A 230,686-nucleotide genomic window follows, 5' to 3' on the forward strand; every position below is an offset into this window, starting at 1 on the left:
ATCACGTGCTTCACGAGCCAGCTCACGGACCGGGGCCACGGGCTCGGCCCGGTGCTTCCCCCTGGGGTGATCGCTCATTTCACCCGCGCGATGGAGGTGCTGCTGCGCTGACCGGCCCGCGTCCGGCGGGCCTACAGTAGCCGCATGCTGTCGCTGCGCCCGATGACCGAGCATGACCTGCCGCTGGTAGCGGACTGGCTCAGGCAGCCGCACGTGGCACCGTGGTGGATTCCCGACACGACGGTGGAGGCATCGCCGCCCTGGTGGCCGGGGTCCGCCGCCATCATCCCGGCGCCGGCATCCTCGTCGACCCCACGCCCGCAACGTCGCCTCCAGGCGAGTAATCGAGAAGAACGGCTTCGGCCTGGTGGCGGTCCGCCCGGTGGCCAGCGAGCCCACCGGCGATCCGATGGCTATCTACCGCCTGCCGGGCGGCACGTGACCGGCACTCGGGCTCCGGCTGGCGCGCACGGCGCGACGAGCGCCCTGGATCCCAGGTAGGCTAGGGTTTCCGTAGGCCCCGATAGCTCAGTGGATAGAGCGACCGCCTCCTAAGCGGTAGGTCCCGGGTTCGAGTCCCGGTTGGGGCGCTGGTCATTCAGCGTCTTCAGCAGCTGCGCGCCCGTTTCGTGCCCGATCGCTCAGAAGCCTTACACGCCTTCGACTTGGCGAGTTCAGCGCCTCCATTTGCGATCAGCTGATTCCCGGTGTGCCGCAGGTCGTGAACGTGGACGCCCTCCAGGCCGACAGCAGCGAGAGCCGGGAGCCAGACGCGGCGGCGGAAGTTCGAGTGCGCCAACGGCGTGCCTGTCGAGGTAGCGAAGACGAGCGAAGCCGACGAGGGAAGCCAGTTCAGGTGCTCGCGGATATCAGGCACGATCAGCTCGGGAATGTCCACGTCCCGCACACCAGCGCGCGACTTGGGCGGCCCGAACGAGTGGCCAGCACCGTGGTAGTGAAGCTGCCGGGTGACCTTCACCGTGCGGGCGTCCAGGTTGGCGCGGAGGCAAAGACGGGGCCGCGGAACCCAAGGCAATCTCGGAGCCGCGGCGGATTTGACACGGGGACCCCTCGCGGCGGCTCCATCGGGCTTATGCGATCGATCTGGGAAGGCCGCCTGATCGCGGGCAAGCGTACAGCCGCGCCCCCGTGTCAAATCCGCCGTTCTGCGGGCGCGTAGCGTGCAGGTAACCGCAACCATAGGAGTATATTTCCCCCTGAAACCTTACTGTTTACTGTCAAGCGTGGGTTGACGGTAAAACGACGGATGGCATGCCATGGCACATCCCGGCGTGTGACTCCGGCCTATAGGGCGAGTCACGGCTTCTTCGCTGCCACTGTCTCACTCACCTGCCGGGCACTCCGGCAGGTCATCGGCTGGATAGTATTGTTTAACCTCGATTAGCATCAATAGCTTAATCAGTTTCTTAAAGTTCGCGGACCTGTTATGATGGGCTTCATGAAATCGCAAGCTACCGTTTATCTAATTTGCGGGTTTATCGGAGCCGGTAAGACGACTTTTGCAAAGAAGCTAGAAGAAAGAACCGGAGCAGTGAGGATCACGAAAGACGAGTGGTCAATTCGTCTAATCGGAAACAATCCTGCAATCGACGGATATGCGGAGTGGGATGCAAAGATCATCGGACTCTCGCGAGATTTTGCATTCTACCTTGCAGGAAGAGGGATTGACGTTATTATGGACGAAGGGTTCTGGGGAAGAGAAGAGCGAGAGCAGCTGAAGCGGCGAATACGCGCAATAGGCGCCAAGGTGACAATGTACTACGTTGAAACTCCAATAGAAGAAATACGAGAACGAGTTATTGAAAGAAACAATAATCTCACGGAAGAATCTTTTGAGATTAGCCGAGAAATGTTGGATGGTTATCTGGTGGGTTGGCAGCCTCCCGGTGAAGATGAACATTACCTTCTAGCCAGTGATTTGAAATAGTCCAAGCAGCCCCTCTACGAGGGGGACGGCCGCGGGGTTGGTCGTCGTTAGGCATGAGACGACCTCGCTGGGGCACATCGAGGGCACATTAGCGCGAGATCTGCCGAGATCTCAGCAGGTCAGGCGGCGTGTCAAGTACATCGACCCAGGTCACGGCTGCCAGGCTCACGGTCCTGTCTGTGGGACTAAAGGCCCTACCGGGTACAGTCCCGGCGGCCTGTACTCCACACATAGAACAGGGTTGGAGGCAGACATGGCAGTGGACCGTGACCCGGCGGAGATCGTCGCCAATCTGCGGGGATCGATCGAGGCCAGTCAGCGTGGATCGCGGAAATTGAGGGCGCACCGTTTCAGGGACCTGTTCGGCTTCCAGCCGTGGTCGCCAGTTCGCCGGAAGATGGTTAGCAAGCTCCTGGCCGACGAGGGCATTGTGGTCCAGCCGCCGCTCGACGAGGCCGGGCGCGAGAAACTGAACCCAGGGTCGGAGCTCGAGGTCGAGATGCACTTCGCCGCCCGGTTGTTCCAGGCGCTGGGCCATGCCGAGGAGCAGGAAGCCGCCGGATCCGGCGCGCGGTAGAAACTACCTAGCATTATCACGGGTGTACGGAGGGCTCATGAAGGTGCTGGATTCACGGGCGGCACGGCTGTGGCTGGCCTTCGCCGTGGCCGCCGCGCTGGCCCTTACTGGCGGAGCGGCGGCGCCGGCGGCGAGCGCGGCAACCGCTCCGGCCGTCTTGACGTCGCTTGACTGCCGGTCGGCGACCCAGTGCGTGGCCGTCGGCGACAACAACCCCGACCACCCGACCCAGCTCGAGGGCGACAACTGGAACGGCACCGCCTGGGTCCGGGTTACGGTGCCCAACCCACCCGGGAGCGTCCGCGTGCGGATGAACGGCGTCGCCTGCCCGGCCAGCCACCCGTGCGTCGCGGTGGGCAAGGCGCAGCCGAAGTCCGGCGGCTCCTACGCCATCGGCGCGCTCTGGAACGGCAAGAGCTGGTCGGTCGCCCGGGCCGCGGCCCCAGGGGCTGGTTCTCAGCTGACGGCGGTCGCCTGTCCCGCGGTACACAGCTGCTACGCGGCCGGGAGTTACCTGCCCAAAGGCAGCGGCCGGACGGTGCTGATCGAGCACTGGAACGGCACGGCGTGGGCGCAGCAGCCCGCCGCGGCTCCGCCCGGCAGCCGCGGCGGCATTCTCTATGCCATCTCATGCGCGACCACGAGCATGTGCGTCGCCATCGGCGACGACGGTTCCGGGCCGCTGATCGAGCGGTGGAACGGCAAGGCATGGGCCGCCACCCGGCCGCCGAGCACCACGTCCGAGTCGATCTGGGCGGTGTCCTGCCCAACCACGACCAGGTGCTTCGCGGTCGGTGAGGACAACCTCGGACTGGGGGTCCTGGTCGACCAGTGGAACGGCTAGACCTGGACCCGGTCCTTCCCTGTCGTAGCGGCCGACTTCGGCCCGATGCTCAAGTCGGTCTCCTGCTCCTCCGCCAGCGCCTGCATCGTGGTCGGCAACGACGCCACCGTGGCGCTCGCCGACCACTGGGACGGACAGGACTGGCTGCCGCTCCAGATGACGTTCACCGGCGGCACACCGCGGTCGTTCGGCCAGATCCGCTGCCTGTCCGCCACCAGCTGCGTCGCCCTGGCGGGGGGGTCGGGGTCAGAGTTCTGGAACGGCAGCACCTGGCGCACCGTGCCCACCACGTAGCCCCCGGGCACCCGTCGAGTAAATGTGATTCTGGCGCGCGAGAGCTGCGTGCGGGTCGGCGCGCTCAGAGCCTGGTGAGGACGCGCGACGCGATGTGCCTGCCGATGACGATGGACGCGGTCGCGGCGGGCGATGGCGCGTTCAGCACGTGGACGACGCCGTCGTCCTCCTGGATGAGGAAGTCGTCGACGAGCGTGCCCGACCTGCTCAGGCACTGCGCCCGGATGCCGGAAGGACCGAACCTCATGTCGCCGTGCCTGAGGTGGGGAATGTACCTGCGCATCTCGGCCAGGTAGGCGGTCTTGACCAGGTCGCGCCAGATCTCCAGGGCCCCGGTCTTGGCGTACTCACGGGCCAGCCGCCGCAGCCCGGGGAACCGCAGGCTGTCCAGCAGGTCCCTGCCGTTCACCGAGAGCCGCCCGTATCCTTCCCTGGCCAGCGCAGGCACCGCGTTCGGCCCGGCGTGCAGTGTCCCGTCCACACCCCTGGTGAAGTGCACGCCGAGGAACGGGAAGGCCGGGTCAGGTACGGGATATACCAGCCCGCGCACCAGGCCGGCCTTGTCGGGCCGGAACGTGTAGTAGTCACCGCGGAACGGGACGATGCGGTAATCGCGGATGCCGTGACCGGTCATCGCGGCGATCCGGTCCGCCTGCAGCCCGGCGCAGGCCACCACGATCCGGGCTTGCAACGGGCCGCCATCGGTATCGGCCAGCCAGCCGCTCCCGGTTCTGGTGAGCCGTCTGACTCCGTGACCGCACAGGACCTGACCGCCGCGGTGGGCTACGGTCTGCCCGTAGGCGGCGGCGACGAGCCGGTAGTCGATGACGCCGCTTTCCGGTATGTGCAGTGCGCGGATTCCGCGGACCTCCGGCTCGATCTCGGCGATCTCGCCAGCCGCGACTTCCCTGACCGCGAGCCCGTTCGCCCGACCCCGCTCGGCCAGGCCGGCGAGCCGCGGCAGCTCGCTGCCCTTGGTGGCGACCACCAGCTTGCCGGTCAGCCGGTACGGGATCTGGTGCTCGGCGGCAAACTCCGCCATGGCGTGGCGTCCCTCGGTGCAGAACCTCGCCTTCAGGCTGCCCGGCTGGTAGTACAGCCCGGCGTGGATGACACCCGAGTTATGGCCGCTCTGGTGAGTGCCGACCTGCTGTTCCTTTTCCAGGACGGCGAGGCGCAGCCCCGGACGTTCCGCGAGCAGCGCCATCGCGGTACCGAGCCCGACAAGCCCGGCGCCGATGACCGCGACGTCGAAGGTCTCTCCGGTCATCGCGGGCTCCCGATCCTGTAGCGGCTTGCCTGAGCGATGATCTCCTGCCATGAGTAATGCAGGCCGGCCTTGAACATGCTCAGTCGCATGAGAACTCCATGGTCCCTCACTCGCCAAGCAGTTCCGACACGGCTTCGGTGAAGACGGCGGTATGCGCGTCCACGTCCGACTTCGTGGTCATCGGCGACATGAGGGCCATGTTGTGGAACGGGGTCATCAGGATGCCCCGGTTCAGCGTGTACAGGTGCATGTACTCGTCAAGATCCACGTCCGCGGCGGCGGCCGACTCGCCGCCGGTGACGGGCGGCTCCGGGGTGAAGCGGTATTCCGCCCGGGCGCCGAGCTGACTGATCGACCAGGGGACGGACTTCGCGGCGAGGACCGCGCGGACCGATTCCGTGTAGCCGGCGGCCACCTCTGTCATGCCCGCGAAGGCGGCATCGGTGAGTACCGATCCCAGGCAGGCGCGCATCGCGGCGACGGACAGCGCGTTACCCGCCAGGGTGCCGCCCACCCCGCCGACGTCCTCGATGTCGGCGCTGTCATCGCTCAGGATCCGCTCGGCCAGGCCCGCGTCAAGCCCGTACGCGCCGCAGGGCACGCCGCCGCCGATCGACTTGCCGATGGTCACCATGTCGGGGTCCAGGCCCCACGCCCTGGTGCAGCCGCCGGGACCGGCGCTGAACGTGTGCGTCTCGTCGTTGATGAGCAGCGTCCCGGCGGCGCGGGTCAGCTCGCGCACCTGGGCGAGGTAGCCGTCGCGCGGCAGCACGATGCCGATGTTGGTCAGCGCCGGCTCCATCAGCACCGCCGCGACGTCGCCGTGCGCCAGCTCCCGCTCCAGTGCCGCGGGGTCGTTGAACTCCACCACCCGGGTGGTGGTTACCGGGTCCACCGGCGCGCCGACGTTTCCCGCGCGGGACACTGGCCGGCCGTCGGGGCCGACGACGATGAAGGTCTCGTCGACCGAGCCGTGGTAGCAGTAGCTGAAGACGAGGATCTTGGTCCGCCTCGTCAGCTGGCGCGCGACCCGGATCGCCCACCGATTGGCGTCGGTCGCCGACAGCGTGAACGACCAGTGCGACACCCCGAACCTGCGGGCAAGCTCGGCCGCCACCCATGCGGCGTCCTCGGTGGGCAGCATGGTGGTCGCCCCGCCCAGTTCGGTATAGCGCCGGGCGACAGCCTCCGTCACCGGAGCGGGCGAGTGCCCGGCCATCGCGCCGGTGTCACCCAGGCAGAAGTCGATCAGCTCATGACCGTCGATGTCGCTGAGCCTGGCGCCGCGTGCCGCCGCCTGGTACACAGGGAACCCGCCGGGCCACATTCGCATCCAGGTCATCGGCACGCCGCCGAGCAGATGCTCGCCCGCGCCGTCGAAGGCGGCCCTGGACCTGGGGAAGTTCGCTGCGTAGGAGTCTTGCTCGCGCTTGACCAGCGCGGCGAGCCGGTCCCTGTTGATGGCAGTCACAAGAGACATCTTCAGAAACCTCAGCCCTATTGGCAACCACCGGCCCCGGAGTCGCGCACGCGTCGGGCCCGCCCGCCCCGATGCGCGGACTGGGCGCTGGAATGGCGAGTTGCCGACTGGGGCTGGCACGGAAATACTCGACGCATGCGGCTAATGGTGCTGTCGGATCACGTGGCCGACATGCGAGCCGAGCGTCAGTCGCCCGGCCGCCGGACCGCGGGCGAGTACCAGCGGGAACTTGCCGCGCACCGCAAGTGGGTCGCGGAGGCTGTTGAGCGACGCGACCTGGCCCGCAGGCGGCGCCGCCCGTTTTCCTGGCTGTGGTGGACGCTTGAGTCGCGCAGGCGGCGGCGTGCCGCCACCCCCGTTGCGCCGACCGCGGCGCGCAGGCAGGCCGATGCGGCGCTTGGCGCGCTCGACGGCGGTGCCGAGGGCGAGCGGGAGGTCGCCGCCGTGCTGAACCGCGCGCTCGGCAAGGACTGGACCCTGTTCAAGGGCTACCGCAACGCGCGCGGCGAGATCGACTACCTGATCCTCGGGCCGGCCGGCCTGTTCGCCGTCGAGGTCAAGTACGTGAACGGAACGTTCAGCATCAAGCCGGAGCGGTGGACCTACGTGAAGATCGACCGGTACGGCATCGCGCACGAGGAACACGTGCTCGCGGACGCCGGCGACCGCCCGCCGCACCGGCAGCTCGGCGAGCCCGCCAGGCAGCTCGAGGATTTCCTTGCCCGGCGCGGCCGCCCGGTGCGGGTGCAGCCGGTGGTCCTGCTCAACCACCCCCGGGCCAAGATCGGCTACCTCGACGAGAACGTGGGCATCCCCGTGCTGACCGCCACCAGGCAGCTGGCCGGCCTGGTGCTCGCGGCAGGCGGGAACCTCAGTGCCAGCGAGCGAACGGAGATCGCCGGCCTCATCGAGCGGGACCACCGCTTCCACGACCGGCGTGGCCGGGGCTGACCGGCAGCCGGCGCCGAGGTGCCCGAGCCGGGGAGCGCGGAAGACCACTCGCGCGGGTAGTGGACAATCAGAGGGAACGAGTTCCTACCGAGGAGTAACAAATGCGTCGTACCGTGTTCAACGAGGACCACGAGGCCTTCAGGCAGGTCCTGCGTGACTTCATCGAGGCCGAGGTCGTGCCGAACTATCAGGCGTGGTACGACGCGGGCATCGTGCCGCGCGACTTCTACTACAAGCTCGCCGAGCTTGGCGTGTTCGGCATCGAGGTGCCCGAGGAGTACGGCGGCGCGGGTCTCACGTCCTTCAAGTACTCCGCGATCGAGACCGAGGAGCTGGCACGGGCCGCGGTGAGCTTCGGCGGCTCCGCCGTGCACGTCGCGCTCTGCCTGCCGTACCTGCTCAAGCTCGGCACCGAGGATCAGAAGAAGCGCTGGATGCCCAAGTTCATCTCCGGCGAGATGCTGTTCGCGATCGCGATGACCGAGCCGGGCACGGGCTCCGACCTGGCCGGTATGCGCACCACGGCGAAGCTGTCGGAAGACGGCACCCACTACGTGCTCAACGGCGCGAAGACGTTCATCACCGGTGGCGTGCACGCCGACCGGATGATCGTCTGCGCGCGCACCGCGCCAGCCAAGGAGGACGACCGCAGGTTCGGCATCTCTCTCTTGGTCGTCGACACCAAGCTCGAGGGCTACGCGGTCGGCCGCAAGCTGGACAAGATCGGCCTGAAGGTGTCGGACACCGCCGAGCTGTCCTTCCACGATGTAAAGGTCCCGGTGGAGGACCTGCTCGGCGAGGAGAACAAGGGCTTCTCCTACCTTGGCCAGAACCTGCCGCAGGAACGGCTGAGCATCGCCTTCGGCGCCTACGCGCAGGCCGCCGCCGCGGTGGAGTTCGCGAAGAAGTACACCCAGGAGCGGCTCATCTTCGGCAAGACCGTCGCGTCCTTCCAGAACACGAAGTTCGAGCTCGCCGCCTGCAAGGCCGAGGTGGACGCCGCGCAGGCGGTCGTCGACCGGGCACTCGAGGCGCACGACAGGGGCGAGCTGACCGCCGCTGAGGCGGCCTCCGCCAAGCTCTTCTGCACCGAGGTGGCGAGCCGCGTCATCGACCGCTGCCTGCAGCTGCACGGCGGCTACGGGTTCATCAACGAGTACCCGATCGCCAAGCTGTACGCCGACAACCGGGTGAACAGGATCTACGGCGGAACGTCTGAGGTGATGAAGACGATCATCGCCAAGGACATGGGTCTTTAGCGGTTTATTGGAGGATCGTCCAAGCACTGGCAAAGTCCGTCACGAGCGACTGACTTCGCTCGATTTCTATGCAATTGCGAGTTACTGTCATGCTCCGTGTACGACGGACCCATCATCGATGCGCACACGCATCCGATGCTCGACCCCGAGGCCCAGATCGTGGCGGATCCGCATCCGCCCGAGGCATACCTGGCGCTTGTTCGCGGGTCCCGGATCGCGCGCGCCGCCGCGCTCACAATTGCGCGGGGCGGTGAGCTGAAGCGCACGATGGCGGGCAACGATGCCGTCTTGCGGCTGGCCCGTGACTCGGGCGGATTCTTCTATCCGGTCTGTTCAGTGCATCCGGCGGACGGCGGGGCGGCGGCCGCGGAGATCGACCGGGTCGCCGCCGCGGGCGCGGCATGGCTCAAGCTGCACCCGAATACGCAGCGGTTTGACGTGGCCGATCCCGCCGTCGAGGCGGTCGTGCGGCGCGCCGCCGAGCGTGAGCTGCCCGTCCTGTTTGACGCCTATTCCCCGTGGGACGCCAATCAGCCGGGCAAGTTCGTGAACCTGGCGACGGCCGTTCCCGAGGCCAGGCTCATCCTCGCCCACGCGCACGGCCCTGGCTTCCCGCAGCTGCTCCTCTACGACATCCTGGCGCGTTACCCGTGGTGGCGGCGGAACGTATGGACCGACATCTCGGCGACAAGCCCGATGCTCGCGGGCGGCCCGTTCGCCGAGCAGTTCACCTGGGTGCTGCGGAAGTTCGGCATCGACCGGGTGATCTTCGGCAGCGACTACCCGATTGACGACCCGCTCGCCGCCGTGGCCGCCGTCGCGAGGCTGGGCTTCACCGACGAGGAGCAGGCCGCCATCCTGCACGACAACGCCGCGGCCCTGCTCGTCAGGTGAACCGGCTCGCCAGGTGAATCCGGCGTACGGTTGACCGGTGCAGACCTACGATGACGTGGCCGCGATCGCCGCCGGGCTGCCGGAGGTGACCGAGGGTGTGGAGAAGCACCGCGGCAGCCGCACCTGGGACGTCGCGGGCAAGGCGTTCGCCTGGGAACGCCCGTTCAGCAAGGCGGACCTGAAGCGCTACGGCGACGAGCAGCCCCCGCAGGGCCCGATCCTCGCCGTCCGCACCGTCGACCGGGCGGAGAAGGAGGCGATCCTGGCCGCGGGCAAGAACGGCTTCTTCACCATTCAGCATTTCAACGGCTACAACGGCTATCTGATCCAGCTGGACAACGTCAGCCCGCAGGACCTGCGGGAAGCGCTGGTCGACGGCTGGCTGGCGGTCGCGCCGCCGCAGGTCGCCGAGGGATATCTCAGGCATTAGCCCGAACGGGATCGGCTGACTCTCCCGCGCCACCCGTCTCCCCAGTGCCGTCCAGCCCGGGGGCGCATCGCGGACTTGGCTGTCCAAATAATGAGACATATTAGTCCATCCAGTAAGACTCGTCTAGCATGAGAGTCATGCCTGAGGTCTACACGCACGGTCACCATGAGTCGGTACTGCGCTCGCACAAGTGGCGCACCGCGGCGAATTCCGCCGCCTACCTGCTGCCGCATCTCGCGCCGGACGCCCGGATCCTCGACGTCGGCTGCGGCCCAGGCACGATCACCGCGGATCTCGCCGACTTGGTACCGCAGGGCCGGGTCACCGGGATCGACTCAGCGGCGGAGATCATCGCGCAGGCCGCCGCTGCCGCCGGCGGCAGGCAGAACCTGGACTTCGCGGCCGGCGACGTGTACGCGCTCGACTTCCCCGACGCCAGCTTCGACGTGGTCCACGCCCATCAGGTGCTGCAGCACCTGAGCGACCCCGTGCGGGCGCTGCGCGAAATGCACCGGGTCACCAGGCCGGGCGGCCTCGTCGCGGCCCGCGACGGCGACTACGCCGCGATGGCCTGGTACCCGGAGTCGCCGGCCCTCGATGAGTGGCAGGCGTTCTACCGCGCGGTCGCCAGGAGCAACGGCGGCGAGCCGGATGCAGGCCGGCGGCTGTACGCATGGGCCAGGCGGGCGGACTTCACCGACATCATCAGCTCGTCCTCCAACTGGACGTTCGCCACGCAGGCAGAGCGCGACTGGTGGGGCGGCCTGTGGGCGGACCGCTCGGTCAAGTCCGCGATCGCTCAGGCCGCGAAGGAACGCGGCATCGCCACCCCCGAGGCCCTGGAACGCATCGCCGCGGGCTGGCACGCCTGGGCGGCGGACGAAGACGGCTGGTTCCTCTGCCCGCACGGCGAGATCCTCTGCCGCGTCGGCTAACCGCGCCCGTAACCCCCGCCTGAGTCAGACCTCGTCCCCGGCGGAGTATGCCCGGTCCCCGTCATCACGCCGCAGCAGGCTGCGAAGCTGCTGAGTAAGCCGAATCCGTTCGGCAGAGACCTCGGACAGCCGTGCCGCGAGCTCGTCACGCTGCCGGACGACCTCGGCCAGCTGCTGCTCGAGCTCGATGATCCGCCGGATGGCGGTCATCGTCATGCCCTCGTCGGCCATCGTCGCGACCTGCTGGATGATGCGGATCTCCACCCGGGTGTAGCGGCGCTGGCGGCCCGCGGAGCGCTGCGGCGAGACGACCTGAAGATCGTCGATGCGGCGCAGGAACGCCTGCTTCAGCGAGAGCATGTCCGCCACCTGGCCCACGGTGAAGAGCGGTACGTTCTCGTCGTCGAACGGCTCCACTGTCCGCCTCCCTTCGCCGCAGTGTCCGGTATTCCTCGCAGTCATGATGCTAAAGCGGGAGCCGGACGCTGAACGCCCGGCTCCCGCTTCGCTGTGCCCGGCCGGCCGCCTTCGCGGCGGCGCGGCGATTGCCTGCCCGTGACGGGCTTACTCGGCCGGGAGCTCCCTGGCGCCCGCCGCGGTGCCGATCTCGATCTTGCGCGGCTTCGCCTCCTCGCGAACCGGGATGCGCAGCTCAAGCACGCCGTCGGCGTGGCTGGCCTCGATCGCGTCCGCGTTCAGGTTGTCCGAGAGCCGGACCCGGCGCGTGAAGCTGCCGAACAGCCGCTCGCGGACGACCGGGTTCTCGCCCTCGGCGCGCTCCTCATCGCGGGTGGCGCTCACGCTGAGCACGCCCTTGTCAACGGTCACGTCGATCTTCTCCGCGTCCACGCCTGGGACGTCGAAGCGGAGCACGAGCTCGCCGTCGCGCTTGATGGTGTCCATCGGCAGGGCCGGCGCGTAGCCGGCGCTGCCGAGCGCCCGGCTGGTGAACGTGGGACCGCCGAAGGCGCGGCGCACGATCCGGTCGAAGTCACGGCTGATCGGGTCGAGAGTCGTCAGGTACATCGCTACCTCCTGAGAGGGCTGCCACCCTGTGTGGTCTCGCCCTACGTTCGCAGAGAACTTACAACTCAAGTTGTATATTCCCTCAACCATAATTGTCAAATAAGTTGCATCTTCACCTGCCGCCAGGCCGAGGGTCCGCTGCGGTGCGGCCGTCGGCGGCTACCCTCGAGACATGGCAATCCGCGACATCCGGCTGTTCGGCGACCCGATCCTGCGCACTGCCGCCGATCCCGTCACCGACTTCGACAAGCAGCTGCGCTCACTGGTGAAAGACCTCACCCAGACCCTCGACGACGCGCAGGGCGCGGGACTGGCCGCGCCGCAGATAGGCGTCGGGCTACGCGTGTTCGCCTACGCGGTCGGTGCGGAGCGCGGCCACCTGGTCAACCCGGTTCTCGACTTCCCCGATGAACAGGAGCAAGACGGGGAGGAGGGATGCCTGTCCTTCCCCGGCGTCTACTACGACGTGAAGCGGCGGCTGAACACGGTGGCCCGCGGCTTTACCGACCGGGGCGACCCGGTCCAGATCGTCGGCACGGAGGTCCTGGCCCGCTGCATGCAGCACGAGACCGACCACCTGGACGGGGTGCTGTTCATCGACAGGCTGGACGTGGCCACCAGAAAGCTCGCCATGCGGGAGATCAGGGAGGCCAATTGGGACGCTACGGTCAAGTTTAGCCCGCACCAGATGACCGACCGCATATTCTGACACTTAGCGCGCGCGGAGGCACGCGCTCCCGCATAGAGCACAGGAAGCCGCTCGTTTTACAGCCGGGGTGGGGTCGGGCCTGTAACGATTCCTTCATCCACGGCGGGTAGCTTCACTGCGGGATTGAGCTACGCGGGAGGTAAGCCGACATGTCGAGAAGGGTGCCCAGCAGCGGGCATCACCCCGAATGGCCAGGCGATCCAGAACGCGGCCAGGAATACAGCGACGGCTACGGCTACGGCGGCAGCCCGGGCGGCGGTTACGACCAGGGGCAGTACGGCCAGAATCAGTACGGTCACGGACAGAACGGCCAGAACGGCCAGAACGCGGCCCCCAACGGTCACCAGGGTTACGCCAGCCAGTACGGGCAGGACCGGTACGGGCAGGACCAGTACGGGCAGGACCAGTACGGGCAGGACCAGTACGGTCAGGCCGCCGGGTACGGCCAGCAGCAGCCACAGGGCGCCCAGGACTGGGGATACGACGGCCAGCCCACCCAGTCGATGGGCTACCAGGGCAACGGCTACCAGGCCAGCGGTTACCCGGGCCACGCGTACCCGGAGAACAATGGGTGGCAGGACGGGCGCCCGCAGGGAAACATGCGCCGGTATGAGGACTCACAGGGGTACGCGGACACCCAGCGCTTCGACGGCACGCAGCGCTTCGACGACACACAGCGGCTTAACGACTCGCAGCCCTTTGACGACCCGCGGCGTCTCAATGGCATGCAGCGTATCGACGACCCGCAGCGCTTCGATGACCGGCAGGGATACGCGCGGCCCGGGCAGAACGGCGTTCCGGGACGACCCGGCCAGGGCCGCCCTGGCCAGGGACGCCCCGGCCAGTCGCCCGGGGCCCGTCCAGGGCGGGATCTGCCGCCCGGGCGCAAGGTACGCTTCCGGCGCACGCGCAGGTTCTTCCGCCGTCGCGTCGTCCGCGTGATCAGCGCGGTGCTCGCGCTCTTCCTTGCCCTGGTCATGTTCTCCGCGGGGCAGGCGGCGTTCAAGAACAACGGCCAGGGCCTGACGGCAAACCTCGCCGAGTGGGCGCGCGACCATTACCTCGGCCCGGTGGTGACGTTCGGCGAGTGGCTGTCCTACAACCCGCCGCCCAAGGGCGGCAAGCCGTCGTTCTCGCTCGCCGTGCCGAGCGGCGAGGCGGTCACCTCGGCCAAGCCGCAAAAGGGCGGTAAGACCAAGGGCAAGACGTTCGTGCCGGACATCCCCGCCACGCTGAAGTCGCTCGCGCCGTCGCCGATCGCCGGCGAGGGCCAGTGGCGGCTGGCGGAGAAGGTGAAGGGCTACCCCGCCATCCTGACCACGTTCCTCCGCGATGCCACTTATACCTCCCAGGTCAACGGCGTGGCGTCGATCGATCAGCGGCTGGTCAAGTTCCAGCTGCGCCCGGGTACCGAGGATCCCGGGTCGAGCCCCTGGGGCTACAGCGACACCTACATCCCCGCGGGCAAGCGCACGGGCCTGCTCGCGACGTTCAACGGCGGGTTCAAGCTCGACTCCGCGGGCGGCGGTTTCTACCTGAACGGCTCGTACCACGGCTCGCTTGTGACGGGCGCCGCGTCGGTCGTCTACTACAAGAACGGCACCATCAAGATCGGCAAGTGGAGTCGCGACTTCTCGATGACCTCTAAGATCGCGGGCGTGCGGCAGAACCTCAAGCTGATCATCGACCACGGCAAGATCTCGCCGAACCTCAACCAGGACATCATGACCAAGTTCGGCGCCACGCTCGGCGGCGGGTATTACGTGTGGCGGTCCGGTCTCGGCATCACCAAGGACGGCCGGATCGTCTACGTGTACGGCCCCGCGCTGAACGTGCAGGATCTGGCCGAGCTGCTGCACCGGGCAGGCGCGGTCGAGGGCCTGCAGATGGACATCAACCCCGCCTGGATGAAGTTCGACACCTACCAGGCGAAGGGCAACCCCGCCAACCCGACCCCGGTGACGCTGCTGCCGACGCAGCAGCCGAGCGCCTACTCGTACTACACCGCCTCCACCCGTGACTTCACGGCGGTTTTCGCACGGTGACCAACAACACGCTGACCTCTGGCGAGGACACGGAGGGCCCGCAGGCGCCCGTGCCCGCCGTCGCTGTCGCCGGACTCTCGCCTGCCCGCTGGGTGCGCGCCGCCGTCCGGACCACGCGGCCACGGCAGTGGCCGAAGAACCTGCTGGTGTTTGCGGCGCCGCTGGCGGCCGCGAACCTCGGACGCAACAACGGCTTCGGCTACGCGCTGCTCGCCATGTTCGCCTTCGGCTGCGCCTCGGCGGCGGTCTACTTCGTCAACGATGTCGCCGACGTGGAGCGCGACAGGCGCCATCCGGTGAAGCGGAACCGGCCGATCGCCTCGGGCGCGCTGCCCGAGCAGCACGCGATGGTGCTCGCCGTGCTGGCCGCGGTGTTCGCGGTCGGCGCGGGTGTGGTCATCAGGGAGCCGCTGCTCGTTGTCACGGTCTCGGCGTACCTGTGCCTGTCGTTCCTGTACTCGTTCAAGCTCAAGCACATTCCGTTCGTCGAGATGCTGATCGTGGCGTCCGGGTTCCTGCTGCGGGTGCTCGGCGGCGCGGCCGCCACCCACGTGGTGCTGTCCATCTGGTTCCTGCTCGTGTGCAGCCTCGGCGCGCTCGGCGTGGCCGTGGCCAAGCGGTACACCGAGCTGACCAGCCTTGGCGACGAGGCCGTCAAGCACCGGCCGGTGATGCGCAATTACCGCCCGGACATCCTGCGGATCGCGCAGGTGCTCATCGGTGTCGGCATGCTCGCCACCTACCTGATGTGGGCGCTGAGCGGAAAGCACGGCGCCCGGCCCTGGCAGGTGGCGTCCGTGCTGCCGCTTGCCGCCGCGGTCGTCAGGTTCGGCGTCCTCACCGCGCGCCGGACCGTCCGCCCGGTGGAAGACCTGATCACCAGGGACGCGGTCATGCTGTGCTGCGAGGTCGCATGGCTGATCCTGTTCTGCGTCGGCCTGTACGTGGCCTAGGAGAAGTCAGACATGAGAGTTGTTCTGCTCGGCGGTACCAGCGAGATCGGCCTTGCGATCCTGTCCGCGCTGCGGCTGGGGGCCGACGCCGAGGTGATCCTGGCCGGCCGCGATCCGCAGCGGCTCGAGGGCGCGGGAAAGTCGCTGAACCGCCCGGTCACGGTGGTCAGGTACGACGCCGTGGACACGGACGCGCACCAGGCGTTCGTCGATGAGATCTGCGCCGGCGGAGTGCCGGACCTGATCATCGCCGCGACCGGCATCCTGATCCCGCAGGAGCGGGCCGAGCAGGACGTGCGGCTCGCGGCCACCATGATCGAGACCAACTTCACCGGGCATGTCACCGCGCTGCTCGCGTTCGGCGAGGCGATGCGCCGCCGTGGCAGCGGCACCATCGTCGTCCTGTCGTCGATCGCCGCGGTGCGGCCGCGCAAGTTCAACTCGGTCTACGGTGCGACCAAGGCCGCCCTCGACGCGTTCGCACGCGGTTACGCCGACTCCCTGCATGGCACCGGGGTCCGGGTGCTGCTGGTCAGGCCTGGGTTCGTGAAGGGCCGGATGACCGAGGGGATGCAGGCGGCGCCGCTCGCGACCACGCCGGAGAAGGTTGGCGCGGCGGTGGCGGGCGCGCTGCGCGGCCAGGGCCGCGGCGACGGCAAGTCGGTGATCTGGGTGCCGTCTTCGCTTGTCGGCCTCGCCACGGTGATGAAGCTGATCCCGCGCCCGGTCTGGCGGACCCTTAAGAACTAGATAAGGGAAGCGGAAGCTTCCTCTGAAAAATCGGGCGATCGGTGCCGATCCCGCCGAAGTCTCGCTCAGTTCACTCTGAAGGCTGCCTGCACACGTCTAAAGGCCGCTGGCCGGGTTACATTCCCGTCTATGCGAGTGCTGGTTGCGACAGCTGACGACACCCTCGGCTGCCTGGTCGCCGAGCGGCTGACCAGCGGCGGGTATGTGACCGACCTCGTCGCGGACGGCCGGCGGGCGCTGAGCTACGGCCGCTGCTACGACTACGCGGCCGCGGTGCTCGACTGGCTGCTGCCGACGGTGTCAGGCATCGACGTGGTCCGGCTGCTGCGCCGCCGTGGCGTGTCCGCCCCGGTGCTGATGATCAGCGGCAAGGACACGCCGGAGGACCGGGTGGCCGGGCTCGACGCGGGTGCGGACGACTTCCTCGTCGTGCCGTTCGATATTCAGGAACTGCTCGCGCGGCTGCGCGCGCTGCAGCGCCGTCCGGCGCAGCTGCTCCCGGCTCGCCTGGTGGTCGGCGATCTGGAGTGCGACCCGGCCTCCCGCCAGGTCAGCTTCGGCGGCTGCCGTCCGTCGCTGACGTCGACCGAGCTTGGCATCCTCGAGACGCTGATGCGCTTTTCCCCGGCGGTCGCGGACCGCCGGCAGATCGCGCAGCACGTCTGGGTCAACGACACGGAGCCGTTCGGGTCCAACACCATCGACGTGCACCTGGCGCGGCTGCGCGCGAAGCTGTCCGGCTCGCGGGTCCGCATCGAGACCATCCGGGGCGTCGGCTATCGCATCGTGGCGGTGTGATTCCGGGGCAGGGCACGCCCGGGCGGGGCGCCCGGGTCACTCGGGTGCTGCGTCCCGCTTCGCGGTGATCACGGTGCCGAGCTCGGCGCCCTCGCAGATCTTGCGCATCACGCCGGCCGCGGCGACGTCGAAGACGTGCATGGTCAGCGCCTGCTCGTTGGCGAGCACGAAGGCGCTGGTGTCCATCACCCGGATATCCGCGGCGATGGCCTCCTCGTAGGTGAGGGTGGCGAACCGGCGCGCGTCGGGGTTGACCTTGGGATCGGAGTCGTACACGCCGTCCACGCCGTTCTTGGCGACGAGGAGCGCGTCCGCGTCGAGTTCGAGCGCGCGCTGCACGGCCGGGTAGTCCGTGGTCACGTAGGGCTGCCCGATGCCTCCCGCGAGGACGACGATCATGCCCCGCTCCAGGTGGTGCACCGCGCGCAGCCGGATGAACGGTTCCGCGACGCTATGGATCGGCACGGCGGTCATCACCCGGATGTCCGCGTCGGTCCGTGCGGTGAGTGCGCCGCGCAGCATAAGCGCGTTCATGACCGTGCCGAGCATGCCGATGTTGTCAGCCTCGGCGCGGCTGATGCCCCAGCCGTCGGCCATCCGGCCGCGGAAGTAGTTGCCGCCGCCGACGACAACGGCGACCTGGACGCCGAGGTTGTGCAGGGAAAGAACCTCGTCGGCGACGCGGGCGAGGCTCGCGGGATCGGCTCCGGTCGCTGCCGGCCCGGCCAGGGCCTCGCCGCTGAGCTTGACTACTACCCTGCGGTATCGCGGCAACGTCACCCCTCCGTCCCGAGTTTTCTGCTGGCCACGGTATCAGCCAGCATCCCGTTCGCGCTCACCGGCCCGCGGACGGGAAAAGTCCGGTATGCCGCGGTCGGCTCACGACTTCGCGTCGGCCCAGCTGCGGACGGTCGTGATGTCGGCGATGAACCGCACCTGGCCGGCAGGCGCCCAGCGCCCCGCGGCCTCCGCGAGGCAGGCGCCGACCTGCTCCGCCGTCCGCTCCGCGTTGCCCGCAAGGACGTGCAGCAGCAGCTCGTCGTGCAGGCAGAGCACGATCCGCGCGTCGAGTTGCGCAGTCCTGGCGCGGACGGTGACCGCCCACATCTTGAACAGCTCGGCCGCCGCGCCCTGGATGACCGCGTTGCGCCCGTACCTGCCGCGCGCCCCGTCGTTGCCGCCGCCGGACATCCGGATCAGCCGCCCGCCGTAGGTGCGCAGGTCCCGGTGGGATCTGCCGGACCGGTCGGCGGCGTCCAGGTAGCCCATCGCCACCGGGTAGGCGGACCGCATCCGGCGGGCGGCCTCCCCGCCGTGCCCGGTGGTCTGCCCGTACATCGCGGCGATCATCGCGACCTTGGCGGTCGGCCGGTCGACGCCGAGCTCGGCCGCCACCGGCAGGTACATGTCGTCGGCGCGGGTGGCGGCGGCGAGCGCTTTGTCCCCGGAGACGGCGGCGAGCACCCGGGGCTCGATCTGCCCGAGGTCGGCGCGGACCAGCAGGTGCCCTTCCTCCGCGAGCACCGCCCGGCGCAGCACCGCGGGCATGTTGTGCAGCCCGCTCGATGCGGTCATCCGCCCGGCGGCACCGTCGCAGCCGGTCCACGCGCCGCGCAGCCGCCCGTCTGGCCCGAGGCACTCGTCGAGCCATCCGTAGCCGTACGTGGTGGCGATCCGCTCCGCCTTGCGCCACTCGAGCAGCGCCGCCACGAGCGGCGAGCGGTCCTTGAACTCCTCGAGCCGGTGCGCCCGCGTGTCGGGCACGTCGATGCCCTCCATCGCGAGCAAGGCCTTCACCTGGGCGGGACTGCGCAGGTCAGTCACCGTGGTGGAGAGCGAGTGCCGCAGCACGCGCTCGTCGCGTGCTGCCCGGATCGCCGCCGCGTCGGCCGGGCCGCGCGGCCGCGGCCCGATGAGCTCGGTGAGCATGTCTTCCGCTACGGCCCTGTCGACAGGCAGTCCGTCCGCCGCGAGCTCGGCGCACAGCAGTTCCGCCGTCGATTCGGAGCGGGCGGTGCTAACCCGGTTCCCGCCCCCGTCTCCTTCGAGGCTGGCCAGCTGCATCCGCGCCGCCGTGAGCGCCTCCGCCGCCCCCAGCGTTGGGGTGCCTGGACCTTCATCGGCCGCGCTGAACAGGTCGGGTTCTCCCGCGGATAGCTCGGGTGGCGGCTCGCCGTGCAGGCTGGCCCACACGAACGCCGGCTCCGCCCGCCACCCGCCGGACAGCAGCCGGTGCACCGCCGCGACATCCCAGCATGTCGCGAGCCGCACCCCGTGCCCGGTCAGCACCCGCGCGGTATCCTGCGACCACAGCACCCAGCGCGGCCTGACCTCCCGGTCGGTGTCTCCCACCTCCGCTGCCGAGGCCGCCCGCTCGCCGGCCGTGGCGGCGACACTCAGCGCCCCGTCCGCGCCCAAGGCCAGCCCGACAAGATCCCCCGGCCGTACTCCCGCCGCCGTAAGAACCTCGCTCAGGTCCGCCACGCCCTCATTATCGCCCACCAGTTCGACCAATGCCCCACCCTGCAGGGCAAGGGTGCCTTCACGTTTGCATAGCTGGTGACGAGACAAATGCCGTAATCCGGACGCAAAAGTGGTCACCAGCTATGCGGAGACGGGACAATGTGGTCAGCAGCATGCAAGAGCGGTCACCAAGTCTGAAGAGTGGCTCGACGGGGAGAGCGGGTGGCCGGGGTGGCTTCACCACCCTGGTTTGCTGCAAAGCCGCTGCGGGGGATGCGGGAGGTTCATCCCCCGCAGCGAACACCCGACGCTGACCCCCGGCTCGCGGCCGAAGGCCGCATCGGGGGGTGTGGGGGGTCGTCCCCCCCACAGTGGACCACCCCACGGGAAGGCGGTCCGCAGGACCGCCGAACAGGAGGAGGCGCGCCCGCAGGACCGCCGAACAAGGGGGGTCGAGCGACGCCTGGCCCGGTTAGGACGGGGGAATATGCCGGGCCAGGCGCCGCAGCGCCCGGGTGGCCGGGGAAACCAGCCGGGCGCGGGCCGGGCGGTTAGAGCGGGAACTCACCGCCTGGCGGCCTGCTGCGGGGCGCGCGGCCCCGCGAGATCGATTGTCACCAGCATCGTCGTGAGGGTCCCAACTGACCGGACAGTACTCGACGTTGCGGCCGAAATGGTTCTCTATCAGGGTAGCGCGCCGACGGCTCCCCTGGCGCCTGCCTCGCCAGCGGAAAATTACGGCGCGGTGCCGGCCGTCAAGTGGGCGAGCACCTCGTCGTGCAGGTGGCCATTTGTGCAGACCACGCTGCCGCCGTCGGGCGTTGCCACCCCGGCGAGGTTGGTGAACCGGCCGCCCGCCTCCTCGACGATCACCTGGAGCGCTGCCATGTCCCAAAGCGATACGTCGGGCTCGGCGGACACATCGACCGCTCCCTCGGCGACGAGCATGTGCGACCAGAAGTCGCCGAAGCCGCGCGTCCGCCACACCGCCTTGCTGAGCGACATGAAGCCGTCGAGCCGGCCGGCTTCCGCCCACCCGCCGATTCCTGAGTAGGAGAACGAGGCGTCGGACAACTGCGTGACCTGCGAGACCTGGCAGCGGGAGGCCTTGGTGAGCGACCTCCCCGTCCACGCGCCGCCGCCGGCCGCGGCCCACCAGCGCCTGCCGAGCGCCGGGGCGGTGACCACGCCGACCACGACGTCATCGCCGTCCATCAGCCCGATGAGCGTGGCCCAGACGGGTACGCCGCGGACGTAGTTCTTCGTCGCGTCGATCGGATCGAGCACCCACCGCCGCGGGCCGATGCCCGTCTGCCCCGACTCCTCGCCGAGCACGGCGTCCCTGGGCCGCGACCTGCGCAGGATGTTGCGCAGCGAGTCCTCGGTCGCCCGGTCGGCGTCCGAGACGGGCGTCAGGTCGGGCTTGGTCTCGACACGCAGGTCAAGCGCGCGGAACCGCCGCGTCGTGATGTCATCGGCTGCGTCTGCCAGGACATGCGCGAACCGCAGGTCGTCGTCGTAGCTTGCCACTCGCGAAACGGTACCGGTACACGTGTGCCGCTGACCAGCTAAGAGCCTATTGCGCGCGATCTGACGCGCCGGACGGGCATAATCACCCGGTGGACCTCCGCAGTGACCTGCCAGGCCAGCTCCGCCGCTACGTACGAGACGGCCGGATCTCGGTCATGCGAGGGGCCCGGCTGCTCCTGCTCGACCATGTCGCGCAGGCCTTCGAGCCTGGCCGTCGCTACCCGGAGACCGCGGTGAACGAGATTCTCAAGGGCATTTACGACGACCACGCGGCGCTGCGCCGCTACCTGGCGGACGAGGACCTGCTGTCCCGCACGCCCGACGGCACGTACTGGCGCTCGGGCGGTACCGTTCCGCTCGGTTAGCCGTCCCGGTCAGTCAGCGCCGTCAGTCAGCGCCGTCAGTCGGCGGCGACGACTCGCGGCTGCCGAGCAGGCGGCGCAGCGACTCCAGCCGGGCGACGGCGTCATGCGACGCTGCCCATTCGTCGAGGGCGCAGCCGGGCGAGAGATGGTCACAGCCCGGCGGGCAGGCGGCGGTCCCCTCGGCCAGGTCGCCGAACGCCTCGACGACCCGCTCCACCGTCACGTGGCCGAGTCCGAAGCCGCGGATGCCCGGAGTGTCGATGAGCCAGCCGGAGTCGCCGGGCAGCGCGAGCGCGATCGCGGACGAGGAGGTGTGCCGCCCCTTGCCTGTCACCGCGTTCACCCGGCCGACCGCCCGGCCTGCGTCCGGCACCAGCGCGTTGACAAGCGATGACTTCCCGACTCCCGACTGGCCGATGCAGACGCTGATCCGGCCGTCGAGCGCCTTGCGGAGCCGGCCGAATGTCTGCGCGGGCAGGGGCTGCCTGGTGGTCAGCATGGGGATGTCGAGCGGCCGGTAGAACGCGCGCAGCTTGCGCGGCGGTGCCAGGTCGGACTTGGTCATGACGAGCAGCGGGTCGAGCCCCGAGTCGTAGGCGGCGGCCAGGCACCGGTCGATGAACCGGGTCTTGGGCTCGGGGTCGGCGAGCGCGCACACGATCACCATCTGGTCCGCGTTGGCGACGACGACCCGTTCGAGCGGGTCGGTGTCGTCAGGGGAGCGGCGCAGCACGCTGGTCCGCTCCTCGACCCGGACGATCCTGGCCAGCGACCCGGTGGCACCCGACACGTCGCCGGCCAGGGCGACCCGGTCGCCGACCACCACGGAGCCCTTGCCGAGTTCGCGTGCCTTCATGGCGGTGATAAGCCGCCCTGCCGCCTCCGGGTCTTCGAGTACGCATCCGTAGCGGCCCCGATCGACGCTGACGACGAAGCCCCCGGGCGCCGACTCGTGCGCCGGGCGCCGCCGGGTGCGCGGCTTGGAGCCGCGTCCCGCGCGGACCCGGACGTCGTCCTCGTCCCGATAGCCCTGCCGCTGCTTCAGGAGTCATCCCCCCGGACGAGCGACTCCCATGCCTCGGTGAAACCGGGGAAGGTCTTGCCGACCGTGGCGACGTTGAGCACCTCGATGCCTGGGACGCCGAGTCCGAGTACGGCCGCGGCCATGACCATCCGGTGGTCGTCGTAGGTCTCGAAGGCGTGTCCGGCCGGTGCGTGCAGCGGCCGCGGCCGGATCGACAGCCCGTCGGGCAGTTCGCTGACCTCACCGCCCATCGCGTTGATCTCCTTGACGATCGCGGCGAGCCGGTCGGTTTCCTGCGCGCGGGTATGCCCGACGCCGGTGAACGCCGACGGTCCGGCGGCGAGCGCCGCGGCCGAAGTGAGCGGCAGGCACATCTCCGGTATGTCCCGCAGGTCCGCCTCGACCCCGTTGACCGTGCCTGAGCCGGTCACGGTCAGCCCGGTCGCCGACCGTGTCACGGTGGCGCCCATCCGGGTAAGCACGTCGAGGATGGCGTCGGCGGCCTGCAGCGAGTTCTCTGGCCAGTCGCGGATGGTAACGGAGCCGCCGGTGACCAGGGCGGCCGCGAGGAACGGCCCGGCGTTGGACAGGTCAGGCTCGACGGTGAATTCCCCGAGGTTGACCGGCCCGGGCGCGACCCGCCAGAAGTCGGGCCTGTCGCCGTCAGATGAGCCGGCCTCGACCGACGCGCCGGCGTCGCGGAGCATCCGCACGGTCATCTCGATGTGCGGCAGCGAGGGCACCGGCGGTCCTGAGTGCCTGACCTCGACGCCGTTGGTGAACCGCGGCGCGGCGAGCAGCAGCCCGGAAACGAGCTGGGAGGACCCGGAGGCGTCGAGCGTCACCGGACCGCCGGGCACCGAGCCGGTGCCGTGCACGGTGAACGGCAGCGCGCCGCGGCCGTCGTCGTCGATTGACACGCCGAGCGTGCGCAGTGCGGAAAGCAGCGCGCCGACCGGCCGTTCTCGCGCTCTCGGGTCGCCGTCGAACGCGACTGCCGCGGGGGTGAGCGCCGCGACCGCGGGCAGGAATCGCATGACCGTACCCGAGTTGCCGACATCGACGCTGACCGCCGAGCCAAGTGGGAGCGCGCCGGGAGTGATGGCCGCGTCCGCGCCGTTCTCTTCGACGGTGCAACCGAGTGCACGAAGCGCCGCGATGGCGAGGGACGAGTCGCGCGCCTTCAGCACCCCGTGCACCAGCGACGGCGAGTCGCTGAGCGCGGCCAGGATGAGGGCACGATTGGTAATCGACTTCGAACCGGGCAGCCGCAACGTGGCGCGCACCGGTCCTAGCGCCGATGGGGCGAGCCAGCGTCCGGAGTCCATAACCTTGAGGGTATCGGCTGACCCGTGGGCACTGTCGACGGGTTTGCCGGTGACGGTTTCCGGTTAAGTAGCACTAATCCGGCTTGTACCCCCATAAGGGAAGGTCACATGTGCGGTCGGTTCGTCTCAGCCAGAAAGCGGCTGGAGCTCCTCGAGGAGTTCGCCGCCACGCGTGACGCCGTGCCCGCCGATCGCGACGCCGACTATAACGTCGCGCCGACCAAGCGGATATACACGGTCCTCACCCATAAGGACGAGCGAGAGCTCCGGCTGGTTCGATGGGGCCTGGTGCCAAGCTGGGCCAAGGACACCAAGGTCGGTGCTCGCATGATCAACGCGCGGGCGGAGACGGTCGCGGTCAAGCCCTCGTTCCGCGCCGCGTTCGCGCGGCGCCGCTGCCTCATACCGGCGGACGGCTATTACGAGTGGATGACCGAGGACAAGGTCAAGCAGCCCTATTACATTTACCGGACCGACGGAGGGATCCTCGCCTTCGCCGGGATTTACGAGCTGTGGCGGGACTCGCAGGTTCCAGAAGACGACGAGAACGCCTGGTACTGGTCGGCGTCGATCATCACGACGCAGGCCGAGGACGAGATCGGCCGGATCCACGACCGGACGCCGATGACCATCGCGCCCGACGACTGGACAGACTGGCTCGATCCGGCTAACAACGAGAAGGAAATGCTACTCACGGTCATGCGCCCGGCGACATCCTCGGGGTCGCGGGGCCTGACCTCATACAAGGTTTCGACGGAGGTCAACTCCGTGCGGAACAACGGGGCGTCGCTTATCGAACCGCTCGGTGACCCCGAGTCGCCCGGTTCGTCCCTTTTCTAAACCCTCCTTTTCATTCCCGAGGATCGCCGATGGAGATCAGCATTGCCAGATCGCGTCTTGAGGAAATGCGCGCCGACCTGGACCGGACGGTTTCGGTACTCATGGGTGAACACCACCTCGTCCGGGGTGGCGGAGCGGACCCAGGTGACGCGGGCTCGAACCTGACGGAGGCGGACAGGAACGCGGCGTCGGTGCAGACGGCACTGACCCAGCGGGCCGAGGTTCTCGCGGCGCTCGCCAGGATCGACGACGGCAGCTACGGGCGCTGTGTCGACTGCTCGAGCCCGGTGCCTGAGCCGCGCCTCGAGGCCAGGCCGGCCACCGCGCGCTGCGTGCCCTGCCAGGCGAAGCGGGACCGGCGGCGGTACTAGCTAATAGGGCGCTTGACGCAACTGGCGATCAGCTGGGCTCCCACCGAATCATCGGAACGGGCCCGCAGCTCCGCGCTGACCAGCTTGCCGAAGCTCGACGGGTCGCGGGCGAGCAGGTAGCTGACCGTCCGCGGTGACAGCACGGTGCGCGGCCTGATCCAGCTCACCTCGAGGCCGCCCCCGGTGAACAGCTCGCGCAGCTGCTCGGCGCCGTAGCAGCGGGTGATGGTCCCGTCCGGCCACGGGATAAGCACCACGTCGGCGTTGGGCACGTCGACCAGGTGCGGCCAGCGGTGCTGCTCCGCGAGCAGGGCCATGCCGAAGGTCAGCGAGTCGACGCAGGCGAGCACCCGGCCGCCGGGGCGGAGCACCCGGGCGATCTCGGTGACGACTTCCTCGGCGGCCAGCCGCCGCGACAGGGTGCGGTTCTCGGCGATCACGCCGTCGGCGCAGCCGTCAGGCAGGAACTCGAGGCCGGTTCCGTCGGCTGTCACGGTGGTTAGCCGGCCGGTCGTCTCGTAGCCGGCGACGGGGGAGGGGACGCTCGCGTCCGGGTCGATGACCCGCAGCACGCTGTGCCCCGCGCAGGCGGCCACCTCGGCGGCGCAGGTGCCCGCGCCAGAGATGTCGATGAGCAGGCCAGGGCGCGCGGGCAGCCAGCGTGTCAGCTGCGCGAGGGCGACGGCGGCGTGGAAACGCGGATAGACGAGATCGCCGCTGCCGTCCTGTTCCAGGTGTTCAAGGTCGGGTGGAGACGACTGTGCCATCTCCATTCCCGTCAATTGGGCATGCCCGCGGGGGCTTCGGGGGGTCGCCCCCCCGGGAGATATCGGCTGCACGGGGTTTACTCCTGGCTGGGCGCCGATCCGCTGCGCCTTACGGATGTTACCCTTCCCCGCTCCGGGCGTTCCATCCACGGAAACCGGAATTGCGCGGGGCATGACGGTGTTGAACGCGTCATGGCACTTGCCTCTACAACGCTGACCCGGCCACGCCGGTCCATCTCCCCACAGCAGGGGAAGGTATCCTCTTACGGTTACCGAGAGGGGGTGGGTCCCGTGCCAGAGACGCCCGTGCCTGAGAGACTTGCCGAGCGGAGCGAGCGCTTCGAGGCAGATGTAATGCCATACCTGGATCAGCTGTACTCCGCCGCCCTCCGGATGACCCGGAACCCGGCGGACGCTGAGGACCTGGTGCAGGAGACTTTCGCCAAGGCGTATGCGTCCTTCCACCAGTTCCAGGAGGGCACCAACCTGAAGGCGTGGCTCTTCAGGATCCTTACCAATACTTTCATCAACACCTACCGCAAGCGGCAGCGTGAACCGCAGCGGTCCGGCTCGGACGAGGTGGAGGACTGGCAGCTCGCGCGCGCGGCCTCGCACAGTTCCGGCGGCCTCAAGTCGGCAGAGGCCGAGGCGCTGGACAGGCTACCCGACTCCGATATCAAGACGGCGCTGCAGACGCTGCCAGAGGAGTTCAGGATCGCGGTCTACCTCGCTGACGTCGAGGGTTTCGCGTACAAGGAAATCGCCGACATTATGGGCACTCCGATCGGCACCGTGATGTCGCGGCTTCACCGCGGCCGACGCCAGCTTCGGGAACTGCTCGCTGACTACGCGGCCGACCTTGGCCTCGTCCGGGCGAACGCCGAGGAGAGTGGGCAATGAGCTGCGGGAACCCACACGAGACGCCGTGCAGCGAGGTACTCGACCGGGTTTACTGGTACCTGGACGGCGAGGTCTCCGAAGAGGACTGCGACCACATCAGGCAGCACCTCGACGAGTGCGGTCCGTGCCTGCGGGAGTACGGCCTCGAGGAAGCGGTAAAGCGCGTCGTTGCTAAGCATTGCGGATGCGATCCGGCGCCGAGCGAACTGCGCGACAAGATCCTGGTGCGCATCCGGCAAGTCCAGGCCGAGATCGAAGTATTCGAATAAGTTAGCAAAACATAATCGACCGCTTACGGGTCGTTGATCGGGTTTTAGGTCTGCGCTAATCAGCGTGACCACGTTATCCTGTCATCGACGGCACGCCGTAAGCGGTCGTTGCCATTTCCGCGCGAGGGAGGATGTCCCGATGAGGGCTTCCGGGGTCTCCTGGGGGTAGCGACGGCGATCAGTGCGATTGGGGTCAACGGCGGCGGGCTGCGAGGGAGAAGCGTGGGACGACTCTCGCGCATGGCGTGGCTGTACATAGCGGCGGTCATTATCGCCGCCGTCATCGTGGTCACCGCGGGTCCGTTCACCATGGTCGACTGGAGTCAGATCGGCGCCCTTGGCCTGCTGCTCGTCGCCTGCGAGACTTCCGCCACCCTGGTGAGCCCGCGCGGCCTTACCTGGTCCGCCAATACCATGGCGTCGCTCGCCGCGGTGGTCCTGTGCGGCCCGGTCGGCGGCGCGCTTGTCAGCTGCTTCACCCTGCTCTCGCTGCGCCGTAGTCCGTCGTTCGCGCAGCGGCTGTTCAACACCGCCATGTACGCGGTGAGCGCCTACCTGGGGGGCCGGGCCTACCTGGCGTTCGGCGGTCACGTGGGCACGCCGGGACCGAGTTCCTTTCCCGGACTCATCGGGCCGTTCGCGGCGGCCGCGGTGGTGCACGTGGCGGTCAACTTCATGCTCGTGCACACCGTGTTCTGGCTGACCAGAGACGAAGGCACCGCGGGCGGCCGGATCGGCCTCGACTTCAAGCTCTGGCTGACAGACCTCGGCTACGGCGCGTTCGGCGTGCTCATCGCGGCGCTGTGGTCGGTACTCGGGCCGTTCACCCCGGTCCTCGTGCTCGTCCCGGTCTTCGTGGCCCGCTGGGCGGTGGCGCAGTTCGCCGCGCAGCAGCGGGCTTATGAGGCGACGGTCAGCGCGCTTTGCCAGGCGGTGGAGACCAAGGACTTCTACACCAGGGGCCACAGCGAGCGGGTGTCGCGCGGTTCGGTGATGATCGCCACCGAGATCGGCATGCGCCCGGAGCGGATCGGGGCGATCAGGTACGCGGGGATGCTGCACGACGTGGGCAAGCTCGGCGTCCCCACGTCCGTGCTGCAGAAGCGCACCTCGCTGACCGACGATGAGTACGCGGCCATCCAGCTGCACCCGATGCGCGGCCTTGACATCGTCAGGGAGATCGGCTTCCTCGACGAGGCCTTGGCGGGGATCATGCACCACCACGAGCGAATCGACGGCCGGGGGTACCCGATGGGCTTGGCCGGCGACGAGATCCCGGAGTTCGCTCGCGTGCTCGCGGTGGCGGACGCCTTCGACGCGATGACCTCCGACCGGTCCTACCGCGGCGCGCGGCCGGTCCCGGAGGCCGTCGCCGAGCTGCGGAAGTGGACGGGGAAGCAGTTCGACCCAGCATTCGTCGACGCCTTCGTCACAGCCATCGAGCGGGACGGCTGGACGGCGCCCGAGACGATGTCCGCGGAAGAGCCGCTGCGAACCATCGAGAGCCTGTAGCGCGATGGCCAGCCCTCGGTACGAGCTGCGCGGGCTGCCGCGGCACGCCCTGGATTCCGGGCACTGGCTGCTCGCCGCGTTCGCCGGCCTGCTGCTCATCTGGTCGGTGGCGCAGACCGCCGTCAGCGGCGTGCTCGACGTGCACGCCGCGCTCGCCTTCGGCGCGCTGATCGCGTTCGGCGAGCTGCTGCGGCTGAACCTGCCGGGCGACAGAGAGGCGGCGCCCATCGCCACCGCGGGCGCGATGGCGTACGCGCTCGTGCTGCAGATCGGCAACAGCCCGCTGCGGCTTGGTGCCGCGCAGGTCATCGCGGTTACCGCGCTCGCGATGATCGTCGGCGCGCTGCCGCACCTCGCGGTCGGGCGGCCGGCCAGGATCACCGCCATGTCCGCCCGGCTGCTCGCGGTGGCGTGCGTCGCGGCGACGTTCCGGCCGCTCGCGAATGCCGGCCTTATCGGCAGCCGGTGGTGGTCCCAGCTGCCCGTCATGCTGGCTCTTTTCGTGCTCGCCTGGCTCCTCGAGTCGGTGGTGAGCGCGCTCATCAGGACCGACGCGCTGCGCACCAGGTTCGGCGTGGCGCTCGGCGACGAGCTGCGGGTTCAGTTCCCGATCGCCGCCGCGACCGGCGCGTCGGCGCTGCTCATCGCGTTCGCCGCGGAGGTCATGGGGCTCGCCGCGGTCGCGGTGTTCGCCGCGCCGCTGCTCGTCACCCAGGTGGCGCTGCGCAGGTACGCCGGGATCAGGGCCACCTACCTGCAGACGGTGCGGGCACTGGCGCGGGTCACCGAGATCGGCGGCTACGTGGAGACCGGTCACTCGGCGCGGGTGAGCAGCCTGGCGGTCGCGATAGGGCGGGAGCTCGGCCTGGCCGAGGCGGCGCTGCTCGAGCTCGAGTACGCGGCGCTGATGCACGACATCGGTCAGCTGTCGCTGCGCGACCCGGTGCCGGGCGGTGCCACCGTCCTGGTGGCCAGGGAGGAGCAGCGGCGCATCGCCGAGTACGGCGCCGAGGTGATACAGCAGGCGAAGGTGCTCGACACGGTGGCCGACATCGTGCGGCGGCAGTCCGACCCGTGCCGTCCCGTCGACAGGTCCCTGCCGCCGCCGCTGTCCAGCAGGATCATCCGCGCCGCCAACGCGTACGACGACCTGGTGGGCAGCTCGGCAGACCCCGTCCGCTCGAAGGAGGCGGTGGAGCGGCTCCGCCTGGACACCGCCTCCGAGTACGACCCGCGGGTCGTCGAGGCACTCAGCCGCCTCGTGCTCAGGACCGCCGCCTAGCGCCCGCGGAACCAGCCGGAGCTCCCGGCCAGGGCCGGGCCGCATCCCCCGGGCTAGCCGCGCTCGCCGCCGCTACACGCCCGTGGTGGCGCGCGGGTACTCCGCCCGCACGTCGGTGATCACGTTGATCAGGTACGGGACCGAGGCGTCGAAGGCGCGCCGCAGCGCGGCGGCGATGTCGCCGGGCCTGGTTACCATTTCGCCCGCGCCGCCGAGCGCGCGGACCACCTCGTCGTACCTGGTTTCCTGTCGCAGGTCCGCCGCCACGTCGTAGCCGTACAGGGCCTGCATCGGCGCCTTCTCCAGGCCCCAGGCCGAGTTATTGCCGACGATCATGACCACCGGCAGGTCGTGCCGCACTAGGGTGTCCACATCCATCAGGGACAGGCCCGCCGCGCCGTCGCCGAGCATCAGCACCACCTGGGACGCCGGATGCGCCAGCCTGGCCGCCGTCGCGTAGCCGAGGCCGGTGCCCAGGCAGCCGTAGGGCCCCGGGTCCAGCCACCGTCCGGGGAACGCCGGCTCGATGAGGCGGCCCGCGAAGGAGACGAAGTCCCCGCCATCGCCGACCACCACCGCGTCGTCGTCGAGCTGGCGCAGCAGCTCGCCGTAGACGCGCATCGGGTGGACCGGCGTGGCCTCGCTCTCCAGCAGCGGGGTGTCGGCCGCGATCGCGGCGCGGGCCGTGCCGCGCAGTTGCGCCAGCCACTCCATGTCGCCCGCCGGGCGGGCGCCGCATGCCTCGATGAGGGCGATGAAGAACAGCGACAGGTCACCGGACGCGGAGGCCGCGAGCTGGCAGTGCGTCGCGATGCCGCCGGGAGAGTCCGCCACGTGGACCACGGAGGCGGGTGCCTCCTTCGGGCCGAACGAGCCGTAGCGCAGCCGGAAGTCCAGCGGGACACCGGCCACGATCACCAGGTCGGCCTCGGCGAACGCCAGCGACCGGGCCCGGCTGGCAAGCAGCGAGTGACCGCCGGGTAGCACGCCGCGGGCCTGGCCGTTCGCGATCACCGGGAGCCGCAGGGTCTCCGCGCAGGTCCGCGCGGCCACCTCCGCGCCGCCTAGCCAGACGTCGGAGCCGAGCACGAGCAGGGGGCGGCGCGCCGTGGCGAGCAGTGCGGCGATCCTGGCCACGTCGTCGCCGTCGGGCTGCGCCGGCACGTACCAGGCGTTGTCGGGGAAGTCGACGGTGGCTTCACCGTAGATCGCTTCGAGCGGGAAGTCGCAGAACACCGGGCCCCGGTGCGGGCTTGTCGCCAGCCGGAACGCCTCGTCGACCGACGCGGCGACAGCGGCGGTGGCGTGCTCGGTCCAGGAGCGCTTAGTGACCGGGGCGAGCAGCGGCACGTGGTCCATCTCCTGGAGCGCGCCCCTGCCCCACTGGTGGTCGGGGGCGCGGCCGCCGAGCACCACCACCGGCGCGCCGTTGAACCAGGCCGACGTCACGGCGCTCACGCTGTTGGTGACGCCGGGCCCCGCGGTGACAACGGCGAGCCCGGGCGTGCGGGTGAGCCGGGCGGTGCCCTCCGCCGCGAAGACGGCCGTCTGCTCGTGCCGCACGTCGACCAGGCGCAGCGGCGGATCCGCCTTGACCGCGCCGTCGTACAGCGGGAACACATGCCCGCCGGACAGGGTGAACATGGCCGTCACGCCGTACCGCTGCGCGACGGCGACGGCGTGCGCGCCCGCGTGTCCAGATAGAGAACTCACCGAGGTGACGTTACCCGTGCGTCAAGGGTTTGTGGAGAGCCAGCTGGGTCAAGCCTTATCCGTCCACGCCCGCACCGACGCTGGCCGGCGTCGGGGCTGGGGCCTGTTCCGGGTCTGCGGTGTAGTGGTGCGGGAGGGTCTCGTCGGTGCCTTCTGGCGCCTTGGCGGCCCTGAGGACGAGCGTCAGTATCACCGCGATCACGGCGTTGATGATGACCGCGGTGAATCCGATGTAGACGGTGTGCCCGAACACGATGTCGGACGACGACGCCCAGTGCGAGGTGGTCGCGTTCTTGACGTTGTACGCGGCGAGCGTGCCGTAGATCATGCCGGCGAGCCAGCCGGCAAGCAGCGCCCAGCGGTGGAACCACCGCGTGTACAGGCCGCCGACCAGCATCGGGGCGACTTGCAGTATCCAGACGCCGCCGAGCAGCTGCAGGTTGATGGAGAACGTGTGCGGCAGTTCGACCGCGAACACCAGTGCGCCGAACTTGATCACCAGCGACGCCCACTGCGACATCCTGGTCTCAAGCGCCGGACTCGCGTCCGGCTTGAAGAACTCCTTGAAGATGTTGCGGGTGAACAGGTTCGCGGCCGCGATCGCCATGATCGCGGCGGGCACCAGGGCGCCGATGATGATGCCGGCGAAGGCGATGCCGGTGAACCAGCTCGGGAACATGTGCTGGAACAGGTACGGGACCGCGAGCTGTGCGTTGCCCGCCTTCTTGACGTTCGCCGCCGTGACCGGGTCGGCGACCGCCATGTAACCGAACAGCGCGATCAGGCCGAGCAAGACCGAGTAGGCGGGAAGCAGCGACATGTTCCGCTTGATCATGCTGCGCCGCTTCGAGGCCAGCGTGCCCGTGATGATGTGCGGGTACAAGAACAGCGCGATGGCGGAGCCGAGCGCCAGTGTCGCGAAATCGAACTGGGTGCTGCCGGTGGACTTGGTGGTGGGGATGAACGTGCCGAGTGGCTTCTTCGTCGCCGGGCTGATCGACGCGAAGTGCGTCTGCGCGTTACCGAAGATGTGCCCCCAGCCGCCCAGCCTGGTCGGGATGTAGAACACGGCCACGAGGACGAACACGTAGATGAGCGTGTCCTTGATGAACGCGATCGCGGCAGGCGCGCGCAGCCCGGAGACCATCGTGTAGATCGCCAGCACCACGAACGCGACGAACAGCGGCAGGTCCTTCACGTAGGTGTTGGTCGAGCTGGCGTTGACCCCCATGACGGTGAGGACCGACTGGATGCCAACGAGCTGCAGCGCGATATACGGCATCAGCGCGAGAATGCCGGTGAAGGCCATGGCAAGCGCCAGCCCGCGTGAGCCGTACCTGCCCCGGATGAAGTCGCCGGGCGTGACCCAGTTGTGCACCCGGCAAACCGACCACAGCCTGGGCAGGAAGATGAACGCGATCGGGTACGCCATGATCGTGTAGGAGACCGCGAAGAAGCCGATCGAACCCGAGCCGAACACCAGCGCGGGAACCGCGATGAACGTGTAGGCGGTGTAGAGGTCGCCGCCGAGCAGGAACCACGTGATGAACGTGCCGAAGCCCCGGCCCGCCAGCCCCCACTCGTTCAGGTGCAGCATGTTCTCCGCGCGCCGCCAGCGGCCGGCGGTGAAGCCGACCACGGTGACGATGGCGAAGAGGACGAGGACGATCGTGAACACGACGGTGTTGACGTTGCTCATAGCGCGACCTCCGCATCGCTGCCGCTGCTGCCGGCCGGCGTTGCCAGCCTGCGCTGCAGCAGGCTGGCGAGCCAGAGCGCGATCGCCACGACCGGCATGTAGGCGAGGAGGTAGAAGTAGAAGAAGGGGAAGTCACCGATCTTCGGCGTGACATGGGCGTAGATCGGGACGATCAGCGTGCCGCAGATCGCCCCGGCCACCAAGACGAAGATGGCGGCTGAGGTGATTGGGTGGGCGGCTACCGGATTCTTCGCCTGATTGAGCGCGGGATCGTGCGGGCCTCTTGGTGCGCTGGGGGTTGCACTCGGCTGATTCATCAGGTCCTCTCGGCGTCCTCGCACGGGTGGATGTGATGGAGATCACGGGAATGCAATCATGTTGCGCCTATAAGGCTAATTATGCAATGGTTTGCACCCAATAGATTGCAGACGCTCTGAGTGGGATAAGAGCGCCTTCAGCGCCTGCCGCGAGTGCCACCAAGAGACGGGACCAATATGGCGTGACGGTCCCTGCTGGCTCAGAACTCCGGGTTGCGACGGAGCCTGGTGATGAACTTGTACCGATCGCCGCGGTACCAGGACTGTGCCCATTCAACGGGCTCACCGGTGGTGTCGATCGCGTGCCTGGACAGCAGCAGCAGCGGGATGCCCGGGTCCACGTCGAGCAGGCGCGCGTCGTGCGGGTCGGCGAGCACGGTCTCGATCGTCTCCTCAGCCTCGGCGAGCTGTATGCCGTACCCGGTGCGGAGTGTCTCGTACAGCGACGCGTGCCGCTCGAGCTGCCGCCGCAGGCCGGGAAACCGGCGTGCGGGCAGGTGCGAGGTGTCGATGGACATCGGCTCGCCGTCGGCGAGCCGCAGCCGGTGGATGCGCAGCAGCCGCCCGCCGGGGCGCACGTCGAGCAGCTCGGCGAGCTCCTCGTCCGCGGTGACGTAGCCGATGTCGAGGATCTTGGTCTGCGGGTGCAGGCCGTGCTGCCGCATCCCCTCGGTGTAGCTGGCAAGCTCGAGCGGCTGTGCGACCTTGGGCTTGGCGACGAAGGTGCCCTTGCCCTGCATCCGCAGCAGGCGCCCCTCGATGACAAGCTCGGCGAGCGCCTGCCTGACGGTGGTGCGGGAAGTTCCGTATAGCCGGGCGAGCTCCCGTTCCGGCGGGACCGGGCTGCCGGGCGACATGGCCGCGGTGAAGTCAAGCAGCTGCTTTTTTACCTGGTAGTACTTGGGCAGCCGCAGCAGGGCGGCCGGCGAAGCGGACGCGACATCGCCGAGCGCACTCGGCATGGCATCGTTGTCCTCGGCCGGCATCGGGAACGCGGTCATGTGCTATACCTCCCCGCTGTTGCGGTATTCCGGCCATGATGACAGTTTTTCTCCGGGGGAGCGACCCCCCGAACCCCCCGATGTTCGCGCCCGTCCGCCCGGTCGCAAAAAATGCGATTTTGTCGGGCCGCCGTGCGCAAACCGAAAGCGGGTCCGTCATTATCGCACCGGACCTGCGGTGCTATGCCACATATGTCCCGGTAGGCGGAACGTGTGCCGTATGCCGCCTCGGTCTGGGGAAGGACTGCGCATCTGCGCATATGCCAGGTCATGCCCGGAGGCGGAAAATCTACCCGGGCGCGTCATGGCATCATGGGGAGGTGCCGACGCTCACCGACCTCGCAAGGAACCTGACCGGCCTGTCCGGCGCCGAGCTGGAGTGGCTCCACTCCCTCGTCTCGGACTGGCAGCTGCTCGCCGACCTGTCGTTCGCCGACCTCATTCTCTGGGTGCCGCTGCGCGCGCCCGAGGGCGAGCAGGACCCGGGCTGGGTGGCGGTGGCGCAGATGCGGCCGACCACCGGGCCGACCTCGTTCCCCGACGACGTGGTGGGCACCCAGGTGGCGCCGGGAGAGCGGCCGGTGCTTGACACCGCGCGGGCCGAGCGGCGCATCCACCGGGAGAGCGACCCCGACTGGACATCGGGCGTCCCGGTGCGGGCCGAGGCCATCCCGGTGACGAGGGACGAGCGGGTGATCGCGGTCATCGAGCGGTCGACCAACCTGAACGGCGCGCGCACGCCGAGCCGCCTCGAGCTGACCTACCTGGCGGGCGCCGACGACCTGGCACGCATGGTGGCGGAGGGAACGTTTCCCTACCCGGGCTACGACACCACGCTTGTCCGTTCGCCGCGCGTCGGCGACGGCCTGCTCCGGCTCGACGCGGCCGGGCGGGTGACGTTCGCCAGCCCCAACGCGCAGTCCGCGTACCGCAGGCTCGGGCTGTCCGCAGACCTGATGGGCATCGAGCTCGGCAACGCCACGGCGCAGCTCGCGGCGTCAGCCGCGCCGGTGGACGAGTCCCTGATGCCGGTGGCGCGCGGCAAGGCGCCGCGGGAGACCGAGATCGACGTGAACGGCACCGTGGTGCAGCTCCGCGGGATCCCGCTCGTTGTGGGGGGTCAGCGCACCGGCGCGCTCGTCCTTGTCAGGGACGTGACAGAGCTGCGCCGCCGGGAGCGCGAGCTGCTGACCAAGGAGGCGACGATCAGGGAGATCCATCACCGGGTGAAGAACAACCTGCAGACCGTCGCCGCGCTGCTCCGCCTGCAGGCCAGGAGGCTCCAGGCACCCGAGGCTCGTGCCGCGCTCCAGGAGGCGGTGCGCCGGGTCGGGTCGATCGCAATCGTGCACGAAACCCTGTCCCACGCGCCCGAGGAGATCGTGGACTTCGACGACATCGCGGACCGGGTGGCGATGATGGCCGGCGAGGTGTCCTCGCCCGAGGTGCGGGTGACGCCGAAGATCACCGGTCAGTTCGGCATGCTGCCCGCGACGGTCGCGACGCCACTCGCCCTGGTGCTCACCGAGCTGCTGCAGAACGCCCTGCAGCACGGGTTCGGCCCGGCGCACCGCCCGCCAGGCGGTGACGCGGGGATCATCGAGGTGCTCGCGGCCCGTGCGCCGGAGCTGCTCACGGTCACGGTAACCGACAGCGGAGCCGGGCTGCCACCGGGATTCAACCTGGAGAACACCACGAGCCTCGGCCTCCAGATCGTCAGAACGCTCGTGGAGGGGGAGCTTGGCGGCCAGATCAGCCTGCGGCCGCGCCCGGGAGGCGGCACGATCGCGGTTGTCGACCTGCCCGTCAGGTACGAGTCAAGCGAACCGGTGACAGGGTTGCGCTGACTGCGCCGATTGCCCGGGGGCGGGCAATCCCCGTCCCCGGCCGCGGCAAGCCGCGTTGCCCTGTTTGTTGAGGACCGGGCGGCTTGAGGACCGGCTAGACGCCAGCCCTGGCGCGCAGGCGCAGCGTCCGGCGCTTGAGCGCCCGCCGCTCGTCCTCGCTCATGCCACCCCAGACGCCGGCATCCTGGCCGGAGTCGATGGCCCAGCGGAGGCACTCGTCGATGACGGTGCACCGTCGGCAGACCTGCTTGGCTTCTTCAATCTGGAAGATCGCAGGCCCGCTTGTTCCAATGGGAAAGAACAGTTCTGGATCTACCTCACGACAGGCGGCGATGTGGCGCCAGTCCATGGTGTCCAACTCCTTCTCGGCGTAGCGGCGGGTCATCTGTGAGGTCCGCCACACGCCACCTTGTGCTTGTGAAGTAATTCACGAGCTAAGCGATATATCAGGAACACCGTGGTATTCCCGAACTTGTAGTGCCAGCACGAACCCTGGCCGGCTGTGCGGCCCGGCCACGATCCGGAGGCTGGCGTTCCCGCGTCAGCCGTGTACGGACACGCGGGAAAGTGCCGCCCCAGGCACGTGCACTAGCCTCTCAACAGCTCCGTGCCAAGCGCAAGAGGGCGCGGCCAACCGGTAGCCGGAAATCGATGTCAGATCCGTCACAAGACGAGAGTTACGTCACGCTACAACACACAGCGCGTCAGGTACAAACCGGAACGCCACCGATTCGGTCTCACCGAGGTACTCGCCGTCGATGTGGTACGCGATCGGGCGGTCTGCCTCGAACGCGAGCTCGTCGAGCGCGGACGCGCTGACCACGTCCCGCCCCGAGGGGAGCTCGTCGTGGTTTGACTGCATCATGTGCGAGAGCGCCGCCAGCGTGGTCAGCGTCCGCAGCCGGCGCAGCGCGAACAGGTCGAGCCCTGAGCTGAAGTCCGAATGAGCCGGGCGCACCGGGTGGCGGCCCAGGTAGGTCCACGGCGAGCTGTTGGTGACGACGCCCATGAACAGGCCGTCGAGCGGCGGCTGGCCGGGGACGCGCAGCGTCAGCGCGGGACGGCGCCGGTCGGTGCTGTAGTAGTGGCGCACGGCGGTCCGCAGGTACGTGCCGACCGAGGCGCGCCGCCCGCGGGCCCGCTGGCGCTCGATGTCGCCCATGACCTCCGCGTCGATACCAAGGCCGGCGCTGAAGGTGAAGTAGCGGTCGCCCGCCAGGCCGAGCCCGATCTTGCGCCGCACGCCGCGCTCGACCGAGGCGAGAATTCGCGGCACCGCGTGGCCCGCGTCCGGGGGCACGCCCAGAGTGCGGGCGAACACATTGGCGCCGCCGCCCGGAATGGGCGCGAGCGCGGGCCGCTCCAGCCCCTCTGGCACCCGCATCAGCCCGTTGACCACCTCGTTAACAGTCCCGTCACCGCTGAACGTGACGACCAGCTCGTAGCCTTCGGCCGCCGAGGCGGCGGCGAGCTTGCCCGCGTGGCCGCGATATTGTGTCTGCCTGGTATCGAGCTCCAGCCTGGAGCCAAGCGCGCGGACGACCAGGCCGGCGTCCCGGCCGCTCATGGAAGTCGCGCGGGGATTGATGATCAGCAGCGCGCGCACGTTGCCCAGGCTAACGGTGCCCGGAAGGATGCGAGACTATGGGTATGCGTTTTGCCGGCAACGTTCCTGGTGCGCGGATGCTTCTGCTGGCCGCGGCAGCCGTCGCGGCCGAGGCGGCAGCGCTGTGCGCGGTGATCGTGCTCAACGCGATCGACTCGGCCGCTGGCCGCGCCTGGACGACCTCGAACGCGATCGCGTTCATCGCGCTCGAGGCCGTCCTGGCCATTGGCATGGCCCTGGTCGCGCTTGGCATTTACCGGGTCCGGCCGTGGAGCAGGACGCCGGCGGTGATGATCCAGCTGTTCACCGGCATCGTGGGCATCTGGCTGATCCAGGCGGGCCGCATCGGCTGGGGAATCCCCGCGCTGCTGCTCGCCGTCGCCGGCCTTGCCGGGCTGTTGGCGCCGGCCAGCCTGCGGGCCCTGACGCATCAGGTCAGCCGTCAGTAGGCTGCTCCGTCAGTCGTCTCTGCCATTCGTCTCCGTCAGTCGTCGACGGTGAGGCCTTCCCGCAGCTGCGCGAGTGTCCTGGCCAGCAGCCGGGACACGTGCATCTGGGAGATGCCGAGCTCGGCGGCGATCTGCGACTGAGTCATGTTGCCGAAGAAGCGCAGCAGCAGGATCTTCTTCTCCCGCGGCGGCAGCCGCTCGAGCAGTGGCTTCAGCGACTCGCGGTACTCCACGCCCTCGAGCGCGTCGTCGATCATGCCGAGCGAGTCGGCCACGGCCGGCGCGTCCTCGTCGCCCGAGTCGGGTGCGTCGAGCGACACGGTGGAGTAGGCGTTGGCCGACTCCAGGCCCTCGAGCACCTCTTCTTCCGACATCTGCAGGTGCGCGGCCAGCTCGCTGACCGTGGGCGCGCGGCCCTCCCGCTGTGCCAGCTCGCCGATCGCCTTGGTCAGCGACAGCTTGAGCTCCTGCAGCCGGCGCGGCACGCGCACGGCCCAGCCCTTGTCCCTGAAGTGCCGCTTGATCTCGCCCACGATGGTCGGCGTGGCGTAGGTGGAGAACTCCACGCCGCGCTCCAGGTCGAACCGGTCGATGGACTTGATAAGCCCGATGGTGGCGACCTGCGTGAGGTCGTCGAGCCACTCGCCCCGGTTGCGGAACCGCCTGGCAAGGTACTCGACGAGCGGCAGGTGCAGCTCGACCAGGGTGGCCCTGATCCTGGCGCGCTCGGGGTCATCGGCGGGCAGCACGGCGAGCCGCTCGAAAAGCTCCCTCGCCTGCGTCCGGTCGGGTGATGAGTGCTCAGACCGCGGCGGCGGCGGCAGTTCCTCGGTCACCGTCACCTCAACCTCGAACTCGTCAGTCACCTGGACCTCGTATTCGCTGCTCAACTCATCCGCCCCGGCGCTTGGCGAGGACGATCGAGACACGGTCGTCGGGTCCGAGCCTTGAGTCGACCGAGCCGGCGAGCGCGGAAAGCACGGTCCACGCGAACGTGTCCCTGGCGGGCTTCCGCGGCTCCGCGGCGGTTACCGACACGGTGATGGTCACCAGGTCGGCGCCGAGCTCGAAGACGCACTCAAGATCGGTGCCTGGAATGGCCTGGGCCAGCAGCATCGCGCATGCCTCGTCGATCGCGATGCGCAGGTCCTCGATCTCGTCGAGGGTGAAGTCAAGCCGGGCGGCGAGCCCGGCGGCGGCGGTGCGCAGCACGGACAGATAGGCGCTCTCGGCCGGCATCTTGACCTGCACGTAATCTGCGGTATCGCGCCCCCCAGGGGGCGCGGTTGCCGCGGCGGTGTCTTCGGTCACGTCTCTCCGTCGGTCAGCTAGCGGGCCGGCGCGATGTGCCGGCCACTGATTGCAACTTACCGTGTCCCAGAAACAGAACGCGGCAGCACCACCCGCCAAGCGAAGGGGGGGTGGTACTGCCGCGTTGCAAACGTTTCCATCATCCCCCCGCAGAGTTCTGCAGGGGATGGGAGCCTCCACGCAGTCTAGCGGTGAGGATCGGGTCCCTCCCCGCAGCCCTTGTCCGTGCGGACGGGCCCGATAAGATCGCGGTTTTCGCGATCGGGCCCGTCCGCACGGACACCGGGGGCCGGGGGGTCGTCCCCCGGGTTAAGACTGCTTGGTTTCCCAGAAGATCTTGGAGATCTCCTCGATCTTGGCGAGCAGCTTGTCGGCCGTCTCGACGTCGACGGAGCCCTTGGTGCCGCCGGCCCCTGCCAGCTTGGTGGCCTCGTTGAACAGGGTGTGCAGCTGCGGGTACTTCTCGAAGTGCGGCGGCTTGAAGTAGTCCGTCCACAGCACCCACAGGTGGTGCTTGACAAGCTCGGAGCGCTGCTCCTTGATAAGGATCGCGCGGGCCCGGAACGCCGGGTCCTCGTTGGCGGCGTACTTCTCCGCGATCGCCTTGACGGACTGCGCCTCGATCATCGCCTGGGCGGGGTCGTAAACGCCGCAGGGCAGGTCACAGTGGGCGTGGGCGACGGACTTCGGCGCGAGCAGCCGGGTGAGCAGCCTCATCGATTCCCTTTCTCCGTACGATCAGTAAAGGTTTCGGATCCGACACTACTCTGCCTGGTTGGAGTTAAACGTGCGCGCCTGCCTCAAGCGCTGGCCGCTGCTGCGGGTGGCCGTCGCCGAGCGGTCCATGCTGCCGGGACTTCACCCGGGCGACTGGCTGCTCGCCCGCCGCACCACGCGGGTACGCCCCGGTCAGGTGGTGCTCGCCTGGCATCCGGACCGTCCGGGCTTCCTGCTGGTTAAGCGGGTGGCATGGCGCGAGGGCGGTGGCTGGTGGCTGGCGTCGGACAACCCGTTCGCCGCGGGCGCGGCGGACAGCGCGCACTTCGGCGCGGTGCCGCGGGAGAACATCGTCGCGGTGGTGCTCGTCCGCTACTGGCCGCTGCGTCGCGGTCAGCCGCGCCGATCGCCGGATTTATCCCGAACGGGAGCGGCTGACTCCACCGGATACCCGTGCTCCCGATCAGTGCCGCGGCGCCTCGGGCAGCTCGTCGTCGCCGGCCTGCCGGTTGACCAGGTCCAGCATCTCCTGACGCGGCAGCCGCGCCGCCATCGCCCAGAAGTAGATCGCCAGGCTGAACCCGGCCACCACGAGCATGTCCCACCAGAACGGAAGGTTGCCTGTGCTCGTCGGCGGCAGCGGGTGCTTGTCGCTTGACGCCGCGCCGTTGTACTGGCCCTGCCAGGAGATGATGCCCATGCCGATGAGGTAGACCGGCAGCCAGGTGGCCGACTTCCAGTCGAGCGGCGGACGCTTCGGATCGAACGCCATCGAGATGCCGATTAGCACGTAGCCGATCACCAGCACGATGCCGAGCTTCCACAGCACCTCGAAGCCGGACCAGTAGATGATCAGGTTGGCGATGATGAACGCCAGCGGCGACACCACCATCGCCCACGGCAGCCGGTACGGACGGTCCGCGTCCGGGACCTGACGCCGGAACGCGCCGAGCGACAGCGGCGCGCCCGCGTACATCAGCACGCTCGCGGATGTGACAAGACCGACCAGGGACTTCCAGCTCGGGAACGGCAGCAGGAACAGCAGGCCGAACACGAAGGCCAGGATGAGGCTGACCCACGGGATGCCGCGCTTGTCGACCTTTGCGAAGATCTGCGGGAAGTACCGGTTTCTCGCCAGGCCGTACCCGACACGTGAGGTGGAGGTCACGTAGATCAGCCCGGTGCCGAACGGTGAGACGACCGCGTCGATCCGCAGCAGGGTCGCCAGCCAGCCGAGTGCCACCGCCCCCGCGACGAACGCGAACGGCCCGGAGGTGAGGCCCGGATCGTTCCCAGTGGCCGCCCAGCCGTGGGAGAGCAGGCTGGGCGTCAGCGCGCCGATGTAGACGACCTGCAGCAGGACGTAGATCAAGGTGCCGATCAGGATCGCGAAGATGATCGCCCGCGGCAGGTTCCGCTGCGGGTTCTTGATCTCGCCGGCGAGCTGGTCGGCCTGCTCGAAGCCCAGGTAGGCGAACACGATTCCGGCCGACGGTATCGCGCCGAACAGCGCCTTGATGCCGTACGGCATGAAGCCGCCGTGCGAGCCGAAGTTGCTGGACTTGAACTGGGTGAACAGCACGATGATGGCGAAGACGGGAATCGCGACCTTCCACCAGGTGATGCCGGCGTTTACCTTGCTGAACAGCCGCATGGCGAAGAAGTTGAGCGCGGTGAACATCGCCATCAGGATGACGGTCATCGCGTAGCCGAGCCCCGTGGTGATGCCTGTCGTGGTGTTGTAGACGCTGTGCCAGTAGTAGGAGGCGTACTGCATGACCGCGAAGCACTCGATCGGAGCTACCGTGAGCGCCTGCACCCACGAGAAGAAGCCGAACGAGATGCCCGCGACGCTGCCGTATGCGTAGTGCGGGAAGCGCGCGGTGCCGCCGGCCACCGGGTACATCGCGCCAAGCTCGGCATGGACGAGCGCGAGGATGATGACCGCGACGCCCGCGATGACCCAGCCGAGCAGCGCCGCCGTGCCGGCCGCCGCCGCGGCCAGCCAGGCGCCGAACAGCCAGCCGGAGCCGATGATCGAGGTCTCCGAGGCCCAGGTGGCCCCGATCAGCCCCATCTCCCGCCGGAGGCCGACGTCGGTCGGCTTCGTGGCGGTCGGGGGCGTGCCGGTTCCGGTCCCAGTCTTGTAGGTCCCGGTTGACCCGGTTTCAGCAGCCATGACGGAGCTCCCTTCTCAGCTGCCGAGCAGTGAGCCTTCACAAGAGCGGACTAGCTACCAGGCCTGCTCGCCATTAACCTCAGACGATAACCCCACTAACCGTAATTACTCCAGTACTCTCTGTGACTTAACTGTCAGTCTTGCTTGTCGGCAAACGTAAAGGCCCTGTCCCGCTTGCCAGCGGGACAGGGCCTTTAGCGTTGACGCTAACAGCCAGCCGGGGCTAGGCGGCAGCGCCTTCCGCCTCTTCCTCGGCCGGTGCCGCCTGCTCGGCGATCCGCTCCTCGATCTCCTCGGTGGTCTGCGAGCCCTCGTAGACCGCCCAGAAGTAGATCGCCAGGCTGAAAAGCGCGACGACCAGGATGTCCCACGGGTAGAGCAGACGTCCGGTGTTGTCCGGGCCGTAGGCGCCCTGCCAGGAGATGATGCCCATGCCGAGGAGGTAGGCGCCGAGCCAGGCCGACTTCCTCCAGTTGATCTTGGGCATGCCCGGGCGGTCCGAGTTGTACATCCCGATGGCGATGTAGCCGAGGATGATCGCGATGCCCAGCTTCCACAGCGTCTCGAAGTCTGACCAGTAGATGATCAGGCTGGCGACGACAAACGAGAGCGGCGAGATCACCGACGCGGCGGGCAGCCGGAACGGCCGGTCCGCCCCGGGCAGCCGGTAGCGCAGCGCGCCAACGGATAGCGGCGCGCCCGCGTACATCAGCACGCTGGCGGAGGTGACCAGGCCGACAAGCGAGTGCCAGCTCGGGAACGGGAAGGTGAAGACCAGGCCGAAGAGGAACGCGGTGACCATGCCGAACCACGGGACGCCGTTCCTGTCCACGGAGGCGAAGATCGACGGGAAGTACCGGTTCCGCGCCAGGCCGAAGGCCACACGCGAGGTGGAGGTGTTGTAGATGGCGCCGGTGCCGCCGGGTGAGATGAACGCGTCCACCCGGAGCAGTCCGGCCAGCCAGCTGAAGCCGCCGAGCCCTGCCAGCGCGGCGAACGGCGCGAGCGCGACCGCGTTGCTCGACGCGATGCCGGCGAAGCCCTTGCCGGTGAGCAGGCTTGCCGGGGTGGCGCCGATGAGCACGATCTGCAGCAGGATGTAGATGACCGCGCCGATGATGATCGACCCGACGATCGCGATCGGCAGGTTGCGCTGCGGGTTCTTGATCTCGCCCGCGAGCTGGTCCGCCTGCTCGAAGCCGAGGTAGGCGAACACGATGCCCGCGCCTGGCAGCGCGCCGAACAGGTCCTTCCAGCTCACCCCGGTGGGGAAGAAGCCGCCGCCGGCGGAGAAGTTCCCGCCGTTGAACTTGGTGAACAGGATGATGATGGTGACGACCGGGATGATGACCTTCCACCACGTGACGATGGTGTAGAAGGGGCCGTAGATCCGCATCGGCAGGAAGTTCAGCGCGGTGAAGATCAGCATCAGCACGATCTCCATCACGAAGCCCAGGTGGGTAACGTTGCCGCTCCCGCCGTGGGCGTTCGGGTCGTAGATCGCCTTCCAGTAGTAGCCGGCGTAGTGGATCACCGCGTAGGCCTCGATCGGCGGCACCGTGACCGCCTGCAGCCAGGAGAAGAAGCCGAACGAGATGCCCGCGCCGGGGCCGAACGCCAGGTGGGGGAACCGGGCCGTGCCGCCGGCCACCGGGTACATCGCGCCGAGCTCGGCGTGGACCAGCGCAAGCAGGATGGCCGCGATGGCGCCGAGTACCCAGTCGATGATCGCGGCGCTGCCGACAAGCTGCGCGGCCGCGAACGACCCGAGCAGCCAGCCCGAGCCGATGATCGACGTCTCGGACGACCACATGGCCGCGATGAGCCCGAGCTCCCGCTTGAGGCCAACGTCAGCAGGCTTAACAGTCTGTGACAGCGTAGTTGCCATGATCGATAGCTCTTCCGTTTCTCGATCGTGCCCAAAAGGGCGTGCCACGCGCCCCCGCGGGTTCCGCTGGGGGCTCGTGAGCGTTCAGTTGTGCAGAGTGATGAACATCGTAGAGATCCTCATCACGTATGAGAAGTCTTGTCCCGGATTCGGTTCTATAACGCAGGTCACGACGGTGTGCCATGTTTACGCGGGTTAATGACACAGGTGTCAGGTGACGCGGCGATGTCGCCCTAATTGCCGGGCAGTTTCGCGTTTCGGCAGGTTTATGCCGCATCGGTACGGGCATCTCAGGACAGTCGAATCGCTTGTGAAAGCATTCACGAGCCGGGCGGACGTTACAAAGCCCAGCGCCATTCAGGATTTGCGCGGCCGGCGTTCAGCTGGCGGGTTCCTCGCCGCGCTTGCGGGCCCGGTAGGCGATGACGTTGGCCCGGCTGGCGCAGCGGTCCGAGCAGTACCGCCTGGTGTGGCTGACCGAGGTGTCGATGAACACCCCGGAGCAGGGCGCGGCCTGGCAGACGCCGAACCGGTCAAGGCCAAGATCGGCGAGCCGGACGGCCAGACCCATCGCCGCGCCCGCCGCGTACTTGTCGGACACCGAGCCGCTCTCGGTGTAGTGCACGTGCCACGGCTGGCCGTCATGCCCGGACAGCTGCGGGTGCACCGGGTACTGGATGAGCAGCTCGTTCAGCCGGGCGGCGGCCTCGGTGCCGTTCCCCTGCGAGCAGGACACGAAGAAGCCGCGGAACTCGTCCCTGAGCATGCGCAGCGCCTCGAGGTCGGCGCGCGCGATCCCGTGGCTCAGGTGCTCACGGTCGGCCACGAGCGAGCGGAGCCCGTCCATGGAGGCGAGCTGGTCGCCGCCGTCGTGCCCCAGGCTCGCGGTGTTCACCAGCCTGACGGCCAGCTCCGCATAGGAAGACAGGTCCACCCGCGGACACCCCCGCTGTGGTGTAAGACGTCTGTAATGGTCTGCTGCCGTTCATGAGTATTACAGAACGGCGCCGACAGTGCTACCCAGGAGGGCCAGCAGCAACTCAGGTCGCACCATTCCAGCCGGTAACGGCCGGACGGTCCTCTTGGCAGCGACGGCAGTACAGGACTGTGCGCTGGGCTATCATGAGCGGCACGACGAGGGGTGCCAGGCCCTGAACCGCCACACGAGGCGGAATGGCCGTGTTGCACGCCTGTCAAGCTGAGCTTGCGTCCGGGTTCGATCGAACGTGGCGGCGAGCCAGTTAAATGGCCCTGTGCCTGAAGCCACGTCCTTCAGGCGCGGAGGCGGTCGCCGCAACCCCGGGACCGCGGGTCTGCCGAATCACCAGTCATACCGATTGTGGGGTTGCCGTGACTTCCGAGACTTCATTTCCCTACGACGATGATCCGGTCTTCGCCATGCACCGGGGCGGCAAGATCGATGTCAACCCGAGCGTGGAGGTTCCCGACAGGGCCGCGCTCGCCATGGCGTACACGCCGGGCGTGGCCCGGGTGTGCACCGCGATCGCCGACGACCCGGAACTGGCAAGCGAGTACACCTGGACGGGCAACACGGTCGCGGTGGTGAGCGACGGCACGGCGGTTCTCGGGCTCGGTGACATCGGGCCGGCCGCGGCGATGCCCGTCATGGAGGGCAAGGCGCTGCTGTTCAAGAAGTTCGCGGGCATCAACGCGGTGCCCGTCTGCATCGACGTCACCGATGTGGACGACGTGGTGCGGGTTGTGGCGGCGCTCGCGCCGAGCTTCGGCGGCATCAACCTGGAGGACATCTCCGCGCCGCGCTGCTTTGAGATCGAGGACCGGCTGCGGTCCATGCTGGACATCCCCGTCATGCACGACGACCAGCACGGCACCGCGATCGTCGCGCTCGCGGCGCTGCGCAGCGCCGCCCGCGTGGTCGGCAAGGACCTAGCCGCGCTGCGCGTCGTGGTCTGCGGCGCCGGCGCGTCGGGCATCGCGGTGTCGAAGATCCTGCTGGCCGCCGGGGTCGGCGAGGTCGGCGTGGCGGACAGCAAGGGGATGATCTACCACGGCCGCGAGGGGCTCAACCCGGTCAAGGCGGCGCTGGCCAGGGTGACCAACGCATCCGGCCACGTCGGCTCGGTCGAGTCCGCGCTGCTCGGCGCCGACGTGTTCATCGGCCTGTCCGGCAGCGTGCTCGCCGAGGACGCCATCACCAAGATGGCCAACGGAGCGATCGCCTTCCTGCTCTCCAACCCGGAGCCGGAGATCCACCCGGACATCGCCCGCCGCCACGTCTCCGTGGTGGCGACCGGCCGCAGCGACTTCCCGAACCAGATCAACAACTCGCTCGCCTTCCCCGGCGTGTTCCGTGCCGCGCTTGACGTCCGCGCGACCACCATCACCGAGAACATGAAGCTGGCCGCCGCCGACGCCGTTGCCGCCCTCGTCGGAGATGACGCGGCGCCTGACTACGTGATCCCGAGCCAGTTCGACGAGCGGGTCGCCCCAGCCGTCACCGCCGCCGTCGCCGCCCAGGCCCGTGTGGATGGTGTGGCGCGCCGCTAGCTGGCACCCTCTCGTCCGCGCAGCGGACATCGGGGGGTACGGGGGGTCGTCCCCCGGGAGATAGCAGTGTCCAGCGCGCCCGATATGATCGCGGTCTTTGCGATCGGGCGCGCTGGACACTGTATGGTCGGGCTCATGTTCGCCGTCTATGCCGCGCGTATCGATGCAGACAATCCGCTCAACGGTCTGGAGACGGGGGAGCGGCCAGATCCCGAGCCGCCGGCCCACTGGGCCACGGTCACCGTCCGGGCGACCGCGCTCAACCACCACGACGTCTGGTCGCTGCGCGGCGTGGGACTGCCGGCTGACCGGCTGCCGATGATCCTCGGCTGCGACGCCGCCGGCGTCGACGAGGACGGCAACGAGGTCGTGGTGCACGCGGTGATCGGCGACGCCAACGCGGGCGGCGGCGATGAGACGCTCGACCCGCGCCGTTCGCTGCTATCCGAGCGGTACCAGGGCACGTTCGCGGAGAAGGTCACGGTGCCTAAGGCGAACCTGATACCCAAGCCCGCCGCGCTCTCCTTCGAGGAGGCGGCCTGCCTGCCCACCGCGTACCTGACGGCCTACAAGATGCTGTTCGACAAGTCGGGCGCGCAGCCCGGCTCGACGATCCTCGTCCAGGGGGCGGGCGGCGGCGTCGCCACCGCGCTGATCCTGCTCGGGCGGGCCGCGGGCTACCGGATGTGGGTGACAAGCCGCAGCGAGGCCAAGTGCGACGCGGCGGTCAAGCTCGGTGCGGACCAGGCCTTCGCGACCGGGGCGCGGCTGCCGGAACGGGTCGACGTGGTGATGGAGACTGTCGGCCAGGCCACCTGGTCGCACTCCGTCCGCTCGCTCAAGCCCGGCGGCCGGATCGTCATCTCCGGAGCGACAAGCGGCGACATCCCGCCGGCCGAGCTGACCCGCATCTTCTTCACCCAGCTGTCCGTCGCCGGGTCCACCATGGGCACCCGCGATCAGCTCGGCCGCCTGCTCCGCTTCTGCGAGCAGACCGGCACCCGCCCGCTGATCGACCGGGTGATCCCGCTGGCGCAGGCCGCCGACGGCTTCGCCGCCATGATCGAGGGCACCCACACCGGCAAGATCGTCTTCACTCCTTAGCCTCGCAGCGACACCCGGCCGGTGCCGGGTCGCCCTCCCGGTTTCGCGCCGGAGTCGCGGTAAGGCAGCACGGGTCGGGTACGGTCGATGAGGTGACGAGCGACAACGACAGTTCCAAGGACCCGTCGGACTCGCTGGAGGGGCCGGGTGCGGCTCCTGGTGCGGCGGGAGCCGCTCCGACGGCGCCTGCCGCGGTGCCGACGGCGGGACAGGACGAACAGCCCACGCAGGCGGGGCAGCCCGTCTATCACACGAGCCGCGTGTACGGCGGGCCGAAGCGGCCGCCGACAGAGCCCAAGAAGAGCCGCCGCACGGTCGTCGCGGCCATCGCAGGTGTGCTCGCCGTCGCGCTTGCCGCCGCGGTGCTGGTGATCACGGTGTTCAAGCCCGGCGGCAGCACAAGCCCGCCGGCGTACGGCATGATCCCCACTGGCACCACGGCGCAGCAGGACGGCCAGCAGGTCGCCGCGGCGTTCCTCGCCGCCTGGCGGACTGGCGACCTGGCCAAGGCCGCCAACCTGACCAGCGAGCCCGCCGCCGCCAAGCAGGCGCTCGCCGCCTACGCGAAGGACCTGAGCCTCAAGAAGATGACCGCCGCACCGTCCGGCGTGACCGCCGCGACCGGGTCCACGGTCAAGGCGCCGCGGGAGAGCGTGCAGTTCGCGATCGGCGCGTCGGTCGGCGCGGGCAGCGGCAAGAACGCGGTGCGCGGCAAGTGGACCTACCACTCCACGCTCGTCGCCTACCAGCAGCCGAACTCGCAGGTCTGGTTCGTCGCGTGGCGGCCCGATGTGCTCGCGCCGAACCTGACGGCGGCCACTCACCTGGCGGCGGTGACGGTCCCGCCCACGGTCAGCATGGTCACCGACGCCAGCGGCCAGGACCTCACCAAGTACAACGACGCGGGGCTCAGCACGATCGCCGGCCTGCTGAAGGCGACGGCGCCGGCCCAGCAGGGCGCGAGCGCGGGCCTCAACGTGGAGATCCAGACCAAGTCCGGCAAGCCGGTGCCGAACAGCCAGGCCCTCATCGTGTCGCCCGGCAACTATCCGACGCTCGGCACCACGATCGACGCGAAGGCCGAGTCCCTGGCCCGCAAGGCCGTCGGCATGCACAAGCAGAGCTCGATGGTGGTGATCCAGCCGTCGACCGGCAAGATCCTGGCGATCGCCAACAACGCGGGCTTCAACGACTTCGCGCTCACCGCGGACGTCGCGCCCGGCTCGACGATGAAGGTCATCACCTCGACCGCGCTGTTCAACAACGGGATGACTCCGCAGAGCCCGGTCGCCTGCCCCGCCGCCTACACCGTGACGGGCATCACCTACCACAACGACCAGGGGGAGACCCTGCCCGCGGGCACGCCGTTCGTCAACTCGTTCGCGCAGTCATGCAACAACGCGTTCAGCACCCAGTGGCAACAGCTGTCGGGGAAGCTGGCGAGCACGGCGAAGACCTATTACGGCCTGAACCAGAAGTGGAACATCGGCATCGGCGACATCTCCGCGTCGTACTTCAACGCCCCGGCCAGCGCGTCGGGTTCCGAACTCGCGCAGGAGGCCTTCGGCGAGGGCTCGCTCGTCGCGTCGCCGATCGCGATGGCTTCGGTGGCCGCCACGGTGGACACCGGCACGTTCAAGCAGCCCTACCTGCGGCTCGGGACCAAGCAGCTGACGGCGACCCGCCTGCCCGTCAAGACGGACAGGTACCTCAAGCAGGTCATGCGCGCCGTAGTGACCAGCGGCACGGGCGCGGGGCTCGGCTTCGGGCCGAACGTCTACGCCAAGACGGGCACCGCCGACATCCAGGGTCAGGACCAGCCGAACAGCTGGATGGTCGCCTTCGACACGTCCAAGGACGTCGCGGTGGCCTGCCTGGTCGTCAACGCCGGCTACGGCGCCCAGTTCGCCGGCCCGGAGGCCGCGTCCTTCCTCAAGGGCTACTGACGCCCCAGCCGTCACAACCCCGAAACGCAAGTGAGTGCCGTTAGGCCGGCTCCAGCCGGCCTAACGGCACTCACTTGATGCGGTTACTCGGCTGGGGTGTCCTTGGGGGGCTGCTTGGCGGCCTCGCCGGGGGCGGCGGAGCTGCCTGGGGCGCCAGGGGCGCCGGGGGCGTCGTGGTGCGGTTCGAACACCTCGGTGCGGATGCGGTCCAGGGTGTCGGCGAGGATGTCGCGCAGGGTGGGAATGACGTCGCTGCCGAGCAGGGAGCCGGAATCCCTGGCGGCGCCGCGCAGGTCGGCCACGAAGTCGCGGGCCAGCCGCTCGAAGTCGCGGAGGGCGCCGAGGTCGTGCTGGCCGGGCCAGCCCGAGCGGCCGGCCCAATCGCCCCAGTGACTCCACTCGCTCCAGTTGCCCCAGCCGCCGTTCCACTGGTCGCGTGCCCCGTCGCGCAGCCTGGTCGCCTCATCGCGGAGCCGGTGGGCGTGTGCGAACGCCTCATCGCGCGCCTGGCGGCCCTGCTCGCGCGCCTGTTCGCGCTGCTCATGGGCCTGGTCGCGTGCCTGACGGGCCTGTTCCTTGACGGCTTCCGCTGCCTCACGCGCGGTGTCGCGCGCCGTGTGCTCCTTGGCGGCTTCCGCGGCCTCACGGGCGTGGTCGCGCCCCTGGCGGCCCTGCTCGCGCGCCTGTTCCCTGGCGTCCCGCTCGAAGCCGCGCATCTCGCGTGCGGCCCTGGTCAGCTCCTCGCGGAGGCTGCGCACCGTGTCCCGGACGTCCTCGCGGACCTCGCGGACGATGTCGCTGACCGACGCGGACAGCTCCTCTTCCAGCTCATCGAGCTCGTCCCCGCGGTTGCGCAGCTCCTCGCGGCCGGCCTCGGTGATCCGGTAGACCTTGCGCCCGTTCTCCTCGTCGTGCGTGACCAGGCCCTCTTCCTCGAGCCTGGCCAGACGCGGGTAGATCGTGCCTGGTGAAGGGGCATAGATGCCCATGAAGCGATCGCGCAGCAGCCGGATCACCTCGTAGCCGTGCCTTGGCTCCTCATCGAGGAGCCGCAGCAGGTACAGCCGGAGGCGTCCATGGCGGAAAACCGGGGTCATCGGGTCTTGCTCTCCATCCCTACCGGTGAACGCCGCAGCAGCGTTATCGCACCGGACATGGTGGTGACGGACACATGTCCGGCACCTGCGCCAACGTTACCGCTAACGGCACGCGAGCCAGGAGCCTTGATGGTCCGCAGTGTCTCGAATTCGGTCCTGACGGCGCCCGACGTGGAGTGCATGTGCACCCGCGCGTCGCTATCCGCGGGCAGCCGCAGCGTCACGTCGCCGGACATCGTGCTGACGTGCACGTTTCCGGTGCCGCGGAGCGCGAAATCGGCCGTGACCTGCCCGCTCATCGTGCTCGCGTCCAGGGAGTCGATCAGCCCGCCGGCCACGGTCACCCCGCCCGACATCGACTTGATCCTGATCGACCCGTCGACATCGCAGGCCGCGAGCTCGCCGGACATCGTCTCGGCGTCCACGTCGCCTGTCACGCCGTCGAGCGTGATGTCGCCGGACATGTTCCTGACCGACGCGCCCGCGGACAGGCCGGACACCACCGCCGACGCGCTGAGCACGCCGAACTGGGTCGGGCAGTCCGCGGGGACGGTGACGGTGATGGCGACGCTGTCCTTGCGTGGTTTCAGGAAGCCGAGCAGGCCTTCCCAGGACAGCGACTCGTAGGCCACGGTGAGCACGCCGTCCTCGTGGCTGACCAGGATGGGCCGCCCGGACAGCTCGCTCACCACCACCGAGGGCCGGTCATCGGATGCGAGCACCGCGACCGTTCCGGCGATCAGCCGCACGTTCAGCGACCTGACGTCGTCGAAGTCGAGCGCCATCGGCTTGTCAACCGTCCAGCGTGCCATCGCGGTCCTCCATCGCGGTACATCGTCAGTGACCTACACACCACGATATATCGTGTTGCCGCAAAGTCAAGATGTATCGCGTTAGTGAGGACCGGACGCCGGCCACGCCGCTCGAGGAGAGAGCGCGGCCGGCGGGCGACGACAGGCACCCGTTCGGGATGATCTCTTGGCTGTTACTCCTCGTCGGCGGGTTCGGCGGGTTCGGCCGTGTCAGCGTTCGCGTCCGCGTCACCGTCGGTGTCGATCCGCGCCAGCCACGACGCGAGCCGATCCACCGCGGTCTCGAACTCCGGGTTGAGATCGACGAAGTCGCGCAGTCGCTCGGCGAGCCAGGCCATGGTGACCTGCTCGTCGCCGCGACGGTCGTCGAGTTCCTCGATCCCGGCGTCGGTGAAGTACATCGCTAGCCCTCCGGAGCGGCATGTCTAAAATGACGTCACGGGTTCGTGAGATGCGCCAGCCCGACATTCTTAGACATGCCGAGGGATGGCGGTCTCTATCAGTTCACGGTGCGTCGCCGCGTGCACCTTCGCGGAGCCGAACGCGGGCGCCGAGCTCGCCGGGAGCGCGACAAGCCGCGGCAGCCGGCCGATCACGTCGGGGGCCGGCAGGCGAAGCGCCATGCGTGGCCAGGCGCCCTGGTTCTCCGGCTCTTCCTGGCACCAGACCAGTTCGACGTCGCTGGGGTACCGCGAGAGTTCCTTCTGCAGTTCCCGCGCCGGGATGGGGTAGAGCCGTTCGACGCGGACGATCGCCGTGTCGGTGATACCCGACTTGGCCCGGTGCTCGGCGAGGTCGTAGTACATCTTGCCGGTGCAGAGCACCACCCGGCGGATCCTGCTCCCGTCGAAGCCGGCCGGCTCGCCGATCAGTGGCTTGAAGGAGCCCTGGGTGAAGTCCGACGTCGCCGAGGTGGCCGCCTTGAGCCGCAGCAGCGACTTGGGCGTGAAGACGATCAGCGGCTTGTGCCGGCCGCTGATCGCCTGCCAGCGCAGCAGGTGGAAGTAGTTGGCAGGGGTGGTGGGCAGCGCGACCGTCATGTTGTCCTGCGCGCACAGCGACAGGAACCGCTCGATACGCGCCGAGGAGTGGTCCGGGCCCTGGCCCTCGTAGCCGTGCGGCAGCAGCAGCACGACGCTGGACTTCTGGCCCCACTTCTGCTCGCCGGAGCTGATGAACTCGTCGATGATGGTCTGCGCGCCGTCGGCGAAGTCGCCGAACTGCGCCTCCCAGAGCACGAGCGCGTCCGGACGGGCGACCGAGTAGCCGTACTCGAAGCCCATCGCGGCGAACTCCGACAGCAGCGAGTCGTAGACGAAGAACCGCGCCTTGCCGTTGTCGAGCCTCTTGAGCGGAGTGTGCTCCTCGCCGGTTACCCGGTCCACGAGCACCGAGTGCCGCTGGCCGAACGTGCCGCGCCTTGAGTCCTGGCCGACAAGCCGGACCGGGTGCCCGTCCTGCAGCACCGAGCCGAAGGCGAGCAGCTCGCCGGTCGCCCAGTCGATCGTGTCTTCGCCGACGCTGGCGGCGCGCCGGTCGAGCTGCGGCTTGAGCCGCGGGTGGACGGTGAAGCCATCCGGGATGGACACCTGGGTGTCGATGATCTGCTTGACCAGGTCACCCGAGATCGCGGTCGGCACCGCGGCGTGGTCCACCGGGCGGTCGCCTGTCTCCTGCGGCATCACCGTGCCCGGCTGCGGCGGGAGTTCCGCAGCCTCCCTGGTCTCGGTGAACGCACGCTCCAGCTGCTGCTGGTAGTCGCGCAGCGCCGCCTCGGCCTCCTCCATGGTGAGGTCGCCGCGCGCGATGAGCGCCTCGGTGTAGAGCTTGCGCACCGAGCGGCGCGCCTCGATCAGGTCGTACATCAGCGGCTGGGTGAAGCTCGGGTTGTCGCCCTCGTTGTGCCCGCGGCGCCGGTAGCAGACCATGTCGATCACGACGTCCTTGCGGAACGCCTCGCGGTAGGCGAACGCGAGCCGCCCCACCCGGGTGACTGCCTCCGGGTCGTCGCCGTTCACGTGGAAGATCGGCGCCTGGATCATCCGCGCCACGTCGGTGGCGTAGACGCTCGACCGGGACTCCATCGGCGAGGTGGTGAAGCCGACCTGGTTGTTCACCACGATGTGCACCGTGCCGCCAGTGCGGTAACCGCGCAGCTGCGACAGGTTGAGCGTCTCGGCAACAACGCCCTGGCCGGCGAAGGCCGCGTCGCCGTGGATGAGCACCGGCAGCACGGTAAAGCCGTCCGCGGACTTGTCGAGGATGTCCTGCTTGGCGCGGACCACGCCCTCGGTCACCGGGTCGACGCACTCCAGGTGGCTGGGGTTGGCGACCAGGCTGCACGGGATGGTCTTGCCGCTGGCCGAGGTGAAGGTGCCGCTGGCGCCCAGGTGGTACTTCACGTCGCCTGAGCCCTGGGTGGACTTCGGGTCGAGGTTGCCCTCGAACTCCTTGAAGATCTGCCCGTAGGACTTACCGATGACGTTGGCAAGCACGTTGAGCCTGCCGCGGTGCGCCATGCCGACCACGGCCTCGTCGAGCTCCGCCTCGGCGGCCTCGCTTATCACCACGTCGAGCAGCGGGATCAGCGCCTCACCGCCCTCGAGCGAGAAGCGCTTCTGGCCGACGTACTTGGTCTGCAGGAACGTCTCGAACGCCTCGGCCACGTTGAGCTTGGACAGGATCCGCACCTGGTCGTCGTGGCCCGCCCGGGACGGGGGGACCTCGATGTGCGCCTGGATCCACTTGCGCTCTTCCGGGTCCTGGATGTGCATGTACTCGATGCCGATCGTCCGGCAGTAGGAGTCGCGGAGCACGCCGAGGATCTCCCGCAGCCGCATGATCGGCCGCCCGCCGAACCCGCCGGTGGCGAACTCGCGCTCCAGGTCCCATAGCGTCAGGCCGTGCTGGATGATGTCCAGGTCGGCGTGCTTGCGCTGCACGGTCTCGATCGGGTTGGTGTCGGCCATCAGGTGGCCGCGGACCCGGTAGGCGTGGATGAGCTCCTGCACCCGGGCCGACCGCGTGACATCGTCCTCGTGCCCGTACGGGAAGTCCTTCACCCAGCGGACCGGCTCATACGGGATGCGCAGGCTCTCGAAGACGCCGTCGTAGAAGCGGTTCTCGCCGAGCAGCATCCGGTGCACGATGCGCAGGAAGTCGCCCGACTGCGCGCCCTGGATGATCCGGTGGTCGTAGGTGGAGGTCAGCGTCACCGTCTTGCTGATCGCCAGCCGGGCCATGGTCTCCTCGCTCGCGCCCTGGTAGGCGGCGGGGTACTCCATGGCGCCGACGCCGATGATGGCGCCCTGGCCGGGCATGAGGCGCGGCACGGAGTGCTCGGTGCCGATCGTGCCCGGGTTGGTGAGGGAGATCGTGGTGCCCTGGAAGTCGGCGACCGTCAGCTTGCCGCTGCGCGCCTTGCGGACCACGTCCTCGTAGGCGGACCAGAACTGGCGGAAGTCCATCTCCTCCGCGCCCTTGATGTTGGGCACGAGCAGCTGGCGGCTGCCGTCCTTGGCCTTGAGGTCGATGGCCAGGCCCAGGTTCACGTGGTGCGGCATGGCGAGGACGGGCTTGCCGTCCTCCTCGGCGTACGCGGCGTTCATCTCCGGCAACGCCTTGACCGCCTGGACCAGCGCGTAGCCGATCAGGTGGGTGAAGGAGATCTTCCCGCCCCGGCCGCGCTGCAGGTGGTTGTTGATGACGATGCGGTTGTCGATGAGCAGCTTGGCCGGGAACGCGCGCACGCTGGTGGCGGTGGGCACGCTCAGGCTCGCCGCCATGTTCAGCGCGGTGCGCGCGGCGGCACCGCGGAGCTTGGACAGTTCGGCGTCGCCGGGGGGCGGCGCGGCGGTCGGGGCGGTCCCGGCGGGTGCCGCCGTGGCGGGCGTGGCCGGCGGCGCCGGGGCGGCGGGAGCAGCCGCGGTCTGCGGCGCGGCGACGGGCAACGGTGCCTGCGGGGGCGCGGTGGCGGGCGGCGGCTCGGCAAGGACGGGCATCGGCCCGGTGCCGTTCAGGCCGCGGACCGGACGGTAGTCGGCGAAGAACGACCACCATGCCTTGTCGACAGAACCCGGGTCGTCGAGGTAACGCTGATACAGCTCGTCGACCAGCCACTCATTGGGTCCGAAGTCGGCGCTGCCCGGCGCGCTGCCCGGCTCCGCTGACTCACCAGGCCGGGCAGGTGACGAGGGGTTTGCTGAGGACGCGCTGAAGTCTGCGGCAGCGAGCGGCGACTCAGAAGACACGGCGGACATCGCCTTCTTCCGAAGATTAGATGTGATTACTGACTCCCTCCTCCCAGGCTACCGCTCGGTTGTGCTAGCAGGGGGCGGGATGCTGCCGCCGTGGCTCAGGTGACCGATGTGGGATGAGTCACGCGCCTTGACCGCTTTCGACCCTGCACGCTTTACGTTCGCGATCCGTGCGGTCGCCGCACGGCTTCGGTGGCCGCTCACGCCGCACTGGCAGTGCTGTCGCGCGGCGGCTGCATCCAGCGAACCTGGGGGAATTGGCTGGTTATCAGGGGATTGACGCGCTGGCCATTAATTCGGGCGGTTTGCCGAGAAGGGAAATGCCCGGCCTTTCCCGTAACGGGCCGCTACGCTCGTGCTGAATGGACACAGGCGAGGTTCCCGGCTACGAGTTCGAGGCGCCGCGTGGCCCGCGTCACCGGCCTCGGCAGGACTCGCTGCGCCCGTATCCGCCGGAGCCGCTGCGCCCGCTCACGCGGGACTCGCTGCGCCCGATCAGGCATCCCGCACCGCCGCTGCCGCCGCCACGGGCCTCCGTTCGCGCCGCGGGCGGCGGCGTGCTCGCCGTCATGCGCACCAGGAACTGGCTTGTCGGCCTCGTTCTGCCGATCGTGGTCGCCGTGATCGTCGGCATCGCGGTGGTGGTGACCGCGGGCGGCGGCGGCAACGGCGGCGCGGCGCCGTCGGCGCTCGCCGCGGGCTTCCCGCCGGCCCGGCTGGCCGGGACGGCGTTTACCGGGCAAGCGGGCACGACCCCCGTGATGCTGGCGGCGATCGCCGCGTCGGCGGGCACCGAGGTACTCGCGGGGACCGCGGACGGCGGTCCCGCGCTGTGGGTCTCGCCGGACGGCGGCTCCACGTGGACGCGCGCTGCGCTGACCGCGGCGGGCCAGACCGGGGCGGGCCGCGGCCAGTTTGCCGGTGTCGCGCACGGCGCGGCGGGCTGGCTCGCCGTCGGCACGGCGCTGAGCGGAGCGGGGCGCGGCGGCCCGCTGATCGCCAGCTCACCAGACGCCCGGGCATGGACCGTGGCGGGCGGCACCGGGACCGCGGGTGCCGTCACGGCGGCGGTGGCCGCGGACCGGAAGGGCTTCGTGATCGTCGGCCATCGTCCCGCGCGGGGCGGTGCGGTCGCGGCAGCCGCCTGGTACGCGCCGGGCCTCGCCGGCTGGCGCACCGCCGCGATCGCCAGCAAGGCCGGGCACGGCCAGACGCTGATGAGTGCCGTCACCGCGACGGCCCGCGGGTTCGCCGCCGTCGGCGCCGCGGGAACGCGCCCGGCTGCCTGGCTGTCCGCCGACGGCCGCACCTGGCGGCAGTCGGTGATTGCCGCGCCCGCGGGCGCGGCGCGTGCGGCGCTCGCCTATGTCGCGGCGCACGGCGCCGTCGTGGTGGCCGCGGGCACCGCGTTCTCCGCCGCGGGCACCGGCAGCCCGTTCGCCGAGGTCTCGGCGGACTCGGGCGCCACCTGGACCCTGATCAGGCTTCCCGGGCCAGTCGGCGGACGGGCGGCCGCGGTCACCGCGCTGACCGCGGCGGGCGCCGGCTTCACCGCGGCGGGCACCTACGAGACGGGGGCCGGTTCCGCTGTGGTGCTCTGGACGCTGCCCGCCGCGGGCGGCACCGGATGGACGACGGCGACACCCCAGGGCACCGGCCTGGCCGGCTCACCGACTGGCCCCGCGACGCAGAACGCGATCACCGCGCTCACCGCCGACGGCGCGACGCTGACCGGCGGCGGATACACCGGGCAGCAGGGTCAGCTGATGCCGACGCTCTGGCAATCGCCGATCCGGTACTGAGCCTTCTGAGCCTGAGCGGGGCCATGTCACCGCAACACGTGCCTTGACTACGATGGCTCGGGTGACAAGCACCAAGCCAGGAACCGTTTTCGTCACCGGCGCGAGCAGTGGCTTCGGCGCCGCCGTGGCCCGCAGATTCGCCGCCGACGGCGCCCGCGTCGTCGCGGCCGCCCGCCGCACCGACCGGCTCAAGGATCTCGCGGGCGAGTTCGGCCCGCAGGTCCTCCCGTTGCAGCTGGACGTCAGGGACCGGGCAGGCGTCGCCGCCGCGGTGGCGGCCCTGCCGGAGGAGTTCAGCGCCGTCGACGTGCTGGTCAACAACGCCGGTCTCGCGCTCGGGCTCGGTCCCGCCCAGGACGCCGACCTCGACGACTGGGACCAGATGATCGACACCAACTGCAAGGGCCTGGTCTACTGCACGCGCGCGATCCTGCCCGGGATGGTCGCCCGCCGCCGCGGTCACGTGATCAACCTGGGGTCGGTGGCCGGCAGCTACCCCTACCCGGGCGGGAACGTGTACGGCGGCTCGAAGGCGTTCGTGCACCAGTTCAGCCTCAACCTCCGCAGTGACCTGCATGGCACGGGGGTGCGGGTCACCTGCGTCGAGCCCGGCATGGCGGACACCGAGTTCTCCCTGGTCAGGTTCTCCGGTGACCGGGGCAAGGCGGACAACGTCTACGAGGGCATGCAGCCGATGACCGCCGACGACATCGCCGAGTCCATCCACTGGGCGGCAACCATGCCGCAGCACGTCAACGTGAACACGATCGAGCTGATGGCCACCGCCCAGTCGTTCGCGCCGTTCCAGGTCGCCCGCGAACCCTGACCCGGACCTCACACGCTAGCGCGGGGGACTCCGGAAGGCCCGAACACGTCATGGCGCCGGTTCGCCAGCGAGGGCAGCGTTTCCCGGACCGAGTCCACCAGCGACAGGTCTACCTCCGCCACGGTCACGCCGGCCGACGGGCCGAGGTCGGCGCGCACCACGCCGAGCGGGTCGATAAGCAGCGACCGCCCGATGCCGGTCGGCGCGCGGGTCGGCTTCTCCGCCAGGTCGGGCACCTGGCCGACCGCAGCGATCCACACGGTGTTCTCGATCGCCCTGGCGCGCAGCAGCGTCACCCAGTGCTCTTCCTTGAACGTCCCGGCCTGCCAGGCGGCGCTGACCGTGACGAGCGAGGCGCCGCCGGCCGCCAGGCACCGCGTCAGTTCGGGGAAGCGGATGTCGTAGCAGATCTGCATGCCGACCGTAGTGCCGGCGAGCGGCGCGAGCACCACCTCGGAACCGGGCGCGACCAGGTCGGACTCGTGCTGGCTGAACGCGTCGAACAGGTGCAGCTTGCGGTAGGACGCCGCGAGGGAACCGTCGGCGGAGAACGCCACCGCGGTGTTGTACACCCGCCCGTCCGGCGCGGGCTCGAACGTGCCGAGCACCGCGGCGACCCGCGTCGTGGCGCAGGCGGCCGCGACCGCGGAGCAGAACGGGCCGTCGAGCGGCTCGGCCGCGGCGCGCAGGTCGGAGCCGAACCGGACGAGCGTCGCCTCAGGAAATACCGCGAGGTCGGCGCCGCCCGCGGCGGCCGCACCGAGCGCGTCCCGCACGCGTCCGAGGTTGACACCGGCGTCGGAGCTAACCGGAATCTGGCACAGGGCGATACGCATGGGGCCACGATAACCCCGCTGGCTGACGCCTGTCGGCAGCCACGATCCCGGCACCCCGCCGGACGTGATGTCATGGACTGGTGACGCGACCTGTGCTCAACCGCCGCTACGCGGGCTTCGGCAACACCATCTTCGGCGTGATGTCGGCTCGCGCCCTCGCCACCGGCTCGGTCAACCTCGGCCAGGGCTTCCCCGACGTCGACGGCCCCGCGGTGGTCGCGGAGGCCGCCGCGGAGGCGGTGCTGACCGGCAAGGGCAACCAGTACCCGCCCGCTACCGGCATCCCCGAGCTGCGCGCCGCGGTGGCACGCCATCAGCGGCGGTTCTACGGCCTTGACTACGACCAGGACACCGAGGTGCTCGTCACCGCCGGCGCCACCGAGGCCATCGCCGCCGCCATCCTCGCCCTGTGCGAACCGGGCGACGAGGTGATCGCGTTCGAGCCGTACTACGACTCCTACGTCGCCAACATCGCGATGGCGGGCGCCATCCGGGTGCCGCTGACGCTGCGCCCGCCGCACTTCCGCCCCGACCTGGCCGAGCTGGAAAACAAGATCACCGGCAAGACCAGGCTGCTGCTGCTTAACAGCCCGCACAACCCGACCGGGCTGGTTCTCACCCGCGAGGAGACCGAGGCCATCGCAAGGATGGCCATCGAGCATGACCTGCTGGTGATCGCGGACGAGGCCTACGAGCACCTCACGTTCGACGTGCCGCACGTGCCGTTCGCCACCATCGACGGCATGCGCGGCCGCGTCGTCTCGATCGGCTCCGCGGGCAAGTCGTTCTCCTTCACCGGCTGGAAGATCGGCTGGGTCACCGCTTCACCCGACCTCGTCGCCGCCGTCCGCACCACCAAGCAGTTCCTCACCTACGTGAACGGCGGCCCATTCCAGTACGCGGTCGCCCGCGCCCTTGATCTCCCCGACAGCTACTACACGGAGATGGCCACCGACCTGAAGGCCAAGCGCGACCTGATGGCGAGCGGCCTCGCGGACATCGGCTTCGAGGTGTACCAGCCGGACGGCACCTACTTCATCACCACCGACATCGCGCCGCTCGGCGAGACCGACGGCATGGAGTTCTGCCTGGGCCTGCCGGACCGCGCGGGCGTGGTCGCGATCCCAAGCGCCGTCTTCTACGACGATCACCCGGAAGCCGGCCGCACCCAGGTCCGGTTCGCGTTCTGCAAGCGCCAGGAGGTGCTCAAGGAGGCGCTCAGCCGCCTGTCCGTCCTCGCCCGCTGAAATTCAGTACCGATCATCCCGAACGGGTTGGGCTTACTCCGACCCCAAACAGTAGGCCTAGACCCATGGCCGGCGTCCGGCTGCGCCGCGACCATGGACGCATGACCACCTTCGGAGTCCGCGCGCCGGCCACCCCGGCCAGCCACGTAAAGCGCGGCACGCGCTTGCTCGCCTGGCTGCTGCCGCTGCTTGCAGCCGACACCTACACCGTTTTCCCTGACAACGGATCCTGGCTGCTCGTCATCGCGACTGCCGGCGCGGCGGTCGCGATGCCGCGGCTCACGGCCAGGCTCGTGCCGTTCGCCCTGTTCGCCTACGGTGCCTACGGGATCTGGCTGACCCATCAGATGATTTCCTACGAGGGGCCGTTTACTCGCTTCCCGAGCGGCGGCGCCCCCGATGGCATCATCGTGGTCACGCGCAACGTCATTTACGGCGTCGTGCGGATGGGGTCCTACGACAATACGGCCTACTCGCTGGCGCAGGCTGTGATCTTCCTGGCCGCGGGCGTCCTCCTGCTGGCCGTCACCGGGGCGCCTGGGGGCAGCCTGGTCCGCCGGGCGGCACAGCAGCTGCGCGGCGCGGGCGCCCAGCCGAAGACCGTGCCGCCGCTGCTGATCCTGCCGGTGCTCCTGCTGTGCGAGGAACTGTTCAGCAACCGCCTGTGGTTCGGCACCGCGGTGAACGCGAACATCGCGGGCAGGCTAGTGGCGATCCTGATCGTCGCAGGCGGCGTGATCCTGGCAGTGCGGCTGCCGCGCCAGGCGGCGACAGCTGCCGTAGCGGGAACCGTGCTTCTCGGCATTACGGGCGTGCTGCTCGGGCTGCGCTGGGTGATCGCCTACGCCGGATTCCCGTGGCACACCACCGTGCTTTACGGCGCCGTCCCGCTGCATACCCAATATTCCGGGCTGTTCGCCATCACCCAGGGCGTTGCCCTGCTCGGGGCAGGCGCCACGCTCGCGCCCCGGCTGGTGACCTGGAGCGGCGACCTCGAGCTGGCCAGGCGGGCGCAGCTGCTGACCCAGCGGGTGAGCCGGCTGACGCAGACGCGCAGCGACGCGACCGAGGTCGCGGTCGCCGAGTTGCGCCGCATCGAGCGTGACCTGCACGACGGGGCGCAGGCCCGCCTTGTCGCCGTCGGCATGTCGCTGCGGGCCGCAGAGGAGCTCATCCGCTCCAGCCCCGAGGCTGCGCTCGCCCTGGTCGCCGATGCGCGCCAGACGTCATCCCGCGCGCTTGACGACCTGCGTGACCTGGTGCGCGGGATCTACCCGCCGGTGCTCGCCGACCGCGGGCTCGCCGAAGCGGTCCGCGCCCTCGCCCTGGACACGCCGCTGACCGTGGACACGGACATCAGCCTGCGCGGCGAGCCGCCGATGCCGGTCGCCGCGGCGGTGTACTTCGCGATCGCGGAGGCGCTGACCAACGCGGTGCGGCACTCGGAGGCCCGCACGGTGGAGATCAGCATTGAACACAGCGGGGAAATACTGCGCGCCATGGTCACCGACGATGGCGGCGGCGGCGCCGACCCGTCCGCCGGCACCGGACTTGCCGGTGTCGAGCGGCGCCTGGCCACGTTCGATGGCATCCTTGCGGTAAGCAGCCCGCCGGGCGGCCCGACCATCGTCGCGATCGAGGTCCCCTGCTCGCTGCCGGACACGGGCCTGCCAGGCGCTGGACGGCCGGGCGCTGGCCGCCCTGGCAGCGGCCCGGCGGGCATCGTGACCAAGGGGGACGGCGAGCCGGCCGGCTCGCCGACCTGATCGGGGTTTCGTGCGCGTAGTCATCGGCGAGGACCTGTTCCTGCTCCGCGACGGCCTCGTGCGCCTCCTTGAGGCGCACGGCTTCGAGGTCGTCGCGGCGGTCGCCAGCGCGCCGGAACTGCTGCGCGCGCTGACCGAGCTGGAACCGGACGTCGGCATCGTCGATGTCCGGCTTCCGCCCTCGTTCACCGACGACGGGCTGCGGGTGGCCATCGAGGCGCGCCGGGCCAGGCCCGGCCTGCCGCTGCTGGTCCTTTCCCAGTACGTGGAGCAGCTCTATGCCAGGGAACTGCTCGCCGATCAGGCCGGGGGAATCGGCTACCTGCTCAAGGACCGCGTGTTTAGCGACGACGCGTTCGCGGACGCGGTGCGCGCGGTCGCCGCGGGCGGTACCGTGCTCGACCCCGAGGTGGTGTCCCGGCTGCTTGCCAAGCGCATCAGGTCGGGCCCGCTCGCCACGCTGACACCGCGCGAGCGCGAGGTCCTGTCCCTGATGGCCGAGGGCCGCTCCAACGCGGCGATCGCCGCCCGCCTCTTCGTCACCGAGAAAGCGGTGAGCAAGCACGCGGCGGGCATCTTCGCCAAGCTGGATCTCGCACTCTCGGAAGACGACAACCGCCGCGTCCTCGCCGTCCTCGCCTACCTCGGCGCGTAACCCGTCTTCCTCGTTCCCGGCGACGCGCCTGCGCCCCGGCCCGCCCGCCCTGCCGCCTCCTCGTCCCACGGCGTCCCGCTGTCCCCTGGCCTCCCGCCGCCCGCGGGCCCGTGCGTCCCGCTGCCCGCCGCCCCATGCGTCTGGCTGCCCGCGGCCCCTGTGCCCGCTGCCACCAGGGCCGCGGAACCCACCTCCTCGCCGGGCACGACTTTGCTTAGCTGGTGACCACTTTCTCCACTGTGCTTAACCGGCGACCACATTTGCGCCCGATTCGCGGCATTTGTCGCGCCGTCGGCTAAGTAAAGACGCAGCGGGCGCGAAGTCGGGGTGGCTGCGGAGCCCGCGCGGGGCGCGGCGCCGGGGACGGAAGCTGGGCGGAGCGGTGGTCGCCTAAGCTGCTTGGGTGCAGGAACGTGCTGAGTGGGATGTCGCCGTCATCGGTGCCGGGCCGGCCGGGCTGGCCGCCGCGAGCGCCGCAGCCGCCGCCGGGGCGCGGACCATCGTGCTCGAGCGAGCGGAACACCCCCGGTACAAGACCTGCGGCGGCGGCCTGATTGGCGCGTCCGTCGCGGCCGCGAGCGGGCTGATTGCGGTGCCCGCTAGAGACGAGATCCGCGCGGTCACGGTCACCCTGCGCGGCGGCCAGGAGTTCACCCGCTCGGACCGCGCACCCTTCCTTGCCATGGTGGTCCGCGAGGAGTTCGACGCGGCACTGCTGAAGCGGGCGCAGGAGAATGGCGCGGAGATCAGGCAGCGGGCCCAGGTGCGCGCCATCGACCAGGCGGACGGACACGTGACCGTCAGGCTCGCAGACGGATCGCAGGTCGCCGCGCGTACGGTCGTCGGCGCCGACGGCTCCTCCGGCATCACCGCGCGCGCCGTTGGCGCGGAGTTCGACCAGGTGGACCTCGGCCTCGAGCTTGAGATCGCTGTTCCCGACGCGGTGGCCCGCCAGTGGGCGGGCCGGATCCTGCTCGACTGGGGCGTGATTCCAGCCTCCTACGGCTGGGTCTTCCCCAAGGGCGACCGGCTCACCGTCGGCGTGATCGCGGCCCGCGGCCAGGGCGAGGCCACCAAGGCGTACCTGCGCGAATTCGTAGCCCGGCTCGGCCTGGCTGGCTTCGAGGTGGTGCAGGACTCAGGGCACCTCACCCGCTGCCGCTCGGACCGCTCCCCGCTGCGCAAGGGCCGGGTACTGCTGGCTGGCGACGCCGCGGGCCTGCTCGAACCGTGGACTCGCGAGGGCATCAGCTTCGCTCTTCGCTCGGGCGCCCTGGCGGGCCAGTACGCGGCCAGCGACGACCCAGACGGCTATGTCAACGCGGTCGGCGTCACCCTGGTTCCTGACATGCACGCGGGCAGGGCAGCACTGTCCGCCTTTACCCGGCACACGGGCACCTTCCACCGAGGCCTGTCCACCGGCAAGGGCTGGCGCGCGTTCACCAGGATGTGCCGCAGCGAACTGTCGCCGGCCGAGCTCGTGGCCAAGCCCGCGGCCCGGCTCTCCCTCGCCGTTCTCAACCGCCTCTAGCTCAACGGCCCTTAGGTTCAGTCGGCCTTCGCTGCCGCGATCACGCCGTCGACCTCGTCCTTGCGGGCGGCGAACTCCACGGCGTGCTCGCGTTCTAGCCGGTCGGCGGTGTCCTCGTCGTCGCGCATCAGCGCGTCGAGGTCGCCGCTCGCGGCGTCCATCACGCCCATGTCGACATAGGCCGCCTGGACCTTCGGGCCCCACAGGCCGATGTCCTTCACGCACGGCACGATCCGGCTGAACAGGAACTGCCGGAACGCGAGCTGCGTGGGGGAGCGATCCGCGAACTGCACGCACTCCTCGACGTCGTAGCCGAGCCGCTCGTAGACCTCGCGGGCGACGAACCGGTCGCGCATCAGGTAGCAGCCTTCGACCACGAACTCCTCGCGGTCGGCCCGTTCCGCGGCGGTGAGCCCGGCGTAGTAGTCGCGCAGCGCAAGCCTGCCGAACGCCACGTGCCGCGCCTCGTCCTGCATGACGTACGCGAGCAGCTGCTTGACGAGCGGGTTGCCCGTGATGTCGCGGTGCACGCCGAAGGCGGCGAGCGCCAGCCCCTCGATCAGCACCTGCATGCCCAGGTAGGGCAGGTCCCAGCGGGAATCACTCAGCGCGTCGGCGAGCAGCGCCGCCAGGTGGTCGTTGACCGGGTAGAACAGTCCGATCTTCTCCTTAACGAACCGGTTGAACAGCTCGACGTGCCGCGCCTCGTCCATGGTCTGGGTGGCGGCGTAGAACTTGGAGTCCATGTCGGGGACCGACTCAACGATCCGTGCCGCGACGGTGAGCGCACCCTGCTCGCCGTGCAGGAACTGGCTGAACAGCCACGACGACAGGTGGTGGCTCAGCTCGTCCCGCTCCGCCTGGTTGAGCTTCTCCCACTGGCGCGACCCGTAGATCGGCACCATCTCCTCGCCGGTCTCCATCACTGCCAGCGGGTTGACCGGCTGGTCCCAGTCGATCCGCTTGACCGCGTCCCACTGCTTGTCCTTGCCGCGCTGGTAGAGGTCGAGCAGCTGCTGCCGTCCCGCGTCGTACTCCCAGGAGAATCGGGCCGCGCCGGCCGCGGGCACGTCCCAGGTCTCGGTGCTGACCGGCGATGAGTACATGTCGTAGGTGCTCACGGCTGCCCTCCTGACAACGCGGCGACGGTGCCGCTGTCCCATTACTAGCCAGTAACGACGAAGATCGCAAGGCCTGCCCGCCGCGAATCGGACCGCCGGAGGCCGAGCGGTACCGGCGGCCCGTCAGCGCCGCCCGGCCGGGCGCTATGGTGCCTGGATGGATGCGAAGCTCAGGAAGGCGGCGGAGGCGGCGACCGGGTTCATGCCGGAGGCCGAGGGTCTGGCGCTGTGCGAGACCGCCGAGGCGTACGCGGCGGTGGGGCCGGTGCTCGAGGTCGGCAGCTACTGCGGGAAGTCCGCGATCTACCTCGCGGCCGGCGTCCGCGCCGCCCGCGGCGCCGGGGTCAGGCAGCAGGTCGTCACGGTGGATCACCACCGCGGCTCGGAGGAGCACCAGTCCGGCTGGGAGTACCACGACCCGGGCCTCGTCGATCCGGCGACCGGCAAGCTCGACACGCTGCCGCGGCTGCGGGCGACCCTGGCGGCCGCCGGTGTCGAGGACGATGTGGTGGCGATCGTCGGCAGGTCCGCCGACGTCGCCCGGCTGTGGCGGACCCCGCTCGGCATGCTGTTCATCGACGGCGGGCACACCGACGCGGCCGCCCAGTGGGACTACGAGGGCTGGGCCCCGTGGGTCGAGCTCGGCGGTGCCCTCGCCATCCACGACGTGTTCCCCGACCCGGCCGACGGCGGCCAGGCCCCGTTCCGCATCTACCAGCGCGCGCTCGCTTCCGGCGCCTTCACCGAGGTCCGCCACGCAGGCTCGCTCCGGGTGCTGGAGCGGACGGGCGACGGCAGCTAGGCAGCGGACGGCCGGCGGCGGCTAGGGGACCGGCGGGCGACGCCGGCTGGGGCGGGAAGGACCGCCGTTTTGCCGGCCTGACCAGCGGGCAAGAGTTTCGCGGCCGGTGCTGGCAGGTTTCGGGGGGAACCATGGAAGCTTCCTTGATGGCGGTACTGAACAAGGCCGAGGGCAGGCTCGTAGCGGAAACAGAGCTTGACGCGCTCGCCGGACTCGGCGAGGACGAGGCCATCGAACTCGAGGCACGGGTCAGGCGGGCGCGCGACAAGGCCGTCGGCCAGTACCGCAGGCCGGCGAGCGCCGCGGTCGCCGAGCACGCCGCCCGCGGCATGGCGTATCCGGAGAACCAGAGGGCGAGGGCGCGGGCCGAGGCGTTCGAGCGGGCGCTCGCCCGGGCCAGCCACCGGGTGGCGGTCCTCGCCAAGGAGTCCGCCGCCTCGCTGCGTAAGGAGCGGCTCGACGTGGCCCGAGCCGCGAAGCGCGGCGGCCGCGCCTGGCCGGGCGGCGAGGAGATGGTCCCGCGCCAGCGGCGCAAGGGACCGGAGGTCACGCCCGAGCCCACCGGCGAACGCGCGCTGCGCTCGGCGGCCAGGGAACGCCAGCGCGCGGAAACCCTCTCCCAGGGCGCCCGCAAGCAGGCGAAGCGGGACAGCAAGCGCTAGCCCAACAAGGAGACAGCCGACCGTGACCGCCAGGCGGCCGGCCGTCAGACGGCGACGATCTCGACGTGCTTGTCGGCTCCGACGAAGTCGCCGGGGTTGCGGGTATAGAGGCGTGCGGAGTGTGCGTGCGCGGTGGCGGCGATGAGCAGGTCCATGGTCCGCGCGCGCGGCTTGCGCCCGGCTTGGACGACCGCCGCTGTTATCTCGCCATAGCTCGCGGCCACTGCCTCATCGAGAGGCAGGGGGTCGAACTGCCGGTGCAGGATGCTCAGCCGCCGAAGTCGCTCCGCTCGCGTGGCGGTGTCCTGTGCGACCAGGACATCGAAATGAAGTTCGGCCAGAGTGACGGCGCTGATCGCAAGCTCGCCATTCAGTTCGCCGATGTCGCTGGCGATGACAACGCTTGTGTCGAGCAGCGCTCTCATGCGCTCCCCCAGGGATCGCGCACCTCTTGATCGATCCGATCGCGGTCTCCCTCCCACGCGGGGTCGGAGCGGCCAGTGAACAGATCGGCGATCTCCTCGTAGGTCCTCCACGCGCGAGGCCGGATCGGAACGAGCCGCGCACCAGGGCGACCGGACACGGTGATCTCGATCTCTTCCCCTGCCTCCGCCCTGCGGACGAGTTCGGACGCGTTCTGGCGCAGTTCGCGCAACCCTGGCACCTATCGCTACGCGTGGACGCACGGCATCGGCCGGGTGCGCTGGACGCAGGGCAAGCTCGCGTACCTCGGGTCGGTGGTCACGATCGCGGCGCTCATCGTCAGTCAGCTGTTCACCTGGCTGTTCGTCCCGTTCCTGACGACACAGCACCTGACCGTCCTCACGCCGGCGGTGTTCGACACGCGCGGCCTGGCGTACGCCGCGTGGACGCTGACCGCGTTCTGCCTCGGCGCGTTCCTCGGCACGCTGATCGGCCGGGTTCTCCCGGCGATGGCGGCCTCGCTCGGCTGCTTCGCCGCCCTCGCCGCGGTGACCGTGCTCTGCCTGCAATGCCATTACCCGGTCGCCACATTCTGGCCCAGGCAGCTCTTCGAGTCCGGCTGGCTCCTCGCCCTGTCGGCGCTGCTCGTCGCTGGCACTGTGCGGCTGGTCCGCCACCGCGCAGCCTGACGGACGATACGGAACGGGTTCGGCTTACTCACCCCGGCCCGCCTCGTCTTCGCCGCCTGCTAGCCCGGTCGGCTAGGCCCGTCTGCTAGCCCAGCCGGCTAGCCCCGGCCGGTGAGCGCGTCCGCCGTGGTCGGCTCGCAGCCGCAGGCGGCGGGGTCGGCGGGCGGGCGGTAGCTGGCCGGGGCGGGAATGGCGCGGAAGACGCCCGCGCCGCCGCTGAACCCAGTCAGCGCGTCGGCGGCGAGTACCACCGCGGCGGAGGTCCAGCCCGAGCGTTCGGCGGGAAAGTGGTCCTGGTTCACGTACTGCCAGCCGGTCCAATACGAACCGTCCTCGTGCCGCAGCGAGCCCACGGTGGCGAACACCTCGTGCGCACGCGCCCGCTGGCCGCAGGCGTCGAGGGCGAGCGCGAGCTCGCAGGTCTCGGCCACCGTCACCCAGGGCTGGTCGCTGACGCAGCGCACGCCGAGGCCGGGCACGACGAACGTGTCCCAGCCCAGGGCGAGCCGTTCGGTGCCCGCGGATCCCCGCAGCGCGCCGCCGAGCACCGGGTAGTACCAGTCCATCGAGAACCGGCTCTTGTCGGCGAACGCGTCGGGGTGGCAGGCGATAACGTGCCCGAGCTGGCCGGCGGCCAGCTCCCAGTCCGGCCGCGCCTCGCCGGCCAGGCCGGCCAGCGCTAGGGCGCAGCGCAGCCCCTGCAGGATGCTGGCGCTGCCGGAAAGCAGCGCGAACCCGCCAGGCGCGCCGGAACCGTCGCGTTCCCAAGCCACCTCGCCGCGCCTCGTCTGCAGGTCGAGCACCCACTCGACGGCCGCTTGCACCGTGGGCCACATCCGGACGGCGAACCTGCGGTCGCCGGTGACCAGGTAGTCGTGCCAGACGCCGACCGCGACGTAGGCGGCGTGGTGGCTCTCCGCCGCGTCGTCGGTCACCTCGCCGGGGAAGGCGGCACCGGGACCCCCGGTGGTCCGCGGCCAGGAGCCGTCGGAACGCTGGGTTTCGCGCAGCCACTGGTAGGCGAGCCGCGCCTGGAGGGGGAGCCCGCAGGCGCTGAGCGCCATCGCGCATTCCACGTGGTCCCACGGGTCCACGTGGCCGTCCGGCCAGGGGATCGCGCCGTCTGGCCGCTGCACCGCGGCGATAGCGCGGGCGGTCTGCAGCATGTCGGCGGGCGGCTTCGGGCTGCCCGGGCGGTGCCGTCCGGCCGGCTTCATTCGGCTGCCCCGCTGCCCGCTAGGTCGCTCTGCTTTCCCGGGGGGACGACCCCCCCAGACCCCCCCGCATCCCCATGTGGGGACCGGGTGCTGGCCAGGGGAACCGCGAACCCGTTCGGGATGACCGGTTTCGGAGTCTCGGCCTTTCTCGCGTAGATCACCAGGCTCTTGCCGATGAGCGGGTTGAGCGCGGCCTCGGAAAGCCGGGTGAGCGCGGGCTTGCTCATGATGTCCCAGACGAGCAGCCGGTGGTACGCCCGCACGGCGGGATGCTTGTCGTCGTGCACGCCGACCGCGCACTTCAGCCACCAGTAGGCCGAGTGCAGGCCGTGGGCGTGGTGCCCGCCGATGGGCGTGAGCCCGGCCGCGGCCAGCTTGGCGCCGAGTTCGGCCCTGGTGAAGATGCGCACGTGGCCGCCGGGCACCTCGTGGTACTCACGGGACAGCGCCCAGCAGATCCGCTCGGGGAGCCAGGCGGGCACGGTGACCGCGACGGTTCCGCCAGGGCGCAGGATCCGGGCGATCTCGGCCATGGCGGCGGTGTCGTCGGGTATGTGCTCGAGGATCTCCGCGGCGATGATCGCGTCGAACGCGCCGTCAGGAAAGGGCAGGTTCGTCGCGTCCGCCGACACGGCGGCGGCCGCCCCGGGCGGGCCCGCCTCGCCCGTCTCGCGCATGGCGGCGAACATGCTGCCGACCGGCGGCAGCTCCTTGACGTCGAGGTCGGCCGCGACCACGCGGGCGCCGCGACGGTAGGCCTCGAAGGCGTGCCGGCCGGCACCGCACCCGAGGTCGAGCACGCGGTCGCCGGGATTAATCGGAAATTTCGTGAAATCGACGGTCAGCAACCGGTCTCCCCGTTGATCACCTTCCGGTACAGCGCCTCGGTCGCGGCGGCTACCGCGGGCCAGGCGAACCGCTCGCGTACCCGGGCCAGGCCGCGCGCGGCGAGCGCCGCGCGCGACTCCGGCTCGTCGAGCAGGCTGCGCAGCGCGGCGGCGAGTTCCTCGGCATCGCCTGGCGTCACGAGCAGCGCGGCGTCGCCGGTGACCTCGGGCAGCGCGCCGGCCCTGCTGGCGATGAGCGGCGTGCCCGAGGCCATGTGCTCCACCGCGGGCAGCGAGAAGCCCTCGTACATCGAGGGGATCACCGCGACCTCGGCGGAGGCGAGCAGCTTTGCGTACTCCGCGTCGGGCAGGCCGCTGGCGAACCTGACCCGGCTGTCCAGGGCAAGCTGCGTCACCTGCTGCCTGGTGGCGGCCGACGGAGTCCCGACGACCACCAGGTGCGTGTCGCGTTCCGTGGCCAGCTTGGCGACGGCGCGCAGCAGCGTGGACAGCCCCTTGAGCGGCGAGTCGGCGCTGGTCACCGTCACGATCCGGCCCGGCACGCGCGGTTCGCCGCGGCGCGGGTGAAAGAGCCGGGTATCAACGCCAAGTGGCACAATATATACATTATCCGGGTTCGTATGGAAATCACGGCATATGTCGTTTTTTGACGACGACGACACCGTGATCAGCGGCCCCGCCCGCCGCGCCACCCGCCCCTGCATGCGCACGAAACCGTACCAGCGGCGCTTGCTTAGCCGCTCACGCCAGTTCCGCCCGTCGAGGTCGAGCCGCCTGTCCACCGTGATGGGGTGATGAATGGACGTCACGAGCGGCAGGCCGAGCCGCCGCAGGCCGAGCATCCCGTAGCCAAGCCCCTGGTTGTCGTGCACGATGTCGAAGTCGCCCGGCCTGGCGCGCAGCGCGCGCAGCGCCCGCACGCTGAACGTGAGCGGCTCGGGGAACGCGCCGCCCCACATCATCGCCACCTCGACCGCGTCCGCCCAGTCCCTGAACTCAGCAAGGCGCGGGGTGCGGAACGGATCGTCGTCGCGGTAGAGGTCAAGGCTCGGCACCTCGCGCAGCACCGGGCCTTCGTCGAGGTCCGGATAGGGCTGCCCGGAGAACACCTCGACGAGGTGGCCGCGCGCGGCGAGTTCCCTGCTCAGGTGCCGCACGTAAACGCCCTGGCCGCCGGAGTGCGGTTTGCTCCGGTACGACAGCAGCGCGATGCGCAGCGGGCGGTTCACTGTGGCCACGGGGCACCATACCAGGACTAGTACCCAGCGGTAGTAACGCGGGTCAGCTCGCCGCCATCCCGCCGACGGCAACGCCGATCAGGTAGGTGATGCCGGCGGCGAGGGCGCCGAGCGCCAGCTGGCGCAGCGCGCCGCGCCAGAACGGCCGGCCGGTCAGCCGGGCCACCATGCCGCCGCCCGCGACCGCGGCGAGCGCGGCGAGGACGAGGGCGAGCCACAGGCTGTCGCTGCCGGCGGCGTAGGGCAGCAGCGGGATGATCGCGCCGACCGCGAAGGCGACGAGCGACGCGCCCGCGGCGACAAACGGCGAGGGCAGCTCGGCGGGGTTGACCCCGAGTTCCTCGAAGGTGTGCACGGCGAGCGCCTTGTCCGGATGCGCCGAGATCTCGGCGGCGGCGAGCCGCGCGGTGGCCGCCGAGATGCCGCGACGGCGCAGCATGCCGACCAGCTCGATCTGCTCCGCGGCCGCGTTGGTGGCGAGCTCGTGCCGTTCCTTGTCCACCTCGGCCTGGACGAGCTCATTCTGCGAGGAAACGGACACAAACTCGCCGGCCGCCATCGAGAACGCGCCCGCCGCGAGCCCGGCGAGTCCGGTGAGCACTATCGCGTGCCGCGACCCGCCGCCGCCCCCGACGCCGGCGATCAGTGAGACGTTGGTGACCAGCCCGTCCATCGCACCGAAAACGGCAGGCCTGAGCCATCCGCCCGACACGTCCCGGTGCTCGGGACCGTGATGGTCCACGCGATCGTTGTCTTTGGTGATCACGAGGACATTCTAAGAAGGGACGCGGCTAGTTCCCGACCATGCCGGTTGGGGATGATGGTGCGTGTGACGAATTCCGAAGGGGCCGCTCCGCTGGAGACCGTGCGCCGCTGGCACGCCGAGCTCGCCTGGCTCGGTCGCGGCGCGCCCGGCCCGCGTGGGATGCCCGGGGCGGCCGCGCCCGGCCTCGGCCTGGGGCGCGACGTGCTGATCGAGGCGCGCGGCATGCGGTTCACCGCCGTCACCCCGGACGTTCCCGCCGCGCAGGTGCCGCCGGACACGGTGCGGCTGCCCGGCCTGACCCTGCCTGGCCTGGCCAACGCGCATTCGCACGCGTTCCACCGCGCGCTGCGCGGCAACGTGGCCGGCGCCGGGATCACTGCCGGGTTCGCCGCGGGCGCCGGGACGGGCTTCGGCGGCGGACAGCAGGACGACACCTTCTGGACCTGGCGCGAGCAGATGTACGCCGTCGCGGAGCGGCTCGACCCCGATCGCTACTTCGCCCTCGCCCGCGCCGTCTACGCGGAGATGGCACTTGCCGGGATCACCTGCGTCGGGGAGTTCCACTACCTGCACCACGGTCCCGGCGGAACCCGCTACAGCGACCAGAACGAGATGGGCCGCGTGCTCATCGCGGCGGCCGCCGCGGCCGGCCTGCGCATCACCCTGCTCGACGCCTGCTACCTGGCCGGCGGTTTCACCGCGGGCGGCGAGCCGGTACCGCTCGCGGGAGTGCAGCTCCGCTTCGGCGACGGCACCGCGCACGACTGGGCGGAGCGAGTGTCCGGGTTCGGCTACGACGACCTGGGCATGGCGGCGCCGCACGCCAGGGTCGGCGCGGCGATCCACTCGGTCCGCGCGGTCCATCCGGACGCGGTGCCGGTGGTCATGGCCTTGTCGCACGCGCACGGTGCCCCGGTGCACGCCCACCTGTCGGAGCAGCCGCTCGAGAATCACGAATGCCGCGCCGCGTTCGGAGCGACGCCTGCCGAGGTGCTGTACGACGCGGGGGCGCTCGGGCCGCGCACCACGCTGGTGCACGCCACCCACCTGACCGAGCGCGACATCGAGCTGCTCGGCGGGTCGCTGTCCACCGTGTGCATGTGCCCGCTTACCGAGGCCGACCTGGCCGACGGCGTCGGCCCCGCGCCCGCGCTGGCCGCCGCGGGGTCGCCGCTTGCCCTGGGCAGTGACGGGCAAAGCGTGATCGACCTGATCGATGAGGCGCGCTGGCTCGAGCTGTCGCAGCGGCTGATCACCAGGCGGCGCGGGCACTTCAGCGCGGCCCAACTGGCAGCGGCGGCGACCGCGTCCGGGCACGCCTGCCTCGGCTGGCCGGACGCGGGCGAGATCGTCCCTGGCGCGCATGCCGACCTGGTGACGATCTCCCTTGACTCGCCGCGGCTCGCCGGCGGCGGGCGGGACCCAGTGGCCGCGGTGTTCGCCGCGGGCACCGCGGCCGACGTCAGGCACGTCGTGGTGTCCGGCGCCGACGTGGTGCGCGACGGGCGGCACCAGCTTGTCGATGACGTGCCACGCGAGCTTGCCGCCGCCATCGGCGCGGTACTCACCTAGCGGCGGCGGGGATGCCTCGTTCCTTGCTGATCACCAGGATCGGCGAGCTCGTGACAAACACTCCGGACGGGACAGTGCCGGCTAGCGCGGAGCCGACCGGCGTGGCTCCGGCTAACACGGCCAAGCCGGCCGGCACGGCACAGCCCGGTGGCACAGCACAGCCCAGCGGGCCAGGCGGCTCGTTCGCCGCGATCGGTGACGCCGCCCTGGTGATCGAGGACGGTTGGATCGCGTGGACCGGGCCGGCCGCCCAGGCGCCCGCCGCCGACGAGGTGGTCGACGCGGCGGGCCGCGCCGTGCTGCCCGGTTTCGCCGACTCGCACGCGCACCTGGTGTTCGCGGGGGAGCGGTCCGCCGAGTTCGCGGCGCGGATGGCGGGCCGTAAGTACACCGCGGGCGGCATCAGGACCACGGTCGCCGCCACCCGCGCCGCGAGCGACGCGGAGCTCAGGGCCGGCCTGGGCCGGCTGGCAGGGGAGATGCTCGCGCAGGGCAGCACCACGTTCGAGTGCAAGTCCGGCTACGGCCTCACCGTGCCGGACGAGGCCAGGGCGGTCGCACTGGCCGCCGAGATCACCGGCGAGGTGACCTACCTCGGCGCGCACGTGGTGCCCGCCGAGTTCGCCGGCGACCCGGGCGGCTACGTCGACCTGGTGTGCGGGCCGATGCTGGACGCGTGCGCGCCGCACTGCCGCTGGGCCGACGTGTTCTGCGAGCGCGGTGCGTTCGGCGCGGACGAGGCACGCGCGGTGCTCACCGCGGGACTGGGCCGCGGCCTGCTGCCGCGGATTCACGCCAGCCAGCTCGGCCCCGGCCCCGGCATCGTGCTCGCGGTCGAGATCGGCGCGGCATCCGCGGACCACTGCACCTTCCTCACCGACGCGGACGTGGACGCGCTCGCGTCGTCGGACACCGTCGCGACGCTGCTGCCTGGCGCGGAGTTCAGCACCCGCCAGCCCTATCCGGACGCCCGCCGCCTGCTCGACGCCGGCGCCACGGTCGCGCTCGCCACCGACTGCAACCCCGGCACGTCCTACACCACGTCGATGCCGTTCTGCATCGCGCTCGCGGTCCGCGACATGCGGATGACCACGGAGGAGGCGGTCTGGTCGGCCACGGCGGGCGGCGCACGCGCGCTGCGCCGCACCGACATCGGCTACCTCGCCCCTGGCGCTCGGGCGGACCTGATCATCCTCGACGCCCCGTCCCACGCGCACCTCGCGTACCGACCGGGCGTCCCCCTCATCCACGCCGTCTACAAATCCGGCCGCCGCGTCGGCTGACCCCGCCTGCTCACCGCGGCCCGATCACCGATGGCCCGCGGTAACTTCGGCCGGGGGGGCGGCCTCACCCGAAGGCCGGGTAGCGGCCGCGGAAGCGGACAAGCGGGTCGCCGGACTCGGCCACGTAGGCCACCGACTCGATGGCGGAGATCACCAGCAAGTGGTCGCCGGCCGGGACGCGCCTGGCGACCGAGCATTCGAGCGCGGCCAGGCCGCCCGACGGTATCAGCGCGCCGGATTCGGCGCCGCGCGCATGCGGCACCGCCTCGAGGATCAGCCGCGCGCTTGGCCGGCCCTCGGCGGCGAACTGGCCGGCCAGCACCTTCTGCGCCGACGACAGCAGCGTGACCGCGAATCGCGCGGCGGGGAGCGACGGCCGGCTGAGCACCTCCGCCGGGTAGGCGTCGGCGATCAGCGACACCGCGACGAGCGGCGGGTCGAGCGAGACAGGAAGGAACGCGCTGACCGTGGTGCCGATGTCGTCGCGGCCGTCGGCGATGGTCAGCAGCGTGACACCGGCCGCCCACGCCGACAGCGCGTCAAGCAAGCCGCTCACTGGGCGCGGATCCACCTCTCCGCCAGGCCCGCCAGCATCGGCAGATTGGAAGGGGTTCGCAGTCACCGGGCACCCGTTCGGTAGCTAGCTTATGGTCCAGACGCCTGGCAGGGTCAGCGGCCCGTACGGCGGCAGTCCCGCCGCCGCGGCGAACCGCCACGCCGGGCCCCAGCCGTCGGCGAACAGCGCGGCGAGTGACCCGGCGCCGACGGCGGACCGCGCCGCGGGCCGTGCCTCGCTCGACTCGGCCGGCCGCAGCTGGTCGAGCGGGCCGAGCCGGGGGTAGACCCGCACCGGCGCGTCGTCGGGCAGCCCGGCGCGCTTGCGCGCGATCGCGGTGGCCTCGCGCATGCCGCCCGCTTCGTCGGCGAGCCCCGCGGCGATCGCGTCCGCTCCGGTCCATACCCGGCCGCGGGCCAGCTCGTGCACCCGGTCAAGCGGCATCCGCCGCCCGGACGCCACCTTCGCGGTGAAGTCCGCGTAGATGGCGTCGAGCCAGGCGTTGATCCTGGCCCATTCCGCCTCGGAGAACGGACGTGCCGAGGAGAACATCGTCGCCTGCGCGGCGCCCGCGCCATCGGTGATCGAGTCGGTGGTGACCCCGGCGCGCTCGAACAAGTCCTGTAGCACCGGCTTGCCCATGATGACGCCGATCGACCCGGTGATCGTCCCCGGCTGCGCGACGATCACGTCGGCGGGCGCCGAGATGAAGTAGCCGCCGGACGCGGCCACGTCGCCCATCGACACCACCACGGGCTTGCCCGCCGCCCTGAGCCTGACTACTTCGCGCCAGATGACGTCGGACGCGACGGCGGAGCCGCCCGGGCTGTTGACCCGCAGCACGACCGCGCGGACGTTCTCGTCGGCCGCCGCCGCGCGCAGCGCCGCCGCCACCGTGTCAGAGCCCATGCCGCTGCCGCCAGGTCCGCCGCGCCCGCTGCGCCCCTGCCTGATCGCGCCGTGCGCGTAGATCATCGCCACGCACCGCTCGTGCTGACCGGGCCCGATGGACTGGACGCTGCTGCCGAGCCGTCGCGGCAGGTCGCCAAGCGACTGCGTGCGCTGATAGCGCTGTAGGTAGAGCAGCATCGCGTCGTGCCCGGCGTCCCTGCGGACCTGGTCGTAGACCTCGTCCCGGTACATCAGCCCGTCGACAAGGCCCGCGTCGAGCGCCTGCAGTGCGAGGTACGGCCCGTTAGCGATCAGTGCCGCGGCCTGCTCGACGGACAGCCCGCGGCCGGCGGCGATCGCCCCGGCGAGCTGTTCGGTGACCGACTCGGCGAGCCGCGCCGCGGCTTTCCTGGCGGGCCCGGTGAACCCGGCCTCGGTGAGAGGGTCCGCCGCGGACTTGAACTCGTGCCGCTTCGCGCTCTGGAAGTCGATGCCGAGCTTGTCGAGCGCGTTGCGCAGGAACACCTGCTCCACGGCGACGCCGGTGAGGCCGAGCGAGCCGGACGGCTGCAGGTAGATCCGGTCGAATCCGGTGGCGAGGTAGTAGGGCAGGTTGCCGTGCAGGAAATCGCCGAACGATTCCGACCAGGCCACCGCGAGCTTGCCCGATTTCCTGAAGTCTCCGATGGCGGCGCGCAGTTCCTGGATCTTCGCGAGCCCGATGCGTGACCCGCCGACCTTGACCACGAGCGCCCGCACCTTGTGGTCCGCGGCCGCCCGCCGCAGGCCGTCGAGAACGTCCTGCAGCCGGGTGCGGCGCATGGTGAGCAGCGCGGCCAGCGGGTCGGCTGGCTGGCCCTCGGCGATGCCGTCGGTCAGGTCAAGTTCGAGTATGAGTGGCCCAGTCCTGCGCTGCCGCATGCGGGCGATCTGCCCGGCAAGCTTCGCCTCTGCCATGCGGACAGCTTACGCGGGTGGGAACATCAAACAGTCAAAGTAGTAATGCGAACGTAAGGTGGTGACTCCGCATCGCAATCACCGCGTCTGTGGTCGTGGTCGACGTGGCCAACGTGATGGGCGCCCGTGCCGACGGGTGGTGGCGGGACCGGGCTGCGGCGGCGCTGCGCCTGTGCCGCGAGGTGATCGCGCTCGCCAGGCGCGGCGACGGCCCGGCGGGCGCCTGGATGCTCGTGCTCGAGGGTCGTGCCAGGGATGCCGTCCCGCTACTGGAGGAGGAGGATCCGTCGCTCGCGGCGGACTGGGCGCCCGCCGAGGGGGAGGGACCAAGGCCGGTGCGGCTGGTGTCCGCGCCCGGTTCCGGTGACGACGCGATCGTCGGCGTTGTCGCGGAGGTGGTGGCGCGTGATGAGAGTTGCCTGGTGGTGACCGCGGACCGGCGGCTGCGGCAGCGCTGCGAGGAGCTGAACGCGTCCGTCGTCGGCCCCGGGTGGCTCCTTCGGCTGCTCTAGCCAGGTAGCATAGAAGACAATCCCTTACTCACGCATCGCACGATGTGGTTGTCCTGTTCGCCGTCGACCGGAACCTGATGCGCATGTACGTGATCTTGGCTATTGCCGCCCTGCTGTTCCTCACCTGCCTGATCGTGTTCACCGACCGGTACGTCAAGAACCGCAGACGGGTCATGGCGGAACGCAAACGCGAGGAGATGGCCGCGCGGCTCGCGCCCGTGGTGGAGCAGGCCGCGCAGGAGCAGCAGGCGCGCAGCACCGCCGAGGAGAAGAGCAGCGCGCTGACCACCGTGCTGCCCGCCATCCAGGCCGAGGAGCGCGGACCGCGCCGGGTCGCTTAGATCTCCGGGGTCAGCCAGAGGACGGACATCGGCGGCAGCACGATCGACGCCGACGCCGGCCGGCCGTGCCACGGCTTGGGGATCGCGGTCACCGCGCCGAGGTTCCCCATGCCGCTGCCGCCGTACACCGCGGCGTCGGTGTTGAGCACCTCGCGCCAGCGGCCGGCCAGCGGCAGGCCCACCCGGTAGTCGTTGTGCGGCATCGCGGAGAAGTTGGCAATGCAGGCGAGCACCGGCGCCCCGTGTTCCTGCGCGCCGAAGCGCAGGAACGACAGCACGTTGCCGTGCGCGTCGTTGGAGTCGATCCAGCCGAAGCCGTCGGGGATCGCGTCCTGCGACCACATCGCCGGCAGCTTGCCGTAGGTGGCGTTGATGTCCCGGACCAGGCGCTGCATCCCCGAGTGGTAGTCGAACTGGAGCACCCACCAGTCAAGGCCGTTGGATTCCGACCACTCGCTGCCCTGGCCGAACTCCGAGCCCATGAAAAGCAGCTGCTTGCCCGGGTGCGCCCACATGAAGCCGTAGAGCGCGCGCAGCCCGGCGAACTTGCGCCATTCGTCGCCCGGCATCTTGCCGAGCAGCGAGCCCTTGCCGTGCACCACTTCGTCGTGCGACAGCGGCAGCACGTAGTTCTCGGAGAACGCGTACACCATCGAGAACGTGATCTCGTTGTGGTGGTACTGCCGGTAGACCGGGTCGAGCTTCATGTATTCGAGGGTGTCGTTCATCCACCCCATGTTCCATTTGAAGCCGAACCCGAGCCCGCCCAGGCAGACCGGCTTGGACACGCCGGGCCACGCGGTCGACTCCTCGGCGATCATCATGATGCCCGGCACGCGCTTGTAGGCGGTGGCGTTGACTTCCTGCAGGAACGAGATCGCGTCGAGGTTCTCCCGGCCGCCGTACACGTTGGGCATCCACTCGCCGTCCTTGCGCGAGTAGTCAAGGTAGAGCATCGAAGCCACGGCATCCACCCGCAGCCCGTCGATGTGGAACTCCTCCAGCCAGTAGATGGCGTTGGCAACGAGGAAGTTCCGCACCTCGGACCGGCCGAAGTTGAACACGAGCGTGCCCCAGTCCGGGTGCGAGCCGAGCCGCGGGTCGGAGTGCTCGTACAGGTGCGTGCCGTCGAACTCGGCGAGCGCCCACGAGTCGCGCGGGAAGTGCGCGGGCACCCAGTCGACGATGACGCCGATGCCCGCCTGGTGCAGCGCGTCGATGAGGAACCTGAAGTCGTCAGGCGTGCCGAACCGCGCGGTCGGCGCGTAGTACGACGTCACCTGGTAGCCCCATGAGCCGCCGAAGGGATGCTCGGCGACCGGCAGGAACTCGACGTGGGTGAACCCCATGTCGGTCACGTACGCGGTGAGCTCGGTCGCGAGCTCGCGGTAGGACAGGCCGGGACGCCACGAGCCCAGGTGCACCTCGTACACCGACATCGCGCTGGTCACGGGCGTCCACTTGGCGCGCTCTGCGAGCCAGTCGTCGTCGGCCCATTCGTACTCGGACTGGTAGACGACCGACGCGGTGGCGGGCGGCGTCTCGGCGAGTTGCGCCATCGGGTCCGCCTTCTCCCGCCAGGCGCCGTCCGGCCCGCAGATGGAGAACTTGTAGGTGGCACCGGGGCCGACGCCGGGCACGAACAGCTCCCACACGCCGGCGCCGCCGAGTGACCGCATGGGATGGGCGCGCCCGTCCCAGAAGTTGAAGTCGCCGGTGACGCGCACGCCGCGCGCGTTCGGCGCCCACACGGTGAACGCGGTGCCCGTCGCGCCGCCGGTCTCCATCGGCCGCGCGCCGAGCGCGCGCCACAGCTGCTCGTGCCGTCCCTCGCCGATCAGGTGCAGGTCGAATTCGCCGATTGTCGGCAGGTGCCGGTACGGGTCGTCCTGCACCCGCGGCTCGCCGTTGACGTAGGCGACCTCAACCAGGTAATCCGGAACGGATTCCGCGGTGCCCGGCACAGTCACCTCGAACACGCCCAGGTGCCGGTGCGTCATCGGGTGCCTGCTGCCGTCGGAGAGCACGGCCGTGACGGACGCGGCGAGCGGGCGCAGTGCCCTGATCGCCACCTGTCCGCCTGGGACGGCGTGCGCGCCGAGCAGGGAATGCGGGTCGTGGTGCCAGCCCGCGACGAGTCGTTCGATCTCGCCGAGGGAGATGGTTTCGTCTTTTTTAAGCACTTTAGAACTCTGCCAGTGAGTCAAGCGGAATGGGCAGCCAGGACGGGCGGTGCCTGGCCTCGTACAGCACTTCGTAGACCGCCTTGTCCAGCTGCAGGGCACGCAGCAGGACCTGGTTGGCGACCGGGTCGAGCCCGCCCGCCTCGGCGTACCCGGCACAGAACGCGCTCGCGTTCCTGCGCTCCCAGTCGCGCGCGACCTCGCTGAGCGCGGCTTCCTCGGGATGGCCGATGAGCTGGTACCTGGACGCGTAGTCGAAGGAGCGTAGCATCCCCGCGACGTCGCGCAGCGGCGAGGAGAGCGCGCGGCGCTGCACAAGCGGCGTCGCCGGCTCGCCTTCGAAGTCGAGCACTACCCACCCGCTTTCTGTGCGCATCACCTGGCCCAGGTGGTAGTCGCCGTGCACGCGCTGCACGGGGACCGGGCCGCGGAGCTTCGCGACCTCGTGGTAGGCGTCGCTGATCATGTCGGTGTGCTTGGCGAGTTCGGGCACCGCGGCGACGGTGAGGTCGAGCTTGCGGAACATCTGCTCGCTCAGCTCGACTATCTCCTCCGGGCCGAGTTCCTCGGTGCCGAAGGCCGCGGCCAGGTCCGAGTGGACCGTCGCGGTGGCGATGCCGAGCCTGCGCGATTCGCCGGCGAAGTCGCCGCCCGCGTCGGCCGCGTGGATGTTCTCGCGGTCCGCGTCGGTCTGGCTGGTGTCTCCCGCCCTCGCGTACAGGTCGCGCACGCTGGTCGCGGCGAGCGTCCAGCCGTCGGTGGCCAGCCGCAGGTAGTGCGAGAGGATGGCCAGGCTGGTGGTCACGCCCTCGAGGCTGGTCTCGATGTAGCCGAGCGGCTCGGCGATCTGCTCCGAGCCGAGCCGGGCGAGCGCTGTGGTCACCTCGAGGTCCGGGTTGGGACCAGGGGAGAGCCTGCGGAACACCTTGAGAATCGACTCGTCGCCGAAGACAAGGCTGGTGTTGCTCTGCTCGCCGGCGAGCACCAGGCTGTCGAGCCCGGTCGCGAAGCTGGTGCCGGAGATCGTCCCCATCCGCAGCGGCCCGGCCTTGCTGCCCGCGGCGATGCCGGTGAGCAGCGTCTTGGTGAGCTCCGCGTCGTGCAGCGCGTCGTAGGCGATCCTGCCGTCGCCCGACGGCCCGATCCGCACGTGCTGCAGCCGGACGGGAAGCCGGTGCCGCAGGCCGACGAGGATCTGGTAGTAGTCGACCGCTGTGCCGTGCGTGGCCGCGACTATCAGGTGCCGCAGCCCGGGCTCTCCGGCGACGAGCTCGGTGTCCGCGACGATCGCCAGATCGTGCAGTCCTTGCCCCTTGCCGGCGAACCATCGCTGGTCACCTAGCCACGTGGCCAGTACGTCCTCGATCGCCATCGGGCCTGCCCTCTGTCTCCAGGGGGGACGAACCCCCCGCACCCCCGGTCAGATCCGCGGAGGTTCTGCCTCGTCTGATTTCCGGGGGATCGACAAATTAGATCACATGCGGTTCATCGGTCTTGTTCCTCCCTCGCGGGAGGCAGCTGAAACCAGTAGAAGCCATGTCCGGGCAGAGTGAGGAGGTACGGAAGCTCCCCAATCGGCGGAAACGTGACGCCGCCCATGCACTCGACCGGACTGATGCCGATGAACCTGCGCAGGTCGAGCTCGACGGGCTGCGGGAAGCGGGACAGGTTGTTGACGCACAGGATCCGGTCCGCCGAGTCGTGCTCCAGGTGGCTGCCGTGCTCGCTGGCCAGCCGCTGCGCGGCGATGCTCCCCGCGGCGTCGTACTCGCGGACGAATGCGAGCACGCTCGGGTTGCTGCTTGTCAGCTCCTCGTAGGCACCGAGTCCGAAGACCGGGTGCCGCTTCCTGATCTCGATCATCCGCCGGGTCCAGTGCAGCAGTGACTGCGGGTGCCGCTGCTGCGCCTCGACGTTGAGCGCCTGGTAGCCGTAGATAGGGTCCATGACAGGCGGCAGGTACAGCCGCTGCGGGTCGGTAGTGGAGAAGCCGCCGTTACGGTCAGGCGTCCACTGCATGGGCGTCCGCACGCCGTCACGGTCGCCGAGCCAGATGTTGTCGCCCATGCCGATCTCGTCGCCGTAGTACATGACGGGCGAGCCGGGCAGCGACAGCAGTAGCGCGGTGAACAGCTCGAGCTGGTTGCGGTCGTTGTCGAGGAGCGTGGCAAGGCGCCGCCGGATGCCGATGTTGGCCTTCATCCGGGGGTCCTTGGCGTACTCCTTGTACATGTAGTCGCGCTCTTCGTCGGTCACCATCTCGAGCGTGAGCTCGTCGTGGTTGCGCAGGAAGATGCCCCACTGGCAGGACTCGGGAATCTTCGGCGTCTGGGCCAGGATTTCCGAGATCGGGTACCGCTGCTCCCTGCGGACCGCCATGTAGATGCGCGGCATCAGCGGGAAGTGGAACGCCATGTGGCATTCGTTGCCGCCGGTCTCCTCGTCGCCGAAGTACTGCACCACGTCGGCCGGCCACTGGTTGGCCTCGGCGAGCAGCACCCGGTCTGGGTAGTTGGCGTCGACCTCGGTGCGGACGCGCTTGAGGTATTCGTGCGTCTCCTTGAGGTTCTCGCAGTTGGTGCCCTCGCGCTCGTAGAGGTAGGGCACGGCGTCGAGGCGGAACCCGTCGATGCCGAGGTCGAGCCAGAACTTGAGCACCTCAATCATCGCGTCCTGGACCCTGGGATTCTCGAAGTTCAGGTCCGGCTGGTGCGAGAAGAACCGGTGCCAGTAGTACTGGCCCCGCACCGGGTCGAACGTCCAGTTCGAGGTCTCGGTGTCGACGAAGATGATCCGCGCGTCGGCGTATTTGTCCGGGGTGTCCGCCCAGACGTAGAAGTCGCCGAACGGCCCGTCCGGGTCGCTCCTGCTGGCCTGGAACCACGGGTGCGCCTCGCTGGTGTGGTTCATGACCAGGTCGGCGATGATCCGGATGCCGCGCTTGTGCGACTGCTCGATCAACTCGACGAAGTCCGCGATGTTGCCGTACTCGGGCAGGATCTCCAGGTAGTCGGCGATGTCGTAACCGCCGTCGCGCAGCGGCGACTGGTAGATCGGCAGCAGCCAGATGCAGTCGATGCCCAGCCACTGGAGATAGTCGAGCCGCGACGTGAGTCCCCTGATGTCGCCGGTGCCGTCGCCGTTCGCGTCCTGGAACCCGCGGATAAGCACCTCGTAGAAGACCGCGCGCCTGTACCAGTCCGGGTCTCTTGGACTGTCGAGGGTGAAGTCGGGAACGCGCTCCCCCGGCGGCGCGGCGAACGGCGGCATGGTGACCGCTTCATGTGCTGCGGGAAGATCGATAGCCGGCTCGTGCTCTGACACGGCGTGACTCTCCTGGATGTGCGCTACCGCCGCATGCCGGGGCTTACCCCACTCTGGTCAGCCTTGCTCACGCGAAACGGTGAAGATGTGTGCAGGTTGCACCGCTGGGTCTAGGCGCACGTAGTTGGCTTGGCCCCAGCTGAAGTTCTCGCCGGTGAGTTCATCCGTTACGGACAACCCATCGTGCCAGTCCATTCCCAGCGCGGGCATGTCAAGCCACACCGTGGCCTCCCTGGCCTGGTGCGGGTCAAGATTCACAACGACTAGGACGGTGTCTGCGGCGTCCCCGCCCTGCCCCCCCGCTCGCGGCGTTGCCTCACCGGAGGATCTCTCCGTGCTCCTACTGGCCCCGTTGACGCGTTTGGAGAAGCAGATCAGCTCCGGCTGATCTACGTGATGAAAGCGTAGATTACGCAGCCAGTGCAATGCCACATGCGACCGTCGGATCCGGTTAAGGTCAGCGATATATCCGCTTATGCCCAGTCCGTCCCGTGCCGCCGTGTCCCAGTCGCGCGGCCGGTACTGGTACTTCTCCGAGTCGAGGTACTCCTCGCTGCCCGGACGGAGCGGAGTGTTCTCACATAGCTCATAGCCGGAATAGATACCCCAGCTGGGGCTAAGCATGGCAGCGAGGACAGCACGAATCTTGAACGCGGCGGGACCGCCGTGCTGCAGGTACTCGTTCAGGATGTCCGGTGTGTTGGCGAAGAAGTTGGGCCGCATGTAGGCGGAGGCAGGTCCCGACAGCTCACGCAGGTACCCGGTCAGCTCGTCGCTTGTGTTGCGCCAGGTGAAGTACGTGTAGGACTGGTGGAAGCCGACCATGCCGAGGGTTGCCATCATCGCGGGCCTGGTGAACGCCTCGGCGAGGAACAGCACGTCGGGGTCGGTCTGCCGGATGGCGGTGAGCAGCCGCTCCCAGAACCGCACCGGCTTGGTGTGCGGGTTGTCGACGCGGAAAATGCGCACGCCGTGACCCATCCACAGCCGGACGATCCGCTCGATCTCCGCGTAGATCCCCTCGGGGTCGTTGTCGAAGTTGAGCGGGAAGATGTCCTGGTACTTCTTGGGCGGGTTCTCCGCATAGGCGATCGAACCGTCCGCTCGCGTGGTGAACCACTCCGGGTGTTCCTTCACCCACGGGTGGTCGGGCGAGGCCTGCAGCGCCAGGTCGATCGCCACCTCCATGCCGAGTTCCCTGGCCCGCGCGACGAACGCGTCGAAGTCAGCGAACGTGCCGAGGTCCGGATGGATGGCGTCGTGACCCCCCTCGGGGGCGCCGATTGCCCATGGCACGCCCGGGTCTCCCTGGCGTGCCTCGAGGGTGTTGTTCCGTCCCTTGCGGAAGGTGGTGCCGATGGGGTGCACCGGCGGCAGGTAGACGACGTCGAAGCCCATCTCGGCGATCGCCTCGAGCCTGCGGGCCGCGGTGCGCAGCGTGCCGGAGATCGGCTCCCTGCGGCCCATCGGGTCGAACTGCACGCCCTCGGAGCGCGGGAAGAACTCATACCAGGACCCGTAGAGCGCCCGCTGCCGCTCCACCCGCACCGGCAGCCGCCCGGACCTGGTCACCAGGTCGCGGAGCGGGTATTCGCCGAGGATGGCGGTGATCCGCGGCGCCCGGGTCGCGTCGAGCCGGTCCCAGGGCGGCAGGCTCCGGTCGCGCAGCCTCCTGGCGAGTGTCATGAGGCTGCTGCGCGCGGCCGCGGGGCGCGCGGCGCCTGGCGGCTGCCTGATCGACCGCGCCGCGCGCTCGAACAGCAGCGCGCCCTCGGCGAGCATCAGCTCGACGTCCTGGCCGCGCGGGATCTTGATGCCCGCGTCGTGGTCCCAGTGCGCGATGGGGTCCGCCCACGATTCCACGTGGAAGTACCAGATGCCCTCGCTTGTCACGGTCACGTCGGCGCCGTACCGGTCGCTGCCAGGGCTGAGCTCGCGCATCCGGACCAGCGGGCCGAGCCTGCCCTCGGGATCTCGCAGCACCACTCCGGCGCCGAGCACGCCGTGCCCTTCCACGATGATCGTGGCACTGACTTGGAGGGTCTCGCCGACGACCGCCTTCGCCTGGCGGCGCCCGCATTCCACCGCGGGCTCGATGTCCAGAATGGGGATGCGTCCGATCACTTAGATAACGTACCCAGTCTCAGTTCGCGAGGGAACGCGGACCCCGTCGTAATAGACACGCCATAAGATGACTCACCGTGAGAGCGATCCGACGTTTCACCGTCCGCGTAACCCTGCCGCAGCCCCTCGCGCCGCTGCATGACCTGATGCTGAACCTCCGCTGGTCCTGGCACCAGCCGACAGTTGAGCTGTTCAAGTCGATCGACCCGGCAGGCTGGGCCGCCTCCGGCGGTGATCCGGTGGCGATGCTCAGCTCGATGCGCCCAGCGCAGCTCAGTGCGCTCGCTGATAACGGAGATTTCCTCCGACGCCTTGACGAAGCAGTCGCTGACCTGCAGGTTTACCGGAACGAGCCGCGCTGGTACCAGTCGGCTAACGCCCCTAAGGAGGGCGCGGCCGACATCGGTGCGATGCCGAGGGCGATCGCCTACTTCTCGCCGGAGTACGGCATCACCGCTGTGCTGCCGCAGTACTCGGGCGGGCTCGGCATCCTGGCCGGCGACCACCTGAAGTCGGCGAGCGACCTCGGCGTGCCGATCATCGGCGTGGGGCTGCTGTACCGGCATGGTTACTTTACGCAGTCACTGTCGGCCGACGGCTGGCAGGCCGAGCGCTATCCGGCCGACGATCCCAACGGCCTGCCGCTCACCCTGCTCCGTCATCCGGACGGCGACCCGGTCCGGGTCTCCGTGGCACTCGCCGATGGGTCGCAGCTCACGGCGCAGGTGTGGCTCGCCCTGGTGGGCCGCGTCCCGCTGCTGCTGCTCGACTCCTACCTGGAGGAGAACGAGCCCGCGCTGCAGGAGGTGACTGACCGGCTCTACGGCGGCGGCACCGAGCACCGGCTCCGCCAGGAACTGCTGCTCGGCATCGGCGGCGTCCGCGCGGTCCGCGCGTTCTGCGGGATCACCGGGCACCCGGAGCCTGAGGTGTTCCACACCAATGAGGGGCACGCCGGCTTCCTCGGCCTCGAGCGGATCAGGGAGTACCTGGCCGCCGGGCTGTCCTTCGACGAGGCGCTTGAGCTGTCCCGGGCGGGCACGGTCTTCACCACGCACACGCCCGTGCCCGCGGGCATCGACCGCTTCCCCCGCGAGCTGATCGAGCGGTACTTCGTCCACGTCGACGGCGGCCTGCCGCTCGACCGGGTGCTCGCGCTCGGCGCGGAGACCTATCCGGGCGGCGACCCGCACGTGTTCAACATGGCCGTCATGGGCATGCGGCTGGCGCAGCGGGTCAACGGCGTCTCGGTGCTGCACGGCCAGGTGAGCCGGGAGATGTTCGCGGGCCTGTGGCCCGGCTTCGACACGGCAGAGGTGCCGATCGGCTCGATCACCAACGGCGTGCACGCGCCGACCTGGGTGGCGGGCGAGGTGTCCGACCTCGGCGATGCGGAGCGCGCGGCATCCGCGGACGCATCGCTGCTGTGGGGGATCAGGCGGCAGCTGCGTGCCAGGCTCGTGACGGAGACCAGGCGGCGGCTGCGCGAGTCGTGGCGCCAGCGCGGCGCCTCGGGCGCCGAGCTGACCTGGATCGACGACGTGCTCGACGAGAACGTGCTGACGATCGGGTTCGCCCGCCGCGTGCCGTCGTACAAGCGGCTGACGCTGATGCTCAACGACCCGCAGCGGCTTGCCGGGCTGCTGCTCGACCCGGACCGGCCGATCCAGATCGTGATCGCCGGCAAGGCGCACCCGGCGGACGAGGGCGGCAAGCGGCTGATCCAGCAGATGGTCAGGTTCGCCGACGCGGAGGCTGTGCGGCGCAGGATCGTCTTCCTCCCCGATTACGACATGGCGCTGGCCCGCTTCCTGGTCCAGGGCGCCGACGTCTGGCTGAACAACCCGCTGCGCCCGCTCGAGGCCTGCGGCACGTCCGGCATGAAGGTGGCGCTCAACGGCGGCCTGAACCTGTCGGTGCGGGACGGCTGGTGGGACGAGTGGTACGACGGCGGCAACGGCTGGGAGATTCCCACCGCGGACGGCGTCGAGGACCCGGCCCGCAGGGACGAGCTCGAGGCGTCCGCGCTTTACGAGCTGATCGCCAAGTCGGTGGCGCCGCTGTTCTACGACGCGGGCGCGGACAGCGTGCCGCACGGCTGGGTGCAGATGGTCAGGCACAACCTGCGCACGCTCGGGCCGCTCGTCCAGGCGGACCGCATGGTGGGCGACTACGTGAACCGGCTGTACACGCCGGCCGCGCGCTCCTCGCGCGCCCTGGCCGCGGACGGCGGCAGCGCTGCCCGCAGCCTCGCGGTGTGGAAGGCGCGAGTGCGCCAGGCGTGGCCCGCGGTGCGGATCGAGCACGTCGAGGCCGACGGCGCGGAGCCGTCGCTCGGCGCGGTGCTCGACGTCCGGGTGATGGCCTCGCTCGGCGACCTGTCGCCGCACGACGTCCGGGTCGAGCTGGTCTACGGCCGCCTCGGCGACGACGACGAGCTCACCGAGCCGTCGTGCGTGACGCTCGCGGCCGACGAGTCCTCGCCGGGCCGGTTCTCCGGTTCGGTGGAGCTGGGACAGCCGGGCCCGTTCGGCTACACGGTCCGTGTTCTCCCGTCGCACCCGCTGCTCGCCAGCCGCGCCGACCTGGGCCTGGTCACCTACCCGGACGCCCCGGCCGGCATGTCAACCGGCGATCTGCGCTGATTAGCGCGCCCGATGGCAAAAGGCGCCATCGTATCGGGCGCGCTAATCAGCCTCATCTTCCGGGGGGACGACCCCCCGTACCCCCGAGGTCGCAGCAAGAGCTGCGTCCCGCCGGCCCCTTCCGTCCCACCGACGCCCCGGCCCAGGCGGATGGTTGTGACAGCGATACGGTCAGGGGCGTATGGCTGTCACAACCATCGGGCCTGCGGCCACGCCGCGGACCTGTGAGTCCTGTGAAGGGTGGGGAACGTGGGCGAGTTCGTCCGGGTTGAGGTGGACGGCCAGATCGCGACGATCCGGCTGGACCGGCCGAAGATGAACGCGCTCAACGCGCAGGTCAGCGGCGAGATCGCGGCAGCCGCGGCGGAAGTGTCCGGCGACGGCGCGATCCGCGCGGTGATCGTGTACGGCGGCGAGCGGGTGTTCGCGGCCGGCGCCGACATCAAGGAGATGGCGCCGCTCGGCGTCGCCGAGATGGCGGCGTACGCGGCGCGGCTGCAGGCCGCGCTCAACGACGTGGCGGGCATCCCCAAGCCGGTCATCGCGGCCATCACCGGCTACGCGCTCGGCGGCGGCCTCGAGCTCGCCCTCTGCGCGGACTTCCGGGTGCTCGGCGAGTCCGCGAAGGTCGGCCAGCCGGAGATCCAGCTCGGCGTAATCCCCGGCGCGGGCGGCACGCAGCGGCTGCCCCGGCTGATCGGCCCGGCCAAGGCCAAGGACCTGATTTTCACCGGCCGTCACGTCGCCGCCGCCGAGGCGCTCGCGATCGGGCTCGCCGACAAGGTGGTGCCGGACGCTGAGGTGTACCAGGCGGCGCGGGACATGGCCGCGCAGTACGCCAACGGCCCGGCGGTCGCGCTGCGCGCGGCCAAGCAGGCGATCGACAGGGGACTCGAGGTCGACCTGGCGACCGGGCTCGACATCGAGCGGCTCCACTTCGCGTCGCTGTACGCCACCGAGGACCAGAAGAACGGTATGCGCAGTTTCATGGAGAACGGCCCGGGAAAGGCAGTCTTCGAGGGGCGGTAGCGGTCAAGGCGCGCGATTGGGAGTGAAATACTCGGTACGTGACTGAGCCTGCTGACGACGCGCTCTCGCTTGAGATGGTCACGGCCGCATTGCGGCTGGACAGCGCCGACACCGCCATCTACGCGAGTGTCCTCACCAAGTCGCTGAGCGAGGCGCTGCCGCCCGAGTACGTGACCGTGGAGCGCGAGCGGTCCATGTCCGACCGGATGCGCGGCCGCCCCGGCGAGGTCTCCAGGGTGGAGGTGCACCTCGGCGACCAGGTGATGACGCTCGCCGTGAAGAACGGCCGGCCGGTCGCGGAGATCTGCCGTGAGGTTCGCGGCGTGGTGCTGTCCCGGCAGGTCGTGCCGATCCAGCAGTGGGCGAGCGCGCTTGCCAGCGCGCTGATGGATCACGCGGAGTCCAACGCGCAGGCGGCGGCCGCCTTGCGGCGCCTTGTAATCGGTTCGTAACTTCCCTTACCAGGTACCCCGTGGCGCTACGGGGGTATTTAAGGGTCACTGCCCGTGCTTTGGCGCGCAGGAGGGGCGCCCTAAGCTGGCGGTTTTGCCAGCGCGCCGCTCCGGCGCGACAACGGGGGGTACGGGGGGACGCCCCCCGGAGAAAAACAGCGCTTACCCTGAGAGCACGATGGCCGCACTGGATTCACTCCCGCGCAAGATCGGCCCCTACCGCCTGATCGACAAGATCGGGGAGGGCGGTATGGGCGTTGTCTACCTTGGCATGGACCCGGACAGGCGCCGGGTCGCGGTCAAGGTGCTTGGCCCCGCGGTGGCCAGCGACCCGAACGCCAGGCAGCGCCTGGCGCGCGAGGTGGAGACCATGCGCCGGGTCAGGAACCGGCACGTCGCCGAGGTGATCGACGCCAACCTGACCGGCGACTCGCCCTACGTGGTGACCAGGTACGTCCCCGGCAGGACGCTGGACGAGACGGTCCGCGAGATAGGGCCGCTACGTGGCACGGCGCTCGACCGCCTTGCCGAGGGCCTCGCCGAGGCGCTGACCGCCATTCACGCGGCGGGCGTGGTGCACCGCGACCTCAAGCCAGGCAACGTCATGCTCGACGACGGGCGGCCGGTCGTGATCGACTTCGGCATCGCGCACGTGCCTGACGCGACCCGGCTGACCCAGACCGGTCTCGTGATGGGCACGCCCGGCTACCTGGCGCCAGAGGTGATCCAGGGCAGAGCGGCAAGCGGCGCGTCCGACGTGCACTCCTGGGGCACCACGGTGGCGTACGCGGCGACGGGGCGCCAGCCGTTCGGCAGCGGCAACTACCAGACGATCTTCTTCCGCGTGCTCGAGGGCCAGGCGGACCTGGACGGGATACCGCGGCATCTGCTGCCGTACGTCGCCGCCGCGCTGTCCGTCGACCCGCAGGCCAGGCCGGCCGCCCGGTGGCTCGCGGGGCGGCTCGGCATGCCGCCGCTGAACGGCGCGCACGGGATGGACGGCCTCAACGGCGCGTCGCCTGCCCTGCCCGGGATGGCCGCGACCCTGACGGACTACCCGTCGCAGCCGACGCGCCTTGACCCCGCGGCCGCTCCCGCCTTCCCGGCACCGGTCATCCCCGCGCCTGCCGTCCCCGCGGCCTTCCCGCCGGGGGCCGAATACCGTTCGCCCGCGCAGGTCGCGCGCGACGTGGCCGACCTGCTGCCGCCGGTGGCTCCGCCGCCCGCGCCGGCCAGGCGTGCGCCGAGCGCGCCGCAGCAGGCCCTGCCGCAGCAGCCGGACTGGCAGCCGCGCGGGCTCGGTTTGCTCAGCCTGGCGGCGGGCGTCGCCGCGGTGAGCCTCAGCGTGCTGCTCCCGGTGGCGGGGACGGCGTTCTCGCTTGCCGTCATCACCCTGCTGCGCGCGGTCGACCGGGCGCAGCACTCGCTCGCCGAGCGGCGCAGCCTGCGCGGCGTGCGGCCGAGCGACATCGTGATCGTGATCGTGACGGCACCGTGGACCGTGGTCCGCGCCGCGCTCACCACGGTCCTGCTCGCGCCGCTGGCCATCATCGTCGCGGCGCTCGCCGCGGCGGCGTCCGTGGCGTTCGCCAAGACGACGACGCTGCCCGGCGCGGGGAGCTGGGCGGCGGGCGCGGCCGTCGCGCTCTACTGCGTGGGGCCGGGCTCCGCCGCGCCGCGGCGGCAGCTGCGGCGGATGAGCGCGGCGGTCATCAGGACCAGGGCCACCCTGGCCGTCGCCTTCATCTCCTGCTGGGCCCTGGCGCTCGCCGTCGTGTCCTCCATGCTCTCTCAGCCGCCGCTCATCTGGCCGGCGACAAGCTCAACGATCCCGCACCTGCTGCCCGGGCTGCCGTCCCTCGGCGGAACCCTGCACTCCGTCCAGGGGTGGCTGCTGCGGCACACCGTGGGCATGCTGCACCTGCCCTGAGCCGTGCTCGGCGAGCGGCCGGACAAGGCCGAGCGCGATCACCTCGTTGGCGAGCCTGGTCCGCCGGTTCGTGCCCTCGGGAATCCGGAACTTCGCGTAAAGCCGCAGCAGATGCTGTTTGACTGCCGCCTCCGTGACTACGAGGTCACCCGCGATCTCCCGCGCCGTGGCCGGGGTCACGAACGCGTCGTCGGACAGCGCGGGACGGCACAGCGAGATCAGCACGTCCAATTCGCGCCTGGTTAGCTCGGGCGCGGCGGAGCGGCGCAGCTCCGACTCGGCCGCCAGCTCCTCGGTGGGGAGCCCCTCGATCCGGCACCGGGCCGAGCCGAAGCTCAGTACGTCACCGTCCTCGAGCACGCGGCGGGCGACAGGACGCCCGTTAACTCGCGTGCCGTTACGTGATAATCCGAGATCGGCCACGTAATAGCACAGGCCGCGGCGGACGATTTCCGCGTGCAGCCGGGAAACGCTCGGGTCATCGAGTCTGATGTCCGAGGCGAGGCCACGCCCGACCGTCGTCACCTCGCCGTGCAGCGGAATTACTTCGCCGCTGTCCTCAACGCGAATGGAAGGAGTATCCACCCAGACTCTCCCGTCTCACTATTACGTGACCCATATCTCACTCTATCGTTAGTGTCCCCCGGGTATCCGAGCCGCGAAACGGGCCGATAGCAGGCGGATGGCGGCAATCGCCGGCGCCCGGCCACGGGGGCGCCCGGTGGGCGGGGACCGCGCGCGCTTTCTGCTGCGCCGCCGGTAAACTGCGGAGCGAGCAGCCAGAAGGCCGGCCGTCGGCATGCGGCTGGCCGCGCGGGAGACGATCATGACACCCGACATCCAGCAGGGACGGGATGGCTACCCCCGGTCACGGCCCCCGCGACGGGACGCGGACGCCGTCGCTCACCAGGCGGCGCCGGCGGCCGATGCGCCGCTGGCGGGCCACTGGGGCGCCGCCGCGCGGCCCGTGCAGGCCTTTCAACAGACTCAGGCCACCTCCGCGGTGCCCGAGCAGGCGGCTGCGTCCTCATCAGGGACAGAGGCAGGGCATATGCGAGAGGACCGGAGTATTGTCGGGTTCGTTCCGTACCTGGCTGTCCTGGTCTGTGCCGTGGTCGGGGTGTACATCGCCTGGCGCGATGGCTCCGCGGGCGGCGGTGATGGCGCTGCTGTCCTCGGCGCCGCGCTGCTCGCCGCCGCCGTCGCCCGGCTGCTGCTGCCCGCCCGGCTCGCCAGGCTGCTCGCCACGCGGAAACGGGCGACGGATGTGCTCACGCTCGCAGTCTTCGGCCTCGGCCTGCTTGTCTTGGGGCTGGTACTGCCGCGATAGGGGGCGAAGGCCGGTTAGTCCACCGGGCTGCGACGGCGGGTTCCTCCGGGGCGGGCGCGCGACACCGTTTTCTTTCCTTAGCCGGGTTCGGCAGGTATCTTGACGTCGAGAAGAATTATTCAGAGCAGGAGCGCACAACGCGATGGCCGCGATCATCTACACCAAAACCGACGAGGCGCCGCTGCTTGCGACGTATTCCTTCCTCCCGATCGTCTCCGCCTACGCCCATAAGGCCGGTGTCGAGATCGAGACCCGTGACATCTCGCTGGCGGGACGCATCCTCGCTCAGTTCGGCCTGGCCGACGACGCGCTGACCGAGCTCGGTCAGCTGGCGGAAGAGCCCGCTGCCAACATCGTCAAGCTGCCCAACATCTCCGCCTCGGTCCCGCAGCTCAAGGCGGCCATCAAGGAGCTGCGGGGCAAGGGGTTCGCCCTGCCGGACTACCCGGAGGTGCCGGCGACGTATGAGGAGACCGAGATCCGGGCGAAGTACGGCAAGGCCATCGGCTCGGTGGTCAACCCGGTGCTGCGCCAGGGCAACTCCGACCGGCGCGCCCCGCTGCCGGTGAAGGCGTACGCGCGCAAGCACCCGCACCGCAACAAGCCGTTCGGCGCGGGCTCGAAGACTTCCGTGGCCACGATGGGCGCCCACGACTTCAGGGCCAATGAGAAGTCGGTCACGCTGCCCGCCGACGACACGCTCAAGATCGTCTTTGAGACCATCGCCGGTGAGCGCAAGGTGCTGCTGCAGTCGCTCCCGGTGCTGGCAGGCGAGGTCATCGATGCCACGGTCATGCAGGCCGCCAACCTCCGGGCCTTCCTGGTCAACGCGCTGGCGACGGCGAAGGCCGAGGACGTCCTGTTCTCGGTGCACCTGAAGGCGACCATGATGAGGGTCTCCGACCCGATCATCTTCGGCCACGTGGTTAAGGCGTATTTCGCCGACGTCTTCGACAAGTACGGCGACGACCTCGCGGCCGCTGGCCTCTCGCCCAATGACGGCCTCGGTGCGATCCTGGCCGGGCTGCCGTCGCTGCCGCACGGCGCGGAGATCAAGGACGCCTTCGACGCCGCGCTGGCGTCGGGTCCGCGGCTGTCGTACGTGAACTCCGCCAAGGGGATCACCGGGCTGCACGTGCCGAGCGACGTCATCGTGGATGCGTCCATGCCGGCCCTGATCCGCAACGGCGGCAAGCTGTGGGGGGCTGACGGCGCCGAAGACGACACCCTCGCGGTCATCCCCGATTCCTCGTATGCCGGGATCTACGCGACCGTCATCGAAGACGTGAAGCGGAACGGCCCGCTCGACCCCGCGAAGATCGGCACCGTGCCCAACGTCGGCCTCATGGCGCAGGCCGCGGAGGAGTACGGCTCGCACAACAAGACCTTCGAGATCCCGGCGGACGGCACCGTCACCGTCTCCAACCGGGCCGGGGACGTCCTGCTCAGCCACGACGTCGAGACCGGCGACATCTGGCGTGCCTGCCAGACCAAGGACATCCCGGTCCGCGACTGGGTGAAGCTCGCGGTCACGCGGGCCCGCGCCGCCCAGACCCCGGCGATCTTCTGGCTTGACGAGTCCCGCGCACACGACGCAGAGCTCATCAAGAAGGTGAACGCCTACCTGCCCGAGCACGACACCACCGGGCTGGAAATCAGGATCCTCTCGCCCGAGCTCGCTACCGAGTACTCGCTTGAGCGCATGCGCCGCGGGCTCGACACGATCTCCGTGACCGGCAACGTGCTGCGCGACTACAACACCGACCTGTTCCCGATTCTCGAGGTCGGCACGTCAGCGAAGATGCTTTCCGTCGTGCCGCTGATCGCCGGCGGCGGCCTCTTCGAGACCGGCGCGGGCGGCTCAGCTCCCAAGCATGTGCAGCAGCTCGTGGAGGAGAACTACCTGCGCTGGGATTCACTGGGCGAGTTCTTCGCGCTTGTGCCGTCCTTCGAGCAGTACGCCGACTTCGCCGGCCACCCGGCAGCCAAGGTGCTCGCCGACACGCTCGACCGGGCGACCGGCACGTTCCTCGACGAGGACCGCAGCCCGGGCCGCAAGCTCGGCACGATCGACAACCGCGGCTCGCACTTCTACCTGGCGCTGTACTGGGCCCAGGAGCTGGCCGCGCAGACCGAAGATGCCGAGCTCGCCGCGGCGTTCAAGGGACTGGCCGGGACACTGGCGGCGAACGAGCCCGCCATCGTCGAGGAGCTCCTCGCGGTCCAGGGCAAGCCCGCCGATATCGGCGGCTACTACCTGCTCGACGACGAGAAGGCGGCCGCGGTGATGCGTCCCTCGCAGACCTTCAACGACGCCATCGCGCAGTTGTAGCCCGGGGGACGACCCCCGGAACGGACATGGCAAGGCCCCCGGAACCTGGACGGTACGGGGGCCTTGTCGCAACGTGAGACTAGATGAGGCCGAGTTCCCTGACGGCGTCCCGCTCGGCGGCTAGCTCGGCGACGGAGGCGTCGATCTTGCCGCGGGAGAAGTCGTTGACCGGCACGCCCTGGATGATCTCCCACTCGCCGTCGGCCGAGCGTACCGGGAAGGAGCTGATCAGGCCTGCTGGCACGCCGTAGGAACCGTCAGAGACGACGGCGGCGGACGTCCAGTCGGTGCCGTTAACCCAGTCGTACACGTGGTCAATGGCGGCACTGGCGGCGGAGGCGGCCGAGGAAGCGCCGCGTGCCTTGATGATCGCCGCGCCTCGCTGGGCGACCTCGGGGATGAACGTCCCGGTGAGCCACTCCTCGTCCACCTGCTCGGCGGCGCTGCGGCCGTTCACCACCGTGTTGTACAGGTCGGGGTACTGGGTGGCGGAGTGGTTGCCCCAGATGGTCAGGTGCTCGATCGCGGTCACCGGGACGGACAGCTTGGCCGCAAGCTGCGAGATCGCGCGGTTATGGTCAAGCCTGGTCATCGCGGTGAAGCGGTTCGCGGGCACATCGGGCGCGCTGTGCTGGGCGATCAGCGCGTTGGTGTTGGCCGGGTTGCCGACCACCAGAACCTTGATGTCGCTTGCCGCGTGCTCGTTGATCGCCTTGCCCTGCGGCCCGAAGATCCCGCCGTTGGCTGCCAGCAGATCACCGCGCTCCATGCCCGCCGTGCGCGGTCGCGCGCCCACCAGCAGGGCAACGTTCGCGCCGTCGAAGGCGGTCTTGAGGTCGTCGGTGATGTCGATGCTGGCCAGCAGGGGGAAGGCGCCGTCGTTCAGTTCCATCGCGGTGCCCTCGGCCGCCTGCAGGGCCGGGGTGATCTCCAGGAGCCGCAGCCGGACCGGCACGTCAGACCCGAGAAGCTGTCCGGAAGCGATACGGAACAACAGGGCATAGCCGATCTGACCGGCCGCACCGGTCACTGTCACGGTTACAGGGGTACTCATGACAGGAAAGGCTACAGTCTGCTAATGCGGCGAGGGGTGTACGGTCCCTCACACCGGCGCGAGCGGGGCGGACAACGACCTGCGCGCCGCGACAGCACGTCGAGAGACTCTGCCAGCTAAGACAGGGAGATGTCAGGCAATGGCACGCAAGGGGAAGGTAGCCGTCATCGGAGCCGGCTTCTACGGGTCGACCACCGCGCTGCGGCTGGCCGAGTACGACATCTTCGACGAGGTTGTGCTCACCGACATCAGGGACGGCTGGGCCGAGGGCCTCGCGCTCGACCTGAACGAGGCGCGGCCGATCGAGGGCTTCGAGACCAAGGTGACGGGCCAGACCACCGGTGCGAGCGGTGAGGGCTACGAGGTCATCGCCGGCTCGTCCATCGTGGTGATCACGGCTGGCCTGCCGCGCAAGCCGGGCATGAGCCGGATGGACCTGATCGAGACCAACGCCAAGATCGTCCGCCAGGTGGTGGAGAACGTCGCCAGGCACGCGCCGCAGGCCGTGGTCATCGTCGTTTCCAACCCGCTCGACGAGATGACCGCGCTGGCCGCCAAGGTCTCCGGCTTCCCGCCTGGCCGCGTGCTCGGCCAGGCGGGCATGCTGGACACGGCCCGCTTCTCCTTCTTCGTGGCGGAGAAGCTCGGGGTGCCTGTCGGCTCGGTCAAGACGCTCACCCTCGGCTCGCACGGCGACACGATGGTCCCCGTCCCGTCGGCCTGCACCGTGGACGGCAAGCCGCTGTCTTCGCTGCTTTCCGACGACGAGATCGAGCCGCTCGTCACCCGCACCCGCAATGGCGGCGGCGAGGTTGTCGCGCTGCTCAAGACCGGCTCGGCGTACTACGCACCGTCGGCCGCAGCGGCGCGGATGGCGAAGGCCGTAGCCGAGGACTCGGGCGCGGTCATGCCGGTCTGCGCATGGGTCAAAGGCGAGTACGGCATCAGCGGCGTCTACCTGGGCGTCGAGGCGGAGATCGGCGCCGGCGGCGTGCGGCGGGTGGTCGAGCGCGACCTCACCGAGTCCGAGCTGACCGGCCTGCGCGAGGCAGCCGAGGCGGTCCGCGCCAAGCAAGCGGACGTCGCCTCGCTCTAACCGCGGCGCAGCCCAGGCGACCTGAATTCCATGATCAAAAGACAGCTGATCCGGAACGGGTTCGGCTGTCTCTCCCGGTTTGGACCATTTCTCCTTGGCGGGAAGCCGGGGAAGGGACGCACCCGGGACCCGGCACGGCCGGCGCCCGGCTAGGGTTGGCCAGTAGGCGGCCGCATCGCGGCCGCGAGGGGAACGCCAGCGACGAGGGGATGTGGTTATGCCCGACTCCAGGAAGCATGAGTCCCAGGACCTCGGGGACTACGAGGTTCTCGACGGCAGCGACACCCTGGACGGCAACCCGGGCGACGATCCGCTCGACCGGGGGGTCGCCGTGCCTGACCGGTGGACCGCGGCCATGCGGTACGCGCTGAACGGCGAGGAGGACTCCGAGTCGCTCGACGAGCTGCTCGCCGAGGAGGAGCCCGACCTCGACGACGACGCGGACGACGACGACTGGGACGAGAACGCGACCGACCGGGACGTGCTCCGCTTCGAGCGGGACTACGACGCCGACCCGCGGGCCGGGCGGCTGGTGACCGGGGACGAGGACACCGACGACCCCGAGGACACGCTTCGCGATACCGAGGCTGAGCTTGTCGCGCGCGACACCGGGATCGACGGCGGCGGGGCGAGCGCCGAGGAGGCGGCGGTGCACCTCATCGGCGACCCGGACGACGAGAACGACGACGACGAGCAGTAGGCCCGTGCCCCGGTCCTGCCGAGCCCGCCTGGCTCAGGAGAGCCTGCGGCCGGCCGGGGACGGCACCGCGTCGAGGAACTCGGGCGGGAGCCAGCCGCGGCTGAGGTAGGTCTCGGTAAGCACGGCGCGTATCTCGCCCTCGCGATCGGCCGGGACGAGTGCGAGCACCGAGCCGCCGAAGCCGCCGCCGATCATCTTCGCGCCGTATCCGCCGGCCGCGATGGCGGCCTCCACGGTGACGTCGGCCTCCCGCCAGGAGACCTCGAAGTCGTCGCGGAGCGAGGCGTGCCCCTCGGTGAGCAGCGATCCGATAGCACGCCACGTTTCATCCCCGGACCGTCCGTCTCCGGTGTCCTGGAGCGCCCCGGCGATCGCCATGGCCCGCGCGCCGTCGGTGACCACGTGCCGCGCCCGCCGCCGCAGCACGGGATCGGCGAGCCGCCCCGCGAGGGCCGCGTCCGGGTCGGTCCGCGCCAGCGGCCCGAGCGACGGCACCCCGAGGGCCAGGGCGGCCGCCTCGCACTCGGCGCGGCGCGCCGCGTACTCGCCAGACACCAGGGCGTGCGTGACCCGGGTGTCGATCACCAGGATAGAAATCCCTGCCGCGGCGGGCCGCAGCGGCACCTGGGTGGTCTCAAGGGTCTGGCAGTCAAGGAGCATCGCGTGCCCCTGCTGGCAGAGCAGGGCGGCGGACTGGTCGATGATGCCGGTGGGCGCGCCGACGAACTCGTTCTCCGCCTGCTTGGCGAGCGCGGCGAGCGCGGTCCTCGGCACCGAGATCCCGGACAGCGAGCACAGCGCGAGTGCCACCGCGCACTCGAGCGCCGCGGACGACGACACGCCGGCGCCCGCCGGCAGGTTCGAGTCGACGTCGACGGACGCGCCGCGCACGGCGAGGCCGGCGGCGCCGAGCGCCCAGGCGACGCCCGCCGGGTAGGCGGCCCAGCCGGTCACCGACCCGGGCGCGAGCGAGCCAGGGTTCACGGTCACCGTCTCGTCTGGCACCTGCTTGGAGCGCAGCACGAGCAGCCCGTCGTCGCGCGCCGTGGCGGTCGCGGTCACCCCCTGGGCGAGCGCGAAGGGGAGCACGAACCCCTCGTTGTAGTCGGTGTGCTCACCCATCAGGTTGGCCCGCCCTGGCGCGAACCAGACTTGAGTCTCCACGGGACGGATACGCTACCGGTTCTAGACTTGCCGGAGAACCTGGACAACGGGGGCTACCCCCGGGAGAGAACTCGTGAAAGTCGTCCTGGACATCGTCATCGTCCTTGTCATCGTGTCCATCGGCGGCTTCTTCGCCTCCGCCGAGATGGCGCTTGTCTCGCTGCGCGAGGGGCAGGTGCGGTCCCTGGGGCGGCGCGGCAGGCGGGGCGCCAAGGCTGCGAAGCTCGCCTCCGACCCCAACCGGTTCCTCGCGTCCGTGCAGATCGGGACCACCCTCGCCACGCTGGTGACTGGTGCGTACGGGGCCGAGACGCTGGCGGGCCTGCTGAGTAGCTGGCTGACCAGCCAGGGCATGTCGCACGACGTGGCGAGCCCGCTCGCGTTCGCGATCGTGACAGCCTGCGTGACCTTCCTCACGCTGGTGTTCGGCGAACTGGCGCCGAAGCGCCTGGCGCTGCAGCGCACCATGCCGATCGCGCTGTTCGCCGCGCCGACGCTCGATGTGATCTCCCGCCTGGCCCGCCCCGTGGTGTGGCTGCTGTCCGTCTCCGTCAACGTGACCGTCAGGCTGCTCGGCGGCGACCCGCGGCAGGGGCGCCAGGCGATGACCGAGCAGGAGGTCAAGGAGCTTGTCGCGGGCACGCAGACGCTGAGCGCCGACGAGCGGCGCATCGTGGGCGAGGTGTTCGACGCGGGGAAGCGGCGGATCCGCGAGGTGCTGCTGCCGCGGACGGAGGTCGAGTTCCTCGCGGCGGGCACCACCGTCGGCGAGGCGGCGGGCATCGCCGCCAGCGTCCCGTACTCGCGTCTCCCGGTGTACCTGGGCTCCTACGACAACGTTGTCGGCTTCGTCCACATCAGGGACCTGCTCGGCCCCGATGCCCCGCCGCGCACGGCGCTCGTCGACGACGTGGTGCGGCCGGTCAAGTTCCTGCCGATCAGCAAGACCGTGCTGTCTGCCCTCTCGGAGATGCGGCGGGAACGCGCGCACCTCGCGATCGTGGCCGACGAGTACGGCGGCACCGCCGGCATCGTCACCCTCGAGGACCTCGTCGAGGAGCTGATCGGCGACATCAGGGACGAGTACGATCACGGCGAGGCGACCGCGACCAAGCTGCCGCAGGGCGAGGTCGACGTGGACGGCCTGCTCAACCTGGACGAGTTCGCCGAGCAGACGACCATCAGGCTCCCCGAGGGCCCCTACGAGACGGTCGCCGGCTATGTGCTCGCCGCCCTCGGCGAACTGCCCGCGCCCGGCGCCACGGTGCAGATTCCCGGCTACACGATCGCGGTGACCGAGATGGACGGCCGCCGCATCGCCCGGCTGCGGGTGACGCCGGTCCCCGAGCCGACGGCCGAGGAGGCTAAGCCTGACCTGGCAGGAGACAGCCCGGCCGGCACCGCGGCCGACTAGCCGCGGCCGGGATTCGGCGCGGACCCCGTGCCGTCGCGGGCGCCGCGCACCGCGCCGGGCACGGCCGCTGCCGGCCTGCTGATCCCCCTCTGCCGAGGCTGTTCGACGGGTTATAACGATTCAGTTTCGCGTTACCTGACCCCCATTGACACTTTTCCGGCCCAAGCGAAAACTACAGGAAAGTTGAAACGTTCCAGAAGCTGGAACCTGCCGCACGTGGAGGTGCGCTCGTTGGACGCTGCGGGAAGCGAACCCACGCCTGGGAGCGGCGAGGGACCGGTGATCCTCGAGCTCCAGCACGCCGCCAAGTCCTTCGGAGCGGTGCGCGCCCTGATCGACGGATCGGTCCAGTTGCGCGCGGGTGAGGTGCACGCCCTGCTCGGCGAGAACGGCGCGGGCAAGTCGACCCTGGTGAAGATCCTCGCCGGGGTGCACCAGCCGGACACCGGCACGCTGACCGTGAACGGCAAGGAGGTCACACTGCACGGCCCGGCCGCCGCGCGGGCGGCGGGCATCGCGGTGATCTACCAGGAGCCGACCCTGTTCCCCGACCTCACGGTCGCCGAGAACATGTTCATCGGCCGCCAGCCGCTGCGCTCTGCCTCCTGGATTAAGGGGGGCCGGCGGATCGACAGGCGCGCGATGCAGGTCGAGGCCGCCGTCACCTTCAAGCGCCTCGGCGTGCCGCTCGACCCGGCCCGGCTCGCCCGCGGCCTGTCCATCGCCGACCAGCAGGTGGTTGAGATCGGCAAGGCCCTGTCGCTCGACGCCCAGGTCATCGTCATGGACGAGCCGACCGCCGCGCTGTCCGCCGCCGAGGTGGACCGGCTGTTCGAGGTGGTGCGCACGCTCAAGGCGCAGGGCACCGCGGTGCTGTTCATCTCGCACCGCCTCGAGGAAGTCTTCGCGATCTGCCAGCGGGCCACCGTGATGCGCGACGGCAGGCACGTGCTCACCAGCGATCTCGCCGGGCTGACCGCCAAGGACCTGGTCCGGGCGATGGTCGGCAGGGATCTCGCCGACCGCCCGTCGGAGGCGGGGGCCGGCACGCCGGGCGAGCCGGTGCTCACCGTCAGCAGGCTGACCCGCGAGGGCGTCTTCACCGACATCTCGCTGACCGTGCGGGCCGGGGAGATCGTCGCGCTGGCCGGCCTGGTCGGTTCTGGCCGCAGCGAGGTGGCGCGCGCCGTCTTCGGCATCGACCGCTACGACGCGGGCGAGGTCACGGTGGGCGGGCAGCGGCTGCGCCGCGCCGCGCCGACGGCCGCGATGGCCGCGGGCATCGGGTTCGTCCCTGAGGACCGCAGGCAGCAGGGCCTGGTCATGGACATGTCGGTGCAGCAGAACGTGGCGCTCGCCTCGCTAGGCAGGCTGCGCAAGGGCGGCCTGATCCGCTCCTCGGCCGAGCGCGCGATGGCCGCCGACTGGGCGGCCAGGCTCAAGATCAAGTACGGCCGTCTCGCCGACCCGGTGGCCACGCTGTCCGGCGGCAACCAGCAGAAGGTCGTGCTCGCGAAGTGGCTCGGCCGGCGGCCGAGCGTGCTGATCGTCGACGAGCCGACCAGGGGCATCGACGTGGGAACCAAGGCCGAGGTCCATCACCTGCTCACCGAGCTGGCGAGAAGCGGCGTGGGAGTGCTGATGATCTCCTCCGAGCTTCCTGAGGTGCTCGGGGTGAGCGACCGCATCCTGGTGATGCGAGAGGGAGAGCTGGTGGCTGAGTTCAGCCACGCGGACGCCTCCGAGGAGGCCATCATGTCGGCGGCGATGGGCCAGCATGAGGCGGCAGGACGCGAGGGAGCACAGTGAGAACAGCGCTACTCCCCGGCCGCCCGGCGCGTCCGGAACAGGGCGCGGCCGATCGCGGCCGCAGGCCAGGCGAACTGGCCGAGCGGGTGTTCCGTATCCGCGAGTCCGGCATCCTGGTCGTGCTGATCGTGTTCGTCGGCGTCACCACGGCCGTGCAGCCCCGCTTCCTCAACCTGTCGAACATCCAGTTCGTCCTCATCGACACGGCCACCTTCGCGCTGCTCGCGCTCGGCGAGACGATGGTGGTGATCAGCAGGAACGTCGACCTCTCGATCGGCTCGGTGGTCGGGCTCTCCGCCTACCTGTCGACGCAGCTGTTCGCGCAGCATCAGGGGATCAGCATCGTGGTGGTGTTCCTCGCCGGCCTTGGCATCGGCCTGGCCTGCGGGCTCGCCAACGGGATCATGGTCGCCGCCGGCCGGGTGCCGAGCCTGGTGGTGACGCTGGCCACCCTGTACATCATTCGCGGCATCGACATTCTCATCGTCGGCGGCAACGAGGTGACCGCGGCCTCACTGCCCAACGCCTTCCTTGACATACCGAAGGACACCATCGCCGGCATCCCCACGCTGGCCATCGCCGTCGCCGTGGTCGTCGCCATCGGCTGGTACTACCTGCGGACCTTCCGCTCCGGGCGTGACCTCTACGCGATCGGCTCCAACCCGGAGGCGGCCCGGCTGGCCGGCATCCCCGTCGGCCGGCGGGTCTTCACCGCCTTCGCGGTAAGCGGCGCCATCGCCGGCGTCGCCGGCGTGCTGTGGGGCGCGCAGTACGGCACGATCAACTCCACCGCGGGCACCGGCTACGAGCTTCAGGTGGTCTCCGCCGTGGTGGTCGGCGGCGTCGCGATCTTCGGCGGCAGCGGCAGCGTTGTCGGCGCGGCGCTCGGCGCGCTGCTGCTGTCCACGATCAGCTCGGCGCTGTACGTCCTTGGCATCTCACCGTTCTGGGACCAGGCGATCTGGGGCGCGCTGCTGCTGCTCGCGATCGCACTCGACCAGACCATCACCGAGCGCCTCACCAGCGCCCTGCGGCTGCGGAGGACCCGCCATGAGTAACCTCGCGGAACGGCTGCGGCCCGCGCTCCGCTGGGAGTCCGGACTCGCCGTCGTCGTGGTGCTGATCGCCATCATCGGCTCGTCTGCCTCGCCGAACTTCCTGACCGGGAACAACCTGTTCAACCTCGGCCTGACCAACGGCGAGGTCGCGATCATGACGCTGCCGATGACGCTGATCATCATCAGCGGCGAGATCGACCTGTCGGTGGCATCGATCCTCGGCATGTCAAGCGCGCTGCTCGGCTACCTGTGGTCGAAGGGCTGGCCGATGCCGGCCGTCTTCGTCGCGGTCGCCGTCGTCGGCGTGGCGGCGGGGGCGTTCAACGGGCTGCTCGTCACCCGCCTGCGGCTGCCGAGCCTGGCCGTGACCATCGGCACGCTCGCGCTGTACCGGGGGGTCGCGACCATCTTGCTCGGCCCCAACACGGTGTCGAACTTCCCGGCTGCCTACACCAACCTCGGCATCAACGCGGTGCCGTTCACCGGCAACGACATGACCTGGTCGACGCTCATCTTCATCGTCGGCGCCATCATCTTCGGCGTCGTGCTGCACGCCACGCCGTTCGGCAGGTCCATCTACGCGATGGGCGCGAGCGCGGAGGCGGCGCAGTTCGCCGGGATCAGGGTGAAGCGGATCAAGACCATCCTCTACATGGTCTCCGGCCTGGTCTGCGCGCTGGCCGGCGTGCTCTGGACGTTCCGGCTGAGCACGGCGGTGCAGAACAACGGCATCGGCATGGAGCTCAACGTCGTCGCCATCGTCCTGCTTGCCGGGGTGTCGATCTTCGGCGGCAAGGGCTCGATGATCGGCGTCGTGCTCGCGGTGCTCGCCTTCGCGGGCATCCAGAACGCCCTGCTGCTCACCAACTTCAACCAGGAGGCGACCGGCATCGTCACCGGCGTGCTGCTGCTCGCAAGCGTTTTCCTGCCGAACGCCGGCCGATGGCTCCGCGGCCTGCGCACTCCAGGCGCCCGGACCTCGGTGCCGCCACCTGTCCTGACCACTGGTCAGGCAACTCCACCCGCCGCCTGACCGCTAGGGCGGGCGCCCCACAGCCCGCCAGGTCACACGGTCAGCCAACCCCAAATCGACTACTGGAAGCTCTGCAGCACCGAATTGAAAGGATACAAGGAAATGCACCTCAGACGGGCAACGTGGCTCGCTCTCGCACTCCCGGTCGCGACCACGGTCGCGCTATCCGCTTGCAGTTCAAGCTCATCGACCACCTCGACCGCACCAAGCTCTTCCGCTCCTGCCGCCTCGTCCTCGTCGGCCGCGGCGAGCACCAGCGCGAGCGCTCCGGCGGGCGGCTCATCAAGCGCCGCCGCGACCGGCGGCCTCAAGACGGGCCTCAAGGTCTTCGTGATCCCGAAAAACCTCGGGAACTCGTACTTCACCACCGCGGACAGCGCCAACTCGGGCGGCGCGATCGCCGCGCTGCAGACGCTCAGCGAGACCGGCTCCGAGACCAGCGGCACGAGCGCCACCCCGGCCTCGCAGATCCCGGCCATCCAGGCCGCGATCTCCAAGGGCGCCAACGCGCTCATCGTGTCCGCCACCGACCCGACCGCGCTGTGCCCGACGCTGAAGTCGGCCATGAGCCGGGGCATCACCGTCGTCACCTACGACTCCGACGCCCCGACCTGCCGGTCCATGTTCATCAACCAGGCGTCCACCGCGCAGATCGGCACCAGCGAGGTTGACGTGCTCGCCAAGGAGATCGGCGAGACCGGGCAGATCGCCATCGTGTCGGCGGCGGCCAGCGCCACCAACCAGAACGCCTGGATCGGGTACATGAAGACGGAGCTCAAGAAGTACCCGAAGATGCAGCTCGTCTCCACGGTCTACGGCAATGACGACCCCACCACCGCCACCCAGGTCACCCAGGGCCTGCTGCAGCAGTACCCGAACCTGAAGGGCATCATCTCGCCGACCACGGTCGGCATCGGCGCCGCCGCCGCCGTGCTCGACACCGCGAAGTACCGCGGCAAGATCGCGCTCACCGGCCTCGGCACCCCGGACGAGATGAAGAAGTACGTCGCGGACGGCACGGTTAAGCAGTTCGAGCTGTGGAACCCGGCCGACCTCGGTTACCTCGCCGCCTACGCCGCGGTCGAGTTGGCCTCCGGCAAGATCAAGGGCAACTCCGGCGACCAGTTCAGCGCCGGCAAGCTCGGCAGCTACACCGTCGGCGCGGGCAACACCGTGCTGCTCGGCCCGCCCTTCGTCTTCGACTCCTCCAACATCGCCAAGTTCAACTTCTAGCCCCAAGGCAAAGTCCAATCCCATCCACAACGATTGCGGCTGACCCCGCCCGGCCGATGACCCGGCCGGGCGGGGCAAGCCCGGAAGCCGCGGCGGCCGCACCAGCGAAACCACCGCAGCCTCACCAGCCTCACAGCCCGCATCCGTGCCAGCCCTGGAGCACACCGGGCCAGATCGAATTGGCCCTGTGTGCCACAAGACCAGAATCACCGTGGCTCGCTGGACCCACCAGCCACCCGCGCATCAGAACAGGAGGCGGTACCCGCGTGGAGCGCGTCTGCTTTCTCTCGCGCGTCCGGCCTGACCGGCTGGACGAATACCGCGAACGGCACGAAACCGTCTGGCCGGAGATGCGGGCCGCGCTTGCCGCCGCCGGCTGGGGCAACTACTCGATCTTCCTGGCGGACGACGGGCTGCTCGTCGGCTACCTGGAGACCGAGGACTACCAGGCCGCGCTCGACGCGATGGCCGCGACCGACGTCAACACCCGATGGCAGGCGGAGATGGCCGGGTTCTTCGTCGCAGCAGGCCCGCGCGATCAGTCGTTCCTGCGACTTAAAGAGATATTCCACCTCGACTAGCAGCCCCCGGGCTGGCTCTGCACCACAGATCGTTTTAGGAGATGACCCCGAAATGCGTGACCTGACCGCGGTCAAGGACGCCCTCAAGGACCATCGGATCGAGCTGCCGTCCTGGGCGTTCGGCAACAGCGGGACCCGGTTCAAGGTGTTCGGCCAGCCAGGCGTGCCGCGTGACCCGTTCGAGAAGGCCGACGACGCCGCGCAGGTGCACCGGTACACCGGGGTGGCGCCGGCGATGGCGGTGCACATCCCGTGGGACAAGGTCGCCGAGTACGACGCGCTCGCCGCGCATGCCAAGGCGGCCGGGATCACCATCGGTGCGGTCAACTCCAACGTGTTCCAGGACGACGACTACATGCTCGGCAGCGTGTGCAACCCCGATCCGAAGGTACGCAAGAAGGCGCTGGCGCACCTGCTCGACTGCGTGGACATCATGGATGCCACCGGCAGCAGGGACCTGAAGCTGTGGTTCGCCGACGGCACCAACTACCCCGGCCAGGACGACATCGCGGCCCGGCAGGACCGGATGGCGGAGGCCCTCGCGGCGGTGTACGCGCGGCTCGGACCCGGCCAGCGGATGCTGGTGGAGTACAAGCTGTTCGAGCCGTCGTTCTACACGACGGACATTCCCGACTGGGGCACCGCCCTCCTGCACTGCACCGCCCTCGGCCCCAAGGCCCAGGTCGTGGTGGACACCGGTCACCACGCGCCCGGCGTCAACATCGAGTTCATCGTCGCCATGCTGCTCAAGGCGGGCAAGCTCGGCGGATTCGACTTCAACTCCCGCTTCTACGCCGATGACGACCTGATGGTGGGGGCGGCAGACCCGTTCCAGCTGTTCCGCATCATGCACGAGGTGGTGAAGGCGGGCGCCCTGGCACCGGATGCGGGGGTGGCGTTCATGCTCGACCAGTGCCACAACATCGAGCCGAAGATCCCGGCGCAGATCCGCTCGGTGATGAATGTCCAGGAGGCGGTCGCCAAGGCGCTGCTCCTCGATGAGGACGCGCTGCACGCCGCACAGCTTGCCGGGGACGTGCTCGCGTCGAACGCGGTGCTGATGGACGCCTACAACACCGACGTCCGCCCGCTGCTCGCCGAGCTGCGCCAGGAGATGGGGCTGGCACCGGACCCGGTGCGGGCGTACCTCGCGTCGGGGTACGCGGAGAAGATCATCGCCGAACGAGTCGGCGGCAACGCCGCAGGATGGGGAGCCTGATCACCGTGGCTGACTCGACCTACCAGACCCCGGCGGACGAGACCGTCGCCGCGCTGATCGGCCGCAGCAACCGGCTGGGCGCCGACCCGCGGAACACCAACTACGCCGGCGGCAACACCTCGGCGAAGGGCGCCGCTGTCGACCCGGTGACCGGCGAGCCGGCGGAGCTGCTCTGGGTGAAGGGCTCGGGCGGTGACCTGGGTACGCTGACCGAGGCGGGCCTGGCCGTGCTGCGCCTTGACGCGCTGCGCGCCCTGGTGGGTGTGTATCCGGGGGTGGACCGCGAGGACGAGATGGTCGCCGCGTTCGACTTCTGCGCGTTCGGCAAGGGCGGGGCGGCGCCGTCGATCGACACCGCGATGCACGGGCTTGTCGAGGCGGCGCACGTGGACCACCTGCACCCGGACGCGGGCATCGCGTTCGCGACCGCGGCCGACGGGGAGAAGCTGACCGCCGAGTGCTTCGGCGGCCGGGTGGCCTGGGTGCCCTGGCGGCGCCCGGGCTTCCAGCTCGGCCTGGACATCGCCGCGATCAAGGCCGCGAACCCCGGGGCGATCGGGGTGATACTCGGCGGGCACGGCATCACCGCCTGGGGAGACACCAGCGAGGAGTGCGAGGCGCGCTCGCTTGAGATCATCGCCGCCGCGCAGAAGTTCATCGACGAGCGGGGGACAGCGCAACCGTTCGGGAAGATCGTCGTCGAGCCGCTGCCGGAGACCGAGCGCCGGGCACGGGCCGCCGCCCTCGCCCCGGTGATCCGCGGCCTCGCCTCGACCGACAAGCCGCAGCTCGGGCACTACAGCGACCACCCGGCGGTGCTCGAGTTCGCGGGCAGTGAGAAGCTCGCCGCGCTCGCCGCGCTCGGCACCTCCTGCCCCGATCATTTCCTGCGCACTAAGGTGCGGCCGATGGTGCTCGATGTGGCGCCGGACGCGCCGCTTGAGGTCGTGATCGCGCGGCTGCGCGAGCTGCACGAGGCCTACCGGGCGGAGTACCGGGCGTATTACGAGCGGTACGCCACCCCGGACTCACCGCCGATGCGCGGCGCGGACCCGGCGATCGTGCTGGTCCCGGGGGTCGGCATGTTCAGCTACGGCGCGGACAAGCAGACCGCGCGGGTGGCGGGGGAGTTCTACCTCAACGCGATCGGCGTGATGCGCGGGGCGGAGGCGATCTCGTCCTACGCGCCGATCGCGGAGAGCGAGAAGTTCCGCATCGAGTACTGGGAGCTTGAGGAGGCCAAGCTGCGGCGCCGGCCCAGGCCGAAGCCGCTGGCCGGGCGGATCGCGCTGGTCACCGGCGGCGGGTCCGGGATCGGCCGGGCCACCGCGCGGCGGCTCGCCGCCGAGGGCGCCTGCGTCGTGGTCGCCGACCGGGACGCGCAGTCGGCGAAGGCGGTCGCCGGCGGGATCGGCTCCGCCGATGTCGCGGTGCCGGTGGCCGCCGACGTCACCGCCGAGGACGACGTGGCCGCCGCGATCGCCGCCGCGGCGCTCGCCTTCGGCGGCGTCGACCTGGTGGTCAACAACGCGGGCCTGTCGATCTCCAAGCCCCTCGCGGAGACCACCGTGGCCGACTGGGACCTGCTGCACGACGTGATGGCGCGCGGCTCGTTCCTGGTCTCCCGCGAGGCCGCCAAGGCCATGGAAGCCCAGGGGATGGGCGGCGACATTATCTACATCGTGTCGAAGAACGGCGTGTTCGCCGGGCCGTCCAACGTCGCCTACGGCGCCGCCAAGGCCGACCAGGCGCACCAGGTCCGGCTGCTCGCCGCCGAGCTCGGCGGCATCGGGGTGCGGGTCAACGGGATCAACCCCGACGGGGTCGTGCGCGGCTCCGGCATCTTCGCCGGCGGCTGGGGTGCCAAGCGCGCAGCCGTCTACGGCGTCCCCGAGGAAGAACTGGGCGCGTACTACGCCCAGCGCACCCTGCTCAAGCAGGAGGTGCTGCCCGAGCACATCGCCGCCGCCGTGTTCGCCCTCACCGGCGGGGACCTGCCGCTCACCACCGGACTGCTCATCCCCGTCGACGCGGGGGTGGCCGCGGCGTTCCTGCGATGACCGGAGGGCACCAGGCGCGATGGCTGATCCCGCACTGGAGAGATCCTCGCTGGCGGCCCGCCCGCAGCCGGCCAGTTCGCTGGCGGCATCCCTGGCGGCAGAGTTGAGCCGCGAGGACCTGGAACTGCTGCGCCTGCTCGCAAGGGGACTGCCGCTCGAGGCGGTGGCGCGGCGGCTGCACACCTCGGAACGGACCGTGCGGCGCCGGATCAAGGGCATCTGCGAACGGCTCGGCGTGTCGGCGTCCATCGAGGCCGTCGTCTGGGCGGCGCGGCGAGGCCTGGTATGAGCCGGCCTTCGATGAGCACCGTCTCCGTCGCCGCCGTCGACCTCGGCGCGTCGGGCGGGCGGGTGATCGCCGGCCGGGTCTCGCCGGACCTGGTGGAGCTGCACGAGGTGAGCCGGTTCGGCAACGAGCCGGTGCGGGCCGCGGGCACCCTGTACTGGGACATCCTGCGGCTGTACGCAGCGGTGGAGTCCGGCCTTCGCGACGCCGCGGCGGGCTACCCGCTGAGCGGCGCGGGCATCGACTCCTGGGCAGTCGACTACGGGCTGCTCGACGCATCCGGCGCGCTCCTCGGCAACCCGGTGCACTACCGGGATTCACGCACGGACCGGATCAGCATCCCGGTGCCTGCCGGCGAGCTGTACGCGGTGACCGGGATACAGCACCTGCCGTTCAACACGATTTACCAGCTCGCCGCCGCGCTTGGCACGCCCGTGCTCGATGCCGCGCGGACGCTGCTGCTCATCCCCGACCTGCTGGCGTACTGGCTTACCGGGACGGCGGGCGCCGAGGTCACCAACGCGTCGACGACCGCGCTGCTCGACGTGACCTCGCGGACCTGGGCCACGGAAATCATGGAGCGCGCCGGGATCTCGCCCGCGCTGTTCCCCGCGCTGCGCCAGCCGGGCGACGTGATCGGGCCGGTGCTCGCCGACGGCATCGCAGGCGCCGACGGGCGGCCGCTGCCGCTGATCGCCGTGGGCTCGCACGACACGGCGTCCGCGGTGGTCGCGGTGCCCGCCGCCGGGCCGGACTTCGCCTACATCTCCTCGGGTACCTGGTCACTGGTGGGCATGGAACTGCCCGCGCCAGTGCTCACCGAGGCGAGCAGGGCGGCCAACTTCACCAACGAGGCGGGGATCGACGGCACCATCAGGTACCTGCGCAACGTCAGCGGCCTGTGGCTGCTGCAGGAGTGCCAGCGGCACTGGGGAACGGCGGCCGGCTCCCTCGAATCCCTCCTCGCCGGGGCGGCCGCCGCCGACCCGGGGCGGTTCGTCATCGACGCCGACGACCCGGTGTTCCTGCCGCCGCGAGACATGCCGGCGCGGATCGTGTCCTGGCTGGCCGCCCGCGGGCAGCCGGCGCCGTCGACCCCCGCGCAGATGACCCGGTGCGTCCTTGACAGCCTGGCGCTCGCCTACCGGCGCGCGCTGCGGGACGCGCAGGAGCTGTCCGGACGGCATGCGGACGTCGTGCACATCGTCGGCGGCGGGTCGCGCAACGAGCTGCTCTGCCAGCTGACCGCCGACGCGTGCGGGCTGCCCGTCGTCGCGGGGCCCGCCGAGGCCACCGCGCTCGGCAACGTGCTCGTCCAGGCCCGCGCGCTCGGCGCGGCACCCGGCACGCTCGACGGCATGCGGGCACTGCTCCGCACCTGCCTCGGGCTACGCCATTACATGCCGTCGGCTAGTACGCACGGCTGGGCGGAGGTGGCGAGCCGTCTGCGTTAAGGAGCAGAATTTGACACGTTCCAATACCGCACCCGACACTTGGCTCAGTCATTCCATTCGAGAATCGGGTTAAACGGTGCCGGTCAGCATCAGGGAGGTCGCCGCCCACGCCGGGGTGTCCGTCGCCACGGTCTCCAACGTGCTCAACCAGCCTGACATCGTGGCGCAGCGGACACGGGACCGGGTGAACGCCTCGATCAGGGAACTCGGCTTCGTGCGGAACGAGTCGGCGCGTCAGCTGCGCGCCGGGCGGAGCCGCACGATCGGCCTCGTGGTGCTCGACGTCGCCAACCCGTTCTTCACCGACCTGGCGCGCGGTGTCGAGGACGAGGCGAACAAGGCCGGCCTCGCGGTCATCCTGTGCAACAGCGACGACCAGGAGCGCAAGGAGAAGCAGTACCTGGAGCTGCTCGAGGAGCACCGCGTCCAGGGGGTGCTGATCACGCCCGTGGTGGGCGCCGGCCCCCGCCTTGAGAGGCTGCAGCGGCGCGGCACGACCGTGGTCCTCGTAGACAGCCGCTCGCCGCTGCGCGGCCAGTGCTCGGTCGCGGTCGACGACGTGCTCGGCGGCGACCTCGCGATCTCGCACCTGCTGCGCACCGGCCACGAGCGCATCGTCTACATCAGCGGCCCGCCGGGAATCCGGCAGGTCGCCGACCGGCGTGAAGGGGCGCTCCGGGCGCTCGCGCGGGTCGGCAGGTCACCGGACAGCCTGCCGGTGATCGAGGCCGGGGCGCTCAACGTCGCCGCCGGGCAGAAGGCGGGCGGCGAGATCGCCGCGCTCCCCCCGGCGGCCAGGCCGACCGCGGTGTTCTGCGCCAACGACCTGATCGCGCTCGGCGTGCTGCAGGAGATGACCCGCAACAAGATCCGGGTGCCCGAGGACATCTCCATCATCGGCTACGACGACATCGAGTTCGCGGCCGCGGCGGCAGTGCCGCTCACCTCGGTGCGGCAGCCGCGGCAGCAGCTCGGCCACACCGCCGCGCGGATGCTCCTCGAGGAGTCGGCGGCCGCCGACGGCGATCATCAGCACCGTCAGGTCATCTTCGAGCCGGAGCTCGTGGTCCGCCAGTCCGTCGCCCCGCCGCCCGGCAACTAGACTTGTGCCCTTACACGGGGTTACACCCTGCTGGAAGGGGTTGGAGTGTCCGGACCTGGTGGGTTTGACACCGTTCTGGTCGTTGACTTCGGCGCGCAGTACGCCCAGCTGATCGCCCGCCGAGTGCGGGAGTGCCACGTCTACTCGGAGATCGTGCCGTCCACGATGCCGGTCGGCGAGATGCTGGCCAAGCGGCCGAAGGCGATCATCCTGTCCGGCGGCCCCGCCTCGGTGTACGCCGAGGGCGCGCCCGCCGCGCCCGAGGGCCTGTTCGAGGCGGGCGTGCCCGTCTTCGGCATCTGCTACGGGCACCAGGTCATGGTCAGCGAGCTTGGCGGCACCGTCGAACGGACCGGGGCGGCCGAGTACGGCGGCACGCCGCTGCGCATCGCGCCCGAGCCGGGGCACCTGCTCGCCGGGCTCGGTGCCGAACTGAACGTCTGGATGTCGCACGGCGACACCTCCACCGTCGCGCCGGCCGGCTTCATCGTGACCGCGCAGACGGCGGCGACGCCGGCCGCGACGATCGAGGACGAGCGGCGCGGGTTCTACGGGGTGCAGTTCCACCCCGAGGTGATGCACACTGAGCACGGCACCAAGATCCTGCGCCGGTTCCTCGAGGCGGCGGGCTGCCGCCCGTCGTGGACGATGCTGAACATCGTCGAGGAGCAGACCGAGCGAATCAGGGAGCAGATCGGCGGCGGCCGGGCGATCTGCGGCCTGTCCGGCGGCGTTGACTCCGCCGTCGCCGCCGCGCTCGTGCAGCGGGCCATCGGCGACAGGCTGACCTGCGTGTTCGTCGACCACGGGCTGCTGCGCAAGGGCGAGGCCGAGCAAGTCGAGCAGGACTTCGTCGCGGCGACAGGGGTGAACCTGCACGTCGTCGACGCCTCGCAGGAGTTCCTCGCCGCCCTCGAGGGCGTCACCGACCCGGAGGACAAGCGCAAGATCATCGGCCGCGAGTTCATCCGCGCGTTCGAGCGCGCCGCGCGGGAGATCACCGCCGACGCGGGCGCGCACGGCGAGTCGACCGAATTCCTCGTCCAGGGCACGCTCTACCCGGACGTGGTCGAGTCGGGCGGCGGCACCGGCACGGCCAACATCAAGTCGCACCACAACGTGGGCGGGCTGCCTGACGACCTCAAGTTCCAGCTCGTCGAGCCGCTGCGCTGGCTGTTCAAGGACGAGGTGCGGAAGGTCGGCGAGGAGCTCGGCCTGCCGTCTGAGATCGTCTGGCGGCAGCCGTTCCCCGGACCCGGCCTCGGCATCAGGATCATCGGCGAGGTCACCGCGCAGCGCCTGGCCATCCTGCGCGAGGCGGACGCGATCGCCCGCGCCGAGCTGACCGCGGGCGGTGTCGACCAGACCGTGTGGCAGTGCCCCGTGGTGCTGCTCGCGGACGTGCGCTCGGTCGGCGTGCAGGGCGACGGGCGCACCTACGGTCACCCGGTGGTGCTGCGGCCGGTGACCAGCGAGGACGCGATGACGGCCGACTGGGCCAGGCTGCCCTACGACCTGCTCGCCAGAATCTCCACCCGGATCACCAACGAGGTCCGCGAGATCAATCGCGTGGTACTCGACGTCACATCCAAGCCGCCGGGCACCATCGAGTGGGAGTAGCTAGTAGCTCAACGTGGTTGTGCGTGCACAAGCTGCCAAATCGTGAGGTGAAGGCGGGAGCCGCGCCGTCGGCCGGCTCGTGTTGACGCGGTCGACGGGGGCGGTTAGTGTTCGGGATTAGCACTCACTCATGTAGAGTGCTAATGCGACGAGGCAGGTCTGACACCCGCGACGGCAGGCCACCCCTGGTCGCCTCGCATATGCAACTCACCCATCAGCCATTTCCGGAGGGGGAGGTCAGATCGTGACGACCGCCACCAAGGTTGTTCTCAAGCCGCTCGAGGACCGTATTGTGGTCCAGCCGCTCGAGGCCGAGCAGGTCACCGCGTCCGGGCTTGTCATCCCGGACACCGCGAAGGAGAAGCCCCAGGAGGGCAAGGTCCTCGCGGTTGGTCCGGGCCGTTTCGACGAGTCCGGCAAGCGCATCCCGGTCGACGTTCAGGTCGACGACGTTGTGCTGTACAGCAAGTACGGCGGCACCGAGGTCAAGTACTCGGGCCAGGAGTACCTGGTGCTCTCGGCCCGCGACGTGCTCGCGGTCATCGAGAAGTAGTTATTCGTCTGCGGGCCTTCGGCTGCCCACAGCGGCCGGGGGCCCGTCGGCGTCCGATACCTGAATCCAACCGTAGGTTGAGGTAAGTCAATGCCCAAGATCCTGGAGTTCGACGAGGACGCCCGCCGCCACCTTGAGCGTGGCGTGGACAAGCTCGCCGACACCGTGAAGGTGACGCTCGGCCCGCGCGGCCGCAATGTCGTCATCGACAAGAAGTGGGGCGCTCCCACGATCACCAACGACGGCGTCACCGTCGCCAAGGAGATCGAGCTGGAGAATCCGTACGAGAACCTCGGCGCGCAGCTCGCCAAGGAAGTCGCCACCAAGACGAACGACATCGCCGGTGACGGCACCACCACCGCCACCGTGCTCGCCCAGGCGATGGTGCACCTCGGCCTCCGTTCGGTGGCCGCCGGCGCCAACCCGATGGACCTCAAGCGCGGCATCGACGCGGCCGCCGCCGAGGTGTCGGAGCGGCTGCTCAAGTCCGCCCGCGAGGTGACCGAGCAGCAGGAGATCGCGCACGTCGCGACCATCTCCGCGCAGGACGCCAAGATCGGCGAGCTGATCGCCGAGGCGTTCGACAAGGTCGGCAAGGACGGTGTGGTCACCGTCGAGGAGTCGCCGACGATGGGCCTCGAGCTGGAGTTCACTGAGGGCCTCCAGTTCGACAAGGGCTACATCTCGCAGTACTTCATCACCGACCAGGAGCGGCTCGAGGCCGTTCTCGAGGACGCCTACGTCCTGGTGAACCAGGCCAAGATCTCCTCGATGGCGGACTTCCTGCCGCTGCTCGAGAAGGTCGCGCAGACCAAGAAGCCGCTGCTCGTGATCGCCGAAGACGTCGAGGGTGAGGCACTCGCCACCATCGTCGTCAACAAGATCCGCGGCCTGCTGAACATCGCCGCGGTGAAGGCCCCGGGCTTCGGCGACCGCCGCAAGGCCATGCTGGCCGACATCGCGACGCTCACCGGCGCGACGCTCGTCACCGACGACCTCGGCATCAAGCTGGAGTCTGTCGGCCTCGACGCGCTCGGCAGCGCCCGCCGCATCGTGGTCACCAAGGACAACACCACGATCGTGGACGGCGCCGGCGACTCGGTGGCGATCCAGGAGCGGATCCGCCAGATCAAGACCGAGATCGACGCGACCGATTCCGACTGGGACCGCGAGAAGCTCCAGGAGCGCCTCGCCAAGCTGTCCGGCGGCGTGTGCGTGCTTCGTGCGGGCGCGGCCACCGAGGTCGAGCTCAAGGAGAAGAAGCACCGTCTCGAGGACGCCATCTCCGCGACGCGCGCCGCGATCGAGGAGGGCATCATCGTCGGCGGCGGCGCCGCGCTCGTGCACATCGCGGCCGACCTCGACGACCTCGGCAAGACCGGCGACGAGGCGACGGGCGTCACCGTCGTCAAGAAGGCGCTGTCGGAGCCGGCCCGCTGGATCGCGCTCAACGCCGGCCAGGAGGGCTCGGTCATAGTCGCCAAGACCGCCGAGCTGCCCGCCGGGCACGGCTACAACGCCGCCACCGGCGAGTACGGCGACCTGATCGCGCAGGGTGTCATCGACCCGGTCAAGGTAACCCGCTCCGCGGTGCTGAACGCCGCCTCGATCGCCGGCCTGCTCCTGACGACCGAGACCCTGGTCGTCGAGAAGCCGGCCGAAGAGGCGCCGGCCGCCGACGGCCACGGCCACGGCCACAGCCACTAACTCGGCTAGGCCGGCTGCTTTACCCGCTTTAACCCCGAATGCGGGGCGCACGGGCAACCGCGCGCCCCGCATTCGCCATTTCACCGTGTATCCGGGGCGGTGCCGCTCCGGCAAAGATCAAGACCAGCACCATCCCCGCCCCGTTACTCCCGCAAGCCCACAGCAATCCCGGCGATTGCCCAGTTGACAGGGAACGAAAGCCGGCCGCACGGAGACGGTGCGGCCCGCGTTCGCGTCTCAGGGGGCTAGTTGGAGGTGAACGCCGCCCCCGCCGGGGACGCCGGGGACGCCGCGGCCACACCCACGCTGGCACCCATGAACGCAACAGTTCCAACAGCAATCGCCAAGGCCTTGAGTCCCACCAGAAGCTCCTTTAGGTCCGGTCCCGTACCGCCCATCGACTTATGTGACTCTGCTCGATGCCCTTGGGTTGTCTCTTGTCCGGGTTTGATCCGCCGTGTCGGCCGCGCAACCCCACGGAGTGAGCGATGCCACGCCGCGAGCCGGAAGGCGGAGCGCGGCGAGCGAGTTGGCTAGGATGGATCCATCCCACCGTTACCTGCTGCTTCACAGTTTCCCGACGACGAGGGCAGCGACGAGCCGTGAGGGCATCACTGATGACGGAGACACCGAAGTTTTCCCCGCCAGGCCTGACCTTCGATGACGTGCTGCTCCTGCCGGCTCATTCGGAGCTGATGCCAAGCGAGGCGGACACCAGCACCAGGATCACCCGCAAGTACAGCCTGCGCATGCCGCTCGTCTCCAGCGCTATGGACACGGTGACCGAGGCGCGGATGGCGATCGCGATGGCACGGCACGGCGGCGTCGGCGTGTTGCACAGGAACCTGTCCGTCGAGGAGCAGGCGCAGCAGGTGGACTTGGTCAAGCGCTCGGAGGCCGGGATGGTCACCGACCCGGTGACCTGCGGCCCGGAGGCGACGCTGGCGGACGTGGAGCGGCTCTGCGCGCACTACCGGATCTCCGGCGTCCCGGTGACCACTGAGGACGGCACGCTCGTCGGCATCGTTACCAACAGGGACATAAGGTTCGAGACCGACCTGTCGCGACAGGTCAAGGACGTGATGACCAGGATGCCCCTGGTCACCGCCCCGGTCGGGGTCGCACCGGAAAAGGCGCTCGCGCTGCTCAAGGAGCACAAGATCGAGAAGCTGCCGCTGATCGACGACGCCGGGCACCTGCGCGGGCTGATCACCGTCAAGGACTACACCAAGAGCGAGAAGTTCCCGCACGCCACCAAGGACGAGAGCGGCCGCCTGGTGGTCGGCGCCGCGGTGGGCGTCGGCGAGGACGCCAAGGGCCGCGCCCACGCGCTGATCGAGGCCAATGTCGACTTCCTCATCGTGGACACCGCCCACGGCCACGCCCAGTCCGTGCTCGACATGATCAGGCAGCTCAAGGCCAACACCGACGTCGAGGTGATCGGCGGCAACGTCGCGACGAGAGACGGCGCGCAGGCGCTGATCGACGCGGGCGTGGACGGCGTCAAGGTGGGCGTCGGACCGGGGTCCATTTGCACTACCCGCGTGGTGGCCGGCGTCGGCGTGCCGCAGGTGACGGCGATCTACGAGGCGAGCAAGGCCGCCAAGCCGGCCGGCGTCCCGCTGATCGGCGACGGCGGCCTGCAGTACAGCGGCGACATCGCCAAGGCGATCGCCGCGGGCGCGGACAGTGTCATGCTCGGCAGTCTGCTCGCAGGCTGCGAGGAGAGCCCGGGCGAGATGGTTTTCATCAACGGCAAGCAGTACAAGATGTACCGGGGCATGGGCTCGCTCGGCGCGATGCGCAACCGGGAGCGGGGCAAGTCCTACTCCAAGGACCGCTACTTCCAGGACGACGTGCTCCGCGAGGACAAGCTGGTCCCCGAGGGCATCGAGGGCCAGGTGCCGTACCGCGGCCCGCTCGCCGCGGTCGCCGACCAGCTGGTCGGGGGGCTGCGCGCGGCGATGGGGTACTGCGGCACCAGGACCATCGCCGAGCTTCAGGAGGCGCGGTTCATCCAGATCACGGCGGCGGGCCTGAAGGAGAGCCACCCGCACGACGTGCAGATGGTGGTTGAGGCTCCGAACTACTCCGGCCGTAAGTAAGCCGTAAGTACCTCCGACCAGGAACAGAGCACAGTGACTGATATTGAGATCGGCCGCGGCAAGACCGGGCGCCGGGCGTATTCACTCGACGAGATCGGCATCGTTCCCGCTCGGCGCACCCGGGACCCGGAAGAGGTCAGCATCGCCTGGCAGATTGACGCCTACCGGTTCCAGATGCCGCTGATCGCCTGCCCGATGGACTCCGTCGTGTCGCCCAAGACGGCGATCGCGATCGGCAAGCTCGGCGGTCTCGGCGTCCTCGACCTCGAGGGGCTGTGGACCAGGTTCGAAGACCCGGAGCCGGTGCTCGCCGAGGTGACCGAGCTTGGCGAGGAAGCGGCCACCAGGCGGCTGCAGGAGATCTACGCGGAGCCGATCAAGGAGGAGCTGATCGGCCGCCGCATCGAGGAGATCTCCAGGGCGGGCGTGATCACCGCGGCCGCGCTGTCGCCGCAGCGCACCGCGCGGTACTACAAGGCGGTGCTCGACGCGGGCGCGGACATCTTCGTCATCCGCGGCACCACGGTCTCCGCCGAGCACGTCTCCGGGCGTGCCGAGCCGCTCAACCTCAAGCAGTTCATCTACGAGCTCGACATCCCGGTGATCGTGGGCGGCTGCGCCACCTACACGGCGGCGCTGCACCTGATGCGCACCGGCGCGGCTGGCGTGCTCGTCGGCTTCGGCGGCGGCTCCGGCCACACCACCGCGGCCGTGCTCGGCGTCGCGGTCCCGATGGCCACCGCCATCGCCGACGTGGCGGCGGCGCGCAGGGACTACCTGGACGAATCCGGTGGCCGGTACGTGCACGTGATCGCCGACGGCTCGATGACCCGCAGCGGCGACATCGCCAAGGCGCTCGCGCTCGGGTCGGACGCGGTGATGGTCGGCTCGCCGTTCGCCCGCTCAGCGGAGGCGCCGGGTCGCGGCTTCCACTGGGGCAGCGAAGCCAACCACCCCGAGCTGCCGCGCGGTGCACGGGTCAAGGTGGGCGAGATCGGGACGCTCGAGCAGGTGCTCTTCGGCCCGTCGACGGTTCCCGACGGCTCGATGAACCTGATGGGCGCGCTGAAGCGAACCATGGCGACCGCCGGGTACACGGAGCTGAAGGAGTTCCAGCGGGTCGAAGTCGTGGTCACCCCGCCCGCGCCGCGCCCGCGCTAGCGGCCGGTATAGCGGAACAGGCCACTAGACTTCATCGCCATGGGCACCCGTCGCGTCTTCTCCGGCATCCAGCCAACCGCTGACTCGTTCCACCTGGGCAATTACCTGGGAGCGGTCAGGCAGTGGGTGGACCTGCAGGAAAGCAGGGAGACGATCTACTGCGTCGTCGACCTGCACGCGATCACGGTGCCCTACGACCCGCAGGTGCTGCGCCGCAGGACGAGGATCGCGGCCGCGCAGCTGTTCGCGTCCGGCCTCGACCCGGAGCGCTGCATCCTGTTCGTGCAGAGCCAGGTGCCCGAGCACGCGGAGCTGAACTGGGTGCTCGGCTGCCTGACCGGCTTCGGCGAGGCGAACAGGATGACCCAGTTCAAGGACAAGTCGGCGAAGGGCGGCGCCGACTCGGCGAGCGTCGGCCTGTTCACCTACCCGATCCTGCAGGCGGCGGACATCCTGCTGTATCAGGCGGACGAGGTTCCCGTCGGCGAGGACCAGCGTCAGCACCTCGAGCTGAGCAGGAACCTGGCGCAGCGGTTCAACCACCGCTTCGGCGAGACGTTCACCGTGCCCGCGCCGTACATCCTGCCCGCGGTGTCCAAGATCACCGACCTGCAGGACCCGACGAGCAAGATGAGCAAGTCCTCCTCCTCACCGCAGGGCATCATCGACCTGCTCGATGAGCCGGCGGCGATCCGCAAGAAGATCAACCGCGCGGTGACCGACGCCGAGTCGGTGGTCCGTGCGGACGACGAGGCCAAGCCGGGCGTGACGAACCTGCTGCGCATCTACGCCGCGCTGTCAGGCGAGAAGATCGACGACATCGCCGCCCGCTACGGCGACGGCGGCTACGGCGGCTTCAAGAAGGACCTGGGCAACCTCGTCGCGGACACCTTCGGCCCCATCCGCGAGCGCACGGCCAAGCACCTGGCCGACACCGACGCGCTCGACGCGCTGCTCGAGGACGGCGCCCGCCGCGCGCGGGCGATCGCCACCGCGACGATGGCACAGGTTCGCGACCGCTGCGGCTTCCCCGCGGTGAATTCCTGAAAGCAGCCCCCGAACGGGTGCGGCTGACTCTGGCCGCACCCGTCATCGCTTCTAGGGACTTTTCGGCGACTCGGGTGTAACAGGACTTCACTGGTCAAACAGTGACTCCAGGGGACGATTCAGAATTCCACGGCTGGAAACGCTAAAGAGGCACCCGTATGGCGCAATCCGCCTACGGGGACCCCCGAAGCCCTGGAGGCCTGTCATGACGATCGAGTGGAATCCCTCGGCCGGCCCGACCCTTGGCGTCGAGTGGGAGGTGCAGCTCGTCGACGCGCAGACCCGGATGCTCAGGCAGGAGGCGGCCACGCTGCTCGCCGCCCTGCCCGGCCTGTCGGAGAGCGGCGAGCACCCGAAGATGCGTCATGAGCTAATGCAGTCCACGATTGAAGTGGTGACAGGCGTCTGCGGCACGGTCGCCGAGGCCAAGGCTGACCTGGCGATTTCGCTGAAGGACCTGCAGCGGGTCGCCGAGCCGCACGGCATCGTGCTTGCCAGCTCAGGCGTGCACGCGATGACTCACTGGCGGGACCAGAAGATGGCGCCGAGCCAGCGCTACGCCGAACTGGTCCAGGAGATCCAGTGGCCGGCCAGGCGGCTGCAGACCATGGCCGTGCACGTGCACGTGGGGCTGCGGGACTCCGGCCGGGCGATGCCGGTGATCAATGCGCTCGCCGTTTACCTGCCGCACCTGCTCGGCCTCTCCGCGTCGAGCCCGTTCTGGTGCGGCGAGGACACCGGCCTCGCCTCGACCCGCTGCGTGGTCTTCGGCGCGCTGCCGCACACCGGCCCGCCGCTCGGCCTGCCTGACTGGAAGTCCTTCGAGGACTACATGGACGGGCAGCTGCGCGCCGGGACCATCCGCACGATCAAGGAGGTGTGGTGGGACGTCAGGCCGCACCCGGACTTCGGCACGGTCGAGGTCAGGATCGCCGACGCGGTGCCGACCGCACGTGAGGTCGGCATGCTCGCCGCGCTCGTCCAGTGCATGGTGCACCTGTTCGACACGCAGCTCGACAGGGGATACCGGCTGCCGTCGCGCGCGCAATGGGTGGTCGCGGACAACAAATGGCGTGCCACCAGGTACGGACTGGACGCTACCATCGTCACTAACGACTCCGGGGCGACGGCGCCGCTGCGCGACGAGGTATTTGAGCTCGTCCGGGACCTGGAGCCGGTAGCATGGCGGCTCGGCTGTGCGGAAGAGCTCGCGGTCGCTTCCGAGGTTCTGGAGTACGGGGCCCCGTACGAGCGGCAGCGTGCCGTGCACAGCGGCGAAGGGGACCTGACCAGCGTGGTTGACGCGCTCGTCACCGAGTTCGCGGAGGACAGATTCGTCCTGCGCGGGGATGGTGGGCATGGGGGATGACCTCGCCGCGGCCCTGGACGCGTTCCTGGCCCGGCACGAGACAGAGCTCATCGAGCTCCGCCGGGATCTGCACGCGCATCCGGAGCCGGCCAACGCCGAGCGGCGGACCACGGAAGTGGTCGCCGAGCGGCTGGCGAGGGCGGGGCTGCGCCCTGTGCTCTTTTCCGGCTCGACCGGCCTGCAGGCGGATATCGGGCACGGCGAGCCCAGGATCGCGCTGCGCGCCGACCTGGACGCGCTGCCGATGGACGATGAGAAGAGCGTGTCCTACCGTTCCACGATCCCCGGGTTCTGCCATGCCTGCGGGCACGACGCGCACACCGCGATGCTGGTGGGCGCCGGGGAGTTCCTCGCCGAGCTCGCGGCGTCCCGGCCGCTCCGCGGTGGTGTCCGGCTGATTTTCCAGCCCGCGGAGGAGACCGCGAGTGGCGCCAAGCAGGTCATCGCGGCCGGCGCGCTCGACGGGGTGAGCCAGATCTTCGCGCTGCACTGCGATCCGCGGCTCGACGTGGGAAGGGTGGGCATCAGGGCGGGAGCGATCACCGCGGCCTGTGACAAGGTGCGGGTCACCCTGGCCGGGCCCGGCGGGCACACCGCGCGCCCGCACCTGACCGCCGACGTGGTCTACGCGCTCGGCAAGGTGGTGACCGAGGTGCCCGCCGCCCTCACCAGGCGCGTGGACCCGCGGGCGGGGCTGAGCCTGGTGTGGGGGCACGTGAACGCGGGCACTGCCGCCAACGCCATCCCGGACGGCGGCATCGTCGAGGGCACGCTGCGCTGCCTGGACGCCGAGGTGTGGCGCTCCGCGGTGGTCCTGATCGAGGACCTAGTGCAGTCGGTGGCCGCGCCGTACGGCGTGATCGCGAAGGTGGAGTACCTCAGCGCGGTACCGCCCACGGTGAACGAGGTGACTAGCGCCGCCCTGGTCGCCGCCGCCGCCTCGGCCGTACTCGGCCCGGGCGCGGTGACGGACACACTGCAGAGCCTCGGCGGCGAAGATTTTGCCTGGTACCTGGAGATGGTGCCGGGCGCCATGGCGAGGATCGGCACGCGCGCACCGGGCGCGCGGGTCGCGGGAGACCTGCATCAGCCGGTCTTCGACATCGACGAGCGGGCGATCGGTGCGGGCGTGCGCGTCCTCGCGTCGATCGCGGTGGCCGCCGGAGCGTGACATGGCAGTGGACGGTGTGGTGAACGGCAAGGACGACCCAGGCGGCCGGCAGGTATTCCGCTCGCCCGCCGCCGTGGCCATCTGGTGGGTGTGGGTGCTCTTCGCGGTCGGCAACCTGATCGACCTGGCCGTTCAGGGCCGCGATCACCTGTCCGTTGTCGCCGCCTTCATCCTGCTGCTCATCACTGGCGTGGTGTACGTGACCGCGCTGCGGCCCCGGGTCGTCGTCACCTCCGACGGGCTCACGGTCAGCAACCCGGTCCGCGACTACCGGGTGGACTGGGCAGCTGTCGCGCACGTCGACTCAACCGACCTGCTCCGCATCCGGTGCGAGTGGCGGGAGGGCGAAGGAACGGCGAAGCGCGTCATCTACGCCTGGGCGGTGCACTCCCCGCGCCGCAGGCAAGTGGCGGCCGAGCGGCGCGCCGCCCGCCAGGCGCGCGGCGGCGGTGGCGGGTACGGCATCGGCGGATTCGGCGGGGGCAGGCCTGCCAGGGGCGGCTACGGCGGCTACGGCACTCCGCCCGACGTTCCCGAGCCTGCCTCGCTCGGCGTAGACGCCGACCTTGTCGTCGCCACCCTCACCACGCGGGCCGAGCAGGCACGAGAGGACGAGCCCGCGGTCCGGGCAGCGGCGCCGGTGTCCAGCTGGTACTGGCCCGCCGTCGCCGCGGTCTTGATCCCCGCGCTCGCCCTGCTGATCGCCGCCCTGGCCTGACCGTCCCGGCCTGACCCGGACGCCCTCGGCTACCCGCCCGGCGGGGGGTTGGACGGCCTGCCGCGCAGCCAGTCGACGTAATCCGACGGCGCCCCCGCCTTGATCGCCGAGTCTGTCAGGATAGACAGCCTGCGGTCGGAGGGCAGCCCGCCCTCGTAGGCGTCGAGCACGTACAGCCAGGCGAGCGCGTCCCCGTCCAGGGTCTGCACCCGGACCTTGATCTTGCTGTAGAACCCGAGGTCGACCCCGTCCCAGCTGTCGAGTTCCTTCTCGTCGATCTCGGGCACGTCGTAGAGCGCGACGAACACCCGGTGCGCGTGGTCTTCGACCACTGTCGTCAGAGCCCCGTCCCAGCCGAGCTCCTCGCCACCGAAAGTCAGGCGCCAGCCTTCGAGCCACCCGGTGCCCCGCTGCGGGGAGTGCGGGCAGCGCAGGAGCATCTGCGCCGGATCCATGTTGCTGCCGTAGGCGGCGTACAGTGCCACGCTGCCTAAGCGTACGGGTTTTCGCACGCGCGCGCCGATCCGGCGCCGCTTTTGCGCTCGTAATCACTTGTTAATCGACACGTCATCACCCCTACGGGCTCCTTACGCGACCGGCAAACCGCCGCCGTTCCCGTCGCCGGCAGGGCAACGTCAATGCCGTCAGAACCGAACGGGCGGGCCGGGCGGGCAACGTCCAGATCAAGGAGGCATCGATGAGCAAGCGCGGAATGCGCCGGGCATCCATGCGGGTACGCCTGGCCGTCGCAGCGGCGGTACTTGCGGGCGGCGGCGCAGCAGGGGTGGTGGTGGCAAGCGCCAGCCACGGCGGGGCTGCGGCTGCGGAGTCGGCCGGGTTCACCACCGGAAGGACGATGAGCTACTCCAGCGCCATGTCCTCGGCGATGAACGGCTGGGGCAAATCGCACGGCACGTCGCTCATGACGATCTCGCACATGAAGCCGATGGCCAACACCTGGACGCAGTCGTGGCACCGCCACGTTCTCGTCATCCAGCGCGGCACCGTGGTCGCGGTGGGCAGGGGCGCGTTCGCGGTCCAGTCCGCGAACGGCACGATCAAGGTCTGGCACGTGACCCACAGGACGCAGACCCTGAACGTTGGCAGTACCTCGACCGGGATGTCCGCCATGACCGGCGGCACCATGCAGGTGCCCGCCGGGTGGAACATGAACATGACGGTCAACGGCATCGCCAAGGGTGACCTCGTGTTCGTCTTCGGCGAGCGCGAGCACCACATGCTCAAGGCGCAGCTGGTGCTGTTCGCGGCGCCGACCGGCACCATGCCGACGGCCACCCCGACCGCGACCACCCCGATGGCTACGCCGACCGGGACCGCCACCATGCCGACGGCCACCCCGACCGCGACCGCTCCCGCGGTGAAGCCCACGAGCACGGCTCCGACCTTCAGCGGCCACAACAGCTAACAGCGAATGCGGATATGGAGGATATGAATGCTCACGGGCCAGCGGCCAACAGCACGACAGCGCCGTCAAAGTAAGCGCCGCGCTCGAATCGCGGCAGCGATTGCCATCCCGGTAGCGATAGGCGTCGCGATCGGAGCGATGGTCGCGGTGAACGGCGGGTCACTCAACATAGCGAGTGCGTCGTTCTGGAGGCACCACCACAGGACATTTCCCACGCCCACCGCGTCGGCCTCGGTTACGCCGACCGCAACGGCAACGGCAACGGCAACCGGAACCGCCAGTGCCAGCCCTAGCACGAGCGCAACCGCCAGTGCGAGCGCGAGCCCAACCACAAGCACGGGCACGGTGGCGCCCGCCAACTCGTTCGCCGGCGGCGCACTCGCCACCGCTCAGCTCGGCGACGTCGCGACGGCCCCCGTCGACGGCACGGGCGCGGCCATCAACCTGAACCAGACCGCGGCGGAGGCCGCGGCCTCGCTGAACTGCTCGCTCGCCGTCCCGGCCAACCCGCTCACCGCGGCAGGCCTGGCGACGCCGTGGCAGCTCGGCGACGGCTGCTCGATGGCCAACGCGGGCACGGAAGGCGCGTTCGTCGAGGCGACCATCCTGGCACCGAACGGGCAGCTGTCGGTCTACAGCCCGCTCGTCGTCACCACGGGCACTCAGCCCGCCGCGGCCCCCGTGGCGCCGACCATCGCGGCCGGCTCCGTGGTGGAGATCAGCGTCGGCTTCAACGGCACCAACCTGTTCCTCACCGGCGCAGGAGCCACCCAGGGCAACTGCGTCGACGCCCTCGGCCAGTCAGTCTTCGGCCAGGTGTCGACCTGCAACTCGGTGGCCTTCTACCAGGCCGCGAAGGCGGCCATCGCTAACGGGACGCTTCAGGTTCCCGCCGCGGGCACCGCGACAAACGGTCAGGCGTGCCAGACCTCGCGCTCGTTCCCCGTGATCGACCAGGACCAGAGCGACAACGTGGTCACTCAGTACCTGATCACCGCTGGCGGCCAGACCGCGGTGAACTCGCCGGCTAACAACGCGCAGCTTCAGGGCGCTACCGTTCTCACCAACGGCAGTGACAACGCGCTAATCAGCGAGTTCATCGATCCGGCGACCGGCTGCACGCCGTTCACCGCGCCGGACTCCACCTACCCGAAGCCCAACGCGCCGTCGCAGGCGCTGAACGAGCTGCAGGCCATGGCCGACCAGCAGGGCACGATCGCGACCGTCCCGCCGAACGACGAGATGACGCTGGTCGGCGGCCAGATGAGCATCGACAAGACCAACGCGTATCGCTCTATCGTCGGCCAGCCGCTGCTCGCGGCAGGCACTGACCCGGCGATCGTGGCGGCCAGCTACTGCCAGAACATGGTGAACCTCGCCCCGACCAGGAACAACGCGGACATGGCGGCGGACGCCGCCTTCGCCTCCCCGGTGCCGACGGTGGGGAACAGCCTGGCCACGTTCCTCGGCAACCGGCTGTCGATGTCCTTCGTCAACCTGGGCTGCGCGAACTACGGCCTGACCAACCCGGTCAACGCCACCCTGGACGGGAACGGCGTCGCCACCGCCGTCTCCTTCAACCTGGCGCAGCAGACCGCGAAGGGCGCGGCGGCGGCCGGCACGACGACGCCGACGACCGCCCCGACCGCCGGAGCGCCGAACCCCACCGCTGGCCAGACGACTGGCACGCAGTCAAGGGGCACTCGCAGGCACCGGTTCATCAACCCGTCGGGCATGTAATCTCGCCGGACGGCTCATACCGCCGCGCAACGCGGCGAACATCACGCACGCCTCGCCGGGCCCAGCAAGTCTGGGGCCGGCGAGGCGTGCTTTGTCGTGCGGGTTCATCGCTCACTTGACCACGGTGAGGCTCACCGCGGGGTAGGCAGAGCCGGCGTACTTCCTGTCGCCGCCGTAGACCCCGGTCAGCCGGTACTTTCCTGGCTTGAGTCGCTTGGCGGGCAGCGCGCAGGAGCCCTTGCCGTTGGCGAGCTTGATCGTGCAGAGCGTGCTCGAGCCGGCGGCCACGGTGACCTTTCCCGTGGGAGTGCCGCCGGTGCGCGGCTTGACCTTGACGGAGAGCTTCTCTGACTGCTCGTGGCCGAACTTGACCCTGGCCGCGGACAGCTTCAGCGTGGTCGTCGTCGCCGTCGACTCGTCGGCGCGGAAGGCCTGCAAGTTGCCGGGGGAGTCCTGGTAGAACCCGCCGGCGGCCGCAGTTGCCAGGCGACACGCAGGAGACGGCGGCGGCGGCGGAGATAACCCGCTTGCTGAGCGCGCCCATGCCGGGAACATGCTGCGGGCTGCCCCAGGTGCCGTTCGTCTCGCTGAGGGTGATCGCGTGCGTGCCCGCCTGGTCGCCGACGCTCCCGCCGACCACGCAGTTGCCCGCGGTCGGGCAGGACACCGCGTCCGCCGAGCCAGACCCGGGAACGGAACCGACGGTGCCGATGATCGTGCGCGCCTGCTGCCAGGTCCCGTTCTTCTCCTCGGCGACGAAGCCGGCGAAGGTGTTGCGGTTGTCGGCCACGTAGTCTCCGACCACCACGCAGTTACCTGCCGAGCCGCACGAGACGCCCTTGACTTCGGCAAACCCGCCGACGTTGCGGTCCGCGACGCCGGGAACGGGCTGGGGCAGCAGCCAGTCCCCCTTCGCCTTGTCGATCACGAACACTTGCTGCTGCCCGTGGCCGTCGGTGTAATCCCCGGCGAGCGCGCACTCGCCCGCCGTCGCGCACGAGACCACGTCGGCCTGGGCGGAGTTGGTCGTGATCCTGGACAGTGCCGGTATCGGGAACCCGAAGGTCCACTGGCCGCCGCCCTCCTCGGTGATGAACGGGTGGTGGCTGGCGCTGGGGGTCCGCACGTAGCCCACGGCGGTGCAGCTGCCAGGCGCCGGGCAGGACACCGAGCTGACCTGTGCGTCGACGCCGGCGTTGACGTTCTCCAGCGCGGTGACCTGCTGCACTGGTCCCCAGGTGCCGTTGTTCTCGCCCTTGGTGAACGGCTGCGCCAGTCCCTTCGCGTCGTTGACCCAGCCGCCGACCGCGCAGTTGCCAGGCGACCCGGGAACGCAGGACACCGCGATGGGCTCGCCGCGCAGGCCGTTTACTCCCAATGCGGTCGGCAGGCCCCAGACGCCGTGCGCCTCGATGTCGAAGAACGGGTGCGGCGCCGAGTCGATGGCGTGCCCGATCATGACGCAGTCGGCCGCGTCGCTGCACGAGACGGCATCCAGGGTCGAGGAACTGCCGGGCAGGACTTCCGCCGCCTGCCCCCAGGCGCCGCCCTGTTCCACGGCGAAGAAGCCGTGCGAGGAGTGATCGCTGGTGTGGAAGTTGCCAACCGCGACGCAGTTGCCCGGCGAGCCGCACGACACCGAGCTGACAGCGGCGAGGCCGCCGGTGTTCAGCCCGCCCACCGGATGGGCGTTGCCCCAGTGCCCGGCAGGCGTGACCGCGGCGCTCGCCGCCGCGGCCACGCCACCCGCGAGTAGGCCGGCCGCCGTGGCCCCCGATATCAGCACGACGGCCCGGCCGCGCAGCGATTTGAGCATGTCTTCCCCCGCGTCCTGACGCGATGCCAGGCTGCCGGGCGAGGCTGAAACGCCACTGAAGCGCGCCTGAAACGGGCAGCGCGGCCGCACTTCCGCGTGCGGTGCTAGCGGCCGGCCAGTTCCGCCGGGTTAGCGGCGGAATAGCCAGGCAAGCGCCTGCGCGATTTCGCCGCGCCGGCGGTCGGCCTCGTGCCGCTCCGCGTCGGAGAGTTGCCGCTCGGCCTGATAGATCAGGTATCCGGGATACATCAAGAGCCTCCATGCTGGTACTTCCTGCCGTCAGTTACGGCCACGCCAAAGCATCGGCTGCCTGCCTGGAACCGCTCTGGAATGCCGCTGACGCAGAAGGCACGGGTGACCTGGGGTACAAGCCAGGAAGGCGCATGCGGGATAATCGCTTAACGTGACTCTTCCTCGTCCACGTATCGCCATCCTTGGCGGCGGTCCTGGCGGCTACGAGGCCGCTCTTGTCGCCGCGCAGCTCGGTGCCGAGGTCACCGTCGTCGACGAGGACGGCCTCGGCGGCGCCTGCGTGCTGGCGGACTGCGTACCGAGCAAGACGCTCATCGAATCCTCGTCGACCATGACCTCGCTCGGGCGCTCGGCCTCACTGGGCCTGGAGCTCGCCAGCGGCGACAACCCCGTGCTCGGGGTGGACGCGCCGGCGCTCAACGCGCGGATCAAGGCCCTGGCGGCGGCGCAGTCCAACGACATCACCGAGCACGTGACCGCGGAGGGCGTCGGGATCATTCCCGCGAGAGGCCGCCTGGCGGGCCCCCACTCGATCGAGGCCGCGGGGACGACCGTGCACGCGGACGTGATCCTGATCGCGACCGGGGCGACGCCCAGGGCACTCCCCGACGGCGTGCCCGACGGGGAACGCATCCTGACCTGCCGTCAGCTCTACGACCTGACCGAACTGCCTGAGAAACTGATCGTGGTCGGCTCGGGTGTGACCGGTGCCGAGTTCGCCGGCGCCTATCAGGCGCTCGGCTCTCAGGTGACCCTGGTCTCGTCACGCGACCGGGTGCTGCCGCACGAGGACAAGGACGCCGCCGTCGTCATCGAGAGAGTGTTCCGGCGGCGCGGCATGAACGTGCTCGGCAAGTCTCGCGCCGAGACGGTGCATCGCAAGGGCGATGGCGTGATCGTGACGCTCAGCGACGGCCGTCAGGTGATCGGTTCGCATTGCCTGCTGACTGTCGGCATGGCACCGTCCACTAGCGGGATCGGCCTGGCCGAGACGGGCGTCAAGCTGGACTCGCGCGGCTTCATCGAGGTTGACCGGGTGTCGCGGACCTCGGTGCCTGGCGTCTACGCGGCGGGCGACTGCACGGGCGTGCTGATGCTCGCCTCCGTCGCTGCCATGCAGGGGCGGATCGCGATGTGGCACGCGCTCGGTGAGGCAGTGCAGCCGATCAGGCTCAGCCATGTGGCGTCGACGATCTTCACCGACCCGGAGATCGCGTCCGTGGGAGTCTCACAGGCCGCCGTGGACCGCGGCGAGATCTCCGCGCGGGTCGCCAAGCTGCCGCTCGCCACCAACCCGCGGGCGAAGATGGGTGGCCTGCGCGACGGCTTCGTCAAGATCTTCGCCCGCCCCGGCACCGGCCTGGTGCTCGGCGGTGTGATCGTCGCCCCCCGGGCAAGCGAGCTGATCCTGCCGCTGTCGATCGCGATCGAGCAGAACCTGTCGGTTGACCAGATCGCGCACACCTTCTCGGTCTACCCCAGCCTGTCCGGATCGGTCACCGAGGCGGCCCGCACGGTCATGGAGTTCGCCCCCGACGCGATCGCCTGATCTCGCCGGGGGGGCCTTGCTACCGCGTGATTTTCAGGTTCTTTGCGGCGGACGCTGAGCCTGCGTAGGTGGCGTCGCCGCCGTAGCCGGCGGTCAGCCGGTAGCCGCCGGGCCTGAGCTGCTTAGCGGCCAGGGTGCAGCCGCCCTTGCCGTTCTTGAGCTTGATCGCGCAGATCGTGCGAGATCCCGCCTTGACGGTCACTCTTCCGCCCGGCGTGCCGCCCGTCGGGGACGTTACCTTGACGGAAAGCCGCTCGGCCCGCTCGCGGCCGAACCTGGCCCGGCCGGCCGACAGCGCGAGGCTGGTGGCCGTGACCGCCGACCTGTCGGCGGTGACGGCGTGCCTGATTCCGCCGCCCGCGGTGTAGAACCCGCCCGCGGCGCAGTCGCCGGGTGCGGCGCACGACACGGACGCGACGTCGGCGACGCCGCCGACGTTCCGCGCGGCGGTGCCAGGAAGCTCGATGGCCTTGCCCCAGGCGCCGTGCGTCTCGGCCACCGCGAATGCCCGCTGCACGCCACCGGGATCGACCGGGAAACCGCCGGCCACGCAGTTGCCCGGCGAGCCGCAGGACACCGTGTGCGCCTCGGTCGCGATCCAGGCCTGCACGGTGCCGCTGCCGCCGATTGCCTGGGCCTGCCGCCAGGTGCCGCCGACCTCGTCGTCCACGAACGCCGCGTGCTGCCCGCCGTTGTCGTCGGCGAAGCCGGCCAGGGCGCAGTCACCGGGGCGCGCGGCAGGACAGGGCGGTGACCGCCGCGTTCCTGGCGTTGAAGGCAGGCGCGCCGGGCACCGGCTGGGCCAGCCGCCAGGTGCCGCCGGCCTCGTCGGCGACGAACGCCTGCTCGCGACGGGAACTGTCGGGGAGGGTGGCGGTGTAGGTCCCGGCGACGGCGCAGTCGCCCGGTGCCGCGCAGGACACCGAGTCGACCTCGGCGCTGCCGTGGTTGATCGCGGCAAGCCCGGGGACCTCGCGCCCGGCGCTCCATCTTCCGTTCGCCTCACTGACCAGAAGCGCGTGCGAGAACGGGCCGACGGCCATGAAGGAGCCGCCGGCCACGCAGCTGCCCGTGCGGCCGCAGGAGACGGTGCCGACCATGCTGCTCGTCGCCAATTGCGCAGTGGTCGCGGGCAGTGCCGCGCCCCAGGTGCCGCCGTGCTCGGAGAGCACGACCCCCTGGGACAGCCCGGCGGCGTCCGTCACCGAACCGCCGCCGCCGCAGTTGCCCGGCGCGGTGCGGGACACCGCCTGGACCTCCGCCACGGCGGATGCCCCGGCCGATTTGGCCACTCCGCCGCGCACGTCACGCGCCGCCCCAGTGTCCGGCGGGCGGGACGTGCGCGGCGGCGGCCGCCGCGCTGGCCGCCGGGATGCCGGATGCCAGCCCAGTGCCGATGGCAGCCGTGCCGACGATGATCGCCGCCGCGAGGCTAGCCTGCCAGGTTCTCATGAACTTCCTTCCCCGTTGAGATCGGTGTTCGCCGCCGTCATCCCTCACCTGGTCACGGTGAGCGATGACGGCTTGGACGCGGAGCCGCTGTAGGTGCCGCTGCCGCGGTAGACGGCGGTGATCCGGTAGCGGCCGGGGCGCAGCTTCTTCGCGGGCAGCGTGCAGCTGCCCTTACCGCCATGCAGCGCGATTACGCAGATGATCCGCGAGCCCGCCTTGACGGCCACCTTGCCGCCAGGTGTGCCGCCGGTGCGCGACGTGACCTTGACGGAGATCCGCTCTGCCTGCTCGCGGCCGAACTTGGCCTTGGCCGCCTTCAGCCCGAGAGCGGTGGCCGTCACGGCCGAGTCGTCGGCGACAAACGAGTGCCCAAGGCCCTCGGTGTCGGTGAGGAAACCGCCGGCCGCGCAGTTGCCGGCCGGCGCGCACGAGACGGAATCGAACCCGTTGCCGCCGTCAATGCTCGTGACGCTCCCGGGAATCTCGACCGCCTTGCCCCAGGTGCCGCCGGACTCGCTGACGGCGAACAGCACGAACGCCGGGGTCACCGTCCCGGGGAGGGTGGCGGTCCCGACCGCCTGGCAGTTCCCCGCCGACGCGCAGTCGACCCGTTCCGCCGCCATCGACGGGCTGCCGGCCAGGGTGCCCGTGCCGGTGACCCGCCGCGCCGCGTGCCACGTCCCGCCGGACTCGGCGGCGGCGAATGCCTGGAGTTCGTTGCCGGCGTCGAGGTAACCCCCCACGGCGGCGCAGTTGCCTGCCGATCCGCAGGACACCCCGCCGATCGAGGTTCTCCCCGTGCTGAGGGCGGCCAGCCCGGCGACCGGCTGCGCCCTCCCCCAGACGCCGTTGACCTCAGTCGCGATGAAGGCGTGCTGCTGGGCGCCGGCGTCCAGCGCCGCCCCGGCGGTGGCACAGTCGCCTGCCGACGGGCACGACATCTGGGTCACTGCGATACCCGCACGGCGCCGAGCGCCGCGTCCGGCAGCAACGGCAGCACCTGGCCCCAGGTGCCATCCTTCTCAGTCGCGACGAACGCGTGCGTGGCACGCGTCTGGTCCGCATAGAACCCGCCGACGGCGCAGTTGCCGGGCGATGCACAGGACAATGATTCGATTGCCGCGGTTCGGCCGAGATTCCGGTCGTCCAGGCCGGGCAGACCCTGGGCCGCGCCCCAGTTGCCGCCCCGCTCGTCGCTCACGAATGGCTTCGTCACCCCGCCCATGGACACGGTGCCGGCGGCGACGCACGCGTCGCGGGTGGCGCAGGAGACCTCGCTGACCGTACTGATCGCGCCACTGCCCGCGGTTCCCGGCAGCGCGCTTGCCGCCCCCCAGCTGCCATTCGTCTCGCTGACGACGAAGGCCTGCTGTGGTGCGCCGTCCCGGCTGAAGCCCCCGCCGGCCACGCAGTCGCCGGCCGCCGGGCAGGACACCGACGCGACGGAGGAGCCCACACCGGGACCTCCCGGCATGGGCAGCGCCTTGCTCCATACGCCGCTGCGCTCGCTGATGACATAGCCGGTCCCGCTGAAGGAACCGCCGCCGCCGCAGTTGCCGGGTGACGCGCACGACAGCGAGCTCACCTCCGCGTCGCTGTCGTCGAGCGATTGCGCGGCAGCGCCTTGCACCTCCCGTACCGCTCCCCAGTGCCCGGTCGGCGCCGGCTTGACCGCGGCGGGACCACTGCCCGCCGTCGCCGCCATCGCCGTCGATGTCGGCCCGGCCGTCAGCACCATTCCCGTCGCCGCGGTCGCCAGCGCCATCGCGACGGCTCCGCTGCCTCTCCGGTAGCCCATGTCCTCCCCGCTTCCCTGGTGACCGGCCGGGACAGTAGTCGGGGCGGCCGCACCCCACGGTGGCCCGTCGCGCTGAAGCGCCACTGACGCGCCACTGAAAGGGGAGGGCGGAAGGAAAGCGGTGCCGCCGCCGCACGGGGGTTCCGGGGGTCGTCCCTCGGGCGTTTCAGGTCAGCCGGCCCGGTGGAGCTCCAGGCTTCCGCCAGGCAGGCTGACCGGGACGATGGGCAGGCTGGAGCCGTGGAAGCTGCGCAGCTTGTCGCGCACCCGCTCGGCGTCCGGGTGCTCGATCTCCTCGAAGATGCGCAGGGCGTACCGCCAGGCCTGGCGGGCGGCGGCCACGTTGCCCGCCTCGTGGTAGACGTCGCCGAGGCTGCCGAGCGTGTCTGCCTCGTTGAACCGGTCGGCGAGTTCCCTAGTCAGCTCGAGCGAGCGCACGTAGCAGGCGATGGCTCGCTGATGGCTGCGCAGGCCCTGGTAGATGAACCCGAGGCTGTGCCAGGCGCATGCCTCCGCGCCCTGGTCGTCGAATTCCTGGAGTTCGGCGAGTGCGGGCCCGCAGTACTCGAGGGCAAGCTCGTAGTCGCCGTTAAGCGCGTACAGGTAGCCGACATCATTCAGCGTGCTCGCCTGGGATCTCTTGTCGCCGGCCGCCATGTGCAGCTCGTGGGCCCGCTGTGCGTGGCCAAGCGCCAGCGTCGGGCGGTTCGCGCGCTCGTCCAGCCAGCACAGCCCGCGGTGGGCGGCCGCTTCGCTGAGCGGGTGCGTGCCAAGCCGCATGAGCAGGATGAGGGACTGACGCAGTGCGGCCCGCGCGTCGTCGTCGCGGCCCGCCCTGGCGTAGCCAAGCCCCATGGCAAGCACCGCATGCGCCTCGCCGACCGGGTCGGCTGCGCCCCTGGCCGCGTCCAGGGCCGACTGCTGCGCCTGGGCGTGGTCCTCCCAGTAGCCCTTGCGGAGCTGAAAGCTGGTCAGCATCCAGCCGAGCTGCCAGGCGGTGCCGGCCAGCCCGGCGTCGGCGGCCATCGTGACCGCGGCCACCAGGGCGGGATACTGGGCGACAAACCACTCGTCGGCGTGGCAGGCGGTGCTCAGCACCGCTGTGCTCACCGCTGGCAGCGCCGGGGACGGTGGAAAGACGTCCAGGTATGACTCGGTCAGCCTCATCGCGGCGTACGCACTGTGCAGGAAGTGGTCAAACAGCCGCCGCACCGCGAGGTCCCTGGCCTGTCGCGTGTCGTGGATCCCGGTCAGCTCCGCGGCGTAACCGCGGAGCAGGTCATGGACGGAGTACCGGCCGGGCGACTGCTCGGTGAGCAGGTGAGCGCGGCCGAGCTCGTCGAGCAGGCTCCTGGTGCGGGCGGGCGGCAGTCCGGCCAGGCTGGCGGCGGCGGCCAGCGAGATGTCGGAGCCCGGATACAGCCCGATGGCGCGGAACAGCCGGGCGGCTTGGGCGGTGAGCGCCTGTTAGGAGCAGGAGAAGACCGCGCGGATGTCGGCGCTGACCTCGCCGCCGTCGAACTTGTCGAGCGGGCTCGGAGACTCGCGCAGCTCGGCGGCGATCGCGGCGAGCCGAAAGGCTGGCCGGGCCGCGGCCCGGGCGTCCCCGAGGCGGCGGGCGAGCAGGTCGCTCGCCTCGGGGACGGTCAGCAGGTCCAGGCTGAGCTGGCGCGCCCCCGCGGCGACCAGCCCGGTCAGCTGGACGCGGCTGGTGACGACCGCGATGCTGCCAGGGCCGCCGGGAAGCAGCGGCAGGGTCTGTTCCGAATCACGCGCGTTGTCGACGATAACGAGCAGCCGGCGTCCGGCGACGACACTGCGGTAGAGGGCGGCCATCGCATCGGTGTCGTCAGGGATGCGGTGCGGCGGAACGTTGAGCGCCTGGAGGAAATCGCGCAACACCCGCCCGGGTTCGGTAGGCGGGCAGCAGGGGTCGAAACCGCGGAGGTTGACGTGCAGCTGTCCATCGGGGAAGAGGTGCCGGTGCCGATGAGCCCAGTGCAGCGCGAGCGCGGTCTTGCCGACACCGGCGGTCCCGGTGACCGCCACCGCCACCGCTCCGGCGCGGGGAGCCGCCGCGTCATCGGCGGATGGCAGCAGGTCGTCAAGGACACCGAGTGCCACGCCACGGCCTACGAAGTCCGCGGTCACCGGCGGAAGCTGCGCGGGAACCGGCAACTCGGAGGCGGCCGAGGCGGCCGACGGCACGTCGGGCGACGGCCCGTCATGGGACGGTGCGCCCAGGGACGGCCCGTCCTGGGGCGGCACGGCGTTCGGCTCCGCCGCTGACGGCAGCACGGCCGCGCCGCGCGGAAGCACGAGGTCAAGCCGCGCGTCCTGGCGCAGGATGGCCGTCTCGAGGTCGCGCAGCTCCTGGCCTGGGTCGATGCCGAGTTCGTCGGCGAGCGCGGCGCGCAGTCTCAGGTAGCAGGCAAGCGCGTCGGCCTGCCGCCCGCTTCGGTAAAGCGCGAGCATGAGGTGGCCGACCACCCGCTCGTCGAGCGGCTGGTCGGCGACCAGTTCCTCAAGATCGGGCACCAGCCGCACGTGATCGCCTGCGGCCAGCCGCGCCTCCGTCAGCGCGCGCTTGATCCGGGTGCCAAGCAGATCGAGCCGTTCCGCCTGACCTTCGAGCCAGGCGATCCCCGCGACGTCGGCGAGCGGCTGGCCGCGCCACAGCGCGAGCGCCGCACCCAAACTGGCCCGCGGCCTGCGCCGGGCTGGCGGTCGCGCTCGCGGTGCGCAGCAACCGCTCGGCGATTGACACGTCAGTGTCCACCTCGCCGGCGGCCAGCACGTAGCCGGGGCGCGTGCCGCAGATCGCGGTCTTGCTGCCGAGCACCGTCCGCAGGTGCGAGACGTGGCTCTGCAGCGTGTTGACCGCGGTCGAGGGCGCGTGCTCGCCCCACACGATGTCCGTCAGGCGGTCGGTGCTCACCATCTCGCCCGCGTGCAGTGCGAGCGTCGCGATAACCGCCTTGCGCCGCAGGCCGCTCACTGGCCGGACCGTTTCTCCGGCGACCACGTCGACTGGGCCGAGCAGCCGTACGCGCACGGTATCCCCGTCTGGCATCCCTGTCCCCCGCATCGCCCGGCACCCCGCCGACCAATAAACGTTTCAATGCGAAGAACGACATACGGACGCGGGCGGTTCAATCGATTGCGGATTTTCAGCGCGGCCATCCGACGGAATTAGCGTTTCCAGCCGGGCTATCGATCCGGATCTCGAAGTCACGGAGCCAGGCCGTGAGGCCTTCATCGCGCAGCGGCTCGAGCGGGATCTCGTACTCCCAGTGCGGCCCGCGGCCGCTCACGCGCAGGCCCCCGGCGTGCACGATGAGCGTCTTGGAGGCGGTGTTGTCGGCCGCGGTCACCGCGGTGAAGCGGGTGATGCCCGCCGCCCTGGCGCGGCCGGAAAGCAGCGCGAGCAGCTTGCCGCCAAGCCCCCGGCCCTGCCACTCATCCACGACAGTGACCGCCACCTCGGCGCTAGCCGAGTCATCCCTGCCCCTGACGTAGCGGGCCACGCCGACTCCGCGGCCGTCGCGGCTGACCGCGCCAAGCGCCTCGTGGTCATGGTGATCGACGTTCGTCAGGTAGCGCACCTCCGCCTCCGATAGGCGCAGCTTCTCGACAAAGAACCGCGACCGCCGCGACCGGGCGGTCAGCCGGGCGAAGCCGTCGCTGAGCAGCGCGGCATCCTCCGGCCGCACCGGGCGGATCGCCACCCACGACCCGTCGCGCAGGATGTATGGCTCGCCCTGCCTGATGTCCGCGGTCATCTGTGCTCCTCTCCACTAGCCCTGGTCCGCTGCCTGGCCCGGCGTCCCGGTACGCGGGACCTGTCAGCCACGGTGCAGGCCGGGCCTGAAGTGGCGTTGACGCCGCGCTTGAACGGGTCGCTTCAGCCGCGTTCCAGCCGGACATCAGCGGTGCCGGGCACGGTGAGGCGTCGCGGGGATACGCCCAGGCCAGGAGAGAGGAAGGTTCATGAGCCCTGAGGAGAAGATGCGGGCGTCGGCGGCCCGCTATGTGCGCCATGGCGAGCAGGTGCACGCGGTCATCGGTGCGCAGACGAAAAACCCCTACCTCGTTGTGCTGGTCGGGTTCTGGTACCTGCTGTTCAACCGCTACCGGATGATCGTCGTCACGTCGGAGCGAATCGCGGTGCTTGACGCGGACAAGGTCAGCTTCAAGCGGCCTCGTGCCGTGCTTTACGAACACCACAGGGACACCCAGCTGGGCCCGGCCGCGGGCAGGTTCTGGCACAAGGCCGACTTCGGCGACGAGACTCTCTATGTGCATCGTCGCTTTTTCAACGAGATCGCGAAGGCGGACCTCGCCGTGCTCGGCTAACGGCAGGCCAGGTCAGGCCCGCCCTGGCCATGCGCGCGGCACAAATGCGGTGCTCCGGGCTGCGCCCGGAGCACCGCATTTGCCGTCAGTGCGTGGGGCGGCCTAGGTCGGGATCGTCGGGAACCTCGAGGCCGTGCTGCTTGAGCCGGGCCGCGCGCACGTCGTCAGCGCTGATCGCGACCGTGCCGACGCTCGCGATCAGCGCGAGCGCGGGGACGGCGATCCGCAGCCAGGCCGGTCCAGGCAGGAACGCCAGGGCCACGCAGACCGGGATCATGACAACCATCAGCCGCCCGATGGTCCGCCCTCGCCAGCCGGCGTCCGTGAGTTCGTGCCGCACCCACTCCCGGTTCCGCGGCGGCAGCCGGAAGCCGATCGAGAACAGCAGCCATCCGGCCAGGCTCGGATCTCCAGGCAGCCGCGGCACGTTCCTCAGTCCCTCACGTCGGGGGTGATCGGCGGTCGTCCCCCTGCGACAAAACAGTACCGTGGTGATCATCCACCCCGGCGTGGCGGCGGCCGGCGGCCAGGCTCGTGCACGGCCTGCGCAGGCGTGCCCGCTGAGCGAACCAGCCGTAATGTCATCGGCGGTGACTACCGACAGAAAGCGGCTATCGTGATAGTTGCGGGGGTACGTCGGCGTCCGGCTACTTGGAGGCAGCAGGTGCCACCGCACTACTTGTTTCGCCTGGTTGCGGAGCCGCCCGCGGCCAGGGCCTGCGGTCCGGCCGCGCGGGTACTTCGGGGCGTACGGTCCAAGCCCGGACATCCGGGTGCCGCCCCGGAAGGCAACCGCAGCACTTCCTCAACCGAAGCGTGATCTCGGGTACGTAGAGTGAACATCATGACCGGTGACGCAGCCGGCCGACGCCCAATGGCGGGCTTTCAACGTCGGCCGGGCGTGCGGCATCTGTCGCTGGTGACGGATCGTTGCGGATCCGTTGCCTAATCCTCAGCCGTACAGCAATCGCAGACCGCACCCTGAGCCACTGACGCAGTCAGCGACCGAACCAGAACGGAAGGAGCCCCGTGAGCGTCCTCGCCATGCTCGCCACGGCTGGCGCCGTCGTCGGTCTGCTGCTCGGCGCCCGGCTGCACTCCGGCGCGGTGGCCCGCGGCTACCGCTGGCTGGCCGGCGCCGCTGCCTTCTGGCTCGCCGGGCTGATCGTCAGCCAGATGCTCACCGGGCCGCTGAGCTCGCAGGCCACCTCGCTGTCGCTCGCCGACGTGGCACCGCTGCTCGGCCTGGCGACCGCGGCGACCGGCATCATGGTGCTCGCCGAGGAGAAGAAACGCAACGACACCGGGTCGGTGCTGCCCGGTCTCGCCGACGGCTACGTGATGGCAGTGGCCCTGCTCGTCATTGCCTGGGTGGTCGCGTTCGGCTCGGAGTTCCACCATTCCAACGAGCGGCCTGCCACGTTCCTGCTTGACCTGCTGCACCCGCTCGCCGACCTGGCGGTGCTCGGCGCGCTGCTGCCGGTGCTCACCGCGGCGTGGCGCCGGGTTGTGGTTCCCTATATCGGGCTGATGGCGCTGGCCTTCGCGGACTCGCTCGCGGTCGGCGCCAGGTTCTCCAACGGCCATCAGGGCATACTCGAGCAGCTTGCCGTGATCGCGGTCGCCATCCTGTTCGGCGTGGCGCCCTGGGTGGAGACCATCGCGGCACGCCTCGACCTGACGCCGTGGCGCCCGGTTCCCGGCCAGTCGCGTTCCGTGGACGGCGGCTTCGCCAGCCTGCTCGGCGGGCGGCGGTCGCCGGTGACGAGCGCGGGCGCGGCCACCATCATCGCCTCGATGTGCGTCGTCATCGCCGCGTTCGTAGTGATCATCAACGGGCTCGCCAGCGCCCCCGCGTCCGGGCTCGCCCTGGTCATCGCGGGCGGCGCGGCCGTACTCGTCGTCGCGATCCGCATCCTCATGCTGGTCAGGGAGAACGGCGTCGCGATGCGGATGTGGCGGGAGGCGAGCAACAGCCTTCGCGACCTCGCCGACCGCACCGGTGACATGGTGCTGATCTGCGATCTTGACGGGACCATCGGGTACGTGAGCCCGCTGGTGACCGGCTTCAGCTACCAGGCGGACGAGCTGATCGGCAGGCCGCTCAGCGACTTCGTGCATGCCGAGGACGTCGCCGCGGCCCGGGCGGCGATCGCTCAGGTGGTCGGCCTGGCAGACGACGTGGCCCCGGGCACCGCCGCGGCGCAGCAGGACGCCGAGGCGGCCGAGCAGCCTGCCGGCGGCGGCCGCTTCTCCTGCCGGGTCCGGGCAGCCGACGGCACCTGGCGCCATGTGGAGTGCGCCGCGCTGCTGTACCGGCTGCCGGGCGAGCCCGCCAGGCTTCTGCTCAGCGTCAGGGACGTATCCGACCAGGTGGCGCTCAGGCAGCAGGTGGCGCACCTCACCTTCCACGACGGGCTCACCGGCCTGCCGAACCGCGCCTATGTCGAGGAACGCGCCAGGGAAGCGCTTGAGCAGTCGGGCGAACGGGTGGCGGGCGTCATCTTCCTCGACCTCGACGGCTTCACCGCGGTGAACGACCTCGTCGGGCACGGTGCGGGCGACCTGGTGCTCGCGCAGGCCGCCAGGCGGCTGCGCGCAGTGGTGCCCGCGCAGGACACGGTCGCCCGCTGGGGCGGCGACGAGTTCGCCGTGCTGATGGAGAACGCGGCGACCGCCAAGGACATCGGCGAGCTCGCCGAGCGGCTGGCCGGCATCATCGCGGGCGAGCCATTCCGGGTGGCCGAGCGGGACCTCGGGATGACCGCGAGCGTCGGCGTGGCGCTCGCCGACGGCAGCACGCCAGGCGTGGTACTCCGTAATGCGGACGTGGCCATGGCCAGGGCCAAGGACACCGGCGGCGGCCGGGTCGAGGTCTACGAGGCGCACATGCACGCGGACGTGGTGCGCCGCCTCGACATGGCGAGCGACCTGCAGCGTGCGATCGCCCGCGAGGAGCTTCAGCTGCAGTACCAGCCCATCGTGGAGCTCGCGACGTCCCGGGTCACCGGCGCGGAGGCGCTGATCCGCTGGCGGCGCGGCGACGAGGCGGTATCGCCGCGGGCGTTCCTCGCTGTCGCGGAGGATTCCGGGCTGATCGTCGCGCTGGGCGAGTGGGTGCTGCGCAAGGTCTGCCAGCAGGGCGCGGCATGGCGGGACGCCTCGTGGGACGTCGGTGTGTCGGTGAACATCGCGCTGCGGCAGCTCAACGCGCCGCACTTCCCCGCGCAGGTCGCCGCGGCGCTCGCGGAGAGCGGCCTGCCGCCGAGCGCGCTCACCATCGAGCTGAGCGAGCGGATGCTCGTGGAGGACGCGGGCCTGATCGCCGACCGGCTCGCCGAACTGCACGACCTTGGCGTCAAGCTGGCCATCGACGACTTCGGCACCGGCTACGCCTCGCTCGCCCACCTGCGGCAGCTGCCCGCCGACATCATCAAGATCGACCCGTCGTTCATCAGCGGGCTCGGCCAGGACCCGGTGCTGGCGATGCTCACCAAGACCATCGTGCAGGTCGGCCGCGACCTGGGCATGCAGGTGGTGGCCGAGGGGATCGAGCAACCGCGTCAGCTCGCCGAGCTGCGCGAGATGGGCTGCGGCTACGGGCAGGGCTTCCTCGTCGCCAGGCCGATGGCAGCACCAGGGGTGGAGGCGCTGATCAGGACCGGCGTCGGCGAGCAGGTGAGCAGGACGGGCTCAGCGCCGGACGTGAACGGAACAGCCAAGCCGGGCGTTCCCGCCGCCTGACTTCTCAGGGTGCACCCGCCGCCTGAATGTTCAAATAGTGAGATATCCCGGGCATCTGTGCGGCGCTCCGCGCCGCACACCGGGGGGTACGGGGGGTCGTCCCCCCGGAAGATAGCCGGGTGGTGCGCCCGATACGATGGCGATTTCTGCCATCGGGCGCACCACCCGGCCATCGGGCGCACGACCGGGGTCTCGAATAATGAGACAGTGAGCGCGATAATTTGACGTAGTGCCGGCTTGTGGGGGAGGGTGGAACCCGTGAAGCGGAACCTCATTCTCGTACTTGGCTGGCGCGCAGCGATCTGACCAGTCCAGTTTCTGCGCGCGCCCCTCGACTGCCGACCGGCACGAGGGGTTTTTTAATGCCCCAGGGAGACAAGTCCCACCCGCGCACATCGTGACAAGGAAGCCACCCGATGACCGAGCAGAGCAGCCCAGTTCCTTCGAAGGCGCACGCTCCGTCCCCGCTGGACATCCCGGCGCGGACGGCCGGCGCGAAGCCCGTGCCCACCCGGCCGGCCACAGTGCAGTCTGGCACTGGCCCGGCCGCCGCAGGGGCCGTCCAGGCCGGCTCCGCCCAGGCGGGGGCCGCGCAGCCATCTGCGGCCGCATCGCGCCCGCAGCACCCGGCCGCCGCTCCGGTCCGAGTCACCGGGGCCCAGGCCCTGGTGCTTGCCCTTGAGCAGGTCGGGGTCGACGTGGTGTTCGGCATTCCAGGCGGCGCAGTCCTGCCCGCCTACGACCCGCTGCTCGACTCCGAGCAGATCCGGCACATCCTGGTCCGCCACGAGCAGGGCGCGGGCCACGCCGCCACCGGATACGCCCAGGCCACCGGGCGGACCGGGGTCTGCATGGCGACGAGCGGCCCGGGGGCGACCAACCTCGTCACGCCGCTCGCCGACGCCTACATGGACTCGGTTCCCGTGGTCGCGATCACCGGGCAGGTCTCCACCAACCTGATAGGCACCGACGGGTTCCAGGAGGCGGACATCTCCGGGATCACCTACCCGATCACCAAGCACAACTTCCTTGTCACCAAGCCGGAAGATATTGCCCGCACCATCGGCGAGGCCTTCCACCTGGCCTCCACCGGCCGCCCCGGCCCGGTCCTGGTGGACATCGCCAAGGACGCCATGCAGGCGACCACCGAGTTCACCTGGCCGGTGCCGTTCGACCTGCCCGGCTACCACCCGGTCACCAGGCCGCACTCGCGGCAGGTTCGCGAGGCCGCCCGGATGATCGCCGACGCCAAGCGCCCCGTGCTCTACGTCGGCGGTGGCGTGATCAAGGCCGACGCCTCAGCCGAACTGCTCGAGCTGGCCGAGCTGACCGGCGCTCCGGTGGTCACCACGCTGATGGCGCGCGGCGCGTTCCCGGACAGCCATCCGCTGCACCTCGGCATGCCTGGCATGCACGGCACGGTCGCCGCGGTGGGCGCGCTGCAGCGGTCCGACCTGCTCATCGCGCTCGGCGCCAGGTTCGACGACCGGGTCACCGGCAAGCTCGACTCCTTCGCGCCCGACGCGCTGATCGTGCACGCGGACATCGACCCGGCGGAGATCTCCAAGAACCGGCGCGCCGACGTCCCGATCGTCGGCGACTGCAAGGAGGTCATCGCCGAGCTGATCGCCGCCGTCAGCACCGACCATCAGCACGGCCGCAAGGGCGATTACGGCGACTGGTGGGCGCAGTTGCGGCAGTGGCGCGACAAGTATCCCCTCGGCTATGTCGAGTTCGACGACGGCAGCCTGGCGCCGCAGTACGTGATCGAGCGGATCGGCAAGATCGCCGGTCCCGAGGCCATCTACCTGGCCGGCGTCGGCCAGCACCAGATGTGGGCGGCCCAGTTCATCGGCTACGAGAACCCGCGGACCTGGATCAACTCCGGCGGCGCCGGCACCATGGGCTTCGCGGTCCCGGCCGCGATGGGCGCCAAGGTCGGCAGCCCGGAATCGACCGTGTGGGCCATCGACGGCGACGGCTGCTTCCAGATGACCAACCAGGAGCTAGCCACCTGCGCGATCGAGGGCATCCCGATCAAGATCGCGATCATCAACAACGGCAACCTCGGCATGGTCCGCCAGTGGCAGACGCTGTTCTACAACCAGCGCTACTCCAACACCAACCTTGGCGACAAGAAGACCGAGCTGGAGGGCACCCGTATCCCCGACTTCGTGAAGCTGGCCGAGGCCTACGGGTGCATAGGCTTGCGCTGCGAGAAGAAGGAAGACGTCGACGCGGTCATCGAGCAGGCGATGGCCATCAACGACCAGCCGGTCGTGATCGACTTCATCGTGCACAAGGACGCCATGGTCTGGCCCATGGTCGCGGCGGGCACGAGCAACGACGACATCAAGTTCGCCCGCGACATGGCGCCCGACTGGGAAGCGATGGACTGACAACAATGAGCGAGCAGCACACCCTCTCCGTCCTGGTGGAGAACAAGCCCGGTGTCCTGGTCAGGATCGCCGGACTGTTCTCCAGGCGCGGGTTCAACATCGAGTCACTCGCGGTCGGCCCGACCGAGCACGAGGAGATCTCCCGTATGACGATCGTGGTGAACTGCGAGGAGCACCCGCTCGAGCAGGTCACCAAGCAGCTCAACAAGCTGATCAACGTGCTCAAGATCGTCGAGCTCGAGCCGTCGCAGGCGGTGCAGCGCGAGCTCATGCTGATCAAGGTCCGCGCCGACACGGACAGCAGGTCCAAGGTGCTCGAGACGGTCGAACTGTTCCGTGCTCGCGTGGTCGACGTGGCGCTTGACGCCGTGACGATCGAGGCGACTGGGAGCCATGACAAGCTAGAGGCACTGGTCCGGGTCCTTGAGCCGTTCGGCATCAAGGAGCTGGTCAAGTCCGGCACGATCGCGGTCGGCCGCGGTGGCAGGTCCATCACGGACCGCACGCTGCGCCCTCTTGAGCGCTCCGCCTAACAAACGACAAACCCAACGAAAGGGCCATTTCAGTGGCAGAGATCTTCTACGACCACGATGCCGACCTCTCGCTCATCCAGGGGAGGCACGTTGCCGTCCTCGGATACGGCAGCCAGGGGCACGCGCACGCGCTTTCGCTGCGTGACTCCGGCGTCGATGTGCGGGTCGGCCTTCAGCCGGGGTCGAAGAGCCGCGAGAAGGCCGAGAGCGACGGCCTGCGCGTCCTCACGCCCGCCGAGGCATGCGAGGAAGCCGACCTGGTGATGGTGCTGATCCCGGACCACCTGCAGCGCCAGGTGTACGCCGAGGCGATCGCGCCGTCGCTGGTCGAGGGTGATGCGCTGTTCTTCGCGCACGGCCTGAACATCCGGTACGGCCTGATCCAGCCGCCGGCCGACGTGGACGTGGTCATGGTCGCGCCGAAGGGCCCAGGCCACCTCGTCCGCCGCCAGTTCAACGAGGGCCGCGGCGTGCCTGCCCTGGTCGCCGTCGAGCAGGATGCCTCGGGCAACGCGCTCGCGCTTGGCCTGTCCTACGCCAAGGGCATCGGCGCCACCCGGGCCGGCGTGCTCAAGACCACGTTCAAGGAGGAGACGGAGACCGACCTGTTCGGCGAGCAGGCGGTGCTCTGCGGCGGTGTCTCCGAACTGATCAAGGCCGGGTTTGACACCCTCGTCGAGGCCGGCTACCAGCCGGAGGCCGCGTACTTCGAGTGCCTGCACGAGATGAAGCTGATCGTCGACCTGATGTACGAGGGCGGAATCTCCAAGATGTACTGGTCGGTCTCCGACACGGCCGAGTTCGGCGGCTACACCCGCGGCCCGCGCCTGATCAACGACCAGACCCGCGCCGAGATGAAGAAGATCCTCGGCGAGATCCAGGACGGCACCTTCACCCGCGAGCTCGTCGATGAGTTCGACGCCGGCCAGCCCAACTTCGCCAAGCGCCGCGAGGCCGAGCAGGCCGAGCAGATCGAGCAGGTCGGCGCCAAGCTGCGGCCGCTGATGAGCTGGCTCTCGGACAGCGAGGACTAGGGTTCCCTATGGGAAAGACAGTCAAGCTAGCCGTCATCGGCGGCGACGGCATCGGACCCGAGGTCACGGCCGAGGCGCTCAAGGTACTGCGGGCGGCGACTCCCGAGGTCACCTGGGACACCACGGACTACGACCTTGGCGCGCGGCGCTACCACGCGACGGGGGAGACGCTTCCCGACACGGTTCTCGAGGAGATCCGCGGGCACGACGCGATCCTGCTCGGCGCGGTCGGCGACCCGTCGGTGCCGAGCGGCGTGCTCGAGCGCGGGCTGCTGCTCCGGCTCCGCTTCGAGCTCGACCACTACGTCAACCTGCGGCCCGTCCGCCTGTACCCGGGTGTCGCCTCGCCGCTGGCGAAGGGGACGCCGGAGACGATCGACATGGTGGTCGTCCGGGAGGGCACCGAGGGTCCGTACACCGGGGCGGGCGGCGTGATGCGCCGGGGCACGCCGCAGGAGATCGCCACCCAGGAGTCCTACAACACCTACTTCGGCGTGGAGCGGGTCGCCCGCTACGCGTTCGAGCAGGCGGCTAACCGGCCGCGCCGCAAGCTGACGCTGGTGCACAAGAACAACGTGCTCACCTACGCCGGCGACCTGTGGGTGCGCACGGTGAACGGGCTGGCGCCGGAGTTCCCCTCGGTGACGGTGGAGTACCAGCACGTGGACGCGGCGTCGATGTTCTTCGTGACACAGCCGGAGCGGTTCGATGTCATCGTGACCGACAACCTGTTCGGCGACATCATCACCGACCTCGGTGCGGCGATCGCCGGCGGCATCGGGCTCGCGGCGAGCGGCAACATTAACCCCGCGGGGACGTTCCCGTCGATGTTCGAGCCGGTGCACGGCAGCGCGCCGGACATCGCGGGCCAGTCCAAGGCCGACCCGACCGCGGCGATCCTGTCCGCGGCGCTGCTCCTCTCGCACCTCGGCTACACCGCCGAGGCGGGACAGATCGAGCAGGCGGTCGCGGACGACGTGAGCGAGCGCGGGGGGCGTTCCGCGCGGACCACGGGCGAGATCGGCGACGACGTCGCCAAGCGAGTAGCCGGATAGGCCCGCCCCGAGCGTGAGCCAAAGCGCGCAGCGCGGCGGCGAGCGCGCCAAGCACAGCGCAGGCGGCGCGGCCTTCCGGCAGGAACCCGCGCCGCCCGCGCTAGACGCGCAGCCATGCGCTGCCCGCGTGGCGGGGACCCGGGTGGCTTTCTTTTGGCCCGCTCCGGCAGCGTCGACTTGGCGGGGCGGACGTTTATCCGCGATATTCGAGTAGCGCTCTGAAAGGACCTGATCCGCGATGACCGAAAGCCTCGCCCACGAGATCGACTTCGAGATCCACCCCTCCCAGACGCCGGTGCCGGCCGCGGAACGCGCCCGGATACTGGAAGCGCCGGGGTTCGGTCAGGTCTTCACCGATCACATGATCACGCTGCGCTGGACCGAACAGCGCGGCTGGCACGACGGCAAGCTGGAGCCGTACGGCCCGTTCACCCTCGACCCCGCGACGGCGGTCTTCCATTACGGCCAGGAGCTCTTCGAGGGCCTGAAGGCCTACCGCCAGGATTCTGGCTCGATCGTGATGTTCCGCCCGCGGGCCAACGCCGCCCGCTTCAACGCGGGCTGCCGCCGGATGGCGATGCCCGAGCTACCCGAGGAGACGTTCATCCGGGCCCTGGAACTGCTCGTCACCCAGGACAGGGAGTGGATTCCCGACGGTGAGGGCAACAGCCTCTACCTGCGTCCCTTCATGATCGCTACGGCCCGGGGCCTCGGCGTTAACCACCCGTCGTCCGAGTACATGTTCTGCGCGATCGCTTCGCCCGCCGCCTCGTATTTCGGCGCGGGCAAGACCGTCAAGGTCTGGCTGTCCGAGGACTACACCAGGGCCGCCCCCGGCGGCACCGGCGCGGTCAAGTGCGGCGGCAACTACGCCGCGGCGTTCGTCGCGCAGCAGCAGGCTGTTGACAAGGGCTGTGACCAAGTGGTCTGGCTGGACGCCGCCGAGCACGAGTGGGTCGAGGAAATGGGCGGCATGAACCTGTACTTCGTGTACGGTTCAGGCGACTCCGCAAGGGTTTTGACCCCGGCCCTGTCCGGCTCGCTCCTTCCCGGCATCACCCGGGACTCCCTCCTCAGGCTCGCCCCCACGCTCGGCATCCCCGCCGAGGAGGGACGCCTCTCCGTCACCGCCTGGCGCGACGCCTGCGCGGCAGGGGAACTGACCGAGGTCTTCGCCTGCGGCACCGCCGCCGTGATCACGCCCGTCGGGGCCGTTGACGGCGCCTCCGGCGGCTGGACCATCGGCGACGGCACACCTGGTGCGGTCACCCAGCGCCTCAAGTCCGAGCTGATCGGTATCCAGTACGGCCACCAGCCGGACCCGTTCGGCTGGGTCTACAAGGTCGCCTAGCAGGGCTACCGCCGTAAACCATCGGCGGGGCGGGCCACAGGGGAAGATTTCCCGCGGCGCTCCTTCGGAAGGCCGCGAGGGAATCTCACGGCCCGCCCACCCCTAGAACTAGGGCGAGGATCCCGAATTGCCGCTGAGACATACCGGTAATTAAGGGCTTTTCGGGCATGCGATCCAGCATGATCGTGGAAACTTTTCTCGTGATGGAGACAAAGACCCCGATTCGGGGCAAAAGTTTCCATCAAAATCGTAATTTCCATGATCTTTTCTCGCTCGTCGCTCAGTCCTGCTGCGCTTGTGTAACAGCCGTCAGCGTCGCCCCCAATGCAGGTCACGTGTCTCACGCGTTCAGAGACCGATTCCTGTCTATCCAGGTCTGCCTGGTCGGCGCGCCCTGGACGGGCGCGGTCCCCCGCCAGGCAGACGTGCCCCAAGACATCGCTACGGCGTTCTCTTGACGGCCCTGTTTCGAGTCTCGCAGCACCCATTCAGGCTCGAAACGCCTCACTAGCCCCAGACGCCTCGTGGAGATGGCATTCACTCCGGCCGCCGGTTAGCTCCGGCCCCGCCCGACCATCCCAGGTTGTCCACACGATTGCCTACGCTGTGTAACCGGTGAAGCGGTCCCGGGCGAGGCTGGGGAGAGGGGTTGCTCGGGCGGTTGGGGAGAAATCATGGGGATCTGGGCTGGGCGGAAAGTCCGGTGTGGCCGGGGTTTGCGGACGACGCGAGGTGTCGTTACCATTCCGTTACCAAATTTCTGATCACGTAAAGCAACCATGGAGGCACTCTCTGGCGTCCTTACATATGACTGAGGCTCGCTTGGGGGGTTGCGGCCCAGTCAACGTGAGAGCCGGGCCTCATCTCGGGGGAGGCCCGGACTTCAGGACCGGCTCCGACCCTGCCGGTCGGCCCCTGCGGGCGCGTTTCGGCCACCGCCAGCGCCTGCGGGGGCCATCTCCTGTTCTGGGCCGTTGTTCGCCTCAAGACCGCCGCGACCCCCGCGTCCCCCGGGCGGGTCTCGGTCGCGGAGCGGCAGGTCTCTGTCGCCCGAGCGACTACGCGCGGGAGCGCTTCCAGCTGCGGGGAATCCCTGTTGGCAGACCTCTGTTGTAGGCAGTAACCTCGTAGGTGGCGGTAACGCCCCGCGTGGCCGTCTACAACTCAACAGGGGGATGAACGGTTTCGACTTCGGTGGTTAATCCAGGGGAAGCGAGCCGAGGGTGGCGGACGTAACCTCGTAAAAATGCGACCGCAAACCACAAGTGCCAACTCAAATAGCACTGTCAAGGTCCCCAGGACCGCTCTCGCTCTTGCTGCCTAAGCAAGTCTGAGGGTTTGACTGTCAGCCCGGGAGCGCCTTCGGCCCGGAATCTGGCATCAACTAGAAGGCTCAACTAGCCAGCCCGGTCACGGGGCAGGCTAGGAAATCAAACAGTGACTGAGCCCGTCGGCGTCTTGCCTGCGTGATCGCCGGGGCTGAGAAAAACACAGCAGGCTGCGCTCGGAGAAGACTTGGAAAGGTCCCGAAGGACCCGGGTTCGATTCCCGGCATCTCCAAGACAGCTCAGTTTTTGAAAACTGAGCTGTGTTGGTAGTCCCTGTTGCAGGACGCGCCGACGGCTTAGCCGCTCGGCGCGTTCTGTTTGTCTGCCTCGGTGTTTGTGTCGCAGGTCAGGACCGATAGCCGCTGGGGCGGCGTCCCTGTCGCACAGCGGGCGGAACGGGTAGAGTCCTCACAACGCCCCACGAGCGACGAGGTGTGACAGTGGCTTACCCGCCTCAGCCTGATATACAGCCGGGTTACTATCCTTACCCGGTCCAGCGCCCGACGAATGGCCTGGCCGTCGCCGCCCTCGTGTGCGGTATCGCCCAATTCTTTGTCGGGGTCACCTTCATTCCGGCGATCATCTGCGGGCATATGGCACGACGTCAGATTCGCCAGACCGGGGAGGGTGGCGACGGGATGGCCCTCGCCGGACTCATCCTCGGGTATATCGGAGGTGCCCTGCTCATCGGGGCGGTATTGCTTTTCGTTCTCCTGGCCGCTGTGGTCGTGAGCAGCGGGCATGCCACAACGGCAGTGCCGGGCAACTGAGCGTCGCTGGCGCTGCACCCCGATACGCCAAGCTCTGATGTACCCGGTTGCCGCGGTCTCGCCCCGCACGGCCGCCGTCGCCTGCACCTGAAGGCTGCCAGCGCCGCCAGGCGCCTCCCGCGCGATCCCCCGGCCAAGCCCGCGACAGCTATGCGCAGACCCAGCGAAACCAGTGCAGAAACCAGTGCCTCGGGGCCATCTGACATGCCGAAAACAGCGTTCGGTGGGCGGCGCGCTAGCTGATCATTACCATTCTGCCTCCGAACACGGGATAATAGGGCGACGGATCGACACGGTTGTTGCTGTCCGGTGGCGGCCAACGGGTGGGGCCGGACCGGGCGCGGTTCGCATGAGGTGTGCGTTAAGGAAGGGGATGCAGCATGGCGGCGATGAAGCCGCGGACGGGCGATGGCCCGCTCGAGGTGACCAAGGAGGGCCGTGGCATCGTGATGCGCGTCCCGTTGGAGGGTGGCGGCAGGCTCGTTGTCGAGTTGTCCGCCGATGAGGCCGCGAAGCTCGGTGACGCACTAGCGGCGGCCGTTGGGTAAGCCCGTCAGGCTCGTCAGGCCGGCTCGCAGGATGAGCCGTCTGCTACCCAGCAGGCCGAGCCGCGCATCCGTTCGGAATGATTGAACTTTTATCTCTTGATGGCGGCGAGCAGACCGCCCGCGATGGGAAGCAGCAGCGGGACCATTTCTTCCTCGTTGTCGGCCATCTCGGCGAGTTCCCGCACGCCATCGTCTGCCGGGCGCGCGCCGGGCGGTAGCACGTCGTTGAATACGGCGATGCCGCCCGGGCGGAGCAGGCGCAGCGCGCTTGCCAGGTAATCCGGGTAGGCGGCCTGGTCGGCGTCGCAGAACACCAGGTCGTAGGCTCCGTCGGACAGCCGCGGCAGCACGTCGAGCGCGCGGCCGAGTATGAGCCGCGCCTGGTTGGTGGCGAAACCGGCCTGCGTGAACGCCTTGCGTGCCAGCCGGTGGTATTCGGGCTCGGTGTCCACGCTGGTTAGCACGCCGCCCGGGCGCATGCCCCGGAGCAGCCAGATGCCTGAACTGCCGCAGCCGGTGCCGATCTCCACGACCGCGCGTGCCGCTATCGCGGCTGCCAGGAAGCGCAGCGCCGCCCCCGCGGCTGGCCGCACCGGCATCGTTCCGCCGAGGTCCTCGGCGTTGGCTCGGGCGGTGAGCAGCGGCTCGTCCTCAACCGCGTACGCCGCCTCGTCGTAGTCGATGGCTGCCCCCTTGAGCGAAGCCTTGATCGAACCCGTTGATCAATCCCGTTGAATGAAGCTTTCTCAGGCGTGAGCCTAGCCAATTTCGCTGGTCCGTGGAACCTTAAGCTAGTGGGGACCGTTAGCTAGTCGATGAGCGAGAGCCTCTTCGTGGTGACACAGCCGGCGATTTCCGGACACGACGCCCCCGAGCCGGACGATCGTGCCCAGGTGACCCAGTGGGCGGCGCCCAGCTGGGATGATATCGTGCGCACGCATTCGGCGCGGGTCTACCGGCTTGCCTACCGCCTCACCGGAAACCAGCATGACGCGGAGGACCTGACCCAGGAGGTCTTCGTCCGCGTGTTCCGCTCCCTGGCCACCTACACACCGGGGACCTTCGAGGGCTGGCTGCACCGGATTACCACCAACCTCTTCCTCGACGGTGCGCGGCGCAGGCAGCGGATCCGCTTCGAGGGCCTCGGCGATGACGTGGCGCAGCGCATTCCCGGCGCAGAACGGTCGCCGGCTCAGACCTGGGACGACAATCACCTGGACGGGGACATCCAGGCGGCGCTGCAGGCGCTGCCGCCCGACTACCGTGCGGCCGTGGTTCTCTGCGATATCGAGGGCTTCTCTTATGAGGAGATCGCGGCGACCATGGGCGTGAAGCTGGGCACCGTGCGCAGCCGGATTCACCGCGGTCGGGCACAGCTCCGCGCGGCTCTGGCACACCGCGAGCGGTCCGGCGACAGGGATCGGCAGGTGCGGGAAAGATGAGCCACCTCGGAGACCTGCTCTCTGCCCTAGTTGACGGAGAGCTTTGCGGCGCGGAGCTTGACCGGGCGAACGCGCACCTGGCAGCCTGCGGGCACTGCCGCGGTGAGGCGGTCGCGCTGCGGCGGCTCAAGCACGACCTGCGCGCGCTCGCCGTCGAGATCAGCGACGCGGGCCAGTTCACCGAGCGACTGCTCGCGATGGCCGGGACCGCCGAGCCTGCCGGGCCTGACGGCCGGGTCCCTGCCAGGCGAGCCGGGCGCGAGCGCACGGGGCGCGAGCGTGGCGGCCGCCGCATGATCCGGGTACGTGCCGCAAGCCGGCGCGGTGGAGCCGATCCGTACACGGCACCGCCGTCTGCGCGGCCAGTCCGCCGCCGCCGGGTCAGGTACATGCTGTGGAGCACGTTGTCGCTCGTTGTCGTCGGAGTGGGCGGTGCCGCGTTCGGCATGGGCGGCGGCGGCACTCCTCCCGGGCCGCGGATCACGCCGCAGCTTGAGGTGTTCGACCTTCAGCACGCGGTCACCTCGGGCGACATCCCGTTCCCCGACCCGATCGTGTCCACGCGCGTCCCCGTGGGTGCGGCGACACCGTGATGCACCGGCATGGGCTGCTGCTGACCGCCGTGGCGACGGTGACCGTGCCCGGCCTTCTCGCTATCCTCGCGGTCCGCGGGCACGAGAACGTCGCCGCCGACACGGTGGGCGTCGCGGCGGGGGCGGTCGGCGCCGCCGCCCTGACCGGGCCGTTTCCCATGGCGCCGGCCACCGCCCGGGCCCCGGTCCGCAACAATGTCGCCGCGGTGCAGCACGAGTCGGGCACGCCAGTCACGGTGCTGAGCCGGGTGACGGCCGGCCAGCAGGCCCTGGGCATGCGCCTGCTCGCCAGGGCGGCGGACGCCGGCCTGGCGATGTCCTACCAGGGTGTGGCGATGATCTCGGAGTCTGGCCTGGACGGCAGCGTCAGCATGATCTCCAAGGTGTGGCACCGGGGCGGCGGCCTGACGCTGATCCAGACGTCGAGCGCGCCGAGCCGGCCAGCCGCCAAGACCGCCGCCGCCTCCACCGAGATGAATGCCAGCTCGCCCGGCGGTGTGTTCGGAGTCACAAAGACCCTGGTGGCGCTGCTCGGCAAGCATTACGTCGCGCTCTACTCCGGGCACGGGTCCGTCGCACGCCGGCCGACATCGGTCATCATGCTCTACCGTTTCGACGGATCGCTTGCCGCCCGGTACTGGCTTGACCGCCAGACGATGGTGCCGCTGCGCCGTGAGCTTTTCGACACCTCCGACCGGCTGATCGACGAGGACTCCTTCGTCCAGGTGCAGTTCGGCGGGGCAGCAGGCGGCACCCTTGCCGGGGCGAGGGGCCTGCGGGCGCAGTCGGCGGCGCTGCAGGAGTCCGGCTGGGCGCCCGCGGGCCAGCCATCCGCCTTCCTTGCCTCACTCGCCGGCCAGGGCTGGCGGGTGCCGGGCAGCCTGAGCGGCGGCCTGCCGCTGTACGCGGCCGCCTCGGCGAGCACCGCGAGCGGCGAGGTTGTCGACCTCCAGTACTCGGACGGCCTCTATGTTGTCTCGCTCTTCGTGCAGCGCGGCGTGCTGGCCAAGGACATGGCGGGCTGGCGCCAGCAGCGCCTCGGCGGCCAGCAGGCCTGGGTATCGGGCCGTTCGGTCACCTGGGCGGGGCGCGGCTTCGTCTACACCATGGTCGCGGACGCGCCCGCGCAGACGGTCACGCGAGTCGTCGGCGGCCTGCCGCAGAGCGCCTCGCCTGGCTTCGTCGGCCGTCTCGGCCGGGGACTTGCCAGGATCGCGAGCCTGATCATCCCGTTCGCCTGAATATCACACTGAGCCCGTCGCATGGTCCACAGCGGCGACCGTACCGTTTACAGTGGTTGTGGTGCCGATCAACCGCTGACGCACAGCACGGAGAGCCTCGGAGACCGGAGTGTTTGACCTTTCAGTGACCAAGCTGCTGGTCCTCGCTGTGATCGCGCTTGTGGTCTTCGGCCCGCACGAGCTGCCCAAGATCGCACAGCAGGCGGGCCGGGCACTGCGTGACCTGCGCCGGATCGCCGAGGGGGCCAAGGCGGACCTGCGGGAGGGGCTCGGACCCGAGTTCCAGGACTTCGACTTCGAGGACCTGAACCCGCGTAGGTTTGTGCGCAAGCACCTGCTCGATGACATGGAAGACACCACGCAGGCACTGTTCGACGAGTTCAAGGACACCTCGAACGCCGTCATGGGCGGCACAAGCGCCACTACGACTGCTGCGTCCGTCACGATGACGGGCACCCAGCGGACGGCCACCCTGCCGGACGGGGAAGACCCGCCGTTCGACATCGAGGCCACCTGACCAACCCCTGGGGCCGCCCAGCACGAGCTAGCGCAGGCCAGGCCAGCGCGGGTCAGACTAGCGCAGGCCAGCGCCGGGCAAGACTAGCGCGGGCTAAGGCTGAGCATCCGGCCGGCCAGGCCGCGCCCCTTGCTCGCAAGCGACTCGGCGATCTTGATGAGCTGTGCCGACGCCGGCGCTTCCGGGTCGGAAAGCACAAGCGGCGTGCCGCTGTCGCCGCCCTCCCGCAGCCGCACGTCGATCGGGATCTGCCCGAGCAGCGGCACGTCAACGCCGGTGAGCTTGGTGAGCGCGGTGGCCACCTGCTCGCCGCCGCCGACGCCGAAAACGTCCATCGGCTCGCCGCAGTGCGGGCAGAGCAGGTAGGACATGTTCTCGATCACACCGATGACCCGCTGGTGCGTCTGGGTGACCAGCGTCCCCGCGCGCTGCGCCACCTCCGCGGCGGCGAGCTGCGGCGTGGTCACGATGACCAGCTCGGCGCCGGGAACCAGCCGCGCGAGCGACAGCGCGATGTCACCGGTGCCCGGCGGCATGTCGATGAGCAGGTAGTCCAGGTCGCCCCAGTAGAAGTCGGCGAGGAACTGCTCGAGCAGCCGGTGCAGGATGGGGCCGCGAATCGGCAGCGCGTCCTGGCCCGGTGGCTTGAGCATCCCGGCGGAGATGACCTTCACGCCCTTCGCGGCGGGCGGCATGATCATGTCCTGGACCTTTGTCGGCGCCCCGGTGACCCCGAGCATCCGGGGCACGGAGTGCCCGTAGATGTCGGCGTCGATGAGGGCCACCTTGTGCCCGGCCGCGGCGAGCGAGGCGGCCAGGTTCACGGTGACCGACGATTTGCCGACGCCGCCCTTGCCGCTGACGATCGCGTACACCTTAGTCAGCGAGGAGGGCTGGGCGAACGGGATGACCCGCTCCGGCGCGCCGCCGCGGATCTGCGTCTGCAGCTGCTTGCGCTGTTCCTCGCTCATCACGTCGAGGTCGACCCGCACGCCGGTCACGCCGGCCAGCGGCGCCACCGCCCCGGTGACCCGGGAGGTGATCGTGTCCCGCATAGGGCAGCCGGCCACGGTCAGGTACACGCCGACTGCTACCGCGCCGTCGGAGCCGATCTCGACGGATTTGACCATGCCGAGTTCAGTGATCGGACGGCCGATCTCGGGGTCGTTCACGCCGGCCAGCGCCGTCATGACCTGATCGCGGGTGGGAAGCGGGGAGCTCATGTTCCCAATGCTACGCGTGCCGGCACCCAGCGTGCCGTGCGTGATGACCGGCGTGCGGGGTGCCGGTCATCACACCGGCTCGCCCGGAGCGTTAGTGCTTCCTGGCCTGGGAACTGACCGGCTCTCCAGTCCCGGGCTGAAAAGGCTGAGTGGGGCACCGTGAACACGGTGCCCCACTCAGTTTCAAGCGGTTTGGTGACTAGCTACCACCAGGTCGGTTCCCCGGTCACCGGGTTCAGGAAGAGCTTGCGCGGGTCGCCGTTCCCCACGCCGTGACGGTTGAAGTCGAACATGTTGTTCAGGCTGCCCGAGATGGAGTCGAAGCTGCCGGAAATGGTCGGCAGGCCCCAGTTGTCCTCGATGAACTTGGTGATCGAGGCCTGGTTGGTCACGGTGTTGTCGACGAAGTTGGACTTCGCCCAGGGCGAGATGACAAGCAGCGGCAGACGCGGGCCGAGGCCGCAGCGGCCGTTCTCGCCAGCCAGCGGGGTGCCGGTACCGCACACGCCGGCGCCGGTGAGGGCGTCACCAACCGAGGTGGACGGGTTGGTCACGCCGGAGTACGCGTGGTCGTAGAAGCCGTCTGAGTCGTCATAGGAGATGACGACCGCGGTGTTCTTCCAGTCCGGGGTCTTCTCCAGCGCGTTGATCTCATTGGTGAACCAGTACTGCTCGTCGAGCGGGTCGGAATAGGCAGCGTGCCCGTCCGCCCAGCCCGGCGCCTTGAGGAACGACACCGCGGGCAGTGCCGACGGCGGCAGCTCGCCCTTCCTGATCGCGGCGACGAGCTGGTCGAAGTCGCTCATGTCGTAGTTGTGGTTCGGCGTGTTGAACTGCGGAACGCCGCCGACGTAGGACTGGGTGTCGGTGCCGACCGCCTTCAGCCCGGCGAGCGTGTCCTTCCCGGACGCGCTGGTCGGGATGGTCAGGTGGTGCGGGTTGGCGGTCGAGGCGTAGTACTGGAACGGCTCGTGGTGCGGGATGTAGTCGTCCTTGTACCCGTACTGACCGGTCCCGGTGCCGAGCGACGCCGGCAGCTCAACGCCGACCGGGGTAACCGCGTCGCAGATGCCCTGGTTGGAGGCGTGGGTGCCCGTGACCAGGGAGGCGCCCAGGGTCTTGAACTGGTCCGGGGTGAACGTGGAGGTGGGCTGGCTGGCGCCGATGTCCGTGAGCGCCGTGGTGTACGACGTCGACGGCCGGAAGCCGCCCTGGAACCAGCCCCAGGACAGGCCCTTGGCGTTGAGCAGGTCGCCGACGTTCTGGCCGGACAACGCCACCGCGTCGCGGGTGGAGCAGTCGTCGTAGTACGGCTGCGCGTCGGAGGTCAGCGAGAACCCGCCCTTGCCGTCTGCGGTCAGGTCGGCGTTGGCCCCGGTGCTCGACGGGTTGTTCGCGGTGTGGGTCATGTCCACGCCGCCGGTGTCGCCGGAGACCAGGTTGATGGCGCCGGGCGACGACGGGCCGAACGTGGTCCCGTACGAGTTGTCCGACATGGCGAAGTGCTGTGCGTAGTTCCACAGCGCGGTGACGGTGTTGCCGTCGTAGTAGTTCATCACCGTGCTCTTGGCGCAAGCCCCGCCTTCCGGGGTCTTGCTCGTGCCGTTACCGAGGGTGGTGAGGAACTTGTCCATCGCCCCGTTGTCGAAGGCGGCCTGCTCATCGGTGTAGTTGTGATCCTGGTCGCAGGTGAGCACGTCGTTGATGTTGCTTGGGCTCAGCCGCTGCGGGTTCACGCCGTTCGGGTTGCTGGTGAGCAGCGCGGTCGTCAGTCCGTTGACCGACGGAGTGCCCGGCTTCGCGCTGAACGCGGAGCCCCCCTGGCCGGTGGCGTTCGGATAGGTGCCGAAGTAGTGGTCAAACGACACGTTCTCCTGGAAGATCACCACCAAGTGCTTGATCGGAGTCGAGGTGTCGGGCTTCGGCGACGCCGCCGCCCCGGTTGCCGCCGCTGCGGCCGCACCGCCTGCTACGAGGGCGGTCGTCGCGGCGAGCACGGAAGCTCTCCGCCAGGACATGCGCATAGTTCCTCCAGGAAATGTGAAGCAGGTTCGAAGCCGACGATTTCGATGTAAGGTGCCGTTTTGGTGAACGAACGATTGCGGTGAGTCAAATTTGGCCATAACAGCAGGAATCGGCGGCTAACTGCGGGCGAGCGCTGAACAGCGCGATTAAGGGATGCCGAACGTTTGGTGGCGTCGCCTGATTCGCTACGCTCCACCCTTATGAACATCACCAGCACAGTCAGTGCGTATCGGGCGCGACGGTCGTGCATGTCGGTGCCGGCGAGCAGTGAGCGGTTCCTTGCCAAGGCACGTGAGCTCGCCGTCGACGAGGTGATGCTCGACCTCGAGGACTCGGTCGCGCCGGACGCGAAGAGCATGGCGCGCGAACTCGCGGTCGCCGCGCTGCGGTCAGGCGGCTGGGACGGCAAGCTCGTCGCGGTGCGGGTGAACGGCGCGAGCACGCCGTGGGCCTACCAGGACGTGATCGCGGTGGTTGAGGGCGCGCCGGGCGCGGTCCGCACCCTGATCCTGCCAAAGGTGTCCGAGCCGGGCGCCCTCGTCTGGCTGGACGTTCTGCTCGGCCAGGTCGAGCGGTCGGCCGGCCTCGCGCAAGGCAGCATCGGCATCGAGGCCCAGATCGAGGACGCGGGCGGGCTGGTGGCGGTGGACGCGATCGCGGCCGCCTCGCCCCGCCTGGTCTCCCTGGTGTTCGGGCCTGCCGACTTCATGGCGTCGATCGGGATGCGCTCGCTCACCGTGGGCGGCCAGCCCGAGGGGTACCCATTCGACGCGCACCACTATCCGCTGATGCGCATTCTCGTCGCCGCTAAGGCCCGCGGGCTGCAGGCCATCGACGGCCCGTACGCGAAGATTCACGACACAGACGGCCTGCGCGCCGCCGCGGCGAGCGCCGCCGCGCTCGGCTACGACGGCAAGTGGGTGCTGCACCCGGCCCAGGTGGACATCGTCAACGAGGCGTTCACGCCCGCGGCGCAGGACTACGAGCGGGCGCGGCGCATCCTCGAGACCTACGAGCGGGCCACGGTCGACGAACGGCGCGGCGCGGTCATGCTCGACGGCGAGATGATCGACGAGGCGTCACGCAAGCTCGCCCTCACCATCGTCGCGAAGGGCAGTGCCGCTGGCTTGTAGCGCGCGATGGCAAAAAATCGCCATCCCATCGCGCACGGCCAGCCAGCGGCGACATCCCCCGCAGGGACGACCCCCCGTAACCCCGCGATGGCCGGCTTCGCCGGCCGGGCCTGTGAGGGACTGCCGGGGTGTGGCCGCTGCACCCTTGGGTAGATACACCGCCAACGTGCTGATGAGAGCGGTATGCCCGCGTTGCCGAGCTGAAGCGCGCGCTCCGACGGCGTGGTCGAGCGCTTGGCGCTGTGCTTTGCATGGTGAGATCAACCCGCTGACACCGGCCAGGCTGCCCACGGCCGACGGCCTGCACGCCATGGCGGAAAGCGCGAAGGTCCCCGTCTGGCTGCCCTGGCCGCTGCCCGCGGGCTGGCTGGTCAGCGGCTTCACCGGGGCGGGCGACGAGCGGACCGGCCTGCGCGGGACGGCCATTGCGCTGTCCGGGCCCAACCCGCTCGGCGGGCCCGCCGACATGCTGATCGTCGCGGAAGAACCGGGCGTCGGCCTCGGTGCCGGCCTGGCGGGCCTGCCAGGCCCGGATCCAGGGGACGGCTTCGCGACCTGCCAGCCGCATGCCAGCATCAAGTACGGCGGCCACGAGGCGCCGCTGTGGCTGGTGGAATCGGACGGCAAGGCGGTGTTCGTCGGCGAGGTGGCCGCGAGCTGGCTGTGGCTGGTGCTGTGGCCGGACACCGCCGGCACGCTGCTCATGGAGCCGCTGTCGCTGCGTGACCTGCGCGATCCAGGGCAGGACCTCGACGTCCCGTTCGGCGCGCTGACCCGTCAGCTTCCCGTCTAGCGGCGACCCTGCCCGCTACGATGGCCGTAGTGCGTATCGACCTGCACGTCCACAGCAACGCCTCGGACGGGACGGATGACCCGGCCGAGGTGATCAGGCGTGCCGGTGCGGCGGGCCTTGATGTGCTCGCGCTCACCGACCATGACACGCAGGCCGGACTCGCCGAGGCGCGCGCCGCACTGCCCGAGGGCCTCAGCCTGATCCCTGGCATGGAACTGTCCTGCCAGCTCGACGGCCGGAGCGTGCACCTGCTCGGCTACCTGTTCGACCCGGATGATCCGGCGATCGCGGCGGAGACCGCGCAGGTCCGTGATGACCGAACGTATCGCGCGCAGGCCATGGTGGCCCGGCTTGCGGAGCTCGGCACCGGGGTCACCTGGGAGCAGGTGAGCGAGATCGCCGGCGACGGCGTGGTGGGCCGCCCGCACATCGCCCGCGCCCTGGCCGCCAGCGGCGCGATCGCCGAGCCGGCCGACGCGTTCACCCCCGAGTGGATCGGTGACGGCGGCCGCGCCTTCGTGGACCGCTACGCGCCCTATCTGGCGCGCGCGGTTACCATGATCCGCACGGCGGGCGGCGTCCCGGTGCTCGCCCATCCGCGCTCGCCGGGGTACGAGATTCCGGACGCGGTGATCGCGGAGCTCACCGGGGCCGGGCTGTGCGGGATCGAGGTGTTCCATTTCGATCACGACGAGGCAGAACGGATGCGGCTATCCGCGCTAGCGAGATCACTTGACCTCATAGCCACCGGCGGCAGCGACGACCACGGCTCGTTCAACGGCCGCGGCCTTGGCGCCGACGTGACGCCGGACGATGAGTACCACCGGCTGATCGGGATGGCCAGGCTCGGCTGACCCGGCTAATTCCGCGCGCGGGCCTGCAACGGACTAGCATTAGGCCGGGCATTCTGGGTCGGCGCGCCTCGGCTGGCGCGTTGTTGCGGTGGCGGAGGTGCGGGTCATGGACGCTCGGGTCGAGCGGGTGTGGACGCCGCGGGTCGGTGAGCAGGACGCGGACCCGGCGGAGCAGGAAGGCCAGCACGCTGTCCGCGAGGCGAACGCGTGGCTGATCGGTGACGACGACGAGGTGATCGTCATCGACCCTGGCGAGGACGCGGAAAGCGTACTTGAGCGGGTCGGCGACCGGGAGATCCTCGCGGTGATCTGCACGCACGGGCACGCCAGTCACGTGGCCGCCGCGGTCGAGGTCGCGGAGCGCGACGAGGCGCCGGTCGCGCTGCACCGCGCGGACCGGCTGCTCTGGCGGGCGGTGCACGACAGCGGTGACCCGGAGATCGAGATGGCCCATGGCGGCCGCTTCGACGTCGCGGACGTGCAACTTGAGGTGGTGCACACGCCGGGCCACACACCGGGCTCGGTCAGCGTCTACTGCGCGGACCTCGAGGTCGTGTTCACCGGCGATGCGCTGAGCGAGCGTGGTCCGGTTCCGCATGAGGGTCTGTTCGCCGACTTCGCCGGACAGCTCACCGCGATCGGCGAGCGGCTGCTCGACCTGCCGACGAGCACTCGGGTGCTACCGGGTCACGGTGAGGAGAGCACGATCGGCGACGCCGCCAAGCGGTTCGACGGCTGGGTGACGGCGGGCCCCGCCGTGGAGCTGGACTAACGTCCATGGCCATGGAGCAGCTTGGTTTCGAGGGCATGCCGAGGCGGCTGTACTCGTGCACGCCGACCCGGCTCTCGACCTGGCTGGACTGTCCGCGCAGGTACCGGATGAGCTACCTGGACCGGCCGGTGCCGCCCAAGGGCCCGCCGTGGGCGCACAACAGCGTCGGCGCGTCCGTGCACAACGCGCTGGCAGGCTGGTGGCGGCTGCCGCTGTCGCGCCGCACGCCGCAGGCCGCGGGCTCGCTCGTCACCACGGGCTGGATCTCCGAGGGATTCGCGAACGACGAGCAGTCGGCCAGGTACCGGGACTGGGCGCGGTCCCTTGTCGAGGAGTACGCCGCCGGGCTCGACCCGGCCGACGAGCCTGTCGGGGTGGAGCGCACGGTCGCGACCAGGACAGACAAGATCGCGGTGTCGGGGCGGATCGACCGGCTCGACGCCAGGCCGCGCGCGGACGCCGAGGGCACCGAGCTCATCGTGGTCGATTACAAGACCGGCCGTCACCTGCTGTCCGTGGACGACGCCCGCAGTTCCCTGGCGCTTGCCCTGTACGCACTCGCGGCATCGCGTGCGCTGCGCAAGGAGTGCAAGCGGGTGGAGTTGCACCACCTGCCGTCGGGGCAGGTGCTCGCCTGGGAGCACACGCCTGAGTCGCTGCAGCGGCACCTGCGCCGGGCCGAGGATATCGCGGAGGAATGCGCGGACGCCGACGAGCGGATGCGCGCGCCGCTGCCCAGGGAGAAGTACGACGAGGTATTCCCGCCGCAGCCGGGGCCGGCCTGCGGCTGGTGCGACTACCTGCGAAATTGCCCGGAGGGACAACGGGCCGCCGGTGCTCCGCGCCGCCCGTGGGACGCGCTCGCGGAACTCTAGCCGCACGGTGAGCCGCGGTCGGTTAGCTGCGGCCGGTCTCTGCCGGTCCCGGCCGCGCGGTCTCCACCGCGTTCCAGAACGTTGTGAGCGCGTGCGCGGTGGTGGCGGGAGCCTCGACGTTGGGGCTGTGCGCGGCGCCGGGAATGCAGGTGCGCTCCGCGTCCAGCCTGGCGGCCATGTCCGCCTGCTGGCTTGTCGGCCAGGCGTTGTCGTCCTCGCCGTACAGCACAAAGGCCGGGATATCCCGGTCGGCCAGGCAGGCCGTCTTGTCCTCGGCCTTGAGTAGTTGCGCCGCCATCGTGACCAGCCCAGTCGGGTTGTTGGCGAGCGTCCGCTGCTCGAGGAACGTCAGGATCGGCGCGGGCACGCCAGCCGACTCGGCCTGCGGCCTGAGCGCGACCGACCAGAGTTCCGCGATCTTGGCACCGAGGTCGTCGGCGGGAGTGCCGTCGAGGTGGCCGAGGAAGGAGTGCAGCTCCTCCGCGCGCTGGCCGGGCAGCGCCGCCGGCCCCGAGCTCAGCAGGGTCAGCGAGGCCGGCGAGCAGCCGCCGAGCACCGCCTCGCGCACGACCAGCCCGCCGAAGGAGTGGCCGAGCAGGTGCGCGGCACCGGTGGCGCGAACGAGCGCCGCGATGTCCGCGCCTAGCTCGGCCAGGTCGTAGGCCGCCGGGTCGTCGGGGCCCTGCGTCTGGTACTGGCCGCGCATGTCGACGGCGACGACGCGGCGGCCGGCCGACGCCAGGTCGGCAAGGATGGCGATGAAGTCTTCCTTGCTGCCGGTGTAGCCGGGCACGAGCAGTGCCGTGCCCAGCTCACAAGGTCCGGCGGCGGGCATCGCGTCGAGGACCGCGAACTCGCCGCGGTCGCTGCGCACGGTTGCTCGCCGCGCTCCCTCGGGCAACTCGAGCGAGACTGGCGTGGACATGTCAGGATGCCTGCTGCACGCTTTCCTGTGCGATCGCGGATTGCTGGGCTGCCTCGCCCGCCGGCAGGTCGAGTCCGCCGCGGGTGCGGCGGCGGCGACGCGGGGTGCGGGGTGCGGCGGCGTCAGCTGAGCCGTCGTCAGCGCCCTTCGCGGTCACGGACTCGCCGAGGGCCGCGGCGTCGCCGACCCCGCGCGAGCGGGACCTTGACCTGCCTCGTGACCTGCCGCCCGGCTTCTCCCGCGGGGTGCGGGTGCGGCCGGTCTCGCCAAGGTCTTCTTCCGCCTCGGCGGCGAGGCCCGCCCTGGCGCCGCGCAGCGCACGGGGGAGCGTGCCGGTGGCGTCCGGCGGGATGGACAGGTCGGCGAACAGGTGCTCCGACGTCGAGTACGTCTCCGCGGGCTCCGGGTTGCCGATGGCGAGCGCGTCGTTGATCAGCTTCCAGCGCTGCATGTCGCGCCAGTCGACGAACGTCACGGCGACGCCGACCCGTCCGGCCCGGCCGGTGCGGCCGATGCGGTGCAGGTAGGCCTTCTCGTCGTCCGGGCACTCGTAGTTGATCACGTGCGTCACGTCATCGACGTCGATGCCGCGGGCGGCCACGTCGGTGGCGACGAGAACGTCGACCTTGCCGCCGCGGAAGGCGCGAAGCGCCCGCTCGCGCTGCGACTGGCCCAGGTCGCCGTGGACGGCCGCGGCGGCGAAGCCGCGGTCGGCCAGGGCGGTCGTGACCTGGTCGCAGGCCCGCTTGGTCTGGCAGAACACCATGGAGAGACCGCGGTCCTTGGCCTGCAGGATGCGGGCGAGTACCTCGATCTTGTCCAGGTGGTGCGTCCGGTAGGCGTGCTGCGCGGTCAGCGGCGGCGGCGCGGACTCATCCGGCTCCTCGGCGCGGATGTTGGTCGGCCGGCGCATGTGACGGCGGGCAAGCGTGACCACCTCGCCCGGCATGGTGGCCGAGAAGAGCATGGTCTGCCGGTCGTCCGGGGTGAGCCGCAGCAGTCGCTCGACATCCGGCAGGAAGCCGAGGTCGAGCATCTTGTCCGCCTCGTCAAGTACGAGGGCGCGGATCTTGCTCAGGTCGAGGTTCTTGCGGTTGGCGAGGTCGAGCAGCCGCCCGGGCGTGCCGACCACGATGTCCGTGCCCGAGGTCAGCGCCTCGATCTGCGGCTCGTACGCGCGCCCGCCGTAGACGGTGAGGACGCGGGCGCCCAGTCGTGCGCCAGCCTTCTTGAGGTCGTCGGCAACCTGGATGGCCAGTTCCCGCGTGGGAACCACGATGAGGGCCATCGGCTGCCTGATCTGGCGGCTGTCGGCGTCCGTGGTCGCCAGTCGCTGCAGCATCGGTACGCCGAACGCGAGGGTCTTGCCTGTGCCGGTGCGCGCCTGGCCGATGATGTCCTGGCCGGCGATCGCGAGCGGCAGCGTCAGCGCCTGAATCGGAAATGTCGTGTGGATACCCGCGTCATCGAGCGCGCCGGCGATTATCTCGTCGACGCCAAGGTCGCGAAATGGCACCGCGTGCGCCATGCCCGGCGTTCTGGCGCCGGGCAGGGGGCTGGCCGGCGTTTCCTCGCCAGCCTCGGTTTGGGTAAGTTGAGTTGTCAGGGGTTCCTCCGTGAGCGGCGTCCGGTGCCCGCGCCTTCGCGTTCGGGCGCGCCGCGTTCTGACTACCGCGTCAGTGTCAACGCGAACTGGCCTTATGTCATTCCAGTCGCGCTATTTACACCCACGGTACCAGCAGCATTCCCGGATCAGACGATGTTGCCGAAGCCGACACGGCGCGCCTGGTCGGTGCTGAACTCGAGGAATGCGATTTTGTCGGCGGGTACGAGGACCCGGCCGCCCTTCTGGGTGGTGAGCGCGAAGATCGCCTTCCCCTCGGGCGCGGCGAGCGCCGCCGCCAGGTCGCGCTCTACTTCCTCGGGGGTCGCGTCGGTCTCCACCACGAGTTCCCGCGGGATGGACTGTATGCCGATCTTGACTTCCACGGCGTTTCCCTCTCTGTCAGCCTTCCCGTCAGCAAGGTAACGGGAAAGGCGCAGTGTCGGTTACCGCGAGCCCGCTCAGTGCTCGCCTGACGGATGGTCCGCCTGGTCACTGGTCCGCGGCCAGCCGCTGATGCCGCGCCAGGCGAGCCGCGACACGAGCTGTTCCGCGGCCTCACGCGGGATTTCGTCCCTGGTGCTGAGCCAGTACCTGGCGCTGACCTGGGCCATGCCGAGCAGCCCGATGGACAGCAGGTAGGCCTCCTCGTCCGCGAGTCCCGCGTCTTCCTTGATCACCTGGCTGATCAGGTCCGCGCAGATCCGGTCCGCCTCCGCGAGCCTGGCCCGGACCGCGGGCTCGCTCGTGAAGTCCGACTCGAAGACGAGCCGGAAGGTGCCGCTGTGCTCGGCCACGTACTCGAAGTAAGCCGCGAACGTCGCGGTGACCCGCTGCCGGTTGTCGGTCGTCGACCGCATCGCGTCGGCGACCGCTCCGATGAGCGTTTCCACGCTCTCGTCGAGCAGGGCCAGGTACAGCTCCTGCTTGCCGGGGAAGTGCTGGTAGAGGACCGGCTTGCTGACGCCGGCCCGCTCGGCGATCTCGTCCATCGCAGCGGCGTGGTAACCGCGCGCGACAAAGACCTCCATCGCCGCGTCGAGCAGCTGGCGGCGGCGGGCAAGCCTCGGCAGGCGGGTTCCTCTGGGGCGGGTGGCAGAAGTGGCGGTCACCGTGTTCTCCGAGTTGGGACGACAAATATTAACGATAGTCCTCGTCGTCATAGCCCGCGTCCCTGATCTGCTCCGCGGCGTCGGCCTCATCCACCTCGAGCGGTACCGTCGACAGCTCCTCGTCGTCCTCCTCGGGCACCTCGCGTGCCTGTTCGGCGGCGTCCTCGACCGGCATCTCGATGCTTTGCTGGCTGCCCTGCTCGCTCACTGCCGACCTCCGCTTCGCTCGTTACCGTCCGGAGCGTGACACTGTCCAGCCGCCGGAAGCAGTAACCTGCATTTCCCCGTTCAGGTAATCATTGCAGTTTTCCCCAGGGGGGTCGTCCCCCTGTACCCCCGGTGGTGACCCCTACCCTCCGTCTTTGGTGTCGCCGCGGGGTGATTCCTGTCCTTGCGGGGAAGGGGGCAGGCGCATGACAGTGGGTGTAGCAGCGGGTCGCGTTGGCCGGCAAACGGTTATGGGTAGGTAAAGAGTATGCGGAGCATCTGGGCCGGGGCGATCTCCTTCGGCATGGTGGTGATCCCGGTCAAGCTGTACGCGGCGACCGAGCAACGGGATGTCGCGTTCCGCCAGGTGCACCGGGAAGACGGCGGCAGGATCCAGTTCAGGCGGATCTGCTCGGTGGACGGCGAAGAGGTGCCCTACGCCGACGTCGCCAAGGGGTACGAGCTCGCCACCGGCGACATGGTGGTGCTGACCGACGACGACCTGAAGGACCTGCCGCTCGCCACCGCTAAGCGGATCGACGTGCTGCACTTCAGCCCGGCGGGGCAGCTCGACCCGATCCTGGCGAACAAGGCCTATTACCTCGATCCCGACCCGTCGGGCGTCCGCGCCTACGTGCTGTTCCGTGACGCGCTCGAGCGGTCGGGGCGGGTGGCGGTGGCCAAGGTCGCGATCCGCCAGCGCGAGGCGCTCGCCGCGCTGCGGGTCAGAGACGGCGTGCTTGTCCTTGAGACCCTGCTGTGGCCCGACGAGGTGCGCGCGCCCGACTTCAAGTTCCTCGACGAGGACGTTGACATCAGGTCGCAGGAGCTGAAGATGGCGGCGTCGCTGATCGACACCATGACCGAGGACTTCGACCCCGCGCTGTACAAGGATTCCTACCGGGAGGCGCTGGAGGCGCTCGTGCAGGCCAAGATCGAGGGCAACGACGTGGTCCGTCCGGCGGGCACGGCGGTGCCCGCCGGGGCGCCCGGCGGCCCCGCCGACCTCACGGAGACGCTCCGCGCGAGTGTCGCCGCCGCCAAGGCGAACCGGGCCAAGGACACGGAAGAAGACGACGCAGAACCCGCACCGGCGGCGCCCAAGCAGCGCAAGCCTCCGGGCGGCCGCAAGAAGGCCAGCGCGTGACGACCCCGATCCCGCACTGGCCGGGCCGTCATGTCACCATCGCGCCAGGCGAGAGCGTCTGGGTCGCCGCGACGCCGCGGCGGGATGCCGGGCTTGCGGACCGTGAGCTTGTGCTCTGCGTACACGGCATGTCGGGTGCGGCGACCAACTGGACCGACCTGATGGCTGAGCTCGCGCCCGACTTCGACTGCGCCGCGCTCGACCTGCCCGGTTCCGGGCAGTCCCCGCCGCCGCGCGGCGGCGCCGGGTACTCGGTCAGCGGCCTGGCCGGCACCGTGATCCGGCTGATCGAGACCCTGGATGCCGGCCAGGTGCACCTGATGGGCAACTCGATGGGCGGTGCGGTCGCGGTCCGGGTGGCCGCCCGCAGGCCGGACCTGGTCCGCACTCTCACCCTGATCTCCCCGGCGCTCCCCGACCTGCGGCCGCGTCGTTCGATCGCGCATTTCCCGGTGATCGCGCTGCCCTTTGTCGGCGAGTGGCTTGTCCGCCGCTATATCGGCCACTTTCCTGTCCGTGACCGGGTGGCGGGCGTCTTCGCGGTCTGCTTCTACGATCCATCGTGCGTCCACCCGGACCGGTTCGAACTCGAGGTCGAGGAGCTGAGGCGCAGGGACGGGCTTGGCCACGGCGCCAGGTCGCTCGCGCGCGCCGCGCGCACCCTGGTGGCCGAGACGCTCAGGCCGCGCCCGTTCTCGCTGTGGGATGCGGCACGCCGGGTGACCGCGCGTTCCCTCGTCCTGTACGGCAGCAATGACCGGTTGGTGAACCCACGGCTCGCCGTTCGCGCCGTCCGTGCCTTCAGGAACGCGCGGGTGCTGGTCCTGCCGCAAACGGGACATATCGCGCAAATGGAGCGGCCGGGCGCGGTGTCGGTCCTGTTCCGTGAGATGGTTGAGGCGACGCGGGACGCGGGGAATTCCGGCCGCCGTGACCCGGTTGACGCTTGACGAGTAAACCTTTTCGTCCCGGTCTCCTCGGGTTCGCGGGCTGAGAAGGCCAAGACATCAACCTGACTGGAGTTTGCACAGTGTCGCTGCCACCGCTGGTTGAACCGGCCGCGGACCTGTCGGTCGACGAGGTGAAGCGCTACTCGCGCCACCTGATCATCCCCGACGTCGGCATGGCCGGGCAGAAGCGCCTGAAGAACGCGAAGGTGCTCGTCGTTGGCGCGGGCGGCCTTGGCTCGCCGGCGCTGCTCTACCTGGCCGCGGCTGGCGTCGGCACGCTCGGCATCGTCGACTTCGACACGGTCGACGAGTCGAACCTGCAGCGCCAGATCATTCACGGCGTCTCCGACGTGGGCAAGTCCAAGGCGGAGTCGGCCAAGGAGTCCATCCAAGAGGTCAACCCTTACGTCAACGTCGTCCTGCACAAGGAACGGCTCGAATCCGACAACGTGATGGAGATTTTCGAGCCGTACGACCTGATCATCGACGGCACAGACAACTTCGCCACCCGCTACCTGGTGAACGACGCCTGCGTGTTCCTGCACAAGCCGTACGTGTGGGGCTCGATCTACCGTTTCGACGGCCAGGCAAGCGTGTTCTGGTCGGACCACGGCCCGTGCTACCGCTGCCTCTACCCGGAGCCACCGCCCCCCGGCATGGTCCCGTCCTGCGCCGAGGGCGGCGTCCTCGGCGTGCTGTGCGCGTCGATCGGCTCCATCCAGGTCAACGAGGCGATCAAGCTGATCGCCGGCATCGGCGACCCCCTGCTTGGCCGCCTGATGATCTATGACGCCCTGGAGATGACCTACCGCTCGGTCAAGATCAACAAGGACCCGGACTGCGCGGTCTGCGGCAAGCACCCGACGGTCACCGAGCTGATCGACTACGAGGCGTTCTGCGGCGCCGTCTCTGAGGAGGCGGAAGCGGCCGTGGTCGGCTCCACGATCAGCGCCAAGGACCTGGCGGCGATGCAGGAGCGCGGCGACAACATCTTCCTTGTCGACGTCCGGGAGCCGAACGAGTACGAGATCGTCTCCATCCCCGGCGCCACGCTGATCCCGAAGGGCGAGTTCCTCAACGGGTCGGCGCTCGAGAAGATGCCGCAGGACAAGCAGATCGTGCTGCACTGCAAGAGCGGCGCGCGCAGCGCCGAGGTGCTCGCGGTGCTGAAGGCGGCCGGCTTCTCCGACGCCGTGCACGTGGGCGGCGGCGTCCTGGCCTGGGTCCACCAGGTCGACCCTTCACTGCCTACGTACTAGCACCTTTTCTTAAAACCCAAAGCGGGCGGGGCCAGGTGCGCGGGGAAGATTTCTCGCGACGCTCCTTCGGAAGGTCGCGAGAGAATCTCCCCGCGCCGCCGCCTCTTACGGGGTCAAAAGAACCCCGGCCGCGAGGCCTCCGGCCTGCCAGCGGGCGGCTAAGGCCTTGCGTTATGGCTTAGGAATGGCACTTGCCGGCGCTGCCGCGGGCTTGTCAGGTCCGTTCCCGCTCGGCGGCGCTGCGGCCTATGCAGAACTCGTTTCCCTCGGGGTCGGCGAAGACTGCCCAGCCCTTTCCGTTCGGCTGGCGGCGGTCGTCTAGGACCATGGCGCCCAGGGCCGTGGCTCGTGCGATCTGCTCGTCTCGCCCGGTGGAGGTGGGCCACAGGTCGAAGTGGATGCGGTTCTTCGCTGTCTTTCCCTCCGGGACGCGCAGGAAAAGCAGTCCGGGCTGACCCGGAGTGGGCACGACTAGTACCGAGTCGTCTTGCGGCATGTCGCCGGGCCGGATCTCGCGCTCGAGCAGGGCGGCCCAGAAGTCGGCCAGCGCGTGCGGGTCCTGCGCGTCGAAGGTGATCTCGTGGATCTCCAGGGCTGCGGACTGGCTGTCTGTCATGACGCTCAGCAAACCACGCGCCGCGGGGGGCTTCTCGCCCTCCCGCATGGTTGCCGACCCATCCCGCCACCATTCGTCTGTCACCTTTGCTTAGCGCGCGACCACTTTTTCGCCTTTGCTTAACTGGCGACCACTTTCTCGCCCACTTTGTCGGAAATGTCTCACCGTCGGTTAAGTAAAGTGGCCCGCGGCTACGGCTGCCGGTGAATGCGGGGCGGGCGAAGCGGCCGGCGGGAGAGGCGGGAGTTTCGGCGGGGCTGGGAGTGGTATGTCATGAAATGGACGTTCCGCCTGACTGGGGGGTGCCGTGAAAGGGGACCGCGTCGAGATCGTGGTCGACACCGGAGACGGCGCTAAAACCTATGAGGTCAGCGCTACCCGTGCCGGGCGGCGAGTCGAGGTGAGCACCGTGCGGGGCGTGGTCGAGGTGAACGAGGTGACCAGGACCGGCACGCTGGTGCGTACCGCGCGCTTCATGGCGAGCCGGGTGATCGCGCTCGTCGAGCACCCGGCGGACACCAGCTCGGCGGGCTGACGCACTCCGGCGTGTCGCAACGCGCATCCACTACCCTGCTCGGGTGGACCTTCTCGAACCGGTGACCCAGCCGTACGCGTGGGGATCGCACACCGCGATCGCCGAGCTTCAGGGGCGGCCCGCCCCGACCGAGCAGCCCGAGGCGGAGCTGTGGATGGGCGCGCACCCGTCCGCCCCGTCCGGGGTTGACCGGGGTGGCGTCCACCGCACGCTCGACGCGGTGATCGCGGCGGACCCGGCGGGCGAGCTCGGCGCCGAGTGCGCGGCGCGGTTCGGCGATCGGCTGCCGTTCCTGCTGAAAGTGCTCGCTGCCGAGAAGGCGCTGTCGATCCAGGTCCACCCGTCGCGGCAGCAGGCCGAGGCCGGTTTCCGCGCGGAGACCGAGCGCGGCCTCGCGCCTGGCGACAAGTCGCGCAACTACGTGGACGACTGGCCCAAGCCGGAGATCCTGTGCGCCATGACCGACTTCGAGGTGCTCGCGGGCATGCGCACGCCGCGGGACACCGCGCGCCTGCTGCGCGCCCTCGCGGTTCCCGAACTCGAGCCGCTCGCGGCGGAGCTTGACGCATCCGCCGAGCCCGCGGCGATGACCGCGGCGCTCGGCTCGATCCTCACCTGGGACGGCAGCCGTGCGGCCCTGGTCGGCGCGGTGGTTTCCGCGTGCGCCAGGCTCGCGGCGAGCGACGGGGAGTACGCCGGGGCCTGCGCGGCGATCGCCAAGGTAGCGGTGGACCATCCTGGCGACCTCGGCGTCGTCGCCGCGCTGCTGCTCCGGTACACGGTGCTCAGGCCTGGCAAGGCAGTCTTCCTGCCGGCCGGCGGCCCGCACGCCTATCTGCGGGGCACCGGCGTCGAGCTGCTTGCCAATTCCGACAACGTGGTCAGGGCCGGGCTCACGCCCAAGCACATCGACGTGCCGGAACTGCTGAAGCTCACTGACCCGGCGGCCCAGGTGCCCGTGATCGAGCCGCGGTCGCTCGGTGGCGGTGTGTCCGTCTACGACTCGCCCGCCCCGGAATTCCGCCTGTACCACGCCGACCTCGGGCCGGGAGAAACGCTGCTGCCAGGCGCGGGCGGTGCGCGGATCGTGCTGTGCGCCGACGGTGCGGGCTTCCTGCGGGCCGGGCAGGCCACGCTCAAGGTGGCCCGCGGCGAATCGTGCTTCATCCCCGCGTCGGACGGCCAGGTGACCGCGTCCGGTCCCGCGGCCCTGTTCATCGCGGGAAATGGCTTTTCCGCCGGCTGAGGCGGCGAATGCACGTGCATTTGAGCATTGCATTTGAGCATGCAGTAAACGTGGAATCTAAAATAACGGATAAATAACCGTATTGCGCCTAGTCATCGCAAAGCCTGCCAGTTAACGTAATCCGGAACCCATTTACGTTGAATTGCGCGGCAGGTGAACCATGGCAGGCGGCACGCGGATGATCCGGGTGGGACGACACCGGCTGGCGGCGAGGGTCTACGGCCGGGGCGCGCCGACGGTGGTCATCGAGCCGGGCTTCGGCGGATGTGCCGCGGACTGGGAGCCGATCGCGGAACGCCTCGCCGGGGAGACCTCGGTCGTGCTCTACGACCGGGCTCCGTACGGTGCGAGCGGCGCCGCCCGCGACGGGCGGGCGCCGCGGGACATCGCCGCCGACCTGGACGGCCTGCTCGGGCAGCTCGGCGTGACCGGGCCGCTCGTCCTGGCCGGGCACTCGGCGGGCGGTATCTACGTGCGCGCGTACGCCACGGCCCATCCCGACCGGGTCGCGGGGATGGTCCTTGTCGAGTCGAGCCACGAGGGGCAGCGGGCGGTGCTCGACCCGCTCCGGCCCTTCCGTGCCCGCCTTTCCGGGCTGCTGACCATCCCCTCCATCCTCCGCGAGTCGCCCGAATCACGTCGCGGCGGCGACCGGCGGTCGATCATCCGCGAGTGGCGAGCGTTCCGCCGGGCGACCGCGGGCCGGGAGGCACCGCCGCCGGGAGCGCTCGGCGACCGTCCGCTGGTCGTGCTGACCTGTGCCCCAGGGGATCCCTCGGTACCCGAAGGGGTATGGAAGGCCTGGCATGATCTGCACGCCGACCTTGCCGGGCTCTCCGCGGACAGCCTGCACGTCGTCTCGGACAGTCCGGATCACTACCTCAACCGAGGTGACCCGGACCTGGTCGTGTCCGCGATCACCGACGTGGTCGGTGCCGCGAGGGGCGGCGCGCCGCTCGGCGAGCTCGCCGCTGCCTCGGACGCCGAGTGACACCGCGGCGCCGCATGCCGCGTTGACCAGCCGCCGAGAGCGGTCTCGCGGGGCTGGTTGCTGGCACCACGAAACCGTTCGGATAATTGGGGTTATGGCCATTAATGATGAAATAGCCACATCATTCGGGAGCGTCGCGGAGAGCTACGACCGGGTGCGGCCGGCACCGCCGGCCTCGGCGATGGACTGGCTGGTCCCCGCGGGCTGCGACGTCGCCGTGGACCTGGCGGCGGGAACCGGGCTGTTCACCCGCGCGCTGCTCGGGCGCGCGGGGCGGGTCATCGCCGTGGAGCCCGACGCGCGCATGCGCGAGGTGCTGGCCCGGCGCTCGCCCGAGGTCGACGTCCGCGCGGGCTACGGCGAGGCCATGCCGTTGGCTGACGGCACCGCGGACGCGTTGTTCGTGTCTACCGCGTGGCACTGGCTTGACCCGCGGCGGGCCGTGCCGGAGATCGCCCGGGTGCTGCGGCCGGGCGGCCGCCTCGGCGTCATCTGGACGAGCAGGGACCGGACAGACGACTGGGTGGCCGAACTCGACCTGCTCAGGCTCGAGGGCGTGTACAAGCCAGCGGAGGCCGACACCGCGCCGCGCACGGCGGACGAGGTCCGGGCCAGGCTGGACCGCCATCACACCGTCACCCTGCCCGAAGGCTCGCGGTTCGGCGCTGGAGAGGCCGCGTCGTTCCGGTTCCGCCGGACGATGCCGCTGGCCGCCGTGCTCGAATGGCTGGCGACGAACAGCGCCTTTATCACCGCCTCGGCCGCCGACCGTGCGGCGGCCCTGGCTCGGTGCCGCGACGTGCTCGCCGGCCGTGCCGTGGCGGGGACCAGGCAGGACGGCGTCGCGGAGGGTGAGCCCGTGCTCGACATGCCGATGCGGTCCTGGTGCTGGCGTGCCGGGCGTCACTGAGGGCACGCACTGCTGGCCGGCGGTGAGTTAGGTAATGTCACCGCCAGGTAATGATAGATACTCTTCGCAGCGGGGCCGCCCGGTCATCGCAAGCCATAGCATTTCACTGTGGCAACGGACTTCGGGGGAGCGGGCGGTCAGTCCTGGCGTGGCGCTCAGCCGCCCTACCCGGGAGAACCGGAGTTCGGCGGTACCGCGCCGCCTGAGCTCGAGTCGCCGTACGATCCGGTCGCCGTGGCCAGCCAGCGCCGCGTGAGGTTCCTCGCCTGGACCGCGCTCGTGCTCGGCCTGTTCGGCCTGGCCGGGGCGATTCCCGCCGTGATGAACCAGGCGATGCCGAGGAAGTTCACCGCCGCCCAGCGGCAGCAGATCACCGACTGGGAGTACGCGAAGCGGTGGCGCGCGCTCACGGCCGCTGCGATCTTTCCCGGCTCCGTCGGCTACTCGCCGCCTGCCACCCTCGATGACGGCGGCTCGCTGACGCTCGGCGCGCGGCGGATCGGCATCGCCAAAGAGGCGACCTGCGCGGCGGCCACCGATCCGTCAGCGGCCGCGATCCTCGACAAGGACGGGTGCGCGACCCTGCTTGCGGCCACCTACGCGGACGAGACGGACAGCTACGTGCTGACCGTGGGCGTCGCCGTGCTGCCGAGCACGGCCCAGGCGGCGGCTGCCGAGCAGGCGCTGGCGAGCGCCCCGGCCTCGCACGGCCTCGGGCCCACGGTGCGCGCCGTGCGGTTCGTGCACACCCCGGCCGCCGCGTTCACCGGGAGCCGCCGCCAGCTATCGGGCGTCCTTGACGCGGGGACGTACGTGGTGCTGTACACCGTGGGGTACGCCGACCCCCGGCCGCGCGAGCAGGTCGCGGAGGACAGGTACGCCGACGATGAGATGATGAGCGCCGGATACGGCGTCGCGCACGCGGTGCTCTCGGTCCTCGCCTCGCCGGTACCGCCGCCGCACTGCCCGGGGACACCGGGATGCTGAGCATCGCGCGCCGGCGTGCGCTGCTGAGCGCCGGGGCGGCGGTGGCGCTCGGCCTGCTGCCCGCCCTGCTCCCCGGCACGGCCGCGGTCGCCGATTCCGTCAGCCAGCAGCAGCAGTGGGTCTTCCAGATGATGGACGTCCCGGCCGCGTGGAACATCACGAGGGGTCACGGCGTCGTTGTCGCTGTGCTCGACAGCGGCGTGGACGGGAACGTCAGCGACCTGAAAGGCAACGTGCGCGGCGGAAATATCGACTACACCAGGCTGACGACCAAGCCGAGCGACCCCAACTGGGGGCTGCACGGCACCTGGATGGCGTCGATCATCGCCGGGCACGGCAGCGACAGCGAAGGCGACGGCGTCACCGGAGTGGCACCGGAGGCGACGATCCTTTCCATCCGGGTGATACCGGACATGCAGGATCCCGGCTACCGCAACTACGACAGAGAGCGGGAGACGCGGATCCAGGGCGAGCTCGCCGACGGGATACGAACGGCCGTCATGGATGGCGCCAAGGTGATCAGCATGTCGATCGGCTACTCCGCGCCGAGCAGGGCGGTCCGTTCGGCGATTCAGTACGCCTACTCCCGCGGCGTAGTCCTCGTCGCGTCCTCCGGCAACTCGGGCGACAACGACACACAGCACTCCCACACCCGCAACCTGGCCCCGGTGTCGTTTCCCGCCGAGTACCCGGGCGTGATCAGCGTGGGGGCGGTGCAACAGGGCGGCACGCCGACGACGTTCTCCAGCGGCAACCTGTCGGTCAAGGTCGCCGCCCCCGGTAAGAAGGTTCCCGCGCAGGGCAGGAGCGGTCAGTACTACACGGTCGACGGGACCAGCCCGGCGTGCGCCCTGGTGGCCGGCGTGGCCGCCCTTATCGAGTCCGCGTACCCGCGGATCTCCCCGGCGCTGGTGACCGAGGCGCTGACGTCAACCGCGCAGCAGGACCCGCCCGGCGGCGGCTACGACGTGCTCACCGGGTTCGGCATCGTGGACGCCGACGCGGCGCTCAAGGCGGCGCGCGGGCTGATGGCGGAGCACCCGGCGAAGTCGCAGGTACCGCTCACCGCTCACTTCGGCGGCGGCACGGCTGCCCAGCCCGCCGCCCCGGTCGGGCCGCGCAGTACGGGCGGTCTGATCGGGTACCTGGTCCTCCTCGCGGTGTCTGGAGTCGCCGTGCTCTGCGGCGGCGTCGTGCTGCTGCTGACCCGGCGGCGTAACGACGACAGGGTGGCGACGATGACGGGGCAGCGCGGATGACGGTGGCGCACGATGAGGACGAGGGTGGCGCGATCGACGAGTACTCCGCCCGGGTCCTTGACGTCGTGGACGCGATACCGCCCGGTCAGGTCATGTCGTACGGTGATATCGCCGAGTACCTCGGCGACGGCGGCCCGCGCCAGGTCGGCCGGGTGCTCGCCCGCTTCGGCGGCGCTACCGCCTGGTGGCGGGTGATCCACGCGGACGGCACGCCGGCGCCAGGTCACGACACGGCGGCGCTCTCGCACTATCAGGCCGAGGGGACGCCGCTGCGGTCCGCCGCCGAACCCGTCCGCGTCGACATGCGCCGCGCGCGCTGGCAGGGCAACCGCTGAATCAAGGGCAACCGCTGATTCAATAGCCAGAATGTCGGCGGCGCATGGTGAAATCGAGTTCTGATGAACGGTTACCGACTCGTCCGCGAGCTGGCCGCCGCCCCGGTGGCGCCGGCGCTCGACGAGGCGCAGCAGCGGGTGGTCGACCACAAGGGCGGACCGCTCCTGGTGCTTGCCGGGCCGGGCACGGGCAAGACCACGACGATCGTCGCCGCGGTCGCGGAGCGCATCGAGCGGCGCGGCGTCGATCCCGGCCGCATCCTGGTGCTCACCTTCAGCAGGAAGGCCGCGGGCGAACTGCGGGACCGCATCACGGCTAGGCTCGGCCGCACCACCTCGGAACCGCTCGCGCTGACCTTCCACAGCTACGCCTACGCGCTGGTCCGCCGGGAGTTCGTGCTGCGCGGAGACCAGCCGCCGCGGCTGCTTTCCGCGCCGGAGCAGCTGCTCGAGATCCGCCGGATGCTGCGCGGCGAGGCGGTGGACGGCGGCGCCGGCTGGCCGGGGCCGCTGCGGCCCGCCCTTGGCACCAGGGGCTTTGCCGAGGAGCTGCGCGACATCCTGATGCGCGCGGCCGAGCGCGGGCTCGACGGCAAGGCGCTGCGCCAGCTCGGCCGCGAATCCGGGCGCGACGACTGGGTGGCGGCAGGCGCGTTCCTCGACCGGTACGCCGCCCGCTTCGACCTCGCGCCGGTGCCTGCCTATGACTACGCGGAGATCGTCAGGATCGCCGCCGGGCTGCTGGCCAGGCAGTCGACTCGGCAGCGGGAGCGTGACGCCTACGACGCGGTGTTCGTCGATGAGTACCAGGACTGTGACCCGGCGCAGGAGGCGCTGCTGCGGGCGCTGGCCGGGGACGGCAGGGACCTGGTGGCGGTCGGTGACCCCGACCAGTCGATTTATGCCTTCCGCGGTGCGGACATGCGCGTGCTCACCAGCTTTCCTGACCGGTTCCGCGGCCCGGACGGCGCCGCGGCCCCGGTGATCGCGCTGCGCGGCTCCCGCCGCAGCGGCCGGGTGCTGCTCGCCGCATCGCGCCGGGTGGCGCGCCGGCTGCCCGCTGTGCCTGGTGCGTCGGATGTAGCCGCGCACCGCGACCTGGTGCCCGCGGGGGGCGGGCCGGCCGGGGAGGTCAGGATCTGCGTCGCGGACACCCAGGCACAGGAGGCTGCGGTCGTCGCCGACACCCTGCGCCGCGCGCACCTGGCCGACGGGGTGCCATGGGGGCGGATGGCGGTGCTCGTCCGCTCCGCGCAGCGGCAGGGCGGCACGCTGTGCCGGGCGCTGACCGCCGCCGGAGTGCCTGTCACGGTGGCCGGCGACGAGCTGCCGCTGCCCGACGAGCCGGGCGTGCGGCCGTTCCTCACCCTGCTGCGCTGCGCGCTCGCGCCTGGCCGCCTCGACGAGGAGACCGCAGCCGAGCTGCTCACCGGGCCGCTCGGCCAGAGCGACAGCCTCGGCCTGCGCAAGCTGCGCCGCGCGCTCGACGGGGTACCGCTGCGCGAGGCGCTGACCGATCCGCGTGCACTGCACGCGATCCGGGACAGGATCGCGGCGCCGGCGCGCCGGGTCGGATCGCTTCTTGACGTGGCCAAGAGCCGGCTGGCGGACGGCGCGAGCGCCGAGGACGTCCTGTGGGCGGTCTGGGACGCGTCGGGCCTCGCCGCCGCGTGGGCGGACCGGGCCGAGCGCGACCCGGCGGCCGATCGCGACCTCGACGCGATGCTCGCCCTGTTCGACGCCGCCGCCAGGTTCACCGACGCCCTGCCCCCAGGGAACGCGGGGCTCTTCCTTAACACGCTGATCGGGCAGGAGATCGCCGGCGACACGCTGGCGGAGCACGCGCTGCGCGAGGACTGCGTGCGGGTGCTCACCGCCCACCGGGCCAAGGGCCTCGAATGGGATGTCGTGGTCGTCGCGGGGGTGGAGGAGGAGGTCTGGCCGGACCTGCGGCTGCGCGGCTCGCTGCTCGGCGCGGACGAGCTCGCGGAGGCGGTCGGCGCGCCTGGGATGCTGCACGCGGGAACCACCCTCGCCGGCGGCGCGCCGCCGGATGTCGCGTCCGCGGCGCTCGCGGCCAGGCTCCTGGCGGAGGAGCGCCGCCTGTTCTACGTCGCGTGCACCCGCGCGCGGCGGCTGCTCGTGGTGACCGCGTCCGGCGGCGACGAGCAGGACAGGCGCCCGTCGCGGTTCCTTGCCGAGCTGGCGGGCGATGACGTGGAGATCCAGCGCGCGAGCGCCGCGACCAGGTGGCTGTCGCTGCCGGCCCTCATCGCCGACCTGCGACGGACGGCGTCAGATCCGGCGCGACCGATGCCGCTGCGGCGGGCGGCCGCGGGCCAGCTCGCCCGGCTGGCCGAGGCCCGCGTGCGCGGCGCCGATCCCGGCGACTGGTACGCGCTGACCGAGCTGTCCGATGCCTCGGCCATCGTCGACGCAGGCGAGCGGGTCAGGCTGTCGCCGTCGCACGTGGAGACCTTCACCCGCTGCGGCCTGCGCTGGCTGCTCGAGTCCGCGGTGGGCGCGGGCCGTTCCGACGTGCTGCGGCATCTCGGCACCGTCATCCACGCGGCGGCGCAGCTCATCGCCGACGGCGCCACCGAGCAGCAGGTCGCGGGCCGCATCGACGAGATCTGGCATCATCTGGACTTCGGCAGCGTCTGGTACGGGACGCGGCAGCGCGCGCTTGCCGAGCGGATGGTCCGCAAGTTCCTCGACTGGCACACGGCCAACCCGCGGGAGCTGCTCGCGACCGAGGAGGCGCTGCGGGTGCAGGTGGGCCTGGTGGAGATCACCGGGCGGGTGGACCGGCTCGAGCGCGACGAGGAGGGACGCGGCGTCGTGGTGGACCTGAAGACCGGCTCGACATCGCCGCGCGACGACGAGCTCGGCCGTCACGCGCAGCTTGGCGTCTACCAGCTCGCCGTGCTGCTCGGCGCCTTCGAGCGGCTCGGTGTCACGGAGCCGGGCGGCGCCGAACTCGTCCAGGTGGGCAAGGCGGGCCTGACGGCGCGGGCGCGGGTGCAGCGGCAGCCAGCCCTGTCCGAGGATCCGGATCCCGGCTGGGCGGAGGGGCTCGTCGACGCCGTGGCCCAGGGCATGACCGGCCCCGTCTACCGGGCCCGGGTCAACCCGGGCTGCCGTACCTGCCCGGTGTCCTCCTGCTGCCCGGTCAGCCCGGACGGCGGCGCGGTCACCGGGTAACCCGCGCCGGTGTGCTCCTTCCCCCCAAGGTGACCTGCAGGTTTCCTGACGGTACATTGGACGGGCAGGAGGTAACCATCCGTGGATTATGTGACGAGCCGGGCGCCGGCGTCGAAGGATGACCGGCACGCCTGGGCAGAGCCAGGGGTGGAGGACCTGGGGAGCGGCCTTTACCGGATTCCGCTGCCGCTTGATGGCGACGCGCTGACCGCCGTGAACGTGTACGCCATCACCAGCGAGCACGGCGTGGACCTGATCGACGCCGGCATGGCGCTGGACCGGGCACGGGAACGGCTGACCGGGGCGCTCGGCCAGCTCGGCTATGGCCTGCCCGACATCAGGAACTTCTTCATCACGCACATCCACCAGGACCACTACACCCTCGCGGTGCAGCTGCGGACCACGCTGCGCGGCCTGATCACGCTCGGCGAGGCGGAACGCGCCAACATGGACGCGATCAGGAACGTCGCGGCGGGCACGGAAGAGGTCGGCTTCATCGCGATGCTCGGGCGGATGGGCGCGTCCGAGCTGGCCGAGCAGGTCCGCACCGTGGTGGGCCCGCGCATCGCCAACCCGCAGCCGAAGCTCGAGTGGAAAGACCCCGACCGCTGGCTTAGCGACGGCGCGGTGCTCGACCTGCACGGCAGGAGGCTGCGGGCGATCCACACGCCGGGGCACACCACCGGCCACGTCGTGTTCCACGACGACGCCGCGGGCCTGCTGTTCGCCGGCGACCATATCCTGCCGCACATCACCCCGTCGATCGGTTTCCAGCCGGTCATCACCAGGGTGGCGCTCGACCAGTACCTTGGGTCGCTGCGGCTGATGCTCACCCTGCCCGACGCGCGACTGCTGCCCGCGCACGGCCCGGTCCAGGACTCGACCCACACCAGGGTCCGCCAGCTGCTCGAGCACCACGAGACCCGGCTCGCGCAGACGCTTGAGGCGGCGTCGGGCGGCCCGGTGACCGCGTTCGAGGCGGCGGGTGCGCTGCCGTGGACCCGCAGGCAGCGCAAGCTCACCGAGCTGGACACGATGAACCAGCTGCTGGCGACCGGCGAGACGGCGGCGCACCTGGAGGTCCTGGTCATCCGCGGCCAGCTGGTGCGCACCACGGTCGAGGACATGGACGTCTACGCGATTCCCGATCCCGCCGCTTAAGAAGAGCAATGGCGGGTCCGCGCCGGCTGAGGTAGTCGGACCGCCGCGGTGGCAGACCGCGACTCTTCCGCCGTGAATGAACGGGTGCGCCGTTTCCCATCCGGAAGTAGTGGAACTTTACGCGCAAATAAACGCAATCCATACTATTTCGCGTCCGATTCTGTGGCTTTATTTTGTCTTTAGCCTGCGCAGCCTGTGGCGCTCTGTTAGGAATGTCACGCCAAAGTAACGCCATTCCAAGTCAGTCGTTACACGGGAGGTACTTAGTCAATGAGACGCGACTCATCGTTGAGACATTGGATCAAACTCCCCGGGAAGGCGACGGGCCGTGCCCTGCCGCTCGCCGCGGCCGCGATGGCCATCGTCCTAGCCGGCGGCATGTCGGCGCTGGCACTCACCAATTCGCCGGCGCACGCTACGGCCGCGAGCGGCGAAGCCGCCTACCTGAATCCCCAGCTGCCCATCCAAGCGCGGGTGTCGAATCTGCTTGGCAAGATGACCCTGCCGGAAAAGATCGGGCAGATGGTCCAGATCGAGGCCACCCAGGTGACCGACACGAGCAACACCTGCACCAGCCAGGGCGGCTTCAACCTGCCGAACCCGGTTTGCGAGCAGAAGATTTTCGTGACCAACAACGTCGGCTCGATTCTGGCTGGCGGTACGGACGTGCCACTGGACACCACCGGTAAGGGCGGCACCGGCAATACGGGCCTGGACTGGGCCAACGAGTACAACACGATGCAGTCCTATGCGATATCGCACTCGCGGCTGCACATCCCGGTCATTTTCGGCGTCGACGCGGTGCACGGCTTCGGGCATCCCTGGCAGGCGCCGCTGTTCCCACAGTCGATCGGGATCGGCGCCACCTGGGACCCGTCGGTCGCCGAGGCGGGCGGCGCGGTGACCGGGCAGGCACTTGCCGCGACCGGATGGAACTGGGACTTCGCCCCGGTACAGGACCTGGCACGGGACAACCGGTGGGGTCGTTACTACGAGACCTGGGCCGAGGAGCCGGTGCTCGCCGCGGCGCTTGGCGGCGCGAACGTGACCGGGCTGCAGAGCGCGGGCGGGCATGGCTCGCTCGGGGTGACCGCCACCGTCAAGCACTTCGCGGGCTACTCGGAATCCATCAACGGACACGACCGGGTCCAGGCCGAACTGCCGCTGCGGTACCTCCAGGACCTGTTCCTGCCGTCCTACGCGGGGGCGATCGACGCCAACGCGGGGACCGTGATGGTGGATTCTGGTTCGGTCAACGGCATTCCTGCCACCGCGTCGCACTACCTGCTGACCACGCTGCTGCGTAACCGGATGGGCTTCAAGGGCGTCGTGATCAGCGACTACGGTGACGTGGGCGCCATCGCGACCACGTACCACATGGCTGCCGACCTAGCGGGCGCCGCGGCGCTGGCCATTAACGCCGGCGTCGACGTGGCGATGCTGCCGTTCAACGCCGAGCAGTGGCAGGCAGCCGTCCAGCAGGACGTGGCCAACGGGTCCATCCCCATGTGGCGCATCAACCAGGCGGTAAGCCGGGTGCTGACGCTGAAGTTCTCCCTTGGCCTGTTCGACCACCCGATGGTCGACGCGACCAAGGCCGATGCCGCCGTCACGGCCGGCCGGGACGTCACGCTCAAGGCCGCGCAGGAGTCGATCACGCTGCTGCGCAACCAGGGCAACGTGCTGCCGCTGTCGCCGTCGGCGAAGATCGTGGTTACCGGCCCCAACGCGGACAACATGGCCTGGCAGGTTGGTGGTTGGAGCGTCAGCTGGCAGGGTCCGTTCACCAGCGGCCACGTGTGCTGCGAGGGTCCGCCCGGGCAGATCCCGCCGGGTACAACCGTGCGCGCGGGCCTGCAGAAGGCGGACCCGAACGTAGTGTTCGCCGCTGACCAGGCGACAGCGGTCGCCGACGCGGCGTCGGCAGACGCGGTGGTGGTCGCGGTCGGCGAGAAGGCCTACGCGGAAGGGCTCGGCGACAATCCCGCGCCGCAGCTCACCCCGGACCAGAAGACTCTGGTCTCCGCCCTGGAAGCCACCGGCAAGCCGGTCATCGTGGTGGTCATCGCCGGCCGGCCGCTCGGCCTCGGGCCCGCGGAACAGGCGAACGCGATCCTGATGGCCTACCAGGGCAGCACCGAGGCAGGCCAGGCGGTCGCTGATGTCATCTTCGGCACGGTCAACCCGAGCGGCAAGCTGCCGGTCACCTGGCCGTCGGACGCCGCGGCGCCGGGCGGCGACTTCAACACCGGTGCTCCGTCGCCGCTTGGCGATCAGCCGAAGGTCTTCGACCAGCTCCCGTACACCGGGTCCGGTCCGGGCAGCGGGTACAACCCGCTCTACCCGTTCGGCTACGGGCTGTCCTACAGCACGTTCACGACTAGCGCGCTGTCCGCGACGCCAAGCGTGTCGCGGCACGGAATGGTGACGGCCACGTTCACCGTGACCAACACCGGCTCGCGCGCGGGCACCGACATAGTGCCGGTGTACGTGCACCAGCCGGTCAGTCTCGTGACGGTTCCTGACCAGCGGCTGGCCGCGTTCACCCGGGTGACGCTGAATCCGGGCCAGTCCAAGACCGTGTCGGTCACCTTCCCTGTCTCCGTCTTGGCGGTGACGCCCGGGGACATCGAGTCTGACAGTCCGCCGCAGGTGGAGACGGGGGCGTACCAGGCACAGCTCGGGACACCGGCTACCCTGACTGCCGACTTCACGGTCCACTGATATAACGGGCTCCGCTCGACATCTGGCTCCCCGGCTGCTGTCTGGCCGGGGAGCCAGAACGCTTCCACCCTCATCCCAGCCTCGCACTCCGCGCACCCCGCGCCCCACGTTGCGCCTGGCCTAGAAGTTGGATATCCGAATGTCGGTAAGGCGTGATGGGATCAGGTTGTGACGACGTATACGCCTGGGCAGTTGGCGCGGCTGCTGCGGCTGCCCGAGCCGACGCCGGAGCAGGCGGCCGCCATCGGTGCGCCGCTCGGGCCGCTGGCCATTGTGGCCGGCGCCGGCTCGGGCAAGAGCGAGACGATGGCCGCGCGGCTCGTCTGGCTGGTGGCCAACGGCGTGGTCCGCCCGGAGCGGGTGCTCGGCCTCACCTTCACGAGGAAGGCGGCGGCCGAGCTTGCCGACCGGGTCCGCGCCAGGCTCGACGCGCTGCGCCGGGCAGGACTGGCCGGTCACCCGGGAGGCGACGAGACGGGCCCGTGGGCCGGCGAACCGGTGATCGGCACCTATCACGCCTACGCGGGCCGCCTGGTCAGCGATCACGCGCTGCGCGAGGGCCTCGAGCCGTCGATGCGGCTGATCACGCCCGCGCTGTCCTGGCAGCTCGCCGCGTCGATCGTGGCCGCTTATGACGGGCCGATGGACGACGTGGCCTGGACGCCGCAGACGGTGACCGCGGCGGTGCTCGAGCTCTCCGGCGACCTGGCGGAGCACCTGAGGTCGTCGCGGGACGTCATGGAGACCGGCGAGTGGCTCGACGCGGAGGCGGCCAGGTGGCCAGGCCGGGTGCTCGCTGGGGTGCGCCGTGCCATCGACACGCAGCGGACCAGGGAACAGCTGCTGCCGCTTGTGGACCGCTACGCCGAGGCGAAGCGCGCTCGCGAGGTACTCGACCACGGGGATCAGGTGGCGCTTGCCGCGCGGATCGCCGACCGGCACCCTGAGGTGGGCGCCGCCGAGCGCAGTCGCTACCAGGTGGTGCTGCTCGACGAGTACCAGGACACCAGCCACGCGCAGCTCGTGCTGCTGCGCGCCCTGTTCGGCAACGGCCACCCGGTCACCGCGGTCGGCGACCCGTGCCAGTCGATCTACGGCTGGCGCGGCGCGAGCGCGGGCAACCTCCGCAGGTTCGCCCTGGACTTCCCCGCGCGAACCGGCGGGCCGGCCCCGGTCCAGCAGCTCTCCACCAGCTTCCGCAACGCGGGCAATGTGCTTGAGGCGGCGGGCAGGCTCCAGGCGGAGCTGCGGGCGCAGGCGCCTGACGTGCCGCTGCTCGTTTCCGAGCCAGCCCGGGCAGGCCGTGGCCGGGTGTGCGCCGCGCTGCTGCCTGCCGTGACCGACGAGGCGGAGTGGGTGGCCGCGCAGGCAGCCGCGCTGCTAGCGCTGCCCGCCGGGTCGGCGCCCGACGGCGCGCCGTGGCCCGACGGCAGGGCGGCGGGCGTGCGCCCGTCCGATATCGCCGTGCTGTGCAGGAAGCGGTCGCAGTTCGTGCCGCTGCGCCGGGCGTTCGAGGCGCGGGGCATCCCGTGCGAGGTGGTGGGGCTCGGCGGACTGCTTTCCGTGCCCGAGGTGCAGGACGTGGTGGCCACGCTGCGCGTGCTGCACGACGCCAGTTCTTCGGACGCTCTCGCCCGGCTGCTGACCGGGCCGCGCTGGCGGATCGGCCCGCGCGATCTGGTGGCCCTCGGCCGCCGCGCCAGGGACCTCGCTGTTTCGCCGCGCGGGCGCGATCGCGACGGCGCCGAGGCAGGCGGTCCTGAGGCTGGCGCCCCTGAGGCCGGCGGCCCTGCGGACACCGGCGCGAGGGCCCCCAGCGCCCAGGCCACAGGTACAGAGGACGCTGGCATCGGGGCGGCCGCCACCGGGGGCAGGACGCCCGACCCGCTTGCCGACGCGGTCACCGACCTGACGACAGACACCGGCACCGCGTCGCTCGTGGAGGCGCTCGACGACCTCGGCGACCCGACGGGCTACTCGCCGGACGGGTACGCGCGGCTTGCCGCGCTCGCCGTGGAGACAAGGCAGCTGCGCGAGCACGTCACGAGGCCGCTCGCCGATCTCATCGCCGAGGTGGAACGGGCGCTCAGCCTCGACATCGAGGTCGCCGCCCGGCCGGGCGGCGACCTGGCCGCGGCGCGTGCCGACCTGGACGCCTTCACCGACGTGGCCGCCGCGTTCGCCGGCGACCAGCCGGAACCGACGCTCGCCGCGTTCCTCGCCTACCTGGCCGCCGCGCAGCAGGAGGAGTTCGGCCTCGACCCGGGCCACGTCGGCGAGACGGACACCGTCAAGCTGCTCACCGTGCACGCCGCCAAGGGCCTGCAGTGGCCGGCGGTCTTCGTGCCGGGGCTCGCGGCAGGGGAGAAGTCCCAGGTCTTCCCGGCCAGGCCGCGGCTGCCCACGCGGTGGACGCACAACCCGCGGCTGATTCCGTTCCCGCTGCGCGGTGACGCCGGGGACCTGCCCGTGCTGCCGGCGCTCGACGCGGACTCCCTCGCCGAGTTCGACGCGGCGTGCGCCGCCCGCGACCTGGCGGAGGAGCGGCGCCTCGCCTACGTCGCGGCGACCAGGTCGGCGTTCTGGCTTGGCTGCTCCGGTTTCTGGTGGAGCGAGGCGACCGCACCGCTCGGCCCGTCGGTGTTCCTCACCGAGGTGCGCGCGGCCTGCCAAGCCGGCGCGGGCGCGGTCGACCGGTGGGCGGAAGAACCGCCGGAGGGCGCGGAGAACCCGCTGCTCGCCCGGGTGGAGGAGGCGGACTGGCCCGCTACCCCGGCCGGCCGGCGGCACGCCGCGGTCGCGGCGGCGGCCGCCATGGTCGACGAGGCGCGCCGCTCAGCCCGCCCGGTCAGCCCGGGCGAAGCCGACCCCGGGGACCCGGACGGGGTCAGCGACGCGGAGCGGGAACTGGTCGCCGCCTGGGAGCTGGACGCCGGACTGCTGCTCGCGGAACGGGAGCAGCAGCTTGCCCGCGGCGACGGCCCCGTCGAGGTCGTGCTGCCTGCCAGGCTGTCGGTGTCCGCACTGGTCATGCTGGCCCGCGATCCTGACGAGCTCGCCCGCCAGGTGCGCCGCCCGATGCCGCAGCCGCCGGCCAGGCAGGCCCGCAGGGGCACCGCGTTCCACCGCTGGCTGGAGGAGCGCTTCGGACAGCAGCGGCTGATCGGCGACGACGACCTGTTCTCCCCCGACGAGTCAGAACCGGACGACAGCCTGCTTGAGTTGCGGGCCAGATTCGAGGCAGGCGAGTGGGGCGGCCGCTGGCCGCGCGAGGTGGAGATGCCGTTCGACACGCGGATCGGCGGCCGGCACATCCGCGGCAGGATCGACGCGATCTTCGCGGCACCGGACGGCGGCTACGACGTGGTCGACTGGAAGACCGGCAGGCCGCCGCGCGGCAAGGCGGAGCAGGACGCGGTCGCGGTCCAGCTGGCCGCCTACCGCCTTGCCTGGTCCGCCCTGGCAGGCGTTCCCTTGGAGAAGGTCCGCGCCGCCTTCTACTACGTCCGCCACGACCGTACCGTCCGCCCCGCCGACCTGCTCGACGCCGACGGGCTGAGGGAACTGCTCAACCGCGTCCCGGTGGCCGGCCACGCGCCGGCTCAGCCGCGCGCGTAGCGTGCCGAGCACAGCGGCACGAAGATCGCGAGCAGCAGCGCCAGCCAGCCGACGGAGGCGACCACGGGGTGCTCAAGCGGCCACGTGCCGTTGGTCGGCGCGGTCGGGTTGCCGAACAGCTGCCGCAGGGCGGCGGCGAGCGCGCTGACCGGATTCCAGTCGGCGATCGCGCGCAGCCAGGCCGGCATCCCCGAGGTGGGGACGAACACATTGGACAGCATGGTCACCGGGAAGACCAGGACCGACGCCTGCGCGGCCGCCTCCTCGTTGCCGATCACCAGGCCCAGGTACATGCCGATCCAGGTGGTGGCGAACTGGAACGCCGCCACCAGGGCGAGCGCGGCGAGCGCGTAGCCCGCGCCGCGCTCGATGCGCCAGCCCACGGCGAGCCCGCAAAGGCACATCAGCACGAAGCTGCCGAGCCCGTAGATCGTGGTCGCGGCCGCCTGGCCGAACGGCACGGCGAGCCGCGTGATCGGCAGCGACCTGAACCGGTCGACCACGCCTCGCGTGCTGTCCCTTGCCATCGCGATCATGGACGGCAGGACATTCACCCCGACCGTTGCGAGCAGGCCGGGCAGCAGGAACTGCCGGTAGTTACCGCTGCCGGGCACCGCGATGGCGCTGCCAAAGATGTAGCCGAAGATCACCACGAGCACCACCGGCGCGCCGAGCGTCAGCGCGATTGCGCTCGGGTCGTGCCTGAGCCTGCGGAGCTGCCGCTCCGCGGCCGCGGCCCCGTCAGTCACCGCGTCGCTTACCGTGCCGGTCATGCCGCCGCCTCCGTCTCCGATTCGGTCTGTGCCAGGAACACCTCGTCGAGCGTGGGACGGCGGATGCTCGCGTCCGCGGCGTCGATCCCGCCCGCGTCGAGCCTCCTGACCAGTTCGAGCAGCGTCATCGTGCCCGCCGCGACCGGCACGGTGAGCCGCCTGGCTTCCCGTTCGACCCGCGGCTGGCTGCCCGTGATGTCGCGGAGCACGGCCGCCGCCGCGGTCAGCGCTTCGCCGCCGGCGCCGTCGCCGAGCACCACGTCCACCCGGCTGCCAAGCGAGTTCTTCAGCTCGTCCGGGGTGCCCTGGGCGGTCACCAGGCCCGCGTCGATGATCACGATGCGGTCGGCGATGCGGTCGGCCTCCTCCAGGTACTGCGTGGTCAGCAGCACCGTGGTGCCGCCCGCCGCGAGTGACCTGACGGTCGACCAGATCTCGGCCCGGCTGCGCGGGTCGAGTCCGGTGGTCGGCTCGTCGAGGAACAGCACCTCAGGCGCGACGATCAGGCTTGCCAGCAGGTCGAGCCTGCGCCGCATCCCGCCGGACCAGGTCTTCACCAGGCGGTCCGCGGCGTCCGCGAGCCCGAAGCAGTCGAGCAGCTCGGTGGCCCGCGCCCGCGCCCGGCGCCTGCCCAGGTGCAGCATCAGCCCGAGGATCAGCAGGTTCTCCCGGCCGGTGAGGTCGTCGTCGACGGCGGCGTGCTGCCCGGCCAGGCCGATGGCCGCGCGGACCTTGTCGGGCTCGCGGATGACATCGTGGCCGGCCACCCGGGCGCTGCCGCCGTCGGGACTGGTGAGGGTGGCGAGCACGCGGACGGCCGTGGTCTTCCCCGCGCCGTTCGGACCGAGCAGGGCGCAGACGCTGCCCGCCGGCACCGCGAGGTCCACCCCGCGCAGCGCCGCCACCTTGCCGAAGGCCTTCCGCAGGCCTTCCGCCTCGATCGCCGTCATCGGCACGTCCTCCTTTCCGCCGAAACCAGGAAAATAACTACGTACATCGTACGTCGTACATTGTACGTAGTTTAATCGGGGTGGCGGCCGGCCGTCGGACGGGGAAGATGGGCAGGCAGCCGCGCATCGCAGGCACGCACGCATCGCATCCGCAGCGGGTGAGGGGATTATGACGACCGGCACGCCACCGCCAGGGGCCACACCGCGACCGCGCCGTCGCGGCCCGCGGCCCAGGTACGCCGTGGACGACGTGGTGCGCGCCGCGGTGCAGATCGCCGACGCCGACGGTCTTGACGCGGTGACGTTCCGCGCTGTCGCCGCGCGCCTCGGCACCGGCGTGATGTCGCTGTACAACTACGTCCCCGACAAGCAGCAGCTGGTCTACGCGATGGCCGAACTCGTCAGCGCGGAACTCGAGCTGCCGGAGGCAACCGGTGACTGGCGCGGCGACATGCACCGCGTCGCGGGCCGCCAGCGCGACCTCGTGCTCCGCCACCCGTGGATGATCGAGGCCACCACGCACCTGCAGCCGCTAGGCCCGGCCACGCTCGCCATGCTCGAGTTCGCGCTCGGCGCCCTCGAGCCCTCCGGCCTGGACGTCAGGGACCAACTCGAGACGATCGCCATGATCAACGGCTTCGTGCTCAATATCGTCCGCGCCGAACTGGCCGGCCGCGCCGCCGCGGCCGATCCCGGGCAGGGGGCCGGGCAGTTCGCCATGCTCCCGGAACTGCTCGCCACCGGCAGGTACCCCCGCTTCGCCGCCGTCATCGCCAGCGGCGGCGCACCGGAGACATTCGACCCCGCCGCCCACTTCGACCGGCTGCTAGACAGAATCCTCGACGGCCTGGTCCGCCCGCCGGCCGCGCCCTGACCCGGGCGAGCCGGACGCGCGGAGGCGTGCGCCGTTATTCGGCGAGATGCCGCTCGATGGTCTCGACCTTGGACGTCAGGCCGTCGGTGACGCCGGCCCTGATGTCCGCCTTGAGCACCAGGCTGACCCGGGGCGCCCGCTCCGCGACCGCGTCCACGGCGTCCTTGACCACGGCCATCACCTCGTCCGGGTTGATATGTAATTTGCTACCATTTAACCATGCCGAACGGCAACGATCAGACAGCAAAGCCCTACGACATCTACGGCAGAGTCAGCCGAGTCAAGAGCAAGAAGAAGAACGAGCCGTCCACGGGCGGGCAGGTCGCCATCTGCCGCCTGAGGCTCGCCGACCTTGACCTGCCGGAGGGCAAGGTTCTGGTTGATCCGGGGTGTTCGGCATGGGACCCGACTGTCCGGCGTCCGGCGTGGGACGAGCTGATGGACCGGCTTGAGCGCGGCGTGTCCGGCGGGTTCATTGTGTTCGACCTGGAGCGGTTCACCCGGCAGCCGAAGGACGGCGAACGGATGATCGAGCTGGCCGCTCGCGGCCTGGGCGTGCTGGACAGCGAGAGTGAGTACGACCTGACGACGCCGAACGGCAAGAAGGCGTTCCGCGACGCGATCAACGCCGCCGCCTACTACTCCGACCGCCTGTCCAGCAGAGCCCGGCGCGGTAAGCGGCTCAAGGCACTGTCGGGGGAGCCGAACACCACAACCCGTCCATTCGGCTTTGAAGACGATTTCGTGACCGTGCGCGAAGTCGAAGCGGAGGTTATCCGGGAGCTGACGAGGCGGTTCTTGGCGGGAGAAACGCAGCACGCGCTGGTACGTGACCTCAACGCCCGCGGCGTCCTCAGCAGCAAGGGCAACCCTTGGACTGTCAGATCCCTGCAACTTCTTCTGCTCAGAGAGCGTAACTGCGGGAGAATCCTCTACACCGACACGGAGACAAACGTTAAGTCCATTGCCGGGCATCTGCCGGGGAATCCGATCATTACCGAAGACGACTTCGACCGGGTATGCGCGATCTACGCCGCCCGCCGGGGCAGCGAGGCGCCTTCGGAGATCTACCTGTGCACGGGGATAGCCTTCTGCGGCCGTCCGGACTGTGGCAAACCGCTCACAGGTCACCCAGTAGACGCTCTGAAGCGGTACGAGGACGGTTCGGTACGCCGGGAGTACAGGTGCGGCCCGTCTTCTAGTGGCAAGGGCTGTGCCAAGATCAGCGTTGATCAGCGTGGCTTGGATGAGGCAGCCGGAGCCATCGCTGTGGAGATTCTGTCTGACTCTCGCCATGCCGAGGCGATCGAATCCGTCACTCGGGAACTTGAGAGCGAAGCCGCGCGGCTGGACCTGGCCATCGCCGAGGCTGAACGTGTCGCAGAAGCGCTGGCCGACCGCCTGGGGCGCGGAGAACTCACTCTCTCGCGCTATGACATCGCCAATCGGCCACTGGAGGAGCGCATAGCCAAGCTCAAGGCCGAACGCGAAGCGCTGGGCGACACAGCTCCAGGCGCTTCACGGCAGCCAAGCCGGCAGCCAAGCCGGGAGCACTGGCAAAAGCGGTGGGATGACGCCGACACGGCGGAAAAACGCCAGCTGTTGAAAATGGCCTTGCGCGGCCGACGCCTCGTCGTCGACCCGGCTAGCCTTAAGCGCGCTGAGCGGTCTGATGTCACCCGTCGGCTCAGGATCGTTTCAGCGGAAGGCGAAGACCTGCCAGACACGACGATGACGATCGCGGACGTGATCGCGGCCCGTGCCGCACATGGCGGGCTGGTGTCCACTCCTAGCGCGCCCGACACCAGATGGTCGAAGCGCCGGACTTTCACCGAGGAGTACAAGAACCGCATCCTTGACGAGTACGAGTACGAGAACGCGACACCGGGAGAGCGTAGTGCTCTGCTTCGCAGGGAGGGCCTGCACTACACGAATATCTCCTCTTGGCGCCGCAAGAGGGTCGGGTAGACCGTGGCCGCCGAACTTGTTCGCTCAGACCGCTCGATTGATGTCTACGCCCGTGTCAGTCAGCTCAAGCGCAACGAGAAGCGCGAACCGTCGACCGACGGCCAGGTGTCGGTATGCCGGGTCCGCCTTGCCGACCTTGGTCTTGCGGAGGGCAAGGTTTTGGTTGACCCCGGTCCCTCGGCGTGGAACCCGGCGATCGAGCGTCCGGCGTGGGACGAGCTGATGGACCGGCTTGAGCGTGGTGTGTCTGGCGGGTTCATTGTCTTCGACCTGGAGCGGTTCACCCGACAGCCGAAGGATGGCGAGCGGATGATCGGGGTGGCCGCTCGGGGCCTGCTGGTGCTGGACAGCGAGAGCGAGTACGACCTGCGGACCCCGAACGGCAAGAGGGCGTTCCGCGACGCGATCAACGCCGCCGCCTACTACTCCGACCGCCTGTCCACCAGGAGCGCCCGCGGGAAGAAGCTTAAGGCGATGGCAGGCGAGCCGAACGGCTCGGCGCGGCCATTCGGCTTCGAGGACGACCGCGTCACCCAGCGCGAGGACGAGGCTGCCATCCTGCGGGAACTGACCGCCCGGTTTCTGGCGGGCGAACTGCAAGACGCGCTGATAGCGGACCTGAACGCGCGGGGGATTCCCACGACTCAGGGCAGGCCGTGGACGCGCCCGGCGCTGAAGACGCTGCTCACCCGCCAGCGGAACTGCGGCAGGATCATCTACACCGACCCCGCGTCGGGCCTGACGTCCGTCGTTGGCCGTCTTCCTGGTGAGCCGATCGTTTCCGAGGAGGACTTCGACCGGGCAACCGCGATTTTCGCCGCGCGTCGGCGCGGGCGTCCGAGTTCACCGCACTACCTCTGCTCGTCCTTCGCCGTCTGCGGGCAGCCCGGCTGCGGCCACATCCTCCACGGCCGGACCCGCAACGGCCTCAAGCCCTACCCGGATGGATCGGTAAGCCGTTCGTACTGGTGCAACCCCACTGCCGGAGGGTGCGGAAAGACCGAAGTGGACCAGCGGGCACTGGATTCAGCGGCACGCGCGCTCGTGGTTGAGATCTTGTCGGACACGCGCAACGCCGACGCGATCGAGAATGCCGCCTACGAGGCAGCCAGCGAAGCCCTCCAACTCGACATCAAAATCGCTGAGGCTGAAGCGGTGGCGAAAGCTCTCACCGATCGCCTAGGACGAGGCGAGATCACACTCGCCCGCTACGACCTGGTCATCAAGCCAGCCGATGAACGCATCGCTAACCTCCAGGCCGAACGCGCCGCACTCCCCGATCCCGGCCCCGTCCCCGGAACACAACAGTCACTGGGAGCAAGCCGTGCAAAGTGGCAGCAGCGGTGGGACATCGCCGACTACAAGGGAAGGCGAGACCTGCTCAAGATGGCGCTGCGGGGCAAGCACTTGGTGATACAGCCAGCCCAAGGGGGCAGGGGCAGCACCGACCAGGTCGACATCGTGCGCCGCATCACGATCGAGTAGCGCAGCATTTCCGCCCAGACAGCCATTAACGTTTCGTTTCGTCTATTCGTTACGTCACCCAATACGAAAACGAAAGACCCCGAGACCACGGGCCACCACGATCATGGCAGGACCGGTGACTCTCAGTTCTCAGTAGACCTGTCGGTTTCTCGCGTGAGCTGTCGGTAACGGTGTCGGTTTCTCATTTGATATGTCGGCAGGCTGGGACAGCTTCCACCTGGCATGGGTAGGCCGGAAACAAATGACGGCTGGTCGACGACGGCGAGGTCCGTATGTCTCGTTCCCGTAAACCGGCCCAATGCTAACGGCCACGAGAAATTCCCGGTAGGCGGGCGAAAAACTCTATGATCACGGAGAGCGATGGGGAAAGGGCCGCGGGCCCGCAAGCTCCGTGACTGCCTAATACTCCAGCCGTAGATCGTTATGTTGACTGATCTTGGGCCGCTTGCCGTTTGTAGTGGCAGGTCCGTGCTCGGTGCTGGTGGCGGCGGCGCCAGCGTGACCAGTGCAGCCGATGGGCGGTGCCGTGGCCGGGCCGGATGATGACGGTGGCGAGCAGGTGGGCGATCTCGTTCCTGGTCAGCGGGATCAGGCCGTCGGGGGCGGCGTCCTCGGTCGCGGTGGCGATGGCCAGGACGGCAGCGGCGAGCATGGCCAGGGTGACCCACCGGTACCAGGAGGTCCAGCGGCGGACCTGGTGCTCGTCCAGGCCGGTCAGCCCTTTGCCGGCCTGGAAGTTCTCCTCGATGGTCCAGCGCAGCCCGGCGGTCTGGACCAGGGCGGCGAGCGTGACCGGCTGCGGGCCGTAGCAGCGGTAGAAGGCCAGTTCCCCGGTGGAGCGGTTGCGGCGCACCAGCAGGTGCCGGTGCCCGGGCCGGTCATCAGCGACAGTGATCCAGGCCCAGTCGTACCAGCGCTGGCCTTTGGCGCCCTGCCCGGCCGGCAGCCGCTGCCAGGCGCGTTTCGGCAGCCGGGCGGCCAGCTCATCGGCCCGCAGGGTGCGGCCGCCGCCGGCGGGGACCATGTGCCGGCAGGCGACCGCGAGCACGTAGGCGATGCCGTCCTCTTCCAGCCAGCCGCGCAGAGAGCCGTTATCTCCGTAAACCTCGTCGCCGGCGACCCAGGCGAACGGCACGCCCGCGCTGACCGCCCGCTCGATCATCTGCCTCGCGAGCTGCGGCTTCGTCGCGAACGCCGTGCCGTCGGGGATCCCGGCCGCCGCGCAGCGGGCCAGGTCAGAGGTCCAGGACTTCGGCAGGTACAGCTCCCGGTCGATCAGGGCCCGCCCGCCCCGGGCGGCGTAGCCGAGGTAGACCGCGACCTGCGCGTTCTCGATCCGGCCGGCTGTGCCGGTGTACTGCCGCTGCACGCCTGCGGTGGCGGTGCCCTTCTTCAGGTCCCCGGTCTCGTCGATGACCAGCACCGCCCCGGGATCCCCCAGGACGTCGACGATGCACCCGCGCACGTCGTCGCGGACCCCGCCGGCGTCCCATTTCGCCCGGGCAAGCAGGTGCTGCATCCCGTCCGGCGAGGAATCGCCGGCCTGCTCGGCGATCGTCCAGCAGTTCACCTTCGGCAGCTCCGACAGCAGGCCAAGTACGAACGCCCGCGCCCGCCTGCGCGGCTCCACCCTGCGGAAACGGGATCCCGCCCGGGCCATCAGGTCATCGAGTATCCCCAGCCACCGGCCGGGGTTTACGCTGGGGCCAGCGGCCACCAGAAGATCATCACGAGTCGTCACAAACCGCGATGATCAGACGGTGGCCGTCCAGTTTCCAGCACCGACACGCCTGCGATCACGAGCCCGCGGCCGGGCGTGCTGCGCGCTAGCCCGCAGGAAGCTCACCGGCTCCCTGCCATACCAGCGCCTGCGCAACGATCACTCGCTCGCCGTTGAACGTCACAGCGGGACCTTCGTGGAGGCGGTACCCCAAGGCAATCGCATCGCTGACCCGACGGCAGAACGCCGCGTCATCAGGGCCAGTAAGGACTCGGTACACCGGCAGCCCATCCGGGGGAACAGTCATGCAACCAGCCTCCCAGACCACCTTCGCCCCAGTCGGCCCGGCTCCCGCCCATCTAAGCCAGATCACGATCTACGGCTGGAGTACTAAGCCGCCCTCCTCAGCCCGCGGCCCCCACAGGTCAATCCGATGGCAAGCCGACTGCGGAGCGCATAGGCTGGGGGCGACGGTTACTTAAGTCCGTCGCCCAAGGGAAGCTCGTCCATGTCGGGCATCAATGCTCCCGGCGCGCTGGAAGTCACGGCATGTGGCCGCCCACGTAGCTGATGTTCACGTGGTGGGTAGCGAAGAGCGCCCAGGTGACGGCGAATACGACGATGACGCCGATGGCCTTGACCACGTCCGCCGTTCCCTTGATCTTCTCGGTCGCGCGGTTGGCGGCGGTCGCGATGCGTCCCAGCGGGCGCTCCCGGGCATCTCGGTAGCCCAGGATCGTTCATTGCGCAGGCAGGAACGTCCGGATGTCGTCGGCTGCCGCGCGGAACAGGGTTGAGAGCGGGTGCGGGTCGTTGTCGGCCCCCTGGCGTGCGTCCAGTGCCCAGGCGGCGCTGACCAGGTAGTTGGTCAGGCGTACAAGGGCCGATCGCGTGAAGCGCAGCGGGTCCGCGAGGAAGAACAGGGGCGGGCCGGAGCTTCGGGCGTTCTTCGCAAGCTGGGGGTCCAAGAGCCAGCAGATCTCGTCGGCGATGCGGTTGAAGACCACAGCCGGTGGAAGACGTAGACGACCGGCGCCATGAACGCCACGGACAGCAGCACGATCAGCCAGCTCGCCCAGCCCGGGGCCGGCACTGGGGACGGTCCCTTGTCGGCCACGCCTGTGAGGATGGTCGGCAACACCGCCGCCAGGATGGCGCCTCGCTGGAGAGCGGCGTGGAAGTAGATGTTCAGCGCCAGTTCCCGGCGGGCCGCCGGGGTCAGGCCGGGTACGACAACCCGGGGCAGGCTGCCCCTGCCGCGAGATTCGGACGTGATGGCGTAGCCGATTCCGCGCAGGTAGAACCAGCCCGCGCTTGCCAGGATCAGGATGCCCGCGGTGACGGCTGTCCGGGTTTCCCAGCCGTCGGGCAGGAGGCCGGGTGGAGTCAGTGCCGACAGCGCCCCGACGGACACCCATAGCGCTGTAGCGGTCATGGCAAGCGCCGTGAGGATGACGAACCCTGCCTCTCCCCAGATAGCCAGGATCATCCGAGGGTTGCGGTGCGCGATCTTCCGCATCTGCGACAAGCCCGTTGCCGCGTCTGTTAAACCGAACCGGCGCATGAACTTGAACAGGCGCGCGTCGATCATCAGCGACTGGCAGCCGCGTAGCACCACCCCCGCCACGAACCAGGCCAGCACCGTGCAGACTTCAGCGAGCGCGAACCCGACAGCGGTGACAACCCAGAACACGACCTGCATGCCAGTCCACCCGTCTCAGGGCAATCCCGGTGTCTTCGGGAACCCGGTAACGATCGAAGCTCAGGAGACTCCCGTCCCGCAGTTGCACAGAGTTCCCAGAGTATCCACTTTCGGTCACTTATCGGCAATGTCGCTTAGCCGCTGCTAGTTGTGACTGGAATGTCAGAGGTTCTCCCTATTGTGCCGGTCATGGACGACACAAACACCGGTGGTAAAGAGCCGGTGTTTACGGCGGAAGGCCCGCCCCGCGATCGAACTACCTACGGCGCGCCGGCTCCCTCGGTAGAAGCGATCCTCGACGCCCTGGACGCCACCAGTTACGGCGGGCAAGTCTACGAGGCGGCGTTCCGCTACCTCCTTCGCCTGCCCCCGCGGGTCGGCGACACCAGCCGGCGGGACAGAACAGAGCAGAGAAGAGGGTACCAGCGGGCATTGCGGGAGCAGCTCACCGTCACCGTGTCGAGCTTGTTCACGCCGATCGTGCCACCCATCCCGTACGATGACCGCTCGCGGAAAGCGGCTTCTAAACACGGGCCGTGCCCTCTTTGCGGCCTCGGCAAGGACCTGGTACTTGACCACTGCCAGGATCACCACTGGTGCCGTGGTTCCGTCTGCTCCTCCTGCAACCGGATAATGGAGGAGGTGGATTCAGGACGCAGGAATATACCGCGCTACCGAGAGTGGCGTCGTCGTTGCGTGGACTGCAACGCGGAGACGGGGCGGCCGTCGAGCATGGCGTAGAAGCCCTGTGTGAGCAGGACGCGGGCGGCGGCTGTAATGCCTCCATCCCGTCGGGGCATCTACCTACGGCTGCCTAGTCCATCCCTGCGCAGGGCTGGGAGCGTGCCCGGTGCGCGCGGACCCGGCAGGTGCGACCGCAGTAGACCGCGTCCGCGCGGCCGGCGACCGGATTCCCCGCAAGTTCCTCTGGTGACGAAGACAGCGAGACCAGCCAGTGCACGACATCATCGGCGACATCATCGACTGGGACCAGGCCAACAAGACGTACCTGGCTGGTGAGGGCCAGTCTGGCGAACGGTACATTCAGCGGCTAGAAGCGGCCGACCGGATGGCCGAGATCGAGGCCCGGTGGCATCATCTCCCCGGAGGGTTCCTAAGCGAGCGGAAGCTCATCAAGACCCACATCCAGGCCGCTGCCGAGAGTACACAGGTTGCGACTATTGAAGAGGTGTGCTGGCTGGCCATCGCCGCCGCAAGAGCATGGATACCACAACGGGAACCGGCTGAGACGGCGCTGCCTTAGCAGCTCGCAGGCAGGCCACCCCGCTGGACGGCCTTTCCGCTGCTCAGAGGCGGTTACCGTGCTGCGGATCTGAGAGGGAGGCTACGAGGCTCGCCGCGGCCTGGCCGTTGTCGGATCGCTCCACTTGTGCGAGCCGTCGAAAGCGACGTACAGGACCCGGCAGGTTAACGCGGGAGTCGATGATCGTGGCGACTTCATGACCGTACTGGCTGGCGACCTGGACGGCGAGCGCGTTGATGTAGCCCGGTCTGCCGGGTCGTCCCCGGTTTTCAGGTCCACGACCATGGGCGGTCGCCGTCCCCGATGTGCGAGGAGATCAATGCGCCAGTTCGAAGCCTTCTTGGCTTTGTCGGTGTACGAGGTCAGGCGCGCGAAAGGGTCTGAGACCTCGGTTCGAATGTCTTCCCACTGGTCGTCGCGGGCCGTGTCGAGGATCGCGCTCGCGGTGGTGACGGCGAGGTTTTTCGAGGCCGGCGACTGTAAGCGTTTGGCCTTCGGGTTGGAGGCTTAGGTAGTCGTCGTACGCCAGGGTCCAGTACGGCCCGCCTGAGTCGATCAGGGCCCACACGAGCCTGTCATCGCGTTGCTCCAGTGCGGGACCGAGCTGCTGGGCCATCCAGCGGGCTTCGGCTATCAGGTTCGGCTCTTGGAGATTGAATAGGTCGCTCAGTCTGGCAGCGTCGCAGACAGTGAGCCACTTGCCTCCTGCGGCCAACACGCAGCGATGGATCAGGGTGCCCTTCACCGACTGCCACGTCGGCTGTCTGCACTTCTTCGTCGGTTGCGCGCTCATCTTCGCCCTTCACCGCCGGCTGCTTCGCGTTGATGATCAGCGCAATCGGAACCCCCCGTCAATCCAGCTGCCCGTGGCAGATCTAACAGGTCACGAGTTGGCTTGGTCGTCCTGCTTCTCGATCGCTGCCTCCAGCCGCTCCAGCTTCGAGTCGATCTGGCCCTCGTAGCCTGGCCGGATGTCCGCCTTCAGCACCAGCGAGACCCGCGACCCGAACGGGAGCATGGCCTCGGTGGCGCGCTTCACGACGTCGAAGCACTCGTCCCAGGTACCTTCAAGTTCAGTGAACATAGACGACGTCCGGTGCGGCAGGCCGGAGTCTCGTACGATCTTCACCGCTGCGGCAACCGCATCGGAGACGGAGCCGTCGGCGCGTCCGGTACCGGACGGAGCGACCGAGAACGCGACGATCATGACGGAGAGGCCTCCTGTAGGTGTCCTGAGCTGCGGCGTTTCTTTTAGTGCTAACAGTGCGTTAAGCACGCGATGTTCGTGAACATGGCGTCGGGCTGATTGGGCAGCCCGCTCGCGCGAACCACGCGGACCGCCTCGGCGACGACCTCGCCGACACCCTCACCGAGACCAAGCGGCGTGACAGAAAAAGCGATCAGCATGACCCCAGGCTAGCGAGGAGCGCTTGCGCTTGCCGTGCCATGGCCTGTCGCGCCGGCGTCACATTCCGACGTCGTCGTGCGTCACTCGATGACATTCAGCAGAATGACGCACATTGAACAGAACGACGTCATTCTGATATTGTGACGAACATGACAGCAGTGCTCGCGGACGTGCCGCCGCCCGGGCCGGTGCGCAGGGTGACCATCAGGGAGCTGCAGCAGCACGCCGCCAGGGTCATCGGCGAGCTCGCGGAGGCCGAGGTGACCGCGGAGATCACCCGCCGCGGACAGGTCATCGCGCGGCTTGTCCCTGTCACGCCCGCTGAGCGGGCGTACGCGGAGATGCTGGAGCGCGGAGAGATCATTCCGGCGGAGAACCCGGGCGGTCTCGCCGGCTGGAAGCCGCTGCCGCCACGGGAGGACGGCGTGTCGCCGTCAGACGCGCTGATTGCGCTGCGCGATGAGGAGCGCGCGTGATCTATTTCGACACCTGCGCGCTACTGAAGCTGATCCGCGAGGACGCGCACAGCGCGGCGCTTGGCGCATTCATCGACGCGCGGCCAGGGACCAGGTGGTTCTCCTCCGAGATAGCCAAGGCCGAGCTGGCCAGGACGCTTCGCCGCATCAATCACGACGATCGTGGCCGGCTGGTGGACGGCGCGCAGCTGGGCGCGGAGCTTGGCTACGCCGAGCAGTTGTGCGGGCACCTCGATCTCATCGCGGTCAGCAGCCGGGTTATCAGTGAGGCGGCGGCCATCGGGCAGCCGTTCCTGCGGACGCTTGACGCGATCCACCTGGCGGCGGCGTCATCGATGCAAGCCAGCCTGTCGGCGTTCGTCACCTACGACAAGCGGCTGGCCGCCGCCGCACGACAGGCAGAGCTCCCCGTGCTGTCGCCAGCCTGACCTGGTCAGGGGATAGAGCGAGGTGCGGGGCAGTCGAGGTGCTGAGAGGCCGCTGCGTTAACCTTTCGGTCATGAACGCGACGCCTCAGTCACCGGAACCGACGCCTTCTGCCTACGCCGAGGCAGGGGTGGACGAAGAGCGGGAGCAGGTCGCGTTTTCCCGTGTCATGCGGCCGTGGCTGGCTCGCACCAAGGTGCGGTCGCCGATGGTCACCTCCATCACCGGGCTGGCGAGCGGCTACTTCGCGACGATCATGCACCTGCCGCCCGGGCCGCCGATCGCGCTGACCACCGACGGTGTGGGCACCAAGATCATGCTGGCGGAGGAGTCCGGCCGCTGGGAGCCGATCGGCGTCGACTGCGTGGCGAACAACGTCAACGACCTGATCTGCGTCGGTGCGGTGCCGCTTGCGCTGCTCGACTACATCGCCACCGACCGGATCGACGAGAGCGTGCTCGATGAGGTGGCCCGCGGCCTGTTCCTCGGCGCGGAGCTGGCCGGCATCGCCATCCCCGGCGGCGAGATCGCGCAGATCGGGGAGATGCTCGCCAAGTCGGAAAACGGCGGCCCCACGCTCGACCTGGTCGGCACCGCGATCGGCGCGGTTCCGCTCGAGCGGACCCCGCTCGACGGCAGCGACGTGCGGCCGGGGGACGCGGTGATCGGGGTGCAGAGCTCCGGCCTGCATAGCAACGGGTACTCCCTGGCCAGGCACTCGCTGTTCAAGAAGGGCGGGCTCAGCCTCGACGGCCAGCTGCCCGGCTCCGGACGCAAGATCGCCGACGCGCTGCTGCAGCCGACCCGGGTGTACGTGAACGCGGCCGAGGCGCTGTGGGCGGCGGGCATCACGCCGCGCGGCATGGCGCACATCTCCGGCGGCGGCCTGCTCAACATCGCGCGGCTGGCCGCGAACGTGTCCTACGAGCTCGACTCGCTGCCCGCGGCGCCGGAGATCTTCGGCCTGATCGCGAGCGCGGGCGAGGTCGACGCGGCCACCATGTACGCGACGTTCAACATGGGCATCGGGTTCTGCGTCGTGGTCGGCCAGGATCAGGTGCAGGCCGCGCTCGGTGCCATCAAGGGCGCGGGCGAGGACGCGACCCGCATCGGCACCGTCACCGCGACCCCCGGCCGGACGGTCACCATCACGGCGGCGGGGCTGACCGGCAAGGGCGATACCTTCGAGCCGCTCGGCTGAGTCAACCCGGTACGTTAGGTCCATGGATGTCCGGGACTTCAACGTGCCAGGCGCCGCCGGTTTCCCGTCGGCGTTGCGCGGCTGGCTGACCATCCCCTCCGTCTCGGCCGATCCGGCCCGTCACCGTGACGTTCGCGAGCGGGCGGGCGAAGCGTGACCGCCTACGACACCGGCGAGCTTGACGACGGGCCGCTCGGGCGGCTCGCGCTGTCCCGCTCCACCGTCGACCGCGCCACTCAGCGCCGGGGCGACGCTGCCTGGATCGACGCGGTGTGGGCCGACCCGGACACCAGGGTGGTCGTGGTCCGTGACTCCCAGGCACTCATCGCGACCCGCGACGGCCAGCTCGAGCTGATCTTCGTGCCGCCGCAGCTGGCCCCGGAGGGCACCAGGTTCCTGCTCGGGGTCGATGAGGACGGCGTCGCCTACTTCGGGGTGAGCGGTGAGGAAGCTGGGGAACCAGGCAACCGTTCGGAATCCGCTGAGGCAAAGCCCATGGCATTGCGGCAGGCGGGCGCACTGCTCAGCGACCGCGACGCGGGGTTGCTGACGCACGCGGTGGCGCTGGCGAACTGGCATGACACGCACACGCACTGCCCGCAGTGCGGCACCCCGACGGTGCCGGCGCCCGCCGGGCACCTGACCACCTGCCCGGCGGACGGGACCGAGCACTTCCCGCGGCTCGACCCGGCGGTGATCATGCTGGTGCTCGATCCGGAGGACCGGCTGCTGCTCGCGCGCAACGCGCTGTGGCCCGCGGGGCGGATGTCGGTGGTGGCCGGCTTTGTCGAGCCGGGCGAGTCCGCCGAGCACGCCGTGATCCGCGAGGTCTACGAGGAAACCGCGATCGAGGTCGGCCAGGTTCGCTACCTGGGCAGCCAGCCGTGGCCGATGCCGCGCAGCCTGATGCTCGGCTTCCAGTCGGTGGCCAAGGGCGGGCAGCGGATCACGGTGGACGCCGACGAGATCGGCGAGGCCCGCTGGTTCAGCCGCGCCGAGCTGCTCGCGGCGATCGAGTCGGGAGAGCTTGGCGTGGCGCCTACCTCGTCGATCGCTCGGCGCCTGATCGAGTTCTGGTACGGCGCGGAGCTGCCGGACGGCCCCGCGAGCTGGCTGCCCCGCGGCCGGTAGCAGCTCGAAGCGCGTTACACCTATTGCGTCGCGATTGCGGCACGTTTTCTTGACAAAGCCGACCAATTTAATAGAGTATTCCTCTGCGGGGTACACGCGAGGAGGTGGCAGGGCAGGTGCGGAGCGGTACGCGGCCGCTAGGCCGCGCCGAGGCGGACGCCGAAGGCCCAGGCGCCGTCACCGGCCCCGAGGGGCCTGGCAACGTTGTCGGCCTGCCTATCGCCGGCCTGCCCGGTGCTGACCAGACGGCGGAGCCGGGGCACGGCGCCGACGGGACCCTGCTCGCGGTGGTCCCGATTCCCGGCACGGGGACGTCGCTCGCCATCGTCGGCTATCCGGTCGCGATGCCTGGCGGGGGGACCGCGGCGGGGACGGCTACGGCGGTCACCGCCGCCGCTGTCCGCGCCGCCGCAGTGCCCACGCTGAGCGCGCTGGCGGACGGTGACGCCGCGAGGACGGGGCTGCTACTCGACCGAGATCAGCGACGGGTCTGGGCGGACGGCCGCGAGATCACCCTCACGTTCCAGGAATTCGAGCTGCTCGCCTTCCTCGCCGCGCACCCGGCGACCGTGTTCACCCGCGCCGACCTGGTGCGCCAGGTATGGCAGCGGGACTTCGCCGCCGACAGCAGGACGGTCGACGTGCACGTCAGCCGCCTACGGCAGAAGCTCGGCCGCTATGGCCGGTGCCTGGTCACCGAGTACCGCGTCGGCTACCAGTACCGTCCCTGATCAAGGCGCCATCAGCCGCTGACGGTGGGGCCGGCCTTGGTGACCGTGACGCGGAGCAGCAGGCGCTGGTCCCGCTCCATCGCCGCACGGTACTCGTCCCAGTCGGGGTGCTCGCCCGAGATGCCGCGGTAGTAGGCGACGAGGCCGTCCATGGCCTCGGGGAGCTCCACGATCTCCGCGGTGCCTTCGAGCTGTACCCACTGGCCGTAGAAGCCGGGCGGGAAGACGCAGAGCCAGACCCGCGGGTCGCGACGGACGTGCCGCACCTTGTAGGCGGTCTGCCTGGTGCTGATGATCACCCGTTCCTCCGCGTCGACGCCGACGGTAACCGGTGAAAGCTGGGGCGAACCATCCTGCTTGAGGGTGGCGAGGACCGCGTTGTGGTTGCGGTGGACGTACTCGATTGCCTCGTCGATCTCCATGATGGTCATCCTGCCACCATCGTGACGCTCGCTGCGGCGAGCCCGGCCGCCGGCTCAGTGCACGACGGCGTGCACCTCCGCCGGGGCGTTCCCCTTCTTCGTCAGCAGCGCGACCAGCGCGCCGCCGATCGCGACGAGCGACGCTACGAGGAACGAGGCGGTCATGCCGCTGATGAACGTCTGGTGCGTGACGTCCGTGATCGCGGCGGCGACCTGCGGCGACATGCCGTTGCGGACCGGCGCGACGCCGACCGTGGTGGCCGACTTGACCGCCGCCAACTGCGACGCGTCGAGCGCGGGCAGGCGCGCGGCGGCCCACCGGGCCGGGAGCAGGCTGTTCACCTTGGCGGACATCACCGCGCCGAGCACAGCGGTGCCGATCGTGCCGCCGACCTGCATCGCGGTGGACTGCAGCCCGCCGGCGACGCCGGCCAGCTCCACCGCGGCGTTGCCCACGATCACCTCGGTCGCGCCGACCATCACCGGGCTGAGCCCGAGGCCGAGCAGCGCGAACCAGAGGATCGTGTCGTTGAGGCTCGAGTCGAGTCCGATCCGCGACAGGCCGAACAGCGCCACCGCGGACATCAGCATGCCGGCGACCATCGGGACGCGCGGTCCCGTCTTGGTGATGAGCACCCCGGACAGCGGGGCGCCGACGATGAGCATGCCGGTCATCGGCAGCAGCCGGACGCCGGTGGCCACCGGGTCGAGACCGTGCACGTTCTCCATGAAGAACGTCATGAAGAACATCGCGCCGAACATCGCGAACATCAGGGTCAGCACCAGGACGGTGCCGGCGGACAGCGGAACAGACCGGAACAGCCGCAGCGGCAGCAGCGGCTCCTTCGCCTTGGACTCGCGGACGATGAACGCGATGAGCGCGACGATCGCGGCGGCGAAGAAGGCGAACGTGTGGGCGGAGGTCCAGCCGTAGTCGGGAGCCTTGATGAGGCCCCAGACCATCAGGAACAGGAAGGCGGTGAGCAGGCCGATGCCGGGGATGTCGAACGACCTGGCGGCCGGCGATGGCGGGGTCTCGCGGAGCACGAACAGCCCGACGGCGAGCGCGATCAGGCCGACAGGCACGTTGACGTAGAAGCAGGACTCCCAGTTCAGGTGCTGCACCAGCAGGCCGCCGACGATCGGGCCCGCCGCGCTTGACGCGCCGATCACGCCGCCCCAGATGCCGATCGCTCCGTTCAGCTTCTGGGCCGGGAACGTCTCCCTGATCAGGGCGAGCGCCGTGGGCTGTAGCATCGCGCCGAACACGCCCTGCAGGATGCGGAAGGCGATGATCATCGTGATGCTGTTCGCGATGCTGCCGGACAGGCCGATCGCGGCCGAGGTCGCGCCGAAGCCGACGATGCCGGTCAGGAAGACCTTCTTGTGCCCGAACCGGTCGCCGATCTTGCCGATGGTGATCAGGGTGACCGCCAGCGCCAGGAGGTAGCCGTTGGTCACCCACTGGATGTCGGCGAGCGACGCGCCGAGGTGCGCCTGGATGGACGGGTTGGCAACGGCCACGATGGTGCCGTCGATGGCGACCATCATGACGCCGAGCGCGGCGGCGAGCAGTGTCAGGCCGGGGTTGCCGCGTACCCCCTTCCGCCTCACCGGCGTGGCAGCCGCGTGCGCGCCAGTGACGGTGACATCGACCGGATGACTCACAGCCTTGCTCCCCCTTCGCCCCTGCAGGGTCCGTAGAACTCGGATCAAATCCCTGTCACCGTATGTCAGTCTATGACACTTTGCAAGTCATGCCACTTGACACTTTGTGACATGCAGGTAACATCGACGTGTGCGAGAAGTGTCCGGAGCGCTGGTGGCCGAGCCGCAGCGCCGTGAGCGTAAGAAGCGCCAGACGCGCGATGCCCTGGTGCACGCGGCGCTGCGGCTGTTCGACGCCAAGGGCTACGAGCACACCGCGGTTCGCGAGATCACCGACGCAGTCGACGTCTCCGAGCGGACGTTCTTCCGCTACTTCGCGAACAAGGAAGACCTCGCGCTGTCGTTCATCAGGGACTCGACGGACGCGTTCATCCGCGAGCTCGCCGTGCGGCCGGCGGACGAGCCGCCGTTCACCGCGCTCGCCAACTCGTTCCGCGCTTCGCTCCGCGCGCTCACCGCGGACGAGGGACCGGCCGAGGAGTCGGCCTACCTGCTCGTCATCAAGCTGATCGACACCACGCCGTCGCTGCTCGCCGCTCTGTTGCGATACCTGCACGACAGGGACCAGGAAACTGCCCGGATACTCGCCGCGCGCGAGGGCGTCGACCCGGAGACCGACCGCAGGCCGCGCCTTGCCGTTGGCGTTTACACCGCCCTCGTCATCGCCGCCAACCGGGAGTGGCGCACCGGCGGCGACGGGAGCGCCGAGGCGATGCTCGCCGCGTTCGAGGCCAACGCAGAGCAGCTGAAGTCCGCCCTGGCCGGGCACTGGACCTGAGCGAATCCGTTGGCGTCGACGCGTGACTGGTTCGAGACGGTCGCCGAGGCCAGGCGCCGGGCTCGGCGGCGGCTGCCCGGGCCCGTGTTTCTCGCCATCGAGGCCGGTTCCGAGGCCGGCGTTACCCGCGCGGACAATCTGGCCGCGTTCGCGGAGATCAAGTTCGCGCCGCCCCGCCTTGCTGACCTGCCGCAGGTCCGCGACCTGCGCACGACGGTACTCGGTACGGACATCGCGCTCCCGGTGCTCGCCTCGCCGGTCGGTGCGCAGGCCGTCCACCCGCTCGGCGAGGTCGGCGTCGCGCTCGGCACCCGCGACGCGGGCACGGCGATGGGGCTCAGCGAGTTCGCGAGCAGGCCGGCCGCCGCGGTCGCGGCGGCCAACCCGAAGCTGTTCTTCCAGGTGCACTGGTCCGCCGACCGCGACACCCTGCTAAAGCGGGCGGAGCTGGCCAAGGCCGGCGGCGCGACGGCGCTGATCGTCACGCTCGACTGGTCGTTCCCCGGCGGCAGGGACTGGGGCAGCCCGTCGATACCGGAACGGCTTGACCTGAAGACCCTCGCCAGGCTCGCGCCCGCGGGCCTCGCGCGGCCCGGCTACCTGCTCGACTGGCTCCGCCACGGGGGCCTGCCCGGCCTCACCGTGCCGAACATGGCGCTGCCCGGCCAGCCCGCACCCGGCTTCTTCGCCGCCTACCGCGACTGGATGACGGTTCCGCCGCCGACCTGGGCGGACATCGCCTGGCTGCGGGAGCACTGGGACGGACCGTTCCTCGTCAAGGGCGTCATGCGGCCCGAGGACGCGCGGCGTGCCATCGACGCGGGCGCCACCGCGATCTCGGTCTCCAACCACGGCGGCAACAACCTCGACGGCACGCCCGCCTCGATCAGGGCGCTGCCCGCAGTGGTGGCCGCGGTGGGCGACCGGGCCGAGGTCCTGCTCGACGGCGGCGTCCGCCGCGGCGGCGACGTGGTCAAGGCGCTCGCCCTCGGCGCGCGCGCCGTCATGATCGGTCGTCCGGTGCTGTGGGGTCTCGCGGCTGGCGGCCCGTCCGGAGTACGGAACGTGTTCGGCATCCTCCATTCCGGCATCGACTCCGCCCTGCTCGCGCTCGGCCGTGCCTCGGTCCGTGACCTGGTCGCCGACGATGTCATCCTGCCCGCGGACTTCAGCCGCGGGCTCGCCTGACAACAGGCGGCCGCGGTCTGCGCGTGTCGCGTCCGCGCGTGGGTATGGTGCCGCCAGTGGAGAAAGGGACCAGACATGGATGAGAGCCGGGCGAGGGCACTGCTGCGGGCGGAGCGGGCCGAGGTGGCGACGCTGCTGCGCGAGACCGAGGAAGAGGACAGGGTCGACAAGCAGGCGCCGGACAGCCCCGTCGATTTCGGGGATGCCGGGCTTCCGCTGACCGAGAACGCCGAGGAAGAGGCGGTCGCCGCCCAGCTCAGGGAGCGGCTCGGGGCGATCGACCGGGCGCTGGCGCGGCTTGAGGCGGGCACCTACGGACGGTCGGTGATCAGCGGCAAGCCGATACCCGACCAGCGGCTCGAGGCCGATCCCGCCGCCGAACTGACCGTGGAGGAGGCCAGGGCAGGGAAGTTACCTGCCCGGCCGGTGGCCATGGCCCCGGAGTGGATGGCCGCCACCGGAGGGCCGGTCCGCCGGGCGGCCTCCAGTGCGGTAGGCCTCGGTGATCCAGGCGGCGATCTGCGCCCGGGACCGGAATCCCAGCTTGATCATCATGTTGGCGACGTGCCTGGCCACCGTCGCCGGGCTGATCACCAGTTGCGCGGCGATGGCCTTGTTGCTGTGCCCGTCGGCGATCAGGGCGGCGATCTCTAGTTCGCGCGGTGTGACCTCGCTCGGCGCGGGCGTAGGTGCCCACGGGCTACCCTGCGCGGCCCGTGGCCGGCGTGCCCGGGCGGACTGCTCGATGGCCAGGTCGATGGCCGCCTCGGGGGACATGGCAAGGCCGCGCGCCCACACCAGGGCGGCTCTGCCCTCGCCGAGCCTGGCGACCGCGTCGACATAACCGACCGCGCGGGCGCCTGGCGGCGGCGGCAGGCCCGATGTCGCGCGCAGCGCGCCCGAGGCGCCCGCGAGCAGCACCGCGCGCTCCGCTTCGCCCTCGCGGTCGGCGAGCGCGGCGAACGCCTCGAGGCCTCGGGCCATCCCGATCCCGGTACCGATGTCCAGGCAGACCCGCAGGCTTTCCGCCAGATGTTCCCTGGCCGACTCGAAGTCGCCGAGCTCGAGCCCGACCCTGCCGAGGCCGGACAGGCAGCGGGCGATCTCCGGCCGGGCGTCGATCTCCCGCAGGTAGCCGAGCGCGTCGCCGTACATCTGCTTGGCGCCGGGCAGGTCGCCGCCGAGCCTGGCGAGATCGGCGAGGCCGAGCTGCGCCCGCGCGACGCCCCACCGGTGGTCGATCGAGCGCATGACGTCCACCGAGGCCCGGGCCAGGTCCGCCGCGAGCCCGACGTCACCGCGCACGCCCGCGATGGCGGCGCGGATGCCGAGCGCCCAGCCCTCGTTCCAGCCGTCGCCCGCGGCCTCGGCGATCGCCATCGCCTCCTGGCCAAGCGCCTCGGCCTCGTCGGGCCGTCCGGTATGCACGGCGATCTCGCTGAGCAGGTTGAGCCCGGCGGCGGTCCAGAACTCGTCGCCCGCCGCCCGGCACAGCTCGAGTCCCGCCCGCGCCGCGGGTTCCGCGGCCGCCGGGTCGACAGGCAGCGACAGCTGGGCGCGCCCGATGAGCGCCTGGCCCATGATCCGCGGTTGGACACCGGCCGCCTCCGGCCGGGAGAGGAAGGCGTCCACCCACTCACAGCCGAGTGCGTACTCGCCGCGTACCAGCATGCACGGGCGGACCGCGGTGCAGATCCGCAGGCCGGTCTCCACCTCGCCCTCGGCGAGGCACTGGCCGAGCACCAGCCAGACGTTGCCCGCGTCCACGTCGTACCGGCGGAACACGTCCACCCGGTCCCGCCATGGCGCGGGCACCAGCGCCATGCCCACCGCGAAGTTCCGCTCGGCGACGCCGAGCGTGTGGTCGCGGAACCGGTGCCGGACCGTCGCGGCCTCCTCCGCCGCGGTCAGCTTCTCGGCCGCGTACGCGCGGATCGTGTCGAGCAGCCGGAACCTGGCCTGGCCGAGCGCCTCGGCCTCCCGCACCACCAGCGACTTGTCGACGAGCGCGGCCACCGTGTCGAGAACCTCCGCCGCGGGCATCAGGTCGTCGGCGCACACCACCTCGGCCATCTCGAGCGACCAGCCGGCGAAGACGGAAAGCCGTCGCAGCAGGACCCGTTCCTGCTCCGTCAGCAAGTCGTGGCTCCAGTCGATGGCCGAGCGCAGCGTCCGCTGCCTGGGTGCCGCGCCGCGGTCTCCCGTCGTCAGCAGCCCGAACCGGTCACTGACCCGGCTCAGGATCTGGTCGGCGGTCAGCGCGCGCATGCGGGCGGCTGCCAGCTCGATGGCCAGTGGTATGCCGTCGAGCGCCTGGCAGATCGCCGCGACCGTGTCCGCGTTTCCCTGCGTCAGCGTGAAGCCGGGAGCGGACGCCGCGGCCCGCTGCGCGAAGAGCTGCACCGCCTCCGCGGCGGAGCCGTCGGCCGCCGTGACGGCGAGCGGCGGCACCTGCCAGACGGTCTCGCCCGCCACGCGCAGCGGCTCGCGGCTGGTGGCGAGAACCCGCAGCTCAGGCGCGCTGGCGAGGAGCCGGTGACAGAGCTGGGCACAGGACTCGAGCAGGTGCTCGCAGTTGTCGAGCGCGAGCACAAGCGCCCGCGGCCGCAGCGCGTCGCTGAGTGTGTCGATGAGCGGCCTGCCGTGCTCCTCGGTCACTCCTACGACCGACGCGACCCGGGCCACGACCAGGTCGGGGCTGGTGATGTCCGCGAGCTCGACGAACCGGGCGCCGTCGGGGAATTCGGCGGCCAGCGGGGTGAGCGCGCGCAGCCCGAGGCGCGTCTTGCCGATGCCGCCGGGACCGGTCAGGGTTACCATCCGTACCGCGCACACAAGCTTTCGCAGCTCGTCGAGCTCGTGGGAGCGGCCGACGAAGCTGTTTGGCTCGGTGGGCAGGTCAGAGGCTATGTCCGGTACCTCGATCCGTAGCCGAGACGCGGGGGGAGCGCCGTGGCGCAGGAGTGCGTGTGCATACCCGGGTTACATAATTCGGATGATGCGGCGCCGCGACGGTCAGCTTAGCCTTTTTGCTCGTCGGGCACCCGACAGCTCCGCATTTCCTGCGGAGTCCGGCACCGTTTTCGGTATGCCGCCGGTGCCGTGCCGCGACTGGTTTGTGAGGGGCTGGTCTCGCGGTACAACAGGGACCCGGCCGCCGTGGCCAACCTTGTGGGGGGGATGCGGCGAACGCCGCTGCCTTCGCGGGCAAGCGCTTCGTTCGCCGCAGGGAATGGCCACGGCGGCCGGTGCTGGCTTAAGCCAGGGCTGGCTGAGACGAGCGGTAGTGGTCACGCAGTCGCCTGGCGGCGTCCGCGGTGGCGCCGACCTGATCAAGCCCGAGCAACGCCGCGCCCGCTACCGGCGGCACGTCGAGCACCCGGGGCGCGGCGCCGGGCGCCATGGCCGCGAGCTCGCGATGGACAGCCTCGAGCAGCAGCGGCTCGCGGGACTCCAGCACGCCGCCGCCGAGAACCACGGGAACGCCGGCGGATGCCATGCCCAGGCGCCGCATCGCCGCCACCGCCATCAGGCAGATCTCCGTCGCCTGCTTTTCCACGAGCGACTGCGCTACCGCGTCGCCGCCCGCTGCCACCGCGAAGAGAACCCCGGTCAGCTTGATCAGGCCGTCTTCGGTGATCACGCCCTTGTGCGAGGCGACGGCCACGTCGCGGACCGAGGCAAGTCCGAAGTGCGCGGCCACCGCGTCGCCGAGCGCGGTCGCGGGCCCGCGGCCGTCCCAGCCGCGCATGGCGTGCCACATCACCGCATAACTGAGCCCAAAGCCGCCGCCCCAGTCTCCGGTCAGCGGGCCGTGCGCGAGGTAACGGGCCGTCTCGCCCGACGGCGCCACGGCCACGCAGTTGATCCCCGCGCCGCAGGTCACCGCCACGCCCCAGGATTCGTCCGCGCCGCCGCGGAGCACCGCGAACGTGTCGTTCATCGCCACCGCGGTCTCCGCCCAACCGCCGGCGAGCAGCGCACTGGTGAGCGCCGCCTCCTCCTCGGGCAGGTCGGCGCCGGCCAGGCACGCGGACAGGTGCGTGGCGACGAGACCCGGACCCTCGAGGCCGGCCTGGCCGGCGGTCAGCCGGATCATCTCGCCGAGCCGGCTCATGGCGCCCTCGATGCCATAGTCCTCGTGCGACGCGCCTGGGCCGCGCAGCGCCGCGAGCACCGTGCCGTCCCGGCCGATGAAGGCCAGGTCCGTCTTGCTGTTGCCGCCGTCGATGGCGAGCACCGCGGGCAAGCTCGGCAGTTCGCCGGGGGGGTTTGGGGGGGTCGTCCCCCCGGGGACCTCAGCCATCGAGACCGCCAGCGGCCCGGCGATCGGCGGAACCGACGGCGAACGCGAACAGCGAGATCGCGGTGTAGTCGTCCGCGGGCTCCACCGACGGCCAGGACACCACGTTGTCCTCGTAACCGGCCGCCGCGTTGTTGAACGCGCCATAAGAGCCGTGCGCGCAGGCGCGCATCCCGGTGACGCTGCCGAGCCCGATGAAGTTGGCCGGGTTGCTCGGCCCGTCCACGGTCGCGCCGAGTTGCAGTGCGCCCGTCCCGGTCAGCGACCCCGACAGGTTGGCGATCTCGCTCTGCATGCAGTACGGGAACGAGGACCCCGCGCCGACGACGAACGAGGCGCCCCACGGGTTGGCGCCGAGCGCGTAGTCCAGCTGGCGCTGCGCGAAGGCGGCGTACGCCGCGGACCCGCCGTACTCCTGGTACAGCGCGTTGGTCACGTAGAGCCCGAACGCGTGCGGCGTGGCGTCGGACGCGCCGAGCGGCGTGCCGAGCCCGAACGGGTCGCCCGCCGCCTGCGACTTCCCGAGCCGCAGCTGCGCGGCGAGGTCACCGAGTAGCAGGCGAGGCGCGATGACCGGAGCGCCGTGCAGCCCGGCGGAGACCGCGCAGCGCAGCGCGCGCAGCAGTTCCGCGTCGGCGATGGCGCCGTTGTCGTACAGGTTCAGGGTGTCGCCGCTTGCCGGGTGCCCCTGCGCCAGGTAGGCGCGCGCCCACTGAGCCGCGACTCCCAGGTCCCGGGAGAGCTGTGCGTGCGGCACGCCGAGCCGCTCGTCGGCAAGCGCGATCTCGGCCGCGCCCCAGAGCATCGCCGATTTCCATTCGGTGCCCGGGTAGTAGTCGTGCGGGAACGCGGTGACAAGCGAGCGCACCCCTGTCGTCTGCGCCATCGCGTACACCGAGCGGGCCAGGGCGAGCAGCGACCGCCCCGACGAGCCGGAACCGGCGAGCTGCGCGCCGAGCGCGTAGTCGGCGGCGTACCGGCCGGCCAGCTCGGGGCTGACCTTCTTGCCCGGCGCGGCGGCGGTGAACACCGGCCGGTACTCCACGTAGTAGTCCTTGTCGCCGGGCTTGGCGGCGAGCTTGTCCTCGGCCTGCGGCAGGAACCAGAAGTCGTAGTCTCCGTTGATCTTCGCGTTCCCGTTGCCGATGCCCACTTGGACGTACATCACCTTCTTCGCCGGGTTCCACAGCTTGCGCATCCAGTCGAGGCCGAACTGCGCCTCGAATCGCAGCCCGGCGTTCGCCGGTCCGGTGACGTCCCGGGCGGCGATCTGCAGCAGTGCGTCGGCGTAGCTCGCCGTGAACCCGAACTTCTCGTACCCGCCGCCCGCGTCGAACCAGCCGCCGGACACGTCAACAGGACCGCCGATCTTGGTGAACCCGCCGATCAGGTTGTCGTTGCTGTCGTACTTCGGGTCGGCGTAGACGTAGGCGTGCGCATCGGTGAGGTTCGCCGGCTTGCGGTCGAGCACGGAAGGCGCCACGTTGCCGCCGTCCCGCTCCGAGGTGAAGTACCTGACCCCGTTGCTCAGCAAGCCGACGTACAGCGAGGCGGCGGACCCGATGCGGAACGCGGCCGAGTGCGCGGCGCCCACCTGGACCCGGTAGGTCCCGGCCTGCCGCAGCCCGGTGAACGTCAGCGCGTAGACCGCGCGGTAGCGCTTGTTCCAGCTGCCGAGGTCGGCGGTCGAGCTTGCCTTGTAGACCACGCCCCGGCCCTTGCCGAGCACGCGGAACCACACGCGGCTCACCCGGTGCGGCAGCATCACGTACGCCACCTTTGCCGCTGACGTCGCATACCCCGCCTGGTCGACCCGCACCGCGGGCGTCACCGCCGCGCCGGCGACCCCGCCAGCGGCGGCCGGCGAGGCCAGCGCGGTGTGCGCCCCGGCCAGCCCGGCCGCGGCAAGCGTCCCGGTCAGCGCGAGGGTGCAGGCCATTGTCGTCCAGGTGGGGGCCGCCCAGGTTCTCCGGTGCCTCACGTGCGCCTCCCCAATGCCGTTATGCCCAGCTCAGGAACCGTGCGTTCTCCGCGATCAGCCGGTCCGTCATCTTCTCCGCCAGCTCGTGCTGGCCGATCAGCGGGTGCGCGAGCAGCGCCTCCGCCACCCGGGCGCGGCCGCCTTGCAGCGCCGCGTCGAGCGCGAGCTCCTCGTACGCCGACACGTGCCCGACCAGACCGCGCAGCAGCGGCGGCAGCGGCGCGGCCGGCACCGGCACGGGACCGGCGGACCCGATCACCGCGGGCACCTCGATGACCGCCTCGTCCGCCAGGAAACCGAAGGTGCCGGCGTTGCGCACGTTCACCACCTGCACGTCGCCGGCGTCGCCGAGCAGCGACGCGAGCAGCGCGACCGCCGCCTCGGAGTAGTACGCGCCGCCCCGCTCGCCAAGCAGCGCCGGCTTGGTGTCGAGCGCGGGGTCGGCGTACATCCGCAGCAGCTCGGCCTCGATCGCCGCGACCGCCGCCGCCCGCGTTCCCGCCTTCCGCTGCGCCGCCACCTCGGCGTCATGCTCGTAGTAGTAACGCAGGTAATACGAGGGCACAAACCCATGGGCAGTCAGAACGGGTTCGGCCGAATCGACATGCGCCGCGATTTCCGCACTGCGGGCTTCGAGCAAACCGGGCAGCAGGTCCGTCCCGTCGACACGGACCGCCCGCTCCCAGGTGAGATGGTTCAGCCCCACGTGGTCCAGTGCCACGGACTCCGGCGCGACGCCGAGCAGCGACGCGAAGTACCGCTGCAGCCCGATCGCCACGTTGCACAGCCCGACGGCGCGGTGCCCCGCGTCGAGCAGCGCCCTGGTGACGATGCCGACCGGGTTGGTGAAGTCGATGAGCCAGGCGCCAGGCGCGGCTCGCCGCCTGGCGAGCTCGGCGATCTCCAGCACCAGCGGGACGGTGCGCAGCGCCTTGGCGAGCCCGCCTGCCCCGGTCGTCTCCTGGCCGATGCAGCAGAAGTCGAGCGGCCACGTCTCGTCCCTGTCGCGCGCCGCCTGCCCGCCGACCCGGAGCTGGATGAGCACCGCGGCGGCGCCGTCGATCCCGTCCTCGGCGTCGCTTGTCCAGCGGACCGCGGCCTGGTGCCCGTGCGCCCGCATGATCCGCGCGGATACTGGGCCGACCGCCGCCAGCCGCGCCTCGTCGGGGTCGACCAGCACCAGCTCGGTGACCTGCGGCGCGAGCCTGCCGAGCCCGTCGGCGAGCTCCGGGGTGTAAGTGGAGCCGCCGCCGATGACTGCCAGCTTCATCAGAACGCCTGCACCTTCGCGCCGGACTGCGCGACGTGGCACGCCACCTCGCCGTCGCCCAGCGGCAGCAGCCGCGGCGTCACCGTCGCGCATTCGCTGACCGCGACCGGGCAGCGCGGCCGGAACCGGCAGCCGGGCTTGGGGTCGATCACCTTCGGCGGCTCGCCGCGCTCGCCGGTCGCCGCGGCCATGGCCTCGAGGCTGGGCGGCGGTGCCTTCGGGTCGGGCACGGCGGAAAGCAGCAGCTGGGTATAGGGGTGCCTGGGCGCCGCGAGGACATCCTCGATCGGCCCCGCCTCGGCGATCTGCCCCGCGTACATCACGATCAGCCGGTCGGCGACGTACCTGGCGCTGGCGATGTCGTGGGTGATGTACAGGATGGACACGCCCTCCTCGTCACGGAGCTTGGCCATCAGGTTGAGCAGCCCGATCCGGATCGAGGTGTCGAGCATGGAGACCGGCTCGTCGGCGAGGATCAGCCGCGGCCTGGTGGCGAGCGCCTGGGCGAAGCCGACCCGCTGCCGCTGTCCGCCGGACAGCTCGTGCGGGTAGCGGTCGAGCATGCCGGCGCCGAGGCCGACCACGTCGAAGACCCGTGCCGCCTCGGCGCGCCGCTCGCCGGCCGACAGGTCGGAGCGGTGCAGCTTGAGCGCGCGCAGCACGCCGTGCGAGACGCGGAACACCGGGTTGAGCGAGCTGAACGGGTCCTGGAATACCATCGGGACCTGGCTGCTGTAGCGCAGCGCGTCGCGCCGCGACCGGTACGCGGACAGCGGCTTCCCCTGGGCGGAGTCGCCGAAGTAGGTGGCGGTGCCAGCGGTCGGCGCGTACACCCGGGCCAGCAGCCTGGCCACCGTCGACTTGCCGCTGCCGCTCTCACCGGCCAGCGCCACGATCTCCCGCTCGCCGACGCCGAATGACACGTCGTCGACCGCGTGCAGGGTGCCGCGGTTCAGCGACCCGCCGATCTTGAAGTGCCTGGTCAGGTTCTCGGCCCGGAGCAAGTCGCTCATTGGGCGGCCTCCTTCGCTGGCGCGGGCTCCTGCGGGACGACGGGCGTGTACAGCAGGCAGCGGACCTGAGATCCGTCACGGTCGACGAGCGCCGGGGGAGTCGTCTCGCACTCCGTCATCCTCGCGGGGCAGCGAGGTTGGAACCGGCAACCGTTCGGGATGACCGAGAGATCTGGCGGCGCGCCCGGGATGCCCTTCAGCGGGACCTTCTCCCCCCGGATGCCGGGGAAGGCATCGAGCAGCCCGCGCGAGTACGGATGCAGCGGGCTGGCGAAGATCCGCCGCGTCGGCCCCGACTCCGCGACCTGTCCCGCGTACATCACGAGCAGCCGGTCGGAGTAGTGACTGACCAGGGACATGTCGTGGGTGACGAAGATGACGGCGAAGCCGAACTCCCGCTGCAGTTCCTTGATCTGCGTCATCAGCGACCGCTGCGCCACCACGTCGAGCGCCGAGGTGGGCTCGTCCATGATGATCAGGTCCGGCGTGAACAGCAGCGCCATCGCGATCATCGCGCGCTGCCGCATGCCGCCGGACAGCTGATGCGGGTAGCTGCGCAGGTGCACCGCGTCGATGCCGACGAGCCGCAGTACCTCGGCGGAGCGGGACGCGACGGCCTTGCGTGAGCTCATCCCGTGCGCGTGCAGCGCGTCGGCGAACTGCGCGCCGACCGACATGACCGGGTTGAGCGCGTTCATCGCCGACTGCATCACCACCGACAGGTTCTGCCAGCGGATCGCGTTGAGCTGGCGGGCGCCCATCGTGACCAGGTTCTGGCCGCGGAACGTCACCGAGCCGGCGGTGACCGCGGCGGGCGGGGAGAGCAGCTGCGCGACCGCGAACAGCAGCGTCGACTTGCCGCAGCCCGACTCGCCGACGATGCCGGTGAACTCGCCGGGCTGCACCGCGAAGGACACGTCGTCCACCGCGCGCACCCGGCCGGCGTGGGTTAGGTAATCGACGGTCAGCCCTGTCACCTCAAGCACGAGCGAGCCTCCCGAAGCGCAGGCCGAAGCGTCGCCGCCGCGCGCGCACGGGGCGCAGCGCTGGGTTGCCGATCTCGTCGAACGCGTAGTTGAGCAGCGCGAACGCCGCGCCGAGGAGCGCGATGGCCGCGCCCGGCACGATCGCCTGCAGGTAGAGGCCGGTCTGCAGCGCCTCGTTGTTCTGCGCCCAGTAGAGCATCGTGCCCCAGGCCACCGAGTTGGGGTCGCCGAGGCCGACGAACTGCAGGGACGAGGCGAACAGCACGTCGTAGAGCGCGTTCACCAGGAACGCCGCGACGAGCAGCGAGATCATCGTGGGCAGGATCTCCACCGCGATGATGTACGCGGCCCGCTCGCCGCGCACCCGCGCGGCGGCGAGGAAGTCCTTGGCGCGCATCGACAGCGCCTGGGAGCGGAGCTGGCGGGCGGTGTAGGACCAGCCGGTGAAGGTGAGCACCGCGATCATCACGCCGGTGCCCGAGTTATGCACGTAGGCGGAGATCACGATCAGCAGCGGGAACAGCGGGATGACGAGCACCACGTCGGTGAACAGGTTGAGCGCGCCGTCCCAGAACCCGCCGAGGTAGGCGGCGGCCACGCCGATGACCGCGGCGATCGCTGTGGACGCAAGGCCCGCGCCGAACGCGATCTCCAGCACCTGCCTGGTCCCGTAGATCGCCTGGGCGAAGATGTCCTGGCCGAGCCCGGTGGTGCCGAACAGGTGCGCAGCGCTCGGCCCGAGGTTGCGGGCGTACGCCTCCTCCGTCGGGCTATCGTGCGCGAACAGCCCGGGGAACAGGGCGAACACGATGAAGACGGCGAGCAGGATCGCGCCGGCGGTCGCCTTGCGTGAACTGGCGAGCGCGCGGCCCATCCGCGCCAGCGCGCGGGGGGCATGTGGGGTCGTCCCCCCGGCGGACAGGGTCGTCACCGGCTGCTCCTTGTCCGCGGGTCGAAGATCGCGGTCGCGATGTCGGCGAGCAGGATCGCGACGAGCACGGCGACAGTGATCAGCAGGAAGAGAGCCTGCATCAGCGGGTAGTCCTCATTCTCGACGGCCTGCAGCAGCATGTAGCCGACGCCGGGATAGTTGAACACGTACTCGATCAGGATGGCGCCGCCGACCACGAAGCCGAGCGACATCGCGAAGCCGGTGAGGTTCGGCAGGATGGCGTTGCGCGCCGCGTAGTTGAGCATGACCCGGTGCGGCCGCAGCCCCTTGGCGCGGGCCATCCGCACGTAGTCCTCGGCGAGCGTGGTGACCATGTTGTTCCGCATGGTCAGCGTCCAGGTTCCGATGGTGGTGATGAGCAGGGCGAGCGCGGGCAGCACCGCGTGCTCGAAGACGTCGCCGATGTAGGACGCCGTCCAGGCGGGCGTGTCCGAGATGTCGAAGCCGCCCGACCAGGGCAGCCAGCGGAGCTTGAGCCCGAAGATCAGGATGAACATCATCCCGACCCAGAAGTAGGGGATCGCGGAGGTGATGACGAGCAGCGGCGGCGCGATCCCGTCGAGCAGGCCGCCGCGCCGCCAGGCGGCGATGATGCCCACCCCGGTGCCGAGGATGAACGCCAGGATGGTGGTGACGCCCACCAGGCCCATCGTCCACCAGATGGCACCGCCGACCACGGTGCCAACCGGGGTCGGGAAGTAGAACAGCGACGTACCGAAGTTGCCGGTGAAGACGTCGCCCAGATAGTGCACGTACTGCGAGGGCAGGGACTGCCCGCTGCCGGCGCCGAAGATCGTTTCGAGCGTCTTCAGCTCCTGGCCGCTGACCTTGCCGCGGAACTTTCCCATCATCGCGATGGCCGGGTTGCCCGGCATCATCCGTGGCAGGAAGAAGTTGAGCGTCACCGCGGCCCACAGGGTGAGCAGGAAGAACCCTGCCCTGCGCAGTACGAATCTCATGAGTCATGAACTCCGGTTACGGCGTGCCGACGACGACTGGACTACTTGGGCGACAGGTGCAGCAGCACCTGGCCCATGTCGGGGTAGGCGTAGGCGGCGGGCAGGGCGTACGGGTCGCTCTGCGAAGGCCACCCGGTGAACTGGGAGGTGTTGTACTGGAACCAGGCCACCTCCTCGGTGATCGGGATGAACGGCACGTCGCTGAGCACGACCGCCTGCAGCTGGTTCACGATCTGGTGCTGGGTCGCCGAGTCGGTGGTGACGGCGTAGTTGTCGAGGAGCTTGTCCGTCGCCGGGTTGCTGTACCGCTCCCAGTTGGAGGAGGCGTTCTTGCCGATCGGCGCGGAGTTGGCGGAGTACAGCCACTGCCGGAACTCGTAGTACGGCGTCGGGCCGCCCGTTTCCGCGTAGTAGGCGAACTGGAAGCTGCCCGAGTACAGCTTGGAGAAGAAGTCGTTGGACGCCAGGTTGTCCGCCGTCAGCTGGATGCCGACCGCCTTCAGCTCCTGCTGGATGACCGACATCGACGCGACCCAGTCCGAGTAACCGCCGATGTTGATGACGCTGAAGGCCAGCTTCTGCCCGTTCTTGGCGTAGATGCCGTCGCTGCCGAGCTGGTAGCCGGCCTGCGCGAGCAGTGACTTCGCCTTGGTCGGGTTATAGCCGTAGTTGTACTTGGCGGCTCCGGTGCTGTCCAGCCAGGCGCTGAACGTCGGCGTCGCGATGTCGCTCTGGTTGGCGCCCGGCTCCTCGCCGTATTCGCCGATGTTGGCAACCTTGTTCCTGTCGATCGCGTACGCGATCGCCTGCCTGACCAGGACGTCGTTGAGGCCTGGCACGGTCAGGTTGGGGATCAGCGAGACGTTGGCGATCGGCGCGAACCAGTAGTGGTTGTCCGCCGACTTGGAGGTGTAGAAGGCCTGGATGTTCGGGATGAACTGGCTGCCCCACTGCGCCTGCCCGGTGGCCAGGTAGGTGTTGGCTGGGTCGTTCGAGGTGAACGCGGGGTAGAGCACCTTCGCGATCTTCGGCAGGCCGGGCTGCCAGTAGTCCGGGTTGGCCACGTAGGTGATGTTCTGCGCGCTGCACGGCTTGACGACGTAGGCGCCGGTGCCGACCGGGTTGGAGTCGGCGTAGGTGACCGGGTTGGAGATCTTGGACCAGATGTGCTCGGGCACGATCGGGATCTGGTCGGCGATGTAGTAGAAGTACGGCACCGACGGCGCCTTGAACGTGAACACCACGTTGTTGCCGGACTGGGTGACGCTGGTGAGCACCGACCAGACGGAGTTCACGTCGAGCGCGGGCACCTTCTTGAGCAGGTTGAAGGTGTAGGCCACGTCGGCGGCGGTCATCGGGGTGCCGTCGCTGAACTTGACGTTCTGGCGGATCGCGAAGGTCAGCGTCTTGTTGCCGTTACCCCAGGTCCAGCTCGTCGCGAGCCAGGGGGACGTCTTGGCGTTCTGGAGGGTGTCTACGAAGGCCAGCGGCTCGTAGACCTGGCCCATCGTGATGCCCTCGCCAAGGTTGCTCGGGTTGAACGGGTTGAAGCTGCAGTTCCACAGCGTGCCCTGCTCGTTGGAGATGGTCAGCGTGCCGCTTGGGGCGCTGTTGCCGCTAGTCGGGCTCGAGGTCGAGCCAGCGGTGGAACCGGTGGTTGAGGTGCCGGAAGGGGTTGATGACCCTGAGGAGCTACAGGCGGCGACCACGGTAGCGAGCAGCACCGTGGCCCCGGTCAGGAGTATGCGTCTCATCGGGGGGTGTCCTTCTCAGGAGGATTGGTGCGGGTGGCCCGGGTTGTCGGCGAGCTCGGCGGCGACCTCACCGGATGGTGCGTTCCGTCGGTTATACGTCGGTCGCGGAAGTTACGGAAGTTATTGCTGGGGTTCTTGTCATTTTTCCTATATAGTTAGGACAGTATCCTAACTATCAGGGGCTGACTAGACCCCGTGGCGAAACCGTAATCCCGCCCTGAGAGGTGTCATGGCCGAGGAGCCAGCAGGCGCGGCGCTGGCAGCCGGCACGGCGACCGTGCTGCCGACCGGGCTGTCCGCCGCGCGCCCGGCGCTGATCAGGGCGCTCAACGAGCAGCTGCTGCTCGAGCACATCCGTTCTTCGGGCCCGTACTCCAGGGCCGACCTCGCCCGCGTCTCCGGGCTCTCCAAGCCGACCGTCTCGCTCGCACTCGGCAACCTGGAGCGGGCCGGGCTTGTCCGGCTCGCCGGGCACCGTACCGGGATGCCCGGCCGCACCGCCGTGCTGTATGAGGTGCGCCCGGAGGCGGGTTTCGTACTCGGCCTCGACATCGGCCTGCGCTACCTGCGGGGCGCCGTCGCCGACCTCGCGGGCGTGGTCCGCGCCCGGGTGTCGGTCCCCGTGCGGGCGGCCACCGTGGGCGACCGGGTGGCCGAGCTCGTCGACCTCGCGGATGAGCTGTGCGCGCGCGCCGGCATCGACCGTTCCGCCGTCACCCAGACGGTCGTCGGCAGCCCGGGCGTCTACGATCCGCAGCGGAACCTGATGGCGCTGACCGGGGGGCTGCCTGACTGGGACCGCCCGGAGGCAATCGCCGGGCTGCGCGCGGCGTTCGGGCCCGCGCTCACAATCGAGAACGACGTGGACGCCGCCGCCCTGGCCGAGCAGGCACTCGGCGTCGGGAGGGAAACCGACAGCTTCGCGTTCGTGCACGTCGGCACGGGCATCGGCATGGGCCTGGTGCTCGGCGGCCGGCTGGTGCGCGGCGTGCACGGGGTGGCGGGCGAGATCGCGTTCCTGCCGCTCGGCGGCGACCCGCCCGCCTGGGCTGACGCGGCGCTCGACGCGGCCATCGTTCCCCCGGAGGCGCAGCGGCGCGGCACGCTGGAGACCGCTGCGGGCGCCGACGGGATCGTCAGGGCGGCACACAGGCGCGGCCTGACCGGGCTGGCCACCGCGCACAGCGTCTTCGAGGCGGCGGCGGCGGGCGACAGGCACGCCGTGGCGGTGGTGCTGCGGGAGGCGCGCCTCGTCGCCGCCGCCATCTGCTGCGTGATCGCGGTCGCCGACCCCGCGCTCGTCGTGCTCGGCGGCGGCATCGGCCAGGCACCGGGCTTCGCCGAGGCGGTCACCGCGGAGCTCGCCGCGATCGCCCCGGTGCGGCCCGAGGTCAGGGTCAGCGCCCTCGGTACCGACGTGGTGGTCACCGGCTGCCTGGCCGAAGGGGTATCGCTGGCCTGGACCCAGCTCACCGCCGCCACGGTGCCATGAGTGCGGCTCCCGGGTGCTGCCGCAACGGTCGCCATGACCGGGAGAAACCTTCATAAGTGACTAAGGCCGCGTTAGAGTTGTAGCTGGTGAGCCCTTAGAACCATTCGTCTGGGTGCGGTGAGCTTATGGCTCTTACCTCGTTGACTGTGTGGGGAATCCTGGTCGCCTGCGCGGCGGCGCTCGGCTTCATCGGCTTCTGGTTCAGCCTTCGCTCGCTGCGGTGGTTCGCCGGCGTAACCGCCTTCGTCGTCGCGATCGCGATCACGCGCTTCGGCTTAACGCATCCCGAGTACACGTCTGCCAACCTGGTCGACTCCTTCCTTAGCGGCGTCGACCGAGTTGTCATCGCGCTGATCTACCCGATCTGGCGGGGTCTGCCGCCCGCGCCCGGCGTGGCCGGCCGCTGGATCATCGCCGTCGGACTGCTCCTCGGGTACCGGGAGCTTGAGCGATGGACGCTGCGCTGGCAGGCGCCGGAACTCGACCTGTCCGGGATCGGCAGGGACGGGCCGACCTCGGCCTCGGCTGACTCGGCTGGCTCGGGCGGCTCGCAGGCCGCGCTCAACGGCCATGGCGCCGCGGCAGACGGCCTGTCCGCCGCGCAGCGCCGCGACCAGCTAGCCGCCGAGTTGCGGTTCCGCCTGCCCACGATGGAGATACGCTCGCCCTCGATCCTGCCCGGCGGCACCAGGGCGAACGCGCTCGCCTCGATCGCCGAGTCGAGCGGAGTCTCCGGCGCTGGCATGGTCGGCGCGGTTTTCCGGTTCGCGGGCATGTTCTGGCCGAGCCCGCGCCTGGTCGGCGTCCGTGGCTGGGTTGAGTCAGCGTCGGCCAAGCGGATTACCGTCCTCCTCGAGGACGTGAAGACCGGCCTGCCGATTGCCACCAACACCGTGGCCGGCGACAGTTTCAACGAGACAGCGTCCATGGTGGCCGGGTACATCGCCAGGCAGATTTTCGCGATGGACCGCACGGTGCCGGAATGGTGCTACGGCGTGTCCGACGGACGCGATCTCGGTGCGATGCAGATCGCCCGTCTGCAGCGCGCCTATGCGGCGTGCCCACGGGACGTCGCGGACTCGAGAAGCGAGCAGATCAAGATACTCAGCGCTTCGACTGGGACGGTCAGGACCGCGGGAATCATCCGCTACGAACTGGCGCAGCTGCTGGTCCTGCAGCGTCAGCACCTGGAATCGCTGCACCTGCACGCGCTCAACAGGGAACTGCACCGCCGCCTGTACCGCGGCCGGTACCGGTTCGCCATGGCGCTTGAGATGATCGCCAACCCGGAGCACCGCCTGCCCGACGGCGAGGCGAGCTGGGACAAGCTCGGGCAGACGCTGGAGATAGTCCGCTGCGGAATGGCGGACGGCAGGCTCGCGGTGAGTACCGAGTACCAGCGGGCGGACGGGAGCTGGTCGGCCGCGACGCGGCAGGACTGTGCGACGCAGTCCGTACGCCTGTCACGGGATCTTGCCATGAAGCTGCTGGCGATCGCGGCCAGGGACCTGCGCGAGGTGCGAACCCAGCTCGACACGTGGCACGTGGTGCGGGACGCGATCCTGCGACGGGACGAGCGCGCGGTGTGGCTGCCGCACTGGAGCCAGCGGCACCGGCGGGCATTCCACGATGGCGTATGCGTCGCCGAGCTGCTGGTCGCCATCCGGTGCCGACTTGCCGAGTCCGATGATGAGGACGCGACGTGGCTCCGGCAGGCCCGTGTCCGCTGGCACCTGCGGCGCGCCACCGGAATCACGGCATGCATTGCGGGTGACCCCGCGATCATTGACGCGGTGCTTGCCGATCCGCACGGTGAGTGGTGGGCCGCGACTGCCTCGACGGGCGGCAGCAAGTACCGCCGTCGGACCAGCGATTCCTGGCAGGCCGCCTACAACACGGCCTGCGTGTACGCGGCGCTGGCTGACGCCGCGCGGGCCGGCGGTGCGCCGGTAGGGGTACTCCGGGATCTCGAGGGCCGCGTTATTGCCAGCCTGCGGCGAGTGGTGGGCAATCCCCGCTCGGAGCTTGAACGGCCGTCGGACTGGATCGACAGCGATCCCGACTTCCGTGCCATGCAAGATGGCCGGGACATCTTCGGGGCATTCCAGGAGTTCCTCATCGGCCAGATGCGGCAGGACTACCCGGTCGCCTTCATGTCCGGGGAGTGCCCCGTTTCCCACATACCACCCGAGGCGCCGGCTCTGCCTGCCACTACGGCGCTAGGAGGTTCGCGGCGACCGTCGCGCCGAGTTCGTGGCACTCGCGTTCCGTCTCGCGGCTGACCTGGCCGGTGACCGCGACCGGCTTGCTGACCTCCTGCCAGCCGAGCCCGGTGGTGATGGACTGAACCGCGCGGACCGCGCCGGCCGTGTCGCTGCCGCCGTGCACGTAGAGCCCGTAGGGCGCCCCGGCCTTGGCGAGCAGGCACGGGTAGTAGACCTGATCGAAGAAGTGCTTGAGCGCGCCAGACATGTAGCCGATGTTCGCCGGCGTGCCGAGGACGAAGCCGTCGGCGGCGAGCACGTCGGGAACGCCCGCCGCGAGCGCTGGCCTGATCTCGACCTCGATGCCCTCGAGCTCCGGGTCGCGCGCGCCTGCGATGACCGCCTCGAGCATCGCCTGGAGCGCGGGTGAGGGCGTGTGGTGGACGACGAGCAGCCGCGGCATGCCGCGCTAGCCCTTCGGTGCCCAGCCGAGCGCGGGCCCGAGCCGCGTCGCCATGTCGGTGAGGATCTGCACGTAGTCCTCGTGCTCGAAGCTGAACGGCAGCGCGAAGGCGACTTCGGTGACCTCACGGAACGCGGCGTGCGCGTACAGCGCCTCGGCGATCTGCGCCGATGTGCCGATGATGTCCCGCGCGAACATCATCCTGGCCGGCCCGGCCGGCGCGGCGGTGCGCGGCGTCCTGGCCGCGACGTACGCCTCGTACTTGTCCCGCTGCGCGGGCGACGCCGAGTCGGTCGGTATCACCACTAGGCCCTGCGACACCCGGGCCGCCGCGCCCGCCGGGTGCGACGCGCGGAACGTCTTGATGTGCGACAGCTGCACGTCGGCGAAGTCCTCCGACTCCTCGGCCTTCACCACCGAAGACGTCAGCAGGTTCACGCCGTTTTCGCCCGCCCATTTCGCCGACGCGAGCGATCCGCCGCCGTACCACATCCGCGACCGCAGGCCGGGCGAGTGCGGCTCGGCGCACGGTGAGAACTGCTCGAAGCCGATCGTCGCGGGCAGCGACGCCGCGGGCTCGCCCGCCACGAACCGCAGCAGCCGGGAGACCCGCTCGTAGGAGAGGTCCTCGCGTTCCCAGGTGTCCGGGTAGAGCGCCTCGCGCACCGCCTCCCAGTTCATCGGCGGCCCGGTGCTGATGCCCGGGTTGAGCCGCCCGCCGGACAGGATGTCCACCGTCGCGAGGTCTTCGGCGAGGCGCAGCGGGTTCTCCCAGCCGAGCGGGATCACCGCGGTGCCGAGTTCGATGCGCGCGGTGCGCTGCGAGGCCGCGGCGAGCACCGCGACCGGCGAGGAGATCCCGTACTGGAAGTGCCGGTGCCGCACCCAGGCACAGTCGAACCCGAGCCGCTCGCCGAGCTCGATCATCGCCAGCGTGACCTGGTGCCCGGGACCAGGGTCGTGCCCGTCGAACAGCCCGATCGTCAGGAACCCGAGCTTGTCCAGGGCGACCCCCGGCTGTGGCATGCGCTGTCCCTTCGTCGTCACGTCAGGAGATGAGAACCAAGTTAACAGCGCGCGCGTCAGCCACCGGCGAGGCGGCGTTCTTTGGCGGCCAAATAGGCGATTCCTCTGGCATACTGCCACGGAACAAGGCCACGATGGGAGGGGCGTGGAGTGGCGATCCCCGTACCGCCCGCGCCAGTGCTCCCCGGCAGGTGACAGTGATCCGCTTCAGCTATGGCGCAGCCACCTCCGTGGGCCGCGTGCGTCAGGTCAACGAGGACAGCTTCCTCGCGCTTCCGCCGCTCTTCGTCGTCGCCGACGGCATGGGCGGCCACGGTGCCGGCAACGTGGCCAGCCGGATCGCGATCGAGGAGATGACTGCCTGCGCGGCGCTCCGCCCGCTGTTCGCCGAGGCCGTCCTCACCGCGCTCGAGCATGCCAACAGGCACATCATCGAGCGGGACGAGGCGAACCGGATGGGCACCACGGCGACCGGGCTGGCCGGCCTCGAGACGGCGGGCGGCGATCACCTGATGGTGTTCAACATCGGCGACTCCAGGGTCTACCGGCTGTCCGGTGACCGGCTCGAACAGGTCACCGTGGACCATTCGGAGGTGCAGGAACTGGTCCTGGCCGGCGTGATCACCCGCGAGCAGGCACGCACCCACCCGCGGAGGAACATCGTCACCCGGGCCCTTGGCAGCGATCCCGTGCTGCACGCCGACCACTGGCTGCTGCCCGCCACGGGCGGCGACCGGTACCTGGTCTGCTCCGACGGCCTGTTCAACGAGGTGCCGGACGACGTCATCCTCGCGCTGCTCAGCAACGGGGGGCCGCAGCAGGCAGCGGACGCCCTGGTGGTCGCGGCCAACGAGGCCGGCGGGCACGACAACGTGACCGCGGTCGTGGTGGACATCGACTCCGACGACGACGGCGCCGTCGAGACGACCCTGCCCCGCGAGGTGCTTGCCAGGGACGCCGGCTCGGCAAGGACCCGCGTTGACATCGCGCCGCAGCCGCTCCAGCCGCCCCATGCGCGCCGCGGCCCGCTCGACTCCGGCGCCGGCGACCAGCGGCGCGCCCGCGGGCCCGGCCTGGTCGACGTCGGCCTGGCGGGCCTCGGGCTTGCCGACGCCGGTCCCGATGACTATGCCTGACGTCAGCTACGTGCCTGGCGCCCTGACCGCGGTAGCCGGCGGCTGGTGCCTGGTCTGGACGCTTGTCGAGCAGGCGCGGCGCGATCGCGCGGCTTACGCTGCGGCGCCGCGCCTGGGTCGCGGTCAACCCGGCGAGCCTTTTGACGACTGTCAGCGGCCCTGCCGTCCGCAAGCCGCTCAGGAAGTCCTCCGGCCCGCCAGCCCCGGGGCAACGGCCCGGCCCCGCGAGGCCGTCGGCTAAGGACCCGCCGCCACTCTGCTTAACCGGCGGCTCGCCGCCGCGACTCTGCTTAACCGAGCGTGCGACATTTGCCGCGAACCGGACGCGGAAGTGGTCGCCGGCTAAGCAGAGTCGAACAATGTGGTCACCGGGTAAGCAAAGACGGCGGTTGCCGTGTCTGGGCGGGCGGCCGGATACGGGTTCGTTACCTTCGCCGTTGAACCCGCGCGCGGGCCTGCCGCGTACCAGCGGATGTGAAGCTTGGGACGTCCACGATCACGCTGCTGACCGGCGCCGTGCTCGGAGTCATGCTGTTGGTCGGCAGCCAGTTCGCGCCCCGGAGCACGCCCACGGGATACGGGCCGTCCGGCGGCGCGGCGACCCCGGCGGCGGCAGTTTCCTCGTCCGCGGCGTCCGGCTCCTCCGCGTCGTCCTCGCCAGGGAACTCGTCGGCGCCCGCCGCTACTGCGTCCGCTCCTACGACACCAGCTTCGTCGGGGCAGGCCGGCTCGTCGCCCGGCTTCGCCGGCTCCGCCGCGCCCTCGGCGTCGGCGGGGGCGGCCTCCTCTGCCGCGCCCCCGCCCACGACCGCGGCGCCCGCCACCGCCCCGGCCAGCAGCGCGCCCGCGCCGACCAGCGTGGAGAGCAGCGATAAGCACAAGGGCAAGCACGGTGGCGGCGGCTGACGGCCGCGGGACCGACCAGCGTGACACTGCGATGATTGGAGACCACCGATGACCGCACAGTCGGCCAGTCCCGCCCCGCCGTCCGCGCCGGCCAGGTCGGGCGCGGCTCTTCTTGTCGTGCCCGACCTGATCGGCGGCCTGGTGGCGCTGGCGCTCGGCGTCTACGGGCGGGTGCACGGCCCGACAGGGATCGCGCTCAACCTCGCCGGGTTTTCCAGCCCCGGCTCGGTGAAGTCGTGGCTTGCCACGGTCGCCAGCGTGTTCGCGATCATCCAGCTTGTCTCGGCCCTGGTCATGTACGGCAAGGTGCCGCGGGTCAGCGCGCCGTCCTGGATCGGCGACCTGCACTCCTGGTCGGGCAGGATCGCGTTCATCGTCGCCGTCCCCGTTGCCGTGCACTGCCTTTACGCGCTCGGATTCCAGGGCTACAGCACCCGGGTGCTGCTGCACTCGATCTTCGGCTGCCTGTTCTTCGGCGCGTTCACCGTCAAGATGCTGGTACTGCCGAAGCGCGGGCTGCCGGGCTGGGTGCTTCCCGTGCTCGGCGCCGTGGTCTTCACGCTGCTGGTGGCGATCTGGTTCACGTCTGCTTACTGGTTCTTCGGAACGTTCGGCGTCCATCGCTGAGGAGCATCGTCATGACCGAGCAGCAGGCCCCAACCGCCAGCCGCCGGGCGGTGCTCGCCGCCGCCGCGGGCGGCGCGTGCGCCGCGGCGCTTGCCGGGTGCGCCACCTACAACGCCAACAACGGGGGAGTGGCAGGCCCGCCGGCCGCCGCACCGAGCAGCAGCAGCAGCGGTAGCGGGAGCACCGGCGGCACCGGCTCGTCGTCCGGTCCCGCCAACGTTCTCGCCAGCACGTCGGACATCCCGGTCGGCGGCGGCAAGATCCTCAGCGACGAGCGGCTCGTGATCACGCAGCCGTCGGCGGGCACCTTCAAGGCGTTCACCGCGGTGTGCACGCACCAGGGCTGCATCGTGGCCACCGTGGCGGACGGCACCATCGACTGCCCGTGCCACGGCAGCAAGTTCAGTGCCGCCAACGGCTCGGTGGTGAACGGTCCGGCGACGAGCCCGCTCGCCCCCGTCGCGATCACTGTTCAGGGCACCTCGATCGTGCAGTCATAATCCGAGGGCAGGTTACCTCCGCCCCTTGCTCGCGGAGATCCGGCGGGCCGCCCAGGCGCGGCATGAACTCGTTCGGGATGATCTCTTTTATCTTGATCGCGCCGAGCCGGTCACACCGGGATGGTGAGCAGCACCTGGCCGCTTGCTACGGTCACCTCGAAGCGGGCGAGATCGCCGAGCGCGATCGCGGTGCCGCCCTGGACGAGCAGGTGCGCCGGGTGCCCGGGCACGCCGTCGCCTGGCGCGGGGACGAACCAGCCGGTGACCGTCCTGCGCTCGCCGGTCTTCGAGACGGCGATCAGCTCACACTCCAGCGGGCCCTTCACGCCGGCCAGGTCGAGCTGTACCTGGGTGCCCCAGCCCTTCGCGACGAGGCCTACGATGCCGACGGCGCCGTTCGCCGGGTTGGTCGCGGAGTGCACCTGCCCGGTCAGCGCGGCGGGCGGCTGATTGGGTGCGCTCGCCAGCCCGACCGCGATCCCGCCGCCCAGCAGGGCGGCGCAGGCCGCGGCGCTCGCGATGAGGAGATTGCGCCTCCGACGGCGGCTCGCCACGGCGCGGCGGTGCAGCAGGTCGACGGGCGGGCTCGCGTCATCGGGGAGCTCGACCGTCTCCATGCCCCGCAGGAGCACGCCGACCGGGCTCAGGGTTT

At 70.0% G+C, this 230,686-nt stretch carries 211 protein-coding genes, 1 tRNA gene, 1 other RNA gene and 5 pseudogenes (2 of these 218 running past the window's edge); 127 read left to right on the forward strand and 91 right to left on the reverse strand.

Translation table 11 applies throughout. The features are described from left to right. On the forward strand, positions 1-111 hold the final stretch of the coding sequence (locus EAS64_RS16640) for a PIG-L deacetylase family protein (protein WP_145853916.1). 639 nt of this gene lie to the left of the window's left edge; only the last 111 of its 750 coding nucleotides appear in the window; the start codon falls outside the window, past its left edge; the stop codon is at positions 109-111. A 20-nt stretch (positions 112-131) separates the two neighbouring features. On the opposite strand, the gene EAS64_RS43635 is transcribed toward EAS64_RS16640, so the two are convergent. Then, positions 132-287 carry a hypothetical protein gene (locus EAS64_RS43635; protein ID WP_187365970.1) on the reverse strand — a complete coding sequence of 52 codons (156 nt, stop codon included), beginning with the start codon at positions 285-287 and terminating at the stop codon, positions 132-134. A gap of 230 nt (positions 288-517) precedes the next feature. Between EAS64_RS43635 and EAS64_RS16645 the strand changes: the two genes are divergently transcribed. Beyond that, positions 518-590: transfer RNA gene (locus tag EAS64_RS16645), tRNA-Arg, on the forward strand. Positions 591-607: 17 nt separating this feature from the next. On the opposite strand, the gene EAS64_RS16650 is transcribed toward EAS64_RS16645, so the two are convergent. Next, positions 608-979 carry a site-specific integrase gene (locus EAS64_RS16650; RefSeq protein ID WP_145853917.1) on the reverse strand — a complete coding sequence of 124 codons (372 nt, stop codon included), beginning with the start codon at positions 977-979 and terminating at the stop codon, positions 608-610. A 480-nt stretch (positions 980-1,459) separates the two neighbouring features. Between EAS64_RS16650 and EAS64_RS16655 the strand changes: the two genes are divergently transcribed. The 4 genes from EAS64_RS16655 (at position 1,460) to EAS64_RS16670 (ending at position 3,663) form a co-directional block, all read left to right on the forward strand. Further along, a complete protein-coding gene (locus tag EAS64_RS16655; RefSeq protein ID WP_187365971.1) occupies positions 1,460-1,948 on the forward strand; it encodes a P-loop nucleotide/nucleoside kinase family protein in 489 nt (162 codons plus the stop codon). A 253-nt stretch (positions 1,949-2,201) separates the two neighbouring features. Further along, entirely contained in the window at positions 2,202-2,525 is a 324-nt protein-coding gene (locus EAS64_RS16660; RefSeq protein ID WP_145853919.1) for a hypothetical protein, read from the forward strand. A 37-nt stretch (positions 2,526-2,562) separates the two neighbouring features. Then, complete coding sequence (locus EAS64_RS16665; RefSeq protein WP_145853920.1) at positions 2,563-3,369, forward strand: hypothetical protein; 807 nt, start codon at positions 2,563-2,565, stop codon at positions 3,367-3,369. Positions 3,370-3,414: 45 nt separating this feature from the next. Next, positions 3,415-3,663, forward strand: coding sequence for a hypothetical protein (locus EAS64_RS16670; RefSeq protein ID WP_145853921.1), 249 nt, complete (start codon positions 3,415-3,417; stop codon positions 3,661-3,663). 64 nt (positions 3,664-3,727) lie between these two features. On the opposite strand, the gene lhgD is transcribed toward EAS64_RS16670, so the two are convergent. Beyond that, on the reverse strand, positions 3,728-4,933 hold the full coding sequence (lhgD, locus tag EAS64_RS16675; RefSeq protein ID WP_145853922.1) for an L-2-hydroxyglutarate dehydrogenase: 1,206 nt from the start codon (positions 4,931-4,933) through the stop codon (positions 3,728-3,730). 106 nt (positions 4,934-5,039) lie between these two features. Beyond that, entirely contained in the window at positions 5,040-6,413 is a 1,374-nt protein-coding gene (locus EAS64_RS16680; RefSeq protein WP_145853923.1) for a transaminase, read from the reverse strand. 135 nt (positions 6,414-6,548) lie between these two features. Between EAS64_RS16680 and EAS64_RS16685 the strand changes: the two genes are divergently transcribed. The 5 genes from EAS64_RS16685 to EAS64_RS16705 all read left to right on the forward strand — a co-directional run bounded on the left by EAS64_RS16685 (position 6,549) and on the right by EAS64_RS16705 (position 10,882). After that, on the forward strand, positions 6,549-7,364 hold the full coding sequence (locus EAS64_RS16685) for a nuclease-related domain-containing protein (protein WP_145853924.1): 816 nt from the start codon (positions 6,549-6,551) through the stop codon (positions 7,362-7,364). A gap of 101 nt (positions 7,365-7,465) precedes the next feature. Beyond that, the gene (locus EAS64_RS16690; RefSeq protein ID WP_145853925.1) at positions 7,466-8,623 is read left to right on the forward strand and encodes an acyl-CoA dehydrogenase family protein; all 1,158 of its coding nucleotides are present in this window, start codon (positions 7,466-7,468) and stop codon (positions 8,621-8,623) included. Positions 8,624-8,719: 96 nt separating this feature from the next. Continuing rightward, on the forward strand, positions 8,720-9,517 hold the full coding sequence (locus tag EAS64_RS16695) for an amidohydrolase family protein (protein WP_145853926.1): 798 nt from the start codon (positions 8,720-8,722) through the stop codon (positions 9,515-9,517). A 37-nt stretch (positions 9,518-9,554) separates the two neighbouring features. Next, positions 9,555-9,947, forward strand: coding sequence for an MmcQ/YjbR family DNA-binding protein (locus EAS64_RS16700; RefSeq protein ID WP_145853927.1), 393 nt, complete (start codon positions 9,555-9,557; stop codon positions 9,945-9,947). 137 nt (positions 9,948-10,084) lie between these two features. Continuing rightward, positions 10,085-10,882, forward strand: a complete 798-nt coding sequence (locus tag EAS64_RS16705) for a methyltransferase domain-containing protein (RefSeq protein WP_145853928.1) — start codon at positions 10,085-10,087, stop codon at positions 10,880-10,882. Between the two features lie 24 nt (positions 10,883-10,906). On the opposite strand, the gene EAS64_RS16710 is transcribed toward EAS64_RS16705, so the two are convergent. Next, complete coding sequence (locus EAS64_RS16710) at positions 10,907-11,299, reverse strand: MerR family transcriptional regulator (RefSeq protein WP_246115720.1); 393 nt, start codon at positions 11,297-11,299, stop codon at positions 10,907-10,909. Between the two features lie 147 nt (positions 11,300-11,446). Then, positions 11,447-11,908: an Hsp20/alpha crystallin family protein gene (locus EAS64_RS16715; RefSeq protein ID WP_145853930.1), complete on the reverse strand. Its 462-nt coding sequence runs from the start codon at positions 11,906-11,908 to the stop codon at positions 11,447-11,449. A gap of 172 nt (positions 11,909-12,080) precedes the next feature. Here EAS64_RS16715 and def point away from each other — a divergent pair, with 172 nt between their 5' ends. The 5 genes from def to EAS64_RS16740 all read left to right on the forward strand — a co-directional run bounded on the left by def (position 12,081) and on the right by EAS64_RS16740 (position 17,163). Continuing rightward, positions 12,081-12,617 (forward strand): peptide deformylase, encoded by a 537-nt coding sequence (def, locus tag EAS64_RS16720; RefSeq protein ID WP_145853931.1) that lies wholly within the window; start codon positions 12,081-12,083, stop codon positions 12,615-12,617. A 149-nt stretch (positions 12,618-12,766) separates the two neighbouring features. Then, complete coding sequence (locus EAS64_RS16725; protein WP_145853932.1) at positions 12,767-14,662, forward strand: hypothetical protein; 1,896 nt, start codon at positions 12,767-12,769, stop codon at positions 14,660-14,662. Further along, positions 14,659-15,615, forward strand: a complete 957-nt coding sequence (locus EAS64_RS16730) for a decaprenyl-phosphate phosphoribosyltransferase (RefSeq protein WP_145853933.1) — start codon at positions 14,659-14,661, stop codon at positions 15,613-15,615. The genes EAS64_RS16725 and EAS64_RS16730 overlap by 4 nt, the downstream gene beginning before the upstream one ends. 12 nt (positions 15,616-15,627) lie before the next feature. Continuing rightward, complete coding sequence (locus EAS64_RS16735) at positions 15,628-16,365, forward strand: SDR family NAD(P)-dependent oxidoreductase (RefSeq protein WP_145853934.1); 738 nt, start codon at positions 15,628-15,630, stop codon at positions 16,363-16,365. A gap of 129 nt (positions 16,366-16,494) precedes the next feature. Then, complete coding sequence (locus EAS64_RS16740) at positions 16,495-17,163, forward strand: response regulator transcription factor (protein WP_145853935.1); 669 nt, start codon at positions 16,495-16,497, stop codon at positions 17,161-17,163. Positions 17,164-17,199: 36 nt separating this feature from the next. On the opposite strand, the gene pyrH is transcribed toward EAS64_RS16740, so the two are convergent. The 3 genes from pyrH to hisN form a co-directional block, all read right to left on the reverse strand. Next, positions 17,200-17,943 carry a UMP kinase gene (gene pyrH / locus EAS64_RS16745; protein ID WP_222849367.1) on the reverse strand — a complete coding sequence of 248 codons (744 nt, stop codon included), beginning with the start codon at positions 17,941-17,943 and terminating at the stop codon, positions 17,200-17,202. Between the two features lie 99 nt (positions 17,944-18,042). Beyond that, positions 18,043-19,647 (reverse strand): DNA polymerase, encoded by a 1,605-nt coding sequence (locus EAS64_RS16750; protein WP_222849368.1) that lies wholly within the window; start codon positions 19,645-19,647, stop codon positions 18,043-18,045. A gap of 714 nt (positions 19,648-20,361) precedes the next feature. Continuing rightward, the gene (hisN, locus tag EAS64_RS16755; RefSeq protein WP_145853937.1) at positions 20,362-21,156 is read right to left on the reverse strand and encodes a histidinol-phosphatase; all 795 of its coding nucleotides are present in this window, start codon (positions 21,154-21,156) and stop codon (positions 20,362-20,364) included. 89 nt (positions 21,157-21,245) lie between these two features. Here hisN and EAS64_RS16760 point away from each other — a divergent pair, with 89 nt between their 5' ends. Beyond that, complete coding sequence (locus EAS64_RS16760; RefSeq protein ID WP_246115721.1) at positions 21,246-21,521, forward strand: DUF2087 domain-containing protein; 276 nt, start codon at positions 21,246-21,248, stop codon at positions 21,519-21,521. A gap of 22 nt (positions 21,522-21,543) precedes the next feature. On the opposite strand, the gene rsgA is transcribed toward EAS64_RS16760, so the two are convergent. Continuing rightward, a complete protein-coding gene (rsgA, locus tag EAS64_RS16765; RefSeq protein WP_246115722.1) occupies positions 21,544-22,377 on the reverse strand; it encodes a ribosome small subunit-dependent GTPase A in 834 nt (277 codons plus the stop codon). Between the two features lie 185 nt (positions 22,378-22,562). Next, complete coding sequence (gene aroA, locus EAS64_RS16770; protein ID WP_145853939.1) at positions 22,563-23,873, reverse strand: 3-phosphoshikimate 1-carboxyvinyltransferase; 1,311 nt, start codon at positions 23,871-23,873, stop codon at positions 22,563-22,565. Between the two features lie 108 nt (positions 23,874-23,981). Between aroA and EAS64_RS16775 the strand changes: the two genes are divergently transcribed. Together EAS64_RS16775 and EAS64_RS16780 are read left to right on the forward strand one after the other, a co-directional pair. Then, a complete protein-coding gene (locus EAS64_RS16775) occupies positions 23,982-24,713 on the forward strand; it encodes an SOS response-associated peptidase (RefSeq protein ID WP_145853940.1) in 732 nt (243 codons plus the stop codon). A 29-nt stretch (positions 24,714-24,742) separates the two neighbouring features. Then, positions 24,743-25,084 carry a TraR/DksA family transcriptional regulator gene (locus EAS64_RS16780; protein WP_145853941.1) on the forward strand — a complete coding sequence of 114 codons (342 nt, stop codon included), beginning with the start codon at positions 24,743-24,745 and terminating at the stop codon, positions 25,082-25,084. Here EAS64_RS16780 and EAS64_RS16785 read toward each other — a convergent pair. Beyond that, complete coding sequence (locus EAS64_RS16785; RefSeq protein WP_145853942.1) at positions 25,081-25,851, reverse strand: methyltransferase domain-containing protein; 771 nt, start codon at positions 25,849-25,851, stop codon at positions 25,081-25,083. The genes EAS64_RS16780 and EAS64_RS16785 overlap by 4 nt on opposite strands. Positions 25,852-26,043: 192 nt before the next feature. On the opposite strand from EAS64_RS16785, the gene EAS64_RS16790 reads away from it, so the two are divergent. From EAS64_RS16790 to EAS64_RS16805, 4 genes are all read left to right on the forward strand, one after another. Further along, entirely contained in the window at positions 26,044-26,751 is a 708-nt protein-coding gene (locus EAS64_RS16790) for a sigma-70 family RNA polymerase sigma factor (RefSeq protein WP_145853943.1), read from the forward strand. Next, positions 26,748-27,020, forward strand: coding sequence for a mycothiol system anti-sigma-R factor (gene rsrA, locus EAS64_RS16795; RefSeq protein WP_145853944.1), 273 nt, complete (start codon positions 26,748-26,750; stop codon positions 27,018-27,020). Before EAS64_RS16790 ends, rsrA begins: the two co-directional genes overlap by 4 nt. A 222-nt stretch (positions 27,021-27,242) precedes the next feature. Continuing rightward, the gene (locus tag EAS64_RS16800) at positions 27,243-28,532 is read left to right on the forward strand and encodes an HD-GYP domain-containing protein (RefSeq protein ID WP_246115723.1); all 1,290 of its coding nucleotides are present in this window, start codon (positions 27,243-27,245) and stop codon (positions 28,530-28,532) included. A gap of 4 nt (positions 28,533-28,536) precedes the next feature. Then, positions 28,537-29,814, forward strand: coding sequence for an HD-GYP domain-containing protein (locus EAS64_RS16805; RefSeq protein WP_145853945.1), 1,278 nt, complete (start codon positions 28,537-28,539; stop codon positions 29,812-29,814). A gap of 72 nt (positions 29,815-29,886) precedes the next feature. Here EAS64_RS16805 and EAS64_RS16810 read toward each other — a convergent pair whose 3' ends face one another. The 4 genes from EAS64_RS16810 to EAS64_RS16825 form a co-directional block, all read right to left on the reverse strand. Next, complete coding sequence (locus EAS64_RS16810) at positions 29,887-31,527, reverse strand: acetolactate synthase (protein ID WP_145853946.1); 1,641 nt, start codon at positions 31,525-31,527, stop codon at positions 29,887-29,889. A 55-nt stretch (positions 31,528-31,582) separates the two neighbouring features. Then, complete coding sequence (mctP, locus tag EAS64_RS16815; protein ID WP_145853947.1) at positions 31,583-33,226, reverse strand: monocarboxylate uptake permease MctP; 1,644 nt, start codon at positions 33,224-33,226, stop codon at positions 31,583-31,585. After that, positions 33,223-33,543, reverse strand: coding sequence for a DUF3311 domain-containing protein (locus tag EAS64_RS16820; RefSeq protein ID WP_145853948.1), 321 nt, complete (start codon positions 33,541-33,543; stop codon positions 33,223-33,225). Before EAS64_RS16820 ends, mctP begins: the two co-directional genes overlap by 4 nt. 200 nt (positions 33,544-33,743) lie before the next feature. Continuing rightward, a complete protein-coding gene (locus tag EAS64_RS16825; RefSeq protein ID WP_145854820.1) occupies positions 33,744-34,505 on the reverse strand; it encodes a GntR family transcriptional regulator in 762 nt (253 codons plus the stop codon). Between the two features lie 359 nt (positions 34,506-34,864). Here EAS64_RS16825 and EAS64_RS16830 point away from each other — a divergent pair, with 359 nt between their 5' ends. After that, a complete protein-coding gene (locus EAS64_RS16830; protein WP_145853949.1) occupies positions 34,865-36,391 on the forward strand; it encodes a sensor histidine kinase in 1,527 nt (508 codons plus the stop codon). 94 nt (positions 36,392-36,485) lie between these two features. Here the strand turns inward: EAS64_RS16830 and EAS64_RS16835 are convergent, their stop codons facing one another. Further along, positions 36,486-36,740: a WhiB family transcriptional regulator gene (locus EAS64_RS16835; protein ID WP_145854822.1), complete on the reverse strand. Its 255-nt coding sequence runs from the start codon at positions 36,738-36,740 to the stop codon at positions 36,486-36,488. 333 nt (positions 36,741-37,073) lie between these two features. Beyond that, the gene (locus tag EAS64_RS16840; protein WP_145853950.1) at positions 37,074-37,997 is read right to left on the reverse strand and encodes a diacylglycerol/lipid kinase family protein; all 924 of its coding nucleotides are present in this window, start codon (positions 37,995-37,997) and stop codon (positions 37,074-37,076) included. 38 nt (positions 37,998-38,035) lie between these two features. Between EAS64_RS16840 and EAS64_RS16845 the strand changes: the two genes are divergently transcribed. Next, on the forward strand, positions 38,036-38,446 hold the full coding sequence (locus EAS64_RS16845) for a hypothetical protein (RefSeq protein ID WP_145853951.1): 411 nt from the start codon (positions 38,036-38,038) through the stop codon (positions 38,444-38,446). 35 nt (positions 38,447-38,481) lie between these two features. Here EAS64_RS16845 and EAS64_RS16850 read toward each other — a convergent pair whose 3' ends face one another. The 4 genes from EAS64_RS16850 to EAS64_RS45900 all read right to left on the reverse strand — a co-directional run bounded on the left by EAS64_RS16850 (position 38,482) and on the right by EAS64_RS45900 (position 40,688). Next, positions 38,482-39,282 carry an RNA polymerase sigma factor SigF gene (locus EAS64_RS16850; RefSeq protein WP_281283286.1) on the reverse strand — a complete coding sequence of 267 codons (801 nt, stop codon included), beginning with the start codon at positions 39,280-39,282 and terminating at the stop codon, positions 38,482-38,484. Positions 39,283-39,337: 55 nt separating this feature from the next. Then, complete coding sequence (locus tag EAS64_RS16855; protein ID WP_145853952.1) at positions 39,338-39,757, reverse strand: ATP-binding protein; 420 nt, start codon at positions 39,755-39,757, stop codon at positions 39,338-39,340. Positions 39,758-40,066: 309 nt separating this feature from the next. Continuing rightward, positions 40,067-40,474 carry a superoxide dismutase, Ni gene (sodN, locus tag EAS64_RS16860; RefSeq protein ID WP_145853953.1) on the reverse strand — a complete coding sequence of 136 codons (408 nt, stop codon included), beginning with the start codon at positions 40,472-40,474 and terminating at the stop codon, positions 40,067-40,069. 64 nt (positions 40,475-40,538) lie between these two features. Then, positions 40,539-40,688, reverse strand: a complete 150-nt coding sequence (locus EAS64_RS45900) for a hypothetical protein (protein ID WP_246115778.1) — start codon at positions 40,686-40,688, stop codon at positions 40,539-40,541. Here EAS64_RS45900 and EAS64_RS45905 point away from each other — a divergent pair. Then, positions 40,632-40,778: pseudogene (locus tag EAS64_RS45905) on the forward strand (S24/S26 family peptidase); the annotation flags it as partial. The gene EAS64_RS45900 and the pseudogene EAS64_RS45905 sit on opposite strands and share 57 nt — an antisense overlap. Positions 40,779-40,937: 159 nt before the next feature. Here EAS64_RS45905 and EAS64_RS45910 read toward each other — a convergent pair. The 3 genes from EAS64_RS45910 to EAS64_RS16880 form a co-directional block, all read right to left on the reverse strand. Beyond that, positions 40,938-42,653, reverse strand: a complete 1,716-nt coding sequence (locus tag EAS64_RS45910) for an APC family permease (protein WP_145853954.1) — start codon at positions 42,651-42,653, stop codon at positions 40,938-40,940. A 223-nt stretch (positions 42,654-42,876) separates the two neighbouring features. Next, positions 42,877-44,541, reverse strand: coding sequence for an APC family permease (locus EAS64_RS16875; protein WP_145853955.1), 1,665 nt, complete (start codon positions 44,539-44,541; stop codon positions 42,877-42,879). Positions 44,542-44,920: 379 nt separating this feature from the next. Beyond that, positions 44,921-45,475 carry a CGNR zinc finger domain-containing protein gene (locus EAS64_RS16880; RefSeq protein WP_145853956.1) on the reverse strand — a complete coding sequence of 185 codons (555 nt, stop codon included), beginning with the start codon at positions 45,473-45,475 and terminating at the stop codon, positions 44,921-44,923. A gap of 464 nt (positions 45,476-45,939) precedes the next feature. Here EAS64_RS16880 and EAS64_RS16885 point away from each other — a divergent pair, with 464 nt between their 5' ends. The 3 genes from EAS64_RS16885 to EAS64_RS16895 all read left to right on the forward strand — a co-directional run bounded on the left by EAS64_RS16885 (position 45,940) and on the right by EAS64_RS16895 (position 50,120). Then, positions 45,940-47,070 carry an NAD(P)-dependent malic enzyme gene (locus EAS64_RS16885; RefSeq protein ID WP_246115767.1) on the forward strand — a complete coding sequence of 377 codons (1,131 nt, stop codon included), beginning with the start codon at positions 45,940-45,942 and terminating at the stop codon, positions 47,068-47,070. Positions 47,071-47,205: 135 nt separating this feature from the next. Further along, complete coding sequence (locus tag EAS64_RS16890; protein WP_145853958.1) at positions 47,206-48,174, forward strand: zinc-binding dehydrogenase; 969 nt, start codon at positions 47,206-47,208, stop codon at positions 48,172-48,174. Positions 48,175-48,266: 92 nt separating this feature from the next. Then, on the forward strand, positions 48,267-50,120 hold the full coding sequence (locus tag EAS64_RS16895; RefSeq protein ID WP_145853959.1) for a penicillin-binding transpeptidase domain-containing protein: 1,854 nt from the start codon (positions 48,267-48,269) through the stop codon (positions 50,118-50,120). 83 nt (positions 50,121-50,203) lie between these two features. Here the strand turns inward: EAS64_RS16895 and EAS64_RS16900 are convergent, their stop codons facing one another. The 4 genes and pseudogenes from EAS64_RS16900 to EAS64_RS16915 all read right to left on the reverse strand — a co-directional run bounded on the left by EAS64_RS16900 (position 50,204) and on the right by EAS64_RS16915 (position 56,288). Continuing rightward, positions 50,204-51,217, reverse strand: a complete 1,014-nt coding sequence (locus EAS64_RS16900) for a PadR family transcriptional regulator (RefSeq protein WP_145853960.1) — start codon at positions 51,215-51,217, stop codon at positions 50,204-50,206. After that, on the reverse strand, positions 51,214-52,029 hold the full coding sequence (locus tag EAS64_RS16905; RefSeq protein ID WP_145853961.1) for a DUF4097 family beta strand repeat-containing protein: 816 nt from the start codon (positions 52,027-52,029) through the stop codon (positions 51,214-51,216). Before EAS64_RS16905 ends, EAS64_RS16900 begins: the two co-directional genes overlap by 4 nt. Before the next feature lie 227 nt (positions 52,030-52,256). Beyond that, positions 52,257-52,430: pseudogene (locus EAS64_RS16910) on the reverse strand (DUF6104 family protein); the annotation flags it as partial. A gap of 69 nt (positions 52,431-52,499) precedes the next feature. After that, positions 52,500-56,288: a multifunctional oxoglutarate decarboxylase/oxoglutarate dehydrogenase thiamine pyrophosphate-binding subunit/dihydrolipoyllysine-residue succinyltransferase subunit gene (locus EAS64_RS16915; protein ID WP_145853963.1), complete on the reverse strand. Its 3,789-nt coding sequence runs from the start codon at positions 56,286-56,288 to the stop codon at positions 52,500-52,502. Between the two features lie 359 nt (positions 56,289-56,647). Between EAS64_RS16915 and EAS64_RS16920 the strand changes: the two genes are divergently transcribed. Both EAS64_RS16920 and EAS64_RS16925 read left to right on the forward strand, forming a co-directional pair. Next, a complete protein-coding gene (locus tag EAS64_RS16920) occupies positions 56,648-58,087 on the forward strand; it encodes a hypothetical protein (protein WP_145853964.1) in 1,440 nt (479 codons plus the stop codon). Between the two features lie 61 nt (positions 58,088-58,148). After that, positions 58,149-58,913 carry an SDR family oxidoreductase gene (locus EAS64_RS16925; RefSeq protein ID WP_246115724.1) on the forward strand — a complete coding sequence of 255 codons (765 nt, stop codon included), beginning with the start codon at positions 58,149-58,151 and terminating at the stop codon, positions 58,911-58,913. A gap of 8 nt (positions 58,914-58,921) precedes the next feature. Here EAS64_RS16925 and EAS64_RS16930 read toward each other — a convergent pair whose 3' ends face one another. Then, on the reverse strand, positions 58,922-59,749 hold the full coding sequence (locus tag EAS64_RS16930; RefSeq protein ID WP_145853966.1) for a carbon-nitrogen hydrolase family protein: 828 nt from the start codon (positions 59,747-59,749) through the stop codon (positions 58,922-58,924). Positions 59,750-59,829: 80 nt separating this feature from the next. Between EAS64_RS16930 and EAS64_RS16935 the strand changes: the two genes are divergently transcribed. The 4 genes from EAS64_RS16935 to EAS64_RS16950 all read left to right on the forward strand — a co-directional run bounded on the left by EAS64_RS16935 (position 59,830) and on the right by EAS64_RS16950 (position 64,948). Further along, a complete protein-coding gene (locus tag EAS64_RS16935; protein ID WP_222849369.1) occupies positions 59,830-60,996 on the forward strand; it encodes a pyridoxal phosphate-dependent aminotransferase in 1,167 nt (388 codons plus the stop codon). A gap of 101 nt (positions 60,997-61,097) precedes the next feature. Then, a complete protein-coding gene (locus EAS64_RS16940; RefSeq protein ID WP_246115725.1) occupies positions 61,098-62,762 on the forward strand; it encodes a sensor histidine kinase in 1,665 nt (554 codons plus the stop codon). 10 nt (positions 62,763-62,772) lie between these two features. Beyond that, the gene (locus EAS64_RS16945; RefSeq protein WP_145853968.1) at positions 62,773-63,417 is read left to right on the forward strand and encodes a LuxR C-terminal-related transcriptional regulator; all 645 of its coding nucleotides are present in this window, start codon (positions 62,773-62,775) and stop codon (positions 63,415-63,417) included. 403 nt (positions 63,418-63,820) lie between these two features. Continuing rightward, on the forward strand, positions 63,821-64,948 hold the full coding sequence (locus EAS64_RS16950) for a geranylgeranyl reductase family protein (RefSeq protein ID WP_145853969.1): 1,128 nt from the start codon (positions 63,821-63,823) through the stop codon (positions 64,946-64,948). Between the two features lie 17 nt (positions 64,949-64,965). Here EAS64_RS16950 and EAS64_RS16955 read toward each other — a convergent pair whose 3' ends face one another. Then, positions 64,966-66,069: a ferritin-like domain-containing protein gene (locus EAS64_RS16955; protein ID WP_145853970.1), complete on the reverse strand. Its 1,104-nt coding sequence runs from the start codon at positions 66,067-66,069 to the stop codon at positions 64,966-64,968. 157 nt (positions 66,070-66,226) lie between these two features. Here EAS64_RS16955 and EAS64_RS16960 point away from each other — a divergent pair, with 157 nt between their 5' ends. Together EAS64_RS16960 and EAS64_RS16965 are read left to right on the forward strand one after the other, a co-directional pair. Beyond that, positions 66,227-66,871 carry a class I SAM-dependent methyltransferase gene (locus EAS64_RS16960; RefSeq protein WP_145853971.1) on the forward strand — a complete coding sequence of 215 codons (645 nt, stop codon included), beginning with the start codon at positions 66,227-66,229 and terminating at the stop codon, positions 66,869-66,871. 131 nt (positions 66,872-67,002) lie between these two features. Beyond that, on the forward strand, positions 67,003-67,533 hold the full coding sequence (locus EAS64_RS16965; RefSeq protein WP_222849370.1) for a hypothetical protein: 531 nt from the start codon (positions 67,003-67,005) through the stop codon (positions 67,531-67,533). A 44-nt stretch (positions 67,534-67,577) separates the two neighbouring features. Here EAS64_RS16965 and EAS64_RS16970 read toward each other — a convergent pair whose 3' ends face one another. Together EAS64_RS16970 and EAS64_RS47485 are read right to left on the reverse strand one after the other, a co-directional pair. Next, on the reverse strand, positions 67,578-67,958 hold the full coding sequence (locus EAS64_RS16970; RefSeq protein WP_145853973.1) for a type II toxin-antitoxin system VapC family toxin: 381 nt from the start codon (positions 67,956-67,958) through the stop codon (positions 67,578-67,580). After that, complete coding sequence (locus EAS64_RS47485; RefSeq protein ID WP_145853974.1) at positions 67,955-68,197, reverse strand: type II toxin-antitoxin system Phd/YefM family antitoxin; 243 nt, start codon at positions 68,195-68,197, stop codon at positions 67,955-67,957. The genes EAS64_RS16970 and EAS64_RS47485 overlap by 4 nt, the downstream gene beginning before the upstream one ends. Between EAS64_RS47485 and EAS64_RS16980 the strand changes: the two genes are divergently transcribed. Beyond that, the gene (locus tag EAS64_RS16980) at positions 68,118-68,645 is read left to right on the forward strand and encodes an ABC-2 membrane transporter-related protein (protein WP_187366044.1); all 528 of its coding nucleotides are present in this window, start codon (positions 68,118-68,120) and stop codon (positions 68,643-68,645) included. The two genes, EAS64_RS47485 and EAS64_RS16980, sit on opposite strands and share 80 nt — an antisense overlap. Before the next feature lie 98 nt (positions 68,646-68,743). Here the strand turns inward: EAS64_RS16980 and EAS64_RS16985 are convergent, their stop codons facing one another. The 4 genes from EAS64_RS16985 to EAS64_RS17000 are packed head-to-tail and all read right to left on the reverse strand — an operon-like array spanning position 68,744 to position 72,714. After that, the gene (locus EAS64_RS16985) at positions 68,744-69,862 is read right to left on the reverse strand and encodes a prenyltransferase (protein ID WP_145853976.1); all 1,119 of its coding nucleotides are present in this window, start codon (positions 69,860-69,862) and stop codon (positions 68,744-68,746) included. Further along, positions 69,859-70,710 carry a class I SAM-dependent methyltransferase gene (locus tag EAS64_RS16990; protein WP_145853977.1) on the reverse strand — a complete coding sequence of 284 codons (852 nt, stop codon included), beginning with the start codon at positions 70,708-70,710 and terminating at the stop codon, positions 69,859-69,861. The genes EAS64_RS16985 and EAS64_RS16990 overlap by 4 nt, the downstream gene beginning before the upstream one ends. Beyond that, the gene (locus EAS64_RS16995; RefSeq protein WP_246115726.1) at positions 70,704-71,948 is read right to left on the reverse strand and encodes a glycosyltransferase family 4 protein; all 1,245 of its coding nucleotides are present in this window, start codon (positions 71,946-71,948) and stop codon (positions 70,704-70,706) included. The genes EAS64_RS16990 and EAS64_RS16995 overlap by 7 nt, the downstream gene beginning before the upstream one ends. A 43-nt stretch (positions 71,949-71,991) precedes the next feature. After that, on the reverse strand, positions 71,992-72,714 hold the full coding sequence (locus EAS64_RS17000; RefSeq protein ID WP_246115727.1) for a VIT1/CCC1 transporter family protein: 723 nt from the start codon (positions 72,712-72,714) through the stop codon (positions 71,992-71,994). 159 nt (positions 72,715-72,873) lie between these two features. On the opposite strand from EAS64_RS17000, the gene EAS64_RS17005 reads away from it, so the two are divergent. Further along, positions 72,874-74,286 carry a formimidoylglutamate deiminase gene (locus tag EAS64_RS17005; protein WP_145854831.1) on the forward strand — a complete coding sequence of 471 codons (1,413 nt, stop codon included), beginning with the start codon at positions 72,874-72,876 and terminating at the stop codon, positions 74,284-74,286. Positions 74,287-74,297: 11 nt separating this feature from the next. Further along, a complete protein-coding gene (gene hutI, locus EAS64_RS17010) occupies positions 74,298-75,569 on the forward strand; it encodes an imidazolonepropionase (protein WP_145853978.1) in 1,272 nt (423 codons plus the stop codon). A gap of 64 nt (positions 75,570-75,633) precedes the next feature. Here hutI and EAS64_RS17015 read toward each other — a convergent pair whose 3' ends face one another. Together EAS64_RS17015 and sppA are read right to left on the reverse strand one after the other, a co-directional pair. After that, entirely contained in the window at positions 75,634-76,125 is a 492-nt protein-coding gene (locus EAS64_RS17015) for a flavin reductase family protein (protein ID WP_145853979.1), read from the reverse strand. An 84-nt stretch (positions 76,126-76,209) separates the two neighbouring features. Then, positions 76,210-77,973, reverse strand: a complete 1,764-nt coding sequence (sppA, locus tag EAS64_RS17020) for a signal peptide peptidase SppA (protein WP_145853980.1) — start codon at positions 77,971-77,973, stop codon at positions 76,210-76,212. Between the two features lie 89 nt (positions 77,974-78,062). On the opposite strand from sppA, the gene EAS64_RS17025 reads away from it, so the two are divergent. Both EAS64_RS17025 and EAS64_RS17030 read left to right on the forward strand, forming a co-directional pair. Further along, the gene (locus EAS64_RS17025; RefSeq protein ID WP_222849372.1) at positions 78,063-78,485 is read left to right on the forward strand and encodes a hypothetical protein; all 423 of its coding nucleotides are present in this window, start codon (positions 78,063-78,065) and stop codon (positions 78,483-78,485) included. Between the two features lie 83 nt (positions 78,486-78,568). Then, the gene (locus EAS64_RS17030; RefSeq protein ID WP_145853981.1) at positions 78,569-78,826 is read left to right on the forward strand and encodes a hypothetical protein; all 258 of its coding nucleotides are present in this window, start codon (positions 78,569-78,571) and stop codon (positions 78,824-78,826) included. On the opposite strand, the gene glgB is transcribed toward EAS64_RS17030, so the two are convergent. The 4 genes from glgB to EAS64_RS17050 all read right to left on the reverse strand — a co-directional run bounded on the left by glgB (position 78,823) and on the right by EAS64_RS17050 (position 86,457). Next, positions 78,823-81,009, reverse strand: coding sequence for a 1,4-alpha-glucan branching protein GlgB (gene glgB, locus EAS64_RS17035; protein ID WP_246115728.1), 2,187 nt, complete (start codon positions 81,007-81,009; stop codon positions 78,823-78,825). The two genes, EAS64_RS17030 and glgB, sit on opposite strands and share 4 nt — an antisense overlap. 1 nt (position 81,010) lies before the next feature. Then, positions 81,011-82,381 (reverse strand): maltokinase N-terminal cap-like domain-containing protein, encoded by a 1,371-nt coding sequence (locus tag EAS64_RS17040; RefSeq protein WP_145853982.1) that lies wholly within the window; start codon positions 82,379-82,381, stop codon positions 81,011-81,013. 113 nt (positions 82,382-82,494) lie between these two features. Beyond that, a complete protein-coding gene (gene treS, locus EAS64_RS17045; protein ID WP_145854837.1) occupies positions 82,495-84,279 on the reverse strand; it encodes a maltose alpha-D-glucosyltransferase in 1,785 nt (594 codons plus the stop codon). A gap of 111 nt (positions 84,280-84,390) precedes the next feature. Continuing rightward, positions 84,391-86,457: an alpha-1,4-glucan--maltose-1-phosphate maltosyltransferase gene (locus EAS64_RS17050; RefSeq protein WP_187365972.1), complete on the reverse strand. Its 2,067-nt coding sequence runs from the start codon at positions 86,455-86,457 to the stop codon at positions 84,391-84,393. 77 nt (positions 86,458-86,534) lie between these two features. On the opposite strand from EAS64_RS17050, the gene glgP reads away from it, so the two are divergent. The 4 genes from glgP to EAS64_RS17070 all read left to right on the forward strand — a co-directional run bounded on the left by glgP (position 86,535) and on the right by EAS64_RS17070 (position 92,513). Continuing rightward, positions 86,535-89,102 (forward strand): alpha-glucan family phosphorylase, encoded by a 2,568-nt coding sequence (glgP, locus tag EAS64_RS17055; RefSeq protein WP_145853983.1) that lies wholly within the window; start codon positions 86,535-86,537, stop codon positions 89,100-89,102. Positions 89,103-89,351: 249 nt separating this feature from the next. After that, complete coding sequence (locus EAS64_RS17060; protein ID WP_145853984.1) at positions 89,352-90,131, forward strand: enoyl-CoA hydratase/isomerase family protein; 780 nt, start codon at positions 89,352-89,354, stop codon at positions 90,129-90,131. 38 nt (positions 90,132-90,169) lie between these two features. Next, on the forward strand, positions 90,170-90,583 hold the full coding sequence (locus tag EAS64_RS17065) for a hypothetical protein (RefSeq protein WP_222849373.1): 414 nt from the start codon (positions 90,170-90,172) through the stop codon (positions 90,581-90,583). A 178-nt stretch (positions 90,584-90,761) separates the two neighbouring features. Next, a complete protein-coding gene (locus tag EAS64_RS17070) occupies positions 90,762-92,513 on the forward strand; it encodes a serine/threonine-protein kinase (protein WP_145853985.1) in 1,752 nt (583 codons plus the stop codon). Here EAS64_RS17070 and EAS64_RS17075 read toward each other — a convergent pair. Then, positions 92,406-93,098: an FHA domain-containing protein gene (locus EAS64_RS17075; RefSeq protein WP_145853986.1), complete on the reverse strand. Its 693-nt coding sequence runs from the start codon at positions 93,096-93,098 to the stop codon at positions 92,406-92,408. The two genes, EAS64_RS17070 and EAS64_RS17075, sit on opposite strands and share 108 nt — an antisense overlap. 241 nt (positions 93,099-93,339) lie before the next feature. Between EAS64_RS17075 and EAS64_RS17080 the strand changes: the two genes are divergently transcribed. Both EAS64_RS17080 and EAS64_RS17085 read left to right on the forward strand, forming a co-directional pair. Then, positions 93,340-93,843, forward strand: a complete 504-nt coding sequence (locus tag EAS64_RS17080; RefSeq protein ID WP_187365973.1) for a DUF3017 domain-containing protein — start codon at positions 93,340-93,342, stop codon at positions 93,841-93,843. A 142-nt stretch (positions 93,844-93,985) separates the two neighbouring features. Next, positions 93,986-96,175, forward strand: coding sequence for an NADP-dependent isocitrate dehydrogenase (locus tag EAS64_RS17085; protein WP_145853988.1), 2,190 nt, complete (start codon positions 93,986-93,988; stop codon positions 96,173-96,175). Positions 96,176-96,254: 79 nt separating this feature from the next. Here EAS64_RS17085 and EAS64_RS17090 read toward each other — a convergent pair whose 3' ends face one another. Then, positions 96,255-97,229, reverse strand: a complete 975-nt coding sequence (locus EAS64_RS17090) for a malate dehydrogenase (RefSeq protein WP_145853989.1) — start codon at positions 97,227-97,229, stop codon at positions 96,255-96,257. A 139-nt stretch (positions 97,230-97,368) separates the two neighbouring features. On the opposite strand from EAS64_RS17090, the gene mdh reads away from it, so the two are divergent. Both mdh and EAS64_RS17100 read left to right on the forward strand, forming a co-directional pair. Next, positions 97,369-98,325: a malate dehydrogenase gene (gene mdh / locus EAS64_RS17095; protein ID WP_145853990.1), complete on the forward strand. Its 957-nt coding sequence runs from the start codon at positions 97,369-97,371 to the stop codon at positions 98,323-98,325. A gap of 217 nt (positions 98,326-98,542) precedes the next feature. Beyond that, on the forward strand, positions 98,543-99,025 hold the full coding sequence (locus EAS64_RS17100; RefSeq protein WP_145853991.1) for a DUF5709 domain-containing protein: 483 nt from the start codon (positions 98,543-98,545) through the stop codon (positions 99,023-99,025). A gap of 33 nt (positions 99,026-99,058) precedes the next feature. Here the strand turns inward: EAS64_RS17100 and galK are convergent, their stop codons facing one another. Next, positions 99,059-100,189: a galactokinase gene (galK, locus tag EAS64_RS17105; RefSeq protein ID WP_246115729.1), complete on the reverse strand. Its 1,131-nt coding sequence runs from the start codon at positions 100,187-100,189 to the stop codon at positions 99,059-99,061. Between the two features lie 73 nt (positions 100,190-100,262). Here galK and EAS64_RS17110 point away from each other — a divergent pair, with 73 nt between their 5' ends. The 20 genes from EAS64_RS17110 to EAS64_RS17205 all read left to right on the forward strand — a co-directional run bounded on the left by EAS64_RS17110 (position 100,263) and on the right by EAS64_RS17205 (position 124,889). Continuing rightward, on the forward strand, positions 100,263-101,603 hold the full coding sequence (locus tag EAS64_RS17110) for a hemolysin family protein (protein ID WP_246115730.1): 1,341 nt from the start codon (positions 100,263-100,265) through the stop codon (positions 101,601-101,603). Between the two features lie 231 nt (positions 101,604-101,834). Beyond that, on the forward strand, positions 101,835-103,412 hold the full coding sequence (locus tag EAS64_RS17115; protein WP_439333605.1) for a sugar ABC transporter ATP-binding protein: 1,578 nt from the start codon (positions 101,835-101,837) through the stop codon (positions 103,410-103,412). Beyond that, entirely contained in the window at positions 103,409-104,470 is a 1,062-nt protein-coding gene (locus EAS64_RS17120; protein WP_145853992.1) for an ABC transporter permease, read from the forward strand. The genes EAS64_RS17115 and EAS64_RS17120 overlap by 4 nt, the downstream gene beginning before the upstream one ends. Continuing rightward, entirely contained in the window at positions 104,463-105,503 is a 1,041-nt protein-coding gene (locus EAS64_RS17125) for an ABC transporter permease (protein ID WP_145853993.1), read from the forward strand. The genes EAS64_RS17120 and EAS64_RS17125 overlap by 8 nt, the downstream gene beginning before the upstream one ends. Positions 105,504-105,605: 102 nt before the next feature. Beyond that, entirely contained in the window at positions 105,606-106,736 is a 1,131-nt protein-coding gene (gene rhaS, locus EAS64_RS17130) for a rhamnose ABC transporter substrate-binding protein (RefSeq protein WP_145853994.1), read from the forward strand. Positions 106,737-107,002: 266 nt separating this feature from the next. Continuing rightward, positions 107,003-107,317 carry an L-rhamnose mutarotase gene (locus tag EAS64_RS17135; RefSeq protein ID WP_145853995.1) on the forward strand — a complete coding sequence of 105 codons (315 nt, stop codon included), beginning with the start codon at positions 107,003-107,005 and terminating at the stop codon, positions 107,315-107,317. A gap of 52 nt (positions 107,318-107,369) precedes the next feature. Then, the gene (rhaI, locus tag EAS64_RS17140; protein WP_145853996.1) at positions 107,370-108,536 is read left to right on the forward strand and encodes an L-rhamnose isomerase; all 1,167 of its coding nucleotides are present in this window, start codon (positions 107,370-107,372) and stop codon (positions 108,534-108,536) included. Between the two features lie 5 nt (positions 108,537-108,541). After that, entirely contained in the window at positions 108,542-110,596 is a 2,055-nt protein-coding gene (locus EAS64_RS17145; protein ID WP_246115731.1) for a bifunctional aldolase/short-chain dehydrogenase, read from the forward strand. Positions 110,597-110,615: 19 nt separating this feature from the next. Beyond that, positions 110,616-110,885, forward strand: a complete 270-nt coding sequence (locus tag EAS64_RS17150) for a helix-turn-helix domain-containing protein (protein WP_145853998.1) — start codon at positions 110,616-110,618, stop codon at positions 110,883-110,885. 11 nt (positions 110,886-110,896) lie between these two features. Next, positions 110,897-112,336, forward strand: a complete 1,440-nt coding sequence (locus tag EAS64_RS17155) for a rhamnulokinase (RefSeq protein ID WP_145853999.1) — start codon at positions 110,897-110,899, stop codon at positions 112,334-112,336. A 76-nt stretch (positions 112,337-112,412) separates the two neighbouring features. Further along, positions 112,413-113,438, forward strand: a complete 1,026-nt coding sequence (locus EAS64_RS17160) for a LacI family DNA-binding transcriptional regulator (RefSeq protein WP_222849374.1) — start codon at positions 112,413-112,415, stop codon at positions 113,436-113,438. A gap of 45 nt (positions 113,439-113,483) precedes the next feature. Further along, positions 113,484-115,058: a glutamine-hydrolyzing GMP synthase gene (gene guaA, locus EAS64_RS17165; protein WP_187365974.1), complete on the forward strand. Its 1,575-nt coding sequence runs from the start codon at positions 113,484-113,486 to the stop codon at positions 115,056-115,058. Positions 115,059-115,302: 244 nt separating this feature from the next. After that, positions 115,303-115,611: a co-chaperone GroES gene (groES, locus tag EAS64_RS17170; RefSeq protein WP_145854001.1), complete on the forward strand. Its 309-nt coding sequence runs from the start codon at positions 115,303-115,305 to the stop codon at positions 115,609-115,611. Between the two features lie 90 nt (positions 115,612-115,701). Further along, on the forward strand, positions 115,702-117,318 hold the full coding sequence (gene groL, locus EAS64_RS17175) for a chaperonin GroEL (protein ID WP_145854002.1): 1,617 nt from the start codon (positions 115,702-115,704) through the stop codon (positions 117,316-117,318). A 617-nt stretch (positions 117,319-117,935) separates the two neighbouring features. Beyond that, positions 117,936-119,423 (forward strand): IMP dehydrogenase, encoded by a 1,488-nt coding sequence (guaB, locus tag EAS64_RS17180; RefSeq protein WP_145854003.1) that lies wholly within the window; start codon positions 117,936-117,938, stop codon positions 119,421-119,423. A gap of 42 nt (positions 119,424-119,465) precedes the next feature. Next, entirely contained in the window at positions 119,466-120,584 is a 1,119-nt protein-coding gene (locus EAS64_RS17185; RefSeq protein WP_145854848.1) for a GuaB3 family IMP dehydrogenase-related protein, read from the forward strand. 39 nt (positions 120,585-120,623) lie between these two features. Continuing rightward, a complete protein-coding gene (trpS, locus tag EAS64_RS17190) occupies positions 120,624-121,631 on the forward strand; it encodes a tryptophan--tRNA ligase (RefSeq protein ID WP_145854004.1) in 1,008 nt (335 codons plus the stop codon). 205 nt (positions 121,632-121,836) lie between these two features. Then, on the forward strand, positions 121,837-123,000 hold the full coding sequence (locus EAS64_RS17195) for a glutamate--cysteine ligase (RefSeq protein ID WP_145854005.1): 1,164 nt from the start codon (positions 121,837-121,839) through the stop codon (positions 122,998-123,000). Next, positions 122,990-124,171: an amidohydrolase gene (locus EAS64_RS17200; protein WP_145854006.1), complete on the forward strand. Its 1,182-nt coding sequence runs from the start codon at positions 122,990-122,992 to the stop codon at positions 124,169-124,171. The genes EAS64_RS17195 and EAS64_RS17200 overlap by 11 nt, the downstream gene beginning before the upstream one ends. Before the next feature lies 1 nt (position 124,172). Further along, positions 124,173-124,889 (forward strand): PH domain-containing protein, encoded by a 717-nt coding sequence (locus EAS64_RS17205; RefSeq protein ID WP_145854007.1) that lies wholly within the window; start codon positions 124,173-124,175, stop codon positions 124,887-124,889. A 29-nt stretch (positions 124,890-124,918) separates the two neighbouring features. On the opposite strand, the gene EAS64_RS17210 is transcribed toward EAS64_RS17205, so the two are convergent. Beyond that, the gene (locus tag EAS64_RS17210; RefSeq protein WP_145854008.1) at positions 124,919-125,374 is read right to left on the reverse strand and encodes a gamma-glutamylcyclotransferase family protein; all 456 of its coding nucleotides are present in this window, start codon (positions 125,372-125,374) and stop codon (positions 124,919-124,921) included. Positions 125,375-125,586: 212 nt separating this feature from the next. On the opposite strand from EAS64_RS17210, the gene EAS64_RS43640 reads away from it, so the two are divergent. Further along, positions 125,587-126,315, forward strand: a complete 729-nt coding sequence (locus EAS64_RS43640; RefSeq protein ID WP_187365975.1) for a hypothetical protein — start codon at positions 125,587-125,589, stop codon at positions 126,313-126,315. Positions 126,316-126,660: 345 nt separating this feature from the next. Beyond that, positions 126,661-128,055 carry a hypothetical protein gene (locus tag EAS64_RS17220; protein ID WP_187365976.1) on the forward strand — a complete coding sequence of 465 codons (1,395 nt, stop codon included), beginning with the start codon at positions 126,661-126,663 and terminating at the stop codon, positions 128,053-128,055. Positions 128,056-128,166: 111 nt separating this feature from the next. Here the strand turns inward: EAS64_RS17220 and EAS64_RS47490 are convergent, their stop codons facing one another. After that, positions 128,167-128,610, reverse strand: coding sequence for an Ig-like domain-containing protein (locus EAS64_RS47490; protein ID WP_145854009.1), 444 nt, complete (start codon positions 128,608-128,610; stop codon positions 128,167-128,169). 17 nt (positions 128,611-128,627) lie between these two features. On the opposite strand from EAS64_RS47490, the gene EAS64_RS47495 reads away from it, so the two are divergent. The 3 genes from EAS64_RS47495 (at position 128,628) to EAS64_RS47505 (ending at position 129,890) form a co-directional block, all read left to right on the forward strand. Then, positions 128,628-128,849 (forward strand): hypothetical protein, encoded by a 222-nt coding sequence (locus tag EAS64_RS47495; RefSeq protein WP_369333561.1) that lies wholly within the window; start codon positions 128,628-128,630, stop codon positions 128,847-128,849. Between the two features lie 345 nt (positions 128,850-129,194). Continuing rightward, the gene (locus tag EAS64_RS47500) at positions 129,195-129,638 is read left to right on the forward strand and encodes a hypothetical protein (RefSeq protein ID WP_145854011.1); all 444 of its coding nucleotides are present in this window, start codon (positions 129,195-129,197) and stop codon (positions 129,636-129,638) included. A gap of 6 nt (positions 129,639-129,644) precedes the next feature. Next, positions 129,645-129,890, forward strand: a complete 246-nt coding sequence (locus EAS64_RS47505) for a hypothetical protein (protein ID WP_145854012.1) — start codon at positions 129,645-129,647, stop codon at positions 129,888-129,890. 110 nt (positions 129,891-130,000) lie between these two features. Here the strand turns inward: EAS64_RS47505 and EAS64_RS46750 are convergent, their stop codons facing one another. Further along, positions 130,001-130,123 carry a hypothetical protein gene (locus EAS64_RS46750; protein ID WP_281283277.1) on the reverse strand — a complete coding sequence of 41 codons (123 nt, stop codon included), beginning with the start codon at positions 130,121-130,123 and terminating at the stop codon, positions 130,001-130,003. 151 nt (positions 130,124-130,274) lie between these two features. Between EAS64_RS46750 and EAS64_RS17245 the strand changes: the two genes are divergently transcribed. Then, a complete protein-coding gene (locus EAS64_RS17245) occupies positions 130,275-131,672 on the forward strand; it encodes an NAD(P)H-quinone dehydrogenase (RefSeq protein ID WP_145854013.1) in 1,398 nt (465 codons plus the stop codon). A 19-nt stretch (positions 131,673-131,691) separates the two neighbouring features. Here the strand turns inward: EAS64_RS17245 and EAS64_RS17250 are convergent, their stop codons facing one another. The 9 genes and pseudogenes from EAS64_RS17250 to EAS64_RS17285 all read right to left on the reverse strand — a co-directional run bounded on the left by EAS64_RS17250 (position 131,692) and on the right by EAS64_RS17285 (position 138,704). Beyond that, positions 131,692-132,342 (reverse strand): Ig-like domain-containing protein, encoded by a 651-nt coding sequence (locus EAS64_RS17250; RefSeq protein WP_145854014.1) that lies wholly within the window; start codon positions 132,340-132,342, stop codon positions 131,692-131,694. A 52-nt stretch (positions 132,343-132,394) separates the two neighbouring features. After that, on the reverse strand, positions 132,395-132,937 hold the full coding sequence (locus EAS64_RS17255; protein WP_145854015.1) for a hypothetical protein: 543 nt from the start codon (positions 132,935-132,937) through the stop codon (positions 132,395-132,397). Between the two features lie 40 nt (positions 132,938-132,977). Beyond that, on the reverse strand, positions 132,978-133,124 hold the full coding sequence (locus EAS64_RS43645) for a hypothetical protein (protein ID WP_187365979.1): 147 nt from the start codon (positions 133,122-133,124) through the stop codon (positions 132,978-132,980). 44 nt (positions 133,125-133,168) lie between these two features. Then, positions 133,169-134,065 carry an Ig-like domain-containing protein gene (locus EAS64_RS17260; RefSeq protein ID WP_246115768.1) on the reverse strand — a complete coding sequence of 299 codons (897 nt, stop codon included), beginning with the start codon at positions 134,063-134,065 and terminating at the stop codon, positions 133,169-133,171. 5 nt (positions 134,066-134,070) lie between these two features. Further along, a complete protein-coding gene (locus EAS64_RS17265) occupies positions 134,071-134,922 on the reverse strand; it encodes a hypothetical protein (protein ID WP_145854017.1) in 852 nt (283 codons plus the stop codon). 171 nt (positions 134,923-135,093) lie between these two features. Next, positions 135,094-136,134, reverse strand: a complete 1,041-nt coding sequence (locus EAS64_RS17270; protein ID WP_145854018.1) for a tetratricopeptide repeat protein — start codon at positions 136,132-136,134, stop codon at positions 135,094-135,096. A 255-nt stretch (positions 136,135-136,389) separates the two neighbouring features. Continuing rightward, positions 136,390-137,619, reverse strand: coding sequence for an AfsR/SARP family transcriptional regulator (locus tag EAS64_RS17275; protein WP_187365980.1), 1,230 nt, complete (start codon positions 137,617-137,619; stop codon positions 136,390-136,392). A 142-nt stretch (positions 137,620-137,761) separates the two neighbouring features. Next, positions 137,762-138,010 (reverse strand): annotated as a pseudogene (locus tag EAS64_RS46755) (AfsR/SARP family transcriptional regulator); the annotation flags it as partial. Positions 138,011-138,092: 82 nt separating this feature from the next. Then, on the reverse strand, positions 138,093-138,704 hold the full coding sequence (locus EAS64_RS17285; RefSeq protein WP_145854021.1) for a GNAT family N-acetyltransferase: 612 nt from the start codon (positions 138,702-138,704) through the stop codon (positions 138,093-138,095). A gap of 208 nt (positions 138,705-138,912) precedes the next feature. On the opposite strand from EAS64_RS17285, the gene EAS64_RS17290 reads away from it, so the two are divergent. After that, positions 138,913-139,278, forward strand: a complete 366-nt coding sequence (locus tag EAS64_RS17290) for a hypothetical protein (protein ID WP_145854022.1) — start codon at positions 138,913-138,915, stop codon at positions 139,276-139,278. An 85-nt stretch (positions 139,279-139,363) separates the two neighbouring features. On the opposite strand, the gene EAS64_RS17295 is transcribed toward EAS64_RS17290, so the two are convergent. After that, the gene (locus EAS64_RS17295; protein WP_145854023.1) at positions 139,364-139,705 is read right to left on the reverse strand and encodes a DUF5313 family protein; all 342 of its coding nucleotides are present in this window, start codon (positions 139,703-139,705) and stop codon (positions 139,364-139,366) included. A 602-nt stretch (positions 139,706-140,307) separates the two neighbouring features. On the opposite strand from EAS64_RS17295, the gene EAS64_RS17300 reads away from it, so the two are divergent. The 9 genes from EAS64_RS17300 to EAS64_RS17340 all read left to right on the forward strand — a co-directional run bounded on the left by EAS64_RS17300 (position 140,308) and on the right by EAS64_RS17340 (position 152,040). Further along, entirely contained in the window at positions 140,308-143,022 is a 2,715-nt protein-coding gene (locus tag EAS64_RS17300; RefSeq protein WP_145854024.1) for a putative bifunctional diguanylate cyclase/phosphodiesterase, read from the forward strand. Between the two features lie 416 nt (positions 143,023-143,438). Then, positions 143,439-145,421, forward strand: coding sequence for an acetolactate synthase large subunit (locus EAS64_RS17305; protein WP_145854025.1), 1,983 nt, complete (start codon positions 143,439-143,441; stop codon positions 145,419-145,421). Positions 145,422-145,426: 5 nt separating this feature from the next. Then, a complete protein-coding gene (ilvN, locus tag EAS64_RS17310; RefSeq protein ID WP_145854026.1) occupies positions 145,427-145,954 on the forward strand; it encodes an acetolactate synthase small subunit in 528 nt (175 codons plus the stop codon). Positions 145,955-145,995: 41 nt separating this feature from the next. After that, positions 145,996-146,988 (forward strand): ketol-acid reductoisomerase, encoded by a 993-nt coding sequence (gene ilvC / locus EAS64_RS17315; RefSeq protein WP_145854849.1) that lies wholly within the window; start codon positions 145,996-145,998, stop codon positions 146,986-146,988. Positions 146,989-146,996: 8 nt separating this feature from the next. Beyond that, positions 146,997-148,043, forward strand: coding sequence for a 3-isopropylmalate dehydrogenase (locus EAS64_RS17320; RefSeq protein ID WP_145854027.1), 1,047 nt, complete (start codon positions 146,997-146,999; stop codon positions 148,041-148,043). A gap of 238 nt (positions 148,044-148,281) precedes the next feature. Further along, positions 148,282-149,394 carry a branched-chain amino acid aminotransferase gene (locus EAS64_RS17325; protein WP_145854028.1) on the forward strand — a complete coding sequence of 371 codons (1,113 nt, stop codon included), beginning with the start codon at positions 148,282-148,284 and terminating at the stop codon, positions 149,392-149,394. Between the two features lie 1,171 nt (positions 149,395-150,565). Then, positions 150,566-150,955: a transfer-messenger RNA gene (gene ssrA, locus EAS64_RS17330) on the forward strand. Between the two features lie 207 nt (positions 150,956-151,162). Further along, the gene (locus tag EAS64_RS17335) at positions 151,163-151,492 is read left to right on the forward strand and encodes a DUF4190 domain-containing protein (protein WP_222849375.1); all 330 of its coding nucleotides are present in this window, start codon (positions 151,163-151,165) and stop codon (positions 151,490-151,492) included. Between the two features lie 380 nt (positions 151,493-151,872). Beyond that, complete coding sequence (locus EAS64_RS17340; RefSeq protein WP_145854030.1) at positions 151,873-152,040, forward strand: DUF3117 domain-containing protein; 168 nt, start codon at positions 151,873-151,875, stop codon at positions 152,038-152,040. 89 nt (positions 152,041-152,129) lie between these two features. Here the strand turns inward: EAS64_RS17340 and EAS64_RS17345 are convergent, their stop codons facing one another. Then, positions 152,130-152,750: an O-methyltransferase gene (locus EAS64_RS17345; protein WP_342782057.1), complete on the reverse strand. Its 621-nt coding sequence runs from the start codon at positions 152,748-152,750 to the stop codon at positions 152,130-152,132. 105 nt (positions 152,751-152,855) lie between these two features. Between EAS64_RS17345 and sigE the strand changes: the two genes are divergently transcribed. The 4 genes from sigE (at position 152,856) to EAS64_RS17365 (ending at position 155,833) form a co-directional block, all read left to right on the forward strand. Beyond that, complete coding sequence (gene sigE / locus EAS64_RS17350) at positions 152,856-153,482, forward strand: RNA polymerase sigma factor SigE (protein ID WP_145854032.1); 627 nt, start codon at positions 152,856-152,858, stop codon at positions 153,480-153,482. Then, positions 153,479-154,075: an anti-sigma factor family protein gene (locus EAS64_RS17355; protein WP_145854033.1), complete on the forward strand. Its 597-nt coding sequence runs from the start codon at positions 153,479-153,481 to the stop codon at positions 154,073-154,075. Before sigE ends, EAS64_RS17355 begins: the two co-directional genes overlap by 4 nt. After that, entirely contained in the window at positions 154,075-155,316 is a 1,242-nt protein-coding gene (locus tag EAS64_RS17360; RefSeq protein WP_222849376.1) for a sigma-E factor regulatory protein RseB domain-containing protein, read from the forward strand. The genes EAS64_RS17355 and EAS64_RS17360 overlap by 1 nt, the downstream gene beginning before the upstream one ends. Before the next feature lie 109 nt (positions 155,317-155,425). Further along, entirely contained in the window at positions 155,426-155,833 is a 408-nt protein-coding gene (locus EAS64_RS17365) for a sec-independent translocase (RefSeq protein WP_145854035.1), read from the forward strand. Between the two features lie 83 nt (positions 155,834-155,916). On the opposite strand, the gene EAS64_RS17370 is transcribed toward EAS64_RS17365, so the two are convergent. After that, complete coding sequence (locus tag EAS64_RS17370) at positions 155,917-157,056, reverse strand: Mrp/NBP35 family ATP-binding protein (protein ID WP_222849377.1); 1,140 nt, start codon at positions 157,054-157,056, stop codon at positions 155,917-155,919. A 203-nt stretch (positions 157,057-157,259) separates the two neighbouring features. Then, a complete protein-coding gene (locus EAS64_RS17375; RefSeq protein WP_145854036.1) occupies positions 157,260-159,074 on the reverse strand; it encodes a phospholipase C in 1,815 nt (604 codons plus the stop codon). 207 nt (positions 159,075-159,281) lie between these two features. Between EAS64_RS17375 and EAS64_RS17380 the strand changes: the two genes are divergently transcribed. The 5 genes from EAS64_RS17380 to EAS64_RS17400 all read left to right on the forward strand — a co-directional run bounded on the left by EAS64_RS17380 (position 159,282) and on the right by EAS64_RS17400 (position 163,508). Then, positions 159,282-160,214, forward strand: coding sequence for an HpcH/HpaI aldolase/citrate lyase family protein (locus EAS64_RS17380; RefSeq protein WP_145854037.1), 933 nt, complete (start codon positions 159,282-159,284; stop codon positions 160,212-160,214). Positions 160,215-160,386: 172 nt separating this feature from the next. Further along, positions 160,387-161,007, forward strand: coding sequence for a DUF6758 family protein (locus tag EAS64_RS17385; protein ID WP_145854853.1), 621 nt, complete (start codon positions 160,387-160,389; stop codon positions 161,005-161,007). A gap of 20 nt (positions 161,008-161,027) precedes the next feature. Then, positions 161,028-161,861 (forward strand): PHP domain-containing protein, encoded by an 834-nt coding sequence (locus EAS64_RS17390; RefSeq protein ID WP_222849378.1) that lies wholly within the window; start codon positions 161,028-161,030, stop codon positions 161,859-161,861. 106 nt (positions 161,862-161,967) lie between these two features. Next, entirely contained in the window at positions 161,968-162,633 is a 666-nt protein-coding gene (locus EAS64_RS17395) for an MBL fold metallo-hydrolase (RefSeq protein WP_145854039.1), read from the forward strand. An 11-nt stretch (positions 162,634-162,644) separates the two neighbouring features. Beyond that, positions 162,645-163,508 (forward strand): RecB family exonuclease, encoded by an 864-nt coding sequence (locus EAS64_RS17400; RefSeq protein ID WP_145854040.1) that lies wholly within the window; start codon positions 162,645-162,647, stop codon positions 163,506-163,508. A gap of 22 nt (positions 163,509-163,530) precedes the next feature. On the opposite strand, the gene EAS64_RS17405 is transcribed toward EAS64_RS17400, so the two are convergent. The 5 genes from EAS64_RS17405 to EAS64_RS17425 all read right to left on the reverse strand — a co-directional run bounded on the left by EAS64_RS17405 (position 163,531) and on the right by EAS64_RS17425 (position 167,356). Then, entirely contained in the window at positions 163,531-164,433 is a 903-nt protein-coding gene (locus tag EAS64_RS17405) for an alpha/beta fold hydrolase (RefSeq protein WP_145854041.1), read from the reverse strand. A gap of 1 nt (position 164,434) precedes the next feature. Further along, positions 164,435-165,961, reverse strand: coding sequence for a DEAD/DEAH box helicase (locus tag EAS64_RS17410; protein WP_145854042.1), 1,527 nt, complete (start codon positions 165,959-165,961; stop codon positions 164,435-164,437). Between the two features lie 224 nt (positions 165,962-166,185). Then, complete coding sequence (locus tag EAS64_RS17415; RefSeq protein WP_145854043.1) at positions 166,186-166,422, reverse strand: DUF3107 domain-containing protein; 237 nt, start codon at positions 166,420-166,422, stop codon at positions 166,186-166,188. Between the two features lie 75 nt (positions 166,423-166,497). Further along, complete coding sequence (locus EAS64_RS17420; RefSeq protein ID WP_145854044.1) at positions 166,498-167,148, reverse strand: TetR/AcrR family transcriptional regulator; 651 nt, start codon at positions 167,146-167,148, stop codon at positions 166,498-166,500. Positions 167,149-167,176: 28 nt separating this feature from the next. Continuing rightward, complete coding sequence (locus EAS64_RS17425) at positions 167,177-167,356, reverse strand: hypothetical protein (protein ID WP_145854045.1); 180 nt, start codon at positions 167,354-167,356, stop codon at positions 167,177-167,179. Between the two features lie 267 nt (positions 167,357-167,623). On the opposite strand from EAS64_RS17425, the gene ku reads away from it, so the two are divergent. The 3 genes from ku (at position 167,624) to moeZ (ending at position 170,711) form a co-directional block, all read left to right on the forward strand. Then, positions 167,624-168,502, forward strand: a complete 879-nt coding sequence (ku, locus tag EAS64_RS17430) for a non-homologous end joining protein Ku (RefSeq protein WP_145854046.1) — start codon at positions 167,624-167,626, stop codon at positions 168,500-168,502. After that, entirely contained in the window at positions 168,499-169,452 is a 954-nt protein-coding gene (locus EAS64_RS17435) for an alpha/beta fold hydrolase (RefSeq protein ID WP_145854047.1), read from the forward strand. Before ku ends, EAS64_RS17435 begins: the two co-directional genes overlap by 4 nt. A gap of 80 nt (positions 169,453-169,532) precedes the next feature. Next, positions 169,533-170,711, forward strand: a complete 1,179-nt coding sequence (gene moeZ / locus EAS64_RS17440) for an adenylyltransferase/sulfurtransferase MoeZ (protein ID WP_145854048.1) — start codon at positions 169,533-169,535, stop codon at positions 170,709-170,711. Positions 170,712-170,925: 214 nt separating this feature from the next. On the opposite strand, the gene EAS64_RS17445 is transcribed toward moeZ, so the two are convergent. Next, positions 170,926-171,327 carry a VOC family protein gene (locus EAS64_RS17445; RefSeq protein WP_145854049.1) on the reverse strand — a complete coding sequence of 134 codons (402 nt, stop codon included), beginning with the start codon at positions 171,325-171,327 and terminating at the stop codon, positions 170,926-170,928. A gap of 307 nt (positions 171,328-171,634) precedes the next feature. On the opposite strand from EAS64_RS17445, the gene EAS64_RS17450 reads away from it, so the two are divergent. The 11 genes from EAS64_RS17450 (at position 171,635) to EAS64_RS17500 (ending at position 188,297) form a co-directional block, all read left to right on the forward strand. Continuing rightward, the gene (locus EAS64_RS17450) at positions 171,635-171,862 is read left to right on the forward strand and encodes a DUF8836 family protein (RefSeq protein WP_145854050.1); all 228 of its coding nucleotides are present in this window, start codon (positions 171,635-171,637) and stop codon (positions 171,860-171,862) included. Between the two features lie 43 nt (positions 171,863-171,905). Further along, complete coding sequence (gene manA, locus EAS64_RS17455; RefSeq protein WP_145854051.1) at positions 171,906-173,108, forward strand: mannose-6-phosphate isomerase, class I; 1,203 nt, start codon at positions 171,906-171,908, stop codon at positions 173,106-173,108. Positions 173,109-173,268: 160 nt separating this feature from the next. Beyond that, positions 173,269-174,099, forward strand: a complete 831-nt coding sequence (locus tag EAS64_RS17460; RefSeq protein WP_145854052.1) for an alpha/beta fold hydrolase — start codon at positions 173,269-173,271, stop codon at positions 174,097-174,099. A 94-nt stretch (positions 174,100-174,193) separates the two neighbouring features. Continuing rightward, positions 174,194-175,009 (forward strand): class I SAM-dependent methyltransferase, encoded by an 816-nt coding sequence (locus EAS64_RS17465; RefSeq protein ID WP_145854053.1) that lies wholly within the window; start codon positions 174,194-174,196, stop codon positions 175,007-175,009. Between the two features lie 108 nt (positions 175,010-175,117). Continuing rightward, positions 175,118-175,996, forward strand: a complete 879-nt coding sequence (locus EAS64_RS17470) for a hypothetical protein (protein ID WP_145854054.1) — start codon at positions 175,118-175,120, stop codon at positions 175,994-175,996. Continuing rightward, positions 175,990-177,255, forward strand: coding sequence for a S8 family serine peptidase (locus tag EAS64_RS17475; protein WP_145854055.1), 1,266 nt, complete (start codon positions 175,990-175,992; stop codon positions 177,253-177,255). The genes EAS64_RS17470 and EAS64_RS17475 overlap by 7 nt, the downstream gene beginning before the upstream one ends. Next, positions 177,252-177,590, forward strand: a complete 339-nt coding sequence (locus tag EAS64_RS17480; RefSeq protein ID WP_145854056.1) for an MGMT family protein — start codon at positions 177,252-177,254, stop codon at positions 177,588-177,590. The genes EAS64_RS17475 and EAS64_RS17480 overlap by 4 nt, the downstream gene beginning before the upstream one ends. Before the next feature lie 63 nt (positions 177,591-177,653). Further along, positions 177,654-180,794: an ATP-dependent helicase gene (locus tag EAS64_RS17485; protein ID WP_145854057.1), complete on the forward strand. Its 3,141-nt coding sequence runs from the start codon at positions 177,654-177,656 to the stop codon at positions 180,792-180,794. Between the two features lie 81 nt (positions 180,795-180,875). After that, a complete protein-coding gene (locus EAS64_RS17490; RefSeq protein WP_222849379.1) occupies positions 180,876-181,955 on the forward strand; it encodes an MBL fold metallo-hydrolase in 1,080 nt (359 codons plus the stop codon). Positions 181,956-182,243: 288 nt separating this feature from the next. Beyond that, positions 182,244-184,679 (forward strand): glycoside hydrolase family 3 N-terminal domain-containing protein, encoded by a 2,436-nt coding sequence (locus EAS64_RS17495; protein WP_222849380.1) that lies wholly within the window; start codon positions 182,244-182,246, stop codon positions 184,677-184,679. Between the two features lie 168 nt (positions 184,680-184,847). Further along, complete coding sequence (locus EAS64_RS17500; RefSeq protein WP_145854058.1) at positions 184,848-188,297, forward strand: ATP-dependent helicase; 3,450 nt, start codon at positions 184,848-184,850, stop codon at positions 188,295-188,297. Here the strand turns inward: EAS64_RS17500 and EAS64_RS17505 are convergent. Continuing rightward, positions 188,282-189,070: an ABC transporter permease gene (locus tag EAS64_RS17505; RefSeq protein WP_145854059.1), complete on the reverse strand. Its 789-nt coding sequence runs from the start codon at positions 189,068-189,070 to the stop codon at positions 188,282-188,284. The genes EAS64_RS17500 and EAS64_RS17505 overlap by 16 nt on opposite strands. Further along, on the reverse strand, positions 189,067-190,020 hold the full coding sequence (locus EAS64_RS17510) for an ATP-binding cassette domain-containing protein (protein WP_145854060.1): 954 nt from the start codon (positions 190,018-190,020) through the stop codon (positions 189,067-189,069). The genes EAS64_RS17505 and EAS64_RS17510 overlap by 4 nt, the downstream gene beginning before the upstream one ends. A 169-nt stretch (positions 190,021-190,189) precedes the next feature. Between EAS64_RS17510 and EAS64_RS17515 the strand changes: the two genes are divergently transcribed. After that, positions 190,190-190,894 carry a TetR/AcrR family transcriptional regulator gene (locus EAS64_RS17515; RefSeq protein WP_145854061.1) on the forward strand — a complete coding sequence of 235 codons (705 nt, stop codon included), beginning with the start codon at positions 190,190-190,192 and terminating at the stop codon, positions 190,892-190,894. A 34-nt stretch (positions 190,895-190,928) separates the two neighbouring features. Here the strand turns inward: EAS64_RS17515 and EAS64_RS17520 are convergent. Then, positions 190,929-191,081: pseudogene (locus EAS64_RS17520) on the reverse strand (thiamine-binding protein); the annotation flags it as partial. A 32-nt stretch (positions 191,082-191,113) separates the two neighbouring features. On the opposite strand from EAS64_RS17520, the gene EAS64_RS17525 reads away from it, so the two are divergent. After that, positions 191,114-192,862: a recombinase family protein gene (locus EAS64_RS17525; RefSeq protein WP_145854063.1), complete on the forward strand. Its 1,749-nt coding sequence runs from the start codon at positions 191,114-191,116 to the stop codon at positions 192,860-192,862. Positions 192,863-192,865: 3 nt separating this feature from the next. Next, positions 192,866-194,347 (forward strand): recombinase family protein, encoded by a 1,482-nt coding sequence (locus EAS64_RS17530; protein ID WP_145854064.1) that lies wholly within the window; start codon positions 192,866-192,868, stop codon positions 194,345-194,347. A 421-nt stretch (positions 194,348-194,768) separates the two neighbouring features. Here EAS64_RS17530 and EAS64_RS17535 read toward each other — a convergent pair whose 3' ends face one another. The 3 genes from EAS64_RS17535 to EAS64_RS17545 form a co-directional block, all read right to left on the reverse strand. Beyond that, the gene (locus EAS64_RS17535; RefSeq protein ID WP_145852305.1) at positions 194,769-196,007 is read right to left on the reverse strand and encodes an IS701 family transposase; all 1,239 of its coding nucleotides are present in this window, start codon (positions 196,005-196,007) and stop codon (positions 194,769-194,771) included. 166 nt (positions 196,008-196,173) lie between these two features. Then, entirely contained in the window at positions 196,174-196,374 is a 201-nt protein-coding gene (locus tag EAS64_RS47165; protein WP_145851113.1) for a DUF1737 domain-containing protein, read from the reverse strand. A 561-nt stretch (positions 196,375-196,935) separates the two neighbouring features. Next, on the reverse strand, positions 196,936-197,769 hold the full coding sequence (locus tag EAS64_RS17545; protein ID WP_145854065.1) for a hypothetical protein: 834 nt from the start codon (positions 197,767-197,769) through the stop codon (positions 196,936-196,938). Between the two features lie 189 nt (positions 197,770-197,958). On the opposite strand from EAS64_RS17545, the gene EAS64_RS17550 reads away from it, so the two are divergent. Both EAS64_RS17550 and EAS64_RS17555 read left to right on the forward strand, forming a co-directional pair. Further along, positions 197,959-198,510 carry an endonuclease domain-containing protein gene (locus tag EAS64_RS17550; RefSeq protein ID WP_187365982.1) on the forward strand — a complete coding sequence of 184 codons (552 nt, stop codon included), beginning with the start codon at positions 197,959-197,961 and terminating at the stop codon, positions 198,508-198,510. Between the two features lie 214 nt (positions 198,511-198,724). Next, positions 198,725-199,033 carry a hypothetical protein gene (locus EAS64_RS17555; RefSeq protein WP_145854067.1) on the forward strand — a complete coding sequence of 103 codons (309 nt, stop codon included), beginning with the start codon at positions 198,725-198,727 and terminating at the stop codon, positions 199,031-199,033. 883 nt (positions 199,034-199,916) lie between these two features. Here EAS64_RS17555 and EAS64_RS17560 read toward each other — a convergent pair. Together EAS64_RS17560 and EAS64_RS17565 are read right to left on the reverse strand one after the other, a co-directional pair. Further along, entirely contained in the window at positions 199,917-200,240 is a 324-nt protein-coding gene (locus EAS64_RS17560; protein ID WP_145854068.1) for a thiamine-binding protein, read from the reverse strand. Positions 200,241-200,311: 71 nt separating this feature from the next. Further along, positions 200,312-200,440, reverse strand: a pseudogene (locus EAS64_RS17565) (thiamine-binding protein); the annotation flags it as partial. Positions 200,441-200,590: 150 nt separating this feature from the next. Between EAS64_RS17565 and EAS64_RS17570 the strand changes: the two are divergent. The 6 genes from EAS64_RS17570 (at position 200,591) to EAS64_RS45925 (ending at position 204,406) form a co-directional block, all read left to right on the forward strand. Further along, on the forward strand, positions 200,591-200,917 hold the full coding sequence (locus EAS64_RS17570) for a type II toxin-antitoxin system Phd/YefM family antitoxin (protein WP_145854070.1): 327 nt from the start codon (positions 200,591-200,593) through the stop codon (positions 200,915-200,917). After that, positions 200,914-201,345, forward strand: coding sequence for a type II toxin-antitoxin system VapC family toxin (locus EAS64_RS17575; protein ID WP_145854071.1), 432 nt, complete (start codon positions 200,914-200,916; stop codon positions 201,343-201,345). The genes EAS64_RS17570 and EAS64_RS17575 overlap by 4 nt, the downstream gene beginning before the upstream one ends. Positions 201,346-201,416: 71 nt before the next feature. Next, positions 201,417-202,544, forward strand: a complete 1,128-nt coding sequence (gene purM / locus EAS64_RS17580; RefSeq protein ID WP_145854072.1) for a phosphoribosylformylglycinamidine cyclo-ligase — start codon at positions 201,417-201,419, stop codon at positions 202,542-202,544. A 22-nt stretch (positions 202,545-202,566) separates the two neighbouring features. After that, entirely contained in the window at positions 202,567-202,701 is a 135-nt protein-coding gene (locus tag EAS64_RS46760) for a M20 family dipeptidase (protein ID WP_145854073.1), read from the forward strand. Further along, positions 202,698-203,675, forward strand: a complete 978-nt coding sequence (gene nudC / locus EAS64_RS17590) for an NAD(+) diphosphatase (RefSeq protein ID WP_145854074.1) — start codon at positions 202,698-202,700, stop codon at positions 203,673-203,675. Before EAS64_RS46760 ends, nudC begins: the two co-directional genes overlap by 4 nt. 116 nt (positions 203,676-203,791) lie before the next feature. Further along, positions 203,792-204,406: a winged helix-turn-helix domain-containing protein gene (locus tag EAS64_RS45925; RefSeq protein ID WP_145854075.1), complete on the forward strand. Its 615-nt coding sequence runs from the start codon at positions 203,792-203,794 to the stop codon at positions 204,404-204,406. 11 nt (positions 204,407-204,417) lie between these two features. Here the strand turns inward: EAS64_RS45925 and EAS64_RS17600 are convergent, their stop codons facing one another. Together EAS64_RS17600 and EAS64_RS17605 are read right to left on the reverse strand one after the other, a co-directional pair. Beyond that, entirely contained in the window at positions 204,418-204,837 is a 420-nt protein-coding gene (locus EAS64_RS17600) for a PPOX class F420-dependent oxidoreductase (RefSeq protein WP_246115733.1), read from the reverse strand. Positions 204,838-204,882: 45 nt separating this feature from the next. After that, entirely contained in the window at positions 204,883-206,496 is a 1,614-nt protein-coding gene (locus EAS64_RS17605) for an MFS transporter (protein WP_246115734.1), read from the reverse strand. A gap of 130 nt (positions 206,497-206,626) precedes the next feature. On the opposite strand from EAS64_RS17605, the gene EAS64_RS17610 reads away from it, so the two are divergent. Beyond that, a complete protein-coding gene (locus EAS64_RS17610) occupies positions 206,627-207,274 on the forward strand; it encodes a TetR/AcrR family transcriptional regulator (RefSeq protein ID WP_145854076.1) in 648 nt (215 codons plus the stop codon). 9 nt (positions 207,275-207,283) lie between these two features. Then, entirely contained in the window at positions 207,284-208,462 is a 1,179-nt protein-coding gene (gene mftD / locus EAS64_RS17615; RefSeq protein ID WP_145854077.1) for a pre-mycofactocin synthase MftD, read from the forward strand. Between the two features lie 411 nt (positions 208,463-208,873). On the opposite strand, the gene EAS64_RS17620 is transcribed toward mftD, so the two are convergent. The 9 genes from EAS64_RS17620 to EAS64_RS17660 form a co-directional block, all read right to left on the reverse strand. Then, the gene (locus tag EAS64_RS17620) at positions 208,874-211,282 is read right to left on the reverse strand and encodes a LuxR C-terminal-related transcriptional regulator (RefSeq protein WP_145854078.1); all 2,409 of its coding nucleotides are present in this window, start codon (positions 211,280-211,282) and stop codon (positions 208,874-208,876) included. Positions 211,283-211,718: 436 nt separating this feature from the next. Next, entirely contained in the window at positions 211,719-212,768 is a 1,050-nt protein-coding gene (locus EAS64_RS17625) for an N-acetylglucosamine kinase (RefSeq protein ID WP_187365983.1), read from the reverse strand. After that, complete coding sequence (locus EAS64_RS17630; protein WP_145854080.1) at positions 212,761-214,746, reverse strand: glycoside hydrolase family 9 protein; 1,986 nt, start codon at positions 214,744-214,746, stop codon at positions 212,761-212,763. The genes EAS64_RS17625 and EAS64_RS17630 overlap by 8 nt, the downstream gene beginning before the upstream one ends. 19 nt (positions 214,747-214,765) lie before the next feature. Then, positions 214,766-216,016 (reverse strand): family 4 glycosyl hydrolase, encoded by a 1,251-nt coding sequence (locus EAS64_RS17635; protein ID WP_145854081.1) that lies wholly within the window; start codon positions 216,014-216,016, stop codon positions 214,766-214,768. Further along, complete coding sequence (locus tag EAS64_RS17640; RefSeq protein ID WP_145854082.1) at positions 216,016-217,029, reverse strand: ABC transporter ATP-binding protein; 1,014 nt, start codon at positions 217,027-217,029, stop codon at positions 216,016-216,018. Before EAS64_RS17640 ends, EAS64_RS17635 begins: the two co-directional genes overlap by 1 nt. After that, a complete protein-coding gene (locus tag EAS64_RS17645; protein WP_145854083.1) occupies positions 217,026-218,015 on the reverse strand; it encodes an ABC transporter ATP-binding protein in 990 nt (329 codons plus the stop codon). Before EAS64_RS17645 ends, EAS64_RS17640 begins: the two co-directional genes overlap by 4 nt. Continuing rightward, positions 218,008-218,946, reverse strand: coding sequence for an ABC transporter permease (locus EAS64_RS17650; RefSeq protein ID WP_222849381.1), 939 nt, complete (start codon positions 218,944-218,946; stop codon positions 218,008-218,010). The genes EAS64_RS17645 and EAS64_RS17650 overlap by 8 nt, the downstream gene beginning before the upstream one ends. Continuing rightward, positions 218,943-219,926 (reverse strand): ABC transporter permease, encoded by a 984-nt coding sequence (locus EAS64_RS17655; RefSeq protein ID WP_145854084.1) that lies wholly within the window; start codon positions 219,924-219,926, stop codon positions 218,943-218,945. The genes EAS64_RS17650 and EAS64_RS17655 overlap by 4 nt, the downstream gene beginning before the upstream one ends. 41 nt (positions 219,927-219,967) lie before the next feature. Further along, positions 219,968-221,680: an ABC transporter substrate-binding protein gene (locus EAS64_RS17660; protein ID WP_145854085.1), complete on the reverse strand. Its 1,713-nt coding sequence runs from the start codon at positions 221,678-221,680 to the stop codon at positions 219,968-219,970. A gap of 229 nt (positions 221,681-221,909) precedes the next feature. Between EAS64_RS17660 and EAS64_RS17665 the strand changes: the two genes are divergently transcribed. Both EAS64_RS17665 and EAS64_RS17670 read left to right on the forward strand, forming a co-directional pair. Continuing rightward, the gene (locus tag EAS64_RS17665) at positions 221,910-223,172 is read left to right on the forward strand and encodes an ROK family transcriptional regulator (RefSeq protein WP_145854086.1); all 1,263 of its coding nucleotides are present in this window, start codon (positions 221,910-221,912) and stop codon (positions 223,170-223,172) included. A gap of 140 nt (positions 223,173-223,312) precedes the next feature. Continuing rightward, the gene (locus EAS64_RS17670; protein ID WP_187365984.1) at positions 223,313-225,454 is read left to right on the forward strand and encodes a hypothetical protein; all 2,142 of its coding nucleotides are present in this window, start codon (positions 223,313-223,315) and stop codon (positions 225,452-225,454) included. Here the strand turns inward: EAS64_RS17670 and EAS64_RS17675 are convergent. After that, positions 225,384-225,839: a flavodoxin family protein gene (locus EAS64_RS17675; protein ID WP_145854088.1), complete on the reverse strand. Its 456-nt coding sequence runs from the start codon at positions 225,837-225,839 to the stop codon at positions 225,384-225,386. The genes EAS64_RS17670 and EAS64_RS17675 overlap by 71 nt on opposite strands. Positions 225,840-225,845: 6 nt before the next feature. Then, complete coding sequence (locus tag EAS64_RS17680; protein WP_145854089.1) at positions 225,846-226,865, reverse strand: LLM class flavin-dependent oxidoreductase; 1,020 nt, start codon at positions 226,863-226,865, stop codon at positions 225,846-225,848. A gap of 191 nt (positions 226,866-227,056) precedes the next feature. On the opposite strand from EAS64_RS17680, the gene EAS64_RS17685 reads away from it, so the two are divergent. Then, complete coding sequence (locus EAS64_RS17685) at positions 227,057-228,001, forward strand: PP2C family protein-serine/threonine phosphatase (RefSeq protein ID WP_222849382.1); 945 nt, start codon at positions 227,057-227,059, stop codon at positions 227,999-228,001. A gap of 425 nt (positions 228,002-228,426) precedes the next feature. Here EAS64_RS17685 and EAS64_RS17690 read toward each other — a convergent pair whose 3' ends face one another. Then, positions 228,427-228,882: a hypothetical protein gene (locus EAS64_RS17690; protein WP_145854091.1), complete on the reverse strand. Its 456-nt coding sequence runs from the start codon at positions 228,880-228,882 to the stop codon at positions 228,427-228,429. A 73-nt stretch (positions 228,883-228,955) separates the two neighbouring features. On the opposite strand from EAS64_RS17690, the gene EAS64_RS17695 reads away from it, so the two are divergent. Both EAS64_RS17695 and EAS64_RS17700 read left to right on the forward strand, forming a co-directional pair. Continuing rightward, on the forward strand, positions 228,956-229,534 hold the full coding sequence (locus EAS64_RS17695) for a DUF6529 family protein (RefSeq protein ID WP_145854092.1): 579 nt from the start codon (positions 228,956-228,958) through the stop codon (positions 229,532-229,534). An 11-nt stretch (positions 229,535-229,545) separates the two neighbouring features. Continuing rightward, the gene (locus EAS64_RS17700; protein ID WP_145854093.1) at positions 229,546-230,034 is read left to right on the forward strand and encodes a Rieske (2Fe-2S) protein; all 489 of its coding nucleotides are present in this window, start codon (positions 229,546-229,548) and stop codon (positions 230,032-230,034) included. Positions 230,035-230,144: 110 nt separating this feature from the next. Here EAS64_RS17700 and EAS64_RS17705 read toward each other — a convergent pair whose 3' ends face one another. After that, a protein-coding gene (locus EAS64_RS17705) for an anti-sigma factor family protein (protein ID WP_145854094.1) crosses the window boundary here: on the reverse strand, positions 230,145-230,686 show its 3' portion. It continues 124 nt past the right edge of the window; only the last 542 of its 666 coding nucleotides appear in the window; its start codon lies off the right edge, out of view — the gene reads right to left on this strand; its stop codon occupies positions 230,145-230,147.

This window comes from Trebonia kvetii, from assembly GCF_007827045.1.
Classification (GTDB): Bacteria; Actinomycetota; Actinomycetes; order Streptosporangiales; family Streptosporangiaceae; genus Trebonia; species Trebonia kvetii.

Coding starts and splice junctions, on each gene's coding strand:
- EAS64_RS43635 (WP_187365970.1), bottom strand. CDS start 287: ATGATGGCGGCGGACCCCGGCCACCAGGGCGGCGATGCCTCCACCGTC.
- EAS64_RS16655 (WP_187365971.1), top strand. CDS start 1,460: ATGAAATCGCAAGCTACCGTTTATCTAATTTGCGGGTTTATCGGAGCC.
- EAS64_RS16660 (WP_145853919.1), top strand. CDS start 2,202: ATGGCAGTGGACCGTGACCCGGCGGAGATCGTCGCCAATCTGCGGGGA.
- EAS64_RS16665 (WP_145853920.1), top strand. CDS start 2,563: ATGAAGGTGCTGGATTCACGGGCGGCACGGCTGTGGCTGGCCTTCGCC.
- EAS64_RS16670 (WP_145853921.1), top strand. CDS start 3,415: ATGCTCAAGTCGGTCTCCTGCTCCTCCGCCAGCGCCTGCATCGTGGTC.
- lhgD (WP_145853922.1), bottom strand. CDS start 4,933: ATGACCGGAGAGACCTTCGACGTCGCGGTCATCGGCGCCGGGCTTGTC.
- EAS64_RS16680 (WP_145853923.1), bottom strand. CDS start 6,413: ATGTCTCTTGTGACTGCCATCAACAGGGACCGGCTCGCCGCGCTGGTC.
- EAS64_RS16685 (WP_145853924.1), top strand. CDS start 6,549: ATGCGGCTAATGGTGCTGTCGGATCACGTGGCCGACATGCGAGCCGAG.
- EAS64_RS16690 (WP_145853925.1), top strand. CDS start 7,466: ATGCGTCGTACCGTGTTCAACGAGGACCACGAGGCCTTCAGGCAGGTC.
- EAS64_RS16705 (WP_145853928.1), top strand. CDS start 10,085: ATGCCTGAGGTCTACACGCACGGTCACCATGAGTCGGTACTGCGCTCG.
- EAS64_RS16715 (WP_145853930.1), bottom strand. CDS start 11,908: ATGTACCTGACGACTCTCGACCCGATCAGCCGTGACTTCGACCGGATC.
- def (WP_145853931.1), top strand. CDS start 12,081: ATGGCAATCCGCGACATCCGGCTGTTCGGCGACCCGATCCTGCGCACT.
- EAS64_RS16725 (WP_145853932.1), top strand. CDS start 12,767: ATGTCGAGAAGGGTGCCCAGCAGCGGGCATCACCCCGAATGGCCAGGC.
- EAS64_RS16735 (WP_145853934.1), top strand. CDS start 15,628: ATGAGAGTTGTTCTGCTCGGCGGTACCAGCGAGATCGGCCTTGCGATC.
- EAS64_RS16740 (WP_145853935.1), top strand. CDS start 16,495: ATGCGAGTGCTGGTTGCGACAGCTGACGACACCCTCGGCTGCCTGGTC.
- rsgA (WP_246115722.1), bottom strand. CDS start 22,377: ATGAAGGCACGCGAACTCGGCAAGGGCTCCGTGGTGGTCGGCGACCGG.
- aroA (WP_145853939.1), bottom strand. CDS start 23,873: ATGGACTCCGGACGCTGGCTCGCCCCATCGGCGCTAGGACCGGTGCGC.
- EAS64_RS16775 (WP_145853940.1), top strand. CDS start 23,982: ATGTGCGGTCGGTTCGTCTCAGCCAGAAAGCGGCTGGAGCTCCTCGAG.
- EAS64_RS16780 (WP_145853941.1), top strand. CDS start 24,743: ATGGAGATCAGCATTGCCAGATCGCGTCTTGAGGAAATGCGCGCCGAC.
- EAS64_RS16785 (WP_145853942.1), bottom strand. CDS start 25,851: ATGGCACAGTCGTCTCCACCCGACCTTGAACACCTGGAACAGGACGGC.
- EAS64_RS16790 (WP_145853943.1), top strand. CDS start 26,044: ATGGCACTTGCCTCTACAACGCTGACCCGGCCACGCCGGTCCATCTCC.
- rsrA (WP_145853944.1), top strand. CDS start 26,748: ATGAGCTGCGGGAACCCACACGAGACGCCGTGCAGCGAGGTACTCGAC.
- EAS64_RS16805 (WP_145853945.1), top strand. CDS start 28,537: ATGGCCAGCCCTCGGTACGAGCTGCGCGGGCTGCCGCGGCACGCCCTG.
- mctP (WP_145853947.1), bottom strand. CDS start 33,226: ATGAGCAACGTCAACACCGTCGTGTTCACGATCGTCCTCGTCCTCTTC.
- EAS64_RS16820 (WP_145853948.1), bottom strand. CDS start 33,543: ATGAATCAGCCGAGTGCAACCCCCAGCGCACCAAGAGGCCCGCACGAT.
- EAS64_RS16825 (WP_145854820.1), bottom strand. CDS start 34,505: ATGCCGAGTGCGCTCGGCGATGTCGCGTCCGCTTCGCCGGCCGCCCTG.
- EAS64_RS16835 (WP_145854822.1), bottom strand. CDS start 36,740: ATGGACTGGCGCCACATCGCCGCCTGTCGTGAGGTAGATCCAGAACTG.
- EAS64_RS16845 (WP_145853951.1), top strand. CDS start 38,036: ATGGGTATGCGTTTTGCCGGCAACGTTCCTGGTGCGCGGATGCTTCTG.
- sodN (WP_145853953.1), bottom strand. CDS start 40,474: ATGAGGCTGCTCACCCGGCTGCTCGCGCCGAAGTCCGTCGCCCACGCC.
- EAS64_RS45900 (WP_246115778.1), bottom strand. CDS start 40,688: ATGCCAGGCGAGCACCACCTGACCGGGGCGTACCCGCGTGGTGCGGCG.
- EAS64_RS45910 (WP_145853954.1), bottom strand. CDS start 42,653: ATGGCTGCTGAAACCGGGTCAACCGGGACCTACAAGACTGGGACCGGA.
- EAS64_RS16875 (WP_145853955.1), bottom strand. CDS start 44,541: ATGGCAACTACGCTGTCACAGACTGTTAAGCCTGCTGACGTTGGCCTC.
- EAS64_RS16885 (WP_246115767.1), top strand. CDS start 45,940: ATGCACCGGGGCGGCAAGATCGATGTCAACCCGAGCGTGGAGGTTCCC.
- EAS64_RS16890 (WP_145853958.1), top strand. CDS start 47,206: ATGTTCGCCGTCTATGCCGCGCGTATCGATGCAGACAATCCGCTCAAC.
- EAS64_RS16900 (WP_145853960.1), bottom strand. CDS start 51,217: ATGACCCCGGTTTTCCGCCATGGACGCCTCCGGCTGTACCTGCTGCGG.
- EAS64_RS16905 (WP_145853961.1), bottom strand. CDS start 52,029: ATGGCACGCTGGACGGTTGACAAGCCGATGGCGCTCGACTTCGACGAC.
- EAS64_RS16915 (WP_145853963.1), bottom strand. CDS start 56,288: ATGTCCGCCGTGTCTTCTGAGTCGCCGCTCGCTGCCGCAGACTTCAGC.
- EAS64_RS16920 (WP_145853964.1), top strand. CDS start 56,648: ATGGACACAGGCGAGGTTCCCGGCTACGAGTTCGAGGCGCCGCGTGGC.
- EAS64_RS16930 (WP_145853966.1), bottom strand. CDS start 59,749: ATGCGTATCGCCCTGTGCCAGATTCCGGTTAGCTCCGACGCCGGTGTC.
- EAS64_RS16940 (WP_246115725.1), top strand. CDS start 61,098: ATGACCACCTTCGGAGTCCGCGCGCCGGCCACCCCGGCCAGCCACGTA.
- EAS64_RS16960 (WP_145853971.1), top strand. CDS start 66,227: ATGGATGCGAAGCTCAGGAAGGCGGCGGAGGCGGCGACCGGGTTCATG.
- EAS64_RS16965 (WP_222849370.1), top strand. CDS start 67,003: ATGGAAGCTTCCTTGATGGCGGTACTGAACAAGGCCGAGGGCAGGCTC.
- EAS64_RS16970 (WP_145853973.1), bottom strand. CDS start 67,958: ATGAGAGCGCTGCTCGACACAAGCGTTGTCATCGCCAGCGACATCGGC.
- EAS64_RS16985 (WP_145853976.1), bottom strand. CDS start 69,862: ATGAAGCCGGCCGGACGGCACCGCCCGGGCAGCCCGAAGCCGCCCGCC.
- EAS64_RS17005 (WP_145854831.1), top strand. CDS start 72,874: ATGCCCGGGGCGGCCGCGCCCGGCCTCGGCCTGGGGCGCGACGTGCTG.
- hutI (WP_145853978.1), top strand. CDS start 74,298: ATGCCTCGTTCCTTGCTGATCACCAGGATCGGCGAGCTCGTGACAAAC.
- sppA (WP_145853980.1), bottom strand. CDS start 77,973: ATGGCAGAGGCGAAGCTTGCCGGGCAGATCGCCCGCATGCGGCAGCGC.
- EAS64_RS17030 (WP_145853981.1), top strand. CDS start 78,569: ATGTACGTGATCTTGGCTATTGCCGCCCTGCTGTTCCTCACCTGCCTG.
- EAS64_RS17040 (WP_145853982.1), bottom strand. CDS start 82,381: ATGGCGATCGAGGACGTACTGGCCACGTGGCTAGGTGACCAGCGATGG.
- treS (WP_145854837.1), bottom strand. CDS start 84,279: ATGCCGCCGTTCGCCGCGCCGCCGGGGGAGCGCGTTCCCGACTTCACC.
- EAS64_RS17070 (WP_145853985.1), top strand. CDS start 90,762: ATGGCCGCACTGGATTCACTCCCGCGCAAGATCGGCCCCTACCGCCTG.
- EAS64_RS17080 (WP_187365973.1), top strand. CDS start 93,340: ATGACACCCGACATCCAGCAGGGACGGGATGGCTACCCCCGGTCACGG.
- EAS64_RS17085 (WP_145853988.1), top strand. CDS start 93,986: ATGGCCGCGATCATCTACACCAAAACCGACGAGGCGCCGCTGCTTGCG.
- EAS64_RS17090 (WP_145853989.1), bottom strand. CDS start 97,229: ATGAGTACCCCTGTAACCGTGACAGTGACCGGTGCGGCCGGTCAGATC.
- mdh (WP_145853990.1), top strand. CDS start 97,369: ATGGCACGCAAGGGGAAGGTAGCCGTCATCGGAGCCGGCTTCTACGGG.
- EAS64_RS17100 (WP_145853991.1), top strand. CDS start 98,543: ATGCCCGACTCCAGGAAGCATGAGTCCCAGGACCTCGGGGACTACGAG.
- EAS64_RS17125 (WP_145853993.1), top strand. CDS start 104,463: ATGAGTAACCTCGCGGAACGGCTGCGGCCCGCGCTCCGCTGGGAGTCC.
- rhaS (WP_145853994.1), top strand. CDS start 105,606: ATGCACCTCAGACGGGCAACGTGGCTCGCTCTCGCACTCCCGGTCGCG.
- rhaI (WP_145853996.1), top strand. CDS start 107,370: ATGCGTGACCTGACCGCGGTCAAGGACGCCCTCAAGGACCATCGGATC.
- EAS64_RS17150 (WP_145853998.1), top strand. CDS start 110,616: ATGGCTGATCCCGCACTGGAGAGATCCTCGCTGGCGGCCCGCCCGCAG.
- EAS64_RS17155 (WP_145853999.1), top strand. CDS start 110,897: ATGAGCACCGTCTCCGTCGCCGCCGTCGACCTCGGCGCGTCGGGCGGG.
- groL (WP_145854002.1), top strand. CDS start 115,702: ATGCCCAAGATCCTGGAGTTCGACGAGGACGCCCGCCGCCACCTTGAG.
- guaB (WP_145854003.1), top strand. CDS start 117,936: ATGACGGAGACACCGAAGTTTTCCCCGCCAGGCCTGACCTTCGATGAC.
- trpS (WP_145854004.1), top strand. CDS start 120,624: ATGGGCACCCGTCGCGTCTTCTCCGGCATCCAGCCAACCGCTGACTCG.
- EAS64_RS17195 (WP_145854005.1), top strand. CDS start 121,837: ATGACGATCGAGTGGAATCCCTCGGCCGGCCCGACCCTTGGCGTCGAG.
- EAS64_RS17200 (WP_145854006.1), top strand. CDS start 122,990: ATGGGGGATGACCTCGCCGCGGCCCTGGACGCGTTCCTGGCCCGGCAC.
- EAS64_RS17205 (WP_145854007.1), top strand. CDS start 124,173: ATGGCAGTGGACGGTGTGGTGAACGGCAAGGACGACCCAGGCGGCCGG.
- EAS64_RS43640 (WP_187365975.1), top strand. CDS start 125,587: ATGAGCAAGCGCGGAATGCGCCGGGCATCCATGCGGGTACGCCTGGCC.
- EAS64_RS47490 (WP_145854009.1), bottom strand. CDS start 128,610: ATGTTCCCGGCATGGGCGCGCTCAGCAAGCGGGTTATCTCCGCCGCCG.
- EAS64_RS43645 (WP_187365979.1), bottom strand. CDS start 133,124: ATGAGAACCTGGCAGGCTAGCCTCGCGGCGGCGATCATCGTCGGCACG.
- EAS64_RS17260 (WP_246115768.1), bottom strand. CDS start 134,065: ATGTCGTGCCCGTCGGCAGGCGACTGTGCCACCGCCGGGGCGGCGCTG.
- EAS64_RS17265 (WP_145854017.1), bottom strand. CDS start 134,922: ATGGGCTACCGGAGAGGCAGCGGAGCCGTCGCGATGGCGCTGGCGACC.
- EAS64_RS17285 (WP_145854021.1), bottom strand. CDS start 138,704: ATGACCGCGGACATCAGGCAGGGCGAGCCATACATCCTGCGCGACGGG.
- EAS64_RS17290 (WP_145854022.1), top strand. CDS start 138,913: ATGAGCCCTGAGGAGAAGATGCGGGCGTCGGCGGCCCGCTATGTGCGC.
- EAS64_RS17305 (WP_145854025.1), top strand. CDS start 143,439: ATGACCGAGCAGAGCAGCCCAGTTCCTTCGAAGGCGCACGCTCCGTCC.
- ilvN (WP_145854026.1), top strand. CDS start 145,427: ATGAGCGAGCAGCACACCCTCTCCGTCCTGGTGGAGAACAAGCCCGGT.
- EAS64_RS17320 (WP_145854027.1), top strand. CDS start 146,997: ATGGGAAAGACAGTCAAGCTAGCCGTCATCGGCGGCGACGGCATCGGA.
- EAS64_RS17325 (WP_145854028.1), top strand. CDS start 148,282: ATGACCGAAAGCCTCGCCCACGAGATCGACTTCGAGATCCACCCCTCC.
- EAS64_RS17340 (WP_145854030.1), top strand. CDS start 151,873: ATGGCGGCGATGAAGCCGCGGACGGGCGATGGCCCGCTCGAGGTGACC.
- sigE (WP_145854032.1), top strand. CDS start 152,856: ATGAGCGAGAGCCTCTTCGTGGTGACACAGCCGGCGATTTCCGGACAC.
- EAS64_RS17355 (WP_145854033.1), top strand. CDS start 153,479: ATGAGCCACCTCGGAGACCTGCTCTCTGCCCTAGTTGACGGAGAGCTT.
- EAS64_RS17360 (WP_222849376.1), top strand. CDS start 154,075: ATGCACCGGCATGGGCTGCTGCTGACCGCCGTGGCGACGGTGACCGTG.
- EAS64_RS17370 (WP_222849377.1), bottom strand. CDS start 157,056: ATGAGCTCCCCGCTTCCCACCCGCGATCAGGTCATGACGGCGCTGGCC.
- EAS64_RS17375 (WP_145854036.1), bottom strand. CDS start 159,074: ATGTCCTGGCGGAGAGCTTCCGTGCTCGCCGCGACGACCGCCCTCGTA.
- EAS64_RS17380 (WP_145854037.1), top strand. CDS start 159,282: ATGAACATCACCAGCACAGTCAGTGCGTATCGGGCGCGACGGTCGTGC.
- EAS64_RS17385 (WP_145854853.1), top strand. CDS start 160,387: ATGAGAGCGGTATGCCCGCGTTGCCGAGCTGAAGCGCGCGCTCCGACG.
- EAS64_RS17390 (WP_222849378.1), top strand. CDS start 161,028: ATGGCCGTAGTGCGTATCGACCTGCACGTCCACAGCAACGCCTCGGAC.
- EAS64_RS17395 (WP_145854039.1), top strand. CDS start 161,968: ATGGACGCTCGGGTCGAGCGGGTGTGGACGCCGCGGGTCGGTGAGCAG.
- EAS64_RS17400 (WP_145854040.1), top strand. CDS start 162,645: ATGGAGCAGCTTGGTTTCGAGGGCATGCCGAGGCGGCTGTACTCGTGC.
- EAS64_RS17405 (WP_145854041.1), bottom strand. CDS start 164,433: ATGTCCACGCCAGTCTCGCTCGAGTTGCCCGAGGGAGCGCGGCGAGCA.
- EAS64_RS17410 (WP_145854042.1), bottom strand. CDS start 165,961: ATGGCGCACGCGGTGCCATTTCGCGACCTTGGCGTCGACGAGATAATC.
- ku (WP_145854046.1), top strand. CDS start 167,624: ATGCGGAGCATCTGGGCCGGGGCGATCTCCTTCGGCATGGTGGTGATC.
- EAS64_RS17445 (WP_145854049.1), bottom strand. CDS start 171,327: ATGACAGACAGCCAGTCCGCAGCCCTGGAGATCCACGAGATCACCTTC.
- EAS64_RS17460 (WP_145854052.1), top strand. CDS start 173,269: ATGGCAGGCGGCACGCGGATGATCCGGGTGGGACGACACCGGCTGGCG.
- EAS64_RS17465 (WP_145854053.1), top strand. CDS start 174,194: ATGGCCATTAATGATGAAATAGCCACATCATTCGGGAGCGTCGCGGAG.
- EAS64_RS17475 (WP_145854055.1), top strand. CDS start 175,990: ATGCTGAGCATCGCGCGCCGGCGTGCGCTGCTGAGCGCCGGGGCGGCG.
- EAS64_RS17480 (WP_145854056.1), top strand. CDS start 177,252: ATGACGGTGGCGCACGATGAGGACGAGGGTGGCGCGATCGACGAGTAC.
- EAS64_RS17485 (WP_145854057.1), top strand. CDS start 177,654: ATGAACGGTTACCGACTCGTCCGCGAGCTGGCCGCCGCCCCGGTGGCG.
- EAS64_RS17505 (WP_145854059.1), bottom strand. CDS start 189,070: ATGACCGGCACGGTAAGCGACGCGGTGACTGACGGGGCCGCGGCCGCG.
- EAS64_RS17510 (WP_145854060.1), bottom strand. CDS start 190,020: ATGACGGCGATCGAGGCGGAAGGCCTGCGGAAGGCCTTCGGCAAGGTG.
- EAS64_RS17515 (WP_145854061.1), top strand. CDS start 190,190: ATGACGACCGGCACGCCACCGCCAGGGGCCACACCGCGACCGCGCCGT.
- EAS64_RS17525 (WP_145854063.1), top strand. CDS start 191,114: ATGCCGAACGGCAACGATCAGACAGCAAAGCCCTACGACATCTACGGC.
- EAS64_RS17535 (WP_145852305.1), bottom strand. CDS start 196,007: ATGGCCCGGGCGGGATCCCGTTTCCGCAGGGTGGAGCCGCGCAGGCGG.
- EAS64_RS47165 (WP_145851113.1), bottom strand. CDS start 196,374: ATGACTGTTCCCCCGGATGGGCTGCCGGTGTACCGAGTCCTTACTGGC.
- EAS64_RS17545 (WP_145854065.1), bottom strand. CDS start 197,769: ATGCAGGTCGTGTTCTGGGTTGTCACCGCTGTCGGGTTCGCGCTCGCT.
- EAS64_RS17550 (WP_187365982.1), top strand. CDS start 197,959: ATGGACGACACAAACACCGGTGGTAAAGAGCCGGTGTTTACGGCGGAA.
- EAS64_RS17560 (WP_145854068.1), bottom strand. CDS start 200,240: ATGATCGTCGCGTTCTCGGTCGCTCCGTCCGGTACCGGACGCGCCGAC.
- EAS64_RS17570 (WP_145854070.1), top strand. CDS start 200,591: ATGACAGCAGTGCTCGCGGACGTGCCGCCGCCCGGGCCGGTGCGCAGG.
- purM (WP_145854072.1), top strand. CDS start 201,417: ATGAACGCGACGCCTCAGTCACCGGAACCGACGCCTTCTGCCTACGCC.
- EAS64_RS46760 (WP_145854073.1), top strand. CDS start 202,567: ATGGATGTCCGGGACTTCAACGTGCCAGGCGCCGCCGGTTTCCCGTCG.
- EAS64_RS17600 (WP_246115733.1), bottom strand. CDS start 204,837: ATGACCATCATGGAGATCGACGAGGCAATCGAGTACGTCCACCGCAAC.
- EAS64_RS17620 (WP_145854078.1), bottom strand. CDS start 211,282: ATGGTAACCCTGACCGGTCCCGGCGGCATCGGCAAGACGCGCCTCGGG.
- EAS64_RS17625 (WP_187365983.1), bottom strand. CDS start 212,768: ATGGCTGAGGTCCCCGGGGGGACGACCCCCCCAAACCCCCCCGGCGAA.
- EAS64_RS17635 (WP_145854081.1), bottom strand. CDS start 216,016: ATGAAGCTGGCAGTCATCGGCGGCGGCTCCACTTACACCCCGGAGCTC.
- EAS64_RS17640 (WP_145854082.1), bottom strand. CDS start 217,029: ATGAGCGACTTGCTCCGGGCCGAGAACCTGACCAGGCACTTCAAGATC.
- EAS64_RS17655 (WP_145854084.1), bottom strand. CDS start 219,926: ATGAGATTCGTACTGCGCAGGGCAGGGTTCTTCCTGCTCACCCTGTGG.
- EAS64_RS17660 (WP_145854085.1), bottom strand. CDS start 221,680: ATGAGACGCATACTCCTGACCGGGGCCACGGTGCTGCTCGCTACCGTG.
- EAS64_RS17665 (WP_145854086.1), top strand. CDS start 221,910: ATGGCCGAGGAGCCAGCAGGCGCGGCGCTGGCAGCCGGCACGGCGACC.
- EAS64_RS17675 (WP_145854088.1), bottom strand. CDS start 225,839: ATGCCGCGGCTGCTCGTCGTCCACCACACGCCCTCACCCGCGCTCCAG.
- EAS64_RS17680 (WP_145854089.1), bottom strand. CDS start 226,865: ATGCCACAGCCGGGGGTCGCCCTGGACAAGCTCGGGTTCCTGACGATC.
- EAS64_RS17695 (WP_145854092.1), top strand. CDS start 228,956: ATGACCGCACAGTCGGCCAGTCCCGCCCCGCCGTCCGCGCCGGCCAGG.
- EAS64_RS17700 (WP_145854093.1), top strand. CDS start 229,546: ATGACCGAGCAGCAGGCCCCAACCGCCAGCCGCCGGGCGGTGCTCGCC.